Genomic DNA, 189926 nt, shown 5'->3' with positions numbered 1-189926 from the left:
GGAAGGTCCGCGAGGGCGTTGCGCCAGAAGACGAGGTCGTCGCGGCGGCGTCGGATCCGGGCCGCTTCGCGCGCGCTGCCGAGGTGGATCCGTGCGAGGTCGGTGCCCGGCGCCGCGGCGGCGAACTCGTCGAGGAACTCCACGAACTTGTCGTGGTGCGCGGACAGTTCGGGGCCGGTGTAGCGGTCGGGATTGGCCAGGAAGTGCAGGATCGTCCGCGGCGGTTCTCCGGTCTGATACAGGTTGACCAGGAGATCCTCGACCGGCCCGGAGCTGAGGATGTGGAAGTCCCCGGTCAACTCGCCGAAGCGGATCTTCTGGGGGAAGAACATGACGTTCACCATCGGGCCCGCGAACCGCCGCTGCCCGCGCGATCCGGTGGCGGCGCGAATATCGGCGAGGCCGCACCGCTGGTGGCGCAACGCTCCGACCAGGTCGGATTGGACCCGCCGTACCAGCGTCGCGACCGTGTCTTCCTCGCCGAGTGCGAGCGGAAGCGGCGCGAGGTTGACGAACACCCCGCCGGACCGGCGCAGGACGGCTGTGGTTCGGCCGGACACGGGAACATCGACAAGGACCTCGTCCCGGCCGGTCATCCGGGCGAGATAGCAACCGAACGCGGCGATCACCACCGCGGCCGGGCTCGCGTCGAGCGCTTTCGCGGCGTCCGCGATCCGCCCCACCAGCGCCGTCGGCAGTTCGGCCATCGCGACCACGCTGTCCGCGCGCGGTGGCGCGTAGCCGGTCGCCAGACTGGATTCGTCACCGGCGACATCGGCGAGTTTGTCCACCCAATATGCCTGGTCGTCGGCGAACCGCTTCGACTCCCGATAGGTGCGGTCGGCCTCGTACAGTGTGCGAAGGTCCGCCGCCCGGTTCGGTTCCGGCGGCCGTTCCTCCACGGCGGCCGTGTACAACTCCGCGAGCCGGTTCAACATCGTCATCGCGGCGTAGCCGTCCACCGCGACGTGGTGGGCTCTGCTGTACAACAGGTAATGTCGATCGCCGACCTGCAGAAGCGCCCCCGCCCACAACCGGTCCCGAGCCATATCCAGCGGTGCGGTGTATTCGTCGCGCATCCACTTCAGTGCTGCCGCCATGGGATCGGGTTCGGCACGCGTATCGATTACCGGCCCCGTCGAAGCCAGTGACGGATCGAACAGTTGATGCGGGCTACCGTCCACCTCGACCAGCCGCAAATACCCTGACTGGAACTCGAGACCCGCGCGAATCATCAGCGAACGCAGAAGTTCGGGATCGAGCTCGCCGTGGAACTCGACGTATTGCGCCTCGCATATCGGGACGTCAGGACTCAAGCGTTGCGCCAGCCACAGCCCCCGCTGTCCGGCTGACAGCGGTACAGGCTCTGGTGGCGACACGTCCGGTCCGGTGTTCGATCTCGGGTCGGGGTCGAACTGCGGTCGCTGAACGGTCATCACCTTGCCTCCAGACCCGACCGGAAGATAGTTTAATCCGACCGGTTCGTTCGCGTACACCTAAACCACGATGCAGAGCGGCAAATGGTTGCCGAATTTTCGAAATCGACAGGTTCGGTGCGCGGAACCGCCACAGCGGAGAGGCTTATGCGACGCGGTAGCCGCCGAACTGCACTGCGGTCCGACTCGGTCGATGCTGCCGTTGTAGCGTCAAATGTGCTGTTGTAGCGTCAATTACGTCCGTTGTAGCGTCAATTACGTCCGTTGTAGCGTCAATTACGTCCGTTGTAGCGTCAATTGCGGTGCCGCGCGCGAATCATGGTCTGGAGAGAGGACGGGCGCTCCGTCCTTTATCACTGATGTGTTCTACTCTCGGCGCCGACGAATTTCCCGCATTTCCCGCCGGGTTGCGCGGCGGCTGGGGCGGACGTGACCCCGGTTCCGGTGGAATCGGCCACGGATCGAGCGTCGCTCAGTCGGCAGCCGCGATGGGTTCGGGGATGTCCACCGAAGCGGGGACTGTCGTCTTCCAGCGCGCGTCGACGAGCAAGCCCGCCAGCCCCACCGCGAGGCAAACGCCGGACAGCGCGAGCATCGCCGGATGGGTGCTTCCGGTGAGCGCGTCGCCGAGGATGACGGTCCCGATGGTGCCGGGCAGCACGCCCAGCACCGTGGCGATCAGGTACGGCCAGAAACGGATCGAGGACAAGCCGCAGCAGTAGTTGATCACCGAGAACGGCACCGCCGCGATGAGCCGCAACGAGCCGACCGCCAGCCAGCCCCGCCGGGCGAGACGTTCATCGATCGCGCGCACCGCGGGATGGGTGAGCCGGGCCGCGACCTGGTTGCGGTCCAGCGCGCGGATGAGCAGGATCGCCAGGGCCGCGCTGACGGTCGTCGCGCCCACCGCCAGCGTGATGCCGAGCAGCGGACCGAACAGCAGTCCCGCGCTGACGGTGAACACGGTGCGCGGGATCGGCGCCACCGTCACCAGCGCGTGGACCAGGAAGAACAGCAACGGGAAGACCGGGCCGACGGACGTCGCCCAGTCCTGCACCTGACGCGGCGACGGCAGCGGGACCAGCAGCGCGGCGCCGAACAGCGCCACCGCGCCGACGATCAGCGCGACGATACGCGGGTCACGGATCAGCCTCGTCACGGCCGACAGGTTACCGGTTGGTAGTGGCGGGCAGGGTCAACCGGCTGGGAACACTCCCGCTAGCATCAGTGGAAGCGGGACGAATGCCCGTTAACCGAAGTAGTCGCTGAGCTGGGCGAATGTGAGGGTTCGGGCGCGCACTGGCGGTGCGCCCGTGGTGAGGAAGAGGAACAGCAAGCTATGCCGATTGCTTCTGCTGCCGGGACCGACCCGGTGCCCGAATACGGCGCATGGCGCAAGGGCGTTGCCGGGGTGCTGGCGAAGGCTCGCCGTGTCGACGTGAGCGAACTTCCCGAGGAGCCCGAGCGACTGCTCGATGCGACGACCTATGACGGGCTGACCGTCGCGCCGCTCTACACCCGGCGCGATGAACTGCCGGAGCAGCCCCTGCCGGGAACCTTCCCCTTCGTCCGCGGCCGGGACGCCACGCGCGACGTGCACCGGGGCTGGTTCGTCAGCGCGCGGTTCGCCCAGCGCGACGCCGCGGCGGCCAACCGCGAGATCCTGGCCGGACTGGAGAACGGGATCAGCGCGATCTGGCTCGGTGCGGGCGAGCGCGGCGTGCCGGTGGCGGATCTGCCGACCGCGTTGAGCGGCCTGCTCTTCGAGCTCGCCCCGCTCACGCTGGACGCGGGCGACGAGGTCGCCGCCGCGGCGGCGCAGGTGTTCACCGCGCTGGACGGCTACACCGCTCCCGCGCGCGAGGACATCCTGGTCTCGCTCGGCGCCGCGCCGCTGACCAGCCGCTTCGCCGGTCTCGCCGACATCGGTCTCGCCGAGGCCGTCGCGCTGGCCGGACAAGCGGCCCGGCGGCAGGAGACGGTGCGGGCGATCACCGTGGACGGCACCGTCTTCCACGACGCGGGCGCCTCCGACGCACAAGAGCTCGGCGCGGCCGTCGCCGCTGGCCTGGCCTACCTGCGGTCGCTGACGGAGAGCCTGGACATCGCCGACGCGCTGGGGCAACTGGAGTTCCGGTTCGCGGCCACCGACGACCAGTTCGCCACCATCGCGAAGTTCCGTGCCGCCAGGCAACTCTGGGCGCGGGTCGCGCAGGTCTGCGGCGCACCGGATTTCGGCGGCGCGCCGCAGCACGCGGTCACCTCCGCCGCCATGATGAGTCAGCGCGATCCGTGGGTGAACATGCTGCGCACCACGCTCGCCGCGTTCGGAGCGGGCATCGGCGGCGCCGACACCGTGACCGTGCTGCCGTTCGACGCCGCGTTGCCGCCCGGCGAACTCGGCGTCTCGCAGGCGTTCGCCGACCGCATGGCCCGCAACACCCAGCTGCTGCTGCTCGAGGAATCGCACCTCGGTCACGTGGCCGACCCCGGTGCTGGGTCCTGGTACGTCGAAGACCTCACCGCCGCGCTGGCGGCGAAGGCGTGGGAGTTCCTCCAGGAGATCGAGGCGGCAGGCGGCTACCCCGCCGCGCTGGAGTCCGGTCTGCTCGCCGAGCGCGTCGCGGAGACGAAGGCCGCTCGCGACACCGATGTCGCGCACCGCAAGACCGCCGTCACCGGCGTGAACGAATTCCCGAACCTGGCCGAGCGGCCGCTGTCGGAGGCGGCGCGGCGGACCGGCCGGGTCGCTCGCTACGGCGCCGCGTTCGAGCGGTTGCGCGACCGCTCCGACGCCTACCTCGCCGAACACGGCGCGCGGCCGAAAGCGCTGCTGGTGCCGCTCGGTTCGGTGGCCGAGCACAACGTGCGGGTCACGTTCATCGCGAATCTGCTCGCTTCGGGCGGCATCGAGTCGATCAATCCAGGGCCGCTCACGGTGGAGGGAATCGCCGCGGCGGCCACCGAAGCGGGCGCGCCGATCGCGGTGCTGTGCGGCTCGGACAAGCGCTACGGAACCGAAGCCGGTGCGGCGGTGGAGCAACTGCGCGCCGCGGGCGTGCCCACCGTGTTGCTGGCCGGTGCGGCGAAGGCCGTCGCCGACCTGGACGACGCGCAGCGCCCGGACGGATTCCTCGCCGCGCGCATCGACGCCGTCGCCGCGCTGTCCGGCCTGCTGGAGAAGGTGGGAGCCTGATGACTACTCGTGAGATCAAGCACGTGATCGGCAGTTTCGCCGACGTGCCGCTGGCCGAGAGGGCGCCGGAGCCCGCCGCCGTCGACGCGGCGCAGGTGACGGAGTACGTGCGCGCGGCCGCGGCGGCCAACCGGTACGCCCCCGAGCAGCTGGTGTGGTCGACGCCCGAGGGCATCGACGTGCCGCCGGTGTTCACCAAGGCCGACCGGGACGCGATCGCGGCCGAGGGGTATCCGCTCGACAGCGTGCCCGGCGTCGCGCCGTTCGTACGCGGACCGTACCCCACGATGTACGTCAACCAGCCGTGGACCATCCGCCAGTACGCGGGTTTCTCCACCGCCGCGGACTCCAACGCCTTCTACCGGCGCAACCTGCAGGCGGGCCAGAAGGGTCTGTCGGTCGCGTTCGACCTGGCCACGCACCGCGGCTACGACTCCGATCACCCGCGGGTACAGGGTGACGTCGGCATGGCGGGCGTCGCCATCGACTCGATCCTGGACATGCGCCAGCTGTTCGACCACATCCCGCTGGACCAGGTCAGCGTCTCGATGACGATGAACGGCGCGGTGCTGCCGATCCTCGCGCTGTACGTCGTGGCCGCCGAGGAGCAGGGCGTCGCGCCCGAGCAGCTGGCCGGAACCATTCAGAACGACATTCTGAAGGAGTTCATGGTCCGCAACACCTATATCTACCCGCCGAAGCCATCGATGCGGATCATCTCCGACATCTTCGCCTACACCAGCGCGAAGATGCCGAAGTTCAACTCGATCTCCATCTCCGGCTACCACATCCAGGAGGCCGGTGCGACCGCCGACCTGGAGCTGGCCTACACCCTCGCCGACGGGGTCGAGTACATCCGGGCCGGCATCGACGCGGGCATGGAGGTCGACGAGTTCGCGCCGCGGCTGTCGTTCTTCTGGGCCATCGGCATGAACTTCTTCATGGAGGTCGCCAAGCTGCGCGCCGGGCGCCTGCTGTGGAGCGAGCTGGTCGCGAAGTTCGACCCGAAGAACGCGAAATCGCTGTCGCTGCGCACCCATTCGCAGACCTCCGGCTGGTCGCTCACCGCGCAGGACGCCTACAACAACGTCGCGCGCACCTGCATCGAGGCGATGGCCGCCACCCAGGGCCACACCCAGTCGCTGCACACCAACGCGCTCGACGAGGCGCTGGCGCTGCCCACGGATTTCTCCGCCCGCATCGCCCGCAACACCCAGCTGCTGATCCAGCAGGAGTCCAACACCACCCGCCCGATCGACCCGTGGGGCGGCTCGTACTACGTGGAATGGCTGACCCACCAGCTGGCCAACCGTGCCCGCGCGCACATCGCGGAGGTCGAGGCGCACGGCGGCATGGCGCAGGCGATCGGCGAGGGCATCCCGAAGCTGCGCATCGAGGAAGCCGCGGCGCGCACCCAGGCGCGCATCGACACCGGGCAGCAGCCGGTGATCGGCGTCAACAAGTACCAGGTCGAAGAGGATCAGCAGGTCGAGGTCCTCAAGGTCGAGAACTCGCGGGTGCGCGCCGAGCAGATCGAGAAGCTGCGCCGCCTGCGCGCCGAGCGCGACCCCGACGCCGTGCGGCGGGCGCTGGCCGAATTGACCCGCGCCGCGGGCTCTTCCGAGGGCGGCATGGCGAACAACCTGCTCGCGCTGGCCATCGACGCCGCGCGGGCCAAGGCCACCGTCGGCGAGATCTCCGATGCGCTGGAACAGGTGTACGGCCGCCACCAGGCGGAGATCCGTACCCTCTCCGGTGTGTACCGCGACGAGGCAGGGAAGGTCACCAACATCACCAAGGCGAGCGAGCTGGTCGAGGAATTCGCCGAGGCCGAGGGGCGCAGGCCTCGCATCCTCGTCGCGAAGATGGGTCAGGACGGCCACGACCGGGGACAGAAGGTGATCGCCACGGCCTTCGCCGACCTCGGCTTCGACGTCGACGTGGGCCCGCTGTTCCAGACCCCGGAAGAGGTGGCGCAGCAGGCGGCCGACAACGACGTGCACGTGGTCGGTGTGTCGTCGCTGGCGGCGGGCCACCTCACGCTGGTGCCCGCCCTGCGGCAGGCACTGGCCGATGTCGGGCGTCCCGACATCATGGTCATCGTCGGCGGCGTCATCCCGCCCGGTGACTTCGCCGAGCTGTACCAGGCGGGCGCGGCGGCGATCTTCCCGCCCGGCACGGTGATCGCGGACGCGGCGATCGACCTGCTCAAGAAGCTCGGCGCCGAACTCGGTCACGAACTCGGCAGCGGCGCCGCGGATTCCGCCGCGACGGAATGAGCGAAGCGGGTTCCCCGGCGCGCGACACCCCGAAGGGGGCCGCGCGCCGGGCGATCGACGTCGACGCCCTCGCCACCGCGGTCCGCGCCAACGAGCGGGCCGCTTTGGCGCGGGCGATCACCTTGGTGGAATCCACCAGGGCCGATCACCGCGCGCTGGCGCAGCAGCTGCTGCTGAAGGTGACGCCCGAGGCGGGTGCGGGGGGCGCGCCGTCCAACCGAGTCGGCATCACCGGCGTTCCCGGCGTCGGCAAGTCGACTTTCATCGACGCGCTCGGGATGTATCTGATCGAGCGGGGGCACCGGGTCGCGGTGCTCGCGGTCGATCCGTCCTCGACCAGGACCGGCGGTTCCATCCTCGGTGACAAGACCAGGATGGCGCGGCTGTCGGTGCAGCGCGACGCCTACATCCGGCCTTCCCCGACGGCGGGCACGCTGGGCGGCGTCGCCAAGGCGACCCGCGAGACCATCGTGCTGCTCGAGGCGGCGGGTTACGACGTGATCCTGGTGGAGACCGTCGGGGTGGGGCAGTCGGAGGTCACCGTCGCGAACATGGTCGACGTGTTCTGCTTCCTGACTCTGGCCAGGACCGGCGACCAGCTGCAAGGCATCAAGAAGGGCGTGCTCGAACTCGCCGACCTGGTCGCGGTGAACAAGGCCGACGGCAAGCACGAGGTCGAGGCCAGATCCGCGGCCCGGGAACTGGCGGGCGCGCTGCGCCTGATCCACCCGCACGACGCGCTGTGGCGGCCCCCGGTGCTCACCATGAGTGGCTTGGAAGGCATCGGCCTGGACCGGTTCTGGGACACGGTGCTGGAACATCGCCGCGTGCTCACCGACGCCGGTGAGTTCGACGAGAAGCGTCGCCGCCAGCAGGTGGACTGGACCTGGACCATGGTGCACGACCAGCTGCTGCGCAGGCTCGCGGACAACCCGGACGTGAAAGCCATTCGGGCACAAGTGGAAAAGCAGGTGCGCGACGGCACCCTCACGGCCGCGCTCGCGGCCGAGGAACTGCTGAACGCCTTCGACGGCCGCTGACCCGGCGGGACCCCGTTCCGGCCTACCGCGACGAGGGTCGACGGCCGTTCAGTCGAATCCGCGCCACCAAGGCGCGATGGTCCGCGCCGGGGAGCCCCACGGTCTGCGCCGCGACCGCGCTACCGCCGGCGACGAGAATGTGGTCGATGCCGACCAGCGGAGGCCACCGCTTGTCGGTCGGATAGGTGACCAGATGTCCGGCGCCCGCCTGCTCGGCGCCATCGCCGAAGCGGCCGGACAGCATCGCGCGGAACTGCCGATGGTCGTAGGTCGCGTTGAAATCGCCGCCCGCGATCGCCGGTCGATCGGCGGGCGATCAGTCGAGAATCGCTCGCAGGCGGGACAATTCGTCGGCCCAGACCAGGGTGCCGTACACCGGTGGGACCGGATGGAAGGCGTACACCGCGACCGGACCGAGGCCGGGAACGTCGGCGGTCGCCGACAGTTGGGTCAGCACGAACCCGTCGTACTCCACGGTTTCCGTCAGGGGGTAGCTGCTCCATATTCCCGTCCCGGTCGCGGTTCTGCCGGGGGAGACGCGCCGTTCAGACGCCGTAGGTGAGGACCGCTGCGGGCAGGTGCGCTCGGGCTGATTCCCGCACGGCCCAGCGGCTCACGGTCATGGCGACCCGAGCCGGTCGACACCGGTCAGTCGAGGCCGAACAGCGCCGCCGCGTTGTGGTGGCAGACCTGGCGTAACCAGTCGTCACCGAGATCGAGCCGTTCGAGCGCCTCGATCGAATGACCGTAGGGATGCGGGATGTTGGGAAAGTCGCTACCGAACAGGATGCGGTCGGCGAAGGCTCGCAGCCTGCCGTGCTCGTGCACCGGAAACGGGGCGTCGGCCTCGGAGAAATCGGTCCACACCATGGTGGTGTCCAGCCGCACCTCGGCGTACTTCTCGGCCAGATCGAGGAATTCGGAGTACTCCGGCGTGCCCATGTGCGCGACGATCAGGCGCAGGCGCGGAAAACGGCGCAGCACACCGGCGATCGGTTCCGGCCCGGTGTGCGTTCCCGGCGCGGGGCCGGAGCCGCAATGGATGACGATCGGGACGCGCGCGTCCTCCAGCAGGCCCCACACCGGGTCCAGCAGCGGATCGCCCGGATGGTAGCCGCCGACTTGAACGTGTGCTTTGAAGACGCGGGCGCCGTGCTCGACGGCCTCCCGCACATAGCTCGCCGCCCGCGGTTCGGGAAAGAAGGTGGCGGTGTGCAGGCAATCGGGCGTGCGTGCCGCGAAGTCGGCGGTCCATGCGTTCAGCCACGCGGCCATGTCCGGCTTGTGCGGGTAGACGAGCGCGGTGAACGCGCGAACCCCGAAGCCGCGCAGCGTCTTCAGGCGGACCTGCTCGTCGGCGCGGTAGGTGATCGGCCAACTCCGGCCGATCAGGGGGCCCGCCGAGTCGAAGTACGCCCACACCTTCCGCATGACCTGGTCGGGCATGAAATGCGTATGGACGTCGATGATTCCGGGCAGCCTGAGCCGGTCGCACAAGGCGGACAGATAAGTCGTGTCGTCGGCGGCGCTCATCGGACCTCCTGCGGCGCGGGCGGATGCACCGTGCGGGCGAGGTCGCCGACCCGGCTGATCAGTCGCTCGAAGAACACCTCGGGGTCGGTGCCCACGACGATGTCGGCATTCGGTTCCCGGCCCCACATGCCCGCCCAGTCGGCCACCGTGGTCGCGCGGGTGATGGTGCCCGCCAATTCCACGTCCACCGTCGCGGGTCGAGTGCGGGCCAGCGCCGGGTCCAGCGCCACCGCGGCCGCGAACGGGTCGTGCATATGGGCCAGATAGCCCAGGTCGTAGCCGTGGTGGAAATCGAAGTAGAAACGCACCGCGTCGGTGACGTGCCGGACGATCGGGTTGCTCGCCGCCGAACGGGCCGCGGGCGGGTCGGCGGGCGAGACGACCTCCACCGGATAGCTCTTCGCGCGTTCGGCCAGGCGGACCAGGTGCTCGGGCCGCATCTCGATGGTCTCGGTGATGTCGAGCGCGCACACGATCGGCCTGCGCTGTGGGGGCGCGGCGGCGAAGGCGTCGAAGACCTCCTTGGCGGCCTCCGGGTCGACGTGCACGTTCCACTCGTTGGTCGGTGTCGTGTTGCCCGGATGGTTGAACGCGCCGCCCATGATCACCAGGCGGTCCAGCAACAGCGGCAGCCGCGGTTCGATCCGCAAGGCGAGGGCGAGGTTGGTCAGCGGCCCGGTGCACAGTCCGACGATCTCGCCGGGATGCGCGCGCGCCAGCTCCGCCCACATCCGCGCGGCCGATCGCGGCGAGAGACGGCGAGCCGACGGCGGAAGTTCGGCGTACCCGATGCCCTGGGGTCCGTGCGTGTCCTCGGTGGTGCGCAGCGGGATCGCGAGCGGTTCGGCCGCGCCGAGCGCGACCTCGATGTCCGGCGCGTGGCAGACGTCCAGCCACGCCAGATTGTTCGCCGCCACCTGCGCCGCCGCGACGTTGCCCGCGGTGGCGGCGATCCCGGTGATCTCGGCCTCGGGGGAGCCGAGCAGGTACAGCAGCGCGAGCGAGTCGTCGATGCCGGTGTCGACGTCCAGGATGATCTTCTGCCGCACGGCACGAGACTAGCGAGCGGGGGCGCCGGTGCGACCGCCGAGGTGCCGATAGCCCGGTGATCGCAGGTGGTAGCACATACGTCTAGTACGTATGTCTAAGACGTTGTAGCCTCGGTGCATGGGAAATCGCGAGGATCTGCTGGCGGGAGCACGGAAAGTCATCATCGAGCGGGGCATCGCCAAGGCGACCGCCCGCGACATCGCCTCGGCGGCCGGGGTGAGCCTGGCGGCGATCGGGTACCACTTCGGCTCCAAGGACCAGTTGATCACCGAGGCGCTGGCCGACTCGCTCGGCACCGCGATCGGCGACAGCATGGAGCAGAAGATTCGCGAGGGCGTCGGCGTCGCGCCGCTGGCGGCGTTCACCGCGCTGTGGAACGGCATGCCCGCGGTGTTCACCGAGAACCGCGACAGCATGCTGGCGAGCATGGAGAACCTGGTTCGCGTCGCCCGCTCGCCGGAGTCGCAGAAGTTCTTCGCCCAGAGCCTGCCGGGGGCCTACCGGGAGATGGCGGACGCGCTACGGCAGACGCACCCACAGCTGAGCGAGGACCAGGCCGAGGCGATCGCTGAGCTGTATTTCGTGCTCGTCCAGGGGCTCGGCGTGCTGCAAACCATCGCGCCGGAGGCGGACCTCCCGGACGGCGACCGCCTGGCACAGGCGGTCGCCGCACTGGCGGGAGGTGAGGGCTAGTGTGCCGCGCCTGAAATCCGTTTATCAATCGTAGGATTCGGTGGAGGCAAGACGGGGCGGCCGAGGTCGGGCCGGATTTGGTGGTAACCGAGGCGCAGCGGCGGGAGTTGGTGCGGGGTGCGCGGGCGGCGACGTCGACTCAGGCGTATGCGTTGCGGTGCCGGATCGTGCTGGGTGTGCGGAGCCGGGTGCGGCGAACGCGCATGTCGCCGCTGCGGTAGGTATCACGCCGATGACTGTGGCGAAGTGGCGGCGCCGATTCATCGAGCACGGTCTGGCCGGTCTGGCCGGTGAGCCACGCCCAGGTCGGCCGCCGTTGATACTGCTGGATCGGGTGGAGCAGGTAGTGGCGTTGACGTTGGAGTGGACTCCGCGTGATGTCACGCATTGTTCGCGGGCGTCGATGGCCGAGCGGACCGGGGTGTCGAAATCGCCGATCGGGCGGATCTGGCGGCGGTTCGATCTGAAACCGCGCCTGGTCGACGGATTCAAACTGTCGGCCGACCCGCTGTTCGTGGAGAAAGTCGTGGATGTGGTCGGCTTGTACCGCAGCCCGCCGGAGCGAGCCGTTGTCCTGTGCGTGGACGAGAAATCGCAGATGCAGACCCTGGATCGTTCACAACCGGTGTTGCCGATGATGCCGGGCATGCCCGAGCGTCGCATCCACGACTACGCTCGCCACGGCACCACGAACCTGTTCGCGGCATTCACCATCGCCGATGGCACCGTGATCGGGGAATTGCACCGCCGCCATCGTGCCGCCGAGTTCAAGAAGTTCCTGGTCTCGATCGACAAGTCGGTACCCGCCGACTTGGCCGTTCATTTGGTCTGCGACAACCTGGCGACCCACAAGACCCCGATCGTCAACGAATGGCTCGCGCGTCACCTCCGGTTCCATGTGCACTTCACCCCGGCCGGCTCGTCCTGGCTCAACCAGGTTGAACGCTGGTTCGGCTACCTCACCGATCAGGTCACCCGACATGGGGTTCACAAAACATCGCCGCCTACGCGGTTGGATCATGTGCGGCGGCGCATAGTGCGAGGTGGTCGATGTAATCACCTGCTGTAGCGGTCGCCGCCCAAGTCATCACTATCAGAGTCATGGGGCATCGCTTCTGGGTGGAGCGCGCGCAGCGCGTAGTCCTTTGCCTCGCCAACCGACCACACCGGGGTTTGGACGCGAGGCGTCGGCAAGTGCCTCAGCATGATCGGTGCGAGGACCTCCGGGTGTGTTTGTTGTAAGGCTTCTACAGCGTTGACTATCGCATCGAGACTTTTCGCAGAATAGACCGGGCTGAACGGGTCACCGTCCGGGATTTGTAAAGGCCAGTCATACTTCACGAGTGGCGGAACATCCTTAAGAGTGTTGCGAACCTGGGCTTGACCTCTCATCATGTCGATGAAGTAGGCGTCCTCGGCTACCAGGAATGTCGGAATCATGTGGAGGGTGACTCCATCGGCATACTGCTCGATCTGCTTGCCGTTGGACGATAGAAGCCCGGTTTCGTACACCTCGAGTTCAACAATGAAACTGTCTTTATGATCACCCGGGTTATGTAGTTCGATGAGCACTTCGGCGAATCCGACGTATGCGTGATCCGACGTGTTGAAGTCGATCCGAGTATCAATCTTGACATGGACAGAAACCGGTCCGCTACCTTTGTCCACGAAGATGCGACCAACTTCAAGGCTCGGTTTCTGGGCGTCGAGGGCGGTGGCATCTGCCGATGTATGAGTGTCGGTCTGTACGACTTCGAACAATTTCGCATCCGGAACGGAGAAGATTTGATCGAAATGTTTAACAGGAAACATTTCAGATGCAGTGGGGTGGATACCAGGAAGGTCCCATGTATCGAACTGGCACACATTCAGGTCGAGTTCTGCCGGTTCCGTGGCGACCCTTGCGATATTTAGATTAATTCTATAACCGAGCTGGGCGAGGGACATATCCATCCGCCGCGCCATTGGAATCCGGAACTGCTTGTGGAACAACTGTGACCATCGCGTTGCCTTGTAATTTTTTCCGACCGCTCCGGCTGCACTTGCAATAAGTGGAGAGTTTATCGTTATCTCCTCTGGAGTAGTCCATTGCCATCCCCAAGCGCTGACGCTCTCGAAATCGCGTAGCTTACAAAATTGCGATCGACTGGGGCTCTCGCACAACTCGCTCAGTTCGGTATGAAGATTCCGCAGATTGTTTATTCCGATCCGTGACTTCATTTCGTTTACCATCCGCTGGAGGTCGAACTCAGCCTTCGCTCTCGCCGCCTCGACATCCGTGACGTACTGCGCCGGGGTATCGAAAGGTCCTCCTCCTATATTTCCACCGGCATCTGCGGTAGCCGGTACCGGATATTGGACGTCAAGTGTTGTTGCCCCTGTGGCCAAATCTGCAACCCCCAACGCTATCCGTCCACGAAGGTCCTTGGGATACCAGAAGTAATAGGGATGGCAAATATATCCGTCATCGCGAATCTGCAGTTCAACAGGCGTTATCAGAAGCATCCTTTCCCACGTGGTTATGAATACGCTCAACCCTTCGGTCAACTTCCGAAGGCGTGCATGCAGTTGGGTCCCAGTCGAACGATAGGCGGGTTCCACGACAGCGAATCCAGCAAGCAGTTCACGTAATCCTGTTGCAACCAAATCGACAAAATGACCCGGGTCCCAGATCCGTTGGAGCTCTGCGGTAGGCGCTGGAAATCCGCTGACCGTCCGCATCACACTTGCGTATTGGAACCAATGTTCCGACAACGCCCAAGAAGGACGCCAGCCCTGTACTTTATGAGACTCCATTACAAACGGTACGTGCCCTGCGGTTGTCGTTCGAGGGCCAAAGCCCAAGTCCTCCCCCCAGACCAGCATGTCGGATAGCGCACTCGCCAGCTCCCTAACCGCGTCGGCGGCCTGTCTGAAATGCTCTGGAGACCGGCTCGTCCTCAATGCATCTGTAGCCTCGCTACAAGCGACGACAGACCTTTTCCACTGGGTCCGACGATGAATTTTTCCTTCCTCGGACTCCTCGCCGAGCCGTTTGACGATGATTTTTACATTCTTGTCGATCTCGGCGAGCTGAAGCTTCATCTGCGCTGCCTCGTCTTCAATCAGCCCGAAGGCTTTGAGTAGAGTCTTCGCCGAATCGAACAGCCCCACACCCGCCGTAAACACACCCGCGAACCCGACAGCCGTCTCGATTGTGTTTCGCAGCCCTATTACGTTCCCGGCCGACATTTTGAAGTCTCGCCCGATTCGGTCGTAAATATCGAATTGTGTCATCTCGGTCACCTCCGGTTCAAGAATCGTTACGCTAACGCTCACCCAGCCCCTGTTTGGTCTTTTTTTGCTGATTGCGATGGCCGATTGTTGGGAGAGCTGCGAAGTTGAAGTCGCACGACGGTTCTATTCTATCCTCCCTCTCATTGCCCTAAAGGGTCAGTGGCGGGACGTCGAGGATGCGACGCTGGAATTTTTGCGAAGTTGCGAGTCTGGGGGCCAAGTCCGGCGGGTTACGCCGAGTGCCGCACGAGAGTAATCAGCGTGTGCTGTGCGGTGTTGCCACATGGCGGCCTGGAGGCATGCTCTCTTGGAGGAAGGCGGCGAGCATGATACAGCAGACAGTTGGTCGCCGCGTCTTCCACGGGCAACAACGTTTTTGTCGACTACCTGTTCGAGCAGGTTGGGCTAGTAAAGTGGGGAGCACACCGCTCCGCCGACATGGTCGAGATCAAATCGGCTCAATGGGAAGAGCCCCAGCTCACAATTGACAAACACGGCGTATGCCACAGCTGGGGCGTGTAGCCGAAGTAGCGCTGCGGCGCGAGGACCTGACCGATGCCCAACGGCTCGAACCGCTCCTACCTGCCCCGAAACGATCCGGCCGACCTCGAGCTGGACTCGACGCCGACTCCGCGTAGGAATCCGCCGGAGAATTCGGGGCCCCATGCCCGCGACGTGACATCCCGCCGCAGTACGGATCGGCATGCGATCTATGCACTGTTCCGCTGTTGGACCTGTGCCAGGGGGTGGGTAGCGGTCTGCCGTATCCAGGAGAGCTGTCGGCGCGGATAACGAGCGCGGCAACACACCATCGTCCTCAACCGGGACGCCGCCAGGGATTCCGCGGCGCCCCCGGCGGGACGACTCAGTGCGCGGGCAGTGGCCAGGCCGGACGGTCCCCGCCGTAGGCGGGCGCGGGCCAGGCGTAGTCCGGGTATTCGGCGAGCACAGGCGGCGCGGTGACGACCTGTCCGTGCCGTACCCCCAGCGCCGCGTTCGGCTGCGCGGCCCCCGCGTGACGCGGTGTGCGGTCCGGCGCGCCGAGCAGCCACGACGCGGTGCGGGCCAGGGCCACGCGCACGTCCCGTCCGACGCCGTCGTCGCTGCGGGCGACCAAGGCGTCGATCACACCGGCGGCGAGCAGATAACCCGACGCGTGGTCGAGCGCCTGCGCGGGCAGCGCGCCGGGCACCGACGGCGCGCCCTCCAGGATCGAGATGCCGGACGCGGCCTGCACGATGCTGTCGAAGCCACGCCGCTCACCCCACGGACCGGATTCACCCCACGCGGACACCCGCCCGTGGATCAACCCGGCGCGGGCGGCTGCCCGCACCCCGGCGCGTTCCAGCGCGCCCGGCCGGTATCCGGTGATCAGCACATCGGCGGCGGCGACGAGCTCATCGATGCCGTCGATGCGCAGATCGACCAATGTCGAGCGCTTGCCCTGGCCGGTGTCGGCGAATTGCCAGGGGATCTCGGGCAGTTGCGGCGGGTCGACCCGCAAGACCTCCGCGCCGAGCAAGGCCAGCGCCCGCGTGGCGACCGGGCCCGCGATCACCCTGGTCAGATCGAGCACGCGCAATCCGCGCAGTGGCTGCAAAGGCGTGCCGCCCGCAGGTAATCCGGCTTCACCGCGGTCGGCGCGCCGGTCGATCGCGACCAACGGGCCCGCCGCCGCTGCCTGTCCCTCCGGGCTCGCCGTCCATTCCTGCTCGGTGCGGACCCGGACGGCGATCGCGCCCTGCGCGGCGGCCAGCTCCTCCAGGTCGGAGGCCCGGATCATGGCCATCTGGGCCACGGCCAGGTCGACGGGCGCCGAGTCGGGCAGTCCGAGCGCGGCGAACAGCCGAGCCCGGTGATGGGGATAGTTGGCGTGCGTGCGAACCCATCCGTCGAAAGTGGGGAAGAAGCCGGAGAGGTCGGCGAACGGTGTCGGCACCCGGCCGCCGATGCGCAACAGACGCTCGCTGGAAAAGGACGCGGTGATGCGGTCCGGGTCGATGCGATGGGCCACCGGGTCAAGACCGCGTGCGGCGCGCATGCGGTCGGCCGCTGCGATGAGCGCCGCGACCGAACCGGCGGCGAGCGCCCACACCGGCAATGTCGCGGCGAGATTGCTACCCGGATCGGGCGCGGGGGAGATCCGCGAGGCGGTGACACCGATACCGGCCTCGTAGTCCTGGACGAGCCGTGCGTGCGTGTTCACTCGCTTCAGCCTAGTTGCCGCCGCGGCGAACTCGGACGCCGTGGTCGCCGCGGCGGCGGCCGGTGCGGACCTCGGCGGCCGCGTCGTGGCGCCGTTCGGTGGCGCCACCTGCGACGATCCGTTTCGGACTGCGGCGCGGCTCGCGCGCGGGCGCGTAGCGACTCGATGCGGTGGTGCGGTCGGCGACCGGATGGCGCGCTCGTCCCGGTCCGGATCGCCAGGGCGCTCGGCCGGTGACCGCCGGATCGCCCACCGGCGCCGCCGAGATAGCGGACGAAATGCTGACGGGCGCGGCGTCCGCAGGATGCTTGCCGAGTCCCGCGCGGTGGCGGGGAGCCGGACCGGTGTTCGGCGCTACCCCCCGGCGAAAGCGACTGTGCCAGCGGATTTCTCGCCAGTGAGGATAGTGGCGCGCGCCGAACCGGAGGCTTCGGCCAGGATGTCCCCCATGCTGCAAGCAGCACCCGGCGCGGTGCCGCCGCGCCGATCCGACGACTCGCCCGTGGCGTGCGGGCAGCGGGGCAGAGGACGGCCGGTCGCGGCGCGGCGGTCGTAGGTGAGGTCGACGATGACGAACGTCTACGCCGGAAGTGCGGAATACACGGTCCCGGCGATCAGGAAGAAGTCGGGTTCTCCCGCGCGGGAGCGAGTTCCGGTCTTCGGCATCGACCTGCGACCGCGCGCGGCTCTGCTGCCGGACCGGGTTCGCACCGCGCCCATCACCCTCGACTACGAACTGATGGCCGTGCAGGACGCGCAGAACGCCGGATACCTCCGGGAGATCCAGGACCTCGCCGCCGAGCGGGCGGCGCTCGGGACCGCCGGTCACGACCAGGCGACGCGATTGCGCGTGCGGCAGCTCGAGGCGGCGCTCGCGGCGGCGGCGACGGACGCGGTGGCGGCGGGAGTCACCGCGCAGGACGTCGATCGCGCGCGGGAGTACGGCCGCGCCGGCGCCTACTGGGCCGACCACCCCGCGCACCGCTACCTGGGCCGGATCGCTCAGCTGACCGACGAAATGAGTGCCCGCCTGGCGGAATTGGCCGACTACCGCAAGCGGATCGCCGAACTCGAACGGCTCCTCGCCCAGACCGGCCGCTCCGAGGTCTGAGCCGCCCGCTGCCGCGGACGCCGCATCCGTGCGAGAGATCTTTCGGACCGCCCGCGTGGGGTGGGCACACTCCAGGCGCGCCTCGCCGCGTCGTCAATGCTCGACGGGTTCGACCGGCTCGTCGACGATATCGATCGCGGCGCGGTGGATCTTGGCCAGAGCGGTGAGCAGGTGCTCGCGTTCGGTCGCGGTGAGGGATGCCGTGAGGCGCTCTTCGAGAGATCGGCGTTCGGCTCGGATCGGGGTGCGCAGGCGGCGGCCCGCGTCCAGCAACCACAGTCGGACGAGCCTGCTGTCCTTGTCGTCCCGGCGGCGTTCGAGTAGTCCGGCCTCGGCCATGCGGGTGGCCATCTTGACAACGGTGGGCGTGCTGACGTTCAGCGCGGCGGCGAGTTCTCCCGGCGTCCGGCCATCGCGCTCCCACAGCGCCGCCAGCAGGTGATCCTGACCGAGATGCAGTCCGTGCCTGCGCAGGACGCCCTCGACGGCGGCGCGCACGACCTTGTTGGTTCTGCCGTGCAGGTCAAGGAATTCCGGCATCAGGACACCTCGGATGGATTGACGACGTGATCGTTAACCGGCTAACGTTTCTAATCATTAGTCGGCAAACGATATCTCAGGAGAGAGATGATACTGGTCACCGGTGCCACCGGAAACATCGGCAGAGAGCTCGTGCGGCAGTTGCATGCGCAAGGGGCGGCGTTCCGGGCGCTGGTGCGTGATCCGCGCCGCGCGGCGGAATTGCCGCAACCTTCCCACCATGTGGTGGCCGACCTCGACGAACCACCGACGCTGCCGGCGGCGTTCGCGGGCATCGACGCACTCTTCCTGCTGACACCCGGAACAGGCATCGCGCCCGTCCGGCATGCGGTCGAGGCCGCCGCGGCGGCCGGGGTACGCCGGATCGTGCATCTGTCGTCGGCCCACGTCCTGGGCGATCCCATGCCCGCCATGGGCCGGTGGCATCACGAACGCGAGGAACTCGTCCGCGCCTCGGGCATCCCCGCGACGTTCCTGCGCCCCGGCGGGTTCATGACCAACGCGCTGGAGTGGATTCCCACCCTCCGCGAAGGCGGGTATGTGCTCAATCCCGTCGGCCTCGGCAGGCATGCGCCGATCGACCCGGCCGACATCGCCTCCGTCGCGGCGGCCGTCCTGACCGGGGACGGGCACGCGGGCCGGGAGTACACCCTCACCGGCGCGGAGGTTCTCACCGTGCCCGAGCAAGTGCAGATCCTGGCGGGGACGCTCGGCCGCGCGATCGCGGTGCGCGAGGTCGCGACCGCGGAGGAGGCGGTGCGCGCCCGCTTCCCCGGCGGCGCCCCGGATGCTCTGGCGGAGGCGATCGTCGAGTGGTTCGCCGTGATGCGAAAAGACACCGTCGGTCTGCGCACCGACACGGTGCGACAGCTGACCGGACGCCCACCACGCTCGTTCGCGGATTGGTGCTCCCGTAACGCGGAGGCGTTCGGCGTCGGCTGATTGGCGGGATCGCCATGCCCGCCCGTCCGGCCGGAACCCTGCCGCGGCGCGCCGCCCGCACGGTCGAGGCGGCCATGGGGTCACCTCGAGGCATGGACCCGCTCCGGCGGCCGTGGGCGACTACCGTGGTCTGGTCCGGCCGCGCGGCGGGACGGCGGAACCGAAGGGAGATCGAAAGTGGCGAGCGGTAGCACCGACTCGGAGTGGTTGCGGACCCTGCGATCCGATGCGGCCGTGCGGCATCACCTGCTGTGCTTCCCGCCGGGCGGCGGCTCGGCCACGGCATACCGGGATCTGGCCCAGCGGTTCGGCGCGGGCGTCGAGGTCTGCGCGGTCCAGTACCCCGGGCGGCAGGACCGGCTGGGCGACGACCTGATCACCGACCTGCTCGCGCTGGCGGATCGGATCGCGCGGGAGGTGCTCGCGCAGGGCCGCAAGGAGCCGCTGTCGTTGTTCGGGCACAGCATGGGCGCGACCGTGGCCTTCGAGACCGCGCGCGAACTGGAGCGCGCCGGGCAGCCGGTGCGCACCCTGTTCGTGTCCGGCCGTCCCGCACCGACATTCGAGGAGACGAAGCGGCTGCACTTGGCCTCCGACGACGACCTCATCGACGACTTGGTGCTGCTGGCGACCGATCCCGCTCCGCTGGAGATGCTGCGCACCGAGCCCGGCCTCGCCGAACTCGTGCTGCCCGCCGTGCGCGCGGACTACCAAGCGGTCGAGACCTATCGCTACCGGCCGGGAGAGCCGCTGCGCGCCGACATCGCGGCGCTGGTCAGCACCGAGGACCCGACGATGCGACCCGAACAGGCCGATGAATGGCGAGCGCACACCAGCGGCGGATTCGACCGTGCGACATTCCCCGGCGGGCATTTCTATCTGGACGAGCACGGGGCGCAGGTGGCCGACTTCGTCGGCCGCCACCTCGGCGCCTGAGCGCCCGTGGTCAGCGCGGGGCGTGCGCACCGGCCGGAGCGGCCCGTCGGCGCAGCGCCAACGCGTAGCCGATCCAGGACGCCACCACCAGCGCCGCTACCGTCGCCCGCACCAGTCCGAGTGCGTTCTCGGGGTAGATCACGCCGGTGAGATAGTGGTCGATGAATCCGCTCGACGGCAGCCGCTGCTCCCCGGCGCGTTCGCGCGCCCAGTTCTCCAGATGCGTGAGCGGGCAGTCGAAGCCGAACACGATCGTGCTGAATCCCCAGCAGACCGCCAGCAGGTGCAGCCAGATCGTGCGCCCGAAGCGCCACGCGAGGAATCCGCCGACCACCACGTAGGTCACGAAAGCGAAATGCGTGACGGCGGTGGCGTCGGCCAACAGCCGGTACAGCACGCCTCCAGGGTAGCCCCCCGCCGGGCGGCGGAGCCTGCCTCCGCGGCTACCACGGGGAGGGCTGATAGTCCTTGAGGAAGCAGCCGAACAGATCCGTGCCGTTCTCACCCTGCACGATGGGGTCGTAGACCCGCGCGGCGCCGTCCACCAGGTCCAGCGGCGCGTGGAAACCCTCCTCGGCGAGGCGGAGTTTGGTGTAGTGCGGGCGCTCGTCGGTGATCCAGCCGGTGTCGACCGCGGTCATCAGGATGCCGTCCTGCTCGAACATCTCCCTGGCGCTGGTGCGGGTCAGCATGTTCAGCGCCGCCTTGGCCATATTGGTGTGCGGGTGTCCCGGGCCTTTGTACGCGCGGGAGAACTGTCCTTCCATGGCGGAGACGTTCACGACGTACTTGCGGCGCGCCGCGGCGGCGGCCATTGCCGGACGCAGGCGCGAGACCAGGATGAACGGCGCGACCGAGTTGCACAGCTGCACTTCCAGCAGTTCGGTCGGGTCCACTTCCGCGACGGTCTGCACCCAGCTGTTGGTGTGCGCGAGGTCCGGCACCAGGCCGCCCGCGTCGATCGCCACGCCGCGCGCGATCCGTTCCGGGGTCGCCGACCCGGCGACCAAGGCCAGTTCGGCGACGTCGGCGGCGGTCAGCGCCGGGGTGAGCGAGGCGGTCAGCGCGGTGGGGTGCGCCTGCATGGTCTTGCCGAAGCTGACCACCTCCGGCAGCGCGCCCGCGGGCAACGGTCCCGATTCGGCCTCGACCAGGGCGCTGTAGGCGCCGGGGGAGCGGCGCACCGTCTGCGCGGCGTTGTTGATCAGGATGTCCAGCGGGCCCTGGGCGGCGACGTCGTCGGCCAAGGCGACCACCTGGGCCGGGTCGCGCAGATCGATGCCGACGACGCGCAACCGGTGCAACCAGTCGGCGCTGTCGTCCATCGCGGCGAAACGGCGGATGGCGTCGTTGGGGAAACGGGTGGTGATGGTGGTGTGCGCGCCGTCGCGCAGCAATCGCAGCGCGATGTACATGCCGATCTTGGCGCGGCCGCCGGTGAGCAGGGCCCGCCGCCCGGTCAGATCGGTGCGGGCGTCGCGTTTGGTGTGACTGCGCGCCGCGCACTCCGGGCACAACTGGTGGTAGAAGGCGTCGACCCGGGTGTAGCGCTGCTTGCAGATGTAGCAGGGACGCGGGCGGATCAAGGTGCCCGCGCTGGCTCCGCTCGTGCTCGAGCTGATCGGGATGCCCGCGGTCTCGTCATCGATCCGGTTCGGTGAGCCGGTCGCGGTCGCGGCGACCACCTCGCGGTCGGCCGCCGACACCGCCGCGCGCGCCTCGGAGCGGCGCCGCTGCTTGAGTTTCTTGAACATGTGCCCGACCGCACGCTGCACCAGCACCGAGTCGGGATGATCCTTCTCCAACGATCCGGCCTGCTCCAGGACCCGAAGACAGGTCGCGAGGTCCTCGGGGTCAATCATGCTTTCGGCCATCGGGGCTGGGGACATCCTTCATCGAGCTGGGCAGACGACCGGCCCATTGTCGCAAACCCGCCCACCTGGCTGCCCGCGCCCCGGCCGGTACGCCGCGCTCAGTTGCTGCGCGGGGTGATCGCGGCGCGATCGGCGCGCAGATCGTCGACGAAGTTGGCGATCGCCTCCGCGACCAACAAGGGCTCGGTGATCGGCAACCAGTGATCCGCCGGGACGGCGCAGCGCCACAGCTTGTCGACCCAGCGCGCGGAAGCGTCGTAGACGGCGGCCGGGACGAATGGATCGGTGGTGTCGACCAGCAGCTGAACCGGAACCGCTGTCCGCCGCACCCGCGGCTTGCCCAGATGATGCAGCAGATTCGCCTGCGCGATGCGCGCGCCTGCGAGCAGATCGCCGCGCCAGGTGGGCGCGATCCGCGCGGGCAGCGGTGTCACCCCGCCGAGCCGGTCCACGAGCAGGGCGCGCACGCGGGGCGGACAGAGTCTGCGGGCGATCGGACCTGGCGTCAGCGCCCAGCGCGCGCCGTGCACCCACCAGCCGAGGTCGCGCAGCTCACGGCCCGCGTGGGGTGCCAGCGCGCGCAACCACAGACCGAGATGATCGAGGTTGGGACCGGCGATCGCGGTGAACGAGGCGACGCGGGTGTTGGCCCGCTCGTGGCAGACCGCTTCCCACAGCTGCACCGCGCCCCAGCCGTGACCGCACGCGTGCACCGGCCGGTGCGGGCTGGCGGTGTCGATCACCGCGAAGAAGTCCTCCGCCAGCGTGCCGAGGCGATACTGCGACGGTGTGGTGGGAACGGCCGAATCGCCATGGCCGCGTACGTCATAGGTGATGACCCGGAAGCCGTCGGCCAGCAGGGCCGCGACCGTCGACCACACCCGATGGGTGTCGGTCAGGCCGTGCACCAGTACCAGGGGCTCCCCGGCGGCATCACCCCATTCGAAGACGGCGAGTTCGGCGCCGTCGCGGTCGACCGTCCAGGTGCGGTCCGGCCGGGGCGTTTCGGTGGTGTCGAGCAATTCGGTCATGTCGTTACCTCATTCGCTGCCGCTACCGCTCCGATGACACGTCGCCGTCGTGCCCGACGTCGGTGATTCCGATACGGACACTACGAAGGATTGACCCCTGGAGGGAAAGGTGAAACGCCCGAATATGGCGCAGCTCACCGCCGGTGGCGCCGTATGGACGGCGGTGCTTCCGGTCGGCCGCCGGACCGCCCGCCGCCGCGTCCGGCCGGGCCTGGTCACCGGGAGGGGTGAGCGGGCGCGCGCCCCTTGTTGACAACTCGCCAATAGTTCGGGAATCTGGGGCGGAACCGGCGACGGGGCCGGACCGGAGCTAGCAAAGGATCGAGCGATGGCGCGCGCGGCATGGAGTGACGACGAGGTCGAGGCGGTACGAGACCTGGCGAAGACCTTCTTCGAGAAGGAGGTCGTGCCCCATGAGGAGAAATTCGTCGCCCAAGGGCACCCCGACCGCGCGCTGTACAACCGGGCCGGTGAACTCGGCCTGCTGTGCCCGGCGATTCCCGCCGAATACGGCGGTGGCGGCGGCACCTTCGCGCACGAGGCCGCGATCATCGAGGAGCAGGCCCGCGCCGGGGACGGATCGATGGGCATCCCCGTGCACAGCTCGATCATCGCGCCGTACCTGTACGAGTTCGGCTCCGAAGAGCTCAAGCGGCGCGTGCTGCCCAAGGCCGCGAGCGGTGAGATCGTGCTGTCCATCGGCATGACCGAGCCGGGCACCGGGTCGGACCTGCAGAACATCAAGACCCGCGCGGTACGGGAGGGCGACGAGTACGTCATCACCGGCTCGAAGATCTTCATCACCAACGGCTGGCTCTGCGATGGCATCATCATCGCCGCCAAGACCGACCCGACCAAGGGCGCGGCCGGTGTCTCGCTGATCTTCGCCGAAGTCGGCGACGACACCCCCGGCTTCAAGCGCGGGCGCATCCTGAACAAGATCGGCGGCAAGGCCCAGGACACCGCCGAATTGTTCTTCGACGGCCTGCGGGTGCCCGCGTCCAACCTGCTCGGCGCCGCCGAGGGCCAGGGCTTCTATCAGATGATGCAGATGCTCGCGCAGGAGCGCTTGGTCACCGCCATCATCGCGGTCGCGATGATGGAGAAGGCGGTGCAGCTCACCGTCGACTACACCAAGGGCCGCGAAGCGTTCGGCAAACCGCTGTTCGCGATGCAGAACACCAAGTTCGAACTCGCCGAGTGCGCGACCATCACCAAGGTCTCGCGCACCTTCCTCGACGACTGCATCGGCAAACACCTGCGCGGCGAACTCGATATTCCCAGCGCTGCCATGTCGAAGTACTGGCTGACCGATCAGCTCGGTATCGTGGTTGACCGCTGCCTGCAACTGTTCGGCGGCTACGGCTACATGACGGAGTATCCGATTTCCCAGCTCTACACCGGCGCCCGCGTCCTGCGCATCCTCGCGGGCAGCAACGAGGTGATGAAGGATCTCATTGCCCGGTCTCTCTGACACCAGGAGTGCGGCCGCGGACGGTGGCGCCGACCCGGCGCTACCGCGCCGCCGCAGACTCGAACCCGACGAGCGGCGCGCGCAGATTCTCGCCTGCGCGATCGAGATGTTCGGTGAGCGCCCCTACGCGGCCGTCTCCACCGCCGAACTGGCGCAGCGCGCAGGCGTCGCGCGCGGTCTGATCAACCACTATTTCGGCAACAAGCGCGACCTCTACCTCGCGGTGGTCCGGCGCATGGTGACCTTGCCCAAACTCGACAACATGGTGGTGCCCACCGGCAGCTGGCGGGAGCGAGTCGACGCCAGTGTGCGCTGGCTGCTGGACACCATCGCCGAGCACGGCAGCACCTGGGTGAAGGTGACCAGCCACGAGGGCGTCGGCGACGATCCGGAAGTGCAGCAGATCCTCGATGCCGCCGACGACGCGGCGGCCGAGCGCCTGCTGCTGATGGTCGGCCTCGCCGATTCGGCGCACGACGCCGAACTGCGCGCGATGGTGCGCGCCTACGGTGGGCTGGTCAAGGTCGCGGGCCGGGAATGGATCACCCGCGGCACGCTCACCCGCGCGCAGGTGCACGAACTGTTGTGCGACATGTTGCTGACGCTGGTCACCGAATCGCTGCCCAAGGTCGACCGCAGTCAGTGACCCCGAGCCGGCAAATCCTCGGCCCCGCCGCGCCACCGCGGGGTAGCCCGCCCGGTCGACGTCGTCTTATCCGCCACGAATCTTCCTCGGAAGGTTGCGGTCAGGCCGGTGGCCGGTCGACCAGCATGGCCCCGGCTAATACATTCGCGCGAGTTGCGGCACCATGGTTATTACGGCCCGATCACAAAGATTGGTCACTTCGAATCAACTTTTCCCCGCGCGCACCCTATTCTGTGTCGGTATATCGGGGCGGGTCCGGGCAGTCCGAGGTTCCTGCGCGGTGTGTTGGTGTGGAGAGGGACCTGAATGACACGGGCAGAACGGCGTGATACCGATCGCTGGCCGCAAGCGCAGCCTGCGGATCGCTGGCCGGAGCCGGAGCCCGACGACCACTGGGCGGACGACGAGGACGAGCGCTGGCCCGAACAGCCGCCGAGCCGCCGCAGGACCGGGCGACTACGGGTGGAGATCCCGCCGATCGTCAATCCGTACGCGATCGTCGCGCTGGTGGCGGCGCTGCTGGGACTGTTCCCGGTCGCCATCGTGTTCGGCTTCATCGCCTTCAGCCATCCGCGCGGCCGGGTCATGGCGATGTTCGCGCTGCTGCTCGGCGTCGCCGAGATCACCGCGGTGGCCGGGTTCGTCCTGCTGTCCGGCAATTGGTTGCCCGGCGTGATGAACCGCCAGGCCGTGATCGCGCCGACGCCCGTCGCGTCGGTTCCCACGACCGTCGAGCGTCCCGTGGTGACGACCACGACGGCCGCGCCGAGCCCTGCCGTGACCACCCCCTCGACACCGACGGGACCGGTCACGAAAGGTTCGTCCTGCACCGAGGCGCAGCTGGGGCAGATCGGCAACGCCGCCGACGGCGGCACCATGATCTGTCTGAGCACCTCCGGTGGCTACCAGTGGGCCGGTCCGCACGTCGTCGCGACCGCCGTGCAGCAGGCCGGTTCGAAGTGCGACGCCTCGGGCGCGAAGACCGGGCGCACCGCCGACGGCCGAGCCCTGGTGTGCGAGGTCAGCGGCCGCAGCGGCACCTGGGTGCTGTGGACCGAATAGCGCGCGCTATTCGGTCTTCCTGGCGCGGCTCGGCTGCACCCTGGGCGGTTCGTTGGGCATCTTCGGGTATTGCGGGGGCCACGGCGCGTCCATGAGACCGGCCGCCATATCCCGTTCGGACATCTCCAGCAGCGGTGCGATGGACTGGGGCGCCCGGTCGGCCCACGGGTCGCCCGATGCGGCGTAGCGCGCCGGGACGGTCGCGATGGTCAGCTCGTCGGGCACCACCGAATCCAGATCCGCCCAGCTGATCGGCGTGGACACCTGCGCGCCGACTTTCGGCCGCACGCACCAGGCGCCGAAAACGGTCTTGTGCGGCGCGTTCTGATTGAAATCGATGAAGACCCGGTTGCCGCGTTCTTCCTTCCACCACTGCGCGGTGATGTCATCCGGATACCGGCGCTCCAATTCGCGCGCCAGCGCCACCGCGGCGGCCCGCACCTGATAACCGTCCCATTTCGGTTCCAGCGCCGAATAGAGATGCAATCCGCGCGAGCCGGAGGTCTTGACCCAGGATTCGATGCCGAGTTCGGCGAGCAGATCCCTGGCGCGAATCGCGGCGTGGCGGAGATCGGCGAAGGTGATCCCCGGCGACGGATCGAGGTCGATGCGCAGTTCGTCGGAGATCTCCAGGTTGTCGGCGCGATTGGGCCAGACGTGGAATCCGAGGCACCCTTGGTTCACCGCCCACAGGATGTGGGCGAGATCGTGCGCGACGAGAGCGTCGCTGGTGGTGCCGTTCGGTGTGGTGACCTCCACGGTGTGCAGCCAGTCCGGCGCGGATTTCGGCACCCGTTTCTGGAACCAGGACTTGCCCGATGCCCCGTCCGGATACCGCTCCAGCAGCAGGGGTCGTCCGCCCACCACGTTCAGGAACGGTTCGGCGACGGCCTGGTAATAACGCACCAGGTCGAGTTTCGTCTCGCCGCGCTTGGTGAAATAGATCTTGCCCGGATTGCTGATCGTGACGGTGCGGCCGTCGGTCTCGATGTCGACGGACTCGGTCATCGCGCCGCGCCTTCGCCGAACAGCGTGCTCAATTCCGCTGGCGCGACCTCGTCCAGCTGCGCGTAGGTGCACGACTGCGGCGTCCGGTCGTTGCGGAAGCGCACCAGCCTGCCGCCGTGGCGCAGCCGTCCCGACTGCACGTGCTCGTAACGCACCTCGGCGACCAGCTCCGGGCGCAGCGCCTCCCAGGACAGGTCCTTGCCGCCGGTCCAGCGGCTGACGCCGCCGGGCATCTTGCCCTCCGCCGCCGCCTGCGCCGCGGCATCCGCCCAATCCCGCCAGGGATGGTCGGCGAGCGCGTTCTCCCGCAGCGGCGCGAGCTCCTCGACCAACTCCTTGCGCCGGGCCGCGGTGAAACTGCTGGCCACGCCGACGTGGTGCAAGCGGCCCTCGTCGTCGTAGAGTCCGAGCAGCAGCGAGCCGACCCCGGCCCCGTCCTTGTGCCAGCGGAAACCCGCCACCACGCAGTCGGCGGTGCGCTCGTGCTTGACCTTGAGCATGACCCGCTTGTCCTGGAGATAGGCCAGGTCGTCGGATTTGACCATCACCCCGTCGAACCCGGCGCCTTCGAAACGGGTGAACCAGTCCTCGGCCACGTCGGGATCGTGGGTGAGCGGAGTCAGGTGCACGCGCGCGAGCGCGGTGTCCAGGATCGTCTCCAGCAGCCTCCTGCGTTCGACGAACGGCTCCCCGGTCAGATCCTTGTCGCCGAGGGCGAGCAGATCGAAGGCCACGAAACTGGCCGGCGTCTCCGCGGCCAGCTTGGCGACCCGCGACGCGGCCGGATGCAGGCGGTTCTGCAAGGTGTCGAAATCCAGACCCTGTTCGGTGACCACGACGATCTCGCCGTCCACCACGCAGCGGTCGGGCAGCGCCTGCTTCAGCAACTCGGCGACCTCGGGAAAATACCTGGTCAGCGGCCGATCGTTGCGCGAGCCGAGCTCCACTTCGCCGCCGTCGCGGAACACGATGCAGCGGAAGCCGTCCCATTTGGGTTCGTAACTCAGACCGGGCTCGCGGGGCACCGCGGACACGGATTTGGCCAGCATCGGCCGCACTGGTGGCAGCACCGGTAGATCCACGCGATCCTCCTCGGGGTCGATCCTCACCCATACCGACGGAGCGCACGGACCGAACTCATCGGTCTGCGGACTCGACTCGATCGTAGGCGGCCGCCCCGACAGGTTCGTGGACTTCGCCGGTCAGTTCTCCAGCCAGCCGTGCTGGTCGGCGAACGCGGTGAGCCGGTCGCGGATGGTGAGGATCTCGCCCGCCGTGAGCGCGGGGCTCGCGTCCAGGAGCAGCTCGGTGATCAGGCGTTTGTGCTCGGCGACGGTGAGCTGTCCCGAACCCGGCTTGTCCTTCCCCTTGTGCCGCGCCGGGGGCGCCGACGACCCGCCGACCGCACTCAGATTCACCGCCTTGGGGCCGCGATCCCCTTCGGTCACCTCGAACTCGAACACCCGTCCCTGCCGCAACTCGTCCTCGTCCAGGCCGATGTCGTTGACGTGGACGAACACATCGGGTCCACCGTCCTCCGGCCGAATGAATCCGAATCCCCGAGAGCTGTCGAACGACACCAATTTCCCGATGGACACCAACACCCGCTCCTCGTCGCCGTCGCTACTGGGCAACTTTAACGCGCCTTTTCGCCGTCGTCGGAGGAAAGCGCCTTTTGCAACGAATTGAAAACGGTCAGTCCCTGACCGACCATTCCGTTCACCAGTTCGCTCACTCCGTCCGGTCCGTTCAGCACGGTGAGATTCGCGTTCGCCAGCCCGTTCGAGGCCTGCCGCACGATTTCCGGCAGTTGTTCGATCAACAACTGATCCAGCGCGATCCGGTTGTTCGAGGCCGCCGCCTCGGCCTGGATGCGGGTGCGGTCGGCCTCCGCCTCGGCCAGGATGCGCACCCGATCCGCTTCCGCCTGAGCCGGTTTGACGACCTCGGCCTGCAACTGCTGCTCGCGCAGTTCGGCCTCCTTGCGCGCCTGCTCGGCCTGGGCGGTGAGCACCTCCTGCAGCGCCATCGCCTCGGCGAGCGGGCCTGCCTGCGCCGCCTCCGCGTTGGCCTTGTCGATGTCGCGCTGATATTGCGCGCGCAGGATCGCCGTCTCGCGCTGATATTCCGCCTGCCTGCGCTGGGATTCCTGCTCGGCCTGCGCCGCCGCCTGCGCGGCCTGCGACTGCGCGATCTGCGCGTCGCGCTGGACGGCGGCATTGTGCGGCGCGGCGAGCGCGGCGATATAGCCGAGGTTGCCGTCGTCGATGGACTGGATCTGGAAGGAATCCACCCACAGGCCGATATTGCTCATCTCGACCTTCGACGCGACGAGCACTTCGTCGGCCAGTTTCTGGCGCTCCCGGATGATCTCCTCGACCGTCATCGAGCCGACGATCGAACGCAGGTGCCCGGAGAAGATGCGCCCGGTCAGCACCGACATCTCCCGCTCCTGCTCGGAGAGGAACCGCTGGGCGGCGTTCACGATGGACTGGGTGTCGTTGGCGACCTTGAACGCGATCACCGCGCGGACGTCGAGCTGGATCGCCTGCTTGGTGACGCAGCGCTCTTTGATTTCGGATTCGAACATCGCCAGCGACAGGTAGCGGACTTTGCGGAACAGCGGAACGACCCAGGCGCCGCGTCCGATGACGACTTTGAACGGCGCGTTGTCACGGCTCTTGCCGCCGCTGACCAGCATCGCCTCGTCCGGGTCCGGTACGTGGTAACCCAGCACGTCTGTCTCCCTTGCTCGCTCAGGTTTCTGCTGCCGGGTCCGGGGTGAGCGGAATCCACGGGACGACGTCGACGACGCGCCCCGGATGGACCGCGATGACGAGCACGGCCGCACCGGCCGGAATCGGCTCGGTGGACTGTGCGATGTACAGCTCGGTTCCCCCGCGAATCGCGACCAGGACCTCGCCCAGCGTCCCGGCACCTCGGATCGGCGATGTGAGCGTACCCGTCAAACCCACCACCGGGTCGGTCATCGCGTGATCTCCTTCTTCCGGTCACCGGACCGTCACCCTACGTCTCCCGCAGCGCCTTTGGGCGCCGGAGCGGCGCGACGGTGCGGAAAAACGCCGCGGGCGGCGCGGGTATGTTTCTTGCATGGGAGGTCGGCTGGCGCTGGTGGTGGGGTCGGAATGCGCGGCGCTGGGAGAATTGGGTTTCACCGAGGAGCTCGCCAACGGCCTGTACGGAAGCCTGACCGAGGCGGGCGGCTGGCGGCCCGCGATCGATCTGGACGGCCCGGTGCTCAATCCCACTGCCGCGCAACTGTTCGCGGCCGTCGACGCGGCCTTCGCGGCGGCGGCGCAGCGGCAGGCCACCCTGCTGCTGGGCTTCATCGGGCACGGTGTGGCGACGAGTGCGGAGGACTTCTACCTGCTCGGCCACGATTCGCCGGGTGATCCCAACTCGCACAACGCCTTTCACCTGACCCAGGAGATCCGCGAACGGCTCGACCGGGCCGCGCTGGACGGGCTGGTGCTGCTCGTCGACGCCTGCGAGGCCGGTCAGGGTGTGCAGGGCGCCGCGCGCCGGTGGACCGATCTGCTGGCGCAGTCGGGCGGAAGGATGGAATTGCTGGTCGCCTCGGGCGACGGGCCCGCGTACTCGGGTTGCTTCACCAGGACCATGCTCGCCACCTTCGACCTGGGCCTGCCGCTGCGCGGGGAGAACCTGCTGCCCTCGGACCTGGTCGATCCGATCGCCGTGCAGTGCACCCACCAACAGCCGCAACATCTGTCGTTCAGCTCCGGCGCGGTGTCCACGGCACAGGGCGTCGACCCCGGACTGTGGCTGGTGCCGAACACCGCGCGCCACCGCGACGCGGTGAGCGGGCGCTCCGCCGCCGGATTCGTCGACCAGCTCACCCGGCGCCTGCTGCTGACGCCCGACGTGCGCGAGCGTCTCGACGCGATCGTCGACGCCGGCAGCCACCGGCTGCGGGCGGTGCTCGGCCCGGCGGGCGTGGGCAAGTCGACGCTGCTGGCGATGCTGATCCGGCCCAGCCTGGTCGACGGGCTCGCCGTCACCCCCGACTACATCACCGCCGCGGTGTTCCTGACGGTGAACAGTTCGGTGGAGTCCGTGGCGGCGGAGCTGGCCGCGCAACTCGACGCGCGCCTGCCCGGCTTCCGGGAGGCGGCGCGCGCGGCCAGGGCGCACCGGCCCAGGGACGAGTTCGACATCTTCGACATCCTGGTCCGCCGCCCGTTGGCTCGGCTGTCCACCGCGGGCCGCCGGGTCACCCTGGTGTTCGACGGACTGAACCAGCCGCAGGAGGGAACCAGGCGGTTGCTGGTGGCCGCGATCTCCGATCTGACCCGCCGCGAGGATCTCCGGCACGTGCGCGTGATCGTCGGCATCCGGCCCGGCACCGGCGTCGAGGACGATCCGGGGCTGGCGCACATGTACCGGATCGATGTCGCCGAACCGGCGGCCGACGACATCGCCGCCGTGGTGGACTCCGCGCGCGGAACGGCGCCGCTGGGCCCGGTGGACTGGATCGGCTGGATTCAGCGGTTGCTGGCGGAGGCCCCCACGGACGCGAGCGGGTCGCGGGTGGTGGCAGGCGGCTGGCTGGTCGCGAACATGCTGCTCGAGGTCGCTTCGGGACTGACCGACGGCGCGGTCGCCGCCGGGATCGGCCTCGACCGGGTCATCGCGCTGCGGGTGGAGACGGCATTGCGCGGGCTCGATCCCGAAACCGCCGATGACACAGTGACTTTGCTCGGTGTGCTGGTCGCGGCGGGGGTGGGTCCGGTGCTGCCGCTGGAGCTCTTGGACGCGGCACTGTCGTCGCTCGGGGTGGACCTGAGCGCCGCCAGGATCCGCGACATCGCCGTGAATCTCGGCACCCTGGTCACCCGCAGTCATCCCGGCACCGTTCGCGAGTCGCTCGGCGTGACCCACGGTGCGTTCCTGCCCGCGGTGGAGGCGGAATGCCGTCGCCTCGGCGTGCGCATCGCGGACGCGCACCGCGCCCTGGTCGCGGCGATCCAAGCCGACGACAGCGACCGGGCCGCCGACTACGCGCGCGGCGCGGTCGTACGGCACTGCCTGGCCTACGGCGATTCCGCATTGGCCATCGGCTTCCTGGAGAAGCTGGAAACCGGCAGATCGGCCGACGACCGCGACCTGTGGGCCGCTTGGGCGCCGGATTTCGCCGAGCGGCTGGGGCCGGACCATCCCGACACCTTCACCACGCGGGAGCGGTGGGCCTATCACCGCGCCGAGAGCGGCGATCTGGTCGGCGCCGTCGCCGATTTCGAGCAGTTGCTCGCCGACCGGCTGCGGGTGTTCGGCCCCGACGATCCGGCCACCTTGGACACCCGCGACAGGCTGGCCAGCTACCGCGCGCGCTGCGGTGACTACGCGGGCGCGGGAGCGGAGTTCGAACACCTGCTCACCGACCAGCTGCGCCTGCTCGGGCCCGACCATCCCGAAACCCTGCGCACCAGGAACAATCTGGCGTCCAATCGCGGCGACGTCGGCGACTTCGCCGGGGCGATCACGCGGTTCCAGCAGCTGCGCGCCGACCGTGCCCGCGTGCTCGGCGCCGACCATCCGGACACGTTGCGCACCCGCAACAGCCTGGCGTACTGGCGCGCGGGCAGCGGCGATCTCGCGGGCGCACGGGCCGAGTTCGAGCAGCTGGTGGCGGACTACCTGCGCGTCTTCGGCGCCGACCATCCCAATACGCTCGGCGCGCGCAACAATCTCGCGGCATTCCGCGCGCGCAGTGGCGATCTGGCCGGAGCGGGCGCCGAGTTCGCCCGCCTGCTCGACGATCGACTACGGGTGCTCGGCCCAGACCACCCCGACACGCTGCTGACCCGCGGCAAACTGGCCACCTACCGCGCCGACAGCGGCGACCTCGACGGCGCGATCACCGACCTGGAGAAACTGCTCGCCGACCGGCTGCGGGTACTCGGCCCGGATCATCCCGACACCTTCGACACGCGCAACGAACTCGCGGGCTGCCGCGCCAGGCACGGCGACCTGACCCGCGCGGTCGCGGAACTCGAAGTGCTGCTGGTCGCGGAACTCCGCGCCCTCGGCCCCAATCACGCCGCCACCATCCGGACCCAGAACACCCTGGCGTACTGGCGAGACCGATCCGGGACCGACCGTCCGGCCGCACCGGGCGTAACGCGGTGCGGTCAGGAACGGTAGAGCGAGCGGTAGACGGTGAGCATCGCGAGGCAGTGCTCGATGATCTGCTCCCTGGTGGCGCGCAGCGAACCGTTCAGCCACGCCGAGAACATGCCCGCGTTCCCGCTGGCCATGGTCACGGCCGCCAGCCTGCGCTTGACCGGGTCGTCGATGTGCGCGAACAGATGGTCCTGCATGATCCGGGTGAAGACCGGCATCACCGCGAAGGTGGTCTGTCCCAGTCCGGTGCTGGAGTACGGCTCGACCAGGAACAGCCGCGACTTGCGCGGGTCGGCGAGCACCTTGTCCACCAGGATCTCCGACAGCGCGCGGTCGCGGGACGGGTCGTCGGTGGCGGCGAAGGCCGTCATCGGTTCCAGGAATTCCTCGGCGACCTGACGGTAGAGCACGTCCAGCAACTCGTCGCGGCTGGCGAAGCTCTCGTAGAAATAGCGGTCGGTGAGATTGGCCTTGCGGCACACCGCGCGCATGGTGACCCCGCTGGCGCCGGACTCGCCGATCAGATCGAGCGCCGCCTCCAACAGCGCCGCCCGCCGCGTCTCCCTGCGCTCGGTGAGCGTCGTCCCACCCCAGATCCGTGGGCCCCCGTCGTCTGCGTCCTGACCTGTCTGCACGGCCCAACGATAGTGCCTGCGGGCGCGCCCCGGCGCCGCCGCTCACCCGCCCCGCCCTCCCGTGGCTGTCCGAATCGGATGCCACCCGCGCGGCGAGACCTCGCGCCCGTGGGGGATCAGCCGCGTTCCAGCGGCAGTCCCGCATCGCGCCAGCCGACCACCCCGCCGGCCAGGCTGACGGCGTCGTAGCCCGCGCGCCGGGCCCGCGCGGCGAACCGCACCGACAGCTCGCCGACGGGGCAGACGAAGACGACGGGGCGTGAGCGCGGGAACGGGATGCCGTGGCCGAACATGTCGTCGAGCTGGTCGTCGCGGATGTTCAACGCGCCGGGCACGTGCCCGATCCGGTAGGCCATGGCGCCGCGGCTGTCCACGATGGTCGGGCGCCCGGTCCGGTCCAGCTCGGCCAGCTGCTCGGGCGAAAGGCGCGGCACCGCCGCCAGCTCATCGGCGGTGGGCTCCGCTTCGCGTTCGGCGCGGCCGAACCATTCCGGCCTGCGTTTCTTGAAGTACGACAGGTACGGTTCGAGCCGATCGCAGACGATGAACACCGCCACGACCGGATCGTTCGGATCGGTCGCCGACGGATCGAGCGCGCCGAGCGTCCGCAGCGCGGCCGCGTAGCTCGCGCCGCTGGTCGGCCCGGCCAGGACGCCGTAGCCGCTCGCCAGGCGCAGCGTCGCGTCGACGGCCTCGCCCGCCGCCACGGTGACGATCCGGTCGTAGAATTCCGGCTGGAACAGCCCGACATCCCACATCTCGCTCTCCGACCGGATGCCGGGAATGAAGTCCGACCGCTCCGAAACCACCGCGACCGTACGCAACTCGGGATGGTGCTTGCGCAGGTAGGTGGCGGTGCCCCTGGTGGAACCGGTGGTGCCGAGGCCGCCGATCAGATAGTCGATCCTGGTGATGCCGTCGGCCGCGAGGTCGTCGTGGATCTCCCGCCCGGTGCCGTGGTGGTGGGCCTCGATGTTCTTCTCGTTGGTGTACTGCGACAGATGCCGGTACGCGCCGGGCCGCTGGGCCATGGTCGCCTCGATCACCGAGTAGACGTCGTTCGGCGTGGTCGGGTCCGGGCACTCGGACAGGCCGGGCAGCTCCACGATCTCGGTGCCGAACAGCTCCAGCAGATCACGCACCTCGCCCACCTTGATCCGGTTGGTCACCGCGCGCAGGTCGATCCCGTACATCGCGCCGAGCACGCGCAGCGCTTTGGCCGTGTTCCCGCTGGACGCCTCGATGAGCGTGCGCCCCTCGGCGCGGATCTGCTCCAGGTCGTCGCGGAGCATCGCCCAGGCCACCCGGTCCTTGACCGAACCGAACGGGTTGTGCGACTCGAGTTTGGCGTAGAGCTCGACATTCGCCAGCCCGTGCACCGCTGGGTCGAGCCGCAGCAGCGGCGTGTTGCCGATGAGTTCGGTGATGTGGTCGTATCGCATCAGGGGGCCTCGACGGTTCGGACCGGACCGGTGGCAGTGCTGGCGGCGTGTGGCGCGCTGTGCGGCGGCCGAGACGACTCGGCGGAGAAGCCGGGTTCGTAGTCGGCGTCGGGCACGACGCGGAACCCGCCGGACCCACGGGTGACCGCGAGTTTCGGGGGCAGGGGATGCATGGAGGCCGTCGCGGCGGACAAGTCCATGTGGTAGGCGGCGGTATTCGGGAACACCACCGCGTCGCCCGGCCTGGGCTCGGCGGGCAGCCACACCTTGTGATTGGTGATCAGATCGCGCTCCAGGCAGAGCCTTCCGGCGAAGAAGACGCCGACCGGGCCCGTGCCGCGGTCGTCCGCGGTCGCGCCCGCGCCGGGCAGGAGGATCGGATCGACCATGACCTCTTGATCGGCGGGTGTCACCGCATCGCGGCTGAGGTCGACGTGCACCAGCACGCTGCCGTCGGCGACCTCCTTGACGAATTCGACCGTGGCCACGGTGATCCCCGCGTGGTCGACCAGAGCCTTGCCCGGCTCCAGCCACATCCGCAGCAGGTTGTCACCCGCCACCTGCGCCACCGTGCGCCCGCCGTGCCGCTCCAGCGGAGCGTCGAGCAGGTCGGCGAGCATCCGGTCGGCGGGAACGGTGTTGGCGTACTTGTGGAACACCGGTGTGCCGTGCACCGCCCCGCCCGCGACGTGGTAGCCGAAAGTATTGCTGCCCCAGGTCATCGGCTCCCCGCGGCCGAGCAGCCATTCGCGCAGCGCGAGCACGTAGGCGTCGAACCGTTCGGCGTCGGCGGTGAACACCTGCCGGAACCCGCCGCCGATGTCGAGCACCGAAGGCGTGAGCCCGTGCTCGTAGGCGCGCTCGATCAGGCCGAGGCAGGCGTCGATCGCCCGGACGCGCTCGCCGAGGTCCCCGGAGTCCAGGTGGAAGGCGAACCCTAGGAAAGCGACTCGCCCGCGCCGTGCCGACAACAGATCGAAGGCCCGCTCGGCGTGCGCGAGCGGCATCCCGAACCTGCTCACCTGCCCGGTGTCGAAACCGGAGATCCGCAGCAGCACAGGAACTTCCGCTCGCTCGGCGGCCAGTTCCGCGATGCGGCCGAGCTCCCAGAGGTTGTCCACGTTGATCGTGACACCGCGGCCGACGAGGTCGCGCAGGAAGGCTTCCCCCTTCGGCCCGGTGACCTCGATGCGCGCCGGATCGAACCCGGCGGCGATGGCGCTGGACAGCTCGTGCGGTGAGGCGACGTCGATGGCGATGCCTTCGCGTTCGGCGGTGCGGACGAAGGCGCGGGACTGGTTCACCTTGTGCGCGTAGCAGACTCGATACCCGGGAGCGCTTCGCTCCAGCACGGTGCGCAGGCGCAGCAGATTCTCCGCATAGACCTGCGGGAACACCAGATGCGCCGGGGATCCGAATCGCGTCAGCGTCTGCGTCACGCTGCCGGGAGCGTCGAGAAAGGCACGGACGATCGGATGGAGCTTCGCGGGCAGCGTCGGCGTCCACGGCGTCATACGGCGGCTTCCGACGGTTCGGTGGCCGACGCGCGCGGCACGTCGGCGGGGCGCTGCGCGACCGGGTTGTAGCCGCCGTCCCGGATCGCCTCGAACGCGCGGGCCCGATTGCGCGGACTGCGGAACTCGGCCACCACCCGTTTGCTGTCCAGGTCGATCTCCGCCACGCGGATGTCCATCGACTCCAGCACTCCTCCGATCGTGCGGACGCAGTGCTTGCAGGTCATATCGGGCACGTAGAAGACCTGGTCCTCGGCGGTGGCGGCGCGGTCGGCGGTCGCCTCGTCGAGTTCGGCGCTCACCTCCGCGACCGCACAATGGCCCGCGATCTCGATGAACGTCGCGACGAATCGGTCCACCAGCGGGGGGAGGATGCTGACATGCCCGCTGTCGAGCTGATGCGGCATGGCCGCCAGGCAGGCCGGATGGCCGCCCTCCGGCAACAAGGCGTACTGGCGGGAGATCAGGTCCAGGTCGTCGTGATACTTGGCGATCGCCTCGGCCGCCGTGAGACCTTCGACCGTGGTGGCGCGCCGCATCACGGCGTGCGCGTCGGCGATCGTGGCGTCCTTCATCGCGCGCAGGGTCGCCACCGTCTCCGCCGAATAGCGAACGGTGCCGTCGGGCTGCGCGACGAGCGTCACCGGGATCATGCCCCGCCGATACGTCGAGGCCTGCAATTCCCAGAACCAGCGCGTGGCCACCGCGGCGAAGATCCCGGAGACGCGAAGCCCTTCGGCGAATTCGGCGGCATCGCGGTAGGGGGTCTGCGCCGCCAGCAGCGCGTGCTGGGCCAGGACGCGCCCGGCCGCCTCGATGCCGACCCGGAAGATGTCGCGCGGATCGTGGTCGGTGGTCGTGCCCGCCAGCACGGCGTGCTCGTCCGTGCCGAGCGCGGCCACCCGCGCGGCGAAATCGGCGTCGTCGTCCAGCCGGCGCCACAGCGCCAGGACGGTCTCGCGCGTCGCGATCGGCACCGAAGGGCCGAGACCATCGGCGCGGAAGTGCCCGGTATTCGGGATGCCCGCGCTGTCGGTCCACGCGATCCGATGGGTCGCGCTGGTCACCTGGTCCGCGCGGCACGGCCGCATGAACCGCTCCAGATACAGCCGCTGGGAGTAGGTGAGATGGCTGCCCGGCTCGAGACCCAGTGGGGTACAGGTGAATTCGAATCGCCGATGTCGAGGGGACGGAGCCGGTCCGTTGCACAACCCTGCCTGCGCCAGGCCGGTCAGCACCCTGGACGCGGCCCTCCGGTCGTAGCGGGGGATGTCGTTACTCACGTGACCTCCTCGGCGATGGTTCGCACGCACGCGACGAATCGGTCGATCTCGTCGGGCGTGTTGTAGATGTGCGTGCTGACCCGCACCGAGCCCGCGCCGAGGGTGTCGGCGGGGACGCAATGCGCGCCGGTGCGCACCAGGAAACCGAACTCGCTCAGGACGAAACCCGCGTCGGCGGCCGAGATCCCCTCCAGGGTGAAGGAGACGATGCCATAGCCGACCTCGCAGGTCGCGTGCGCGGGGCCGGGCAGGAACTCCAGGCCGGGAATCGGCCGCAGCCCATCGATCAGGCGCAGAGTCAGGGCACGGTTGTGCGCGGCGACGGCGTCGAGGCCGATCGATTCCAGCACCTCCAGCGCACTGCCCAAGGCGAGGATGCCCGGGATGTCGGGTGTGCCGCCTTCCAGCAGCGCCGGCATCGCACCCGGCCGCAGGCCGTCCGGTTCCAGCGTCACACCGGAATTTCCGCCGGGCAGGAACGGCGTCAACCGGTCGTGCACGCGCCGGTGGCAGTACAGAATCCCGGTGCCGGGCGCGCCGAACATCTTGTGCGCGGCGAAGATCGCGAAATCCGCGCCGAGGGCGGTGACGTCGACCGGAAGATGGCCCCCGCTCTGCGAGCAGTCGAAGCACAGCAGGATGGCCGGGTCGATCCGGCCGCGCAATTCCTCCAGAGTGCTCAGACCGCCGTAGACATGATGCAGGTGCCCGGTGGTGATCAGCCGGGTGCGCGGGGTGATCTTGGCGAGGATGTCGTCGGTGTCCGCCTCACCGGCGGCGGTCACCCGGTAGGGAATCAGGTGGACGCGGCGTCCGAACCGGGCGAGCAGCCCGCGCAGGTGCTGCCACGGAAACACGTTCGACGCGTGATCGCTCGCGTTGTAGAGGATCTCGTCGCCGTCGGCGAGCGCGGTCAGGCCCCACGACAGCGCGACGGCGTTGACCGCGGCGGTGGCGCCCGCGGTGAAGACCACCTCGTCCGGATGCTCGGCGCCGATGAACGCGGCGGCGCGTTCGCGGACGCGGGCGATCCGCGCGGTCAGACCGGTGGCCCATGGGTAGGTGCCGCGGCCTGCGTTGGCGGTGCCGTTGCTGTGGTAGCGCTGGATGGTCTCGATCACCGGCAGCGGCTTCTGTGTGGTGGCCGCGCTGTCCAAGTAGACCTCGGCGGCGTCGGCGAGCGCCGGGAACAGCGACCGCACCGCGGTGGGCGCGAATGCCGGCGCTTCCGGCGGCCGTGCGGCGTCCTCCGTTCGCGTCACCGGCGATCTCGGGGTGGGGGACCGCACCGTGACGCTCCCTTCACACCGGTAACTCGGACGTCACCCACGATACGCAATTTCGGTACGGGCTTCGAAGTTTTGTCGTGGACAACGGCTTTCACGACTAGCCTGGACCGCATGCCTCTGACCGTGCAAGAGCGTCAAGAGTTCCTCGCGCAGCCGCATGTCGCGGCGTTCTCGGTGGTCGCGGGCGCCGGTCGCGGCCCCCTCACCGTCCCGATCTGGTATCAGTACAGCCCCGGTGGCGAGGCCTGGATCCTGACCGGTCCGCAGTCGCAGAAAATGCGCTACCTCCGGGAGACGGGGCGGTTCGGTCTGATGGTGCAGCAGGTGGAGCCCACTGTCCGGTACGTGAGCGTGGAAGGCCCGGTCACCCGGACCACTCCGATGACCGACGAGATGCACCGGGAGATGGCCGAGCGGTACCTACCGGCCGCATCGGTGGACGCCTACCTGAAGACGGCCGAGGCCTACGGCGAGCAGGTCGCGGTCTTCCTGCGGCCGGAGCACTGGCTCTCGGCCGACCTGGGCAACGTCAGCGAACTCTAGTACCTGCCCTGCAGGTACTCCACGAGGTGCTCGCGCTCGTCCGCCAATTCCGAGATCGCGCTCTTGACCACGTCGCCGATGCTCACGATGCCGACCAGCCTGCCGTCCTGCACCACGGGAAGGTGCCGGATGCGGTGGTCGGTCATCGTGCGGCGCAGGCCGTCGACCCGGTCGTCGGGCGCGCAGGTGCGCACCACCGAGGTCATGATCGCCAAGACCGGCGTGTCCAGCAGGTCCGCGCCCCACGCGTGCAGACTGCGCACCACGTCGCGTTCGGAGACGATGCCCGCGATCGTGTTGCCGTCGGGGGAGACGACGACCGCGCCGATGTTCCGTTCGGCCAGGGTGGCCAGCAGTGCGCGTACCGTCGTATCGGGCGCGACCGTGGCCACGTCGCTGCCTTTCCTGCGCAGGATCTCCGAAATTCGCATATTTCACCATCCAGACGTCGCGGCACTACCAGGATCGCAAGTTCCCGGCGCGGTGACCAGCACGAATCCGTTACAGGCCACGATCGGGTCACGGTGCGGACGTCACAGGCGGCGGGCGACGCTGCGATCCAGATCCCGGGCCAGCAGCGCGATCGCCGCCTGTGAGATACCCGCCGAGGTCGCCAGGTCGATCGAGGTGAGCTGGGCGATGCGGCGCAGGCGGTAGTCGACGGTGTTCGGGTGCACGTAGAGCTGGCGCGCGGTGAGCTGCCGGTTCATGTCGTTGCCGAGATAGGCGCGCAACGTGTCGAACAGCTCGGGATGGGCGTCGAGCGGGTCGAGAATGGTCGCGATCCGCCGGGTGGCCGGGCCGCTGCGGGTGAGCTGGTACTCCACCGCCAGATCCGACATCTGGTAGAGGCCCGGCGGCCGGACGCCGACGCGCACGAGATTCAGCAGCTCGTGCGCCTGATCCGCCGACTCGGGGATCTGCTCGGTGCCGGTCGGCACGACGGTCGCGGTGAGCGGGACCTCCGCGGCGGCGGCCAGCAGCTCGAGCGTGGCCGCCGTGAGGACGGCCTCGGCCTCGTCGTCCGAGGGAATGAGCAGCGTGCCACCCTTGGCGCTGAGCAGCGCGAGCGCGCGGGAGGCGAACACGGTGGCCAGCTCGGACTGTAGCCTGCGCAGCTTGCGGCGTGCGGCGACGTTCCCGTCGACGCGCGGATCGCGCTCGTCCGGATGCTCCGGGATCGACAGGGCCACAACCTGATACGACTCCGCGATCGGAATGCCCGTCTGCCGGGCCAGCGCCGAGCTGCCGCGACCGCTCAGCAAGGCGGAGGCGAGTGTCTGCGCCGCCGTCTGGTGCTCCTTGGCGACCAGGTGCTGCTCGTCGACGTAGGCGTCCGACACCGCGGCGCTGATCGCCTCGAGCAGTTCGAGCAGCAGATCGGCGGCGACCAGCACCTCGTCGACGTCGTCGGCCTCGGCGGGCGCGGTGACCAGGCCGAAGGCCATGCGCAATCCTTCGTGGTAGGCGCGCAGGATGGTGCTCAGCGGCACGCCTTCCCGCGCCCAGCGAGCCGCGGCCGAGCGCACCGGGCCGAGTTGCTCCTCGTCCGGCACGGTGCGCCGGTCGAACATCTCGGCGGCGAGGTTCAGGCAGCTGCGCGTGAGTTTCGTGACGTCTCCGCGCAATTGCTCCCCGGGCAGGGTGCGGCACGGGGCCATGACGTTCTCGAAATAGCCGACCATCTGCGAGGCCACGCTCTCGGTGTTCTGCAAAGGCACCGACGCCGGCTGTCCACCGATTTCCAGCACCGGGTCGGACGAGTCGGCGGACAGATCCAACGCGGAGTAGGTCATGACGAGTTCGCTCCCCAATGCCACGCCGGGCGTGCGAGAAATCGCGCCCGGGTCGATCGATCACTATACGAAAGGGGCGAATGCACCGGGAGTGATCTGTGAGATCGCTTGGGAAAGCGCCGCGTTCCGTAGTGACGCGAATGCCGGACTATTCGTCGTCCAGCCCGGCTGACAGATACGCGGCGGCCGCCAGCCACTGCCTGCACTGCGGGCCGTGCACCTCGTGCGCGTACAGGATGTCGCGGGCCTGCCGATAGGTGAGGCCGCGGGGCTCCACGCTGCAATCGGTCACGGCCAGTTCGGGTGCGGAGTACGGGCGCGAGGGCTCGGCGCCCGCGCCATCGATGACGGCAACCAGAGGGGAAGTTCGAAATGGCTCGATCATTCGACTACCCCTCGCGTCCGACGTGCGGCGGGGAGGCCGGTGTGCAGGTGGCGCAGGCTCGAACTCCCTGCGTACCTCCCCGATTTCGGGTTCGAGTCTATTCCTCCGTCTCTTGCAAATGCAAGTACATCTGCACGATCGGTCGGAGAAAAAGCGAGCGGCGGCCGCCGGTGCGAGACCGGCGACCGCCGCTGTGCCGCTTGCGGTTTGGTGTCCAGGGGCCTTACGGCTTGCGCGCGACCGCGCCGTAGGCGGAGATCGGCCGGGACTCGCCCACCTCCGTCTCGCCCGCGCGCCACTGCGTGATGGACACGAAGCCCGGATCGACCAGCTCCAGGCCGTCGAAGACAGCCTTGATCTGAGCCTGCGGACGGGGGACATAGGGAGTGCCGCCGGTGCCGGTGTAGTTCTCGCACAGCGTGACATACGCCTTGCTGTCGTCGGTGCCGTCCCACATCACCAGGTAGCTGCCCGACGGAACGGAATCCAGCACGGTGTGCACGATGCGCAGCAGATCGTCGTAGGTCTTGGCATGGCCGAGCACGCCCATGAACATCACGGCGATGGGCTCGTTGAAGTTCAGGACGTGCTTGGCGTCGGCGATGATCCGCTCGGGATCGTGGTAGTCGGCGTCGATGTAGGTGGTGACGCCCTCCGGTGTGGTGGAGGTGAGCAGCGCCCGCGCGTGCGTGAGCACCAGCGGATCGTTGTCCACGTACACGATCCGGGACTCGGGCGCGACGCTCTGGGCTACCTCGTGGGTGTTCTGCATGGTGGGCAGACCCGTCCCGATATCGAGGAACTGGCGGATGCCCTGCTCGCCGGCGAGGTAGCGGACGGCGCGGATGAGGAACTGGCGCGACTGCACCGCCATGGTGGTGATGTCCGGATCCACCTCGATCCCGGCGTCGCCTGCGATGCGGTCGATTTCGTAATAGTCCTTGCCGCCCATCCAGTAGTTCCAGATCCGCGCGGAGTGGGGGATGTCGGTTCGGATGAGGGGGCTGTGGTCTTCGGGCATGAGGGTTGTACTCCTAGGCGAACGGGTCGGCGACGCTGCCGTGCCGGTGGGTGCGTGGGGTCGTCGCGAATGACTGGTACATCCGATGTGCACTGTGACAGTACAAGATTCGCTCTCGTCCAGCGGGCTGGATCGGGGAGCTGATCTCGGTATTTCCGAGTCGAGGCGAGCGCGTTTCACATCTTGCTCCTGACGAGCCCGGCCGCGCGACGGACAGAGGGCGAACTTCGTGCTATCGTCCGGTGTCGGTGCAGATGCAAGAACGTTTGAACGTGCATCTGCACGAACCGAATCGCCTGACTGCGGTAACGGAGGAGTGGGGAAGATGTCGGATACATCCACCAACGAGATCATCGGAACTTGGCGCAAGAGTTCCTTCAGCAATCCGAGCGGCAACTGCGTCGAAGTGGCCGAAACGGCCAACGGCCAGGTGGCAGTGCGTAACTCGCGTGACCCCGAAGGCGGGGTCTTGATCTATACGCGCCCGGAGATCGATGCGTTCGTCCGCGGAGCGAAGGCCGGGGAGTTCGACTATTTGACTAGCTGAGCGGTAACATTGGCGGTCGGTGCGGTGTGTCTCACGACATGTGGTTGTGACACACTGTGGGCAACCCCCGGAGTATCGGAGACGAACTCGATGATCGCTGAACCCGATGACGATGGTCATGTGCAATCCGTTGTCGCGGAACGTGGTCCGACCGTGCTACGCATCGCATTGGGCGGCCAGTTGCGCAAGCTCCGGGAGAAGAAGGGCATCACCCGTGAAGCCGCGGGTGATGCGATCCGGGGATCGCACGCCAAGATCAGTCGTCTCGAGTTGGGCCGTACCGGCTTCAAGGAACGCGACATCCGTGATCTGCTGACCCTGTACGGCGTTCATGATGCCGCGGAGCGCGAGTCGTTCCTCGAGTTGGCCAGGCAGGCCAACGAGCCCGGCTGGTGGCATCGCTACAGCGACCTGCTGCCGCAGTGGTTCGGCACCTACCTCGGTCTGGAACAGGCCGCGAGCAAGATCCGCACCTACGAGTCGCATCTCGTGCCCGGGCTGCTGCAAACGCCCGAATACGCCAGGGCGGTCGTGGCGCTCGGCTACGAGGACGCCGACACGGACCGTCGGGTCGCGGTGCGTCAGCGCAGGCAGGAAATCCTGTTCCGCGCGGACCCGCCAGTGGTCTGGGCGGTGCTCGACGAAGCGGCGTTGGTGCGGCCGGTCGGTGGTCGGCAGGTGCATCGTGAGCAGATGCTGCATCTGGTCCGGCTGGCGAAACTGCCCAACGTGACGATCCAGGTGCTGCCGTTCACCGCGGGTGAGCACGCCGCGGCGGGCAGCTCCTTCAGTATCCTGCGTTTCGCCGAGGCGGAACTGCCGGACATCGTGTATCTCGAACAGTTGACCAGCGCGTTGTATCTCGAGCGGCGGCAAGACCTGGCGCTGTACCTCTCGGTGATGGACCGGCTCAGCGTCCAGGCCTTGCAGCCGGAAAAGTCGATCGCGATCATGGAGAAGTATGCCGAGGGGCACTGAGCCCACCCGGCCGAAGACCCGATGAGCCGAGCGGCCCCCTCCGAATTCGGAGGGGGCCGCTCGGTCGTTCCGTGACCCGCCGGGCTCGGACGGCGGGACGCTCTACTGCTTGATGAAGCTGGAGGCGATTCGCCAGAACGTCGCGGGCTGCAATGCCTCGAGATCCCAGTCGTCGGCCATCGCGTGCGCGGTGGAGACGATCCGGTCGATATCGAAATCGTGCCGAGTCGCCGCCCCGGTGGATTCGACGGCATCGATGACGTATGCCATGGCGGTTTCTCGGGAAAATGTGGTATCGGTATGGCCGCTGCGGGCCGGTAATGTGCTCATATTTCTACCGTTCGCTGGCTGGTCGGCCAGTGCGGTGTCGGCTGATCCGAACCGACCGCCGAAAAGTGGTTGTTCCATTCGAACGCCCCTGTTTGTCTGGCGGCGGCAAACCCACGGCGGCTTCGGCCTTCGGCTCGCCCACGCGGCCTCCCCTGGTGGTCCCCTGTAAAGCGTTGCGGGACCGAGTTTATGCCGCCGTACCTTTCAGATGCAAGCACATCTGCACGATCGATTGCACGTGCGCAGTGGGTATTTCGGCACCGTAAGTTTGCGGAAACGATGCCGGATCCGGAAATTTCAGTCGTGGCCGAAGATGACGTCCGTGCTGTAATCGATCTGTGTACCCGGCTCGACGAATTGGTCGGCCGCGGCGCGCCAGGCAAGGAAATGTTCGGTGAAACGGTGTGCTTCCGCCGCCTCGTCGTCGGTGTAGAGCTGGTAGAGAAAGAATCGGTGCGGGTCCACCCGATCTGCGCAGATGTCGAAGCGCAGACAGCCGGGCTCGGTCCGGACGGAGGCGTCGGCGCTGCGGGATATGGCGGCGAGGAACTCCGCGCGGGAACCGGGGCGGATCTTCATCGAGACGATTCGACTGAACACGGTTGTTCTCCCATCGTGACCATCGCGGTCGATCGGCAAGGGCGGTGGCGTGGCGCACCCCACCTCAGTCGGTCAGCTGTGCAATTGCCTGGCTAATCGGAGTGTCACCCGAGACGAGTTCGAGCGTCAGCCCGAAGGTGTGCGTGGCGGGCAGCAGTCCGGCCAGTACGGCCGCCACGTCCGCGCGCGGGACCTCGCTGCGCCCGACCGGTGGCGGCGCCAGGGTCACCAGTCCGGTGCCGGGGGAGTCGGTGAGGCGGCCGGGGCGCAGGATCGTCCAGTCGAGATCCCTTGCGCGCAGATCCTCTTCGGCCTTGGTCTTCGCGTCGATATACGCGGCCCACACCTCGTCGGTCCCCGGCGCGGGCGGCAGGCCGGCGCCCATCGAGGAGATCTGCAGGAAGCGGCGCACCCCGGTGCGCTCCGCGGTCTCGGCGAGCCGGACCGAGCCGCCCAGGTCGACGGTGTATTTCCGGTCCACGCCGCTGCCCTGCCCTGCGCCGGCGGCGAAAATCGCCGCGTCGCAGCCTTTTACGACGTCCACCAGCTCGTCGGCGTCCGCGTTCTCCAGGTCGCACAGCACCGGCTCCGCGCCGGTGGCGCGCACCTCGGCGGCGTGCTCGGGGTTGCGGATGAGGGCGGCGACCTCGTGGCCGTTCGCGGCGAGCACGGGTGCGAGCAGCAGTGCGATCTTGCCGTGCCCTCCTGCGATGACGACGCGCATGGATGGCTCCTTCCGGTCGGGGCGGCCTCCGCGCTCAGCGCTCGGGGCCGCCGGGATTACAGCGCGCTTCGACGGTGGCCTGATAGCCGACCGCCGGGCGCCACGGTTCCAGGTTCCAGCTCGGCTTGTCCGGCTGGACCAGCCGAGCCCACGCCCAGTGGCAGATAAACTGATCGCGCATGCCGGGTGCGTCCGCGTCCGCCGACTCGGCCACGACCTCCTGCCACGCCCGTTCGTCGGAGCCGGGGAAGGTGGTCCGCCGACCGGCCGGTGTCGGGAAGACGAGCAGCCGGGGACCGTCGATGGTCTCGGTCCAGGCGACATGATCGATCAGCGGCTGTCCCGCGTAGGGGTCGACGGACGGCAGGGCGGCCAGAGGCGATGCGGTGGGGGTCGTCGCGGTCGTCGTGCGGACGGTCGTGGTCGTGGCCGCGGCCGGAGGATCGGACGAGTCGGCGCCACAGGCGACGGTCACGGACACCAGTCCCGTCGCGAGCAGCACGGCGGCGCGACGCCGGGTGACGACGCGACACGGGTACCGCTGCGCCACGGTCGAACCTCCTGTGTTCTCCTCGGCACCGGTTTCCGGCGTGCTCATCCGAGCCTAGCGAGCCGGCGCGGTCCCGGCGAGGGTCCCCGCCCGGGCCACCGATTGTGCTGGCTTGCCGGTGCGGGCGCGGGCGGGGATAGTCGGTCGGTGCGGTGCGGACGGTTCATGGCGGGGGCGGCGGGCGTCGTGGTCTCGATGACGATCGCGGTGGCCGGGGCCGCGGACACCGGGGTGGGTGAGGCGCCCGGCACCGTGACGGACCTGGTGGAACTGGCGGGGCGGCTGCAGGTGGCGGGGGCGGCGAGCGCCGAACGGCTGACGTACTGGTCGCGTGGCCCGCGCGGGCCGATGCTGAGCACCGGAGTGCTGTACCTTCCCGAAGGCACCCCGCCGCAAGAGGGTTGGCCGATCGTCGCCTACGCGCACGGCACCTCGGGGATCGCCGACCAGTGCGCGTTCACGTTGCAACCCCGCGACTACTACCTGTCGTCGGTGTACCCGGATCTGCTGCGCGCGGGCTACGCGGTCGTGATCTCCGACTATGTCGGACTCGGCACTCCCGGCGTGCATCCCTATCTGGACGGCCCGGCCCAGGCCCGCAGCATCATCGACGGCGTACGCGCGGCACGGGCGGTCGCCCCTTCGCTCGGCACGCGCTGGGCGGTGTTCGGTCAGTCGCAGGGCGGGCACGCGGCGCTGTTCACCGCCCGGCTCGCTCCCGCCGACGCGCCGGACCTTGAGCTGCGCGGCGCGGCGGCGACCGGCGCGCCGTCGAATCTGGAGGCGGTGTTCCCGCTGGCCGGTCCGTGGCTGCCGCGGCTGCCGTTGCAGAAGACGACGACCTATTTCGGCATGCTGCTGGCCGGGTTGCGCGCCAGCGCGCCGGAGCTGGACATCGACAGCTATCTGACCCCGGTCGGCCGCGACGTCCTGCGGATCGTGGAAGCGGACTGCGCCGTCGAGGCGGACGCGCAGGTGTCCGGGATCGGCATCGGGGCCATGCTGGCGCGGCCCTTGGACGATCCCGCGCTGCTGGCCGCGGTGCGCGCGATGTTGCACGTGCCGACGAACGGCTACGCGGTGCCGCTGTATCTCGGGCAAGGGCTGGCGGATCTGGAGGTGCCCGCCCCGCTGACGCTCGAGTTGATCGCCGAATTGCGATCCGCGGGTACCGATCTGCGGGTGGGCTGGTATCCCGGCGATCATCTGGGTGCGGCGCGGGAAGCGTTCCCCGACGCGCTCGCCTTCCTGCGCGGTGTGCTCGACCGGCCGTGAGCCCGCTCGCTCAGCGCCAGAGCGATCGGCACGGTAGTCTGCGCAGGCCGGGGCGGACCTGGCCGTCGACGGTGACGGTGAGCCCGGCGTGCGCGGCGGCCGAGGTGAACTCCCACGCTTCGGTCCTGGTGGCCGCGTACTCGAGGACCAGAGCGTCCTCGGGGGTCGGCCCGTCGAAGTAGACGGTGATCCGCTGGGTCGGCGGGTCCTGGGTCTCGTCGCGCTCGGCGAGTCCGCGCACAGTGCCGTCCATGCCACCGTCTCCTTCCCGCCGGCGCGGCAGCCGCGCCGGTAGGACTGACGGTAAGGGGCCGCCACTGCTGAGAACATGTTCCACGTTATCGGCTGGAAATGTCACAGAACGGACGTGGCCTCGTGGGGTACAGTCACCACCCGGGGCGCACCGCGAGCACAGGCCCGGCGACCCAATGTTGTGAACTGTCAACATGATCGCGCCGGGTGGTGTCGCGCGCTGGTCCTGTTGTCGAGGATGAGCACAGTGTCGGATGATTCAGGAGGCACACGTCGATGAGTCAGGGCCCACGTTCGTTGGGTAGGGGAGTGGGGCGAAGACGTCTCGCACGTGCGATCGGAGCGATGGCCGCAGGCTTCGTGCTGGTCGCGAGCATGGCCGGCGCCGCGACCAGCGCGCCGCTGTATCCCGAACCCGATCCTGATCCCTTCTATTCGACCCCGGCGGACATCGCCGATCGCAAGCCCGGCGACGTGCTCGCGACCAGGGTGATGCCGCCGCTGGCGATCTTCCCGGAGACCACGGTGACCGTGATCCGGTTCCGGTCGACGAGTTCGGAGGGCAAACCGATCGCGGCGACCACCACGGTGCTGACACCGAAGGCGCATCGTCCCGACGGCCCGCTGCTGTCGTTCCAGCACATCATCAACGGGCTCGGCTCGGAGTGCTCGGTCTCCCGCGTGCTCTACACCGGTGACCCGAACCTGGTCGTGCGGGAGGCGCCGGGCTGGAACGTGCTGCTGGCGCGCGGCTGGAGCGTGGCGCTGCCCGACCATCTTGGCCCGAATTTCGCCTACGGCGCCGCGAAGCTCGGCGGGCAGATCACGCTCGACGGGATCCGTGCCGTGAAGCAGGTCGCCGAACTCGGGGTGCAGCGCAGCCCGGTGGCGATGGTCGGATACTCCGGCGGCGGGATGGCCACCGCGTGGGCGGCGGCTCTGCAGCCGAAGTACGCCCCGGAACTCGACATCGCGGGCGCGGCCATGGGCGGGGTGCCGATGAATCTGGTGAAGATGCTGGAGGGCCTGGGGCTGAACCCGCATCCGGTGTTCGGTCTGGCGTTCGCCGCCGGGTTCGGGCTGGAGCGCGAGTACCCGACCCGGTTCCCGCTCAGCGACCAGCTGAACGAACGGGGTCTGGCCGCTCGCGCGCAGATCGCCAACAGCTGCACCAACGACATCCTCTCCACGGGAGCGGGCCACGGCGCGCTGGACTTCGCCAAGACGACCTCGATGATCAACGACAACACCGCCCGCGCCGTGGTCGAGGAGAACAGCCTGGAACTCTACGACGGCGTGCCGAAGACGCCGGTGTTCGAATGGCATTCGCCGATCGACGGCCTGATCCCGATCGACGCGGTGGTCAACACCGACAAGCGGTGGTGCGCGGCGGGAGCCAGAGTGCAGACCGAGGAGATCCCGGTTCCGGACCATTTGACCGCGGCGGTGCTCGGCATTCCCGCGGCGCTGAACTGGCTGGACGCCCGTTACCGAGGGGAGCCTGCGCCGAGCAATTGCTGAGCGACGATACGTACACGGCCGAGCCGGGACCCACTCGCGGATAGGGGGTCTCGGCCGGTTGTTGCGATATGGATACGCGACAACACAACTCGGATGCTTTACTGCGTCCAGTCCTGGGCGCTGACGTAGCCTGACGTCCTGGCTCCCGGTCTGACAGGGGACATTTCGGGGGTCGAGGCCAGTCGCCCGGGTGCCAGACGACGTTGCCGTTTCGCACCCGAAGGCGTGTGCCATGAAGATTTCGCGTGCCATTGCTGTGGCATTGCTCGCCGCCAGTTCATTGCTGGCCGTGCCCGCCGCCGCAGAGCCTCCGCCCGCCCCGCCGCCCGGCGGATTGCTGCCCGCGCTGCAGCAACTCATCGATCAGGTGATCCCGCCGCCGCCGATCACGCCGCTGCCCGAGCCGATTTCGCCCACGCACGAGGCGACGACGCTCTCGCCGTCGCTGGCGGCGCTGCGCTCGGCCGCGTTGCCGTCGGCCGTCGGCGACCCGATGTTCGACCTACGGCCCGAGAATCTCGGCGAGTGGGCCGAGGGACAGGTCATCGAGGTCCGCGACGTGCGCGCCACGGCAGCGCCGTTGCTGCTGTTGCCGATCCAGCGTGCGCTGCTGGTGAAGTACCGCACGACCGACGCGCACGGCGCGCCGTCGTACGCCACGGCGACGCTGATCGTCCCCGCCGCAGCGTGGCCAGGGCCGGGACCGCGGCCGGTGGTGGTGAACAACCTGCCCATCGACGCCCTCGGCCGGACCTGCACGCCGGGATACACCCTGGCGCACGGGCTCACCCCCGACACCAGCAGCACCGACTTCCTACCGCCGACGACGCATCTGGCGGCGCTGCGCGGTTACGCCGTGCTGATCCCGGATCACGAGGGCCCGTCGATGGCCTACGCCGAACCCATCGTGGCCGGGCACGCCGTGCTCGACTCGATCCGGGCGGTGCGCGGACTGTTCCCGGAGGAGTTCGGCGCCGCGAAGTTCGGTCTGGCGGGATACTCCGGCGGCGCGATCGCGACGCACGGGGCGGTGAAGCTGATCGACGGCTACGCACCGGAATTGGCGGAGGTGATCGTCGGCGCCGCGCTGGGCGGCGTGCCCGCCGACTTCGAGATCCTGGCCCGCAGCATGAACGGCAACCTCGCCTCGGCGATCTTCATGGGGGCGGTGTTCGGCATCGGCCGCGAGCGGCCGGAGATCCTGGCCGGGATGAACAATCTCGCCCAGTGGGTGGCCACCTCGCCGGTGAAGAACATGTGCGGCAGCAGCTACGGAGCGATCGGTGTGCTGATGCTGCCCATCGACATCGCCGCGAATTTTCCCGATCCGCTGCATTCGGTGCTGGCCGCGGACATCTATCGGGTGACCAAGATGGCCGGTATGCGGTCGGCGACTCCGCTCTACGTCTACAACGGCGAGCAGGAGTTCTGGATCCCCGCCGAGGGTGCGCGCAATCTGTATCTGGAGCAGTGCCGCCTCGGCGTGCCCGCGGTCTACCGCAGTGTGCTCGGCGAGCACATCATCGCGGGTGCGCTCGGTTATCCGGAAGCCATGATGTGGCTCGACGACCGGCTGCGGGGCGTGCCCGCGCCGGATGAGTGCTGACCGGGTGACCGCACCCGGTGATTCGGTAACGCGCGGTGCCCGCGATCGCGATCGAAAACGTATCCCCCCTTTCGGTCCGTATGCCCAGAGCTGGCGAGGGCGCCGCCGCGGCGTCGTCGCGGTTTTCGATACGGTGGGCCGGGCCGTGCGGGGGTGACGGCGCATTCCCGAGAGAGGCACATGAACGACATCACGACCACCGCGTCCGAACAAGCCAAGGCACTGGTGGGGCGGCGCTACCGCCTGACCGACCCGTACGAGGTGGGCCGCGAGAAGATCCGGGAGTTCGCGCGAGCGTTGCGGGACGGTCATCCCGCCCACCGCTACGAAGACGCCGCCGCGGAACTCGGCTTCGACGGGCTCATCGCGCCGCTGACGTTCTCCTCCATCGTCCTCATGCTGATGCAGCGCAGGATGTTCGAGTCCGTGCTCAGCGGCTACGACCTCGGCCAGGTCCTGCAGACCGAGCAGTCGATCCGGGTGCACCGGCCGATCGTCGCGGGCGACGAGGTGCGGTGCGAGTCCTACATCGAATCGTTCCGGCAGTTCGGTGACAAGGATTTCATGGTCACCAGGAACGTGCTGAGCAACCAGCACAAGGAAGTGTTGCAGACCGCGCACACCACCGCGGTGGCGCAGACCGGCGTCGAGCTGGCCGCCGATCTGCGCGCCGCGGTCGACGGCGTGATCATGACCGGGCAGTCGGCCACCGACCGCGCGGACGCGGCGGCCGCGCGCGAAGCCGATGACGACGGCGGACTGGTCGAGGTCTTCGATGAGGTGGCGGCAGCGGAGTCGGCCGACGAGCCGCGCACGCCGCATACTGTCCCGGCATTCGAGGATTTGTCCGTCGGCATGGAACTCGCTCCGCGCACGGTGCCGCTGTCCCGGGGCGACCTGGTGAATTACGCGGGCGTCTCGGGCGATTCGAATCCGATCCACTTCAGCGACGAGGTCGCGCGCAGCGCCGGGCTGCCCGACGTGGTGTCGCACGGACTGCTGACCATGGGTCTCGGCGCCGGGTATCTCACCTCGTGGCTCGGTGATCCGGCCGCCGTCACCCGGTACGGAGTGCGGTTCGCCGGGTTCGCCCCGGTGGCGGCGACCAAAGCGAGCGCGATCGAATTCCGCGGTCGCGTCAAGGAATTGGATCCGGCGCGCCGCGCCGCCACCATCGCGTTGACCGCGACCTGCGGGGACCGCAAGCTGTTCGGTCGCGCGACCGCGGACGTCGTGCTGCGCTGAACCGGGCGTCCGGTCCGCCGCCACGGGTGCCGGCGGGTCGGACCACGGGTCATCTCACCGGTGCTCGGCGGCACGGCAGAACTGTTCGGTAGCAACGTATTTCGTCACGGCTCCGCTCCGGCGGCTCGCGGGCTGCTCGTCGCGTGGCCTTCGACGTCTCGTCGTGCCGAACCGGCGGTCGGGGGCACGAATGGTCCCGGGACCACCGCGGCTCGCGACCGTCCATCGGGTCCGCGGAAACGCGCGGGCGTCCCCGCTGGCGGATGACCTTGCGGATGTGCTTACACCTGCGTATACGCCGCGGTTGGCCGGGTTCGGTGCTGGAGTGCGGGCACCGCGCATGGGAGACTCTGTGCATGCGTGCTTCGGTAGTGCGGCCTCGGAACGAATCCATCGCTCGTAGAACGGCTCCCGCCGTCGAGGGCGGTCCGACCGCCTTACGGATGATCCTCGGCGGGCGGATGCGGCGGCTGCGCGAAGCATGCGGCATCTCGCTCGAGGAAGCGGGCGAGGCGATCCGCGGCTCGCATTCGAAGATCAGTCGCTTGGAATTGGGGCGGACCGGCTTCCGGGAACGGGACCTGGTGGATCTGCTCGCGCTGTACGGCGTCACCGACGAGCAGGAGTGCGCGGAGTTCAAGCGACTGGCCGAGCAGGCGAACACCTCGGGCTGGTGGCAGAGCGACACCGACTGGCTGCCGAAGTGGTTCGACACCTACCTCGGGCTCGAGCACGCCGCTCAGCTGATCCGCTGCTACGAGCCGAGGGTCGTCCCTGAACTGCTGCAGACCCCGGAGTACGCCCGCGCGCTGTTCGTGCTCGCGCATCCGCACGAGGACGAGGAGTCGATCGAGCGGCGCGTGGCCCTGCGTATGCGCCGCCAGGAGATCCTGACCAGGCCGAATCCGCCTCAGATGTGGCTGATCGTCGAGGAGGCGGCGCTGCGGCGCAGGATCGGGGGATCGCAGGTGTGGCTGGACCAGCTCGACCACCTGCTGCGGGTCGCGGAGGCGCCGAACATCACCGTGCAGGTGCTCGCCGATCACGTGGGCGGCCCCGCGGTGTCCGACGGCGCGTTCACCATGCTGCGTTTCGCCGAGTCGGATCTGCCGGACATCGTGTATCTCCAGCAGCTCACCGGCGCGCTGTATCTGGACAAGGACGCCGATCTCGCGGCCTACCGCGCGGTGGCGAACCTGCTGTCGGTGCACGCCGCGCCGCCCGAGTACACCCGCGATCTCATCGCGGCGTTGCGCGAGCGGGAGCCGCGGATCGTCGAGCTGCCGTCGGGTTCGGCCTGATCGACCGGACGTCGCGGCCGATCAGCGCGACCATGATTGCGCGGCGGTACAGGGACTTTCGGCCGTAGAGAACGACAGCGTCACCATGGCAGACTCGGGACATGCGTCCTTCGAACGTACGACAGGCGGCCGATGCGGCGGGGCTCGGCGCCCAGCCGGTGTCCGGGGGCGGCCCCACGGTCCTGCGGATGGTCCTCGGTGGCAGGCTGCGTCGCCTGCGCGAGGCCAAGAACATCACCCGTGAGGCGGCGGGTGAGGCCATTCGCGGGTCGCATTCGAAGATCAGCCGGCTGGAGCTCGGGCGCACCGGCTGCCGGGAACGGGATCTGGTCGACCTGCTCGATCTCTACGAGGTGACCGACCCGGCGGAGCGGGATCGGTACCTGGAACTGGCCAGGCAGGCCAACGCCTCGGGCTGGTGGGCACGGGACAACGACTGGCTGCCGAAATGGTTCGACACCTACCTGGGGCTGGAGCAGGCGGCCCGCCTGATCCGCTGCTACGAACCGCGGGCGGTCCCCGAACTGCTGCAGACCCCGGAGTACGCCCGCGCGCTGCTGACACTGTCGCATCCGGGCGAGCCGGAGGACGCGATCGAACGCCGGGTCGCGCTGCGCATGCGCAGACAGGAGATCCTCACCGGCGCGCACCCACCGCAGGTGTGGCTGCTCATCGAGGAAGCCGCGCTGCGCCGCAGGATCGGCGGCTCGACCGTCTGGCGCGCCCAGCTCGACCGCGTGCTGCGCGCGGCGGAGCAGCCCAACATCACCATCCAGATCCTGGCCGATCATGTGGGCGGCCCCGCGCTCACCGACGGCGCGTTCACCGTCCTGCGTTTCGCCGAGTCGGATCTGCCCGACATCGTGTATCTCCAGCAGCTGACCAGCGCGCTGTATCTGGACAAGATCGCCGACCTGGACGTGTATTACGCGGTGCTGAACCAGCTTTCGCTGCTGGCCCCGTCGCCGGAGCACTCCCGCCGGCTGCTCGAGATCCTGCGCGACGGCGTTCCGCCGACGGTCGACGAACCGGTGGACAACCGGAGAAGCTGACCGGGCCGGTACCGCGCCCCGCCGCCCTGCCCGGTCCTGGCGCATCCGGCGATTCACCGCGCGCGAATCGGGCATTTTCTCTGCGAGGTGATGCGCATGCCGGGGATGAGCGAAGTATTGTCCCATTGGGACAATAGGGGTATGCTCGGAATCATGAGCGACGACGGTGTCGGTCTGGACGGCCGTCGGCTGCGCACTCGGCGCAGCCGCGAGGCGCTGTCGCGCGCGGCGTTCGACCTGCTCACCGAGCGGGGGCTGGACGCGGTGGCGGTCGAGGACATCGCGCTGCGGGCCGGTGTCACCCGGCGCACGTTCAGCAGGCACTTCGCGTCCATCGAAGAGGCGATCCTCGGCGATGTCGACCAAGATGTGCATCTGTTCAACGAAGCCCTGTGCCGTCGTCCCCGCTCCGAGCCGCCCTTGATCGCCTACCGCGGCGCCGTCCACGACTGGCTCGCCACCGAGTACGGCGGTGCCCGTGCGTCGCTGCTCGCCCGCCGCTGGGCGCTGTTCCAGCGTTTCGAGGACGAACCCGAACTGTTCGCCGGCTACCAGCGCATCCGCATCGAAGGACAACGCGAATCGGTCCGGATCATCGCCGCGCGGCTCGGGGTGGATCCGCAGACCGATCCGCGTCCGGCCGTCGCCGTCGGCGCCGGTGCGGGCATGCTGCTCGCGGCGCTGCAGAGCTGGGCGGCGGGCCCTGATCCGATGGGCCTGCCCGGCCTCGTCGAAGAGTTCTTCGACACCCTCGTCACCCTCACCGCCGAATTCCGCAACGAGGAGTCACCGTCATGCCTACCGGGTCGGTGAACATGTACCGCCGCACGTGCCGACGCGTCGGCTTGGATCGAAATCCGCTGCGTCGCGGCGAAGACCGTGTGCAGACCGGGGTGGCGGTGCTGCTGGCCCTGGTGTTCCTGATCGTCGTGCCCATACTGGCGTTGACGGTGGGCGGCCGGGTGTACCGCGTCGAGACGGCCGCGGTGCAAGCCGAGACGGCACGGCTGCACCGGGTCGACGCCACCGTGATCGAAACCGGCAAGGCGCCGCTGTACGCGCCGGTGGTGCCCGCGCGCGTGTCCTGGAAGGACGCCGACGGCGTGGCCCACACGGGCGACTATCAGTCGACCACGGTGGTGGAGCCCGGCTCCACCGTGCCGATCTGGCTGAACGAACGCGGCGCGATCGTCGAGCCGCCGTCGTCGACCCAGCCCGCCAGCAAAGCGGTGATGCTGACCGCCGGTGCGGTGTTCGGCGTTTCGATCCTGTTCGTCGGTTGCTACCTGCTACTGCGCCGCGTACTCGATCGGCGGCGGCTGCGCCGCTGGGAGACCGAGTGGATGACGGCCGATCTCACCTGGGGGCACGGCTGAGCCTTGGTGCGGCGTGCCCGCCGGGCGAGGGTAGGGAACAGGCGCAGCGGGCACGTCGCGTGCCGGGCCGCGACGCGGCGAACGAAGCGGACCCGGCACTGCCCTGAGATTAAGACATGAGCGTGCCGGACGGCCCGATTCGACGCGGATCGCCGGAGATCCCACCATCTGGATCCGGTTGTGTTGTGACACAACATAACCGGATCCATGTTCGGCCTAGACCGGGAAGAGGCTGTGCTTACGCGGGTTGAGTTCGGCGCTCGCCTCTTTCTCGCGCAGCAGGCGCAGCGCCCGGCGGATCTCGAGTCTGGTCTGCGATGGCTCGATCACCGCGTCGATGTAACCGCGCTCGGCGGCGATCCACGGGGTGGCGACCGTCGTGTTGTACTGCTCGATCATGGCGTCGCGCACTGCCGCACGGTGCTGCGGGTCGACCTGCGCGAGCTGCCGCTTGGCGACGATGCTCACCGCGCTCTCCGCGCCCATCACGGCGATGCGTGCGGTCGGCCAGGCCAAGCTGACGTCGGCGCCGAGTTGCTTGCAGCCCATCACGGCGTAGCCGCCGCCGTAGGCTTTGCGGACCACGACGGTCACGATCGGGACGGTCGCCTCGATCACCGCGCGGAAGAACCGGCCGCCGCGCTTGATCACCCCGCTGCGTTCCTCCTCCACGCCGGGCAGCACGCCGGGGGTGTCGACGACGAAGATCAGCGGCAATCCGAAGACATTGCACAAGCGGATGAAATGCGTGGCCTTGTCCGAGCATTTGGCATCGATCGCGCCGCCGAGCACCAGCGGCTGGTTCGCGACCACTCCGACGCTGCGCCCGTCCACCCTGGCGAAGCCGGTGATCAGGTTCTGCGCGGTGGCCGCGCTGATCTCGTGGAAGTCGCCGTCGTCGAACAGGCGCAGCAAGATCTCGTGCATGTCGTAGCCCTGCCGGTCGGCATCGGGAACGATCGAGTCCAGCTCCAGATCGTGCGGCGTGACCTGCGGCTCCAGTCCCGGATTGACGACAGGGCCCGGCTCCAGGCAACTCGTCGGCAGATAGCTCAGATACTTCCTCGCCCAGTCGAAAGCGTCCTGCTCGGTGGCGGCGACGTGGTGGACGGTGCCGGTGGCGGCCTGCGCCTGCGCCCCGCCGAGTTCCTCCATGGTCACCTCCTCGCCGGTGACCTCCTTGATCACCTCGGGACCGGTGACGAACATGTACGACGTCTCGGTCGCGATCAGGATGTCGGTGTTCACCGGTGCGTAGACCGACCCGGCCGCGCATTTGCCGAGCATGATCGACACTTGCGGCACGAAGCCCGACAGCCGTTCCTGGCGGCGGCTCATCAGCGCGTACCAGGCCAGCGAGGTGACCGCGTCCTGGATGCGGGCGCCGCCGGAGTCGTTGATCGCGACGACCGGGCAGGCGTTGCGGGTGGCGAAATCCAGTGCCGCGGCGACCTTGCGCCCGAACATCTCGCCGACCGAGCCGCCGAAGACGGTCTGATCGTGCGCGATCACCACGACCGGCCTGCCGTCGATCCGGCCCCGACCGGTGACCACGCCGTCGCCGTACATCGCTCCCGGTGTGCCCGGCTGGCGCACCAGCGCGCCGATCTCCACGAAACTTCCCGGGTCGAGCAGGGCGCGTACCCGCTCGCGCGCGCTGGGAATGCCCTTGGCCTTGCGTTTCGCGATGCCGCTCTCGCCTGCGGGTTCCTCGGCCAGCTCCAGGATCCCCCGCAGCTCGTCCAGCTTGTCGCGCGTACCGCTCATATGTGTTGTCGCCCTTCAGAACTCGTCGCGACGCCGTACGGCAGCGCGGCGCTCGATGCTATCGGCGGCGCGCGCTGCTGCACAGCGATTCGGAAGATCTCTTGGAACAGCTCACAGGTTTGCCTCTCGATCCAACGGTTCATAGCACGCGAGGGGGCGGACCAGCGTGACGACACGGACTGTGCGGCGTCCCAATCGTGGCCGCGGGTGTCGATGAACCGTCCCCAGAGCGCCGGCAGGGACTACTCACGGCGGTGCCCCCGGATCTAGGGTGGTCTCGACGCAGCGCCGGAAATGCGCGGACGGCGCTGCGTCACATACTCCGGAACGCGGCGGGTCCGCTCCGGGGCTGGACGGGATCCGAATTCCGCGGTGCCGCAGCGGTTCTGTCCGTACGGGATGCCTACCGCGAATTTCCGTCGAAAACCTTGTGATTGCGCCCAACGGGTCGGGCGGCCGCTGATGACTTACCCGATTCAGCGGGACATATCTCGATTCCATCACGATCCGACGCTAACCTTCGGGAGGCATGATGGGCAGCCAGCCGAGAACGAGTACCGAGACGTTGACATCGAAACTCGTCGCACACCTGGCCGGGCGTTCCGGCCGCGACGCGTCCGGCGACGTCGCGACCACGGCGCGGAATTGTCTGGCGGCAGCCGTAGAAATGATCGCTCCGCGTCCGGCGCCCGCGCCGGCGCGGGCGCCGGAGATCGCGGGTTTCGCCGCGCGCTGGGCGCGCGAGGGCATCGCACTGGAAACGGTGCTGGCCGCATATCACGACGAAATTCGCAGCGGATTGGAATCCCTCGCCGACGAGGCCGCCGACGAGCAGAGCGATCATTTTCTGGCGGGTGCGCGACTGGCGGTCCACGTACTGGAGATGGTGACCGTGGCGGCGTCCACCGCCTATGTCGACGAGCACCGCGCGGTCGCGCGGGAACACCAGACCGCGGCTCAGACGCTGGTCTCCGCGTTGCTCGGCGGGCACGCGGTCGGCGAACTCGCCAGGGCGACGGGGATTCCGATCGCACGGTCGTATCAGGTCGTCGCGCTCGGCATTCCGGCGCACCCGGACGAGCGAAGACCCGTCACGGGCACGGACGCCGCGCGGCGCAAGCTGCGCCGGGTGCAGGCCGCACTGGCCGATCCGCTCGGCTCACGGGCGCTTTCGGTGCTGTCCGCGGCGGGCGGCACGGTGCTGGTGCCGCTCGACGACGTGCCCGCCCGGACCGGAACGTTCGCCATGACCGACGACGTGCTCGCCATCGTCGGCGAGGCGGCCGAGGTCCCGCTGACCGCCGCGGTGGCCACCGGCCGCACCGCGCGCATCCCGGAACTGGCCGGTCGCGCGCACGATCTGCTGGACCGGCTGCGGGCGGCGGGCAGGCCACCGGGGCTGTATCGGGTGGCCGACGCCGGTGAGACCCCTGGTTGTGACCTGCCCCAGCCCGGCCATATGGCCATCGTCACCTCGTCCAACGATCGCGTGATCGGTCGTTCCGCCTGATATTCCGCCGCTATCGTCGACTGTGCCCTGATCTCGAGGGTGAGCAAAGGAGTTCGAGTGACCACCGCGTTGTCCGATCGCGATATTCTGCGCGAGCTGGAACCCACCGCAGAACGCCTGCTCAACGACCATCTGCGCAAGGCGAAGTCCTGGAATCCGCACGATTACGTCCCATGGGACGACGGGCGCAATTTCGCCGCCCTCGGCGGAATCGACTGGGAGCCGGGACAATCCACGCTGTCCGAGGTCGCGCAGACCGCGATGATCACCAATCTGCTCACCGAGGACAATCTGCCCTCGTATCACCGGGAGATCTCGGACTCGTTCTCGCTGGACGGTGTATGGGGTACCTGGGTGGGCCGGTGGACCGCCGAGGAGAACCGCCACGCCATCGTGATGCGCGACTATCTGGTCGTCACCAGGGCGGTCGATCCGGTGCTGCTCGAGCAGGCCCGGATGGCGCACATGACCACCGGCTTCGCCACACCCGACGCAGAGCAGCGGTTCCTCCACTCGGTCGTGTACGTCACATTGCAGGAGCTGGCGACCCGGATCAGCCACCGCAACACCGGAACGGCCTGCGGAGAACCGATCGCCGAGCGTATGCTGCAGCGTGTTGCCGCCGACGAGAACCTGCACATGATCTTCTACCGGAACATCAGCGCCGCGGCCATCGACCTGGAGCCGAACGAAGCGCTGCGCGCCATCACCAGCGTGGTCACCCAATTCCAGATGCCGGGGCTGGGCCAGCCCAACTTCCGGCGCAACGCGGTGCTGCTGGCCAAGCACGGCATCTATGACTTGCCCCAGCATCTCGACGTGGTGCTGCGTCCGGTGCTGCGCGCGTGGCGCGTCTTCGAACGCGACGATCTGACCGGCGACGGCGAACGCGCCCGCGAGGAACTGCACGCCCACCTCGAAGACCTGGAGATCCGGGCGCGGCGGTTCGAGGAGCAGCGCGAGCGCGCGGCGGCCAGGCAAGCGGAACGGGCCGCCGCGGCCGGATGAGTCCCCGTGTGCCGATCACCGCGGTGGCGATGGCCCTCATCGCCACCATCGCCGCCGCGCCCGTGCTCGCCGATCCGGCGCCGCGGACCCCGCCGCCCGCCGTCGACCCGGCCATGACCCGCACCGGGCTGCTGTCGATCGAGGACATGGGCGGGGGACACGAACGGCTGTCGATCGCCTCGGCGGCGATGCGCCGGGTCATCACCGTCGACATCCTGCGCGGCGGCGGTGAGGCGCCGCGCCCGGTGCTGTACCTGCTCGACGGCGTCGACGGCGACCCGACGTCGGCGTGGCTGACCAAGGGCGGAGCCGCCGAGTTCTTCGCAGGCGAACCGGTGGACGTGGTGCTCCCCGGCGGCGGCACCGGCAGCATGTACAGCGACTGGGTCCGGCAGGACGCCGCGCTGGGACTCAACCGCTGGGAGACCTTCCTCACCACCGAACTCCCGCCCATCGTCGAATCGCTGCTGCGCACCGACGGGCGCCGTGCCATCGCCGGGGTGTCCATGGGCGCGCAGGCGGCGATGATGCTCGCCCAGCGCCATCCGGGCTGGTATCGCGCCGTCGCCGGGATGAGCGGGTGCTACTCGACCGCCGACCCGCTCGGTCACGCGGTGACCACCATCACGGTCGCCTCGCGCGGCGGCAACGTGAACAATCTCTGGGGTCCGCCCAACTCGCCGGAATGGGCCGCGCACGACAGCCTGGTGCACGCGGAGAATCTGCGTGGCACCGCCATCTACCTCTCGGCGGCCACCGGGCTGCCGACCGGAGCCGATCTGGTGTCGGTCGCGAACTCCCCGTCGGTCGCGGACGCTCTGCAAACCGCGGGCGGCGGGGCGGCGCTGGAAGCGGGCGCGCGGGCCTGCACCGAGCGGTTCGCCGGCCGTCTGTCCGAACTCGGCATTCCCGCGACCCTGGAGTACACCGCGCAGGGCATGCACACCTGGCCGGACTTCCAGGCGCAGCTGCCGAAGGCGTGGCGGGTGCTCGCGCAAGCGCTGGGGCTGCCGACGCCGCCGTGAACCGGCGGAATCAGCGCCGCGCGCTCGCGTTGACATCGATATGACCTCGGCGCTGTCCACTGTCCGGTTCTCCGTCCTCGATCGCTCGCGCGTCCGGCGCGGTCAGAGCCATCCGGACGCGTTGCGGGAGACCGTCGAGTTCGCCCGGCTCGCCGAGCAGTGGGGATATCACCGCTTCTGGGTGTCCGAGCACCACAGTGTGCCGGGCGTCGCGGGTTCGGCGCCGACCGTGCTCGCGGCGGCCGCCGCGGCGGCGACCTCCCGGATCCGGATCGGCACGGGCGGTGTGATGCTGCCCAACCACCAACCGCTGGTGGTCGCCGAGCAGTTCGGCGTCCTGGAATCGCTGTATCCGGGGCGCATCGACATGGGTGTGGGCCGCTCGGTCGGCTTCACCGACGGCGTGCGGCGTGCGCTCGGGCACGGCAAACGCGACGCGGAGGACTTCGACGCCCAGCTCGCCGAACTGCTGGCGTACTTCACCGAGGGCAGGCAGGGCGTGCACGCGTGGCCGGCGGAGGGACTGCGTGTCCCGGCCTTCCTGCTGGCGACCGGGTCGGGCGCCGAGCGCGCCGCACGCTTCGGGCTTCCGCTGGTCATCGCCGCGGTCGGCGGCGAGGATCACATGGCGGAGGCCATCGAGCGCTACCGCGCCCAGTTCCGTCCCGGTGCGGTCGGTGCGGCCCCGTATGTGGTGGTGTCCGCATCGATCGTCATCGCCGACACCACCGCCGAGGCGCATCGGCTGCTGTTGCCGGAGGCGTGGTCGGCCGCGTACTCGCGCACCAGGGGCGAATTCCCGCCCCTGCTGCCGCCCGAGGACATCGAGGCGCGCACCATGACCGAGCGGGAGCGCCGGATCTTCGACGAAGGGTTGCGCGGCCACCTGTACGGCACCGAGGACGAGGTCGCGGACCGCTTGGAGCGACTGGTGCGCCGGACCGGCGCCGACGAGATCCTCGTGCACACCAGCACCTACGATCGCGCCGCCCGGCTGGATTCGCACCGCAGGCTGGCGCAGCTCACCGGCTTGCCGCGGACGGGCGCCCGCGATCGAGCCGATACGGCGGCCTGATCGCCGGTGGCGCACGCCTACGGGAAGCGCACCTCGGCGGCGGCATAGCCGAACAGTCTGCGTCCCTCGGCGCGCGCGTCGAGCGCGACGGTCGCCCGCCGCCTGCGGGTGTCGAGCGAGGTGATCCGGCCGTGGAATTGGATCACCCCCGCGCTCACCGGAGGTACGCGCAGGTAGTGCGTGTTGTGCGCGAACTGCGCGCGGAACCGGGTGACCGCCGCTGGGTCGCCGAGCCAGGAACTCAGGAACGAGGTGGCCAGACCCAGTTTGAGCATGCCGGGGGCGACCACGGTCGGCAGGCCGCTTGCGACCGCGACCCGTTCGTCGAACAGCACCGGATTGGCTTCGCCGGTCACCCCGGCGTAGTTGACCAGATCCCCCCGGGACAGGCGCATGGTCCGGACGGGCAGTTCGTCGCCCACCGAAAGGCCGGCGAAATCGACACGGGGACGCGGGCTCCGGCGCAGCGGCGCCGGGGCGAGGTGATCCGCCGCGGCCGGGACGACGGCGCTGCCTCGGGCCGGTGCGTCCGGGCGGTGCTGACGCATGGCTACTCGGCGCACGGCGTCGGCCAACCCCGGATCGCGTCCGCCGACCCGGGCGAGCAAGGCGCTCGAGCCGGTCTGCACCACGGCGCCGTGCTGGTCGAGCAGCACGCTCTTGATCGCGAGAACGTCGTAATCGCCGAAGTGCCGGAAAGACTCGAAATAGATGTCGCAGGTCAGCCGGTCGCCCGCGATCAGTGGCCTGCCGAAGTCGAAAACCTGGTCGGCGTGCAGAATCCGGGTCGGGTCGTAACCGGTGATCAGCGTGTCCAGGATTTCGCGGTGCACTCTGGTGAGGATTATCGAGCTGAATGTGGCGGGCGCGATAAGTCCGGGAAAGCCGAGTTCGGCCGCGGCGTCCTCGCTGCGATGCGCGGGATGGGAATCCTGGACCGCGCGGGCGAATTCGCGGATCTTCTCCCGTTCCACCTCGTAGCGGAGAGTGGAACGATAACGATGGTCGACGAGTGACCTGGCCTGATCGGCCGGATCAACCGCGGTCTCGTGCATGGTTGCTCCTGTATTGCGAAAACGTGGACGACGGTAGGGCTCTCGTCAGAAGAGCGCCCCGAACCGCCAGGCCAGGGCAGGCACCTGCTCGGGGGTGACGGTGCCGACGACGTCCACCCCCGCGTCGTGGAAGGTGCCCACCGCGCGGTCGATGTGGTCGGCCGAGGTGATCACCACGGCGTCGCGCGCGCCGATCGCGCGCATGACCGCCGCCGAGCGCTCGGCGTTCTGCACGGTCGTGCCCGCCTCCGGTTCGAGATGGACGCGCGCCGCGGGCATGCCGTGCGCGATCAGCCAGTCGGCCATGGCCTGTGCCTCGGTGACACCGTTTCGGGCATTGCCGCCGGTCACGATGATCGGCGAGGCAGGGGCCACCAGGGCCTGCACGTATCCGGCGTGCAGGCGCTCGACCAGTTCGGGGCGCATGCCACCATCGGGCAGCAGCCCGTAGCCGAGCACGACGATGGCGGTCACCGGTCCGCGCGGTATCGGCATGGGCGCGGGAATCGGCGCCTGCGCGGCGGGCGCGGGTTCCGTCTCGGCGGAGCCGGTGCCCTCCGCCGCGGCGGAAGGGAGATGGGTCAGTACGGCGGCGGCGACGACGGCGCCCAGCAGGGTGCGGGCGAGAGGAATCACGATGGCGGACAAGACAACTCCAAGCGGTTAGCCACCGGATGGCCACCGACGGCTGGGGGTGCAGCGTCCTCCATGATGCGGCTGCGGGCCGTTGCGGAACCGTGATCAGCTGGTGATCTGGACAATTCACCGTTTTCGACGTGCACGCTTGTGCCGGACGACCTGTTCACCGAATTCGGGAATTGCCCTTTCTTCTCCTTTGTGCCGTTTCCCTGGTCGCGCCGGAGGTATTCGTGAGGTCTCCAGACGCGCGCGTTCCGCATGGTCGGCCGCGTGCACCGGTTCTAGCGTTGGCCGGGCTCCGGTGCCGTCGACCGGCGCAGGCCGGCGATCGTCGCCGTGCTGGAAGGCGATTCCTGGGAGGCGCACGGTGACCACCGGATGACGTGCTTCCGCCGAGCGGCGTGGCTCGTGCCCTGACTTCGCCCCGCCCGCTCGACGGAAGCGCCGACCGCCACGCGTTACGCTCGCCGGCCGGGATCCCTCGACCCGCCTCGGTCCGGCGCGCATGTCCCCGGCGCGCGGCGGTGTGCCCACCGAGCGGATCCTCGCACCCTCCGCTCGGTGGGCGTCGGGGAGTCCTGCCGGCCAGCGCGGGCATTGACAATATCTCTCCGCGCACTTATGTTGACCGACCTGACAATCGTCGGAAACCCGCTGTGCCCGAACAGGAGCCACGTATGCCGGTAGCCGGTTCGACGCGCAGAGCATTCTTGCGCGCGGCGGGCTCCGGCGCGGCGGCCCTGTCCGCCGCGGCCTGTACCGGATTCGCGACCAGCGGCAACGGCGGCATGATCTTCCTGTCCACCCAGTTCCGTCCCGCCGACGAGGCCGAGCGGTTCCGCGCCCTGCTGGCGGCCGCCGCACCCGGCGTCGGCTACGTGACCATCGAGGAGAGTCCGTTCGCGGGCCAGGTGCGCAGCCAGGTCGACGCGGGCACGACCAGGATCGGCTTGCTCGGCGGTCTGCACGGCGACATCGCGCCACTCGCCGACGGCTACCTGGAAGACCTCACCGGATTGCTCGCCGACCTCGGCGGACGCGGCTGGCGCGCGGAATACCTGAACCTCGCGAAGGTCGGCACCGAACGCACGTGGTACATCCCCTGGGCCACAGCGAGTTACGTCCTCGCCGCGCATGCGGACGCGCTCGAGCACCTGCCGTCCGGCGTCGATGCCGCATCGCTGACCTACGACCAATTCCTCGACTGGGCCGTCGCCGCGCGGCGCGCCAACGGCAATCGCCCCGTGCTCGGGCTGCCCGCCGGCCCCAAGGGCCTGCTGCACCGGTTCGTCCAGGGCTTCCTGCTGCCCTCGTTCACCGGCGGCCAGATCACCACTTTCCGCTCGAAGGAGGCGGTGACGGCGTGGCAGTACCTGCGTGAGCTGTGGGCCAACTGCGCCCCGTCGAGCACGAATTCGGACTTCATGCAGGAGCCGCTCGACAGCGGCGAGGTACGGATGGCCTGGGACCACGTCGTGCGCCTGGTCCACGCGCCCGAGCGCGACCCGCGCGACTGGCGGATGCTTCCCGCGCCGCGGGGCGCGCACGGCCTCGGCTACATGGCCGTGATCGCCGGGCTCGCCATCCCCCGGGGCAGCACGGACCCCGAACTCGCGCAGCGGACGATCAGCACGCTGACCCGTCCGGACACTCAACTGCGACTGCTCCGTTCCAACGGCTTCTTCCCGGCGGTCGATACGGCGATCCCCGCCGACCTGCCCCCGGCCGTCCAGCTCGAAGCCGACGCGGTGCGCAGGCAGCAGGAGGCGCCCGGCGCCGTTCTCTCGCTGCCGCCGGTGGGTCTCGGCCAGCGGGAAGGCGAGGTGAGCAAGGTCTTCAAGGACAGCTTCCGCTCGATCGTGCTCGACGGAGCCGACATCCGCTCCACGCTGGATCAACAGGCCCGGGTGCTGCAAGGCATCCTCGACGAGCTGAAGGTGCCGTGCTGGGCTCCCGACCCGGCCGCCGACCTCTGCCGGGTGGGATGAGCCGTGCTGTCGCGTCTACGCTCCCCGTGGCTCCTGCTGCTGCCGTCGATCGTGCTGATGGCGGCCCTGTTCGGCTGGCCGCTCGTGCAGGCGGTGCTCGAAGCGTTCCGCGGCGGCGGCGGGTTCACCCTCGCCAACTGGGAACGGCTGTTCGACGATCCGTACGTGCTCACCGCCCTGCGCAACACCCTGCTGTTGATCGTCATCGTGGTGCCGGTCCAGCTCGCGCTCGCCGTCGGCATGGCCCTGCTCATGCAGGCCAGGCCACGGTTCGCCGACGGCCACTTCTACCTGTGGTGCCTGCCGCTGGCGATCTCGGAGCTGGCCGCGGGCCTGGTCTGGCTGTCGATCTTCGACAATCGCGGCTACCTGAACTCGCTGCTGGTCGGCATCGGGCTGTCCGAGGACGGCGTGCAGTGGCTCAGCTATCGCAACGCGGGCACCATGCTGCTGGCCGTGGTGGTCGCCGAGGTCTGGCGCGCCACATCGCTGGTGTTCGTCATCGTGGTTGCGGGCGTGCAGATGATCCCGCGCGACTACGACGAGGCCGCGCAGGTGTTCGGAGCCGACCTGTGGCAGCGGCTGCGGCATGTGACGCTGCCGCTGCTCGGGCCGAGCCTGCAAGTGGCGCTGATCCTGCGGACCATCCTCGCGCTGCAGGCTTTCGCCGTGGCACAGGCGTTGACCGGCCGGGACTTCCCGCTGCTGGTCGGCGAGACCTACGAGTGGTACGCGAATCTACAGAACCCCGCCGTCGCCAGCGCCGTCTCGCTGATCGTGCTGGCGATCTCGCTGGCCACCGCGGTGTTCTACCTGCGGGCGGTCCGGCAGCCGGAGCAGGCCCGGTGAGTCCGGACAGCGCGCGGCGCGCACTGCCGCCGATCGACCGCGCACCACTGCGCAGGCGTCGCAGGCGTGCCGTGTGGGTGCAGCTGGCCTGCACGGCGGTGAGCCTGTTCATGGCGCTGCCGATCGTGCTCATCGGACTCGCCGCCGTGTCCTCCCGCGCTGCGCTCACCGAGTTCCCGAAGCCGCTGATTCCCAGCGAGTTCTCCACCGAGACCCTGGTCTCGTTCTTCCGGGCCACGGGAACCGCGGGCGCGCTGGGCAATTCGGTGCTCGTCGGCCTCTACACGGTGTTCTGGTCGCTGGTGATCGGCGCGCCGGCCGGCTACGCGCTGGCCCGCAACGCCTTTCGCGGCAAAGACACCTACCAGGTCTTCATCCTCTTCGTGCGCGCACTGCCCATCGTGGTGCTGTCGGTGCCGCTGGCCACGGTATTCCTGCGGTTCGACGTGTACGACACGGTGTTCGCCGTGACGCTGGTGCACACCACGCTCGCGTTGCCGACCACCGTGCTCATCACGGCGAGCATCTTCGTCGCGGTGCCCCCCGATCTGGAGGAGGCGGCCCAGGTCTTCGGGTGCACTCGGTGGCAGGCCGCGCGCCGGGTCGTGGTGCCGCTGGCGCTGCCGGGGCTGGCCGCGTCGTCGATCTTCACCTTCGTCCTGTCCTGGAACGAGATCCTGGGCGCGACGATCGTGACGCTCGGCCACCGCACGCTGCCCGCGCAGGTGCTCACGGCGCTGGACGAGGCGTCGACCGCCTACCGTTTCGCGGGTGGCTTCGCGCTGATCATCCCGGCGCTGGTGTTCATCTTCGTGATGCGGCGCTACCTGGTGAACATGTGGGGGACGACGCTGAGATGACAGGGGTTCGCCGATGGCAGAGGTGATGGTCCGCGATCTGGTGAAGACCTATCCCGGTGGCACGGCCCGTGCCACCGACGAGGTCTCGCTGGAGATCGCCGACGGCGAGTTCATGGTGCTGCTCGGGCCGTCCGGCTGCGGCAAGACGACCCTGCTGCGCATGATCGCCGGGCTGGAGCTGCCGGACTCCGGGCAGATCGTGATCGGCGGCAAGGACGTCACCTATCTCGAACCGCGACGGCGCAACCTGTCGATGGTGTTCCAGTCCTACGCCGTGTTCCCGAACAAGAAGGTCGCCGACAACATCGGCTTCGGCCTGCGCGTGCACGGCGTGCCCGCCGACGAGATCCGGCGCAAGGTCGCCTGGGCCGCCGAACTGCTGCAGCTGACGCCCTACCTGGACCGGTACCCGGCGCGGCTGTCGGGCGGGCAGCGCCAGCGTGTCGCGGTGGCGCGGGCGATCGTGATGGACGCCGACGTGCTGCTCATGGACGAGCCGCTGTCCAACCTCGACGCCCTGCTGCGGTTGTCGTTCCGTGCCGAGCTGAAAAGGCTGGTCGCGGAGCTGGGCACCACGACCATCTACGTCACCCACGATCAGGTCGAGGCACTGTCGCTGGGCAACCGCGTCGCCGTGCTGCGGGACGGGTCGATCGTCCAGTGCGGCCCGCCGACCGAGGTCTACGACGATCCGGCGACCGAATTCGTCGGCGGGTTCCTCGGCAGCCCGCCGATGAACTTCCTCACCGGCACGGTCGCCGCGACCGAGAACGGGCCGCGCATCGACATCGGCGGCCAATCGCTCACGGTTCCGGCGGCGCTGTCGTCCTTCGTCGGCGGCACGCTCCGGCTGGGTATCCGGCCCGAGGCCATCGTGATGCGCGAAGGCCCCGCTGAGGCGACGGTGCGCGGGGAACTCGAAGTGCTCGAGCCGCTCGGCTCCTCGACCCTGCTCACCACCCGCGTCGGCGGGCAGATCGTGAAAGTGCAAGCAGCGCCCGGCTTCCGCGCCGCCGAGGGCGACACCACGGATTTGTACCTGCCGCCCGACGCATGCCGCTGGTATGACCCGGAGACGGGAATGCTTCTGCAATCCCGGTGATCCGATCACCGGCACGATGCTGGTGCGCAGGCCGTGCACCGACCAGGCCGTCGTCGGCGCTATACGACGGTGGCTCCGGTGACGTAACGCAGCCGCATATCCCAGACCGCGGCGCGCATGCTCAGCCGCATCACGGCCCGCGGGGTGAGCCGGTCGAACATCCGTAGCAGGCGCTGCCAGCGATCGAATCGATCTTGCTCGACGGCGGTCCAGGTGAAGCCGAGCTTGTCGCGCAGCTGTGCCGGGAGGTAGCCGACTGTCATGAACAGATTCCAGTCGCCGAACAGCGCCTGGAACGGTGCGGGAAGGAAGTCCAGGCGGGCGATGCCGACGAGGAATTCGCGCATCCGGTCGTCGAATTCGAGCCGATCGAGGCGGTTGTCCCGATACCGCTGGAAGGCCGCGCGATCAGCGGGCCACATCTCGCGCGGCACTTGCAGGGTGGTCGCGAAGACGGCCGCGGCCCGGTGGACGGCGTCGGGATCGTGGTAGGTGCGGCCACCGCGCAGCCGGCGGGTGTCTTCGAATACCGCGCTCATACAGGCCGCGACCCACAGTTGCAGGTGCGGATCGAACGCGTTGTAGCGCACCGGACTTCGCGACGACGACCGCACCTGAACATGCGCGCTGTCGACCGCCTCACGGTAGATGCGGCGGTCCTGGGCATTGCCCGCGACGGCCACCGCGATGTAGGTCATGGTGGTGCGACCGCGTTTGATCGGGTGCTTGTGGAGGTTGCCGCTGTCGACCTTGCTCTCCATGACACCGTAGGCGACTCCGGAGTCGGCGAGCTGCATCACGACGTTGGCCGCGCCGTAGGCGACTCCGGAGTCGGCGAGCTGCATCACGACGTTGGCCGCGCCGTAGGCCGGCGACAACCATGCCGAGATCTCGTCGGCGAGGAACAGCGTTTCGAGCGCGTCGGTTTCGCGTCGTCTCGCTCGTGGGGTCGTTGACGCGGCTCCCCAGGCCGCGGGGGATGGCTGGACCATGCTTTCGTCCTTCTCCGGCTTCTTCGACGGGACAACGGAAATCAGGGGAGCGCGGCGGTGCGGTGGGCGACCGGATGGCGGATCTTGTCCGGCAACAGCCGATCCAGCATCCGCACCGTGGCGACGGTGCGGTCGAATCGTCTCTCGCGCGCAGGTGACCACGTCAATCCCAGCCGGTCCCGCAACTCGGGCGGCATCATGCCCGCGGTGGTCGATCGGAGCAGTGCCGCCAGCGGAACGGCGAACCCGTTCCACACCGTTTGCGACAGATGGAGTTGCGGCGGCACCGGCATCGGCTTGCGGTCGAGTTCGAGCAGCAGATCGGTGGCGGCATTGCGTTCGAGGACGTCCGCGACCGTGCGCCGGTAGTACGCCCAGAATTCCGCGCGCGTTCGCGGGACGACACGGTCGGGAATGCGCAGGACGCCGGCGAGGTCTCGCCATTCCTGGAACAACGCCTCCTCGCGGTCGGTGTCGACACGTCCGTCGAACACTCGGCGGACCTCCGCCGGGCCCGCGTAACCGGTGGCATGCACCCACAGATAGGCGTCGGCGTTCAGCGCGTGGTAGCGGCGTCCCTGCGCGTCGGTGCCGGAGATGTCGCGGTGCACCTCGCGCAGCCGCAGCCCTTCGGCGATCGCGGCCTCGGACCCGTGGAATCCGTTGACCCGCCGTACCGACGCGAAGGTGCGGGTGATGCGCGCCCACCGATCGCTGAGGAACTCGGAATGATCGATGACGCCCGCGCCGACCACCGGGTGCGCCACTTCCAGAAGCAGCACGGCTCGGCTCGCCAGCACGGTGCGCCAGTCCACGCCCCATCGCCAGGTCGCCGAACCCGGGCCCACGGGACGTAGCGCGGAAGTCGTCACCGGTTCCGGTTTCATCGTCGACATGCTCAGCCGTCTCTTTCGGTGCCGAGTGAGGTCGGAAGACCTGAAGAAGTACGTCTCGCCATCCCGGGGAGGTGCCTGCCACCGTAGGAATGATAGAACGACGTCTTAATTCTATCATTCCCCCTACGTGTTTGCCCAGTGGATATGGATGGAGCGGGGGCTCAACGGCGCGCCCTGGCCTTGTGGCGCAGCGAAGAGTGATGCGCAGGCTGCATGCGATAGAGAAGTCGTAAATGTCTATCAATCGAGCGATGGACTTCGGGCCGCTGACTACGCACTCGATTCCGCGCCGCGATTACCGGGGAACTCCACCGCCGGATCCATGGGGCTCCCGTGCTGCCTGTGGGGCGTCGGCGGCTTGCCGTAGGCAACTGGTTGCGACCCGAGATCGGTATGGGTAGATTCCAACCGATTGCATATTGCAATCAGAAAGGATTCCGATGTCACCACAGGTTCGCGTGCAGAACTTCAACATCTCCAGCGACGGCTACGGCGCCGGGGAAGGGCAGACCTTGGAGCGGCCCTTCGGCCACGCGGATCCAGGCGCGCTGTTCTCCTGGTGCGGCGCCACCGCGCACTGGCCCAACCGGACCGACCCCGGCGGCACCTACGGTCTCGACGACTACTTCACGCGTGACTATCGCAACAACATCGGCGCGGAGATCATGGGGCGCAACAAATTCGGCCCGCAGCGCGGACCGTGGGACAACTACGACTGGCAGGGATGGTGGGGCGACGAGCCGCCGTTCCGCACACCCGTGTTCGTTCTCACCCACCACCCGCGCCCCTCGATCACCCTCGGTGAGACCACGTTCCATTTCCTCGACGCGTCTCCGAAGGAGGCGTTGGCTCGGGCTTTCGAAGCCGCCGACGGTAAGGATGTACGCATCGGTGGCGGTGTTTCCACCGTCCGCGAGTTCCTCGACGCGGACCTGATCGATCAGATGCACATCGCCGTCGCCCCGGTCGTGCTCGGCCGCGGGGAAAGACTGTGGGCCACCCCGGACGAACTCACCGACCGCTTCCATCTGGAACAGGTCCCCAGCTCCAGCGGGGTGGTACACCACTTGTTCTGGCGGCGCTGACTCCTGCCCGCGGAGTTTTCGCCGGGGTGAGCGGCGCCACTTCCCGGGTCAGGCCGAGAACCCGATGTACTCGCAGGACGGCGACGTCATCGAAGCCACGATCGCCACCGACGACAGCGCCATCGATCTGGGCCGCCTGCACACCACGGGACCGGTCCGATGTTCAGAGGCTGCCATCACCGGCCGGGGCGGCCCGCGACCCTGATCCGTCGCGCATCACCGGGGAGCCCCGGCAGCGCGGCGGGGGGCGACGGGGGAGGGGGTGAGTCACCGCGCAGTACTGTGAATCGTTCACCTGCGGGGACGGGTGGCCGGTTGGATGGGAGCACTGAGTACAGATGAACGACGAGCGACAACTCCTCATCCCCGGCGAGACTTGCTGGCAGATCGCCCGGGCCGATCGGCTGGCGTGCATCGTCGACGCGGCGGACTATTTCCGCTATGCCAAGTCCGCGATGCTGCAAGCCCGCAAGCGCATCGTGCTGATCGGTTGGGACTTCGATACCCGGATCAGCTTCGAACCTCGGGACAAGACGCTCGAAGGGCCCGATCGACTGGGTGAATTCCTGTCCTGGCTGCCGAAACAGCGCCCGGATCTCGACATCTACCTGCTGAAATGGAATATCGGCGCGATCGCGGCGATCGGCCGTGGGATGACGCCGATCTTCATCGTCAATTGGATGACCGATCGGCGGTTGCACCTGGAAATGGACGGTGCGCACCCGATCGGGTCGGCGCACCATCAGAAGATCGTCGTGATCGACGACGCGCTCGCGTTCTGCGGTGGTATCGACATGACCGTCGACCGCTGGGACACCAGCGACCATCGGGACGACAACCACTATCGAACCGAGCCGAACGGCACCAGGTACGGACCCTGGCACGACGCGACCACCGCTGTGGACGGCGCCGCGGCGAGGGCGATCGGCGAGTTGGCTCGGGCACGGTGGAAGGCGGCGACGGGACAGCAGTTGGACCCGGTCGACGAGATCGCCGGTGACGCCCCGTGGCCTGCGGGGCTGGAGCCGACGATGCGGTCCGTAGAGGTGGGCATCGCGCGGACCTTCCCCGAGCTCGCCGACCGCGCCGAAGTCCGGGAGGTCGAGGCGTTGTATCTGGCGGCGATCGCGGGCGCCAGGCGGTCGCTGTACATCGAGAGCCAGTATCTGGCCTCACGTACCCTCGCCGAGGCGATGGCGGCGCGGCTGCGCGAGCCGAACGGTCCGGAGATCGTGCTGGTGTTGCCGCGTCACGCCGACGGCTGGCTCGAGCAACAGGCGATGGATGGGGCCCGCCGCCGCCTACTGCGTGTGCTGTGGGAGGCCGATGTCGAGAACCGGCTCGGCGTGTATTACCCCGTCACCGAGGCCGGTGCGCCGATCTATGTGCATGCCAAGGTGCTGGTGATGGATGATCGGCTGTTGCGGGTGGGGTCGTCGAACCTCAACAACCGTTCGATGGGTTTCGACACCGAATGTGACCTCGCGGTCGAGGTCACCCCCGCTACCGCGGACGGTGACCTGCTGCGGGACACCATCCTCGGTATCCGGCGCCAGCTGATCTGCGAACATCTCGATGCCGAGATCGCCGACTTCGACGCCGCGTTCGCCGAGACGTCGTCGCTTCTGCGCACGGTCGAGACGTTGCGCGGTAACGGCCGGACCCTGGTGCGGTTCGAGCCGGCGACTGTCGAGGGCGAGGACAGCCCGCTTGCGGAGAACGAACTGATGGACCCTGAACGCACGCCACCGAGCGTGTGGAACAACCCGTTGCTCAGCTGGAGTTTTCGCAAGCTGAAGGCAGCGAGAGCGGAGCGCCGGTAGATCGTCGCGGTATGCCGGCTGCTTGTGCCGTGCCCTCAGTGGCATCCGGGCCGATTCGTGAGGTGTCCAGATCTGCCGAACCGGGAAACCGTGCCGCCTGCTCCGGTTCTAGCGTTGGCGCAACTCGGTTCGTCGAGCAGCCGAATGGGCGCCGGGACAGACGAACGGTTGGAGGAGACCACGCGATGAAACGAAGTTTCGACGTCGACGCCGGACGTGCCGCCGCACCTGTTGTCGGTCCGGTGCGAGCGCGCGCTGGAATGGGAGTGGTCTGCCGCCCGATGGCGCACGCGCTCGTCGTCCTGGCGGCCGTGTTCGCCGTGACCGCGGGCGTGGTCACGGCGGCAGCGCCCGCGCGGGCCGATGCCGCGTCGATCACCGGTTCGTGGGCGGAGGACGAACGCACGGTGCAGGTGCGGGTGCATTCCGCGGCGATGGGGCAGGACATCATGGTGAAGGTGCTGCGCCCGGCCGACCGTTCGGTCCCGCGGCCGACGTTGTATCTGCTGAACGGGGGCGGCGGGGGTCAGGACAGCGCGACCTGGCAGAAGAACACCGACGTGCTGCGTTTCCTCGCCGACAAGGACGTCAACGTCGTGCAGCCGGTGGGCGGGCGCTGGAGTTACTACACCGATTGGCGCGCGCCCGATCCGAAACTCGGTGTGTACAAATGGAAGACGTTCCTCACCGAGGAGCTGCCACCGCTGATCGACGCCGAGTTCGGCACGACCGGGGTGAACGCCATCGCGGGACTGTCCACCTCCGGTACCTCGGTGCTGCAACTGCCGATCGCCAAACCCGGCCTGTATCAGGCGGTCGCGGCCTACAGCGGGTGCGCGCAGGTCAGCGACCCGATCGGGCGCGAGTTCGTGAAACTCGCGGTGGAGAGCTGGGGCGGCGGCGACACCGAGAACATGTACGGCCCGCCCGACGACCCGATGTGGGCGGCCAATGATCCGTACCTGCACGCGGATCAGCTGCGCGGTATACGCCTGTTCCTGTCCACCGGAACCGGAGTGCCTGGAATGTACGACACTTACAACGGCGAGTATGCCCAGCCAGGACCGCGTGGATATCTGAACCAGCTGGTGTTGGGCGGGTTGATCGAGGCAGCGGTCAATTGGTGTACGCACAATATGCGCGACCGCTTGAACGCTCTCGGCATCCCCGCCACCTACGATTTCCAGCCCACCGGCACGCACTCGTGGGGGTATTGGCAGGAGGCACTCAAGGTTTCATGGCCGGTCTTGGCCGAAGGCCTCGGATTGCCACACTGAGCGACGGCTCCGTGGTCGAGAAGATGATGTGAGCAGCGGCTGGGCGGACCGCCCGTGGACGGGCTCAGTAGGAGGTGACATGCTCGCGCCGACCGGCCGGCGGACCGGCCTGCACAGCTCCGGGGATCCGTGCGGGTTCCGCCCGGAGGCGGCCGTGGCGGGATACTGGCCCGCATGACCCGCGTGCTGGTGGATCCGGACCTCCTTCCGGTCGAGTTGTGCCCGTATCTCGACGCCCTCGTCCGCCGCGCCCGCACCGTCTGCGGGCGCCATCTGGTGAGTGTGTTCGCGGTGGGATCGGTCGCGCTGGCGGACTATCGGCACGAGCGCAGCGACGTCGATGTGGTGATCGTCGTCGCCCCGTCGCTACCTGCGCAGGCCCTGCGTGATCTGGCCGAATCGCTGGCGCATCCGGCGCTGCCCTGCCCGGCGGCCGGGCTCGAACTCGTCGTCTACGGCGCGGATTTCGTCGCCGCACCGTCCAGTGCGGCCGGTTACCTCATGGACCTCAACACCGGTCCGATGTTGCCGAACCGCGTCAGTTTCGATCCGGCCGAATCATCGGCCTTCTGGTACGTCATCGACCGTTCCATCGCACACCAGACCGGGCGTCTTCTGTACGGCACTCCCGTGCGGCAGATCATGGCGGCGCCGTCGCGGCGCGACGTCCACGCCGCGCTCCTGGCTTCGGTTCGCGAACACGCCGGGGGAGCCGGCCATCTGGGCGACAACCGGGTATTGAACGGCTGCCGGGCGGTAGCGTTCTGCCGCACGGGCCGCTGGTCGGCCAAACGCGAAGCCGCGCAGACGATCGCGGCCTCGGAGAAAGACTTCGCCCCCCTCATCGAAACGGCACTGCGCAGCTTCCAACAACCCCGCTCGGCAGCACTCCCACTGCCGACCACCGATGTACGAACCTTCCTGGCTTGGGTAGGGGACCGCGTCGGCGAAGCCGCGACCCGGGCAGCTGGTGATCGCGTGGAAAACCACGGCCTTCCAGAGAGGTAGGAGACTTTCCTTCGAACTCGCAGGGGCAGGACAACCCATCTCGGTCTATCGCCGCTACTGACGGACTCAGCGGGAACATGGAATTTTGAAGATATGCGCATCTAGATATGCAATCGCCAAGATGAGGTCTCTCTGACCCACCACGCAAGGAGGAGGAGCCGAACGTCGGCCGAGCGGGAGAGCGCCGCAGTCGATGCTGCGGCTCCCTTCCCAGAGTATGTAACAGCGGAATCGCTTCACCCGGATAGCAGTGCGTCGCAGCCCCTTTCCCATGGGCAACAGGCGGTCCGGGTCCGGGACCGCCGCGACGTTCATCGCCAGCGTGACAGCGGCGACCGATGCCTTCTACGGATCGGTCGTGCAGCCGTTGCGGGGGTGGGTGCCGCCCGCGCCGAAACAACCGGAACCGGTCGAGGCCGACGCCATGACATCGGTGGACGCCTGAGCCGCGGCTGTCACTGCTCCGGTGCGCCAGCGCTGTGATGCACGCGCACCGGTAGGTCGTCGGCCCAGGGTTGGCGGGTCACCATGTCGGCGACTCGGACTTCGCCGCGCTCGAATTCGCCGGTGGCGGCGTCGACGAGGCGGTATTGCTGGGTCCGGCGGTGGATCGGCTGGGCGTCGAGGAGTACGACGCGCACTTCGCCGGGGCCGAAGTGGCAGCGGCGGTGCAGCGCGGCGATGAGTTGTTCGTTGTGCAGGTGGCCGTCGCCGAAGTTCCAGCCGATGGCGGTGCTGCAGATGCGCTCGCCGTCGGTGAGGGTGTACTCGTCTTCGCGGCCCGGGGGCATGGCGCGGTGGACGAGCGTGAACAAGGCGCGGCCGTGGGTGTTCATGGCACGGAAGGCGTACCCGAGATACATCGGGATCTGCGCCCGATCCTTGCCGTAGAACCGCTCCAGCTGGGCTTGCGGCATGCTGGCGATCGCGACGACGCCTCGGCCGATCTTCTCCGCGGCCGAGGGTTTGACGCACCACATGGTGGTGTCCCAGTTGCCCGCGTAGTAGCGCATGCCCGGCAGGAAGGAAATCTTGCGCGGGAACAGATTTCCGGCGATCACGATGCTCACGATCACGGCGAACAGCACTGCCACCGGCACGGGCTCGCGCAGGCTGCCCAGACCGAGATCGGCGTGCGCGACGAACAACGCGAGGATGCCGAAGATCATGAAGACGTTCCACTCCAGCGGGATGCCCATGGGAATGGCGGTGAGGATCGCCATATGGAAGCACACCATCACGATCGCGGCGATCGTCGTGGGCCAACCGCCGTGGGAGAAGAACAACACCAGCGGAACGCACATCTCGACGACCGTGCCGCCGTGGGCGAAGAGGCGGGACAACGGCCCCGGACGCAGATCGTCGGGGAAGCGTTCGAAGAACGCGCGCTTGAGCGGCTTCGGCCGGAACACCGGACTGTTGGACATCATCGTGGACACCACGAAAGGGAAATGCTTGTTGAGTTTCGAGGTGGCCGCACCCATCCAGATCACGACGAAGATCAGCTTCGCCGCGACGATCGAATCGGCTCCGGGGAGAAGGAAGGCGACCGTGAGGGTGGCGTAGACCTCGCCCCGGGCGGCCAGGAAGATCACCTTGTCGCGTAGCCCGAGTACCGTCAGCAGTCCGAGTACCGCCAGCACCTGCCAGTGCGGCAACAACCCCACGGTGGTGTCCAGTTCCGGTATCGGGCCGGTTCCGTCGGACAGCAACGCCACCGCTGTCATCGCCAAGAGCGCCGCGTACAGCGCGACGTCCACCGGCGTGCGGTTGTCGCCCTTGGTGAGCGGTATCCGTCCTGGCCACGGTGGCAGGCGAATGGTGTTGGGGCGCAACCAGTACAGGATCGAGCCGAACGGTGGGAAGTAGCGGTTGTTGAGCGGGCCGAATCCGCAGCCCAGGCCGACCACCTCGAACAGCAGCGTGTAGAGCACGATCTTCTGGAAGACGATCGGCTCCGACCACCAGGCGCCGATGTCGGTGAACCCGTCGACGCCGTCGGTGGTCAGCACGATCAGCCAGCCGCCGAGCGCGTAGAGGCAGATCTTGCCGACGTAGAACAGGTGCAGTGCCACCGGTGTGCCGAAGCCGACCTCGGCCCAGTGCCTGGCCATGGGGCGGATGCGCTCGGCGCGCGTGCCCTTGCTCCATTCGGCCATGTCGACCACCGGCAGGTCGGGCTCGAGAAATCCCATCAAGCACGCTCCGATCGCGAACGCCGGGGGCGTGGTCCGGGCCCCGAGGTTCCCGATACGGTGACAGGTGAGGCAGTTGCTGTCAACGACTTCCTTTGTCGCGCTCTTCCGTGGGGTCGGGCAGGATCGAAGTCATGGAGCCGATCTCGAAAACGCCGCTACCCACGAGCATCGACGAATTCCGCGTGCTCGCGCGGGCCCGCTTGGCCGCGTTCCCGCGCATCGAGGTCGCCGATCTGCCCGGTGTGCGCCGCGCGGCGGTGGTGCTCTGCGTGGTCGAGGAGCCCGACGGACCACTGTCGGTGATCGTCATCAAGCGGGCCTACCGTGGCCGCAACGCCGGACAGTGGGGTCTGCCCGGTGGCCGCTTGGAGGAAGGCGAGACCGCCGAACAGGCCGCCTTGCGTGAATTGCGCGAGGAATTGGGCCTGGACGCGGCTCCCGATGATCTGCTCGGCGCGCTCGACGACTTCCCCGCGGCATCCGGTTTCACGATCACACCCCTTGTTCTGGCGCTGACCGACGCGACGCGGCTCCGGCCGAATCCGGACGAGGTCTACTCGGCGCACCTGGTCGATCTGGCCCGGGTCGCCGCCGAGGACACCCCGCGCTGGGTGCGCGCCGAGGACGCGGTGCGGCAAGCGGAACTGCGCGACGACACCGCGCCCGCGGGCGAAGCGGGTCTGCTGCAGATGCGGCTCGGGCCGAACATGACCATTCACGCCCCCACCGGCGCGCTGCTGTGGCAATTCCGCGAAGTCGTCCTGCTCGGCACGGACCCCGCGGCGGCCAGAGTCGCCCACTTCGCGCAGCCGCAGTGGACCCACCGGTAGCACCGCGACGCTCGGTGCGCGCCGCCATGGCCGGTTTGCTATCTTGAACATCGTTCAAGTTCTAGGCGGAGGGTTGTCGTGGAGGGTGTCGAGAACTCTCGGGAGCCGAGGGTGGGTGTTTCCGCGCGGGACATGGCGCAGATCGCCGTCTTCGCCGCGCTGATCGCGGCGCTCGGCCTGCCGGGCGCCATCACGGTCGGGTTCAGCGGCGTGCCGATCACGGTGCAGACCCTCGGCGTGATCCTGGCCGGTGCGGTGCTCGGGGCGCGTAACGGGACGGCCGCGGTGGTGGTTTTCCTGGCGCTCACGATGCTCGGCCTGCCGCTGCTGTCCGGTGGGCGTACCGGTCTGACCGCGCTGGCAGGCCCCAGCGCCGGCTATCTGATCGGCTGGATTCCCGCGGCGTTGTTCATCGGACTGGGCACGGCCCGCATCCTGCCCAAATACCCGGTCGCGCTCGGCCTGCTCATCAACGCCGTCGGCGGCCTGGTGATCATCTATCTCTTCGGCATCGCGGGCCTGCTGCTGCGCACCGATCTCGGTGTGCGGGCCGCCATCACCACCAATTTCGCGTTCATTCCCGGTGACCTGCTGAAAGTCGTGGTCGCGACCGTGGTGGCCAAAGGAGTGCACCGCGCGTATCCCGGTGTGATCCGTGCGTAGTCCCGAACTCGGCGGTACCGGCGACGCGCCCGCCGTCGACTTCGGCGGCCACCGCTTCACCTACCGGGAACTCGACCGCGCGATCGAGCGCTGGATCGCCCGCGACCCGGAGGCGGCGGTCTACGACGCGTCGGGCCTTCCGGTTCCGGACGCGCTGATCTGTGTCTGCGCCGCGGCCCGGCGCGGCATCCCGGTCTTCGTGGAGAATCCCGCCGCGCGACCGCAGCGTGCCGGCCTTCCCGCGGCGGCGTTTCTGCTGGTGGCGACGTCGGGCTCGACCGGACGCCCGCGGCCGCTGGCGCGAACGGCCGCCTCCTGGTACGACAGTTTCCCCGCGTTCACGCGGATCACCGGCGTCGAACCGGACGACCGTGTCTTGCTCACCGGACCGCTGCACGCCACCATGCATCTGTTCGGTGCGCTGCACGCGCTGTGGCGCGGCGCGTGCGTCACCGACGACCGGGCACGAGCCACGGTGGTGCACGCGGTTCCCGCGGTACTGCGTGACGTGGTGGCGACCTGCCCGCGTCTGCGCACCGCGATCGTCGCAGGCATCGCGCTCGACGACGGTGCGCTGGCCGCGGCCGGTCATCTGGAGGTCGTGGAGTATTACGGCTCCTCGGAGGTCTCGCTGGTGGCGGCGCGGCGCGTTCCCGAGCCGATGCGGCTGCTCGACGGTGTCGAGGCCGAGGTGCGCGACGGACTGCTCTACGTCCGCTCGCCCTACCGGGTGCTCGGCGCGCCCGACTGGTTCGGCGTCGGCGACCTCGCCGAGCTGGGTGACGACCGTGAGCTGACGGTGCTGGGCAGGGGCGACTGCGCGATCAACGTCGGCGGCACCGTGGTGGTCGCCGAGGAGGTGGAGCGCGTCCTGGAATCGCTCGACGGCGTCGCCGCGGTGGCGGTGGTCGGTTCGCCGCATGCGGTGTTCGGTGAGATCGTCACGGCCGCCGTGCAGTTGGACGGTCGCGCCGGGCTCGACGAGGTGCGGTCGCGAGCGCGTCATGTACTGGCGAAAGAGGCGATGCCCCGCCGGTGGGTGCCGCTGCCCGCGCTGCCGCGCACGGCCGCGGGAAAGGTGGCCAGGGGCGAGCTGAAACACTTGCTGGCATGAACCCGGCCCCCGTTCTGGTAGCGCCGCGCCGCACGCCGATCGGCAACGCGGGCCACGGCTTGTCCGACCTCACCACCACCGATCTGGCCGCTCCCGTGCTGCGCGAGGTGCTGGCGTCCGTGCGCGGGGCAGGCATCGACGCCGAAGTGGACGACGTGGTGCTCGGCAACTGCCTGGGCCCCGGCGGCGATCCCGCCCGGGTCGCTGCCCTGCGCGCGGGGCTGGGCGTGCACGTTCCCGGCGTCACCGTCGACCGGCAGTGCGGTTCCGGCCTCGACGCGGTGATGCAAGCGGCGCTGCGGGTGCGCAGCGGCGCGGACGAACTGCTCCTGGCCGGCGGGGTCGAATCGGCCAGCACCGCGCCGTGGCGCTTCTGGCCGCCCGTGGCGGACGCCGAGCCGGTGCGCTACACCCGCGCCCCCTTCGCGCCACCGGGATTCCCCGATCCCGACATGGGCGTGGCCGCTGACGATCTCGCGCGAGCGCGCGGCATCAGCCGGGAACGGCAGGACGCCTACGCGGCCCGCTCCCACACCCTCGCCGCGGCGGCCGATTTCTCCGCGGAGATCGTGCCGGTCGGCGGCGTGCACCGGGACGAACGCATTCGAGCGGGCATGACCACCGCCCGGCTCGCGCGCCTTCGCCCCAGCTTCGGCGTCGACGGCACCGCCACCGCGGGCAATTCCTGCGGCATCTCCGACGGGGCGGCGGCCATGGCGGTGACCACCGAGACCATAGCGGCCGGGCTGCCCGCCCTGCGGATTCTCGGCTGCGCGGTCGCCGGATCCGACCCGGCGTATCCGGGTCTCGGTCCCGTGCCCGCGATCCGCAAACTGCTGCGCCGCACCGGTTTCGGCGTGGCCGACCTCGGTGTCGTGGAGATCACCGAAGCGTTCGCGTCGGTGGTTCTCGCGGTCGCGGACGAACTGGGACTCGACGAGTCAACGATCTGCCCGCAGGGCGGCGCGATCGCGATGGGGCACCCATGGGGAGCGTCGGGGGCCATCCTGCTGGTGCGCCTGGCGAGTCAGATGCTGTGCGCCGACGGCCCGGCGCTCGGCTTGGCGGCCTGCGCCATCGGCGGTGGGCAGGGCATCGCCGTACTGGTGGAGCGAGTGTCGTGAGTGAGATCGTCTTCGACTCGGTGAGTCACCGCTTCGGTGAGCGGAAGGTACTGCGCGACATAGACTTGCGGATCACCGAGCGCCGCGTGGGCGTCATCGGGTCCAACGGCTCCGGCAAATCGACGCTGGCGCGAATGATCAACGGCTTGCTGGCGCCGAGTTCCGGCACGGTCACGGTGGACGGCCTCGACGCCGCCCGCAAGGGCGCGCAGGTGCGCAGGAAGGTGGGGTTCGTCTTCACCGATCCCGACACCCAGATCGTGATGCCCACGGTGGCCGAGGATCTGGCTTTCTCGCTGCGGCGGTCGGGGTTGCGCAAGCAGGAGATCGCGGCGCGGGTCCAGGAGATCCTGGAGCGTTTCGGGCTGGCGGGCCACGCCGAGCACCCCGCACATCTGTTGTCCGGCGGCCAGAAACAGTTGCTCGCCATCGGCGCGGTCCTGATCCGGCGGCCGGAGGTGATCGTCGCCGACGAGCCGACCACCCTGCTGGATCTGCGGAACGCGAGGGTCGTCGCCGAAGCGCTGGACGCGGTGGATCAGCAGGTGATCGTCGTGACGCATCAGCTGTCGCTGCTGGAGAGCTTCGAACGCGTCATCGTGATCGACGACGGGGCGGTGGTGTTCGACGGAACACCCGGCGACGCCGTCACGGCATACCGGGCGTCGGTCGGATGATCGGCCTGTACCTCGCGGGCGATTCCCCGCTGCACCGGATGCCCGCCGGAGTGAAGCTGGCGCTGCTGCTGGTGTCGATCGTGGCGACGGCGGTGTTCGTGCGCACGCCGTGGGAGGTGCTGGCCGCGGGGGTGGTGGCGGCGGGACTGTTCGCGGTGGCGAGGATTCCGTGGCGGGTCGCGGTGGCTCAACTGCGTCCGTTGGTGTGGATGCTGGTGCTCATCGCCGTGTTCCAAGTGCTGATCACCTCGCCCGCGCGGGCTGCGGTGGTGTGCGGCGTGCTGGTGGTCTCGGTGGCGCTCGCGGCGCTGTTCACCCTCACCACCCGGGTGACCGACATGCTCGACGCCGTCACCCGGTGGCTCGGCCCGCTGCGCCGGGTGGGGGTCGATCCCGAGCGGATCGGCCTGCTGCTGGCGCTGGCCATCCGGTGTGTCCCGCTGCTGGCGGGTATCGTGCACGACGTCGCCGAGGCCAGGCGCGCCCGCGGGCTGCAATGGTCGATGACGGCGCTGGTGACGCCGGTGCTGGTGCGGGCGCTGCGGACGGCCGACGCGATGGGCGACGCCCTGGCCGCGCGAGGAGTGGACGATGACTGAACTGCTCGCCGCGCGGATCGCTCGGCAGGCCGCGGCGCATCCCACGGCGATCGCGGTCATCGCGAAACGCGAACGGGTCGATTACGAGCGGTTCTGGACGAAGGTCCTGCGCACCGCCGCCGGGCTGGACGGCATGCGCCGGGTCGCGGTGCTTCCCACGTCCGATGTCGAATCACTGGTGGCGGTGACCGCGGCGATGCACGCCGGGGTGAGTGTCGTCCTGCTGCACCGCCATCTGCTGCCCGATCAGCTGAGCCGGGTGCTCGCGCTGGCCGGGCCCGGCGCCGTCGTGGCCGCGCCGCACCAGCACCGCCGGCTGCGGCGGCTCGGTTTCGACGGCGTCGTGCGGACCGCCGCCGCACTGGAATCCGAAGGCGCGGTGGGCGGGGCGCGCCCTGGCGCCGAACTGTTGGTGGGGATCACCTCCGGCACCACCGGCGAGCCGAAGCTGTTCGTGCGCGATCAGCTGTCGTGGGCCACGACGCTGGACCGTTCCGACCGCACGTTCGACATCGGTGCGGGGGACCGGGTTTCGGTGCCCGGCGTGCTGGACCACACGCATTTCCTCTACGGCGCGTTGCACGCCTTGACCCGCGGCGCGACGGTCGATCTGCGACCCGTCGCCGACGCGCTGCGAGACGGTGCGACGCAGTTGTATTCGGTGCCGACGATCGCGTGGGACGTGGTGCGGGCGGGAATCGGCCCGGTCGGCGGCGTCCGGGAAGTGCTGTCCTCCGCCGCCCGGTGGCCGCGCGCCGGGCGGCAGGCGCTGCGGGAAGTTCTGCCCGGCGCCTCGCTCGTGCACTTCTACGGTGCATCCGAACTGAGCTTCGTGTCCTTCGATCGCGGGATCGGCAGCGCCGATGAGAAATCGGCGGGCGAACTGTTCTCCGGCGTCGAGGCCCGCGTCCGCGACGGCTTGGTGTACGTACGCAGCGACATGCTGTTCGACGGCTACCTCACCGCCGACGGCGTGGCGGGCGGTCCCGTCGACGGCTGGATGACGGTCGGCGACCGGGGCGAGGTGATCGGCAACCGCCTGCGGCTGTTCGGCCGGGACAGCGAGATGCTGATCCGGGCGGGTCTGAATGTGGAACCCGCCGCCGTCGAAGCGGCGCTCACGGCGATACCGGGTGTCGCCGAAGCCGCCTGCGTCGGCGTGCCGGACGCGCGCATGGGGGAGGCGCCAGCGGCGGCGATCGTGGTCGGCGCGGGCGCACCGGCTGCCGACGAGATTTGGCGGCGGCTGCGCGCGAGTTTGCCGAGTCCGAGTATGCCGGTGCGGGTTCTGATCGTGGACCGGCTGCCGCGCACGCCGCGGGGCAAACTCTATCGCGCGGCGCTGGTCTCCACGCTGGCCGCGCATCACGCAGGCGATCATCCGGAGACCGATCGCTGACCAGGGCGGGCCGAGGGACGGCGGCGCGCCCTCGTCACCCACGCGCGGCCCTTCAGGCTCCGCGCCGAGACATGCACCTGTTGCCGGGGCACTGACGCGGGACCCGTCATTCACCGGGACGCGGAGATCTTGCCGGGTCACTGACGCGCGGCCGACCTTGGCCGGGACCTGATCACCTCGCCGGGTCACCGATGCGGGACCCGTCATTCACCGGGACACGGTGATCTTGCCGGGTCACCGACGCGCGGCCGACCTTGGCCGAAACCCGATCAACCTCGCCGGGTCACCTTCGCGGCACCGTTCCCTTCACCGGGTCGATGATCGGGCGCGGCGGCTGATTCACCCCCGCGCCGATTCGCTCGATACCGCCGCCGACGCACCGAACCAGGTGGCGTAGAACAGGATCGACAGCGCACCGAGCGCGCCGAGGATCACGACCCCGAACGGGATCGGGTGCGTCGCCATCGGCACGGCGAAGAAGCGGATGCACAGCAGCACCCCGGCGCAGACGGCGACCCCCATGGCCACGATCCGCACGCGCCCGCGGTCCCAGCCCCGATCCGGGTCGCGCAGCGCGGATTCCACCGTCAGGCACAACGCCGCGCCGACGACCAGGTCGACGCCGTAGTGCGCGCCCAGACCCAGCGTCGCGACGAGTGTGCACACCAGCCAGAACGCCCCGCCCCAGCGCAACCACAGCGGTCCTCGCCTGGAGTGGATGAACAGCGACAGCGCCCAGGCGGTGTGCAGCGACGGCATGCAGTTGCGCGGGGTGATGCCGTCGAAGCGCAGCGCATCGATCGAGGACGGCACCGCGGGGACGACATCCGGCCAGACGTCGGCGATCTGGAAGCCGAGCCCCTGCGGTCCGTAGGCGAGCACCGGCCCGACCACCGGGAAGGCCACGTACCAGATCGGCCCGACCACGCCGAGCGTCAGGAAGGTGCGCACCAGGTAGTGCCGTGGCCAGCCGCCCGTCGTCACGCCGCGCAACTGCCATGCCGCGACCAGCACGGCCGCCAGCGGAAGCTCGAAATACACCCAGCGCACCACACCCGTCGCCACCGGTCCCGCCACCTCGAGCGCGTGCCCGACCAGCCAGGACGGGCTGCCGAGGGCGCGGTCGGCGACCTGCACGTACGGATCGAGAACCATCGGGCAGGCCCACGCGGTGACGTCCAGCCAGATCTCGCTGATCTTCGTCGCCGCGATCAGCAGCGCGCCGAAGGCGATGGTGCGCAACGCCGTGCGGCGTCGCTGCCCGTCCCACCGCACGAACGCGAGCACCGCCAGGGCGGTGAGAATGATGGTCGGACCGTTGCCGACGGTGAACGGACGCCCCTCGACCGTCCTGATCACGACGAACAGCAGGTCGACGGCGACGGCCGCGGCGACGGCGCCGACGCGTGCGCGCGCCGTGATCCCGACCAGGGCCAGCAGGAATCCCGCCCATGGTGTGGTCGCCGACTTCGGCGTTCCCGCATAGTCACGCGCCAGGCTGGTCAACGGTCCAAGCGCCCCGATGTGCGCGGCCATGAGTTCACCGCCGACGAGGGCGAGCACGATGACCGCGACACCGCACCACACGACCACCGGCCGCAACCGACGCTCGCGGAGCTCTTCGATACCCACTCGCTCGCCCGGTGGGGTCAAGCTCCCCTGCACGTCGTTCACAAGCACCGGGACATCGTAAACGCGACATTAACGGCATATGGACGGGGAGATGCCCGGTGTGGGCCGGGCCATGGGCAAAGCGCTGATCGGTACGTCGCCGACGCGGCAATGTCCACCGGAGCCGCTCGGTGGTGAACGGCTACGGTGTCGCCGCCTCGCCCAGTGGGGCGTGGCGCTGCCACGGACGGATGCGCTCCAGTTGCGCGGCGACCGCGAGCAACGTCGTTTCGCCGCCGGGCGCCGCGGCGAACTGCACACCGATGGGCAGTCCGGTGTCCGACAGCCCGGCGGGAACGGATATCGCCGGGTAGCGAACCGTGTTGAACGGCGGCGTGAACGGGATGAAGCGCGGCACGTCGAGCAGGCTTCGCACAAAGCCTTTTCCGGTGAAGGATCCGACCGGCACCGGCGGGGTCGCCAAGGTGGGAGTGAGCAGCAGGTCGTGTTCGGTGAACCACGCGGCGAATCGTTCGGACTGCCGGGGCGGGGGAGCGTCGGGCACGCGGTGCAGCCGGCCGATCACCCGTCCGGCGCGGGCTACCTTGCGGGTCAGCGGTTCCAAGAGGTCGGCGCTGAGGTCGGTGGTGTCCTCGGCGACGCCGGAGAGGTAGCGGGCGAGGAAGCCGAGCGCGTCCTGCGGCCGCCACGGCGGCGCCGCCTCGGTGACGGTGTGGCCTGCCGCGCGCAGCGCTTCGGCCGTCGCCAGCATGGTCGCGCGCACCTGCGGGTCGACGGACGCGCCGAGAACCGGTGGCTCGGTGGTCATGCCGATCCGCAGGGGCCGCTCGGGTGCGGCCGGTGCCGGATAGCGGTCGTCGGTGAGCACACCGAGGAGCAGGGCGGCGTCGGACACCGTGGTGGCCAGCGGTCCGAACGTCGATATGCCGAGCCAGTTGGAGCCGAGTTCGGGCGGGCGCGCGATCACGCCGTCGCCGGGCTTGAGCCCGACGAGCCCGCAGCACGACGACGGGATGCGGATCGAGCCGCCGCCGTCGGAACCGATTGCCAGCGCGGCCATCCCGGCGGCGACGGCCGCGGCGCCGCCGCCGGTGGAGCCGCCAGGAGTGTGCGTCAGACGCCACGGGTTGCGGGTGATGCCGTGCGCGGCGCTCTCGGTGACCGGCCACTGGCACAGCTCGGGCACGTTGGTCTTGCCGATCAGCAGCGCACCCGCGGCACGCAACCTGCGGACCAGCTCGGTGTCGGACTCGGCCGCGGTCTGCCGCGCCGCGCGCGACCCGTGGCCGGTCACGCACCCGGCGAGGTCGAGATTGTCCTTGACCGCCACCGGGACTCCGGCGAGCGGAAGGTCGGCGAGATCGCCGCGGGTGGCCAGCGCGCGGGCTTCGCGGCGGACCTGCTCGTGGCGCACGATCCGGAAGGCGTTGATCCGTGTGTCCAGTGCGGCGATGCGGGCCAGGTGCTCGTCGGCCACCTCGAGCGGGGACACCGTCCGGCTCCGCACTCCCGCCGCGATCTCACCGGCCGACGCGCCTGCCCATGTCATCGCAACCTCCTGGGTACCTCTGGTCGCGACGATCGGGGCTGTGCCGCCACCGGCCTGTGGAACTCGTGGCTCACGGTAACCGCCAGGGGGTGACGCCACAACGCTCCGCGGCTTGCCGCTCGGGGGAACGAGCGGCCGCGCATCGGCGAATCCGTGACCGCGCCGGCCGGGCGATCAGGTCGTGCGATACGTGCGGGCGACCAGTGCCGAGCGCAGGTACCACAGTCCCGACGGCTGGGACGGGTCGAATCCGGTGAGCTGACCGATCCGCTTGAGCCGGTAGTCGACGGTGTTGGTGTGCACGTGCAGCACGCGTGCCGTGCGCTGCCGGTTGAGGTTGTTGGCGATGTGCCGTTGCAACGTCTCAAGCAGTTCCGGGTGCGCGTCCAGCGGATCCAGCAGCGAGCCGAGGTACTCGCGGCCCGGCCCCGGTCTGGTCAGCTGATATTCCAGTGCCAGCTCGTCGAAGCGGTAGAGCCCGGCCACCGCCTCCAATCGCTGCACCATGTCGAGCAGTTCGTGCGCCTGATCGGCGGCGGTGGGGATCTTCTCGGGGGTGGCCTCAACCATGGTCGCGGTGACGCCCACCTGCGCGGCGTGCGACAGCTGGGTGACCAGGGCGTCGAGCTGCTCGTTGTCCAGATGACCGGACGGGATGAGTACCGTGCCGCCGTCCACGCTCAGCAGCGACAGCGCGGCCTCGCCGCAGCGCGTGGCCAGCTCGGCCTGCACCCTGCGCAGTTTTCTGCGGGCGACGACCTTGCCGTCCACCATCGGGTTGCGTTCCTCGCGGTGCGGCGGGATCGCCACGGCCAGAACGGCATACGAAGGCGCGATGGCGATGCCGCATTCGCGCGCCATGGTCGAGGTGCTGTGCCCGCCGAGTAGCGCGGAGGTCAGCGTGTGCACGGCGGTGTGGTGCTCGCTGACCACCGCGCGCAGCTCGCGGACGTAGGCCATGGAGACGGCCGAGTTGATCATGTCGAGCATCTCGACGACCATCTTGGCGCCGTCGACGAGGTCGTCGTAGTCCTTCATCGTCGCGTCGGACACCACCAGTTCCAGGCCCATTTTGAAGCCTTCGTGGATCGAGTGGTGGATGGTGTCGATGGGCACACCCTCGCGCGCCCATCCCGCGGCGGCGTCGCCGAGGCGCTGGAGTTTCTCCGGGAGGTCCTTGCCGTCGAGCATGCTCACCGCCAGCTCCAGGCAGACCCGGGTTATGGTGGTGACGTCGCCTGCGATCGCGTCGCCCGGTAGCGTCCCGCAGGGGATGACGTTCTCGACGAAGTGGCCGACCATCTGACGCGATAGCCCGCGAACGTCCTTCAGTGGCGACGACATCGGCTTTCCCGACAGGGTCAGACTCGGCCGGGCCGAACTGTCGACGGACATTGGCGACTCCCTTCCGCCCACGATTGCTGTGCAGCGCATTCACACTAATCGGTCGATTTGTTCCGTGGACCCGTTCGACGGTTTCTGTGAGAGCAGGTGAGAGGGTTCGACGGGGAGTTGTTAGCGGTCACAGCAGCTGGACGCCTGACCGATTTTCGGTGACGACCGACACACTTCGGCGACCGGGACGCCGGGTTCGTCGCCGTGCGCGAAGGGAGAGCGGGTTCGGTCGTTGCCGCGAGCGGCGGCCGACATGCCGGTAGGATCACCCGCGCCGGTCATGGCCACGCAACCAGGGTCTTGTCCGGCACGTGTCGTGTCCTGGATGGTGTGCAGTGCCCATCTGCCGCGCACGCCACGGCGGAAAGGCAGTGATGACGCAACGATAGGGGCAGGGCGATGACACCGGCTCTGAGATGTCTTGTCTGGGAACTGGACAACACCTTGTGGGACGGTGTCGTGTGCGACGCGACCGTCGGTGCGTTGCGGCCCGCCGCGCTGCGCACCCTGCGCGTGCTCAGCGAACGGGGCATCTGGCATGCCGTGGCCAGCCGCGGCGAGCGCGAGTGGACCCTGGACAAGCTGTATCGGTACGGCGTCTACGAGATGTTCTCGGCCGTCGAGATCGGCTGGGGCCCCAAGTCCTCCGCGATCCTGCGGATCGCGCGCACGCTGGGTCTCGGCCTGGACGCCGTCGGATTCATCGACCACGAGCCGGTGGAGCGCGCCGAGGTGGCCCGTGCGCTGCCCGTCGTGCGATGTTATGCCGCCAGGAACGCCGACGTCCTGCCGGTGCTGCCGGAATTCCGTCCCGTGTTGCGCACCGGGCCCGCTCCCACGCCGCCGCTCGGATTCGCCCGCGTGCCCGCGCGCTGAGCGACCACGTAACGCACTCCGGGGCAGCGTGTTCCGGCTTGCGGGCCGGGCGCGGCGGCGGAAACTTCCCAGCGTCGCGAGGTCCGTGCGCCGAGCCGTATCGTGGTGACCGGCAGTACGGTATCGGCTGGATTCGGCGGCGATAGGTTGTCACCATGAAGTGCTACGGCGTGACCGCCAACGATGCCCCATCGTGGACCGCGATCGCCAACAGCTTCGTTCCGATGGACTACCGGTACGGCGATCCCGAACGGTGGTATTCGGGCCTGACGGTTCAGGAATCGGCCGCCTACCGGTTGCTGCGCTGGGAGCAGCGCGGGATCAGTACCTCCTTCCGCACCCGGACGAACATCCGTCACGGTCCGTGCGACGACTTCTACTGGGTGGTCATCCCCGAACAGGGTGTGTACTCGGTGCGCTATCGCGACGAAGAGACGCGGGCGCGTCCGAACCAAGCCGCGGTGACCGCCCTCGACGACCTGTGCCAGATCCACATCCCGCTCCTGTCCGCCTACGCGATCCAGCTTCCCAGGGCCGAACTCGACCATCGGGCGGGACCGCCGGCCGAGCGTGGCATGACGATCGACCTGAACTCCGGACTCGGCCGCATCACCCAGGCGATGATCCGCAGCACCCACACCGAGCAGGCGAACCTCTCCGATCACGAGTTCAACGCCGTCTGCGACCGGATCGCCGAATTGCTGAGCCTGATCTCGCTCGGCGAAACCCACCCGCAGCGTGCCCAGCACGCTCAGGTGGTGGCGCAGATCCGGCAGTACGTGCGCGCCAACGTCGGCCGCAACGACGTGCGCCTGCCCGCGGTGGCGCACGCGCTCGGCTGGTCGCCGCGACAGTTGCGCTCGGTGTTGCAGCAGACCGGCACCACCTACCGCGACGTGCGGCGGGAGGAGGCCCTGCGCGCGGCACGCGATCTGCTGGAGGATCCCTCGCAGTCCGATCCCATCCGTGAGCTGGCGATTCGCGCCGGATTCACCCCGGCGTGGTTCTCCGCGGCGTTCAAGGCCCGTTTCGGCGAGACGCCGCGCGAATTCCGGCGGCGCAGAGCGGCGGAGCGTGCCGAGCCGGGCCGGGCGCCGGTGCCCCGAACGGAGGGCGAATCGAAATCATCAGGGCAACAGGCTGATCGAGAGCTCGCGTAGCCGCGACGGCGCGGCGATCACCCGGTATCCGGCCACCCGGTCGCCGCGCACCGTCACGGTGAGCGCCAGCAGCAACCTGCCGTGCGGGGCGACGACGATACCCGGGTGACCGTTCACCAGCGCGAGCGCCGCCACCTGCGAACGCCGGCGCAGCAGCACGGTTTCCGCGGCCACCGACGCCGCGCCGCGCACGGTCGTCGCCACACCGGCGGGCAGCGCGGCGGCGTCGGCCGTGCGGACCACATCGGGCGCGAGAACGGCCAGCAGCCCGTCGAGATCGCCGCCGCGCGCCGCGCGGAGGAACGCGTCGACGACATGCCGCTGCGTGGTGAGTTCCCCGCCCGCCGTGCCCTCGACGCCCCGCACCCGCTGCCTTGCTCGGCTGGCCAGCTTCTTGGTGGTCGCCGCGGTGCGGCCGACGATCGGCCCGATCTGCTCGAACGGCACCGCGAACAGGTCGTGCAGGACGAAGGCCACCCGCTCGTCGGGTCCGAGCCGGTCCAGCACCACCAGCAGCGCCCGGCCGACGGACTCGATCAGGACCGCTTCGCGCTCCGGTTCGTTCTCCTCGGCGTCGCCGTCGAGCCGGGGCGGGTGGTCGAGCGGTTCCTCGCGCCGCGCCGCCCTGGCGCGCAGCATGTCCAGGCAGATGCGGGACACGACGGTGGTGAGCCAGCCGGGAAGGTTGCGGACGTCCTCGACGTCGTGGCGGGCCAGCCGCAGCCAGGTCTCCTGCACCGCGTCGTCGGCCTCGCTCGACGAGCCGAGCATCCGGTATGCGACAGCGTGGAGGTGCTCGCGATGGACTTCGAATTCCCGTGCCGAGCCGTCTTCGGTGGGCATCCGGTCACCTTTCCGCTCCGTGGTCCGTCATCGAGATGACGGATCGGACAGCTCACAGGTGACCGGCGCCCGGATCGGGCGCGGCACCTGGGGAAAGGGTATTGCCATGGACATCGCCTATGTCGTCGCCACGGTGCTCGCCGCCGCGGCCGCTCTGCTCGCGGCGGGGATCGATGTGGTCCGCGCCGAGTGGGTGCGCACGAATATGCGCGCCTACGGGGTGCCGGAGTCGTGGCTGACACCGCTGGCCGTGGTCAAGGCGATCGGCGGGGCCGGATTGCTGGCCGGTCTGGCGATTCCGCCGATCGGCGTGGCCGCGGCGGCCGGGCTGGTTGTGTACTTCGTCGGCGCGGTGCTGACCGTGGTGCGGGCACGGTATTACACGCACGTCGGGTATCCGCTGCCGTATCTCCTTCTGGCCGCCGCGTCGCTGGGACTGTTCGTCGCGTCGTAGGCGGCGCTCCCGGCGCCGCACGAGGATCGCCGCGGCGGGCGGACGCGGTGGGCGGCGCCGCCGTCGTACTACCCGGCCAGGATGAACTTGGCCGCCTGTTCGCCGATGAACACCGCGGGCGCGTGCGTGTGCCCGCGGATGATGAGCGGCATCACCGAGGCGTCGGCTACCCGAAGTCCTTGCACGCCACGCACTTCCAGGCGCGGTGTGACGACGCTGGCGGCGTCGGTGCCCATCCGGCAGGTGCCGACCGGATGGTAGAGCGTGTGGGCGTAGGAGTTGAGCGCCAGCTCCAGCACGGCTTCCGGTTCCGCCGGCGCCTGCGGCGGGTAGATCAGCGGGCCGAGGACCGCTTTCATCGACGGCTCGGTGGCGATGGCGGCGCACACGCGCAGCCCGGCCATGATGGCGGCGCGGTCCGCGCCCGCGGCGTCGGACAGATAGCGCGGATCGATCAAAGGCTTGGCGGACGGGTCCGCGCCGGACAGGGCGATCCGTCCGCGGCTCTGCGGGCGCAGCAGCACCGTCGCCAGGATGACGCCGTGTTCGGTCGGGTCCTGGAGTCCTTCGTAATAGAACGGCGCGGGCGCGAAGATCAGCTCCAGGTCGGGGAATTCCAGATCCGCCCGGCTGCGGATGAACCCGTAGGCCTCGCCGACGTTCGAGGTGAGCATGCCGCGATGCCGGATCAGGTAGTCCAGCAGTTGGCGCGGCTTCTCCGCGCCGAACAGCGAATCCCCCGCGACGCCGTAGCCGATGCCCGCGACGAGATGGTCCTGCAGATTCGCGCCTACCTCCGGTGCGTGGTGGCGCACCTCGATGCCGTGGCGGGCCAGTTCGTCCCGGTCGCCGATACCGGAGAGCATGAGCAGCTGCGGGCTGTTGATCGCGCCCCCGCACAGCACGACCTCGCGCCGCGCGGTCACCGTGTGGGTGCCGCCGCCATGACGGTATTCCACGCCGATGGCGCGGGTGCCGTCGAACAGCACCCGGGTGGCCAGCGCTTCGCTGCGCACCGTGAGGTTCGGACGGCGAAGGGCGGGACGCAGATAGGCGTCGGCGGTGCTCCAGCGGCGACCCGCGCGCTGGGTGACCATGGTTTCGGTGAACCCGTCCGGCTGCGGCCGGTTGGGCGGCTCGACTTGGTAGCCCGCCTCCTGGACCGCGGCCAGATAGGCGGCGGTGAGGCCGCGCGGGCTGCGCTGCCGGGAGACGTGCAGCGGACCTTCGGTGCCTTCGTCGGGATACTGGGCGTTCTCCACGCGTTCGATGCGCCGGAATTGCTCGACCGCCGCGGCGAAGCCCCACTCCGCACCAGCCAGCAGCGCCCATTCGTCGTAGTCGGCGCGGAAGCCGCGCACCCACATCATGGCGTTCATCGATGACGAACCGCCGAACATCTTGCCGCGCGGCCAGTAGATCTCGCGGTTCTTCAACTCCGGCTGGGGCTGGGTGAGGTAGTCCCAGTCCACCTCGGAGCGGAACAGTTTCGCGAACCCGGCGGGTATGTGCGCGAACTTGTTCTTGTCCGGCGGGCCCGCTTCCAGCAGCGCCACCGTGGTGCCGGGATCGGCGCTGAGCCGATTGGCCACCACCGCGCCCGCCGATCCCGAGCCGACGACGACGTAGTCCGCGGAAAGCTCACCAGGTTGCACTTTTCCCACTCCGATCTGCACCGACTACGGCAAAGATACGAGCAAGCACGCGCCGTGTGGCCCGGTTTCGGCCAACCGGCTCGAAGTCGTCCGGCATTCTCCGCGCTACCGCAGGATCAACAGTGCGGACGCCTCGATCCGGTCGGCGATCTGGGAGTACGACCCGTAGCCCATGCCCGCGCGCACCAGCGCGCCCGCGTAGAGCAATTCCAGCGACTCGACCACGTCCGGATCCGGGTCGGGACCGAGAGCGCGGATGATGCGCTTGCGGATCTCGGCGCCGATGCGCCCGCGCAGATGCTCCACGTCGGGATCGCGGCCGAGTAGCGCGCTGGTGACCGCGCCGGACAGCTCCTGCTCGTCGGCCACCAGCATCGCGATGTTGCGCAGTTCGGCGACCACCCGGACGGTCGGGTCGGGATCCTCGCTGACCGGCGACGGCGAGGCGACCAGCCGCCGCCAGAAGATCTCCGCGACCAGATGCTCCTTCGAGGAGAAGTAGGTGTAGGCCGTGGCCGTCCCGACCCCGGCAGCCGCGGCGACCATCCGGATGGTCATGCCCGCGAACCCTTCCCGCGCAAGCACTTCCACCGCGGAGCGGGTCAGCTTGTCGACGGTGTCGGCCTGTTTGCCGGAGAGCCTGCGGCGGGTCGCCTCGAGAATGACGGAATCGGGTTCGGACATGTGTCTGGATCCTACTAGGCGGATTGGAACGGTTCAGTTCTTGGCCGCCGCGATGCCGGCCCTGCGCCCGTAGAAGCTGCCGTCGCCCAGCGACGCGCCGCTGACGTAACCGCCCGCGCACAGACCGGAAGTGCACCGGCCCGCGGCGAACAGCCCCTGGATCGGCTCCCCGGAGACGTGCAGCACCCGGGAATCGAGGTCGGTGCGCAGACCACCGAGAGTGAAACCGGCCGTGAAGCCGCGCATGTCGAACGCGGCCACCGGTCCGCGCAGCGGGCGCACCCACTCCGGCTTCTTGCCCAGCAGTGGATCCGCGCCGTCGGCGGCGTGCAGGTTGTAGCAGTCCACGGTGGCCTGCAACGCCTGGCCGGGCAGGCCCATCTCGGCTTCCAGTTCGGCGATCGTCTCCGCCACCCAGGTCGGGGGCTGGCGGAAGAACGGGGTCGAGGTCTCGGTGGTCAGCGCCTCCTCGTAGGACGCCTCGTCGATCACCAGGAAGGCCTGGTTGTCCTGCTGGATCAGCGTGGCCTGGCCGATCCGGCCGGGGTAGGTGTCCTCCGGGATGTAGCGCTGGCCGCGCCCGTTGACCAGGATGCCGCGCGCCAGCAACTGCGGGTCCCCGAAGAAGGCCACCTCGGTCGCGTCCATGTGCGCCAGTTCCGCGCCGAGCGCCTGCGCCAGCCGGATGCCGATGCCGTCGTGCTCCTCGATCGCCGCGGCGGGCCTGCCGATCAGCCGCGGCGCGTAGCCTTCGATCATCTCCTTCTGGTAGGCGAAGCTGCCGGTGGCCAGCACGACGCCGCGTTCGGCGCGGATGGCGACCGGCTTGCCGTAGCGCCGGGCGAGCACGCCGACCACGCGATCGTCGTCGTCGACGATCAGCCGCGCGATCCGCATGTCGTACTCCGCGCGGACGCCGAGCGCTTCGGCGGTGTCGGCGAGCGGTTTCATGAGCATGTAGCCGCCGCCCCTCTCCCCGGTGCGCTTGTCGGCCATCTGCGGAACATGGCCGCGCGGAGCGGGTTTCGCGATCGTGTTGAAGGGTGCGGCGTTCTCGCCGCCGGAGTACATCAGCCCCTCGTCGTGCGGTGGCTCCCATCCCGGCTCGCCCCAGAATGCCTCGCGGAACGGCACGCCGCAGGACACCAGCCAGGTGAAGTGCTCGACGCTGCCACGGCAGTAGTCGGCGATCTTCGCCTTGTCCACGCCCGGGCCGAGCGCCGCGAGCAGGAAGGTCTCCATGTTCTCCGGGGTGTCCTCGAACCCGAGGGCTTGTTGCAGCGGTGTGCCGCCGCCGAGGTAGATGAATCCGCCCGCCAGTGCGGCGGCGCCACCCCAGCCGCCGGTGCGCTCCAGGACCAGCACGTCCGCGCCCGCGCGGGCGGCTTCGATGGCGGCGCTGACGCCCGCGATGCCGTATCCGGCGATGACGACGTCGGCGCGCAGATCCCAGTTCTGGACTCGGCTCGCGCGCAGGGGGCGAATGGTGGTGGCGTCGGACATGGTCAACGGATCCTTCACTGTTCGGCGGGCGCGGACTGCGCGCGGGCGGCCTTCTTCTGCTGCGCCACAATCGTGCCAACGAGAATGTCGAGTTTGGTGCCGTTCGGCCATCCCACGTAGTGACACAGGAACACCGCGATCTCGTGTAGCTGGTCTTCGGTGAGTTCGCCGTTGCGCAGCGCGGCTCCGATCTGGATGCCCGCGGTGTCGATCGCGCCCTGCGCGGCCAGCGCGCCGAGCAGCAGCAGCCTGCGGTCGCGGATGGTGAGTCCCGGCCGCGACCAGATGTCGGCGAAGAGGTGGTCGGCGGTGACGGCGAAGTGGGCCCCGGGATACTCCTGGAACTCCGTGCCGTAGACCTCGGCCATCTTGGCCAGTCCGCGCTGCCGCACGGAGTCGCCGGAACCGTTGTCACTCATGAGGATTGCCTTTCCGATGCGAGGGTGCCCGGCCCGACGCCGAGTCCGGGGCCGAGCCGGTCGAGTGCGAGTGCGGCCAGCGGCAGCGCGGCGCCGAGCCGTTCGCCCAGCTCCAGGGCGAGACCCAGATCCTTCTCCCCGAGGTCGCGCACGTGCCGCAGGATCGGCAACCAGAAGTCGCCGTCCTGGATCGGCGCGGTGGTGTCGCGCAGCATGATGGCGCCGGGCCCTCCGGTGACCGCGTCGGAGTGCCGCACCACTTTGCCGAGCGCGGTGAGGTCGAGACCGGCCGCCTCGGCCAGCCGCTGCGCCTCGGTGGCCGCGGTGAAGGAGACGAAGTGCAACAGGTTGCGCGCCAGCTTCATGCGCGTGCCCGCGCCGACCGGCCCGGCGTGCACGATCAGATCGGCGAAGCAGCCGAACGGTTCGCGCACCTGCTCGAACGCCGCAGCGCTACCGCCGACCATGACCGCCAGCGCGCCCCGGGTCGCGCCGGGGGCGCCGCCGCTGATCGGCGCGTCCACCAGTTCGATGCCGCGCTCGCCGCAGACCGCGCCGAGTTCCTCTGCGGTGCGGTCGCCGATCGTGGAGTGCACGGCGACCACGGTGCCCGGCGCGGCGGTCCTCAGCAGCCCGTCCGGTCCGGTGATCACCTCGCGCACCTGGGCGTCGTTCACCACGGTGATCGAGATGACGGTGGCCTTCCTGGCCAACTCGGCGGCGGAGGAGACCGCGTCGGCTCCGGCGGCGAGCAACGGCTCGACCGCCTCGGGTCGCATATCGCACACTGTCAGCCCGCCCGGCCATTCCAGCAGTCGCTTCGCCATCGGCGCGCCCATGTTGCCGAGGCCGAGGAATCCGATGCGGGCGCTCATGATCGCACGATCTGTCCGCCGTCGACGTTGAAGATCTGCCCGGTGACCCAGCTCGCCTCGTCCGACAGCAGATACAGGCAGGCGCCGACGAGATCCTGCGGGGTGCCCATCCGCTTGAGCGGCAGGCGTTTGACGATGTCGTCGACGATCACATCGGGGGTGACCGACTTGGTGGCGTCGGTGTCGATCGGGCCGGGCGCGATGGCGTTGACGCGGATGTTCGACCCGCCGAGTTCGAAGGCCAGTTGCTGGGTCAGGCCGTTGATCCCGGTCTTGGCCAGCCCGTAGAAGCTGGAATACAGCCACGCGGCGGTGGAGGACTGGTTGACGATGGATCCGCCGCGGCGCTTGGACATGTGCGGCCAGACGGCGCGGGTCATGACGAGCGCGCCGTCCATGTTCACGCTCATGAACTTCTTGTAGTAGTCCCACGGCACGGTCAGCAGCAGGTTCATCTTCATCTCGCCGTAGATGGCGGCGTTGTTGACCAGGTGGTCGATGCCGCCGAACTCGGCGACGGTGAAATCGGCCAGCGCGGAGGCGGATTCGGGATCGGACACGTCGACCTGCCCGAACACCGCCGTGCCGCCGTCGGCGACGATCTTCTCGACCACCGCCGCGCCGCCGTCGGCGTTCTTGTCGGCGACGACGACGTTCGCGCCCTCGGCGGCCAGCGCCTGCGCGTAGGCGGCGCCGATGCCCTGCGCGGCGCCGGTGACGATGGCGGATCTTCCCGTGAAACGGGCCATGGAGTTCAGCTCCTCTGTGTTGTCCCGCGGCGGTCAGGCCGCGGTGGCGATGACTTTCGTCTCGAGGTACTCCTCGAAACCGGCGATGCCCATCTCACGGCCGAGGCCGGATTGCTTGTAACCGCCGAACGGCACGTCGGCGGAATACCAGATGCCGCCGTTGACGCTCAGCGTCCCGGTGCGCACGCCTTCGGTGACGCGCCGGATGCGCTCGGGGTCGCTGCCCCACACCGAACCCGACAGGCCGTAGGGGGAGTCGTTGGCGATGCGGACGGCGTCCTCGTCGCCGTCGTGCGGGATGATCACCAGCACCGGGCCGAAGATCTCCTCGCGGGCGACGGTCGAGCTGTTGGGAATGTCCGCGATCAACGTCGGTTCGACGAAGAATCCGCGCTCGCGGGCCGGTCGGCCGCCGCCGACCACGATCCGTCCGCCTTCGGCGCGCGCGATGTCGATGTAGCGTTCCACTCTGGCGCGCTGACGTTCGGAGATCAGCGGCCCGCAGACCGTGCGTGGGTCGGCCGGGTCGCCCGGCTTGATCCCGCCGAGCGTGGCGGCCGCCGCCTGCACCGCTTGCTCGTAGGCGGCGCGTGGCACCAGCAGCCGGGTGGACAGCGCGCACCCCTGCCCGGCGTGCACGCACACCGAGAACGCCGCCACCGAGCAGGCCGCGGCGATGTCGGCGTCGTCGAGCACGATGAACGCCGATTTGCCGCCCAGTTCGAGGAACGCCTTCTTCAGCGTCGCCGCGGCGCCGGTCATGACGGCGCGGCCGGTGGCGGTGGACCCGGTGAAGCTGATCATGTCGACGCGCGGGTCGGCGGTGAGGCGGGCGCCGAGCGTATGGTCCGCGGAGGTCACGATGTTCACCACGCCTGCAGGGATGTCGGTCTCCTCGGCGATGATGGCCCCGACCGCCGCCGCGCACCACGGGGTGTCGGGAGCGGGTTTGAGCACGACGGTGTTCCCTGCGGCCAGCGCCGGGCCGAGTTTGGCGAAGTTGATCTGGTGCGGGAAGTTCCAGGGCGTGATCGCCCCGACCACGCCGATCGGCTCCCTGCGCAGTATCCGGCGGGTCTTGATGCCCATCGGCTCGGCCACGCCCAGATCGGTTTCCCAGGCGTAGGTTTCGGGGAGTCCGGCCGCGTAGCCGAGGTCGGCGACCGGGCCTTCCAACTGCGGCCCGCTCGTGAGCATCCGCGGCGCGCCGGCCTCGGCGATCGTGATCTCGCGCAGTTCGTCGACGTGGTTTTCCAACGCGGTGCGCAACTGCGCGAGGCAGCGCGCGCGGAAGGCGTGATCGCGGGACCAGTCCGTCTCGTCGAACGCGGTGCGCGCGGCGCCGACGGCCGCGTCGAGATCGGCCGCGTTCGCGTCGGCGGCGAGGCCGAGGACCTCCTCGGTCGCCGGGTTCACCGTCGCGAAGACGCCGTCGGCGCCCTCGACCAGCTTGCCGCCGATCAGCAGGCGGGATCCGTCGGGCGGCAAAAGGCTGCTCATGGCTGACTCCGATACTGTCTGGACACGTGTACGGAATATAGTCTCGGATCGCGATCGGTGGCAATAACAGGTTCTAACTCTGCCATTCTCCTCGCGCTACGGGAGTGCGGTGCGGCGGTGCGTTCGGGGCAGGTCGATGTAGTGCAACCGAGTCGGAGAAATGAAGCTCGCATTGGGCGATTGTGGCGATACCGGGTGCGGTGGTAGTGTCCAGACACATGTCCAGCTATCTGTCTTCGCTCGTGTCGGCCGGCGGTGCCCCGCGGCGGAACGTGTTATCGGTATGGGAGTGCGGGCGATGACGGCCGCGGTGGAGCCGCTGGTGTTCGATCCCTACGACTACTCCTTCCACGAGGATCCGTACCCGACGTATCGGCGGCTGCGCGAAGAAGCGCCGCTGTATCACAACCCGGATCTGGGGTTCTGGGCGTTGTCGCGGCATCCGGATGTGGTGGGGGCGTTCCGCGACAGCGTGCGGCTGTCGAGCGCCAACGGAGTGTCGCTGGATCCGGCCGCGTGGGGGCCGCACGCGCATCGAACCATGTCGTTTCTGGCGATGGACGACCCGCGCCACATGCGGATGCGACGGTTGGTGTTCAAGGGATTCACGCCCAAACGCGTCGCGGAGATGGAAGACCGGATCCGGGAGTTGACGCTGTCGTATTTGGAACCAGCGTTGGCCGGCGCTCCCTTCGACTGGATCGACGAGGTCGCGGGCAAACTGCCGATGGACGTGATCTCGGAGTTGATGGGGGTCCCGGCCGAGGATCGGGTGGAGATCCGCCGGTTGGCCGATCTGGTGGTCCATCGTGAGGACGGAGTGCTCGACATCCCGATGGCCGCCGTCGAGGCGTCGATCACACTGCTCGGCTACTACACGGAGATGGTTGCCGAGCGCCGTCGCGCCCCGAAACACGATCTGACCTCGGCCTTGCTCGACGCCGAGATCGGCGGTGACACGCTCAGCGACGCTGAGATCATCGGTTTCCTGTTCTTAATGGTCGTGGCAGGCAATGAGACCACCACCAAATTGCTCGGCAACGCCCTGTACTGGGGGGCGCGCAACCCGGGCGAATACGCGAAAGTCGTCGCGGACGGGGATCTGGTCACCGACTGGGTGGAAGAGACCTTGCGCTACGACACCTCCAGCCAGATGATCGCCCGCACCGCGACCGAAGACCTGGCCTATCACGGCGGCGTGATTCCGGCGGGGGCCAAGGTGCTGTTGCTGATCGGTTCGGCCAACCGCGATCCGGCGGTGTTCGACGACGGCGACAGCTTCCGCATCGATCGTGCCGACAAGTCGGGACTGGCCAGTTTCGGTGCGGGCGTGCACTTTTGCCTGGGTGCGCACCTGGCCCGGTTGGAGACGACCGTCGCGCTCACCGAATTCGCCTCGCGAGTGCGATCCTACGACGTCCTCGAATCCGGCATCGCGCGCGTGCATTCGTCCAACGTGCGTGGCTTCGCACACCTGCCCATCACCGTGGAGGCCCGATAATGCCCAGATTCGCCCCCCATCCCGAGCGCAGGCCCGCGCTCGTCTCCGGCGCCTCCTCCGGGATCGGCGCGGCCACCGCCGTCGCCCTGGCCGAACTCGGCCACCCGGTCGCGCTCGGTGCGCGTCGGGTCGAGCAGTGCGCCGAACTGGCGGACAAGATCCGGGCCGACGGCGGTGAAGCGTTCGCCCATCGTCTGGATGTCACCGAGCCGGATTCGGTGGAGGAATTCGTGCGCGCCGCCGAGGACGCGCTCGGCCCCACCGAGATCCTGGTCTCCAGCGCGGGCGATATCGAGTTCGGGCAGGCGCACGCGATGGATCCGGAACGATTCACCCGCCAGGTGCAGGTCCATCTCGTCGGCGCGCAGCGTCTGGTGCACCGGGTGCTGCCGGGCATGCTGCGCAGGCAGCGCGGCGACGTCGTGCTGATCAGTTCGGACTGTGCCTCCGAACCACGTCCGCGCACGGGCGCCTACAGCGCCGCCAAGGCGGGGCTGGAAGCGCTGGCAGCGCAGATGCGCATGGAACTCGAGGGCAGCGGCGTCCGCCTGTCCCAGGTCCGGCCCGGCCCGACCCTGACCGGCATGGGCATGGACTCCACGCCCGAAGTCGTCGGCCCGGTGCTGGAGGACTGGAAAGCGTGGGGGTTCGCCAGGCATCCGTACATGTTGCGCCCGAGCGACTTGGCCGCGGCGGTGGTCGCGGTGGTGTCCACGCCGCGCGGCTCGCACTTGGTGCTGGTCGAGGTGCAGCCCGAGGCGCCGATCCGGCCTCTGCCGGACGGCGCGGGACCGAACGAACAGTAAGGAGTCGCCATGCGAGTGCTCGCCGATCTGGATCTGTGTCAGGGGCATGCCGTGTGCCAGGACGAGGCGCCCGAGGCGTTCCGCGTCCCCAAGCGCGGCACGGTCGAGATCCTCGATGCCGCCGCGGACCCGCAGGCCCGCGCCGACGTGCAGCGCGCGGTCCGTTACTGCCCGACCCGGGCGTTGTCGATCGTCGCCGACGAGTGAGCGGAATTCGTCCCACCGGCCCGTAGGCACGGCGAGCCGGGACGAATACGATGTAGGCAAAACCGGAACGTGTTCTAATTCAGTCGCGCGGTCCGGCCCGGCACCTGCGGCGATGCCCGACGTCATGGAGAAGATCCGATGAGCACAACACACACAGGCAAGGCGGAGAGCGCCCTGCCCGCCAGGATCACCGGGGAACTGCTCACCCGGCTGACCGGCCTGGTCGCCGCCGACGGTGGCGCGGCGCCGTACGAGATGACCGAGGTCTACACCGGCGCACCGGTCGGCGCGCTTCCGCAGTCCTCCCCGCGCGACGTGCTCGCCGCGTGCGCCACCGCCCGCGCGGCGCAGGCGGAGTGGTCCGCGCTGCCGCTGCGGCAGCGGCTGCGGGTGTTCGAACGGCTGCACGAGCTGATCCTCGGCGAAGTGGAGACCATCGCCGACCTCATCCAGATCGGATGCGGCAAGACCCGCCGCATGGCCGTCGAGGAATCCTGCGACGTCCCCATGGTGATCAGCCATTACCTCAAGACCGCGCGCCGGGTGCTGCGCCCGAAGCGGCGCGGCGGCGCGATGCCGCTGATCACCTCCTCGATCGAGCAGCACCGGCCCAAAGGGCTCGTCGCCGTGATCGCGCCGTGGAACTTCCCGTTCGCCATCGCGCTGTCCGACGCCATGCCCGCGCTCATGGCGGGCAACGGCGTCGTGCTCAAGCCGGACAACAAGACCGCGCTGTGCGTGCTGTTCGGCGTCGAGCTGCTGCACCGTGCCGGGCTGCCCCGCGGCCTGGTCCAGGTGGTGTGCGGCGAAGGGCCCGACATCGGTCCCACCCTGATCGACAACGTCGACTTCGTCATGTTCACCGGCTCCACCGCCACCGGCCGGGTCGTCGGCGAGCAGGCCGGCCGCAACCTCATCGGATGCAGCCTGGAACTGGGCGGCAAGAACCCGATGATCGTGCTCGCCGACGCGAACCTCGACGAGGTGATTCCCGGCGCGGTGTTCGCCGCGTTCGCCAACTCGGGGCAGGCGTGCATGCACATCGAGCGGATCTACGTGCACCGCAGCCTCCACGACGAATTCCTGCGCCGGTTGGTCGCCGCGGCAGCGGAATTGAACGGAAAGATCGGCGGAACCTACGACTACACGCCGGAATTCGGTTCGCTGGTCTCTCCGCAGCATCTCGAGCGGGTCGCCGCCCACGTCGAGGACGCGCGGGCCAAAGGCGCCACCGTGCACGTCGGCGGGCAGGCGCGCCCCGATGTCGGTCCCGCGTTCTACGAGGCCACCGTGCTGACCGGGGTGACGCCCGAGATGACCCACGCGACGCTGGAGACCTTCGGCCCGGTCGTCACCGTGTACCCGTTCGACGACGAGTGGGAAGCGGTGCGCCTGGCCAACGCCACCGACTACGGTCTGAACGCCAGCGTGTGGACCGGAGACCTGGCGCACGGCGAGCGGATCGCCGCACAGCTGCAAGCGGGCAACATCAACATCAACGACGGATTCGTCGCGACCTACGCGGCCAAGGGCACGCCGTCGGGCGGCGTGAAGCAGTCCGGCGTCGGCACCAGGCACGGCGACCAGGGCCTGTTGAAGTACACCGACACGGTGAACGTCGGCGTGCTCAAGAAGCAGGTGCTCGCCGCCCGCGCCGGTCAGCCCTACGACAAGCAGCTGAAGATGACCCTGACGTCGCTGCGGCTGATGCGCCGGACCCGGTTGCGCTGAGCGATCGCGAGCCGATGCGCCTGAGGCGCTCCGAATCCGGGCGATCCGGTAGCGTGGCCGTCGGGGTGGATCCACGGAATCGAGAACGGATACTTATGAGCCTTCGCGAAGTTCCGCTACGGACGCTGTCCGGCGAACCGACGACCTTGGCCGACCTGGTCGGCGACCGCGCCGTCCTGCTGGTCAACGTGGCGTCGAAATGCGGCCTGACGCCGCAGTACTCCGGCCTGGTCGAACTGCACCGGTCCTTCGGTCCGCGCGGCTTCAGCGTGGTCGGCGTGCCGTGCAACCAGTTCATGGGCCAGGAGCCGGGCACCGCGGAGGAGATCCAGCAGTTCTGTTCCACCACCTACGGCGTCGACTTCCCCTTGCTGGAGAAGACCGACGTCAACGGCGACCAGCGCCACGCCCTCTACGAGCGCCTGACCGAAACCCCCGACGCCGAGGGCAACGCGGGCGACATCCAATGGAACTTCGAGAAGTTCCTCATCGACCGCGACGGCAAGGTGGCGGGCCGCTTCCGCCCCCGCACCACCCCCGACGCCCCGGAACTGATCGCTGCCATCGAATCCGTCCTTTGACGGTACGAACACCCGGAGCCGCCGCCCACCAGGGACGGCGGCTCTCGCATATCCGCACGAGTGGCACATCGCCGTGGCAAAACGCGAGGTGGACCTCTCGATGGTGTGCCACTCGCGAGCGGTCAGGAGCGGCGGGTGAGGGGCTCGCGGAGGCCGAGGTGGGCGCGGAGGGTGGTTCCGGTGTATTCGGTGCGGTAGACGCCGCGTTCCTGGAGTTCGGGGACGAGCCAGTCCACGATTTCGTCGAGGCCGGTCGGCACCAGGTAGGGGGAGATGTTGAAGCCGTCGGTCGCGCCGTGGCGGACCCAGCGGGCCAGCTCATCGGCGACCTGGGTGGGGGTGCCCGCGAAACCGGAGCGTTCGGTGGAGGCGATCACGACTTCGCGCAGGGAGAGGTTCTGCGCTTCGGCCCTGGCTCGCCATTCCCTGGCGATGGCGATCGGGTCCTGACCGGAACGCGGTGCGCCGCGCGTCTCCGAGATCGGGCGTGGCTCCGGGTCGTCGGCGGGCAGCGGGCCGTCGGGGTCGAGATCGGACAGGTCGCGGCCCCAGATCTGGCCGGCCAGCGACAGCGCGGTCGCGCCGGTGTATTGGCCGTTCTTCACCCAGCGCACCTTCTCCTCGACCTCGGATTCCTTCTCGGCGAGGATGATCTGCGTGCCGGGCAGGATCCGGATGTCGTCCTCGGGGCGGCCCGCCGCCCGCAGGCGAGCGCGGATATCGTTCGCGAAGGCCAGCGCGTCGTCGAAATGCGTTCCGTGCCTGGAGAAGATGACATCGGCGTGCGCCGCGGCGAAATCGCGGCCCGCCGGTGAATCGCCCGCCTGGAAGATCACCGGATGGCCTTGGGCGCTGCGGGGCAGTGTGGGCGTGATCGTCACGTCGAAGTGCGGGCCGGTGCGCACGACCGGATGGATCGCCTCGGCGCGCGCCCACGACGGGCTCTGCTGCGAGGTCGCGATCGCGCCGTCGTCCCAGGCGTCCCAGATCGCGCGTACCGTGGCGACGAACCCCGCGGCGCGCTCGTACCGCAGCGCGTGGTCGAGGAATCCGCCGCGCCGGAAGTTCGCGCCGGTCCACGCGTTGTCCGTGGTGACCGCGTTCCAGCCGGCCCGGCCGCCGGACAGCAGATCCAGTCCGCCGAGTTTGCGCGCCAGATCGGCGGGCTCGTTGTAGGTGGTGTTCTGGGTGGCCACCAGGCCGATGCGCTCGGTGATGCCCGCCAGCGCGGCCAGCTGGGTGATCGCGTCGGGACGGCCCGCGATGTCCAGTTCCAGGATCGCGCCATCCTGCTCGCGCAGCCGCAGGCCCTCACCGAGGAAGAACGCGTCGAACAAGCCGCGCTCGGCGGTCTGCGCGACCCGGCGGAAGGTCTCGAAGTCGATCTGCGAGCCGCTGGACGGGTTGGACCAGATCGTGGTGTGGTTCACGCCCTGGAAGAAGACACCGAAGTGGACCTGGGCGTCGGGACGCGGGAAGTCGGTCACGGAAACGATCTCCTGACGATCAGCGGGTGGTCGCGTAGCGGTTGGCGGGGCGGCTCAGGCCGAGGTTGGCGCGCAAGGTCGAACCGGGGATCGGGCGGTGCGCGACGCCGGTGCGCAACAGCGCGGGCACGACCTCACGCGCGAACACGGGCAGATCCTCATCGATCACCGCGAGGTGCAGCCGCACCCCGTCCAGATGCGCGCTGAGTTCGGTCAGCAGATCGGTCAATTCCCCGGCCGATCCGGAGAACGCCAGGCGGCCCGGCGAACCGGAGGACTCGCCGAATCGCTGCGCCGCGCGCGTGCCCGGAACGTCCAAGGTCACTTCGACTTCGGCGAAGGCGAGCGCGGCCCCGCCGGAGCCCGCCGCCACGGCCGCCGCGACGGAATCGGCGGCGACGAGCCGGACATCGACCTCGCCTTCGGCGCCGAACACCACGGGCTGACCCTGTGGCGGCCGCGGCACGATCGCGGGTCCCTTGACCGAGAACGTCTCGCCCTGGAAGTCGATGTAGTGCAGCTTGTTCCGATCCAGGAAACGGCCGCTGGTGTAGTCGCGGATCACCGCGTCGTCTTCCCACGAGTCCCACAGGCGACGGGCCACCTCGATCGAATCCCGTTGCTCACGAGCCAGATCGGCGTCTTCCGTCACCGGTCGACGTCCCCAGGTGGCGGCGGCGCGCGGATCGTCGGCGCGCTCGGCGATCCAGCCCGCCCGCCCCCGCGAGGCGTAGTCCAGCGACGCCACCTGCGATGCCGTGTGGAACGGTTCGGCGTAGGTGGTGGCCACGGTGGGAACCAGGCCGATCGTGCTGGTCGTCGCCGCGACGAAGGCCGCCCGCGTCACCGCGTCGATGCGGCCGGGAATCTCGTGCCCCGGCAGGATGGAGTCGGCGAACGTGGCCAGGGTGAACCCGGCGTTCTCCGCGGCGGCCACCCGCCTGCGCACGGTCTCCGGGCTGAGCAGACGGTCCGGCGCGTGTGCCGCCCGCCGCCACGCCTCCGGGCGGAAGCCCTCCCCGTCGAGCTCTACACCGAGCGCGAAAACGCCCATCCCGCACCTTCTTTCATCCCGCGAACCACGACGCGACGATCGGTGGCCCGAGCCGGGCGCGATCCGGCTCGGGCCACCGGCGGCGCACCCGTTGCGAGCATGCGCGCGGTGGGCGGTCGATGGCGATGGTTTGCGTCGCGATGATTCGAAGATTGTCGAACGGAGGGCAGGGCCTACCGCGCCGCGCGGGCCGCGAAAGCCGCCGCGAGCAGGACCGTGACACCTTCGGCGACCGCCGTGCCGCCGAGGGCGTGCGCCGCACTGCTCACCGTGCTGCCCGCCAGGCCCAGGAACAGCGATCCGAACCCGGCGATCCCGACCACGATGCCGAGTTGCACGTTGGTCACCAGGATGCCGCTGGCGTCGGCCGCCAGGTGCATCGGCACCTTGGCCAGCGTGCGGGTCATGAGCGGACTGAAGGCGATGCCGTTGCCCGCGCCGCACAGGCCCAGCAGGGTCAGGGCGAGCGGCCCCACGTCGGCGCCGTCGCGCAGCAGCGCGCCGAGAGCCACCATGCTCACCGCCCCGAGCACCAGGCCGAGCGGGATCATCGCCGGGTGGAAGCGGGCCGGGACCCGCTCCCAGTTCAGGCTGGCGACGGCGAAGGTCACGCCGAGCGGGACGAACAGCAGGCCCGCGTGCAGGGCGCTGTAGCCGAGCGTGCTCTGCAGGTGGATCGCCATGACGAACATCCAGCCGCCGAAGGTCGCCATGATGACGAACAGCGCGACCGCGGCGAGCACCAAGCCGGGCGCGGTCAGCACCGGCCGCGCGAACAGGGGTTCACCGCCGCGGGTGGCGACGATTCGTTCGATCGCGACGAACAAGGCGAAGCCGAGCACGCTGGCGGCCAAGGCGAACCACGACCACAACGGCCAGTCCAGCTCACGCCCGAGGACCAGCGGCAACACCAGCAGCAGCACCGATGCGGTGAGCGTGGCCAGTCCCGGAAGGTCGAGCTTGCGTTCGAGCCGCTGAGCCGCCGACGGCAGGATGCGCGGCGCCGCCGCGAGCAGCGCGAGGCCGATCGGCACGTTGACCAGGAACACGCCGCGCCAGCTGCTGCCGAACAGGTCGGCGTTGACGATCAGCCCGCCGAGGACCTGGCCCGCGACCATGCCGCCGGAGATGATGGCCGAGTAGACGCTCAGCGCCCGCGCGCGAGCGGCACCGGTGAAGGTGCGCTGGATGAGCGTCATGATCTGCGGCACCATGGCCGCCGCGCCGACGCCCTGGGCGAAGCGGAAGGCGATCAGCGAGGTCTCGTTCCAGGCCAGACCGCAGGCCAGCGAGGCCAGGGTGAACAGCGCCAGTCCGGCGATGAACGCGCGGCGCTGGGTGAACCGGTCACCCAGCCGGGCGCCGGTGACCAGCAGGACGGCGTAGGCGATGACGTACCCGGCGACGATGAGCTGCAGTGCCGCGCCGCTGGTGCGCAGCGAAGCGCGGATGGAGGGAATGGCGACGTTGACGATGGAGGAATCGAGCACCGCCATGAACTGGCCGGTGAGAATGACGGCGAGGACGGCGAACGAACGCCGCGCTCCCAGCGCGGCCGGTGGGGCGGCCGCGGCCGCGGTGGGCGCCGCCGCCGCTCCCGGCGATATGGTCTGTGTCATGCACCGAGCATGCGGTGCGCCGGGCACCGGTAACAGGAGCCCGATGACACTGGTACCGGCAGCACCAGGCTGAGCATGCGCCCCAACGGATTACCGGGGACTTTTCAGACATTCCCGGCATCGTGTCCAGTATCACAGATGTGCGCGACGGCTATCAGCTGACCGAAGTACTTAGTCGAGCTAACGTGTTTGGGGAGGCGCGTTCAAGGACCGAAGGAGGTCGTCGTGGCACCGGAGACACGCAGGGAGCGGCTCGAGCGCCGCATCTCCCGGCTGTATGCCGAATACGACGACATCCGCAACGCCACACCGCGTGCGGACGTCACCGCGAAGATTCGCGAGCCCGGACTGGGACTCGCCCAGATCGTCGAGACGGTCATGGTCGGTTACGCCGACCGGCCCGCCCTCGGCCAGCGCGCGACCGAGCTGCGCACCGACGAGACCGGCCGCACCACCGCCACGCTGCTGCCGCGGTTCGACACCATCACCTACGGCAAGCTGTGGGAGCGCGTGCGCGCGGTGGCCGCCGCGTGGCACGGTGACGCGGACACACCGCTGCGGGCCGGCGACTTCGTGGGCATCCTCGGCTTCACCAGCAGTGACTACACCACTCTCGACCTGGCCTGCATCCACCTCGGCCTGGTCGCGGTGCCCATGCAATCCAGCGCCCCGGTCGCCCAGCTCGCCGCGATCGTGGCGGAGACCGAGCCACGGGTGCTCGCGGCGACGCCGGAGCTGCTCGACGCCGCGGTGACGTGCGCGCTGTCGGACTCCGGGCCGCGACGGCTGGTCGTCTTCGACTACCACCCCGGGGACGACGACCAGCGCGCGGCGTTCGACGCGGCTCGCGCGCGGCTGGCCGAGTCGGGCAGCCCGGTGCGCATCGAATCGCTCGACGAGGTACTGGCGCGCGGCCGGTCGCTGCCGCCTGCGCCGCTGTTCGCCGCGGAGCCGGATGCGGACCCGCTGGCACTATTGATCTACACCTCGGGAAGCACCGGCACGCCGAAAGGCGCGATGTACGGCCAGCGGCTGGTCGCCAGGGGATGGGCGAACCGGCCCGAGGTCGCCGCGATCAACTTCAACTACATGCCGATGAGCCATGTGGCCGGGCGCGGGTCGCTGACCGGCGTGCTGGCGCGCGGCGGCACCGCGTATTTCGCGGCCAGGAGCGACATGTCGACGCTGTTCGAGGACATCGCGCTGGCCCGTCCGACCGAGCTGTTCCTCGTTCCTCGGGTGTGCGACATGGTTTTCCAGCGCTTCCGCAGCGAGGTCGACCGGCGCGACGGACCGGGCGTGGACCGGGCCGCGGTGGAAGCCGAGGTGAAAACCGAACTGCGCGAACGTTTCCTGGGCGGGCGCCTGGTCATGGCGATCTGCGGGAGCGCTCCGGTGTCGGCGGAGATGAAATCGTTCGTGGAGTCGGTGCTGGATCTGGAGTTGCACGACGGCTACGGGTCGACCGAAGCGGGTGGCGTGGTCGTCATCGACGAACGGGTGCAGCGGCCGCCGGTGCTCGACTACAAGCTCGCCGACGTCCCCGAGCTGGGCTACTTCCGGACCGACAAACCGCATCCGCGCGGCGAGCTGCTGTTGAAGAGCACCACCCTGATCTCTGGCTACTACAAGCGGCCCGAGATCACGGCCGAGGTCTTCGACGCCGACGGCTTCTACAAGACCGGCGACATCGTCGCCGAACTCGCCCCGGATCGCCTGGTCTACGTCGACCGCCGCAACAACGTGCTGAAACTGTCCCAGGGCGAATTCGTCGCGGTGTCGCGCCTGGAGTCGGTCTACGCGACCAGTCCGCTGATCCGGCAGATCTTCGTCTACGGCAGCAGCGAACGCTCCTATCTGCTCGCCGTGATCGTGCCCACCGAGGACGTCCTGGCCTGGGGTGACGCCGAGAAGATGAAGACCGCGCTGAGCGAGTCGCTGCGCCGGCTCGCCAAGGACGCCGAACTGCAGTCCTACGAGATCCCGCGCGAGTTCCTCATCGAGCCGGAGCCGTTCACCACCGCCAACGGATTGCTCAGCGGCATCGGAAAACTGCTGCGCCCCAAGCTGAAAGAACGCTACGAGCCGCGTTTGCAGGAGCTGTACGCCGAGCTGGCCGCCGGGCAGGAGAACGAACTGCTCGACCTGCGCCGCAGCGCGGACGAGCTGCCGGTGCTGGAGACGGTGAGCCGCGCGGCGAAGGCCGTGCTCGGCTGCGCGGACACCGATCTGCGTCCCGACGCCCACTTCGGCGATCTCGGCGGCGACTCGCTCTCGGCGCTGTCGCTGTCGAACCTGCTGCACGAGATCTTCGAGATCGAGGTGCCGGTGTCGGTGGTGATCAGCCCGGCCAACGGCCTGCGCGAAGTGGCCGGATACATCGAGTCCGAGCGCGCTTCCGGCACACGAGGCGCCACCTACGCCTCCGTGCACGGCGCCGGAACCCACGTCCGCGCCGCCGATCTGACGCTGGACAAGTTCCTCGACGCCCGCACGATCGCCGAGGCGCCGGCCCTGCCGCGCCCCGCCGCGGCCGCGCGCACGGTGCTGCTGACCGGTGCGAACGGCTACCTCGGCCGTTTCCTGTGCCTGGAGTGGCTGCGGCGGATGCACGACAGCGCGGGCACACTGGTCTGCCTGGTCCGTGGCTCGGACGCGGCCGCGGCGCGCAAGCGACTCGAGGGCGCCTTCGACTCCGGGGATCCCGCCCTGGTGCGGGAGTTCCAGGAGCTGGCCGCCGCGCATCTGGAGGTCATCCCGGGCGACATCGGTGAGCCGAACCTCGGCCTCGACGACCGGACGTGGCAACGGCTGGCCGACCAGGTCGATCTGATCGTGCATCCCGCCGCGCTGGTCAACCACGTGCTGCCGTACCGGCAACTGTGGGGCCCCAACGTGGTCGGCACCGCCGAGCTGATCCGGCTGGCCCTGACCACGCGGCTCAAGCCGTTCACCTATCTGTCCACCGTCGCCGTCGCCACGCAGATCGACCCGGCCGTCTTCGCCGAGGACGGCGACATCCGCGAGATCAGCGCGGTCCGCGCGGTGGACGACAGCTACGCCAACGGCTACGGCAACAGCAAGTGGGCGGGCGAGGTGTTGCTGCGCGAGGCCAACGACCTGTGCGGACTGCCGGTCGCGGTGTTCCGTTCGGACATGATCCTCGCCGACCGGCGCTACGCCGGTCAGCTCAACGTGCCGGACATCTTCACCCGGCTGCTGCTGAGCCTGCTGCTGACCGGGATCGCGCCGTTCTCCTTCTACCGCACCGACGCCGACGGCAACCGCAGGCGCGCCCACTACGACGGCCTGCCCGCCGACTTCACCGCCGAGGCGATCACCACGCTCGGCGCGGCGCCCGGAACGGGTTTCCAGAGTTACGACGTGCTCAATCCGCACGACGACGGCCGCTCGCTCGACGAGTTCGTCGACTGGCTGATCGACGCGGGCCATCGCATCGAGCGGATCGCCGACTACGACGAGTGGGTCACCCGATTCGAGACCGCGCTGCGGGCGCTACCGGAAGGACAGCGCCAGGCGTCGGTGCTGCCGTTGCTGCACGCCTATCGGCGACCGTCCCCGGCCGTTCGCGGCTCGGCGTTGCCCGCGGAGAAATTCCGGGCCGCCGTCCGAGCGGCGAAAATCGGGGCGGATCAGGATATTCCGCAGATCTCCCGGGAACTCATCGAGAAATACGTCACCGACCTGCGGGTGCGGGGCTTGCTGTAGCAGCTAGGACGGCTTCGGCACGGCATCCAGCAGGGCGTTGCCGATCCGTTCGGCTTGGACCAGCACGTTCGTCTGCGCCGAGATGTAGTCGCCGATGCCTTCTTCCTGAGCGGCTCGCAGATACGGCGGCAGCGGCTGCTGGATCTCGGTACGGATGACGTTGTCCAGCAGCGATTCCATCTCGCCGCGCAACGGATTCCCGGTCGCGGCCTGGTTGTCGAGTTCGAGCCTGCCTCCGTCGGTGCTGTAGTCGTAGAGCTCGAATTCCTGTCCGGCCGCCGGGTCGATCTGGATCCGGCCGTGCACCCAATGGGAATAGGAGGCGAACTTCGCGTCCGGGGTGCGCACCATCGCGACGTGGCCCGGGGCGTCCTGGTTGAACAGCATCGCCGCTTCCTCGATCGAGGCCTCGTCGGTGGTGTGGGCGACCCACGGCCTGCCCGCGGCCGCCGGGTTACGGCAGAGTGCGGCGATGTCCAGACGCCCGCTGAGATGCTCGTAGCGTCCGTCGCCGCGCCACTGGTCGCCACCGGTGCCGATGGTGAGCAGCAGGGGAGTGAAATCGACACTCGAGGTCAACTGGTCTCTGGTGCTCGTGCCGTTCACCGGGCTCAGGTAGCCGCGCGGGTCGTGGACGTAGAGCGGGACGCGCAGCGCCTCGTCGTAGGCGGCGCCGCCCTTGCCGTGGAGGCCGTGAGAGCCGGCGTAGTCGCCGTGGTCGGAGGTGAAGACGACGACGGTGTTGGCGGCCACGTCGGGACGCGACTGCAAGGTGTCGAGCACGCGGCCGATCTGGATGTCGACCTGCTGCTGCGCCCACAGATACAGATTGCGCATCTCGACCCAGGCCCGCATGGCCTCCTGCGTTCCGTAGGGCGCCGCCCCGAACGCCACCGCCGAGACCTCGACCAGCGCCATCTGCAGGCGGGGTTTGCGCGACAGCTGTTCGAGTGATTCGAAGTTGGGCGGCAGTTCGTTCATCCAGCGCGGGATGTCGGCGTTGAACTGGTCGCGCCGGGTCCAGCGCGGCCACCACTGGATGTCGTGCGGATTGACCAGCGACACCGTCGTGCACCATGGCGCGTCGCCGGAATCGTTGTGGAACCAGTCGGCGAATTGGTCGACGATCTTCGGATCCGCTTGCAGCCCTTGTCCCGGAGCGCCGTTCGGCGAGGGATAGGTGCCGCCGTGGAAACCGTAGGCCTCCAGCGCGCCCGGGGTGCGATCCGGATAGCTGCCGAGATGCCACTTGCCCCAGTACGTGGTGTCGTAACCGTGGTCGCGCAACATGGACCCCCACGTGGGGAACAAAGGCGACAGAGTCGATTCCGACACGACCATGACCCCGGTCTGCTGCGCGTACAGGCCGGTGAGCAGGCAGCCGCGAGCAGGCGTGCAATCGTTGGCCGCGGTGTAGTGATTCTCGAACGACACACTACCCCGGCGGATCCGGGCGATATTCGGCAGGACGGCGTCCAGCGTCTGCTGATCGGGGAACCACACGGGTGTCCGCATCTCGTCCACGATGATCACCAGGATGTTCGGCTTGTCCGGGTCGGTGTCCGCGCGAGCCTTGCCCGGCGCGGCCGCGCTCGACACGGCGGCCGCGGCCGTGGCCGAGGTGGCGGCACTGGTCAGAAATCCCCTGCGTGTGAACGAGCTCGGCAATGTTCCTCCACGAATGAGTGCTGTTCGGTCGAATGGAACGCGGAGAATCTCGGTGCTGTGTACCGTAGCGCCGTCCGGCCCGCGCTACCCGCACTCCGGGCGCGGACACGCCGCCCCCGTCCGGCCCGGGTGCCGCACCCATCACGGAGTTCGCGCGCCGATCCGAGCGCCAGAAGGCCGGAGCAGCGCGTCACCCGGCCGATCGCGAGGGCTGATTCTCGCCAGCGCGGGCGGGGTGACCGTGACGATGATCGTGCGCATGACAGCTGATGTGATGAGCACCCTGCGGGCATTCTACGCGTCGGAGGCGGCGTATCTCGCCGATGCGGCCGGGTTCGAGGAACTGGCCCGGCATCTGGCGCCGGATGTGGTCATGCGCCAGGCATCGAGCCTGCCCTATGGCGGCGACTGGCACGGACGCGACGGGTTCCGCGGGTTCATCGCCGCCATGCGCGACAGCTGGGACGGATTGTGGTTCGACGAGCAGCAATTCCTCGGCGACGAGGCCAGGGTCGTGGTCTACAGCAGGGGGCGTCTGCGTGCGCGGCGCACCGGTCGGATACTGCAAACCTCGCTCCTGCAATGGATCAGCTTCCGGGACGGCCTGATCACCGAGTTCCGGCCCTACTACCAGGACACGTCGGCGGTACTGGCCGTTCTGGAAGGTTCCGAGCAGTGACCCGGCGCCGTGAGCGATCGACGTGACCTGATCAGCGCGGCTGTGTGCTCCTGGCGGCGGAGCGAACGCTCACCCGTTCGGCGCTAGTCCGCGACGGGTTGCCGGGGCGTCACCCGGCGCTGGAGGGTCAGCAGGAGATGGTCGAAGCGGGTGCGTTGCTGGACGAGCGCACCGCCCATCGCGACGACGTCGGCGACGAGCTGCTCGGCCAGCGTGCGGATCTTGATGTTGGTTTCCTGCGAGCGCCAGCGCAGCACACGGAACGCCTGATCGGCGTTGACGCCGTAGACGAACATGATCACGCCCTTGGCCTGTTCGATCACCGCGCGGGCATCGATCACGTCCGGTAACAGGTCGTCCAGGGTCTCCTGCCGGTTGTCTTCGAGCGTCTCGGTGACATCGATGAGGTAACCGGCGGAACCCACCACGGCGCCGTCCTCGTCGAACAGCTGGTCGCCGATGACGATGACGTCGTGCGTCTCGTTCTCGGTGTCGATGATCCGGTGGCGGGTGCAGAACGGCGATGCGGTCTCGACGGCGTCGGCGAGCGCCTGGGCGACCCGCTCGCGGTCGTCGGGGTGCAGGTGGCGCTGCAGCAGCTCGGCGGACGGCTCGGCCTCTCCTGGTGCGTACCCGTAGATCGCCGCGGCGTCGTCGGACCATTCCCAGCGTTGGTCGGCGAACCAGAATCGGAAGCTGCCGATATCCGGGCAACCACCGAGCATCTTGCGCGCAGTGTCCTGCGCGCACTGTCCCATCTCTGTCACCGGTCCAGTATGGCGCGGAAAACAGACCAGGTCAGGCGAGGGATGGCGCTGAGCGCCCGATCGGCGCCGCCGCGCGGCCATGGGTGGGGCAAAAAGTGAAACGGGAATCGTCGCGAACTCCAGGTCGTCGGCTGTGACCGCGCCCCGCGTGAGGTCGGGCAGTCGGGTCGGCGGGAGGAGAATCCATCGACGACTCGATGCCGGGAATCGGTCGTTCGCATTGGTGCCCCGTGGTCGCGGAGGGCTAGCGTCGACAGTGTCGCAGCCTGCGATCCCGGCGCCCGCGGTTCACCTTCTTCCGCGGTCGCGGAGCGGCGCGACATGACTGGAAGACCCGCGCTCGACCGAGCGAGCGGGTTCCCGACGATGGAGAACAGAACCATGTCGAAGATCCTTTTCGTGATGACCGGAGCCGACCACTGGACGCTGGCCGACGGAACCGAGCACCCGACCGGCTTCTGGGCCGAGGAATTCGTGGTGCCGTTCGAAAAACTGAAGGGGGCGGGATACGACATCGTGGTGGCCACGCCCGGCGGTGTGGTGCCGAGTGTGGACAAGGGCAGCCTCGCGCCCGAGGTGAACGACGGCCAGGAGACCGCCGACCATCGAGCGCGGGTGATCGCCACGAGCACCGAGCTGAACAACCCCGTCGAGCTGGCGAAGGTGGATCTCGCCGACTACGTGGCGGTGTTCTATCCCGGCGGGCACGGGCCGATGGAAGACCTCGCGGTCGACGCCGACTCCGGCAGGCTGATCACCGCCGTCCTGGCCTCCGGCAAGCCGCTGGCGGTGGTGTGCCACGCGCCCGCGGCGCTGCTCGCAGCCGAGGGGGAGGACGGCGCGAACCCATTCGCCGGCTACACCCTCACCGGCTTCACCAACGCCGAAGAGACCCAGGCGGGTCTCGCGGACAAGGCCCGATGGTTGTTGCAGGACCGGCTGGTCGAGCTCGGCGCCGACTTCCGCGAGGCCGATCCGTGGACCCCGAACGTGGTGGTGGACCGCACGCTCATCACCGGACAGAACCCGGCCTCCTCCGCGGGTGTGGCGGAGGAACTGCTGAAAACGCTGGGCTGACCACCAACAACTCGTCTGCCCGACCCTCGCGGCGATGACCGCATCGCGCGGAAGGGTCGGGCAGCACTCCCCGTGTTGACACGCGAAGCCGACTACCCTAATCTCTTCCTTAACGAAGAGACATCTTCTAAGAAGAAGCATCTTCGATATAGAAAATGCTGAGGGAAAGGTTTTCGTGATGACATCGGCCGATACCGGGACCGAACCTGCCGCGTCGCCCAGCACACGACGGCGCACCGTGGCCCGAGTCGTAGGAGCCGCCGCACTGGCGCTCGGAGTCGGCGTCGGCGGCGGGTACCTGTGGCTGGATCGGACCTCGGATATCCGGAATACGGGGGTCGCCGCGTGCGTGGACGCCGTCGCCGACGGCGGCAGTGCCGAGGACCTGCGCGCGGTGTGCGACACCATCGCCACCATGACGGCGGCGTGGGGCCGCAACGACGCCGACGCGTTCGGCGCGACCTTCACCGAAAACGCCACGTACACCACATTTCTCGGCACCCACTATGCGGGCCGCCGCGATCTGACCGAGGCGCACCGCGCTCTGTTCTCGGGATTCCTGAAGGGAACCGAGCTCGCCGACTCCTTCCTCGGAGTGCGCTTCTTCGGCGGCGACGTCGCGATCGTCACCAGCCGTGGTGATCGTTACGAAGGTGATCGCCCGGCGGAGTTGTCCAAGACCCAGACCTACACACTGGTGCGGGAAGCCGACGGCCGCTGGCGGATCGCCGGCTTCCACAACACCAAGCGGCAGCCGGTCATGGAGCGCATCTCGTTCCTGTTCGACCCGGCGACCCAGCCGGAGGCCGAACGGTGAGAGCGCTGGTGACCGGCGCCAGCGCGGGAATCGGGCGTGCCTTCGCGAAATCTTTCGCAGCACGGGGATATTCGGTGACGGCCGTCGCGCGTGGCACCGATGGCCTGGACGCGCTGATGGCCGAACTCGGTGCCGGGCACGATCACATCGCCGCCGATCTGGGCACCGAAGAGGGGCTGTCGGCGGTCGCGGAACGGCTACGCGGCGGCGGTTACACGCTGCTGGTCAACAATGCCGGGACCGCCGCGCACGGTGATTTCACCGCGATCGGGCTCGAAGCGTCGATCGCCACGTTGGATGTGAACTGCCGGGCGGTGGTCGTGCTGGCCCACGCCTTTCTCGGTGCGGCCACCCCCGGCAGCGTCCTGGTGAACGTGTCCTCCACCCTCGGGCACACACCGAAACCGGGCCTTGCCGTCTACAGCGCCACCAAATCGTTCGTCACGACCTTGTCCGAAACACTGTGGCACGAACAGCGAATGCGGGGCGTGCGGGTGCTGGCCCTGTGCCCCGGCGTCACCGCCACCGCTTCGCAGACCGCCGCCGACGTGCCGCCCTGGCTGCTCCAGACCCCCGAGCAGGTGGTGGACCGGGCCCGGCGAGCTCTGTCGCGCAGAACTGGCGCCGTCGTGTTCACCAGTCCGCTCAACCGGGCGCTCGTCGCCGCATCGCGGTTGCTTCCCCGCCGGGCCGCCCTGGCTCTGCTGGCCGATTAGAAGGAGACAGAAATGACCACCGACACCGACATCGACGCCATTCGCGCCCTCATCGAGCGCAGCAGGCAGGCATGGGATCGCGGCGACGGCGCCGCCTACGGCGCCTGCTTCACCGCCGACGCCACCGACATCACCTATGTCGGCACCGTCTACCACGGCGGCGAGGAGATCGGCCGTGCGCACCAGGCGCTGTTCGACAGCTTCCTGAAGGGCACGCGTCTGACCGTCGATATCCTCGAAATCCGTCGCTACGGCGCGGATACCGCCGTCGTGGTCACGCGCGGCGAATCCTCGAAGCGGCAGCCGGGCAAGCTCGGAAAGCTCGCCACCTACACCGTCGTCCGCGACACCGACGGACGGTGGCGCATCGCGGCCGTGCAGAAGACCCAGCGCAAGGCGCTGATGGAGGCCGTGTCCTTCCTGTCCCAGCCCGCCACCCGGCCGGCCGCGCACTGATGGCGGCCATCGCGGTCCTGGGCGCGAGCGGCCGCACCGGGCGCCTGGTCGTCGACCGGGCGCTGGCTCGAGGACATCACGTCACCGCGATAGTCCGTCCGGCCGCCACCCCGGCGTTCGCGCACGCGGCCACCGTCGTCACGGCCGATCCGTGCGTGCCAGGAGCCTTGACCGGACTGTTCGATGAACACGACGCGGTGATCAGTGCGCTCGGCGCCGCCGGGCGCGGCCCCACCACCGTCTACTCCGCCGCCACCGCCGAGATCATCGCCGCCATGCGGCCGGGCGGACGAGTTCTGGTGATCTCCTCCGCGGCGGTGGAGGTCCCGGCCGACGCGGGAACGGGCGCAAGGATTCTCGCCGCCGTCCTGCGCGCGGCCATGCGGCACGTCTACTCGGACATGGCGCGCATGGAAGATCTGCTCGCAGGCAGTGACCTGCGCTGGACCGCGGTGCGTCCCTCGCGACTGACCGATGCGCCGGCCTCCGGCGGTCCACGTGTCTCGCCGGGGGCGATGAGCAAGCTCGGCCCGCGCACAGCACGTGCCGACCTCGCCGACTATCTTCTCGACGCCGTCGATAACCCGCGCACCTACCGGTCCGTCGTCGCCATCTCGTCCTGATCGGGGACCCCTTCCGCGTCGCAAGGCGGGACGGCGACTGCGTCATCGACGCTTGCGTGTCCATCGACTGCCCCCTACGCTGCAAAAGTAAGAAGTTACTTACAGGGGAGGGTATGGCCGAGTCGACACGGAAGCGAATCATCGCCGAGGCTCTGCGGTTGTTCGGCGAACAGGGCTTCGCACGGACCACGGTCACTCAGATCGAGCGTGCGGCAGGGCTTTCCGGTGGCTCCGGCGGGCTGTACCGGCATTTCCGCTCCAAGGACGAATTGCTGGTCGAGGCGGTGCGGGCACGGCTGACCGAGCGGGAGGAATGGGCGCCGTTCCTCGACCAGGACTTCTCGGTGATGGCGTGGTTGGAGTCGTTCGCGCCGGGCAGTTCGGTCGTGGACAAGCTGACCCTGCTGTTCCGCATCGGCTTGGGCCGGCTCGAGCACGACCGTGATGTCAATCGAATCCTGATGCGCGACAACTCGATCGGCACCGACGTGCTGGAGGTGTTCCGCCGCGACGAGTACCTGGTGTTGGTCTCGGCGGTCCTGCGCGGCCTGCGTGAACTCACCGATCCCGTCGCGCCGGAACAGGACTGGGAAGCCACGGCGGCGGTGCTCGTCGGCGCGATCGCGCACTACTGGCTGATCAGCGACACCTTCGGCGGTGACCACCCCACCGCGGTCGATCCGGACCGCTATCTGCGGGCCGTCGCGGAGATGGTCGTGGCCAGATTGCGGTGGACGGATGCGGAAGAAGGGCCGCCATGAGCACACACACCTCACCGTCGTCGGCGGCGGCCTGGCCGGGCTGACCGCGGCCATCGAGGCGGCGGAGGCCGGCGCTCGGGTCCGGCTGTTCGAGGCGCATCAGACCGTCGGTGGTCGCGCACTCCCTGACCTCGCCGCCGGTACGCCGCGAACGGCGCGCTGTGCGCCGGGTGAATCAGCGTCGCGTTCCCGCCGTGAGATGTCGGTGACCGCACCGGTGGGCACGTATATCGGTAGGCCGGTCGTCTGCCCCATCGCGGGGTGCTCGGCTATTCGATCGCTTTGGAGACGATGTCGTCGGCGAGGGGAGCGACCGCTGCGATGATCTCGGTCGTGACCGCAGGGTGGGCGCCGGCCGCGCGGAGCGCCTCTGTCAGGTGTTCGGCGACGCGGTCGAAGTGGCGGCGGTTTATCCCTCGGCCTTGATGGATCTGCTTCATTCCCGGCCCGGTGTACGGCGCGGGTCCTCCTAACGCGGCGGCGAAGAACTCGACTTGGCGGCCCCGCACTCGCGGCAGGTTGACGCCGGTGAAGAACGGTGCCAGTTCATCGTCGGCCATGATGCGGGCATAGAGGTCCGCTACGACGACCTCGAGGGCGGCGTGGCCGCCGACTCGCTCGTACAGGGTGCTGTCGCACGGCGTTGCCGACGTTGTCTCCACGGGGGCTCCTCGTATCGCGGGCGATCGAATGTTCGGTCGGAGGGTGACTCGGCGTGTCACGAGACGGTCGGTGCCGGGGTGCGCCGAAGGCAGGACGCCGGAGCACGTCGGTCCGGCCCGGCGTCGATGTCCCGGCTTCCGTTCATGGCTGTCCTCTCGCCGCGTGAGTCTCCCTGGGGTGCAAGGGTGATCATCGCCTTCACCCACACAATAGAGATTTTATAACAACTTACACATTCATTGCGGCAGTTCAATGCAATACGTCAAGTGTGAATTGTCAGTCACATACTTAGGAACCTGCTGGCGCACCAGCGTCGGCTCCCCGCGTGCTGGCCTGGTCGAAGGTTGCGCAGTTGGTGGTCATCGGCAGTCGCGGGCGGCGGATTCGCGGGCATGCTGCTCAGAGGCCGTAGCCGTACAAGGGGTGAGACGGCCGATATCCAGAGCCCGCCGGTAGGCGATCGGAGCGCGTATATGGATCGAGGCGAGAACGATGCATCGCAGTGCGGGCGAGCGATCCGTTCGAATGCCGCGGCATTCTGATTCCAAGTCCTCTGCGTCGAGTCGCGATCTGCTGGTCTGCGCGCAATCCCGCCTCGGCGTCGCGTGAAGGTATCCGGGCCCCGGTGGGCGTGCCGGGTGGCCGAAGTGCACGAAAAGGGCAAATTCTCAGCAAAATATCAGGCTTAATCGACGCATAAACGATGCATTCGAGCGTGATCGGTGCAAGACTTCATGAAGTGAACATTCGCTCGTGCGGTTGTCCCGCACGAGGCGCGCGCACTCGGTGGTGGGCGTTCCGGTCTGCCGGGAGGACGCGCTCGCGCGCTGAAGACTTCCAGCACAACTGAACTCGACGAAGGAACGATTGACATGCGAAACGTGCAACGAACACTTCTGCTGGCTACGGCCGTCACCGCCGCCGTCTTGGGAGCCTCGGCCTGCTCCGATGACAACGACACGTCCTCCACCGCCTCGACCGTCGGCTCGGCCGTCAAGTCGCCGACGTCGGCGACAGCGTCTCCGTCGCCGACGGGGGCGCCCGTGTCGGCTCCCGTCGGCCCAGGCTGTGCCGCGTACGCCCAGCAGGTGCCGACCGGGCCGGGGTCGGTGACCGGCATGGCGACCGAACCTGTCTCGGTGGCCGCGTCGAACAACCCGATGCTCACCACACTCGTCGCCGCGGCGTCCGGTCAGCTGAATCCGCAAGTGAATCTGGTCGGCACTCTCGACGGCGGGCAGTTCACCGTCTTCGCCCCGGTCGATGCCGCCTTCGCCAAGGTCGATCCAGCGACGATCGATACGCTGAAGACCGATGCGCCCGCGCTCACCAAGCTCCTCACATATCACGTTGTGCCAGGGCGGGTCGGGCCCGGCAATATCGCGGGCGACCACAAGACCGTCGAAGGTTCCACGGTCACCGTGACCGGCAGTGGGGACAACCTCAAAGTGGCTGACGCCAATGTGATCTGCGGCGGCCTCCAGACCGCGAACGCCACTGTCTATCTGATCGACGGAGTGTTGACGCCACCTGCCGCATGATGGTCCGGCCGGGGTATGGTGATCAGCTGGCGCGTCCGCCGCCATCGGGGCAGCCCTCTACGGGCCTGGCCACCACTGCCGTGAGACGCCTGCCCCGGGACATGAGCCACCCTGGACCCGCCCGGCCCGTGGCGCATCACCGATCTGGCCGCGGTGGGGCGCTGGTGGCGGCCCTTCCGGCGCTGAAGCGTCTAGCAGAACTCGAAAGTAAGGACCGCGAAGGCCGCTCATCACCAGCGTGGCGACCTCGTTCCACGTATCGCTCGGCAGCGCGCAGTGGACGCTGACCGTCGCGCTGCTCAGCGGCGCCGTCGCCACGCCGGTCCTTGGCCGGCTGGGAGCCGGCCCGCACCGGCGGGCCGCGATCCTCGCCACGCCCGACGAACCGAGTCCAGTTCATGAGCAGTTCGCCACCGCCGGTGATTGACCGGTGTCCGGTGGTGGGGGAGGGTGGAGCGATGGCGGGAGGCGAACTGCGTCACGGAGTCGAACTGTCCAATCTGGATCAGCCCTTGTTCGACGAGGCCGAGGCGAGCAAACGGGATCTGGTGAACTATCTGGAGTTCGCCGGGGAACGGTTGCTGGGCGTGTTGCGCGGACGGCCGCTTTCGGTGGTGCGGGTGCGGCCGGGGCAGGAGCCGTTCATGCAGAAGAATCTCCCGAAGTACACCCCGGAGTGGGTGGCGCGGACGAAAGTCTGGGCGGAGAGTTCGAGTCGGGAGATCACCTACGCGCTGTGTGACGACCTGCGGACCCTGATCTGGTTCGGCAATCAGCGGGCGGTCGAATACCACCCGACCCTGTTCCTCGCGGAAACCGCACCCGAACCCACACATCTTGTGCTCGATCTCGATCCCTCACCAGGACAGACTTTCGCCGATGCGGTGGCAGGTGCCCGGCTGATCCGGGAAGCGCTGGCCGCGGACGGATTGTCCGGAGCGGTGAAGACGAGTGGTTCCAGGGGATTGCATGTGTTCGTACCGGTGGTCTCGGGGATCGATGTCGAGGACGCGGCCGCGGCGACGCGGGCCGTGGCGGCGCGAGCCGAGCGGATCGATCCGTCGGTCGGCACGACGGCGTTCATCCGAGACGACCGACACGGCAAGGTCTTTCTCGATGCCACCCGTGCGGGTGGTGCCACCGTGGCCGCCGCCTACAGTCCGCGTATCCGTCCGGGTGTCACGGTGTCGTTCCCGCTGCGCTGGTCGGATCTCGACGAGGTGACGCCGTCTGATTTCACTGTGCGGACCGTGCCGGACCTGCTCGGCGACAACGATCCATGGCAGTCGGAGATGCCCGCCCCGCAGCGTCTTCCTCCGGATCTGGTCGAGGAGGGACACACGATTCCAGTGGCCCGGGTGCAGGCCATGCACGAGGGCAAAAGGCGTGCCCGTGCACGCCGTGCGGCCGAGGCTCCGCCGAACAGCTGACGCGACATCCGATCAGCAGCAGTTGGCCGGTACCGAACTTACAGATCGTCTTCCGCACGCTGGTGCGGCGAGTTCCGACGCTGCGCTTGGCGATTCCTTCGAAGAGGTCCAGTTCGAGCACGCCCGGCTCGCTTACGGGCTGTACGAACTGCCGGTGAGCTGGTAGCCCGCATACGAAACCTTGTGTCGGAACTCTTGTCTCCGCGTCCATGTCCGTACCGGTGAGTCCCCGCTGCGGCCCGCGAGGTGCGGTGGCTTCGGCTACGCCGGTTGGAGAGTGCGCTGATCTGCTGCGGCAGGTGTGGTACCAGCAGGATTCATATCTGTAGTAATCGTGTTACTCTGCCGTAGGTCCGCGGCTGTGATGTGTCTCCTGTCCTACAGCTATTGCGGCCTGGAACACTCCGGCGACGGTGCCGGGTGGAATTCACGGAGAGTTATCGATGCAACGACAGCAGGGGCCGTCTCGATCGAGGTGGCGACGGTGGGCCGTTCCGGTGGCGGCGGCGGTGGCCGTGGCTTGTGGTACGGCGGTGGCCGTGGTGGGGGTGGACACGCGGGAGGCGGCCGCCGCTCCGGTCGGTGACTTCTACGTTGCGCCCGCGCAGATTCCCGCGGAGCGGGGAGCGATCATCAAGACCGCGCCGATGGCCTTGTTCGCGGCTCCGCCGACGGCCCAGGGCTGGCCGGGTAAAGCGCAGCACGTCATGTACACCTCGCGGTTGCAGGACGGGTCGCCGGTCGCGGTGAGCGGGACGTTCATCGACGCCACCGGTCCGTGGCAGGGACCTGGGCCGCGTCCGACGGTTGTCATCGGTCCCGGGACTTCGGGGCAGGGTGACCGGTGCGCGATGTCGGTGGCGTTCTCGACGGGGTTGGCGTTGTTCGCCGAACCGTCGCCGGGGTTGTCGGCGAACCAGGAATTGCCTGCCTCGGCGCTGTGGAGTGGGTTGGGCGCCCGGGTGCTGGTGACCGATTACATCGGACTCGGTACGCCCGGTATCCATACCTACGCCAACCGGATCGAGCAGGCCCACGCGGTGCTCGACGGTGTGCGCGCGGCCCACAACCTGGCGGGTGTCGGGCCGGATACCCCGGTGGTGTTGTGGGGTTACTCGCAAGGTGGGGGTGCGACCGCGGCGGCGGCGGAGATGCAACCGGACTATGCGCCGGAACTGAATCTCAAAGGCACCTGGGCGGGTGGGCCGGTCGCAGATCTGGCCGCGATCCTGGAACGGATCGACGGTTCGCTCATCAGCGGCGCCATCGGATTCGCGATCAACGGTCTGCTCGCGCGATACCCGGAACTGCAGAAGGCCGTCGACCGGGTGACCAGTCCCGCCGGGCGCGCGATGCTCGAGACGTTGAGCGATGAGTGCATCGGTGACATCATCACCCGTCACGCGTTCCAGCGGACCGGGTCGATGACCAACGACGGCCGCTCGCTGACCGAGCATTTGGCCGAGATCCCCGAGGCCGCTCCGGTGCTGGCCGAGATGCGCGTCGGCAATCTGACCCCGCCCACGCCGGTGCTGATCACCAGTGGCTTGAACGACGACACCGTCCCCTACGGTCAGGCTCGCCGGCTCGCCGAGGACTGGTGCGCGAAAGGCGCAACGGTCACCTTCCGTACCAACGACCTGCCGCCGATCCTGCCCGGCGCGACCATCCCGAACCATTTCGGTCCCGAGATTATCGACGGATTCGGCCCCGACAACGCGGTCACCTATCTGCTCGACCGCTTGGCCGACAAACCCGTTTCCGGCTGCACCATCGACTGACTTCGTCTCCACCGGGATCCGAGCGGGCCCCGCATCCGACCGTCATCGGATGCGGGGCCCGTTTTGTCGACCGTCGAAATGTTATGTCGCGCTGTCTGTTCTCTCTGTCCGGATGCCTCTCGGCCGGCGGTGTGCCGTGACGTGTCCGGGTCCGGCGGTTCCGGTCGGCCCAGCGCGTAAGCCGGGGCGATGCGTTGCTGCCGGCGGCTCCACAACTCGGTCTTCGGTTCCCGAGTGGAGGTGGACCTGGCCGCCGCGAGGCTCTCGCCCACCTCCACCGTGTGCGGCTGGGAAACGATGCCCGCTTCACCTCGTGAACCGGAGGCCTCGCCGCTAGGCCGCCGCCACGTCCGATCATCACACTCGGCAGAAGTGGTGGCAGGCAGTGGCTTTCACGGATCGGCGCTGCGTGCGACGCCCCGCCGTTTCCGCACGCCGATGGTGATCCGGCGTTGTCCGGAGCCGGATGTGGCTGCGCCGTAGGTGCCGACCAGTATCAGGACACAGCCGAACAACTGCAGCGCCGTAGGTCGCTCGTCGAGCGCGACGGCGGCCAGGACGAGCGCGCCGACCGGCGTCAGCATGAGCATGGCCGCGCTCACCGTGCTGCTCAGCTGGGCGGTGGCCAGGGCGATCAACAGCCAGCCGCCGATCTGGCCGCACACCGCGGTCAGGGTCAGCCAGCCCAGCGCCGTCCAACCGGGCGTGAACGTGACGCCCGGCCACAGCGCCCCCACGGCGGCCGCCGACAGCAGCACCAGCCGGTAGGACTGGACCACCTGCCCGCTGTGCCCGCCGCGGCGCAGGAGGAAGAGGAACCCCGAGTAGCACAACGCGGCGAGGACGGCGTGGATCGTTCCCCGTACCGGCGCGCTGCCGGAGGCTCCGGCCTCGAAGACGCCACCGGTGAGCAGGATGCCCGCCACCAGGAACGGCGACACGACGAGGAACGCGCCGCGGATCGGCTCGCGATCGATCAGCAGTGCCAGCAGCGGAACGATGACGACCTGCGCGTTCACCAGCACCGCCGTCAACCCGGCGCCGACCTCGTAGATCGCTTGCGTCCACAACAGCGCGTCCGCGGCGAACAGCACACCGGCCGTCACGGCGACCACGGTCTGCCGCCGCGGCAGCGCGCCCTCCCGTCGGCGTTCACCACGGGCCAGCGGCCACAGCAACGGCAAGGCGAGCGCGCAACGGAAGAACGTGGCGGTGGCCGGTGCGGCGCCGGACAGCTCGATGAAGATCCCCGAGGTGGCGACGCCGAGCGCGCCCACGGCCATCGCCGACCGTGGCCGCGCCCGAGCCGCGCGGGACACCACTCCCAGAAGTCGCTGCCGCGGAGTATCGACCATCGGCCGACGCTACAACCGGCGAATCCGGGAAGCACGCGAATATGTCCGCCGGGCCAGGGCTGAGCCACCGCTTCGGATACGGCACTGTGTCGTGCTGAGATTCGGTGTGAATCCTTTGTCGATGGCCGGCCCTCTCATAGATGTGCCGACAACCAGGTCGGCACGCAATCGAGGAGGTCGTTGTGATCATTGCCGCCATCGCTGTCGCCGCCGTGCTGGTCGGCACGTGCAGCGTGACCCTGCTGCGCCGCCGGAGCCGCTCCCGTGACTGACCTGATCTGGCCCGACGAGCAATTGGTGAGCGCCGCGCGTGAGGGCGACGCCGAGGCGATCACCACACTGGTGTCGGGCTCCTACCCGCATGTGCGCCGATTCGCCCACACCCTGTGCGCCTCCGCCGAGGACGCGGAGGACGCCGCGCAGGAGGCGCTGATCATCCTCTACCGCAAGATCGGGACCTTGCGGGCCTCGGGCGCGCTGGCGTCGTGGATGTTCCGCATCGTCCGCAACGAATGCCTGCGGCAGTGGCGCACGATGACCCGTCCCTCCGAGCCGATAGCGGAGGCCGCCGTGGCGTCGGCGGAGGACGAGGCGGTGCGGCGGCTCGAAGCGAGCCGGGTGGCGAGCGTGATCGCCGCGCTGCCCGCCGATCAGCGCCGGGTGCTGATCATGCGGGACGTCCAGGGATACAGCGGCCGGATGGTCGCGGGCATGCTCGGCCTCAGCGTCGCGGCGATGAAGTCACGCCTGCACCGCGCCCGCGCCACAGTCCAGCAGGAGCTGCGGACCACACCGTGGTCGGCTCAGGAGAGGAGCGAACGAAATGCCTGACGAGCGGAGTTTCGCCAGCGCCTCCGTGCCCCGGCATCTGGCGCGCGGCGTCGCGGGCTTCGGCGCACTCATCGGCGCGATCGCCTTGCTGCCGGTATTCGGGGCGTTCAGCTTGCTGCTCGCACCGGTCGGTCTGCTCGCCTTGCGCGGGTGCCCGACCTGCTGGGTGATCGGCTTGATCCAGACCGTGTCGCGGGGACGGCTGCGGCGTACGTGCGCCGACGGTCAGTGCAGATTGACCACTGCCGGGCACGATCCGGCCGAGCACGTGACCAGCCTTCGCGCACCCGGCTCACCGTTGTCGCTCTCGCCTCATGGCGCCGGTGGCCGTTCGCCGCGCGATGTGTCGCTGCCGGACGGAGGCAGCCGTCGAGCGTCGTGACAGGGGCACGCGGCCGTCGGCCGCTAGCACCTGATCCGGATCAGCTGATCGTTTCCGCCGAGTTGCCAGATCCTTTGCAGCACAGTCCAGTTGCGGGTCGGTCGTCGCGCTGGTTTGCGGCCTGGCGGTGACGGCAGCCGGGTGCGGGCACGTCGGCTGGACCTCGATCACCCTATCGCTCGGGGGATTCCGCCGAAGACCGCACCACCGCGGGCAGCCCACCGATGACACCGTCCGCCTCCAGAGCGCGGATCTCGCTCAGGCCGAGAGCGGTGAGCAGCTCCGTGCTGTGCTGGCCGAGCAGGGGAGCGGGCCGGCGGTGGAGACGCCGGAGACCGGCAGAGAACCGCACCGGCACGGTGCTGTGCCTGGCCGTCGCGGCGACCGGATGGGCCACCGGCTCGAAGAACTCCCGGAACTCCCGAATCAGGTTGCCATGGTGTCGCCGAACGCCGCCACCGCGCAGGCGACAGTGCAGGAGGCGTGGTCGGAGATCTCCTCGGCGGTGATGACGCTGCCGGTGATCGCGATCGCAGGGGTGATCGGCAGCGCGCGGACGCGGACGGAATCGGCTTCGGCGATCTGGTCCGCCGGAAGCAAGGCCCAGCTGTGCGCATCGGAACCGACCTCGACCACGGCGTCCTGAATGGTTCCGATGGGTCTGCCGAATCTCGGACGCACCCCGGCTGCGCGGAAGGCGACGTCGATCGCGTCGTGCAGCGGCGGATCGGATTGCCGGGACGGCACCCGCAGGACGTCCGCGGCCAGGTCGGTGATGGCCGCGACGCCGCGCGCCACGGCGGGGTGATCTCTGGACACCACCGCGCGCAACGGTTCCGACCAGGCCGGTGAGACTCTGAGCCCCGGCGCGGAGACCACACCGCGGGCCAGCGCCAAGTCCAGTTCGCCGCGCCGCAGCGCGTTCAGCCGCTCGACGACCGGCAGGTCGACGAGGACGACTTCGAAAGCGGGCGTTCGCTCGCGCAGAGCGTCGATGCCCCGCTCGAGGCGGGCGGTCAGGCCCGCCGTGGTGCCGATGCGCACTGTCGCGGCGGGCCCGCCGACGGCGGCGGCCCGGACTCTGTCGGCGGCCGCGAGCGCGTCCCGCGCCGCGCCGAGCACGCGGTGCCCCGCCTCGGTGAGCTGGACTCGGCGCGGCGATCTGTCGAACAGCCGGACCCCGAGTTCGCGTTCCAACCGCGCGATCTGCTGGCTGACCGCCGGTTGCACGATGCGCAGTCGCTCGGCGGCTCGGCCGAAATGCAGTTCCTCGGCGACGGTGACGAAGTAGCGCAGCGCGCGCAGTTCCATTGAGCCTCCCGTCGTCACCTGCGGCGATCACATCATGTTATTGCTGCACAGGGGAATCGGATCTGGCTGCCCCCGATCGTGACGTGCTGGAGTCGAAGTCATGAGCATCGAACCGGGCACGCTCGGAGCCCATCTGCGGTACAGCGAGGTAACCCCGCGACAAGCGGTCGAAATCAAGAGAGCCGGATACGGCGCGCTATGGCTGACCATCTCGCCGCCCGCCGATCTCGCCGTGGCCGAGCGGATACTCGACGCCACGGAGCGTCTCGTGGTCGGCACGGCCGTGGTGAACATCTGGACGACCCAGGCGAGGACGGTTGCCGCCTCCTATCACCGGATCGTCGCCGCGCACCCGGGTCGATTCGTCCTCGGGATCGGCGCAGGCCACCGCGAAGCGGATCCGCGGTATGCGTCGCCCTACACCGCGATGGCGGCCTATCTCGACGAGTTGGCCGCCGCCGGTGTGCCCCCGAGCGGGGTGGTGCTGGCGGCGTTGGGGCCGAGGATGCTCCGCCTGGCCCGCGACCGCGCCGCAGGGACGATCCCGGTTCTCGTGACGCCCGAGTACATCCGGCGAGCGCGCGAGATCCTCGGCGCTGCCCCGCTCGTGCTGCCCGGTCAGATGGTGGTGCTGGACAGCGACGTCGAACGTGCCCGTGCGACCGGCCGCGCCCACGCCGCGCCCCCGGCCCTGCATGTCGCCAACTACACCGCCAATCTGCGCCGCATCGGCTTCACGGACGCCGATCTCACCGAGCCGGGCAGCGATCGCCTGATCGACGCGCTCGTGCTGCACGGCGCGCCCGCCACAGTGGCCGCGGGCATCCGGGTCGCCCTGGAAGCGGGTGCGAACCACGTCGGCCTCACCGTCCTCGGCGACGACCCGATCGGCACGCTCCGCACGATCGCCGATGCGGTATCGCGCGCCGTGCCACCGCGCTGACACCGGGCACCCGCGCGTTCCCAGGCGGTTGCCCCCACGCATCAGCTTGTTGAATTCTCATTGTGGATGCCTAACGTTGGTCACTCGAGAGTCGCATTTCCTCTACGCGCACGATCCGGTCTTGAAGGGCGAAGGGGTGCAACCGGATTCGCGCTGGAATCCGGGCGCGCCGCCGCCGGTCGCGCCCGCGTCGGCCACTGTGGCCCCGGTGCCCCTACTTGCGGCCCATGGTCGACGCCTGCCAGAAGTTCGCCGGGGGTGTGGGCGGGTGGTACGCACCGGCGAGCAAGGCGATGATTCGCTTCCGCGATCTCAACGTGCGCCTGCTGCCGTACCTGCCGTGGCGGGGCCTGATCGGCGGTGCCCCGCAGAAAGTCGCCCGCACCATCCGGGCCGGAGATTACTCGGACGTCGAGCGAGTCTCGGGGAGTTAATTCGCGTGACTCCTCCCGTGCCAGGGTCGATACTCGACGCTGCACGAGTCGATGGCCGGAGGTGGGGAATGAAGTTGGCGGAGGCGTTGGCGTTGCGGGCGGATACGGCGCGCCGGATCGAGCAGTTGCGGGCTCGCATCGTGAGCAACGCTCGGTTTCAGGAGGGGGAGGAGCCCGCCGAGAACGCGGCGGAGTTGCTGGCCGAGGCGGGTGAGGCGCTCGGTGACTACGAGACGCTGATCCGGCGCATCAATCGGACCAACGCCGCCGCGCGGATCGGAGACGACGGCACCTTGACCGACGCGCTGGCCCGCCGGGATGCGTTGCGCCTGCGGCACTCCCTGGTCACGGCCGCGGCCGACGCCGCGGCGGGCAAGGGGCAGCCCGGGTACGCACGCCAGCTGCGGTCCGAGCTGAAGATGTTCGCGGCGTTGCCGGTCGCCGAACTGCGCGGGCAGGCCGATGACATCGCCAGGGAACTCCGGGAACTCGACGTGCGCATCCAGCGCTCGAACTGGGAGGTCGACCTGTTGGATTGACCGGGAGAGGTGGAGCAGGTAGCCGTCACGGAGGCGTGCACGACCCCGATCGGCCGACGGGATATTCGGCCGCTTTCTCGGCGCACGATGGGCAGTGCGAGGGGTTCGACTCCCCGTCTCACACCGCAGCCCAGCACGGCGCACACGAGACAGTGCACAGCACACAGCACACCACCATGTGCAGATCCGTGGCAGCGAGGGCGGGTCAGGGGCACTCCACCTCTCGCGTCGGTCCCAGAGTTCGCCGCACATGCTCTTCTGCGTCCGTCGATGAGTTTCGGCAGCAGGCGCCGTCTCCTCTGTGACTCGACGAAAGGACGAACTCGTGCAAATCCTGGCTCGCCTGTGTATGACCGCCGATGGCTATGTGACGACTCCGGACGGCTGGCCACCTCAGGTCATCGATCCGGTGCACGGCCCGGGCAGTCACGGTATCGCCGAATTCCTGAAGACCTGCGAGGCCGCCCTGATGGGCCGCACCACCTTTGAACCCGCACTCACCGCCGATCGCTGGCCCTGGCCGGACCTGGAGGTCTTCGTGCTCAGCTCACACCGTCCCGAGGGCACTCCCGACGATGTGACCGTCGACGACGATCCGCAGCGGCTGCTGGAGAAGATCCGCGCGGCCAATCGCGGCGGCGACGTGCACCTCATCGGCGGCCCCGGCACTATCGAGACCTACCGCGCCCTCGGCGTTCTCGACAAACTCGAACTCGTGATTCTGCCGTTCTTCGTCGGCAGCGGCATGCGCCTGACCGATTCGCTGAACCCGCAGACCAGTCTGGAATTCGAGAGTTCACGGCCGTTGGACGGCGGTGGGGTGGAGATCGTCTACCGAGTGCTGCCGCACCACTGACAGCGGAAACTCACCCGCGCTTCAAGGAACCCCACGCAACCGGCGGATGGCCGCTGGTCAGCAGTTCTCGGTGTACGGCTGGTAGGCGGTCGATCATCGGTTGCCCTCTGCGGTACCCGACCTGGCCGCATCTACCGGACCATCCAGTCACGGGGTTGGTCGATGACCTCGCTCATGCGTCCGGCGCCTGGCGGTTCTGTTCGTTGAGCGCACACCTGGTGTTGGCAAGTGAGCGCATGTTGGAGGTTCCCTCGATCCGGTGGTTCCCGGTCGCGATGGTGAACGGTGGGCACCCGTCACCGAGGGCTGTCGAGGCCACCGGTGCATCCGCCGTCAGGCGACCGGTGCGCCGTGGAGGACTACGGCGTCAGCTCGGTGGCGGGTACCGGCCCGACGGTAAGGGATGTGGCGGGCCGCTCAGCGGCCCGAATAGCCGAGAATTACCCAGCCCGCCATTTCTCAGCTCGAACGCGACGGCGCCTCGGTGCACGATGTACGAGTACTGCGCCGAGTAGCCAAGGCGCTCCACGTACCGCTTGCCATACTGGTTGTGGAGTCGAACGAGGAGGCGGATGTGAACCGTCGCAACTTCCTACGAACCGGTGCGATCGGCGCAGGCGTGACCATGTCTCCGGGGGTGATTCGTTCCGAACAGGCCACCCCGTCAGCAGCGGGCAGTGTCCGGATCGGTCCTGGTGAGGTCGCCGAGATCAACGCGACGGTGAACGAGATTCACGAGTTGGACCTCCTGGTGGGCGGCGACCGGCTGTGCCGTGTCGCGGCCGGTGAAGTGCGCTATGCCGTACAACTGCTGGACAACGGCACCTACACCGATGACGTCGGCCGGACATTGACCAGCGCCGCAGCCGAGATGATGGTTGCGGCGGGTTGGGTCCACTACGACGCGGGACGCCTGGAGGATGCGCGTCGCTACTATGCCGACGCCGCCCAAGCCGCCACCGCGGCCGGTGACGGAATCGCGGTCGCGCACGCGTTGGGTAACGCCAGCTCGTTGCTTACCGAGTTGAACGGTGGCACCCGCGCGGGAACCAGGCAAGCGGTGCAGTACGCCCAGACTGCTTCGCGGGCGGCGATCAGTCGCGGTGGCCCGAAACTGCGCTCCCTTATGGCGATACGTGAAGCCGATGCCTTGGGAATGCAAGATCCGGTCGGCAACAAAACGGCTGTCACCGACGCGCTGAGGCGGAGTCACCGTGCATATGAATCCGGTCGTGGGTTCGACCCTGAATGGGTTTACCTGCCTGATGCACTGCTGAGCGGCATGACCGGCATGATGCAGATGTACCTCGGCGACCACAAAGCCGCCTCGGAACAGATCAGAGCGGCCATCGAGGGATCATCGGCCTGGCCGCGCGAACAAGCCGAGTGGTACGTGCTGCTCAGCCGCAACCTGGTCCGAGCCGGAGAGATCGCTGAAGGTTGCCAGGTTCTGACGAACCACTTCGACAACATCAGCCGGATTGCCTCCACCCGGGTGCGTCAGAAGTTGAATGGCATAGCCACTGCTGTTCGATCGCATGCCGCGGTACCCGAAGTTCGGGAGTTTCTGGGCGTATGGGCAGAGCGAACCTCATAGGTACACACCGCTCGGGACCCGGCCGCGTTGCGCGTCGCGGCTCCGAACGCCACGAAGAGTGCAGCCGAGTAGGCGCTGGACTGGCGAGGCCTGAAGATGGCGACGGTAGTGCCGACATGGAGATCAGCGATGTCGAGCAACGCGGACTTCGAGGCAACGGTCGAGCAGCGATCCCACCGCAGGATGTGTCGGGCATCGTGGGGACCGATTCATCTACACCTACACCAACGGCTGGCAGTACGAGATGTTGCGCAGGTACCGCGACGCGGGTCCCACCCACCGCTCTACGTGGTCCCCGAGTTAGCCGAGAGCACCCCTGTTCGAGTACGTCGGCGCCGATGACGACACCGTTGTCTCGGTGGCCCCGGCGACCCCCCGAAGGGCTGGGCCCAACGCGCCGACTGACCACGTGCTCGGTGATTCGACCGCAGGTGCACATGGTCCTCGAGGTGCGACTCTTCGCCGAGAGCCCCGGCTTCTCGCGCCCGGCCGGGAGCGTATCGGGAGAGGTGCTATGCCGCTCCTGCGTCCCGTAGGTTTGTGCGCCGCCCGCCCTGGATGGGTTTGGGGTGCCGGTGCGATCCACCTGTATCAATGGCGCGATGCAAGGCAGCAGGTTCCGCTGGACCTTGGTTAGGGAAACGAACCTTTCATTGCTCGCGCGGTCGACCGGGTGCCCCGGCCCAGGCCGCACCCGTGTTTTACTGCGGAGACGGAGGGCGGCGCACGCAGGAAGTGTGGATTCGCGCCGTTGCATCGGCGGTTGCCCTCTTTTTCAACCACTTGGCGGTTATGCTCGAACCACCGTTCTCCGGCATCTCGGCCCTTCGGTGGTGGCGCGGCCGAACCGTCATTGTGAACTCTCACTATCGCGTGCCGGTCGTGCTTGCCGAAAATCACGTTACTCGGAGTAAACCGTTCTCTGCTTTCTTGCTCTGGCTACGCTGGTGCAATAGTGCAGTTAACGGGGGTGGAAGGAAGCTCCACCATGGCTCTCACCTTCGCCGAACGGCAAGGTCTCACGGTATCCGGTCGGCCCATGTCCCTGCCGCTGAAGGACGTGCGCGCCTTGTCGCGGCAGATGGTCGGACATTTTGTCGAAACCGTCGCCCCTTGCGGCACGCTGCCTGGTGACGCCATCCACGGCGACATCACCATCATCACCCGCGTGTGCTTGGAGCTGGCAGCCAGCATGCTGGACGGCAGCAACATTTCGGAGAAGACCGGGCAACTCGAGGATGCCGCCGCGCAATGGGCTCGCGAAGGCGTGCCCATCGGTACTATTCACCACGCTATCCATGAGGGCTTCAAGATCGGCTTCGACCTGGTGGTGTCCACGGCGTTGGCCGAGCAGCGTGCCTCCGGCTCAGCCGAAACCGAGCCGATATCCACCGTCAGCACGGCCGATTATCAGAGCATCCTCGACGGCGCCAAACTCGTCGTCGAAATGCTCGACACCATGACCACGGCGGTCTCGGCGGCCTATGTGCGCGAACTGCGCGCTGTGGTTTCGGAGCACCACACCGCGGTGCATACGCTCACCTCGGCGCTACTCGGGGGCCACCCCACCTCCACCATGGCCCGCGAATGCGGCATCGACATCTCAGACCGCTATCGCGTATTAGCCCTCGCCATTCCGCGTCACCCGGACGAGTCCAACCCGATGCTGGACGCGCAAGTCGTCGCCCGCCGCAAACTCCGGCGCGTGCAGGCGGAATTGGCCACCTGCTGCGACGACACCGTGCTGTCGTTGCTTTCGGTGGACGGCGGCACCCTGCTCATCCCCGCCGATGACATCACCAAGGGCAGCCTGAAGGAATTGATCGGGCATCTGTCGCGGGCGGCCCGCGTGCACATCACCGCCACCGAGGTGACCGCCGCTACCGACGCCGTGCCCACCGCCGCGGATCAAGCCCATGAACTGCTCGACATGGTCGCCCGGCTCGGTTCGGTGCCGGGCCTCTACCACTTCGACGAGCTGGCTCTGGAATACCAGCTCACCCGCCCCGGCCCTGCCCGCGAACAGCTCGGGTCGCTGCTCGATCCCCTGGATGAATATCCGGAACTGTTGGAGACTCTGCAAACCCATATCGCGCACAACCTGAACCGCAGGCGCACTGCGCGGCTTCTGCACGTGCACACCAACACCGTGGATTACCGGCTCAAGCGGATCGGTCAGCTCACAGGTTTCGATCCCGCCGAAGCGAGCGGGCTGTGGCGCCTGCGTTCGGCGTTGGTCGCCCGCACCTACCGAAGGTGATCGGAGCGCGGTGGAGTGGGTGCGGATTACTCCAGTCGATCAGCGAGGCCGACATTGAGAACAGTTGAAACGCATTCGGCCGGAGTCGAGGAGCGGGAAGCCGAACATGAATGATATCCGAAGAACCGAGGTCGAAGGATTTCGGGTGACATGGCGGCTGTTCCATGATCACTTGATCTCTATTGTCGCCGTCCACGAGGCATCCGGCGTCACGCCGATCGTATCCTTCGGTCCCGAGAATTTCCCGGATCTCGCACAAGCGCGGGAACTCCTTCCGGAGATGGCCAAGCTGTGGGACGCGGTACGCCATGACTTCTGGACGAAACTCATTCCGCCGCAACCGCGGTGCAGGCAGCGGCGATGGAAATGATCGCGAAACCAGCCGGGCTTGCCGACTGATCGGCGCGGGGTGCGGAGCGCCCTGGCCGGAGTTCGTCGTCGCCGTGCCGGCGATCCGGCGGCTGGGCGCGGCGGCGGTGCTGATCGGCCCGGCCTGGAAACACGACGAGGTCGCGCACGCGGTGGCGGATTCGGACCGGCGTCGCCGCGTGATGGCTGAGAAATAGCCAAATCGGATGCGCGAAGGTTGCGCGAATTCCCCCCTTCGGGCCGAGGGAGTCGCGGCGGCGCGCCGATCGTGCTCCTGCGGCCACACCGCGACCGGACGGTTCTTCGCCACCGATCAGAAGAGTTTGCGGTGCAAGCCATCTCGCAGCAACCGCGATCCTGCAAAGGGTGCTTGGCCAAGTGAACTTTCGCGGGGCACACTCTAAGTAACGACGTCCGGCGCCGCCGGTCGAACGCGGGGGCGAGGTCCGAGAGCACATGAGGATTCGGCCGAGGCAGCAGTTGCTCGAGCTGTGGCGGGCGGTGCTGGCCCATTCCTACCGGAACGGAACGTGGAAGTGGGGCGGACGCGACGGCGCGAACTCCATCAGCGACGCCGAACAGCTGCTCTGCCTGCTGTATCCGGCCACCGAGATCGAAGCGTTCGCGCTGGACCAGCCGAACGACATGAGTCCCGACGTCCGGTCCGCGCTGGCGCCGTTCGGCGAGGAGACCCGCATCGGCGGCGTCCTGGTCGCCTTGGTGGAGGACTATCTGCGCCGCTACACCGGACCCGACGGCGAACCGGTCTTCGCCAGCGGCACCTACTTGCGCTGCGGCGATGACAGCCCGCTCACCGCCCAGCAGCAGGCGGTGGAGGTCGTCGACTCGTACTCGATGTCGTTGAGCCTGTGCATCGCGGCGCTGCGGTTCCTGCGCGGGTTCCTGCGCTTCGTCAGCGGCGAGGTCCGGCTGGAGGCCAGGCAGCTGCGCGAACGGATCCCCACGGTGATCGAACAGGTCAGCGCGCGGCTCACCGCGGCGATGGCGGGCCTGATCCGCAGTTTCGTCATCCACACACCGGAGCCGAGGACCGAGTACGGGCAGTCCATCATCTACATGCTCAATCAGTCCCGCACGCCGTCCGACGAGATCATCGGACGGTTGTCGACGCAGCTGGAACGCCTGCGGGTGCAGGCGGCCAACGAGGTCAGGCTCAGTCAGACCTCCGAGATCGATGTCGCCGACGACGGGCGGCTGTTCGAATGCGGATGGAGCTGGGGCATCGTGCGCAGCGCCGAACCCATCGATCTCGTGCCCGGCCGGGTCAGCGGCATGCGCGGGTACGCCGAATCCCGTCCGTATCTGTACTTCACGGCCGTCGCCCTCGACGGCATCATCGACCTGTCCTCGCAGCGTATCCGCGAGCTCGATCTGCTGACCGACGAGCAGCGCACCCTCGCCGACGCGCTGCAGCTGCGCTTCGAGCTGACCCGCAACTACTGGTCGAGGGTCGCCCGCTTCGACAGTGGCCGCTGGCCGCTGGAGGACATCCCGTGGCGCACCTCCGACGGCGAGGAGTCGGAGTACTTCAGTCTCGTGGTCGCCGCCGTGCTCATCCAGGACCTGGTCTACCGCGAGAGCACCGAGGATCTCGCGCGCACGGTGTCGGTGCTCGACCAGCTGGCCCGCCGCGGGCGCATCACCAGCCGGTTCACCGTCGGTGATCCGGCCGCGCCGCTGCACTACCCGGGTGTGCGACTGAACCTGGCGGGCAGCGAGGACGTCGCCGAGGGGGCGCCGCTGATCTGGTATGTCCCCGATTTCGCGACCATGCTGCTGAAACGCTGCCTGGAGGCCGCGCGGCTGCGCACCGACGTGGACACCCGCGACCGGCTGATGGCCCTCGCCGAGGCGGCGATGGATCACCTCGACCAGCGGGTGCTGCGGGACGGTCCCGCGGTCGGCCTGTGGGACGACATCGGCAGGCTGGTCGGCGCGGGCGAGGCGGGGCCGGAAGGTCCGTCCTGGTTCGTCACCGAGCGAATGATGGAGTGCCTGGTCATCGCCTACAGCACCTTCGAGCAACCGCCGCTGGCGCCGCAGGCGATGGTCGCGCGGGCGGTGGACCTGCTCAGCGAGGCCGAGCATCTGCTCAATCAAGAGGAACTGGAGGTCGAGGGCGAGGATCTCTCGCCGAAACAGGCGGCGATCAACCGGATCCGGCAGTCGCTCGACCGGGCCCGCCGCGTGCTGCGCGAACGTCCCGGCACCGCCTACAGTTTGGCCACCCAGGCGTTGGTCCAGCTCGACGAACTGGCGTACGCGCGCCGGGACGCGACACGGTAGGGGCGGCATCGTGCTGGTGTTCTCCACCTCCGACAAGGGCGGCACCGGACGGTCGGTGACCAGTTGCAACATCGCCTACCGGCTGTGCCGTTCCGGCCGCAACGTCGCCTACGCCGACTTCGACCTCGGCTCGCCGACGGCGGGCGCGCTGTTCGAGATCGGCGCGGCCGAACGCGGCGTTCCGAGTGGCGGCGTGCACTCCTACCTGCTGGGTGAGAGCGGAACCGTCGCCCGTCTCGACGTCGGCGCGACGACCGATCGGCCGGAACTGCGCCGCATCGGTCCCAATGCGGGCCGGCTGGTGCTGCTGCCGGGGGACGAGGGCGGCGCCGAATTCCTCACCGACGACGACGCGGTGGTCCAGCGGTGCGCGGAACTGCTGGTGGCGCTGGATCACGAATTCCCCGTGGTGGTGGTCGATCTGAGCGCGGGGCGTTCCGCGGCGCTGCAGATCGTGTTGCAGGCGACCGCCATGCCGCAACTGCGCGGGCTGACCACCCGATGGCTGATCTTCCACCGCTGGACCCGCCAGCACATCCTGGCCGCCGCCGGTCTGGTCTACGGCTCGCACGGACTGCTGAAGACCGGAGCCGAGTGCGGCCACGACCCGGAGGAGTTGCTCGGGTCGGTGCGCTACGTGCGCACCGCGGTGCCCGACGCCAACTGGGACGGTGTCGCCCAGCGCCCGGCGCAGGCGGCGTGGTTGCAGGAGCAGGACACCGCCTTGCGACGGCTTGCCACCGCCAAACGGCTCGGCACGACGGGGGTGCTCGGCTCGACTCCGATCGAGCCGGTGCTGCAGCGGCGCGAACAGCTCATTCTCGACGCCGACGTCAACGCTCAGATCGCCAATCCCGAGACCGCGCAGGCTTATGCCGAACTCGCTCGGCGACTGGTCGACAACGCGACCTGGGAGAGGCTGTAGATGCGGGATACACAGGGCTACAGCGAGGCCACCGAACAACCGCGAATCGCTCAGGTCCCGTTGTCGCACTTATCGATCGAGGTCGGGCATTTCTATCTCAACGACATCGTCGCCGACATCGAGCGGGTCGGCGCGGAGTTCCGCCGCATCGTCCCGCTGGTGTCGGCCTTCACCGAGTCGGCCAAGGTGCAGTTCGGTCCGAACGCAAGGGTCAGCACCTGCTATCTGATCGATGACTACTTCCAGTCCGATGGCGATCCCTCCGCCATCCTCACCAAGCTGCTGGGCGCCGCGGACGAAGCCGGATTGGTCATCGACTATCTGGCCAGGGAGTCCGCCTGCTGGCGGGCTTCGAGATTCGTCGACGGTGTCGCGTTGGGTGAGCCGATTCCCGTGGCGGAGATGGTGGCCGCGCGCATCGTCGCCGAGCCGGCGCCGCCGAGCACCGGCCGCAGGCCGCCGACCGCGGAGTCGGGCTGGCTGTGCAACGGGCGGCGGTCGTCGGAGGACGAACGCGGCCAAGCCATGCGGCAACGGGTCTACCAGCCGCCGGAGGAGTTCGGCCGCCGGGAGCATTCGATCTTCCTCGACGTGGAACTGTGGAGCAAGCACGTCGTCGACGGGGTGGCGGTGACGCGCTGGTCGTGCCCGTTCCTGGCGGCGGTCTGGCATCTGCTGCGGCTCGGCATGCTGCGCTATCACGGCGCGGCCGTGGTGGATCCGCAACCGTGGCGCCGCGTCGATCTCGCGCCGCGCCGCTGGCAGGACCTTCCGCCGGTGGTGCAGCTCAATCCGTCCGCCGCGCCGTTCGCCGCCTACAAGACCCTGTCGATGCTGCCCAAGCGATACATCGCGATCGAGCACGCCGTGCGGCTGGTGCTCGACCACCTCGACCTCGACGACGACGTGGTCGAGCAGACCATCGCCCGCGGCGGCGAGGAGCTGCCACCGGTGCCGGTGCCGCGCGCGGTCAGCGAACGGCTCTCCCACCTGCTGCTCGACGGGGCCTGACATGGCATCGACCACGCCTCTGGTCGTGCTCGGTGAAGTACGCACCTGCCTGCTTCCGTCGGCGACCGCGCTAACCGGGCCGGAAGCTTGCGATTTGCTGGCGCTCATGCCGGGCTGCACGGTGCGATGGCGGGAGCGGCCGGGCACGCTCGCGGTGTCACCGACCACCGCGGTCGGCGTCGATTGCGATCTCGCCCTCGGCGAGCAGACCGCCCATATCGTCGGGACCGTGGCGACCAGCGCGGTCCTGTCCGGCGGCCGCGTGCTGCAGTCCAGCGCGCGCACCCAGGTGGTCCGCGCCGCCAACCGGCGCAGGCAGACCTGGTCGCACTACCTCAGCCGCAAAGGCGTCACCGAGGTCATCAGCCGCATGCCCGAGCGAACCGGCAGCGCGGAGGCGCTGGCCGAGGGCTATCTCACCGGCAGGGCCGGCGCCGAGACGCTCGACCTGGCCTCGATCAGCGAACGGCTGCTGGCCCGCCTGCGCGCCGACACCAGGCTGGACCAGAAGCCGCCGGTGCGGGCAGGCGCCACCCGTCTGCGCTGGGTCGCCTGGATCGGCGGCGCCGCGGGGCCGACGGCCAAGCTGCACCTGGACGACCCCACGCTGCGCACGGTCCGGATGATCGTGCGCGACGAGGCCGATCTGTCGGCGGCGCAACGGTTCTGTGAGGATCTGGCCGCGCACGACTGGTTGCTCACCGTGGTCACCGATGCGCTGGCCGAGGCCGATCGCTTCCCCTCGCACAGCCGCGACCGCACCGACATCCTCGCCCCGGTGCTGGAGGACCTCACCGGACTGTGGATGCCGGGAGCGCACACTCCGGCGTCGATGCGGACGCTGTGGCAGAAGTTGCAGACCGATCCCGGGTTGTCCCGCCAGTGGAACGCCCTCGTCGCACGGTTGCAGAACAGCATCGCCGTCGCGACGCTGGAAGCATTGCGGCACAAGGCGTTCGACACCGAATGGTAGCCGGGCTACATTCGGAACCACTTGCGCACCAGCAGCGCGAAGAACACCGACATCGACACCGTGCCCGTCCACGCTTCCACCGCGAACAACGGCCGGGCGACCGGGCGCAAATCCTCGGTGTCGCCGGGGCCGAGGGGATTGATGAAGCCCGTCACGCAGGTGTAGACGGTGGCGGCGGGCGAGGAAATGCCGCTGAAGACCAAAGCGGCGACGGTGAACAGAACCACCTGCACGGCAACCCAGCCGAGCAGCCAGAACGGCCGATACCCGTAGCCGCACAGCACATACGACAATTGGCCCGCCCAGCGCCGCCAGCCCGGCGGCAGCGCGAGAGTGCGCGCCCGCGCCAAGCGCAGGCCGCAGCGGTCCTGCGCTTCGTCGTCCTCGTTCATCCGGTACAGCGCGGCGCCTCTGCGGTAGGCGAGGGCCGCGTGCGCGGGCAGCCGCGCCGCCGACAGTTGAGCGCCCAACTGCTCGTACTCCTCGGCCAGCATGGTGTTCTGCCTGCTGCTCAGCCGCAGCGGACCGCGGAATTCGATCTCCGCCGCCAGCAGCGCCGCCGGGATCGCGCTCGGCACCCGCCAGCCAGCCTCATCCGGCTGGGGTTGCCGGGCGGCGGCGTAGAGGTGGCGGAACACCAAAGAGTCGGAGTGCCGCCGCGTGCTGGGCGGGTCGTAGTCGGCGAGGATCGCGTCCGCGTGCGCCGCGAACCGGCCCAGCTCCGCCTGCTCGGTACGGTCACCGCGATCGAGCTCGGCGGTGTATTCGTCCGCGCGCCTGGTGATCCGGGTGGATATGGATGCGACGAAGGGCGAAATCTCCCCCATGTCACGAGTCTAGCGGTCGGCCTCTCAACCGGTATTCGAAAACGTCGCGCGGTTCGCCGGGGCCGAAATACCGCTCGTCGTGCTCGACGAACGCGAACCCCGCTTGCTTGAACAGGTGGCTCGCCAGCTGATTGTCCGGCCGGACGGTCAGGTACACGACCTCCGCTCCCACGTCCCGGCAGGTCTGCAGCGTGCGGTCGAGCAGCGTGCGGCCGTAGCCGCCGCCCTGGTAACGCTTGGCCACCGCGAAGGTGAACAGCAGCGCCCGGCCGGATTTCTCCAGCGTCAGCGCGTACCCGATCACCGCTCCGTCCAGCTCCGCCACCAGCCATTCGGATCCGTGCAGGTCGAACAGCTGGCGCAGCATCAGATACCGGTACGGCTCGGCGAACACCTCGGCCTCGATGGCCGCGATGTCTTCGATATCGGCGAAGCAGGCCTTCCGATATTCCGGCTGAGGCGCTGTGGCGATGTTCATTCGCTCCCTACTGCCAGGGCATTGGCCGTCGATTCCAGCTTAGAACGTCACTGACCGATCGGGTCAGTGTAGAACCAGCGGAATCGTTCCTTTGCGCAGCGGGCCGTCACGTGTCGCGGGCAGAACCGGCGGGCTGTCTCGGCGGAACGCGAGACGGATGACTTCGCCGTTGAGATAGTCGTTCTCGATGATGGCGATGGCCAGCTTGGCGTACCCCTCGGAACGGCCCAGCGGATCGGCTCGTCGATGCGGCCCTCGCGCGAACACCGTGTGCATGGACTTGATCGACTTGTCGGGAGCCCGCGGTGGCCGCACGGACGAATTGGCCGAGCAGCTGGCCGCCGAACACCCGGCCGTAGGACAACCGCAGACTGCGGGCGTCGAAGCGGGTGTGAACAGTGTTCTCATCCGCGCGCGAAACCGTGCGCGCAGAAGTTCCATACTTCGGAGGCGGTGATCGGATGCTGCGTCTCGTCATCGGACGCTCCCGCGGACTGCGCGGTGAACATGACGGTCTGCATCACCATCGCCGCCGTCCTCCGCGAGTTGACCTCCGGGCGCAACTGCCCGGCTTCCTTGGCCGCGTCCATCAGTTCGGTGAACAGCGCGAGCATCGGCGCGTGCGCGACCTTGACGTGACCGGGATGCGAGATCAGCAGTTGCGACGCGAAATCGGTGAACAGCGGGCGTTGCGCCGACGGGTCCGGCCTGCACAGCTCGAACAGCAACTCGACCGCCACTTGGAGTTTGTCCAACGGGTCGGTCCGGCCGTCGGCGGCGGCGCGCAGCTGGTCGGAGGTGCGGCTGAGCGCGTCCTCGAAGAGGGCGAGCAGCAGCTCGTGTTTGCCGTCGAACTGCAGGTAGAAGCTGCGCAGGGACTGCCGTGAGCGATCGACGACCTCCTGCACCGTGAAGTCCGTGCTGCCCTTCTCGGTGATGATCGCCTGGGCGGCGTCCAGGAACCGCTGCACGCGCTCCTCGGCGCGCAACTTCGCGGTGCGCAGGGAGCGCTCGACGGCGCGCTGCTTCCAGGCCGGGTTCTCGCTCGAGCTGGTCACGGACGCCTCGGTCCTCGGTCATACGGAGAGAACATGAGTGCACTGTATCGGAGAACGGTGTGTCACCGGGTTCTCGGAACGCGTGTATGCCCCGGAAAAGAGACTGTCTTTTCCCGTTGCGGAAATGCTATTCTCACGCCCATCGAGCAGTGGCGCACGCGCTCGCCTTCCTGGATTGAGGTAGCGCCAGACCCAGGAGATCTATGAGTAGTACACCGATCCCACCGCGAGCGTTGACCGACCTCGAAACCAGCGTGGTCACCAAGCTGCTGTCGTCGAACACCCCCGATGCCTCGGAGTATCTCGCGCGGGTGCCGTATTCGGAGGTCGTCGCAACCTGGGGTGTCGGTTCACCCAGCGTCGATCTGGCGGTGCGGCTCGCTGCGGCGCAAGTATGCCGTTCGCCGGACGGAATCTTCGCCAGCGGAGCGGTCACCGACCGCAACGGATCACCGATCGGCGAGGTCTTCCTATGGGTCGAAAACGGGTGGCTCAGCGGAATCGAGTATGCCTGGTACACGGACGAACGCCCACCTGCGCTGCCCGAGATCGGTCGGATCGAACTTATGTAGCGCATCCTCTCTGACCGGCTCGTGCCAGGCACCCGTCGATGATCGAGTTCCTCGCCTTCGGTGGCCTGGCCTGAATGGCTGACTGCCACGTCCGTCCGCTCCACATGTGCACCAGCGACGACCGCTTCGGTACCGCAGGTCGATCCGCGCCGCCTACCGGCTCGCGCTTCGCCCGAAGACTTCTTCGTGCCACCAGCGATCGGGGTCGCTGAACCAGGGGCTGACCTGGTCTGCGCCGAGGACGCGCAGTTCCTTCAGGTCGATGTTGTATCTCCGGTAGATCGCGACGATTTCGTACAACCCGCCTTCATCGACGGCGTCGAGATCGATAGTGAGGTACAAGGTGCGCAATTGTCCTCGGTACGACTCGATGCAGGGGATCTTATCGAGCCACCCGAAGAACACCGCTTCGTCGTGCGGCGAGTAGTACGTGACGCCGGTGGCTTCGATGACCACGTTGCCGATGCCGTTCATCGCGACTTCCTGCCACTGAATTAGATGAGCACGATCCAGCTTGCCGGTGTCTCCATCGGGAATCTCACCGTCCGAGGGCGGCACCCGAGCCACCACCGCGTATACGATCTGCGCACCGAATAGTGCTCAGTGGCAGTGTCGGACCGGGCAGGGCTCTCATCCTGCGATGTTTCGAAGCGCGGCAAGCGCGTCGTTGATCTCGTCTTCGTAGAAGCCCGTTCGGTAACGCGCTTCCTGGCTACCCAGAAACTCAAAGGTGAGATCCAATAAGCCAGGCCACACATCGGCGATGGACGTCGGGAGGTGCCGCACGAAGTCACCTCCCGCCGAGTCGGCCGCCTCCTCGTTGCCCCCCTCGCCTTGTGAGGCGACCACTCGAACTCGGGTATCCGGGTCGAGTTGGCGGGGCAGGGAGCGGACCAGTCGCTGCAGGGAGTCCTGGACTCCGGCGTTCCAACCCAAAGGGGTCAGGAGATCTTCCCGAACATTCGCTATTTGAAGAGTGAGCTGCCGAACAGCTTTGAACTGTTCGACACTGAGAAAAACCTCTCGTTCCGGCCGAACCGAGATCATCCCTGGCTCCGCTCTGCGTCACTCCAGATCGTCAAAGTACGCTTTTCCTTCCTTTGGAGTATGTACCGTTCCAGCCTCACCGTCCTCGATCACGACAGCGCCTGTGCTCGGATCCCAGTATGCGACCCGGCCACCTCGGAGGTCGTAGCGGACCTCCACTCCCGGTCGTGTGCCGCTGATGACACTCTCGACGTAATCGGCGAGTTTCTCGGGGGGCACTCCCGCTACGTAGTGACTGCCGTCGCCCTGCTCCGCTCGGCCGTTGGCATGGTCGGCGATTGCTTTGGCGATCCGCTTCTCCACTGCGTCGTCATCGGTCTCCGACGGTGCCGAGGGCGAATCATCATCGATGATGGCTTTCATGGCGATGATGCCGGCGAGAGCGGTGATGGTCGCGCTGAGATCGGGCACCTTGTCGAAGGCGTCGATGACGCCGACGGTTACGCTGACGGCCAAGGTGATCTTGAGGATCTGAAAGAGCCGCCTGCTCGTGTAGAGGCTCCGGATGGCGCTGATGGTCTCGGAGGCGGCAACCGTGACACCGCCTCCGGCGACGGCGATACTGCCGCCGAAACTGAAGATGGCTCCGACGATCGCGCCGGTGACCAGGAGTCCAACGGCCCACGCAAAGCTGTTCATCGCCGACTTGATGCCTTCGCCGACCTCGACTGTCGAGGTGTGGTACTCAGCGACCGGTGCTGCGACGTTCAGCGACGCGGATGCGAGGAGATTGGCGCCTGACTCGAGCGCCTGAAGTTTCTCTTGGATCAGCGCACGGTTTTCAGGAGCATCCATACCGTCGAACAGGTCCGATATCGCACTGATCCTGGCGGGAGCCTCCTGGATGGTCCGATTTTCAGCGAATGCCTTCCAGGTCTGGGCGGCCTTGGCGAGCTTGTCGACGTCACCGTTGGGCAGCTTCTCGAAGGTGCTGACAATCTTCGAGGTCAGCTCGCTGAAGAACTCCTCTACACCACCGTTGTGTTTGACGCCGTCACCGTTGTCATGGACGGAGGTCGGGATCGAGACCTTGTATTCGGAGACCTGGTTGACGGTCGGCCGTGGCGGGTGGCCGTGATCCGATTTCCCGTACTTGTATCCATTCGCATAGAGAACATTGCCGAAGTTGGTGAGTGCGTCGGCCAGATGCGTGCACGCTTGCATGGTGTCGCGCGCGTAACGGTCGTACGCCTCACCCCACTGTTTACAGCCAGGGGCATCACCGGCCATGCCCGCACACTCGCCTTTGACGGCATCATGTACAGGCTTGTCGGCGCGGCGCAGTTCGGAGGCGAGGTCGTGGCAGCGCTTGGCGGCGTCGTAGTATGTCTGCCAATTGACGCGCAACGCTCACTCCCCTCGGAGCATCTTCAGGTTTTCCTCGACCGCTGTGCTGTAGCCGGTGTGAGCCTTGCGTGCCGCGTCGCTCATTTCGCGGATGCCCTCGGTGAATTCTCTTGCCCCGATCATCCATTCACGGTGGGCATCGTGGTAGGCCGTCGCGGCGACGCTTTCCCAGCCGCTGCCGGAGAGGGTAGCGACCTTGTTGTCGATCTCATCGAGGTTGTCGGCAACGAACCCGGCCAGCGCCGCCAGTCGGGACACGATTTCATCGAGATGGTCAAGGTCAACCGTGAATTCCGTGGTCACGGCAGATCCAGACTGAAGGAGCTGCTCAGGAGTGAAGCGTTGCTCCCGTCGCGGGATTCGTAGGTCTGCGCGCTGACTCCCAGCTTCTCTGCCAGTTCGGTGAGGGCGGCGATTATCCGACCGCCGCCGTCACGGACGTCGGTCCAGCCTTCGGCGAACTCGGATGCCAGGATTCCGGTCCAGGAACCATTGACTACACCGTCGACATCTGTCGCGGCGGAATCCAAAGCGGTACGCAACGACTCGGCAAGTTCGTAGACATACGTTCCGACATTGCGAACCTGTTCTGGGACGACCGAGAGATGTTGCCCCGGCCCCGGATTCCCCCCGTCGCTCATGCTCAGGGATGGTACCCACATCTGGTGGGAGTGTCGAACTCAAGAGGCCGCCTCCTGATGCCGAGCAGAGGATGATGCGTCCTTGCACGGCTCGACCTGCGCATACACCCTTGACTGTATGAATGCCATCCTGTTGACCTGGAACCCCCGCTGATGAGGTGAGGTGCCCAGTTCCCCAAGGCAGTGAAGACTTGCTGCGCCTCACCTCACCCGGGGGCCGCACCAGCCGACTGGTCATAGCCCGTGCCGCGAATTGGGCCTCACCCCGGCAGCGGACGTGGTCGACCAGGTGAACTCGAGGACTCTGCCGTCACCGACGAGCAAGGTCTCACATGACAGAGCACTCCCGCCGTTCCGGCTGCCGACACCACGTCAACCAAGGCATCGATGTCTGCGCGGAGAAAGTCGCCGCAGTCCTCTCAGATCATGGCGACCTCCGTCCTCGGGATGAAATCACGTCGAAAGTGTGCGATCCGCCTGCCCCGGCCGGGTGCCATCGCGCCGCTACCCGGCAGCCCACCGCGAACTCCTCGGCATCCCGCAGCGCTCGTCGGAAGATTTAATACGGTTCTGCCCAGGTGAGGAACTGCTGAACAGTGAAAATCGGCTTCCCGAATTTGATCGCCTTCTGGCCCTTCCCTGACTGGGTTGCTGCCTCGGCGGCGATCAGCGCGTCACAGTTCTTCTTTGTCACGTCGCCGACAGGCTCGAGTCCGAACTTTACGGCGAGATCCTCCAAGTCATCGCGCGCCCATTTCTTGCCAGCGTCGTCGATAGCGGTTCCGGTGAAGCAAACCCGGGCATCCGGGACAAGGACGGCCTCGATGTCATGTGAGTCGAACGTGGTCTCGGTGGGCAATAGTTGCTGGCCGAGCCTTCGCTCGAGCTCTCTCAGTAGTGCTCGAGCGGTTTCGTCGATCCTGATCCTCGTGATCGCATCACGTAGGTGCTCTGCCAGGATCTCGTCGTGGTATTTGTCGGTAGAGATGACTCCGCCGACCTGGAAACAGCTCGGCGTGTTACCCCAGGACAGTAGGTATCCAGTGCCGGAGTCCGCGGCGGGGAATGCCCCGGAATTCACGATCCGTATCGGGTGGCGTGTAGCGATGTCGCGTACGGCGCGGGCGCGGTCGAGTGCGCGGGGTGCACTCAGGCGGTCCCGGTCCGCTGGTGAGAGTTCGGCAGGATTCAGGTCGATGCCGATAGGCATGGCGATAGATCGCCCCACACGCTTGAGTTCGGCTTCGATGCACCGGAAAGCGTCATCGAGACCGAATCCGATCGGTGCGCGGCCCGCCAAATGCGGTGCGAGGGCGTTCCATGCGACGGACAGTGTCGGCGCGAGCTGCACGTCGGCGGCGGTGATGTCGTAGACCGTACGAGCGTCATCGAGGTCGCGTTCCGGATTGATCAAGGTGGTGATCTCGAATCCGTCATCGGTGACCAGCGCGATCTCCAACGGACGCGGTTCGACCCGTAGTGCCCGTGCGCCCACGGTGCAGACAGCGAGGTATACCGGACCGCGTGAGCACGGCATTTGGTTTCCCTGCGCGAGGAACCGCCGTACCCGCGGGTCGGTCTTGAGGTCGACAGGTTTGACCGGACGTCGCAAGACCAGGCCGGCCATGGATGTGCAGCGGCTGAGCGCGACATACAGTTGCCCGTCGGCGAATGTTCCGCCGGTGAGATCGATGACGAGGCGATCCAGCGTCTGCCCTTGGCTTTTGTGGATCGTAATAGCCCAGGACAGCCGAAACGGCAGCTGCGTGAAGGTACCGACTATCTCGTTGCACAGCGTGCCGTCCTCGACTACGGGCTGGGTGATCTGCCACGTGTGTGGCCGAACGTTCACACGCACACCAGACGGAAGCTTCACAGAGACAACCGTTTCGCCCGCATCGATGCGGTGATCGCTGATCTGTCCGATCGTGCCGTTCACCCATCGGCCCAAGGGGTCGTTTGTAAGGAGCATGACCTGCGCTCCGACCTTGTAGACGAGTTCTTCTTCTGTCGGGCGGATGAACCCCTCCAACTCGCCGCGCTCTATGGCGCGATGGCGGATCACAGGTTGTGTCAACTGGGCGAGCTGCTCCTGATTCCGTTTGTCCGCGCTCGCGTTCGTCGTGGTCAGGGTCAACCAGAACTCGTCGTTGGGAGGCCGAAAGTCGGCGTCGGTTCGAGTGTTCAGTTTCTCCAGGAGTTGCTGTTCGAGCGTGCCCGCACGGACTGCGTTGAGTATTTCGAGCAGTTGCGGGTCGCCGACCTGACGGAAGACTCGGGTGAGCTCCATCGTGGCGAAGCGGTCGGGGGTGTAACTGTCTGCCGAGAAGAAATAGGGCGTTTTGTATCGGGTTGTGAAAAAATCCTGTTCGCCGTCCTCCACGACGGGTGGAAGCTGATACAGGTCGCCGACCAGTACCAGCTGCACCCCACCGAACGGGGCGCCGCGCCTGGGCCCGAACCTCTCGAGGGCCGCGACCAGCTTGTCGAAGAGGTCTGCTCGCACCATCGAGGCTTCGTCGATGATGAGGGTGCCGAGCCCGCGCAAGGTGGATGCGAAGCGACGGGGGAAGTAGTCGCCGCCGCGCACTTCCTCCAGGCGGGTTTCCGGCCGGAACGAGAAAAGATTGTGGATGGTGTAGCCGCCCACGTTCAGCGCGGCGATGCCGGTGGGGGCCGCCACGACCGCAGTGCGCTCGGTGGTCAAAAGGAACTCACGCACAAGCGTCGACTTGCCTGTACCCGCCTTGCCGGTGAGGAAGACGTTATCGCCGCGGTGCAGCCGGGTGAGTGCGTCGGTGAACTCCGGCGTGCGGATGAGCCCGTCGGTGTGAGTGACGATCATGCGTTGTCCTGGAGTGACTTTCGATCGGGCAGGGATTCCGGTCGAACGCGTTCGGCGAATTCCGGTGGGAACGCCGCGATGGTCGGGCTGTTCAGTTCCAGCGGCATGATCCACGGGGTCTTCCCAAACCTTGGGGTGACAGTGCGGCGGTATCGTTGCTCATCGGTGTACAGCCATGCCTCCCAGACCGCACCGACGTAGTTGGCGACTGTCAGGGCGCGAAATTGCGGAGCGTCTTGCTCGGCGGCGGTGAGTACAGGAGTCGGTAGGAATCCAGGGAGAACCAGATTTGCGCGATTGCGTCGAGAGTAGTCGCGGATTGCCTGGCAGATTCGCTCCTGGTGCGCAGCTGTCAGCTTGATCATCTCATCGAAGACCCCGACGCGGTTCGCGTACACGAAGGGTAGCGGCGGCTCGGTGCCGTCAGTCAGCACGATAGCGTGATCAGCCGTAAGTGACCGGACCTTCGTGTCGTGATCAGGGTCGTCGTGACAGACCACCACAGCGTTCGTGTTACGTACGACGATGGTGTCGATCCGGCTGGTCAACCACACAGCGGTGGAGTCGGCGGTCGGTTGCCTGTCGACGGTCGCGAAGCCGAGCATGTTTCTCCCATGATTCGACGGTGTTGGGGTAAGGATCAGCACTACTGACAGCGGCCGCGCCTCGCGACCCGACCGATTGCGGACTGTTGCCGAATCGGACACTTTCCCGCCACGTCAGCCGGTAGTAGCTCGAGCTGAGCTTCCCTTCCAACTGCGGGTAGGCCGCCAGGTACTCAGCCGATGGCCACATCACCGGTAGTTGCTTCGGGGAAGGAGCGGGACCGAGTACCGCGGCGACAGCGGTCCGCCGGTAGCCGAGCGAATCGGCGAGCATACCGAGGCGGGGGCGACATCGAGGTCGGCGCGACGGTGCGCGGAGGTCATCAAGGATGCTCCTGGCAGTGTGGACGAACAGATGACGAACTTAATACCGTCCAAGGGCAGCAATGTGTTTCGCGTGTGGTTTGAGGGGTCCCCCGGGCTCCGGGCGAACACAGCTGAGAGGCCGAGCGTCTGGTGCGTCGCTGGGGTCTCGACGCATGGCGCAGCCGCTGATCCTCGTTCACACGATTCGCGAACTGCAACCGAGCGGGTGAAGGTTTTGCGATCCTCGGACCTGCGGATTATGCCGCCGCGGAGCCGGTTTCCGGCCAGAAGGGGTTCGGGCAATGGGGGCGATTTCTCCGCAGCTGTGGAGCGCGCGGCCGCGACAGTAAGCGCCCGGAGTTGGGGAGTTCGATCACGTCCCAGACCACCGCGCCCACGGTGATGTGCGGCAGCACGTCGAGGACGGAATGTAGCAGCGCGCACACGAAAGCCTACCCGCGTCGACTCACGGCAATGTGGCCGCCGGCCCGTCATCAACTCGGTGTCGGCGCCGGTCTTACCAGAATGCCTCGAAGCGTTCCGAACCGAAGGGGAGTCCTTGGAGCGGCTGAGGGCGGCGAGCTGTCGTCACGTTCATCCCTTGGCTGTGACGGTCCATATCGCCAGCTCGGCTTCGCGAGACGGCGTTCCATTCCACGGATGGGTCCGGAATCGATTGTCCATGAGGTAATCCATGTATTTCGCTCCGGCATATCCCCAATTGGTGATACCCAGCTCGGCCGTCCTCTGTCCGAGTTCGCTTTCTTTCCAGACATGCGCGATGTCGGTGGCGATCGGGCGTAGGTCATCCGGCGTTGCCGCCGTGGGTACCTGGAGGGTGATGAGGAATACCATTTCACCCAGTCGGTTGGGATCGCCCACCACATCCACAGAATGGAGACACGCTCCTACCGGTAGGTGCGTCGCGGCCAGGGCGGTCTTCAATTCCTTGGTAACCAGGGGATCGGCAGACAGGGCGGGGCAGCTTGCCGGCTTGGCTGTCGTCGAGGTCGTCGTCGAGGTCGTCGCATCGGTCGGCTCCGCCGCCGAATCCACCGAGGTGCCCGAACCGCAACCACCCAGCACTGCGACACCGGCGACGGCGGCCAGCAGACTGGACCCAATACGAACCATCAACCCCACCATGTTCCTCCGCTCGGGTTCGACTCAGCCATGGGCCGCATGTCACCCCTCCACGCATCGCTTGCGAGAACAGTCGGGAACTCCCGATATGACTGAGGTTTTCATCCTATCCGCCGCAATCGGAGCTCGATCCGATCACCGCGAAGCCCTGGTTACACCGTCGCCGACCATGCACTGAGCAGGCGACTGTCCGCACCCGCGACCCGAGTTCTCGGATGCGTCTCAGATCACCGCGACCTCCGTCCTCGGATCGAAGTCACTCGAGGTGTGGGTGTTTCCCCTGTTGTCCGGGCGGATGCCACCGGGTCAGCTCCCGGCGGCACGCCGCGAACTCCTCGGCGTCGCGCAGCGCCCGGCCCGCGGCGAGATCCAACTCGAACGAGTGGTCGGTGTGGCCGGTCGTCGCCGCGATCATCCGGCGGGCGGTGGAGCGTATTGCCGACTTCTCGCCGGTCATCGTCCAGCAGTACGCATCCGGCACGTGGATGAGCCAGCGTGGGCCGCAGCAGTGCACCTCGACGTAGTACCGGCGCACGGTCACGGCCTCCGCGCTCTGACCGTCACTCCGTCCATGACAGGGCTTCGGTGAGGGTCACCGGAGGCGGGGGAGGGGTCGGCACCCCGCCTCCGGGACGTTCGGGTGCGGCGGACCACTGCCGCAGCGCGGCCGCGTAGCGCTCGAGCACGGGCAGTGGCACGCCCTTGTAGGGGGCGCGCGGCCGGGGGAACGGGACGCGTTGCGGCAGTCGGTTGGTCATGTGTCCTCCGCTGGTCGAATGGCGGCGAACGGGGAGTCTCGCCGCGCCGATCACGCGGTCAGTGGAGCACCCGACGCGAGCCGCGTCGATATTCCCGCGGAAATTCGCGATGCGAAGTGGCAAAAGCCCTGGACACCTTCCAGCGATCCTGCACAATGGCGTCCAGAAGGCCGAAATGTGGCCTTCCACAATGTCTTTCGACATATTTCAGTCAGCGGGTGCGAATATTCCACAGAAGGGAGCAAACAGTATGGGGGAGAGCGATGCGAGCGCCGGTATTCGGCAGCTCAAGGCCGACATTCGCGGGACCGGGGGCGTTCCACACCGCAGCCTCGGCCGCTGCCTGCGCGGGATGAGGCAGGAAGCTGGACTGTCCATCGAAGTGGCGGCGCGGGCCATCGGGCGCGGGGCGGGGACACTGCACCGTTTGGAGACCGGTGCCCCGAACGTTGTCGTGCGTGATGAAGACCTGCGGCGGCTGTGCAAGCTGTATCAGCGGGTGGACATGCTGCCGGTGTTGAAATCGCTGGCGGCGCAGGGCAGGACGCCGTCCTGGCTGGACGAGTTCCCCGATCAGGTGAATCCGACGTTCAACGCGTACATCCAGATGGAGGCGGCGGCATCGCATCTGACGAGTTACCGTCCCGATCTGCTGCCCGGAATCTTTCAGATTCCCGAATACGCGCGGGCGCTGGACCGGGTGTACTTCCCCATGGATACCGTCGAGGAGATCGAGCGGAGAGTCAGGGTTCGGCGCAACCGGCAGGGGCTCATCACCCGCGATATCGCGCCGCTGAATGCAGTGCTGTTGCTGGACGAAGCGGCGACCAAGCGGGTGGTCGGCGGCCCTCGCATCATGTCAGTGCAGTTGCGTCACCTCGCGGACCTGCCGCCGAACGTTCGCGTGCAGGTACTTCCGTTCGGGGCCGGGTACCCGCTGGGAACCTCCACCGGACCGTTCACGATTCTGGACTTCGCGGCAGACGACGACGGGCGGGTGCTGGAGCCGCCGGTGGTCTACGTCCAGAGCTATACCGGTGATATCTACCTGGAGCGACCCAGCACCGTTCGCCGCTATCGAACTGCAATCGAGGTGATGAAGCGGGTAGCGTTGGACGTGCCGAGTAGCAAACGCCTGCTGCGGCAGGCAGCGAAGGAGTTCGACTGTGTCCGTTGATCTATCCGGAGCGCGCTGGTTCAAGAGCACTCGTAGTTCCGCCGGTAGTGACTGCGTCGAAATCGCGCATCTGGACGGCGGCCGCGTGGGGGTTCGCGACTCGAAGAACCCTCACAGCGGGGTGCTGGTGTTCACGCCCTCGGAGTGGGACGCGTTTGTGTCGGGCGCGCGGGGCGGGCAGTTCGACCGGCTCTGAGTTGCGCCTGCTCGATCGCCGGTGTTCACCGAAGACGACAGTAGGCGTGCGGTGGCAGCGAAGGTCCTGAGATCGGGGTTCCGATCAATATCGTGCGCACCACAGGCTGCGTCGGCGGGTCGGGCGACCTGCCGACGTTCCGGCAGCAGTCCTAGCGGTGCGAGGCCCGGCGGGTCGATGCGGAGTTCGATCTGGTCGATGCGGCGTTGTGCGCGGATGGCCCTTTCCGCTACTACCGGAGTCATCGCTGGCTGGTAGGCATCGATGGGATGGTGGCAGATGTAGCGGGAGAACCGAGGGGATTGATGAGTAATTCACCGATTCCGCTGCGAGCGTTGACCGACCTCGAAACCAACGTCGTCACCAAGCTGCTGTCGTCGAACGCCCCCGGCGCCTCCGAGTATCTGGCGCAGGTGCCGTATTCGCAGGTCGTCGCAACGTGGGGTGTCGGTTCACCGAGTGTCGATCTGGCGGTCCGGCCCGAGGCGGTGCAAACATCCGGTTCGACGGACGGGATCTTCGCCAGCGGAGCGGTCACCGACCGCGACGGATCGCCGATCGGCGAGGTCATTTTGTGGGTCGAGAATGGTTGGCTCAGGGGAATCGAGTACGCCTGGTATACGAACGAACGCCCACACACGCTGCCCGAACCCGATCAGATCGCACTTCTATAGGTCTCAGAGCTCCCGCACGGCAGCGGAGGCAGCGTTGACCGGCGTCCAGAACTCGAATTGCCGGAGGAATTCGTCGATGGCTGCACCAAACCGACCGTCGACGAGCCGATGCCCCGAACGCCGGGTCCACCGTGGCCGGCCTGGTCAAGGCGCGATACGGCGGGCCGAACGGCTCCCCGTTCCGTCCGCCGTGCTCTCCGGCTCAGATGCCGGGGTTGGCGTCGCGGTCGTGGCTGGTGGGGCGGCCGTCCTTGTCGTACCACTGGTCGTTCGCATCGCGCGTCCAGCCTTCGAATTCGGTACCGATCACGCTGTCGACTCCCCACCGTTCTCCCAGGCCCAGCGAAGGGGACCGTGCCGGTTCGGGCGGGGCATTGCGGCGTTTCTCGTTGAATGCGGCGAGAAGTTCGTCGGCGCGTGCGAGTTCTTCGTCCGAAGGGATCAAGCCTCTCGCTTCCGATTCCTCTCGACTGTAGAAAGTGAAGCGGCCGATTTTTTCCGAAGCCGGTTCCTGCATGGTATTTCTCCTATGGTTCGACCAGTGTGATAATAGTGCGGCCGGTTTTCGGATCGGTCACTTTGCTCTTGCAGAAGAATTCGGTTCCCGTTTTGAACATGACTTCGTCGGGAGTCCCTCCGTAGTCGTGGACTTGCCTTCCGGTCTTGCTCACATGGCGCTGATCAGGCCATGGCTCGGTGATGTCGACTGCCCGGACAGCGCCGCCGGCGACGGCAGAGTTGATCCGCGCACGGTAGCGAGAGCCGACGGGCGCGACGATGACCCTACCCCAGCGGCGGGCCGTCGCAACCCCGCCGCAGATGTGCTCATCGGCCAACGTCGGACGAGCACAATCAATTACGCGGCGCCGATCAGCTCGCTGCGATCGGATATCCGAGCGCTCTTACCCGTCAGTCGCCGACGAACAGGAGATATCCGTTGGCGCGGAGCGCGATGGACGATGCTCGCCTCAGCAGGTCGACAGCCTGCCGCTCGGCATCGGTCCGTACCTCGATCTCCTCGATCTGATCCAGGATCAAGCCGAGCTGGTGCCGGTTGAACATGGTGTGGCCGTAACGGTAGATGCCCCGTACCAAACTGGTGTCGGGCTGCGCGGCGCACAACCTGAACAGCGTTTCGTCCGCATCGTCACCGAAGCGATGGATCTCGGCATGGTTGATGTCCTGTACAACGATGTCTAAAGCCATTTGGTCCCACATCTCCTGCGGAGTCCAACACTACGTCGATCAGGCGAAACGGCGGATCAAGCATGTAGTAGACATGGCCTCCGCGTAACGCCCCTGGGGTGCTGACGGATAAGACGTGCAGTCCGGTGTTCTCGAACTTCCGGCGCCGAGGCCCGGCCACCGGGCATGCTGATCAGTGTGCAGACTCAGAGGGGAAAGTTCATGCGCTCAGTCACCAGATTCGCCGCGACCGCCGCTGCCGCTGTCGTGGCCTGTGCTCCGGCGTTCGTCTTCGCCGGTACCGCCTCGGCCGAGGCGGTCAACCTGCCGGTGCTCTACACCACGGCTACGGAAGCGGGCCTGTGCTACGGCACGATCCGCGGGAACGTGGACCAGGACTCCTCCCAGGGACTCCACCTCACCAGCGCCTTCGAGGGCATCGGCACTTGCGCGACCACCGCCTACGTCTCCTGGCACAACATCGACACCGGTGCGCGCGGGAACACCACGATCAAGCTGGTCGGCTCGTGGTACAACTCCGCCACCATTCCGTCGGGTCCCGGTCACGTCGAATTGTCCGTCACCACAAAGGAAATTTTTCACTCGCCCGATTCGGTCCAGGTGCAGTACGTCATCCCGGGATAGACCCAGGCGCGGTGCTTCTGCCGCCCTGTCGTCGGCGGCGATCGGCGGCGCGACCGTCGCATGCCGCTCTACGCTGACTACATGGTGACCATCGTCGGTGGCGGAATCGCCGGGACCGTTCTGGCGGGAGCGCTTGGACGCGAGGGTATTCCGGTCCGAGTGTACGAAAGCCGGCCATCGGTCGGAGTCGGGGCGTTCCTGGTATTGGACGACCGTGCCCATGCCGCGCTGACCACCCTCGGCGTGCCCGCCGACCGGCTGGACGAGGTCGCCCATCCGGTGGACGCCCTGCGGGTCGAGTACCAGCCGGGCGAAGCCCGTTCCGGGCCGAGCCGTGGGCATCGGCTGTACCTGCGTGCCGAACTCATGGCGGTGCTGACCGAATTCGCCGCTGCCACAGCGGCGGAATTCCACTACGGCACCGCGGTGACCGATGTCGACCGTGGCGTGCTTTTCAGCGGCGCTATCCGGCTGCCCACCGACGACGTCGTCATCGCGGCCGATGGCATCGACTCCATCGCCCGCCAACGGATCGAGCCGGGACGAACACCCGAGTACGCCGGGCAGATCGTGTTCTACGGCCGCACCGAACGCGCCCAGGCGTTGCGCACCAAGAGCGCGGTGCTGCACTTCGACGGCCGCATCGGTGCGGATGGCCGCCCGGCGGGCGCGTTCGGTCACTACTGGGACGAAGGACTGTCGGTCTGGTTCGCCAGAGTCACCCGCCCAGCTCTTCCCGCCGAGGATCTCGGATTCCGTCCGGTGGTGGAGTGGGCCGAACGGATCCGAACGGTCGCCCCTGGCATCCGCGACGTAGTCGATCTTCTGTTGGCCGAGACGGAGACCGTGCACGTTTCCAATGCGCGCAACGTCCCCTTCACCGACGCCGCTCCCGCACGGCTGCCGGTGATCCTGTGCGGCGACGCCGATCACGCGATCACACCGGCCGAAGGAGTCGGCGCGCGGGACGCCATCGAGGACGCGGTGGCCATCTTCCACGCACTGTCCACCGGCGCTTCGCCCGCGGAAGCGATGGCGGCACGGCGCAGGCAGATCGCCACCGACCGGGAGCGGGTCGTCCCGCCCTACCGTCGCCCCGCGAACTAGCCGTCGTTTCGCTCGAGCTTGCCTCGTAGGCCTCCGCCCGCCGCCGAACGGCGGAAGCGAGCACCTCGCGGCCGAAGACCGCCGCGCACTCCACCGCCGCACGGAGACGCGGACACGCTGTGCGGCGTTGGCAGCGCAACGGCTCGGCGATGGATTAACGTCAGGATCCCTGAGGCGATGCCAGCTGCTCCAAGGGGCGTCTGCCTCGGCGTTCAATGCTGAGCCGGAGTGCGATCTCAGGGAGGAATCGTGGACATCACCCAGCTGATTCTCGACGACCACCAGGAACAACGGCGGCTGTTCGCGATCCTGGAGCAGATCGATCGCGCGGACACCGGCGCGCTTTCCGCGATCTGGAACCGGCTCGCGGCCTTCCTCGAGCTGCACGCGCAGGCGGAGGAGGAGATCTTCTACCCCGCCCTGCTCCAGGCGGGTATCGCGGCCCGGCGCGCGGGCGGGGTGGAGGACGAAACACTCGACGCTATCCACGACCACAACGAGATCAGGGACGCGATCGCCGAGGTGGCCCGTCATCAGGTCGGCGCCGATGCCTGGTACGCGGCCGTCGCGGCGGCGAACGCGGCCAACAGCGATCACATGGCCGAGGAAGAACGCGAGGGTCTGACCGATTTCCGCCGTCTGGCCGGGCTGTCGCGTCGCCATCAACTGGCTGTCGCGTTCGCCGCTTACGAGGCGCGCAACTTCGCCGGCGTGCAGCCCGTCGACAAGGATCCGGTCGGCTATGTCCAGGCGGCCGAAGAGGGAGCCGTGGAGAAAGCGCGGCCCGCTGCGAACGGATCGCTGGGTGTCGGCACCTTGAAAAGGAACTGACCGGCAGGCCGCAACCGCCACCACTCCTGCGGCATTCGCGTGGCTCGCATGCCCTTCGTTCGGTAGGACGAACCGAGTGGGCCGAGGGCCGCACGACTGCGCGGCAGGCCGCGGCGTCGCCGCGCTCCGGATGTTCGGGAACCCGAGCGGAAGCGGAGAAGTGACTGCGCGTTGACTACGCTGTCGCGGTGTCCCAATCCGTGCCACTGACGAGACTTCTCGATGACGCGGGCTTGCTGTCGCTCGAACACCGGCTCCATCTCGAGCAGGTGCTCGGCGTCCACGTGTTGGAGGCCGATCTGGAGGGACGCCGGCTCGAATTCCTCGGCGAGGAACGCTCCTTCGTGTGCACCGACGTCCACCTGCTCGGCACGGCGGACGCCGATACGTGGCTGTGGGGGTGGGTCAATCCCTGGGGCTACCCGCGGTCGCTGCTGCGCGCCGCGGAAACCGTGCGCGAGTTCGGGTTCCGCTACCGTGTCGCCGAATTGTGTTCGGCCGAACTACCGGTGGTACTCGGGGGAGCGGCGCCGGAGCCCTTTCAGGTGGCCGAGTTGATGGCCGACGCCGCGAAGATCGTCTGCGGGCGGTGGAATTCCTACTGCGGTGTCATCGACGGTGCGTGCGTCGCGTTCCTCATCGATCACCCGGCCTTCGAGTTGCCCGCGCCCACTCCCTCCGGCCTCGCACGCGTGCTGGCCCACGGCTTCGGCGCGCTGCCGCTGACGGATCACCGGCGCGCGGTGTACAGCTACTTGACCCGGCGGGGGCTGATCACCGAATTCCTCGACGACTATCGGGTGCTGGAATTCGGCGGGCACGGGCTCGCGGGGGAGGTCGAGTTCGACGCCGCGGGCCGGATCGCGAATCTCGACATCCGGATCGTCATGGACGGGGTCGGCGCACCATTCGCCTCGGAGACGCAGCCTGCGTGATCGCCGCACCCACGCGCGCCCGCGCTGGTCAGCTCGGCGGGAACTGTTGTTCGAACCAGCCGAGGATCTCGGGGACGGCCACCCTGGCCGTTGCGGCGTGGTCCAGATCGCCCAGGTCGCGCAGCGTCGCGTTGCCGCCGAGAGCTTGCAGGCAGTGCTCGGCGTTCGGATACGGGACGGCGCGGTCGCTGCGGGAAGCGTAGAGGTGGACGGGTATCCGCGGCGTCCAGTCGCAGGTGCCGTCGCTCTCGGCGATCGCCGCCGCGACGGCGCCGGTCGGTTCGGCGGCCGACCGGAGGAACCGCGGGGTCAGCAATTGCGCCGGGGTGGGCGCCAGCGAGGTCACGATGGTGATCTCGCTGTGGAAGCCGTCGAAGAGGTCTTCCACCTTGTCGGCGTAGGCCTGCTGGAAGGCCTCGGCCGGATCGTCGTAGAGGTGGTGGATCCGGTTCATCGCGGTGATCCAGTAGGACAAGAACAGCACCGCCGCGCCCGGCAGGACCCGCCCGTCGAGCGCGGCGGGCGCCTGGACGTGCTGGAGGTCGTAGGGCCCGCTGATCGGGGCCAGTGCGGCGACCCCGAAGCCGGGGATCGCTCCGGCGGCCAGCGCCTTGCCGAGCGCCATCGCCGCGTGTCCGCCCTGGGAGAAGCCGGTCACCAGCACATTCGGATCGAGCTCCCGCCCATGCTCGGCCGCGAGGGAAGCGGCCGCCCGCAACAGGTCGGCCGATGCGCTGACCTCCGAGGGCGCATGGGTGTAGGGATGCGTCCCTGGACCGTTCCCCAAGCCGAGGTAGTCCGGTGCGGTCGCCGCGTAACCCGCGGCGGCGAACGCGACCGTCCGCAGTCGATCGGGGAGGTTGCGGGTATCGACCGATGGCGCGTCGCTCTTCAGCGTCATGGTCCCGTGCTCGTAGCCGACCACGCGCACCCGCCGGGAGTCGGTGCGCGGCAGCGCCACCAGCCCGCTGGCGGTGGTCGGCTCGCCGTGCGGGCTGATCGTCCGGTACTCGAGACGAAAGGCGTCGACGCCGTTGCGGACCGGGGTGGAAATTCCGCCGTTCGTCAACAGCGCCGCGGTCTGCTCGGGCGCCAGACTCAGCAGGGGCGTGGCCGAGACGATCTCGCCGCGGGCCGGTGGCGGTTCGTGTTCGCCGTTCCCGCATCCGGCGGCCGTGAACACAACGACCACCGCGACCAGGAATCGCCTCAGACGGTACATCGGTGATCCTCTCGACGATCATCGGCTCCGCTCCATCATCGCGCGGGCGCGGACCGGGATGCGCGCCGCCGGCTCGGCTGGTCCGGGCCGCGAAGGATTCGGAGTGCACGGTGCTTGTGCCTGCTTGTAGCTGGTCCGTTCACGAGCAGTTCCAGTACCCGATAAGTGAACAACTGTTTCGACTGTTAATGGACTATCTACCAGTTCAAAGGAGCGATATGTTATGAATCATTATCGTCGACCGTGGTAGTTCGATGCGATTGCTACCCGGACGGCACTGGGTTGTCGACGCTACCCGGCCGACGTCGTCCGGGCGGCGTCGACATCCCCATGGCGGCCGATCGAGGCACTACCCGAGGAGTGGGCATGAGCACGCCGACGGCGAGCGCGACTACCGAGATCTACTTCCGCGCGGCGGCCGCGACACTGGTCGAGGCCGCGACGGTGCTGGCCGACTTCGGATGCTCGCCGGTCGACGTTCCCGGGATACTCGAGCGCTTGCGCCGAGTCGAGCACGCGCTCGGCGTGGTGATCGGCAACTTGACCACCGCACTGGACTCCGGGCCCGCGACCGCCGACCGCGCGCAGTTGTCCGAACTGGGGCAGGCGCTCGTAAGCGTCGTCGAGCGGACGCGCGTGGCAGCCGCGCTCGCCGACGCCTATCTCCTCACCATGGTGCCGGACGAGGTGCTCGAAGTCGTGGTGACGATAGGTCGCTGCGCGCAGCTCACCGCGGCGGCGCTCGGCGCCTGTGATCAACCGCTGCTCGGGTCGTATCGCGCCGAGTTGCTGCGTCTCGCGGTGCACGCCGAGCGGACCTTCACCCGGTGGGCGCTGGCGCGGCCGAGGGCGGGCGCGGACCGGATGGCGGAACTCGGCAAGGCGCTCGTGGCGGTCGTGCACGCGTTCCTCGCGGTCGGATACGCCGCCGCGAGCGTCATCAGGGCCTGAGCGCGGACCTGCTCGCTATGTGTGCAGGGATTCTCTCGCTATGAGACGGAATTACCAGGACAGATGGGTCGTTAGTTAGTGGTTGTTCATGTCGTGTGATAGAACTCACTTGCGTAAACGAAGGGGACTGCTCGACATGCAACCAACAGCCAAGCAACGCGCGGCGATGAACCTGATCTGCGACACGTTCAACCCCGGCGACGGGTTGACGCTGCCGTCGGCGAGCGCGCTCGGCGCCGTCGACACCGTCTTCCAGCTACTGGGGCGGAATCCGCGCGAGGCGGAGAAGAAGCAACTGGCCACGCTGCTCAACCTGTGGGATTCCCGGCTGGCCGGACTGCTCACCGGCAGCGGTCCACGGCGCTTCTCCCGCCTGTCGCAGGAGCAGCGGGAACGGGCGTTGCTGCGGCTCGCCGATTCGCGCTTCGAGCCGGTGCGGGTGATCTTCCAGGCGCTCAAACAAGCGTCGCTGCTGTCCTACAACATCACCCCGGGCCCCGCGGGCGTCAATCCGCTGTGGAAGGAGATCGGTTATCCGGCCCCGGCCGGCCCGCTGTCCACGGCGCCCGCGCCCGCGTTGACACCGCTGCGCTGCACCGAGACGACCGAATTCGACTGTGACGTCGTGATCGTCGGTTCCGGCGCCGGAGGCGGTGTCGCAGCCGCGGTGCTGGCCGAGGCCGGCCTCGACGTCGTGGTGCTGGAACGCGGAAACTATTACGACGACCGCGATTTCGGCACCGGCGAGCTCGGCGGGTTGCAGCACCTGTACGCGCCGGGGCCGCCGGGATCCAGCGAAGGCCAGATCACCCTCGTCGCGGGCACGTGCCTCGGCGGCGGAACGGTCGTCAACTGGAGCACGTCCTTGCCGACGCCGCAGGCCGTCCGGGCGGAGTGGGCCGCGCTGGGCGCAGCCCAGTTCGCCGATGCCGAATTCGACGACGCGCTCGACGTGGTGCAGCGCCGGCTCGGCGTCACCGATCGGCGGTCGGTGCTGTCGGCCCGCGACGGTGTTCTGGAACGCGGCGCCCGCGCGCTCGGCTGGGAGGTGGACACGTTGCCGCGCAACGTGACCGACGCCTGCGACGCCGGTGTGGAATGCGGCCGCTGCGGGTACGGCTGCCGCCTCGGCGCCAAGCAGTCGGTGACCAAGACCTGGCTCGCCGATGCGGCCGATCGGGGCGCACGGTTGGTCGTGGACGCCGACGTGCGGCGGATCACCGTGCGAAACGGTCGTGCGCAGGGGGTTTCTGCGGTCACCTCCGACGGGGTGGCGATCGAGGTGCGCGCTCGGGCGGTGGTGGTGGCGGCCGGAGCGATCCAGACCCCGGCGTTGCTGCGGCGCTCCGGATTGCGCAACCAGAACATCGGCCGCCATCTGCGCCTGCACCCGGCGGCCGCGGTGTTCGGGGTGTTCGAGGAAGAGATCCGGCCGTGGGAAGGCGGCTTGCAAACCCGGATCTGCCGCGAACACAGCGACTTGGACGGCAACGGCTACGGCGTGATCTACGAAACCGGCCCGATCCATCCGGGTCTCGCCACCGGGTTCATGAGCTGGCGCGGCGCCGAGAACCATCGAACCACCATGCTCGATTTCGCCCATTCGAACGCGATCGGCATCATCACGCGCGACCGCGATTCGGGCACCGTGGCCGTCGATCGCGAGGGTGAGCCGATCGTGCACTACCGGTTGTCGGACTACGACGCCGCCCATCTGCACACCGGATTCGAGGGAGCGGCGAGCATTCTGGAAGCGGCGGGCGCGCGGCGCATCTTCTCCGGGCACCAGGCGGGCATCTCCTACGAACCGGGCCGCCGCGGCTCACACGCCGATTTCGCGGCCGCATGCCGGGCCGCGGGGTACGGGCCGGGGCACTGCTCCCTGGGCGCACTGCACATCATGGGCTCGGCGCGGATGGGCGGCGCACCGGAGACCTCGGCCACCAACCCGGACGGCGCGACGTGGGAAGTGGCGAACATCGTCGTCGCCGACGCCTCCAGCTTCCCCACCGCGTCGGGCGTGAACCCGATGGTCTCGATCGAGGCGATCGCCTACATGAACGCGAAAAGGCTTGCCGCTCAGTTGGGCTGACGATCGGTCGGCGGTCAGAGCGCGCGGATGCCGTCGAGCACCGCGCGCAGGAGGCCGAGGTCGGACTCCGACCCGGCCGTCGGCTGCGCCGACCGGTAGACCAGCCTGCCGTCGTCGAGCAGGTCGCCGATGAGGACCTTCGTCATGGTCAGCGGCAGATTCAGCCGCGCGGAGACCTCCGCCACCGACTGGGGCGTGCGGCACAACTGCACGATCGCGGCGTATTCCGGTTCGGTGCGCCGCAGCGCGGTGCCAGGTGCGCCGTCGACCACCAGGGTGACCAAGTTCAGCTCCCGGCGCACGGCACGACCCCGGCCGCGGGTGATGGCGAAGAGCCGGACCATCGGACCGGCGTCTTCCTCGTACCAGGGATCGTGCTGATAACTCATGGCCGTGTCGAAGCGGGGGGATGCGGGCGCGTGTCGACCGACAGGTGGGTTCCGACTCGCTGCACCGTCTGATTCATCTCGTAGGCCACCATACCCATATCGGCGGTCTCGGACGCCAGCAGCGCCAGGCAGGCGTTGGCGCCCGCCGTGGTGACGAACAGCACCGCGCGATCGAGTTCCACCACGGTCTGGCAGACGCCACCGGCGTCGAAATGGTGGCCCACGCTGCGGGACAGACTGTGCAGTGCCGATGCCATCGCGGAGAAGCGCTCGGCGTCGGCCTTGTCCAGCTGGGCCGAATGGCCGATCAGCAGCCCGTCCGAGGACAGCAGTACCGCGGACTGCGCTCCGGCCAGCCCGGTGACCAGTTCGTCGAGCAGCCAACCGATACCGGTTCCCTGGGAAGTAGTCATGGTCGCCTTCTGAAGATGGGAATGTGCGGGACTAGTCGATGTCGGGACGCTTCCGGCGTCCCTGGCGGGTGCCGTTCTCGATGGCACTCATCAGATTGCGTGCTTCATCGGCGGTCCGCTGTCGGATCGGGGCGGGCGTCGCCGTCTGCGGCTGCTCCTGCTCCTGCTCCTGGGGGGATTGGCGTCGGCGGCGGGGAAGCGGCGGCCGGGCGTCCCCGGCCGGACCGGGTTGCGGTGTCGCGCCGTTGTCCAGGCCACTGCTGCCGTTGTCGAAGCGCCCGCCGTTGGTGCCGAAACGGCCGGTGGGGGTGTCGAATCCACCGGTGCCGGTGTCGAAGCTGCCGTCGTCGCCGTGTGGTGCCGGTACCGGGACCTGTTGGTCGGAGGCGGAGGTGAACCATGCCGATCGGCCCGGCGCCGCCGCTGGTCGAGGCGCGACGTTGCCCTGCGCCGATGTTCGCATGGGCTCGACGGGGTCGACGTCGTTCTGTTCGCGGGGTGTGGTGTCCGATTGCAGAAGTGCGCTCGGAACGAGCACCACCGCCCTGACGCCGCCGTAGACCGACTCGCCCAGGCGCACCGAAACGCCGTGCCGGTGGGCCAGTTTCGCGACGACGAACAGCCCGAGCCTGGTGTCGCTGGACAAGCTCACCACACTGAAATCCGGTGGGTTGGCGAGCAGTTGGTTGCGCGCGGCGAACTCCGCCTCCGACATGCCCAAACCCTGGTCGATGATCTCGACCGCCACACCGCGCCCGACCACGACGCCGGACACCTCGACCCGCGCCTGCGGGGGAGAGAACGAGGTCGCGTTGTCCATCAGCTCGGCCATCAGGTGGATCAAGTCGGCGACGGCGTTGCTCGACACCTGGAGTTCGGGCAACCGGCCGGTCTGGATCCTGGCGTAGTCGAGACTTTCGGCGACGGCGGCCCGGACCAGATCGACCAGCGGAACCGGCTTGCGCCAGCGCCTGCCCGGCTTCTCGCCGCCGAGAATGATGAGGTTCTCCGCGTTGCGCCTTGCCCGCGTCGCCAGGTGGTCGAGCTGGAACAACAGCTCGAGCTGGTCGGCGTTCTCCTCTTTGCGTTCGGCTTGGTCGAGCAGCGCCAGTTGGCGGTGCACCACGACCTGGCTGCGATGGGCGATGTTGAGGAACACCGCGTTGACGCCCGCTCTGGTCTTCGCTTCCGCGACCGCGGCGGACACGGCCGCGACATGGGCACGGTTGAAGGCGTCGGCCACCTGGCCCAGTTCGTCGGTGCCGAAATCGAGCCGGGTCGAGTCGGCCTCGGAGTCGACACTCTCGCCGCGGCCGAGCCTGCTCATGAGATCGGGCAGTTGCCGGTCGGCCAGTTCCAGGGTGTCGTGCCGCAACCGCCGCATGCGTCCGATGAAGCGATTGGCCATGACCAACGCCGCGAGGAAGGCGATGGTCGCGACCAGCAGCACGCCCGCGCCGCCGAGCATGGACTGCCGCGCCGTCCGGTCACCCCGCTCGCGAGCGATCTGGTGGGCGTCGCGGCTCTGGTCGTCCCAGACCTTCAGCAGGGCGGAGGAGACCTGCCCTGACGCCTCCTGCCACGCCGCGACGCCCATGGGCAACGGCGTGGTCCTCGTGGTCGAGCGGCCGCTCTGGGTCCGGCCGGTGGACTCGTCGGAGTCGGAGCCCGCCTCCACCGGTCCGTGCACCAGCACGGCGTCTTGCATCGCGATCAGCTTCTGGTAGGCCGGTCCGGCGGTGATCTCCTGGAGCTGGGCGAGTCGCTTGCCCTTCAACACCCGGCCCGCGTAGGCGACCTCGCTGCGGAATTCGCCCACCAGACGGCTGAATTCGGTGAGTTGCGCGGGAGTGTTCTCGCCGACGGTCAGCGCCACCGTGCCCAGGGTGTCGGCCAGCGACAAGGCTTCGGCGGCGCGCAGAGCCTCGACGCCGTAGTTCAGCTCCATGGCGATGTCGGCTTCCGGCGCCACCCGGGCGGCGAGCGTCGAGGCGGCGATGATCGTGCCGATGACCCCGCTGAAGATTTCGACCACCTCGTTCGGCGCGGCCTGCCGGGTGTCGACCCCGGCGCGCACCGTCGGAACCATCGCGAACAGCTTGTTGTAGGCCTCGATATCGGAGGCGGACCCGTCGGGGTTCAGTTTGCGGGCGGCATCGCCTTTCGCCATCACCGCCGCGAGCCCCGCGTCCGAATGCTGGCGTGCGGTGGCGAGCGCTCGGGCGGCATCGGCGTCACCGGCCAGGGACAACAGCGACAAGCGGCGCTCCTCCTGGAACGCCTGGACCATCTGGATGGCAGGCGCCGTCGTGCTGCTGGCCAACTCCGCCCATTCCTTGGCCGCTCGGGCGGATTGCACCAGATAACCCGCGGCGCCGACGCCGATGACGAGTAGCGTGACGCTCGATATGAGCACGATCGCCAGCAGTCGTACCCGGACACCGACTCGACCACGGACATCGCGCCGGCTCGAGCGAACCACTCCCACAGCGGATTCGCGAAGCTGAGACCACTTGCTCACGGCTGAAAAATGCCTACCTCTGACACGGCCCGCCCGAACCCAGGCGGCACCTCACCTGTACCCGTTCCGAAGAATAACGAAAGTGTAGCGTTGCGATCGCGAATCGCACGGATTCGCGACTTGCTTTAAGTGAACCGAAATTATTACGCGATAGTGCCTCGTGGGCTGGAGCGCAGCGGGGACCTCGCGTGGTGGGCAACGGTCGACTTGTCCCGGTTCTGAAGCTACTCGCCGGTATGGCTGGGTTATCCGCTGCTACGGGAATCAGAGCAAACCTCTATCGCTAACTTACCGACAGTTCTGGTCATAAAACAACGCCCGCGATACTGCGACTGCCGCCGCGTCCCGTGCTCGGTCCGCTCCTGTCACCGGATCCGACACCGAGAACGCCTGCAAACGCCGCTCGGAACCGGGCGATGATATAGCGCCGATTCCGATTTGGATTTCCCGCTGGTGGCAATCACGCCGGGTGGAACGCTGTCGGTGATTCCACGGTGGCCCGGACTGCTGCGCAGTCTCCCAATCCGGGCCTCGAGCCCGGGCGGGTGCGCAGTCATGCCGGGCGATCCGCCGCGTGTGATCGGCTCGCCTCGGCGCGGCGAACGGTTTCCGCGATCCCCGTGGTGCCGGTTTTGGTGGTGCGTCGTCGGGCACGGACCGGAATCGTTCAGGGCGGCGGCCATTTGGCCCGCAGTTCGAGCGCGGCGACGACGTGAAGGAGCGTTTCCACGGGATCGACACCCGGCTCGTGACGCCTGCGGCGTCGCACGGGAGACTTGCCCGGCTGGTGCGCGTCTCGCGCGCCGACGGCGGCATCGGGACCGCATCGGAGATACAGGCCGGCGGGAACGGTACCGGTCGCCCGGCACGTGTCGAAGAACGCGCCGATCGCGCCGACGACATCTGTGGAGCGAAAGGCATTGCGGACATGCGACGTTCGCGACGGCATCGGATCGCAGACCCAGCAGATCGGTGTTTCACATGCCGCCGCGGCGGCGAACAAGGCCGGAAGCGTCTCTCGGGTCCGGGCGACGTCCAGCTGGGATACGAGGGTGAGCCGCCCCGGCTGTTTCCACGGATTCAGTGTGCGACAGAGGTACTCGATATCCGCCGGTGTGGTCGTGGGGCCGAGTGTTACCGCGACGGGGTTACCGGCACCGCTGGCGAGGCGGATTCGGCCGCGCGAGGGTTCCGCCCCATCGCCGAGCCACAGGAGGTGTGCCGAACGATCCCACCATCGTCCGTCGGGTCCTCGGCCGGTCGGCCCCGCTGCGGACACAACGGACGGTTCGCGCGAGATGCGCAGCAGCGGCAGCCAGGTATGCAGTTCGCCTGCGCCCGGCGGTGCGATCGTGGCGACGGGCAACAGTCCGCTCACCGCGCGCAGCAGGTCCCGTCGCACCGGGTCGCGCGACCGGTCGGCGGCACGGCGCAGGAGGTTCACGCACAGCGTGAGCGGTAGCCGATCGGCGGGCCACTCGTCGAGCGCCGTGGCGGCGCGGAGGTCGCCGTGCCGCCTGGGCGCTCGTTCGATGGTGATCGCCGTAGCGCCCAGCCCATGCGTGATGACCGCGGCGGCGGCGTACATCAGCGCCCTGCGCGCGGCGAGCTTCCTGATCTCGCCGCCATCGGACGGCTGGTCCCGGCCATCGAGGTGCAGCGCGAATCCTTCTCCTCGTGCTGCTTTGGCCAGATCCGCTGTCAGCGCGTCGCATTCGCTCGCGTGGCCGAGTTCGGTCACGGGCCGCGGCCGTCGCGGGTGGCCGGGGAGTGCCGTGGATTGCACGCTCCGCTGTTCGCGGTCGAGGAAATCCCGCGCCATGACCAGTCGGCTTCCACCCGCGAACGGCCCGGGCTGTGCGGGGTGGGGTTCGTCGGACCACGGCGGATGGGCCCCCGCCGTGGCGTCGTAGTCGGGTGGGATGACGTCGGGATTGAACGATTCCCGGATGTAACACAGCGGCCGATCGCCGAGCGTCATGACGTACGCGCGTGCCGCGCAGAGTCGACCGTCCGGCCAGCGCGTCAGCCCGGTGCGCAGCAGATGCCGCCGCTGGGATATGCCACGGGAGATGAGGCCGGTTCCGATCGGCACCCGCACATCGTCCACGCCGGAAGCGGCCGCGCCCGCGCGCACCGCGACGACATAGTTGACGGACGCGGTGACCAGGTCGGTGCCGACCAGACAGGAGCGGCGGATGATGACCCGATCGGAATCGGCGACGCCAAGAGCGGCGGTGACCGTGTCCGGCAGCAGGCTGGCCGCGATGTCGTCCTGGCGCAATACCCGCACGTGCAGGTCGGTGCGCAGCAGCGCCGCCAGCGCGGGCGTGGTGAATCCGTCGCTCGCCAGCAACATCCTGGTCAGCGGGTGGGCGAACCGCCCGATCTCGTCGTGCTTCCGGAAGCCCGAACCACCGGGCGGGCAATCGCCCGGTGGCTCGGTGCCGGTGTGCGTGATGGTCACGACCGGCTCCGTGCGGTGCCTGTCACGAGAATTCCGGGCCGGCCGCTACAAGGTGGTGGCCGCCGTCGGTGGGAGAACGGGCCGTGCCACGGCGGCGATCTCCGCTTCGGTCCGCGGCCGGTCGGTCAGGCCGAGCACCGGGTCGGTCGTGATGCGCAGCTCGCCGGTCGTCGTGTCCGCCAGCGGATCGCGCCAGTGATCCCACACGACGGACATGTCCAGGTGGCCCATGTATTCGAGATTCGCCGACTCCGCGTGCAGGCCTTCGGCCGCGGAGATGATGGTCGCGGTCGCGGCGCGCTGTTGCGCGCCGGAGGACTCGTCCATATCGGTCAGACCTGCCATGATCTCGGTGAACTGAGCCTGCTTCGTGTCGCCGCTGTGCCCGGTCGTCAGGGTGCCCGCGTGCGCGAAGTATTCCTCCGAGCCCACGTACTGTTCGTACATCCGCGACACCAGCACCAGGAATCGGGTGTAGGCCCGGCGATAGGCGTCCTCGTAGAAACCCAGTGCGTCGGACTCGCTCAATTCGCCGCGCAGGATGGTCGCGATCGCCGCCGCGGCGACCAGGGCGGAGTACGTCGCGAGATGCACGCCGCTGGACAACAGCGGATCGAGGAAGCAGGCCGCGTCGCCGACGACGACCCAGCCGGGACCGCTGAACCGGTCGGAAGTGTAGGAGTAGTCCTGCTCCGCCTTGACCTCCGCGACCTGCCGCGCACCGACGAGCAGCTCGCTCATCGCGGCGCTGTCGGCGATGGTCTGCGCGTAGTACGCCTCGCGGCCGAGTTCGCGAAGTTTCCCGGCGGCCTTGCGCGCCGAGACGACATAGCCGACGCTGTGGCGGCCGTCCGAGAGCGGGATGTTCCAGAACCAGCCGCCCTCGGGCGTGGACACCACATTGATCGCGCCCTCCGGGCTGTCCGGATGTAGGTGTGCGCCTTCCCAATACGACCACACCGCGACGTTGCGGAAGGCCGGATGCTGCTGACGACCGATGACCTGGTGTTTGGCCAGCACGCCCGCGCGGCCGGAGGCGTCGACGAGAAAGTCGAACTCGGTGGTGTGTACTCGGTCGTCACCGGCGACGGTCCATTCCACGGCCGTCGGCCGGTCGCCGTCGAACAGGACGTTGGTGACCGTGGCCTGCTCGATCACCTGCGCGCCCTGCTCGGCGGCGTTGCGCAGCAGCAGGTCGTCGAAGACGTCGCGCTGGACCTGCCAGGACCAGGCTTCGGCGTCGACGAGCTTGGACCAGTCCAGCAACCAGTTGTCGTCCTGCCACTGGAAGTGGCCGCCCCGTTTGATCTGGAACCCGTGCGCGGCCACCGCGTCGTAGGCGCCGGAGACGCGCAGGGTCGACAACACCGATGCGAGCAGGCTTTCGCCGATGTGGTAGCGCGGGAACTTATCTCGTTCCAGGAGGGTCACCCTCACCCCCGATTTCGCGAGCAGCGCAGCGGTGGTCGACCCGGCTGGGCCGCCACCGATGACCAGAACATGCGGATTGTCCATAGCGAACTCCCTGGAACTGCCGACAACGGATCGTGCGCCCGCCTCAGTGCGGAAGAACTCCGGACGGCCGCGGTCTCCGGCGCGTACGGAGCGAGATTGCTACTGATTAGCCAAGCTAACGGTGCACGATTCGATTGTAGCAATTGATAGCGAATCCTCAATAGTGACAAGCTATTTAGCAACCGTTGATCTATCGGGCAGTAGATTACTGGAGGGTTGCCAAAATGCCCGCATGAGACTTTGCCGCTGGACTGTCGTCACTGGGTGTGAACTGTGCCACCGAGGGTGGTCGACAGCGCCTGCGTTCGTGGAAATCGCTGCGGGAGAGGATATTTCGCCAGCGCTTCGCGTGCGCGGCGGAGAAAGTGAACGTCTGGGGGTAGGTGATGATGCCGTCTGCCGTTCGGTCATCACCCCTCTTTCCCAACCGATTCAGGATACGGCGGACGCTCTCGTCGTACGAGCCGTTCACCGAGAGTTATCCTGCCCGCGGCCCGATCCTCGCTTCCGCCAACTCCCGGCGACGGCGGCCGTGAGCGAATAGTCCTGTGGCGCGGCTGGTTTGCTCACCCCTTCTGACCTGCGCATTGAAGAATTTCACGGTGTCGGTGGACGTGACACCGCGGAGGACGATATCGCGGGATGCGTGACGGATAGCCGAGCGGGTTCGCCACTCCGCGAGCGGGTTTCGTCGGAGGACGGTGGTGTACGTGGAGGCGTCGTCGGGCGGTCGCGGACAGCGACAGGCGGCGCATGATTCGAATTGATCGATGGGTGCGCGCTGTGGGCGGGGTAGTCGCGGGCGAGGCGCGTCGAGACGGGCCGGACTATGCCGGGAAAGTGGACGGGTCGGACTCGGTGGGTGCGACCGGCGCGACCGGGGCGGTGGCTCAGACCGGTCCGCGCCCGGCGGCGACCCGGCCCGCGACCGGCCGCACATCGCGGTGGGAGATCAGCCACTGCCCCTCGTGCTTCTGGTATCTGTCCTGTACCAGGCCGATGGTGGTCCAGTCCGCCGGCCGGTTCGAGTCGGCGGATTCCCTGGTGGTGAACCAGTGCCACACCGTGGCGTAGGCGGTGAGCAGCGGACCGTCCTCGGTCCACTCGATGGTGGCCTGACCGGCGACGTGCGCCACCATGGCGCGCTGGGACTTCGGTACGCGGCTCATATACGCCGTGAACTCGTCGCGTCCGTGGAAACGCTGCACCGGACCCGGCATGATCCGGTACTCGATCAGCGCGTCCGGTGTGAAGCATTCGACGAAACGTTCGCTCTCCCCGGTGTCGGCGAGCCGGAAGAAGTGGTAGAAGGTCCGGTAGATCGCCCGCTCGGCCTCGATGGTCGCGAGCAGATCCTCGGGTGAGCCGGTCACGTCGATCCTTTCTCCCGGCGACGAGAGATCGCGCGGCGAATCGTTCTCCGCCCACTGGGCGGTCGTGAAGTCTGTTGTGTCGCATCGCGGACATCGCGCCGCGGCGGAAAGCGGTTCAGGTCATCCGTTTTCCGGCACGCCGTAGGCCCGCAGGAAGGTGTCGACCGCGGCTGTGGCGACCGCGTGCATCTCGGCGGTGGCGACCTTGCGGGTGCCCAATCGTGAGCGGCCCTCCATCGGGCCGGTGATCAGCACCAGGAACTGTTCCGCGGCGGTGGCCGGATCGCCCGCGCGCAATCGGCCGGACAGCGACAGGCGCGCCAGCCGGTCGGCCAGCGCCTCGGCGAGCCGGTCGGACGTGCGGCTGACGACGATGTCGATGAGGTCGGGGAATTGCGCGACCTGGCCGTAGGTCAGCCGGCGCAGCGACCGGGATCGCTCGGCGCAGCAGACCCGGATCAGCCGGTACGCCAGGTCTTCCAGCGCGGCGCGCAAGTCGGGACCGGGGTTGCGCAATCGGTCCACCACCGACAGGTTCTCGGCCAGCACCGCGTCGCTCGCGGCCGCCAGCGCGTGCCGGAACAGCGTCTCCTTGTCGTTGAGGTGGTTGTAGATCGTCGGCTTGGCGACACCGGCTTCCTCGGCGATCTCCTGCACGCAGGCCTGGGCGTAGCCACGGCGCGCGAAAACGACGAATGCCGCGTCGAGGATGGCCTGTCGTTTGTCGATCCGTCCACGCGAAGCCGCCTGGCCTGCTGCCGATGTCCCTGTTGCCACGCTCGCAGTGTAGCGCACCGGTGGTACGAATTTTCCTCACTGGTTCAGTTTCATGAACCGCGTGAGATGGTCGTCGACCGCGCGGGCGGCCGCACACGCTGGCGCACCAGGCCGATGATCTCCTGCTCGATCGGCCCGGCGCGACCATTCGGCGATGAGCGGGCGAACCGATGATTTTCGGGCAGTCACGGCGTCGTTGAGGATGGAGCATCCCCGACGTGAAGGAGAGTCATGACCGACGACCTGGCCGCCGCCTCGACGGCCGAGCCCGAGTTGCTCGATGTCGCCGAGGTGACCACGGCGGTCATCCGGGACCGTGTCGCCCCCGCGGATTTGCGGGACTTCTTCGATCGCTCGTTCCGGCTACTGCCGGAGATCCTCGCCGGTCAAGGCGCGAGGATCGAGGGACCGGCCTTCTGCGTGTATCGGCAGGCGGATGGCGCGCTGGATCTCGAAGTGGGATTCGCGGTCGATCGGAGTCCGCGCGCCGAGCGCGAGGTCCGCGCCGGTTGTCTGCCCGCGGGCCGGGTGGCCAGGATCGTGCACGCCGGTGGATTCGACGGCTTGGCCGCCTCCTGGGAGCATCTGCGATCCTGGATCGCTGAGCAGGGACTCGCGGTGGGGCCGTTGCGGTGGGAGGTCTACTTGACCGAGCCCGCTCCGGACATGGACCCCGCGGAGCTGCGCACCGAGCTGAACTGGCCGGTGGCGTTGCCCGAGTCGAGCGATCGGCAGCCGGACGTGCCCGCTGATCGTTGATCGACCACCGTCTCGCGCGCTGGGGGCGGCTCGTCCCCGGAAGTCAGGAGCCGTTCGGTCGGCGCCGACCGCGGTGGCCGACCGAGCCGGACGTCCAGATCCGGCTCCGGTCCTCCACGCCCCACGCCGACCGGCCGTTCAAGTCTTGGATTTACGTATCGGGGTCTTCGTCTCGGCCGCTTCCAGGGCCTGGGCCCGCCAGCTTGCCGGAATTCTCGGATCGGCCTTCCGTGGTGTCCTTCTCGCTCGCGGCGGGGGTTTCGGGTGAACCTTCGTCGTCGGTGGTGTCGTGGGGCTGGTTCATGTGTGCGTCTCCTGATGCGAGGTAGGCGCTCACCGAATCGACGGTGTCTCGATCGATGAGGTGATCCTGCGGGGCGGCTCGGATGTCGGCGGAAGGGCCGTGAGCGCCGGTGCGCGCCCCGTGCGAGCAGGCGTATCGATGTCGAGTTCAGTTCAGCGCGTGGTTGTTTCCGGCGGAAGCCCGGACGGTCGCTGGGTTCGCGTCGCGCCCGCATGGGATGCCTGGCCGGTGTGACGTGCGGTCCGGCTCATCCCGAGGAGCATCGACCCCAGGCCGAGCAGGACGGCGAGCGCGCCTGTGACGACGTTGTTCCAGATCGTCGACCTGGTGTCGACGTTCCCGCTGACGATCCACGGGGCGAGGATCGTCCACAGGCCGATCAGCGGTGCGGCCCAGACGATGCCGTGGGTGCGGCCGTAGACCGAGGCGAACCCGAGCGCCAGCATCGCCAGCGCGATACCGCAGACGAGATTGTTGACGGTCAAGGTCGAAAACCCGTTGAACCCGACGACCCACGGAGAGATCGCGAGATACAACCCGGTCAGGAACAGCAGTCCGGTGACCGCCTGGGCGTCCGGCGCCTCGGAAGCGCGCTCGTACTTCTCCCGCAACTCCACGATGTCGGGATGCCGGCTCATCATGGTTTCACTACTCATGTTCTCCACCACTCCTCGGACATAGTGGCGAATCGAAGCTCTCTCGAGCCCGGGCGGCCGGCCATCGGTCCGCAGCGCGGCCGTCGCGTCGCCGCTCACTTATATATCATGCTGTGATAATATCACTCCATGATGGAAGGGTCGACGTCCTCGGCTGCCCACCTCACCGACCAGGAGTACTCGAAACTGCTGGCGTTCCGGACCGGGCTGCGCCAATTGCTGCGGTGGAGTGAGCGCCGGGCGGCGGAAGTGGGCCTCACCGACTTGCAGCACCAACTGTTGCTGGCGATCCGGGGGCACACCGACCCGGACGGCCCCAGCATCAGGGAGATCGCCGGATACCTGTCCGCTCGCCATCACAGCGTGGTGCAACTGATCGACCGCACCGAGCAACTCGGTCTCGTCATCCGCAGGCGAGGAGGGGGCAAGGATCGCCGCGTCGTCCGGCTGGCGCTCACCGAGGCGGGCAGGCAGACCCTTGCCCTGCTCGGTGCCGCTCATCTGGAAGAACTGCGGCGCTTGACTCCGCTGATCGGCGTCCTGGACGACCCCGCGCTGGTGCCCCAAGCGGGGTAGGTCGTCCCGATCGGGTGGTAGCGGGCCTACAAGCCGAGTAGGGCCTCCGCCACTTTCCCCATGGCATCGCGATACTCCGCGAGGCAGGATTCACCGGTGGTCCGGCGCGCGAGTATGCCCGCGGTGAGGGTGTAGCCGATGGTTTCCGCGATCACCCGCGGCGTCGTCACGGGGGTGACGCGGCCCGCGTCGACCTGGCGCTGGAGATACCGCGTGAAGCGGCGGATCGGCCGTTCGGTGATCTCCTCGGCCAGCGCCGCCACCTTCGGGTCGACTGCGCCGCGCTCGTCGATCAGGCGCAGCAGAGGTCCCGCCGCGGCGACAGCGGCGGCGAAGGACGCGATGGTGGCGCGCAGCATCGTTCGCGGATCGTCGTCCTCGATGCCCGGCTCCTGCGCGGCGAGGAAGTCGTCGCGCACCCGCTCGGCCAAGGCGAGGAAGATCTCCTCCTTAGAGGCGAAGTAGACGTACATCGTCGCGCGGGAGACGCCGGCCTCGGCGGTGATGGCGGCGACGGTGGTGTTGTCGTAGCCGCGCTCGGCGAACACGCGGGCGGCGGCGTCGAGCAGCGCGCGGTGCCGGGAGGTGTGCGAGCGCTCGCGCGCGGCGCGCACCGACCAGGTGGACTGGGTCACGACGAATATGGTCGCTCATGTTGACGTTGACGTCAACGTCAACGAGACTGTGCGGCATGCAGGTCGTCGTGGCGAACAGGGGAGAAGTGGCGGTGCGGGTGTTGCGCACCGCCCGGGAACTGGGTTGGCGGACCCTCGCGGTGCACACCGCCGAAGAACGGGACGCGCTGCACGTCCGCCTGGCCGACGATGCGGTGGCGCTGCCGGGCGTCGGAGCCGCCGCCTACCTCGACGTCGCGGCCGTGGTCGCGGCGGCGCGAAAGGCGGGCCCCGGCGCGTTGGTGCATCCCGGCTACGGATTCCTCAGCGAAAGCGCGGAATTCGCGCGGGCGTGTGCGGCGGCCGAACTCGTGTTCGTGGGTCCGTCGCCCGCGGCGCTGGAGATCTTCGGCGACAAGACCGCGGCGCGCGCGGCGGCCGAGCGCGCGGGTGTCCCGGTGATCCCGGCGACCCGCCGCGGCGCGGACATCGCCGAGGCGGAGGCCCTGCTCGCCGCGCATCCCGACGGGGTGATGGTGAAGGCCGCCGCGGGCGGTGGCGGACGGGGCATGCGGGCGGTGCGCGACGCGAGCCGTCTGCCGGAGGTGTTCGAACGCTGCCGTGCGGAGGCGCTGGCCGGATTCGGCGACGACGCGGTCTACGCGGAGGCGCTGATCCCCGCGGCGCGCCACATCGAGGTCCAGATCGTCACCGACGGCGCGGTGGCGGCGGCCGTCGGCGATCGTGATTGCAGCGTGCAGCGCAGGCAGCAGAAACTGCTCGAGGTCGCGCCCGCACCCGAGTTGCCCGCCGGGTTGCGCGAGCGGCTGCATCGCTGGGCGGCCCGGCTCGCCGAATCCGTCGGCTGCCGCGGCGTTCTCACCGTCGAATTCCTGGCCCGCGGCGACGAGGCGTGGTTCCTCGAGGTCAACCCGCGGCTGCAGGTCGAGCACACCGTCACCGAAGCCGTCCTCGGCATCGATCTGGTCGCGGTGCAATGCGATCTCGCCCGTGGCGCCACGCTGGCCGATCTCGCCCTGCCCGATCCCGGCGCGGCGCGTGGTTACGCGGTGCAGGCGCGCCTGAACGCCGAAACCGTCACCGCGGGCGGCGACGTGCTGCCCGGCACCGGCACGCTGACCCGGTTCGCGCCGCCGACCGGTGTCGGCGTGCGGGTCGACACCGCCGCGTTCGCCGGGATGCGGCAGGACGCGCGCTTCGACTCCCTGCTGGCGAAGATCGTCGCCCGCGGTCCGTCCTATCCGGCCGCGCTGCGCCGGTGCGCCGACGCGCTGGCCGAGACGGTCGTGACCGGGGTGGACACCAATGTCGCCGTGCTGCGCGCGGTTCTGGCGGACCTGTCGGAGGGCCGCGTGGTGCCGACCACCTGGTTCGAGCGAAATGTCGACCAACTGGTCGAGCGCGCAGGCGATTTCGCCGTCGCCCTGCCCGCCGCGCCCGGCCGGGAAGAGACCGCGCCGGCCGAAGTGACGCTGGCCGGCGACGAGGAAGCGGTGCGCTCGCCCATGGGCGGCACGGTGGTCGCTCTCGCCGAACCCGGCGCGGTGATCGCGGCGGGCGGCGAGGTCGCGGTGCTGGAAGCGATGAAGATGCAGCACGTGGTGCGCGCCGAGCAGGACTTGCGCGTGTGCCGCCACGTCACGGCGGTCGGGGCGGTCGTCGATCCGCACACGCCGCTGCTGACCTTCGTCCCCGCCGAGCACGACGGCGCGGTGCTGGATGACACCGCGGTCGATCTGGACTCGGTGCGCGCCGACCTCGCCGAGGTCAACGCTCGCCACGGCGTCGTGCTGGACGAAGCGCGGCCGGAGGCGGTGGCCAAACGCCATCGGCTCGGGCGGCGCACCGCAAGGGAGAACATCGCCGACCTGGTCGACGCGGACAGTTTCGTGGAGTACGGCGCGCTCGCGGTCGCCGCCCAGCGTCTGCGCCGCAGTCCGGAGGACCTGATCGCGAACACGCCCGCGGACGGGCTGATCGCGGGCGTCGCCACCGTCGACGCCGAGCGATTCGGCCCCGACCGGTCCCGCGCGGTCGTGCTGTCCTACGACTACACGGTGCTCGCGGGCACCCAAGGGATGCGCAACCACGTCAAGACCGACCGCATGCTGGAACTGGCTCGCGTGCAGAGTCTTCCGGTGATCTTCTTCACCGAGGGCGGCGGCGGCAGACCCGGTGACACCGACTACCCCGGCATCTCCGGCCTCGACGTGACCACCTTCCGCGCGATGGGCGCGCTGTCGGGCCGGGTGCCGCTGATCGGGATCGTGTCCGGGCGCTGCTTCGCGGGCAACGCGGCGCTGCTCGGGATGTGCGATGTCGTGATCGCCACTCCGGACGCGAATATCGGCATGGGCGGTCCCGCCATGATCGAGGGCGGCGGCCTGGGCGTATACGCCCCCGAGGAGATCGGCCCGATCGACGTGCAGCGCCGCAACGGCGTCGTGCACGTCGTCGCCGCGGACGAGGCGGAAGCGGTCGCCACCGCGCGGCGCTATCTGGCCTACTTCCAGGGCGACATCGCGGACTGGACCGCACCGGACCCGCGACTGGCGCGGCACGTGGTCCCCGAGAATCGGCTGCGCGCGTTCGACATTCGTGCCGCCATCGAGGCCGTCGCCGATGTCGGCTCGGTGCTGGAGTTGCGCCGCGACTGGGCGGCCGGGATCGTCACCGCGCTGATCCGGGTCGAGGGACGGCCGTTCGGCTTGATCGCCAACGACTGTCACCATCACGGCGGGGCGATCGACGCTCCGGCCGCCGACAAACTCGGCATGTTCCTGCGGCTGTGCGACGCGCACGGCTTGCCGATCGTCTCCTTGTGCGACACACCGGGTTTCATGGTGGGCCCGGAGGCGGAGAAGGACGCCACGGTGACGAAGTTCAGCCGCCTGTTCATCGACTCCGCCGCGCTCTCGGTGCCGCTGGGCACCGTCATCGTGCGCAAGGGCTACGGTCTCGGCGCTCAGGCCATGGCGGCGGGCTCGTTCCGCGCGCCCCGGTTCGTCATCGCCTGGCCGACGGGGGAGATCGGCGGCATGGGGTTGGAGGGCGCGGTGCGTCTCGGGTTCGCCAAGGAACTGGCCGCCATCGAGGATCCGGGCGAGCGGCAGCACGCGTTCGACAACCTGGTCCAGCTCGCCTACGCCAACGGCAAGGCGCTGACCGCCGCCACCGTCCTGGAAGTCGACGACGTCATCGATCCGGCCGATACCCGCCGCTGGATCCGCACTCTGCGCTGACCGCGCCGCCCGGCGGGCCGGGAATCCGGCGCGACCTGCTCCGCGCGCCGGGTTAAGATCGTGATCCGCACGCGCGCCCCATCAGGCGCCGTGCCAGGACGGTCCGTCCTCACCACGGGATCGCGGACCGGCGAGCCGGGCAACGCCCGCGACGCACCCACGGCAGAGAGACCTGCCGCGACCAGCCGGTGTGTCGCCCCGGGCGCGGCCGCTTCCTCGATCGTCGGCGTCAGCCTGCGCGAAATCACACTGCGGCAGCGGTATTCGCGCGTCTCGACGCAGCAGAACGGAGTTTCCCGTGAGCTCATCCCTCGCGCGGCCGACCGCGCCGCGCCCGCAGCATCCCGATCCGGCACCCCCGCCCGCGACCACGGAACGCATGACCGGCGCGCAGGCCGTGGTCCGCGCGCTCGAAGAACTCGGCGTCGAAGTGGTCTTCGGCATTCCGGGCGGAGCGATTCTCCCGGTCTACGACCCGCTGCTGGATTCGCGCCGGATCCGGCACGTCCTGGTCCGGCACGAGCAAGGCGCGGGGCACGCGGCCACCGGCTACGCCCAGGCCACCGGCAGAGTCGGCGTGTGCATGGCGACCTCGGGACCCGGCGCGACCAACCTGGTCACCCCGCTCGCCGACGCCCAGGCCGACTCGGTGCCGGTGGTCGCCATCACCGGCCAGGTGGGTACCCCGGTGATGGGCACCGACGCCTTCCAGGAGGCCGACATCACCGGCATCACGATGCCGATCACGAAGCACAACGTGCTCGTCACGCGCGGCGCCGACATCCCGAGAGTCCTTGCGGAGGCGTTTCATCTGGCCGCGACGGGACGGCCCGGCGCGGTTCTGGTGGACATCCCGAAAGACGTGCTGCGCGCGCAGATGATCTTCCAGTGGCCGCCGCGGTTGCGCCTGCCCGGCTACCGGCCGGTGACGACGCCGAACCCACGGCAGATCACCGCCGCGGCGCGCCTGATCACCGCGGCGCGGGCGCCGGTGCTCTACGTCGGCGGCGGAGTGATCAAGTCCGAGGCGGCCGGGGCGCTGCGCGCGTTCGCCGAACGCACCGGTATGCCGGTGGTGACCACGTTGATGGCGCGCGGCGCGTTTCCCGACAGTCACCCGCAGCACCTCGGTATGCCCGGCATGCACGGCACCGTGACGGCGGTGGCCGCGTTGCAGAAGGTCGACCTGCTGATCGCGCTAGGCGCCCGTTTCGACGATCGCGTCACCGGCGATCCGCGGACGTTCGCGCCCGGCGCCGCGGTGATCCACGCCGACATCGACCCGGCCGAGATCGGCAAGAACCGGCGGGCGGATGTGCCGATCGTCGGCGACTGCCGCGAGGTGCTGGAACAATTGCTCGCCGCGGTCGCCGCGCAGCCGCTGCCGGACCTGTCGTCGTGGTGGACGCGGCTGGAACGGCTGCGCGCGGACTATCCGCTCGGCTACCGATGGCCCGCTGACGGCTCGCTGGCGCCGCAATTCGTGATCAGTGAAATCGGTCGCGCGGCGGGGCCCGACGCGATCTTCTGCGCGGGCGTCGGCCAGCATCAGATGTGGGCGGCGCAGTTCATCGGCTACGAGAATCCGCGCACCTGGCTCAACTCCGGCGGTCAGGGCACGATGGGGTACGCCGTGCCCGCGGCCATCGGCGCGAAACTCGGTGCGCCGCACGCGGAGGTGTGGGCCATCGATGGCGACGGGTGTTTCCAGATGACCAACCGGGAGTTGGCGACCGCCGCGGTGGAAGGCATCCCGATCAAAGTCGCGGTGATCGACAACGGGCACTTGGGCATGATCCGGCAGTGGCAGAACCTGTTCTACGACGAGCGGTACTCGCAGAGCGATCTGCGCACGCACTCCCGGCGCGTCCCGGATTTCGCGGCGCTGGCCGAGGCGCTGGGCTGTGTCGGCCTGCGCTGCGAGCGCAAGGAGGACGTCGCGGAGGTGATCGCGGCCGCTCGCGCGGTGCGGGACCGTCCGGTGGTCGTGGACTTCGTCGTCGGCGCCGACGCGCAGGTGTGGCCGATGATCGCGGCCGGTGCGGGCAACGACCTGATCATGGCGGCCAGGGACCTGCGGCCGTTGTTCGACGACGCGGACGAGCTGCCCGCCTCGGGCAGCACCGCGGAGGACGTCCGATGAGCACACGGGTGCTCGACCTGCTCGTCGACGACCCCTCCGGCGCCTTGGTGCGGCTGGCGCTGGTGACGCGCAGATTCGGCGGCGCCGTCCGGGAATTGACCATGACCACCGATCCGGCGACCGGCACGACGCGAATGCGCGTGCTACTCGGCGGCGACGACGCGACGACCGCGCGGATCGCCGATCGCCTCGCCGGACTCGTCGGCGTGCGGGCGATCATGCGTTGAGCCTGCGCGCTCGAACCGGCCCGGCCGCCGTGGCGCGTCAGCCGACGCCGTCGAGCGCGTCGACCAGGTTGCGGGCGCGCAGGTCGAGCGCGCCTTCGATGATGTGGTTGGTGACGTAGGCGAAGGCGAGACGGCGTTCGGGATCGGCGAACGCGAGACTGCCACCGCGGCCGGGATGGCCGAACGAGGAACTCCCGCCGAGCGGCACCTCCGCGGTGGGCAGCATGTATCCCGAGGCATACCGGCCGGGCAGCATCAGCACGTGGTCGGTGCCGGCGACCTGCTCCCTGGTGGCCGCCGCGAGGGTGTCGGCGGTGAACAGGCGCGTGCCGTCGACCTCGCCGACGAGCGCCGCGTACAGCCGGGCCAGGCCGCGGGCGGTGCCGATGCCGTTGCTCGCGGGCAGCTCGGCGGCTTGCACGGCGGCCGAATTGAAGTCGATGTCCGCGGGGTCGGTGATCTGGAAGGCCCGATTGACCAGCGCACGGGGATCACGCATCGCGGCGACCAGTGGACGCAGCGGTTCGGGAACGGCTTCGTCGGGCAGCGCGGTCGGGTCGGGTGCGGGCGCGAAGACCAGGCGGCTGACCCGATCCCGCTCGGACGGCGGCAGGCCGATGAAGAAATCGATGCCGAGCGGACCCGCGATCTCCTCGGCGAGAAACCGGCCGGGCGTGCGACCGGACACACGCCGGATCACTTCGCCGACCAGCCAGCCGTAGGTTCGGCCGTGATATCCGAACGCGGTGCCGGGCGGCCAGTTCGGCGCCTGCGCGGCCAACGCCTCCACCATCGGTTTCCACGCCAGCGCCTCGCTCAGCGCGACCGGTTCGTCCAGCGCCGCCACGCCCGCCTGGTGGGTCAGCAGCCAGCGCACCGGGATGCCGGCCTTGCCCGCCGCCGCGAACTCCGGCCAGTAGTGCGCCACCGGCGCGTCGAGATCGAGTTCTCCCCGTTGCGCCAGCAGGTGCGCGATGGTGGCGACGACGCCTTTCGTCGCCGAATAGACCAGCTGCAGTGTGTCGCGCCGCCACGCTCGCCCGGTCTCGGGATCGGCTGTCCCGCCCCACAGATCGACCACCGGCCGTCCGTCCCGGTACACGCAGATCGCGGCGCCGATGTCACCGTGCTCGGTGAAATTCGCCGCGAACGCCTCCCGCACGCCCTGGTAGCCCGCGTCGGCCGTTCCCTCGATGATCATGCTCGACAGCTTGTCACGACGTGGCCGAGCGGGCATCGGGGCCGGTGACCACCATCGAGAAGCCCTTCCCGTCGCGATGTCCGGCATTCCGGCAGTTCGGTGTCGAACGCGGCACGGTCGGAGGGATCGGGCCGCGTTCGACACCGACCACCGTGTTTTCTCGACCACGGAACCGCTGAGAGCGCGTAGTCCTGGCCGATAGGGACGACGTTGCTCCCGTTCATGGCCGCCGGCCCATCGGCTGATCCTCCGGTCGCTCCGAGGTCGCTGGGCGGGTGGATACATATATCCGGAAACCGGGAACAAACCGGTTCTCTGTATACATATATTCTCCGTACGGATGGCCGACGACGAGTGGAGTGTCAGTGACGGAGCTGGATTCTGCACTGCTGGTGCGCGCGTTGCAGGCCGATGATTCGCATACCCCCGAGTCGGTGCGCGCGGTGACGGCCCGGTTGATCCGGGACGGTGCGCTCACCGCGGGTGCGCGCTTGCCGACTATTCGCGAGGTCGCCCGGCGCTGCGGGCTGAGTACGCGCACGGTCGTCGCCGCCTGGAGCGCGCTGCGCGAGGAAGGGCTGATCGCCACCAATCGACGCGGTGGCACGGTGGTTGCCGCGCTCGAGCAGGCCCCGGCAGCTCGTGCGCTCGCGGCCCGCGACCTGCTGACCGGAAGCCCGGACTACGCACTGCAACCCGATCTGGCGCCCGCCATGCTGGCCGGACTGCACACCGATCAGCTCAACCGGCCCGGGCGTGACTACATCACCGATCGGCTCCGCGCCGCCGTCGTCGACAGTTGGCCGTTCGCGGCCGAGGCCTTCGCCGCGGCGGGCGGCGGTTCGGAGGGATTGTTCCTCGCGGTGGACGCCGCCGCGTCCGCGGGTTCTCTTGTGGCCGTGGAGGAGCCGGTGATGCCGGGCTTCCTCGACACGCTGGCGGAGGTCGGGTACGAGGTGCTCGGTATCGAATCCGACGAACAGGGTGCGCTGCCCGGCGCGCTGGCGGCGGTGCTGCGGCGCAGGCCGTCGGTGGTGGTGCTCCAGCCGGAGGGCGGGTACGCGACGGGTGGCGCGCTGTCGGAGGACCGCGCCACGGAGCTGGCCGCGGTGCTCGCGGCGGCGGAGCGGGTGCCGTGGATCGTGGAGGACGACGCGGTGGGGCCGCTGGCTGTGGCCCAGGCGCCCTCGCTCGGCCGCTGGTTCCCGCACCGGAGTGTGCGGGTGCGCAGCTATTGCAAGGCCTACGGCATGGACATCCGGACCTGCGTCATCGGCGGCAGCGCCGAATTGGTCGAACGGGCCATCCGGGCCAGGGTCCACGGTATCGCCGCCAACAGCCGGATCCTGCAGAACGCTCTGGCGCACCTCATCGCCGACCGCGCGACCGCCGCATTGATCGCCACCGCCCGCGATCGCTACACCGCGCGCAGGCAAGGGCTGCTCGCGGCGTTGCGCGAGCGCGGCGTCACCGCGCGTTCCGGGGTGAACAGCCTGGTGGTGTGGGTGGAGGTCGCCGATGAACAGGCGGCGCTGCTCGGGCTGGCCCGGCACGGGATCGTCGTCGGGTCGGGTGCGAAATCGTATGTGGCGCCGCCGCGTCCGGGCGTGGTGCGCGTCGCGGTGCCGCAACTACCCGATGCGGACGCCGGGCTCGCCGAACTCGCGCGCCTGCTCGCCGAGGCCGCCGGCGCCACGCATCGGGAGTTCCTGGATTAGCGGACGGGCCGAGGACGCGGCCGCGGGGCTATCTCGGTGCCGACGCGGTGCAGGCATTCCGCGTATCGGGGATGACCGACCGCGAGCGGAATCTGGAACAGCACCTCGGTGGCGGCGGCGAGGCCCTGGTCGTCGCGTAGCTGTTCGACGATCTGCTCGGCGGTTCCGATCCGGATGCGGTTGTCGGCCAGGAATTGTCGTCGGTCGGCGGCGTCCCGCAGCTGCCGGTAGTAGGCCGGGCTCGCGCGGATGTCGGTGTCGAGCAGGTCGAGCGCATCGCGTTCGCTGTCACCGGGCAGCACCGTGACGCTCGACCCGATGCGCGGCGTGCCGTGGCAGGTGGACAGGTAGGCGTCGACGAGTTCGGCGACATCGCCGCCCGCGCGCGCCTGCGAGTTGCCGTGCGGAAGCAGTCCGTCGCCGGCCGCGCCCGCGCGCCGGGCGGTGTCGCTGTTGCCGGTGGACTGCCAGAGCCGGGAACGCAGGGTGCCCGGCGGCGGATACAGGGCGATGTCGTCGGTGACGCGCCCGGAGGCCAGGAGACGCTGTAGCGCGGCCAGCCGGTCGGCGTACAGCGCCTCCCGGTCGGTGTCGGGAACACCGAATCCGCTGTAGCTGGAGGCGGAGTGGCCGAATCCGAGGCCCTTGCCGACACCGAGTTCGAGCCGTCCGCCGCTGAGCGCGTCGGTGACCACCGCGTCCTCGGCCAGGCGCACCGGATGCTCGAACGGCAGCGCGACCACGCCGGTGCCGAGCCGGATCGTGGTGGTGTGCTGGGCGACCGCGGCGACGAAGGGGAACACGGAGGGCAGTGCGGCGTGATGGGCCTCGAAATGCCTGGTGGCGAACCAGACGGCGCCGAAGCCGAGCCGTTCGGCGCGCACGCCGATGTCGATGGTGTGCCGGTAGACCTCGGCGACGGGCGGGCCGCTGCGCAACTGCACGAACAGCGACGGCGGTCCGATCACCGCCGGTGACGACGAAGTGATCACAGCCGGTAATGCCCTCTCAAGGTGGTGGTGTCGTATTCCGTGCGGAAGAGGCCGCGCCTGCGCAGCAGCGGGACGACATGGTCGACGAAATCGGCCAGCCCACCGGGTAATTCGTCGATCATCACATTGAATCCGTCCACGGCGCCCGCCTCGAACCAGTCCGCGATGAATCCGGCCACCTGTTCCGGGCCGCCGACCACCTTGGCGTGCACACTGCCCGAGGCCAGCAGTCGCGCCGCGCCGCGCGTGTCCGCGCCGCTGGAGCGCACGTACTCGAGCAGCACCGCGCGTTGGCCGCGTGACCCGGCGTCGGTGTTCTCGTCGGGGATCCGCTCCCACGGGAACGGTGCGTCCAGGTCGAGATCGGCGGGGTCGACGCCGAGCCGATCGGCGAGGTTGACCAGTTGGATGTCGTCGGGAATGAGGTCGATGAGCTCGCGTTCGCGTCGCCGGGCCGCGGCTTCGGAGTCGGCGAGCACTACGATCAACCCCGGCAACAGTTTCACGCTGTCGGGGGCGCGCCCGGCGTCGACGGCCCGGCGCCGGAGTTCGGTGCGGCGCTGCGCCGCCGACGCGGGATCGACGTGTGCGGAGTAGACGGCGTCCGCTGTCCTCGCACCCAGTTCCACACCGTGGGCGGAAGCGCCCGCCTGGATCAGCACCGGCCTGCCGTGGGTCAGCGGCGGCGCCTTCAACGGCCCGGCCACCTGGAAGAACTTGCCGTCGTGGTCGATCGGCCTGACCACCGCCGGGTCGAGGTAGCGTCCACTGGCCTTGTCACCGACGACCGCGTCCGCGGGCACCGAATCCCACAGCGCGGTCACCACGTCGAGGAATTCGGCGGCGCGGGCGTACCGTTCGGCCTTCGGCAGGGCCTGGCCGAGGGAGTAGTTGCGGGCCGCGGCGTCGCCGCCGGTGACGACGTAGTTCCAGCCCACCCGGCCACCGGACACCGCCGACAGCGCGGCGAACGAGCGCGCCAGATTGTAGGGGTCGTTGTAGGACGTCGTGGCGGTGATGATCAGTCCGATATGGCTGGTGTGCGCGGCCAGCACGGACTGGGCGATGAACGGGTCGAGCAGCCGGCTCGGCGCATTCCAGTCCTTGGCCTGGAGGTCCGGTGAGTCGGCCAGGAACACGGCATCGAGCAGTCCGCGTTCGGCGACGCGCGCCACGTCGAGGTAGTGCTCGATCCCGACGAAGTGCGCCGCGGGTTGCTCGGCGCGCCGCCACGGGCTGCCGATGGTGCCTCCTGGTATCAGATTGGCGTTGAGGATGACATGTCGTGGCTGGTCGGCCATGGCGGATCTCCGGGGATCAGAGTGACGGGACGGGGCCGGGCGCGGGAGAGTCGCCGCGGACGAGAGGGCGGGCCGGGTCGGCGGTCCACTGCGAGAGCGAGCCGGGATAGAGGGCGATCTCGATGCCGAGCGTGGCGAGGACGAAGACCTGCAGCGCCGCGGCCATCGCGCTGCCGCAGTGGGTGGCCGCCTGCGTCTCGGGGCCGAGGCCGAGGCCGTGATAGCGCGCACGCAGGGTGTGTTCGTCGCGGAGCAGTCCGTGCTCGTCGAAGTCGTCGAAGACCGGCGCGCTCACGGCATCCGGGATGTGACCGGCGAATTCGCCCTCGCCGCGGTAGTGGCTGTGCGGGCGGGCATCGAGGAGGACGCCGCGTTCGGGCAGGGTCGCCACGGCGGCGGTGCCGATCACGGGAAGTCCGCCCGGACGCGCGGAAACGGTTCCCGGCGTGACGGCTTCGGCGCCGGGGACGACGGGGCCGCCTGCCGCGCGCCAGGCCCGCAGCCCACCGTCGAGGAGCCGGACGTCGGTGAGTCCCGCCCAGCGCAGCACCCACCAGGCGCGCGCGGCAGGCACCGAGCGGGAGTCGTCGTAGACCACCACGGTGCTGTCGGCGCGGATGCCCCAGCGCCGCAGCGCGGTGGTGAGCGGTCCGGCTTCCGGGAGCGGTCGGGCGCCGGAGCGCGCGGTGGCGGGGCCCGCCAGGTCGGCGTCGACGTCGACGAACCGCGCTCCGGGCAGGTGCCCGCGCCGGAACGCGTTCGGGTCCGGCCCGGCCGGGCCGACTCGGACGTCGAGCAGCACGAGCTGTTCCGGTGGGTCGTCACGCAACTCGCTCGCTGAGATGAGGTGGGCGGCACGGGCGCCGGGCATGGCGGTCCTTTCGACGCTCGGACGATGCGCGGTGCCGAGGATATGTATCCCGATGCCGTGAAAACATAATTCGGGTCTCCGTGACTTTTTGTGTTCACAGTATCGCGATGCGACTCATATGTTTTCACCGCCGAGGTCGACCGACCCGGCGGATACCAGCGGGAGGGCTGCTGTGGGAGACGTCCTGACGAGCCGAGTCGTCGACGCGGAATGGTTGCGGACCCGTCTCTCGGACCCCGGCGTCGTCGTCATCGAGGTGACCAACACGCCGGGCGCCGAGGCGGACCGCAGCGTCATCGCCGGTGCGCGCACCGTGTACTGGAAGGACCTGCTCTGGCACCGCTCGCGCCGGGAATTCCCTTCGGCGCCGGTGCTCGTCGATCGTCTGCGCGCACTGGGCGCGGGCGCCGGGTCGACGGTGGTCTTCGCCGGCGAGCCGACGCAGTTCGCCGCGTACGCCATCTGGGTGGCCGCGGCCGTCGGGGTCGGTGGTGACCTGCGCTATCTGGACGGCGGATTGCCCGCGTGGCGCGCGGCCGAAGCCGCGAGCGACCCCGCGTCGAGCGCCTCCGCCGCACCGATCGAGCGCGCCGCCGCCAAGGCCGCGTCCACCGCCGATGCGCAGGCCGCCGAATCGCCGGAACCGCTGCCTCGAATCACGCCGCGCCACGACGAAATCGTCGTCGGCCGGGACGAGGTCCGCGCGGCCATCGGGTCGTCCGTCGCGATCCTGGATCTGCGCTCGCCGCAGGAGTATTCGGGACAGCGGGTGTCCCCGCTCACCGAGCCGATCGATCACG

Annotated in this window: 181 protein-coding genes and 4 pseudogenes (1 of these 185 only partly in view); 96 read left to right on the top strand and 89 right to left on the bottom strand. The window is 68.6% G+C overall.

The features are described 5' to 3' along the window. Positions 1–1496 (bottom strand): condensation domain-containing protein (locus tag NB3_RS09255; protein ID WP_157111656.1); only part of this gene is annotated, 1496 nt, incomplete at its 3' end. 412 nt (positions 1497–1908) lie between these two features. Beyond that, the gene (locus NB3_RS09250; protein ID WP_067799498.1) at positions 1909–2595 is read right to left on the bottom strand and encodes a TVP38/TMEM64 family protein; all 687 of its coding nucleotides are present in this window, start codon (positions 2593–2595) and stop codon (positions 1909–1911) included. Positions 2596–2775: 180 nt separating this feature from the next. Here NB3_RS09250 and NB3_RS09245 point away from each other — a divergent pair, with 180 nt between their 5' ends. From NB3_RS09245 to meaB, 3 genes are read left to right on the top strand one after another with little or no spacing between them, the layout of a single operon-like run. After that, complete coding sequence (locus NB3_RS09245) at positions 2776–4632, top strand: methylmalonyl-CoA mutase family protein (RefSeq protein ID WP_067799495.1); 1857 nt, start codon at positions 2776–2778, stop codon at positions 4630–4632. Beyond that, positions 4632–6911 (top strand): methylmalonyl-CoA mutase, encoded by a 2280-nt coding sequence (gene scpA, locus NB3_RS09240; RefSeq protein ID WP_067799492.1) that lies wholly within the window; start codon positions 4632–4634, stop codon positions 6909–6911. Before NB3_RS09245 ends, scpA begins: the two co-directional genes overlap by 1 nt. Then, the gene (meaB, locus tag NB3_RS09235) at positions 6908–7951 is read left to right on the top strand and encodes a methylmalonyl Co-A mutase-associated GTPase MeaB (protein ID WP_067799488.1); all 1044 of its coding nucleotides are present in this window, start codon (positions 6908–6910) and stop codon (positions 7949–7951) included. The genes scpA and meaB overlap by 4 nt, the downstream gene beginning before the upstream one ends. 22 nt (positions 7952–7973) lie before the next feature. Here the strand turns inward: meaB and NB3_RS36115 are convergent. From NB3_RS36115 to NB3_RS09220, 4 genes and pseudogenes are all read right to left on the bottom strand, one after another. Further along, a pseudogene (locus NB3_RS36115) lies at positions 7974–8252 on the bottom strand (endonuclease/exonuclease/phosphatase family protein); the annotation flags it as partial. Positions 8253–8267: 15 nt separating this feature from the next. Next, positions 8268–8408: a hypothetical protein gene (locus NB3_RS36110; protein ID WP_244891820.1), complete on the bottom strand. Its 141-nt coding sequence runs from the start codon at positions 8406–8408 to the stop codon at positions 8268–8270. A gap of 191 nt (positions 8409–8599) precedes the next feature. Continuing rightward, positions 8600–9484 carry an amidohydrolase family protein gene (locus tag NB3_RS09225; RefSeq protein ID WP_067799483.1) on the bottom strand — a complete coding sequence of 295 codons (885 nt, stop codon included), beginning with the start codon at positions 9482–9484 and terminating at the stop codon, positions 8600–8602. After that, positions 9481–10533 (bottom strand): nucleoside hydrolase, encoded by a 1053-nt coding sequence (locus NB3_RS09220; RefSeq protein WP_067799480.1) that lies wholly within the window; start codon positions 10531–10533, stop codon positions 9481–9483. The genes NB3_RS09225 and NB3_RS09220 overlap by 4 nt, the downstream gene beginning before the upstream one ends. A gap of 118 nt (positions 10534–10651) precedes the next feature. On the opposite strand from NB3_RS09220, the gene NB3_RS09215 reads away from it, so the two are divergent. Further along, positions 10652–11227, top strand: coding sequence for a TetR/AcrR family transcriptional regulator (locus tag NB3_RS09215; RefSeq protein ID WP_067799478.1), 576 nt, complete (start codon positions 10652–10654; stop codon positions 11225–11227). A 40-nt stretch (positions 11228–11267) separates the two neighbouring features. Continuing rightward, entirely contained in the window at positions 11268–12296 is a 1029-nt protein-coding gene (locus NB3_RS09210; RefSeq protein WP_307694044.1) for an IS630 family transposase, read from the top strand. On the opposite strand, the gene NB3_RS34925 is transcribed toward NB3_RS09210, so the two are convergent. Then, entirely contained in the window at positions 12284–14503 is a 2220-nt protein-coding gene (locus NB3_RS34925; RefSeq protein WP_157111654.1) for a hypothetical protein, read from the bottom strand. The genes NB3_RS09210 and NB3_RS34925 overlap by 13 nt on opposite strands. 865 nt (positions 14504–15368) lie before the next feature. Further along, positions 15369–16709: a CoA transferase gene (locus NB3_RS09200; protein WP_174553179.1), complete on the bottom strand. Its 1341-nt coding sequence runs from the start codon at positions 16707–16709 to the stop codon at positions 15369–15371. A gap of 568 nt (positions 16710–17277) precedes the next feature. On the opposite strand from NB3_RS09200, the gene NB3_RS09190 reads away from it, so the two are divergent. Then, positions 17278–17820 (top strand): hypothetical protein, encoded by a 543-nt coding sequence (locus NB3_RS09190; protein ID WP_067799472.1) that lies wholly within the window; start codon positions 17278–17280, stop codon positions 17818–17820. A 93-nt stretch (positions 17821–17913) separates the two neighbouring features. Here the strand turns inward: NB3_RS09190 and NB3_RS09185 are convergent, their stop codons facing one another. Further along, positions 17914–18360 carry a MarR family winged helix-turn-helix transcriptional regulator gene (locus tag NB3_RS09185; RefSeq protein WP_067799470.1) on the bottom strand — a complete coding sequence of 149 codons (447 nt, stop codon included), beginning with the start codon at positions 18358–18360 and terminating at the stop codon, positions 17914–17916. 87 nt (positions 18361–18447) lie between these two features. Here NB3_RS09185 and NB3_RS09180 point away from each other — a divergent pair, with 87 nt between their 5' ends. Continuing rightward, positions 18448–19302, top strand: a complete 855-nt coding sequence (locus tag NB3_RS09180) for an NAD(P)H-binding protein (RefSeq protein WP_067799468.1) — start codon at positions 18448–18450, stop codon at positions 19300–19302. A 177-nt stretch (positions 19303–19479) separates the two neighbouring features. Further along, a complete protein-coding gene (locus NB3_RS09175) occupies positions 19480–20238 on the top strand; it encodes a thioesterase II family protein (RefSeq protein ID WP_084486027.1) in 759 nt (252 codons plus the stop codon). 10 nt (positions 20239–20248) lie between these two features. Here the strand turns inward: NB3_RS09175 and NB3_RS09170 are convergent, their stop codons facing one another. The 3 genes from NB3_RS09170 to NB3_RS09160 form a co-directional block, all read right to left on the bottom strand. Continuing rightward, positions 20249–20635, bottom strand: a complete 387-nt coding sequence (locus tag NB3_RS09170; RefSeq protein WP_067799465.1) for a DUF2784 domain-containing protein — start codon at positions 20633–20635, stop codon at positions 20249–20251. A gap of 46 nt (positions 20636–20681) precedes the next feature. Beyond that, entirely contained in the window at positions 20682–22112 is a 1431-nt protein-coding gene (locus NB3_RS09165) for an SDR family NAD(P)-dependent oxidoreductase (protein ID WP_067799458.1), read from the bottom strand. A 98-nt stretch (positions 22113–22210) separates the two neighbouring features. Beyond that, a complete protein-coding gene (locus NB3_RS09160; RefSeq protein WP_067799456.1) occupies positions 22211–23143 on the bottom strand; it encodes an alpha/beta fold hydrolase in 933 nt (310 codons plus the stop codon). A 328-nt stretch (positions 23144–23471) separates the two neighbouring features. Between NB3_RS09160 and NB3_RS09155 the strand changes: the two genes are divergently transcribed. The 3 genes from NB3_RS09155 (at position 23472) to NB3_RS09145 (ending at position 26325) form a co-directional block, all read left to right on the top strand. Further along, complete coding sequence (locus NB3_RS09155; RefSeq protein ID WP_067799453.1) at positions 23472–24617, top strand: acyl-CoA dehydrogenase family protein; 1146 nt, start codon at positions 23472–23474, stop codon at positions 24615–24617. Next, positions 24601–25263 (top strand): TetR/AcrR family transcriptional regulator, encoded by a 663-nt coding sequence (locus NB3_RS09150; RefSeq protein ID WP_067799451.1) that lies wholly within the window; start codon positions 24601–24603, stop codon positions 25261–25263. Before NB3_RS09155 ends, NB3_RS09150 begins: the two co-directional genes overlap by 17 nt. Positions 25264–25569: 306 nt before the next feature. Then, positions 25570–26325: a DUF4190 domain-containing protein gene (locus NB3_RS09145; RefSeq protein WP_067799448.1), complete on the top strand. Its 756-nt coding sequence runs from the start codon at positions 25570–25572 to the stop codon at positions 26323–26325. A gap of 6 nt (positions 26326–26331) precedes the next feature. On the opposite strand, the gene ligD is transcribed toward NB3_RS09145, so the two are convergent. The 5 genes from ligD to NB3_RS09120 form a co-directional block, all read right to left on the bottom strand. Then, the gene (ligD, locus tag NB3_RS09140; protein ID WP_067799445.1) at positions 26332–27333 is read right to left on the bottom strand and encodes a non-homologous end-joining DNA ligase; all 1002 of its coding nucleotides are present in this window, start codon (positions 27331–27333) and stop codon (positions 26332–26334) included. Next, positions 27330–28415: an ATP-dependent DNA ligase gene (locus NB3_RS09135; RefSeq protein ID WP_174553178.1), complete on the bottom strand. Its 1086-nt coding sequence runs from the start codon at positions 28413–28415 to the stop codon at positions 27330–27332. The genes ligD and NB3_RS09135 overlap by 4 nt, the downstream gene beginning before the upstream one ends. Positions 28416–28535: 120 nt before the next feature. Then, positions 28536–28967, bottom strand: a complete 432-nt coding sequence (locus tag NB3_RS09130; protein ID WP_228828040.1) for a cold-shock protein — start codon at positions 28965–28967, stop codon at positions 28536–28538. A 2-nt stretch (positions 28968–28969) separates the two neighbouring features. Then, the gene (locus NB3_RS09125) at positions 28970–30070 is read right to left on the bottom strand and encodes an SPFH domain-containing protein (RefSeq protein ID WP_067799442.1); all 1101 of its coding nucleotides are present in this window, start codon (positions 30068–30070) and stop codon (positions 28970–28972) included. Between the two features lie 19 nt (positions 30071–30089). Then, complete coding sequence (locus tag NB3_RS09120) at positions 30090–30323, bottom strand: NfeD C-terminal domain-containing protein (RefSeq protein WP_067799437.1); 234 nt, start codon at positions 30321–30323, stop codon at positions 30090–30092. A 121-nt stretch (positions 30324–30444) separates the two neighbouring features. Between NB3_RS09120 and NB3_RS09115 the strand changes: the two genes are divergently transcribed. Next, positions 30445–33516 carry a tetratricopeptide repeat protein gene (locus NB3_RS09115; protein WP_067799436.1) on the top strand — a complete coding sequence of 1024 codons (3072 nt, stop codon included), beginning with the start codon at positions 30445–30447 and terminating at the stop codon, positions 33514–33516. On the opposite strand, the gene NB3_RS09110 is transcribed toward NB3_RS09115, so the two are convergent. The 5 genes from NB3_RS09110 to NB3_RS09090 all read right to left on the bottom strand — a co-directional run bounded on the left by NB3_RS09110 (position 33504) and on the right by NB3_RS09090 (position 39631). Then, positions 33504–34130, bottom strand: coding sequence for a TetR/AcrR family transcriptional regulator (locus NB3_RS09110; RefSeq protein ID WP_067799435.1), 627 nt, complete (start codon positions 34128–34130; stop codon positions 33504–33506). The genes NB3_RS09115 and NB3_RS09110 overlap by 13 nt on opposite strands. A gap of 116 nt (positions 34131–34246) precedes the next feature. Continuing rightward, complete coding sequence (locus tag NB3_RS09105; protein ID WP_067799433.1) at positions 34247–35572, bottom strand: pyridoxal-phosphate dependent enzyme; 1326 nt, start codon at positions 35570–35572, stop codon at positions 34247–34249. After that, complete coding sequence (locus NB3_RS09100; RefSeq protein ID WP_084486025.1) at positions 35572–37086, bottom strand: type III PLP-dependent enzyme domain-containing protein; 1515 nt, start codon at positions 37084–37086, stop codon at positions 35572–35574. The genes NB3_RS09105 and NB3_RS09100 overlap by 1 nt, the downstream gene beginning before the upstream one ends. Beyond that, the gene (locus tag NB3_RS09095; RefSeq protein WP_067799430.1) at positions 37083–38369 is read right to left on the bottom strand and encodes a heavy-metal-associated domain-containing protein; all 1287 of its coding nucleotides are present in this window, start codon (positions 38367–38369) and stop codon (positions 37083–37085) included. The genes NB3_RS09100 and NB3_RS09095 overlap by 4 nt, the downstream gene beginning before the upstream one ends. Beyond that, complete coding sequence (locus tag NB3_RS09090; RefSeq protein ID WP_244891818.1) at positions 38366–39631, bottom strand: aminotransferase class V-fold PLP-dependent enzyme; 1266 nt, start codon at positions 39629–39631, stop codon at positions 38366–38368. Before NB3_RS09090 ends, NB3_RS09095 begins: the two co-directional genes overlap by 4 nt. A gap of 138 nt (positions 39632–39769) precedes the next feature. Here NB3_RS09090 and NB3_RS09085 point away from each other — a divergent pair, with 138 nt between their 5' ends. Next, positions 39770–40201, top strand: coding sequence for a pyridoxamine 5'-phosphate oxidase family protein (locus NB3_RS09085; RefSeq protein ID WP_067799426.1), 432 nt, complete (start codon positions 39770–39772; stop codon positions 40199–40201). Here NB3_RS09085 and NB3_RS09080 read toward each other — a convergent pair. The 4 genes from NB3_RS09080 to NB3_RS09065 form a co-directional block, all read right to left on the bottom strand. Further along, the gene (locus tag NB3_RS09080; protein WP_067799425.1) at positions 40198–40632 is read right to left on the bottom strand and encodes a CBS domain-containing protein; all 435 of its coding nucleotides are present in this window, start codon (positions 40630–40632) and stop codon (positions 40198–40200) included. The genes NB3_RS09085 and NB3_RS09080 overlap by 4 nt on opposite strands. A gap of 102 nt (positions 40633–40734) precedes the next feature. Next, on the bottom strand, positions 40735–41997 hold the full coding sequence (locus NB3_RS09075) for a PucR family transcriptional regulator (RefSeq protein ID WP_084486051.1): 1263 nt from the start codon (positions 41995–41997) through the stop codon (positions 40735–40737). 148 nt (positions 41998–42145) lie between these two features. Then, positions 42146–42382, bottom strand: coding sequence for a hypothetical protein (locus NB3_RS09070; RefSeq protein WP_067799421.1), 237 nt, complete (start codon positions 42380–42382; stop codon positions 42146–42148). Positions 42383–42605: 223 nt separating this feature from the next. Further along, a complete protein-coding gene (locus NB3_RS09065; RefSeq protein WP_067799418.1) occupies positions 42606–43403 on the bottom strand; it encodes an SAM-dependent methyltransferase in 798 nt (265 codons plus the stop codon). A gap of 325 nt (positions 43404–43728) precedes the next feature. Here NB3_RS09065 and NB3_RS09060 point away from each other — a divergent pair, with 325 nt between their 5' ends. Further along, positions 43729–43950 carry a DUF397 domain-containing protein gene (locus tag NB3_RS09060; protein ID WP_039797917.1) on the top strand — a complete coding sequence of 74 codons (222 nt, stop codon included), beginning with the start codon at positions 43729–43731 and terminating at the stop codon, positions 43948–43950. Positions 43951–44040: 90 nt separating this feature from the next. Next, complete coding sequence (locus NB3_RS09055; RefSeq protein WP_067799416.1) at positions 44041–44928, top strand: Sco1979 family transcriptional regulator; 888 nt, start codon at positions 44041–44043, stop codon at positions 44926–44928. Positions 44929–45030: 102 nt separating this feature from the next. On the opposite strand, the gene NB3_RS36105 is transcribed toward NB3_RS09055, so the two are convergent. The 4 genes from NB3_RS36105 to NB3_RS09035 all read right to left on the bottom strand — a co-directional run bounded on the left by NB3_RS36105 (position 45031) and on the right by NB3_RS09035 (position 47180). After that, a complete protein-coding gene (locus tag NB3_RS36105) occupies positions 45031–45198 on the bottom strand; it encodes a hypothetical protein (RefSeq protein ID WP_228828041.1) in 168 nt (55 codons plus the stop codon). 357 nt (positions 45199–45555) lie between these two features. Further along, positions 45556–45858 carry a putative quinol monooxygenase gene (locus tag NB3_RS09045; protein ID WP_067799412.1) on the bottom strand — a complete coding sequence of 101 codons (303 nt, stop codon included), beginning with the start codon at positions 45856–45858 and terminating at the stop codon, positions 45556–45558. Between the two features lie 64 nt (positions 45859–45922). Further along, entirely contained in the window at positions 45923–46582 is a 660-nt protein-coding gene (locus tag NB3_RS09040) for an SDR family oxidoreductase (RefSeq protein ID WP_067799409.1), read from the bottom strand. A 34-nt stretch (positions 46583–46616) separates the two neighbouring features. Next, positions 46617–47180, bottom strand: coding sequence for a DUF2599 domain-containing protein (locus NB3_RS09035; RefSeq protein WP_067799407.1), 564 nt, complete (start codon positions 47178–47180; stop codon positions 46617–46619). A gap of 117 nt (positions 47181–47297) precedes the next feature. Between NB3_RS09035 and NB3_RS09030 the strand changes: the two genes are divergently transcribed. Beyond that, a complete protein-coding gene (locus NB3_RS09030) occupies positions 47298–48407 on the top strand; it encodes an alpha/beta hydrolase (RefSeq protein ID WP_067799406.1) in 1110 nt (369 codons plus the stop codon). A 10-nt stretch (positions 48408–48417) separates the two neighbouring features. On the opposite strand, the gene NB3_RS09025 is transcribed toward NB3_RS09030, so the two are convergent. Continuing rightward, positions 48418–48660, bottom strand: a complete 243-nt coding sequence (locus NB3_RS09025; protein ID WP_067799402.1) for a hypothetical protein — start codon at positions 48658–48660, stop codon at positions 48418–48420. A gap of 344 nt (positions 48661–49004) precedes the next feature. Between NB3_RS09025 and NB3_RS09020 the strand changes: the two genes are divergently transcribed. The 7 genes from NB3_RS09020 to NB3_RS08990 all read left to right on the top strand — a co-directional run bounded on the left by NB3_RS09020 (position 49005) and on the right by NB3_RS08990 (position 56760). Next, positions 49005–50180, top strand: a complete 1176-nt coding sequence (locus NB3_RS09020) for a lipase family protein (protein ID WP_067799399.1) — start codon at positions 49005–49007, stop codon at positions 50178–50180. 232 nt (positions 50181–50412) lie between these two features. Next, the gene (locus tag NB3_RS09015; protein WP_067799396.1) at positions 50413–51786 is read left to right on the top strand and encodes a lipase family protein; all 1374 of its coding nucleotides are present in this window, start codon (positions 50413–50415) and stop codon (positions 51784–51786) included. A gap of 180 nt (positions 51787–51966) precedes the next feature. Continuing rightward, positions 51967–53031 (top strand): fused (3R)-hydroxyacyl-ACP dehydratase subunits HadA/HadB, encoded by a 1065-nt coding sequence (locus tag NB3_RS09010; protein ID WP_067799583.1) that lies wholly within the window; start codon positions 51967–51969, stop codon positions 53029–53031. A 356-nt stretch (positions 53032–53387) separates the two neighbouring features. Continuing rightward, positions 53388–54332: a Sco1979 family transcriptional regulator gene (locus NB3_RS09005; RefSeq protein WP_371855888.1), complete on the top strand. Its 945-nt coding sequence runs from the start codon at positions 53388–53390 to the stop codon at positions 54330–54332. Between the two features lie 101 nt (positions 54333–54433). Further along, positions 54434–55384 (top strand): Sco1979 family transcriptional regulator, encoded by a 951-nt coding sequence (locus tag NB3_RS09000; protein ID WP_371855887.1) that lies wholly within the window; start codon positions 54434–54436, stop codon positions 55382–55384. Positions 55385–55537: 153 nt separating this feature from the next. Next, complete coding sequence (locus tag NB3_RS08995) at positions 55538–56197, top strand: TetR/AcrR family transcriptional regulator (protein WP_067799577.1); 660 nt, start codon at positions 55538–55540, stop codon at positions 56195–56197. Further along, positions 56179–56760 carry an Rv1733c family protein gene (locus NB3_RS08990; protein ID WP_157111650.1) on the top strand — a complete coding sequence of 194 codons (582 nt, stop codon included), beginning with the start codon at positions 56179–56181 and terminating at the stop codon, positions 56758–56760. The genes NB3_RS08995 and NB3_RS08990 overlap by 19 nt, the downstream gene beginning before the upstream one ends. Positions 56761–56976: 216 nt before the next feature. Here the strand turns inward: NB3_RS08990 and NB3_RS08985 are convergent, their stop codons facing one another. After that, a complete protein-coding gene (locus NB3_RS08985) occupies positions 56977–58527 on the bottom strand; it encodes an acyl-CoA carboxylase subunit beta (protein WP_067799382.1) in 1551 nt (516 codons plus the stop codon). Between the two features lie 565 nt (positions 58528–59092). On the opposite strand from NB3_RS08985, the gene NB3_RS08980 reads away from it, so the two are divergent. From NB3_RS08980 to NB3_RS08965, 4 genes are read left to right on the top strand one after another with little or no spacing between them, the layout of a single operon-like run. Next, positions 59093–60037 (top strand): RsbRD N-terminal domain-containing protein, encoded by a 945-nt coding sequence (locus NB3_RS08980; protein ID WP_244891816.1) that lies wholly within the window; start codon positions 59093–59095, stop codon positions 60035–60037. A gap of 57 nt (positions 60038–60094) precedes the next feature. Then, positions 60095–61045, top strand: coding sequence for an acyl-ACP desaturase (locus NB3_RS08975; RefSeq protein ID WP_067799378.1), 951 nt, complete (start codon positions 60095–60097; stop codon positions 61043–61045). An 8-nt stretch (positions 61046–61053) separates the two neighbouring features. Continuing rightward, positions 61054–62070, top strand: coding sequence for an alpha/beta hydrolase (locus NB3_RS08970; protein WP_244891815.1), 1017 nt, complete (start codon positions 61054–61056; stop codon positions 62068–62070). 40 nt (positions 62071–62110) lie between these two features. Then, positions 62111–63145, top strand: coding sequence for an LLM class flavin-dependent oxidoreductase (locus tag NB3_RS08965; RefSeq protein WP_067799373.1), 1035 nt, complete (start codon positions 62111–62113; stop codon positions 63143–63145). Between the two features lie 17 nt (positions 63146–63162). Here the strand turns inward: NB3_RS08965 and NB3_RS08960 are convergent, their stop codons facing one another. Both NB3_RS08960 and NB3_RS08955 read right to left on the bottom strand, forming a co-directional pair. Beyond that, a complete protein-coding gene (locus NB3_RS08960) occupies positions 63163–64200 on the bottom strand; it encodes a fused (3R)-hydroxyacyl-ACP dehydratase subunits HadA/HadB (RefSeq protein WP_067799370.1) in 1038 nt (345 codons plus the stop codon). Between the two features lie 45 nt (positions 64201–64245). After that, positions 64246–64848 (bottom strand): YdcF family protein, encoded by a 603-nt coding sequence (locus NB3_RS08955; RefSeq protein WP_067799367.1) that lies wholly within the window; start codon positions 64846–64848, stop codon positions 64246–64248. Between the two features lie 668 nt (positions 64849–65516). On the opposite strand from NB3_RS08955, the gene NB3_RS08950 reads away from it, so the two are divergent. From NB3_RS08950 to NB3_RS08935, 4 genes are read left to right on the top strand one after another with little or no spacing between them, the layout of a single operon-like run. After that, positions 65517–66827, top strand: coding sequence for an ABC transporter substrate-binding protein (locus NB3_RS08950; protein WP_067799365.1), 1311 nt, complete (start codon positions 65517–65519; stop codon positions 66825–66827). Between the two features lie 3 nt (positions 66828–66830). Next, positions 66831–67676, top strand: a complete 846-nt coding sequence (locus NB3_RS08945) for a carbohydrate ABC transporter permease (RefSeq protein WP_218020560.1) — start codon at positions 66831–66833, stop codon at positions 67674–67676. Further along, positions 67673–68536, top strand: coding sequence for a carbohydrate ABC transporter permease (locus NB3_RS08940; protein WP_067799362.1), 864 nt, complete (start codon positions 67673–67675; stop codon positions 68534–68536). Before NB3_RS08945 ends, NB3_RS08940 begins: the two co-directional genes overlap by 4 nt. A 13-nt stretch (positions 68537–68549) precedes the next feature. Beyond that, positions 68550–69638, top strand: coding sequence for an ABC transporter ATP-binding protein (locus tag NB3_RS08935; RefSeq protein ID WP_067799359.1), 1089 nt, complete (start codon positions 68550–68552; stop codon positions 69636–69638). Between the two features lie 59 nt (positions 69639–69697). Here NB3_RS08935 and NB3_RS08930 read toward each other — a convergent pair whose 3' ends face one another. Beyond that, the gene (locus tag NB3_RS08930; protein ID WP_067799356.1) at positions 69698–70630 is read right to left on the bottom strand and encodes an oxygenase MpaB family protein; all 933 of its coding nucleotides are present in this window, start codon (positions 70628–70630) and stop codon (positions 69698–69700) included. A gap of 41 nt (positions 70631–70671) precedes the next feature. Beyond that, complete coding sequence (locus NB3_RS08925) at positions 70672–71517, bottom strand: oxygenase MpaB family protein (protein ID WP_169810659.1); 846 nt, start codon at positions 71515–71517, stop codon at positions 70672–70674. 449 nt (positions 71518–71966) lie between these two features. Between NB3_RS08925 and NB3_RS08920 the strand changes: the two genes are divergently transcribed. The 6 genes and pseudogenes from NB3_RS08920 to NB3_RS34025 form a co-directional block, all read left to right on the top strand. Next, positions 71967–72611 (top strand): dihydrofolate reductase family protein, encoded by a 645-nt coding sequence (locus NB3_RS08920; protein ID WP_067799349.1) that lies wholly within the window; start codon positions 71967–71969, stop codon positions 72609–72611. Between the two features lie 64 nt (positions 72612–72675). After that, positions 72676–72816 carry a hypothetical protein gene (locus tag NB3_RS36100; RefSeq protein ID WP_157111648.1) on the top strand — a complete coding sequence of 47 codons (141 nt, stop codon included), beginning with the start codon at positions 72676–72678 and terminating at the stop codon, positions 72814–72816. A 133-nt stretch (positions 72817–72949) separates the two neighbouring features. Continuing rightward, positions 72950–74434, top strand: a complete 1485-nt coding sequence (locus tag NB3_RS08915; protein ID WP_067799346.1) for a phospholipase D-like domain-containing protein — start codon at positions 72950–72952, stop codon at positions 74432–74434. A gap of 260 nt (positions 74435–74694) precedes the next feature. After that, entirely contained in the window at positions 74695–75711 is a 1017-nt protein-coding gene (locus tag NB3_RS08910; RefSeq protein WP_084486021.1) for an alpha/beta hydrolase, read from the top strand. Positions 75712–75885: 174 nt separating this feature from the next. Continuing rightward, positions 75886–76719 (top strand): nucleotidyltransferase domain-containing protein, encoded by an 834-nt coding sequence (locus NB3_RS08905; RefSeq protein WP_067799341.1) that lies wholly within the window; start codon positions 75886–75888, stop codon positions 76717–76719. A 265-nt stretch (positions 76720–76984) separates the two neighbouring features. Further along, positions 76985–77164, top strand: a pseudogene (locus tag NB3_RS34025) (hypothetical protein); the annotation flags it as partial. A gap of 10 nt (positions 77165–77174) precedes the next feature. On the opposite strand, the gene NB3_RS08900 reads toward NB3_RS34025, so the two are convergent. Then, complete coding sequence (locus NB3_RS08900; protein WP_067799338.1) at positions 77175–78914, bottom strand: DUF3556 domain-containing protein; 1740 nt, start codon at positions 78912–78914, stop codon at positions 77175–77177. A gap of 134 nt (positions 78915–79048) precedes the next feature. Between NB3_RS08900 and NB3_RS08895 the strand changes: the two genes are divergently transcribed. From NB3_RS08895 to NB3_RS08865, 7 genes are all read left to right on the top strand, one after another. Next, positions 79049–79747, top strand: coding sequence for an NUDIX hydrolase (locus NB3_RS08895; RefSeq protein ID WP_067799336.1), 699 nt, complete (start codon positions 79049–79051; stop codon positions 79745–79747). Between the two features lie 78 nt (positions 79748–79825). Beyond that, positions 79826–80410, top strand: a complete 585-nt coding sequence (locus NB3_RS08890; RefSeq protein ID WP_174553177.1) for a biotin transporter BioY — start codon at positions 79826–79828, stop codon at positions 80408–80410. Further along, complete coding sequence (locus NB3_RS08885; protein ID WP_067799333.1) at positions 80403–81524, top strand: class I adenylate-forming enzyme family protein; 1122 nt, start codon at positions 80403–80405, stop codon at positions 81522–81524. The genes NB3_RS08890 and NB3_RS08885 overlap by 8 nt, the downstream gene beginning before the upstream one ends. After that, positions 81521–82648, top strand: coding sequence for a thiolase family protein (locus NB3_RS08880; protein WP_067799329.1), 1128 nt, complete (start codon positions 81521–81523; stop codon positions 82646–82648). Before NB3_RS08885 ends, NB3_RS08880 begins: the two co-directional genes overlap by 4 nt. After that, the gene (locus NB3_RS08875) at positions 82645–83325 is read left to right on the top strand and encodes an energy-coupling factor ABC transporter ATP-binding protein (RefSeq protein WP_067799326.1); all 681 of its coding nucleotides are present in this window, start codon (positions 82645–82647) and stop codon (positions 83323–83325) included. Before NB3_RS08880 ends, NB3_RS08875 begins: the two co-directional genes overlap by 4 nt. After that, entirely contained in the window at positions 83322–83924 is a 603-nt protein-coding gene (locus NB3_RS08870) for an energy-coupling factor transporter transmembrane component T family protein (RefSeq protein ID WP_067799323.1), read from the top strand. Before NB3_RS08875 ends, NB3_RS08870 begins: the two co-directional genes overlap by 4 nt. Then, positions 83917–85323 carry an AMP-binding protein gene (locus NB3_RS08865; RefSeq protein WP_067799318.1) on the top strand — a complete coding sequence of 469 codons (1407 nt, stop codon included), beginning with the start codon at positions 83917–83919 and terminating at the stop codon, positions 85321–85323. The genes NB3_RS08870 and NB3_RS08865 overlap by 8 nt, the downstream gene beginning before the upstream one ends. A gap of 339 nt (positions 85324–85662) precedes the next feature. Here NB3_RS08865 and NB3_RS08860 read toward each other — a convergent pair whose 3' ends face one another. The 3 genes from NB3_RS08860 to NB3_RS08850 all read right to left on the bottom strand — a co-directional run bounded on the left by NB3_RS08860 (position 85663) and on the right by NB3_RS08850 (position 89899). After that, positions 85663–87003: a phosphatase PAP2 family protein gene (locus NB3_RS08860; RefSeq protein ID WP_244891814.1), complete on the bottom strand. Its 1341-nt coding sequence runs from the start codon at positions 87001–87003 to the stop codon at positions 85663–85665. A gap of 133 nt (positions 87004–87136) precedes the next feature. Further along, positions 87137–88504, bottom strand: a complete 1368-nt coding sequence (locus NB3_RS08855) for an amidase (protein WP_067799313.1) — start codon at positions 88502–88504, stop codon at positions 87137–87139. 174 nt (positions 88505–88678) lie between these two features. After that, complete coding sequence (locus NB3_RS08850; RefSeq protein ID WP_067799311.1) at positions 88679–89899, bottom strand: PucR family transcriptional regulator; 1221 nt, start codon at positions 89897–89899, stop codon at positions 88679–88681. Positions 89900–90298: 399 nt separating this feature from the next. Here NB3_RS08850 and NB3_RS08845 point away from each other — a divergent pair, with 399 nt between their 5' ends. Next, entirely contained in the window at positions 90299–90775 is a 477-nt protein-coding gene (locus NB3_RS08845) for an HAD-IIIC family phosphatase (RefSeq protein ID WP_067799307.1), read from the top strand. Between the two features lie 155 nt (positions 90776–90930). After that, entirely contained in the window at positions 90931–91935 is a 1005-nt protein-coding gene (locus NB3_RS08840; RefSeq protein WP_067799305.1) for an AraC family transcriptional regulator, read from the top strand. On the opposite strand, the gene NB3_RS08835 is transcribed toward NB3_RS08840, so the two are convergent. Further along, positions 91903–92778, bottom strand: coding sequence for a sigma-70 family RNA polymerase sigma factor (locus NB3_RS08835; RefSeq protein ID WP_067799302.1), 876 nt, complete (start codon positions 92776–92778; stop codon positions 91903–91905). The genes NB3_RS08840 and NB3_RS08835 overlap by 33 nt on opposite strands. Positions 92779–92884: 106 nt before the next feature. Here NB3_RS08835 and NB3_RS08830 point away from each other — a divergent pair, with 106 nt between their 5' ends. Then, positions 92885–93232, top strand: coding sequence for a DoxX family protein (locus NB3_RS08830; RefSeq protein ID WP_067799565.1), 348 nt, complete (start codon positions 92885–92887; stop codon positions 93230–93232). Between the two features lie 68 nt (positions 93233–93300). On the opposite strand, the gene NB3_RS08825 is transcribed toward NB3_RS08830, so the two are convergent. From NB3_RS08825 to NB3_RS08795, 7 genes are all read right to left on the bottom strand, one after another. After that, entirely contained in the window at positions 93301–94887 is a 1587-nt protein-coding gene (locus tag NB3_RS08825) for a GMC family oxidoreductase (RefSeq protein WP_067799562.1), read from the bottom strand. 105 nt (positions 94888–94992) lie between these two features. Further along, positions 94993–95571: a TetR/AcrR family transcriptional regulator gene (locus NB3_RS08820; protein ID WP_067799299.1), complete on the bottom strand. Its 579-nt coding sequence runs from the start codon at positions 95569–95571 to the stop codon at positions 94993–94995. 33 nt (positions 95572–95604) lie between these two features. Beyond that, a complete protein-coding gene (locus NB3_RS08815; protein ID WP_067799559.1) occupies positions 95605–97074 on the bottom strand; it encodes an FAD-dependent oxidoreductase in 1470 nt (489 codons plus the stop codon). A gap of 14 nt (positions 97075–97088) precedes the next feature. After that, a complete protein-coding gene (locus NB3_RS08810) occupies positions 97089–97493 on the bottom strand; it encodes a carboxymuconolactone decarboxylase family protein (protein WP_067799296.1) in 405 nt (134 codons plus the stop codon). After that, positions 97490–98368 (bottom strand): NAD(P)-dependent oxidoreductase, encoded by an 879-nt coding sequence (locus NB3_RS08805; RefSeq protein ID WP_067799292.1) that lies wholly within the window; start codon positions 98366–98368, stop codon positions 97490–97492. The genes NB3_RS08810 and NB3_RS08805 overlap by 4 nt, the downstream gene beginning before the upstream one ends. After that, complete coding sequence (locus tag NB3_RS08800) at positions 98365–99117, bottom strand: SDR family oxidoreductase (protein WP_067799290.1); 753 nt, start codon at positions 99115–99117, stop codon at positions 98365–98367. Before NB3_RS08800 ends, NB3_RS08805 begins: the two co-directional genes overlap by 4 nt. A 33-nt stretch (positions 99118–99150) precedes the next feature. Next, positions 99151–100617, bottom strand: a complete 1467-nt coding sequence (locus NB3_RS08795; RefSeq protein WP_067799287.1) for an aldehyde dehydrogenase — start codon at positions 100615–100617, stop codon at positions 99151–99153. Between the two features lie 298 nt (positions 100618–100915). Here NB3_RS08795 and NB3_RS08790 point away from each other — a divergent pair, with 298 nt between their 5' ends. From NB3_RS08790 to NB3_RS08770, 5 genes are all read left to right on the top strand, one after another. Next, complete coding sequence (locus tag NB3_RS08790; RefSeq protein WP_067799285.1) at positions 100916–102118, top strand: cytochrome P450; 1203 nt, start codon at positions 100916–100918, stop codon at positions 102116–102118. Next, positions 102118–102924 (top strand): SDR family oxidoreductase, encoded by an 807-nt coding sequence (locus tag NB3_RS08785; protein WP_067799282.1) that lies wholly within the window; start codon positions 102118–102120, stop codon positions 102922–102924. Before NB3_RS08790 ends, NB3_RS08785 begins: the two co-directional genes overlap by 1 nt. A gap of 9 nt (positions 102925–102933) precedes the next feature. After that, complete coding sequence (locus NB3_RS08780; RefSeq protein WP_067799280.1) at positions 102934–103131, top strand: ferredoxin; 198 nt, start codon at positions 102934–102936, stop codon at positions 103129–103131. Positions 103132–103269: 138 nt separating this feature from the next. Further along, positions 103270–104862 carry a succinic semialdehyde dehydrogenase gene (locus tag NB3_RS08775; RefSeq protein WP_067799277.1) on the top strand — a complete coding sequence of 531 codons (1593 nt, stop codon included), beginning with the start codon at positions 103270–103272 and terminating at the stop codon, positions 104860–104862. A 95-nt stretch (positions 104863–104957) separates the two neighbouring features. Further along, positions 104958–105443 carry a glutathione peroxidase gene (locus NB3_RS08770; protein WP_067799272.1) on the top strand — a complete coding sequence of 162 codons (486 nt, stop codon included), beginning with the start codon at positions 104958–104960 and terminating at the stop codon, positions 105441–105443. Positions 105444–105565: 122 nt separating this feature from the next. Here the strand turns inward: NB3_RS08770 and NB3_RS08765 are convergent, their stop codons facing one another. From NB3_RS08765 to NB3_RS08755, 3 genes are all read right to left on the bottom strand, one after another. Further along, positions 105566–106930 (bottom strand): NtaA/DmoA family FMN-dependent monooxygenase, encoded by a 1365-nt coding sequence (locus NB3_RS08765; RefSeq protein ID WP_067799270.1) that lies wholly within the window; start codon positions 106928–106930, stop codon positions 105566–105568. Positions 106931–106949: 19 nt separating this feature from the next. After that, positions 106950–107984 carry an LLM class flavin-dependent oxidoreductase gene (locus NB3_RS08760; RefSeq protein ID WP_067799267.1) on the bottom strand — a complete coding sequence of 345 codons (1035 nt, stop codon included), beginning with the start codon at positions 107982–107984 and terminating at the stop codon, positions 106950–106952. A 173-nt stretch (positions 107985–108157) separates the two neighbouring features. Continuing rightward, the gene (locus NB3_RS08755) at positions 108158–109603 is read right to left on the bottom strand and encodes an MFS transporter (protein WP_084486019.1); all 1446 of its coding nucleotides are present in this window, start codon (positions 109601–109603) and stop codon (positions 108158–108160) included. 225 nt (positions 109604–109828) lie between these two features. Here NB3_RS08755 and car point away from each other — a divergent pair, with 225 nt between their 5' ends. Further along, positions 109829–113332, top strand: a complete 3504-nt coding sequence (car, locus tag NB3_RS08750; RefSeq protein ID WP_067799265.1) for a carboxylic acid reductase — start codon at positions 109829–109831, stop codon at positions 113330–113332. A gap of 3 nt (positions 113333–113335) precedes the next feature. On the opposite strand, the gene NB3_RS08745 is transcribed toward car, so the two are convergent. After that, entirely contained in the window at positions 113336–115000 is a 1665-nt protein-coding gene (locus tag NB3_RS08745) for a sulfatase-like hydrolase/transferase (protein ID WP_067799262.1), read from the bottom strand. A gap of 259 nt (positions 115001–115259) precedes the next feature. Here NB3_RS08745 and NB3_RS08740 point away from each other — a divergent pair, with 259 nt between their 5' ends. Next, entirely contained in the window at positions 115260–115679 is a 420-nt protein-coding gene (locus tag NB3_RS08740; RefSeq protein WP_218020559.1) for a nuclear transport factor 2 family protein, read from the top strand. A gap of 83 nt (positions 115680–115762) precedes the next feature. On the opposite strand, the gene NB3_RS08735 is transcribed toward NB3_RS08740, so the two are convergent. Then, entirely contained in the window at positions 115763–116437 is a 675-nt protein-coding gene (locus NB3_RS08735; protein WP_067799260.1) for a PAS and ANTAR domain-containing protein, read from the bottom strand. 390 nt (positions 116438–116827) lie between these two features. Between NB3_RS08735 and NB3_RS08730 the strand changes: the two genes are divergently transcribed. The 7 genes from NB3_RS08730 (at position 116828) to NB3_RS36545 (ending at position 121221) form a co-directional block, all read left to right on the top strand. Continuing rightward, positions 116828–117523 carry a type 1 glutamine amidotransferase domain-containing protein gene (locus NB3_RS08730; RefSeq protein ID WP_067799551.1) on the top strand — a complete coding sequence of 232 codons (696 nt, stop codon included), beginning with the start codon at positions 116828–116830 and terminating at the stop codon, positions 117521–117523. A gap of 178 nt (positions 117524–117701) precedes the next feature. Then, the gene (locus tag NB3_RS34020; protein WP_084486017.1) at positions 117702–118340 is read left to right on the top strand and encodes an SgcJ/EcaC family oxidoreductase; all 639 of its coding nucleotides are present in this window, start codon (positions 117702–117704) and stop codon (positions 118338–118340) included. Then, the gene (locus NB3_RS08720; protein WP_067799257.1) at positions 118337–119056 is read left to right on the top strand and encodes an SDR family NAD(P)-dependent oxidoreductase; all 720 of its coding nucleotides are present in this window, start codon (positions 118337–118339) and stop codon (positions 119054–119056) included. Before NB3_RS34020 ends, NB3_RS08720 begins: the two co-directional genes overlap by 4 nt. A gap of 12 nt (positions 119057–119068) precedes the next feature. Then, positions 119069–119512 (top strand): SgcJ/EcaC family oxidoreductase, encoded by a 444-nt coding sequence (locus NB3_RS08715; RefSeq protein ID WP_067799256.1) that lies wholly within the window; start codon positions 119069–119071, stop codon positions 119510–119512. Then, the gene (locus NB3_RS08710) at positions 119512–120135 is read left to right on the top strand and encodes an NAD(P)-dependent oxidoreductase (protein WP_067799253.1); all 624 of its coding nucleotides are present in this window, start codon (positions 119512–119514) and stop codon (positions 120133–120135) included. The genes NB3_RS08715 and NB3_RS08710 overlap by 1 nt, the downstream gene beginning before the upstream one ends. A gap of 113 nt (positions 120136–120248) precedes the next feature. Continuing rightward, positions 120249–120896, top strand: coding sequence for a TetR/AcrR family transcriptional regulator (locus NB3_RS08705; RefSeq protein ID WP_067799248.1), 648 nt, complete (start codon positions 120249–120251; stop codon positions 120894–120896). Next, positions 120874–121221 carry an NAD(P)-binding protein gene (locus NB3_RS36545; protein ID WP_084486015.1) on the top strand — a complete coding sequence of 116 codons (348 nt, stop codon included), beginning with the start codon at positions 120874–120876 and terminating at the stop codon, positions 121219–121221. The genes NB3_RS08705 and NB3_RS36545 overlap by 23 nt, the downstream gene beginning before the upstream one ends. Here NB3_RS36545 and NB3_RS08700 read toward each other — a convergent pair. After that, positions 121166–121558: a group I truncated hemoglobin gene (locus tag NB3_RS08700; protein WP_067799245.1), complete on the bottom strand. Its 393-nt coding sequence runs from the start codon at positions 121556–121558 to the stop codon at positions 121166–121168. The genes NB3_RS36545 and NB3_RS08700 overlap by 56 nt on opposite strands. Before the next feature lie 873 nt (positions 121559–122431). Between NB3_RS08700 and NB3_RS08695 the strand changes: the two genes are divergently transcribed. From NB3_RS08695 to NB3_RS08680, 5 genes and pseudogenes are all read left to right on the top strand, one after another. Beyond that, positions 122432–123100 (top strand): fasciclin domain-containing protein, encoded by a 669-nt coding sequence (locus tag NB3_RS08695; RefSeq protein ID WP_067799239.1) that lies wholly within the window; start codon positions 122432–122434, stop codon positions 123098–123100. Positions 123101–123338: 238 nt separating this feature from the next. Then, positions 123339–123527: a hypothetical protein gene (locus tag NB3_RS08690; RefSeq protein WP_067799236.1), complete on the top strand. Its 189-nt coding sequence runs from the start codon at positions 123339–123341 to the stop codon at positions 123525–123527. A gap of 31 nt (positions 123528–123558) precedes the next feature. Beyond that, the gene (locus NB3_RS08685; RefSeq protein ID WP_067799234.1) at positions 123559–124530 is read left to right on the top strand and encodes a DNA polymerase domain-containing protein; all 972 of its coding nucleotides are present in this window, start codon (positions 123559–123561) and stop codon (positions 124528–124530) included. Between the two features lie 38 nt (positions 124531–124568). Continuing rightward, positions 124569–124696 (top strand): annotated as a pseudogene (locus NB3_RS34910) (cytochrome P450); the annotation flags it as partial. 277 nt (positions 124697–124973) lie between these two features. Further along, positions 124974–126311: a lipase family protein gene (locus NB3_RS08680; protein ID WP_084486013.1), complete on the top strand. Its 1338-nt coding sequence runs from the start codon at positions 124974–124976 to the stop codon at positions 126309–126311. A gap of 392 nt (positions 126312–126703) precedes the next feature. Here NB3_RS08680 and NB3_RS08675 read toward each other — a convergent pair whose 3' ends face one another. Further along, positions 126704–127666 carry a DMT family transporter gene (locus tag NB3_RS08675; protein WP_218020558.1) on the bottom strand — a complete coding sequence of 321 codons (963 nt, stop codon included), beginning with the start codon at positions 127664–127666 and terminating at the stop codon, positions 126704–126706. Between the two features lie 264 nt (positions 127667–127930). Between NB3_RS08675 and NB3_RS08670 the strand changes: the two genes are divergently transcribed. Together NB3_RS08670 and NB3_RS08665 are read left to right on the top strand one after the other, a co-directional pair. Next, positions 127931–128497 (top strand): RNA polymerase sigma factor, encoded by a 567-nt coding sequence (locus tag NB3_RS08670; protein ID WP_067799226.1) that lies wholly within the window; start codon positions 127931–127933, stop codon positions 128495–128497. After that, on the top strand, positions 128490–128879 hold the full coding sequence (locus NB3_RS08665; RefSeq protein WP_218020557.1) for a hypothetical protein: 390 nt from the start codon (positions 128490–128492) through the stop codon (positions 128877–128879). Before NB3_RS08670 ends, NB3_RS08665 begins: the two co-directional genes overlap by 8 nt. Before the next feature lie 172 nt (positions 128880–129051). Here the strand turns inward: NB3_RS08665 and NB3_RS08660 are convergent. Together NB3_RS08660 and NB3_RS08655 are read right to left on the bottom strand one after the other, a co-directional pair. Beyond that, positions 129052–129297 (bottom strand): annotated as a pseudogene (locus NB3_RS08660) (hypothetical protein); the annotation flags it as partial. An 8-nt stretch (positions 129298–129305) separates the two neighbouring features. Next, positions 129306–130190: a LysR family transcriptional regulator gene (locus NB3_RS08655; RefSeq protein WP_067799220.1), complete on the bottom strand. Its 885-nt coding sequence runs from the start codon at positions 130188–130190 to the stop codon at positions 129306–129308. Positions 130191–130290: 100 nt separating this feature from the next. Here NB3_RS08655 and NB3_RS08650 point away from each other — a divergent pair, with 100 nt between their 5' ends. From NB3_RS08650 to NB3_RS08600, 11 genes are all read left to right on the top strand, one after another. Further along, complete coding sequence (locus NB3_RS08650) at positions 130291–131133, top strand: TIGR03620 family F420-dependent LLM class oxidoreductase (RefSeq protein WP_067799217.1); 843 nt, start codon at positions 130291–130293, stop codon at positions 131131–131133. A gap of 227 nt (positions 131134–131360) precedes the next feature. Next, positions 131361–131567 carry a hypothetical protein gene (locus NB3_RS08645; protein ID WP_067799214.1) on the top strand — a complete coding sequence of 69 codons (207 nt, stop codon included), beginning with the start codon at positions 131361–131363 and terminating at the stop codon, positions 131565–131567. Between the two features lie 68 nt (positions 131568–131635). After that, a complete protein-coding gene (locus tag NB3_RS08640; protein ID WP_067799211.1) occupies positions 131636–132106 on the top strand; it encodes a DIP1984 family protein in 471 nt (156 codons plus the stop codon). 301 nt (positions 132107–132407) lie between these two features. Then, positions 132408–132962: a dihydrofolate reductase family protein gene (locus NB3_RS08635; RefSeq protein ID WP_307693982.1), complete on the top strand. Its 555-nt coding sequence runs from the start codon at positions 132408–132410 to the stop codon at positions 132960–132962. Between the two features lie 550 nt (positions 132963–133512). Further along, positions 133513–134559: an NsdA family TPR-like regulatory protein gene (locus NB3_RS08630; protein WP_067799208.1), complete on the top strand. Its 1047-nt coding sequence runs from the start codon at positions 133513–133515 to the stop codon at positions 134557–134559. Between the two features lie 988 nt (positions 134560–135547). After that, positions 135548–136819 carry a PucR family transcriptional regulator gene (locus tag NB3_RS08625; RefSeq protein WP_067799205.1) on the top strand — a complete coding sequence of 424 codons (1272 nt, stop codon included), beginning with the start codon at positions 135548–135550 and terminating at the stop codon, positions 136817–136819. Positions 136820–136925: 106 nt separating this feature from the next. Next, complete coding sequence (locus NB3_RS35525) at positions 136926–137189, top strand: hypothetical protein (RefSeq protein WP_067799202.1); 264 nt, start codon at positions 136926–136928, stop codon at positions 137187–137189. A gap of 455 nt (positions 137190–137644) precedes the next feature. Continuing rightward, on the top strand, positions 137645–139495 hold the full coding sequence (locus NB3_RS08615; RefSeq protein WP_067799198.1) for an SCO2524 family protein: 1851 nt from the start codon (positions 137645–137647) through the stop codon (positions 139493–139495). Between the two features lie 10 nt (positions 139496–139505). Further along, on the top strand, positions 139506–140420 hold the full coding sequence (locus NB3_RS08610) for an SCO2523 family variant P-loop protein (protein ID WP_067799195.1): 915 nt from the start codon (positions 139506–139508) through the stop codon (positions 140418–140420). Then, complete coding sequence (locus NB3_RS08605) at positions 140421–141431, top strand: SCO2522 family protein (protein WP_067799192.1); 1011 nt, start codon at positions 140421–140423, stop codon at positions 141429–141431. It abuts the gene before it with no gap. Position 141432: 1 nt separating this feature from the next. Next, a complete protein-coding gene (locus tag NB3_RS08600; protein ID WP_067799189.1) occupies positions 141433–142404 on the top strand; it encodes an SCO2521 family protein in 972 nt (323 codons plus the stop codon). Positions 142405–142409: 5 nt separating this feature from the next. On the opposite strand, the gene NB3_RS08595 is transcribed toward NB3_RS08600, so the two are convergent. The 4 genes from NB3_RS08595 to NB3_RS08580 form a co-directional block, all read right to left on the bottom strand. Further along, a complete protein-coding gene (locus NB3_RS08595) occupies positions 142410–143231 on the bottom strand; it encodes a hypothetical protein (RefSeq protein ID WP_067799186.1) in 822 nt (273 codons plus the stop codon). A 1-nt stretch (position 143232) separates the two neighbouring features. Then, positions 143233–143709: a GNAT family N-acetyltransferase gene (locus tag NB3_RS08590; RefSeq protein ID WP_067799183.1), complete on the bottom strand. Its 477-nt coding sequence runs from the start codon at positions 143707–143709 to the stop codon at positions 143233–143235. Between the two features lie 63 nt (positions 143710–143772). Beyond that, positions 143773–144024 (bottom strand): hypothetical protein, encoded by a 252-nt coding sequence (locus NB3_RS36085; RefSeq protein ID WP_067799180.1) that lies wholly within the window; start codon positions 144022–144024, stop codon positions 143773–143775. Between the two features lie 89 nt (positions 144025–144113). Next, positions 144114–144767 (bottom strand): TetR/AcrR family transcriptional regulator, encoded by a 654-nt coding sequence (locus tag NB3_RS08580; protein ID WP_067799177.1) that lies wholly within the window; start codon positions 144765–144767, stop codon positions 144114–144116. 254 nt (positions 144768–145021) lie between these two features. Here NB3_RS08580 and NB3_RS08575 point away from each other — a divergent pair, with 254 nt between their 5' ends. Next, a complete protein-coding gene (locus NB3_RS08575; protein WP_244891813.1) occupies positions 145022–145339 on the top strand; it encodes a hypothetical protein in 318 nt (105 codons plus the stop codon). A 153-nt stretch (positions 145340–145492) separates the two neighbouring features. Here the strand turns inward: NB3_RS08575 and NB3_RS08570 are convergent, their stop codons facing one another. The 10 genes from NB3_RS08570 to NB3_RS08520 all read right to left on the bottom strand — a co-directional run bounded on the left by NB3_RS08570 (position 145493) and on the right by NB3_RS08520 (position 154031). Next, positions 145493–145909 carry a hypothetical protein gene (locus tag NB3_RS08570; RefSeq protein WP_244891812.1) on the bottom strand — a complete coding sequence of 139 codons (417 nt, stop codon included), beginning with the start codon at positions 145907–145909 and terminating at the stop codon, positions 145493–145495. A gap of 60 nt (positions 145910–145969) precedes the next feature. Next, the gene (locus NB3_RS34900; protein ID WP_157111647.1) at positions 145970–146386 is read right to left on the bottom strand and encodes a hypothetical protein; all 417 of its coding nucleotides are present in this window, start codon (positions 146384–146386) and stop codon (positions 145970–145972) included. Positions 146387–146404: 18 nt separating this feature from the next. Continuing rightward, entirely contained in the window at positions 146405–147733 is a 1329-nt protein-coding gene (locus NB3_RS08560; RefSeq protein WP_067799170.1) for a hypothetical protein, read from the bottom strand. 3 nt (positions 147734–147736) lie between these two features. Then, positions 147737–148036, bottom strand: coding sequence for a WXG100 family type VII secretion target (locus tag NB3_RS08555; RefSeq protein WP_067799167.1), 300 nt, complete (start codon positions 148034–148036; stop codon positions 147737–147739). Next, a complete protein-coding gene (locus NB3_RS08550; RefSeq protein ID WP_067799164.1) occupies positions 148033–148374 on the bottom strand; it encodes an ESX-1 secretion-associated protein in 342 nt (113 codons plus the stop codon). The genes NB3_RS08555 and NB3_RS08550 overlap by 4 nt, the downstream gene beginning before the upstream one ends. 559 nt (positions 148375–148933) lie before the next feature. Next, positions 148934–151219 (bottom strand): AAA family ATPase, encoded by a 2286-nt coding sequence (locus NB3_RS08545; protein WP_067799161.1) that lies wholly within the window; start codon positions 151217–151219, stop codon positions 148934–148936. Next, positions 151216–151824, bottom strand: coding sequence for a hypothetical protein (locus tag NB3_RS08540; RefSeq protein ID WP_067799158.1), 609 nt, complete (start codon positions 151822–151824; stop codon positions 151216–151218). Before NB3_RS08540 ends, NB3_RS08545 begins: the two co-directional genes overlap by 4 nt. 900 nt (positions 151825–152724) lie before the next feature. Next, a complete protein-coding gene (locus NB3_RS34895; RefSeq protein WP_157111645.1) occupies positions 152725–153276 on the bottom strand; it encodes a hypothetical protein in 552 nt (183 codons plus the stop codon). Between the two features lie 253 nt (positions 153277–153529). Further along, positions 153530–153814 carry a hypothetical protein gene (locus NB3_RS08525; protein WP_067799149.1) on the bottom strand — a complete coding sequence of 95 codons (285 nt, stop codon included), beginning with the start codon at positions 153812–153814 and terminating at the stop codon, positions 153530–153532. A gap of 19 nt (positions 153815–153833) precedes the next feature. Next, positions 153834–154031, bottom strand: coding sequence for a hypothetical protein (locus tag NB3_RS08520; RefSeq protein WP_067799146.1), 198 nt, complete (start codon positions 154029–154031; stop codon positions 153834–153836). A gap of 190 nt (positions 154032–154221) precedes the next feature. Here NB3_RS08520 and NB3_RS08515 point away from each other — a divergent pair, with 190 nt between their 5' ends. From NB3_RS08515 to NB3_RS08505, 3 genes are all read left to right on the top strand, one after another. Then, positions 154222–155208: a helix-turn-helix domain-containing protein gene (locus NB3_RS08515; protein WP_169810658.1), complete on the top strand. Its 987-nt coding sequence runs from the start codon at positions 154222–154224 to the stop codon at positions 155206–155208. Continuing rightward, the gene (locus NB3_RS08510) at positions 155198–155404 is read left to right on the top strand and encodes a DUF397 domain-containing protein (protein WP_067799143.1); all 207 of its coding nucleotides are present in this window, start codon (positions 155198–155200) and stop codon (positions 155402–155404) included. Before NB3_RS08515 ends, NB3_RS08510 begins: the two co-directional genes overlap by 11 nt. 335 nt (positions 155405–155739) lie before the next feature. Then, on the top strand, positions 155740–156078 hold the full coding sequence (locus NB3_RS08505) for a hypothetical protein (RefSeq protein WP_244891811.1): 339 nt from the start codon (positions 155740–155742) through the stop codon (positions 156076–156078). A 202-nt stretch (positions 156079–156280) separates the two neighbouring features. On the opposite strand, the gene NB3_RS08500 is transcribed toward NB3_RS08505, so the two are convergent. The 3 genes from NB3_RS08500 to NB3_RS08495 form a co-directional block, all read right to left on the bottom strand. Next, positions 156281–156595, bottom strand: a complete 315-nt coding sequence (locus NB3_RS08500) for a hypothetical protein (protein WP_067799138.1) — start codon at positions 156593–156595, stop codon at positions 156281–156283. Between the two features lie 10 nt (positions 156596–156605). Continuing rightward, positions 156606–156914 (bottom strand): hypothetical protein, encoded by a 309-nt coding sequence (locus NB3_RS34890; protein WP_157111643.1) that lies wholly within the window; start codon positions 156912–156914, stop codon positions 156606–156608. Positions 156915–156987: 73 nt separating this feature from the next. After that, positions 156988–157296, bottom strand: a complete 309-nt coding sequence (locus NB3_RS08495; protein WP_157111641.1) for a hypothetical protein — start codon at positions 157294–157296, stop codon at positions 156988–156990. A gap of 189 nt (positions 157297–157485) precedes the next feature. Between NB3_RS08495 and NB3_RS08490 the strand changes: the two genes are divergently transcribed. The 4 genes from NB3_RS08490 to NB3_RS08475 all read left to right on the top strand — a co-directional run bounded on the left by NB3_RS08490 (position 157486) and on the right by NB3_RS08475 (position 160781). After that, positions 157486–157908, top strand: coding sequence for a hypothetical protein (locus NB3_RS08490; protein WP_157111639.1), 423 nt, complete (start codon positions 157486–157488; stop codon positions 157906–157908). 81 nt (positions 157909–157989) lie between these two features. Continuing rightward, positions 157990–159015 carry an FAD-dependent oxidoreductase gene (locus tag NB3_RS08485; RefSeq protein ID WP_169810657.1) on the top strand — a complete coding sequence of 342 codons (1026 nt, stop codon included), beginning with the start codon at positions 157990–157992 and terminating at the stop codon, positions 159013–159015. A gap of 249 nt (positions 159016–159264) precedes the next feature. Further along, on the top strand, positions 159265–159846 hold the full coding sequence (locus NB3_RS08480; protein WP_067799127.1) for a hemerythrin domain-containing protein: 582 nt from the start codon (positions 159265–159267) through the stop codon (positions 159844–159846). 188 nt (positions 159847–160034) lie between these two features. After that, positions 160035–160781, top strand: a complete 747-nt coding sequence (locus tag NB3_RS08475; RefSeq protein WP_067799123.1) for a DUF6882 domain-containing protein — start codon at positions 160035–160037, stop codon at positions 160779–160781. Positions 160782–160809: 28 nt separating this feature from the next. Here the strand turns inward: NB3_RS08475 and NB3_RS08470 are convergent, their stop codons facing one another. After that, positions 160810–162003, bottom strand: a complete 1194-nt coding sequence (locus tag NB3_RS08470) for a lipase family protein (protein WP_067799120.1) — start codon at positions 162001–162003, stop codon at positions 160810–160812. A gap of 366 nt (positions 162004–162369) precedes the next feature. Here NB3_RS08470 and NB3_RS08465 point away from each other — a divergent pair, with 366 nt between their 5' ends. Together NB3_RS08465 and NB3_RS08460 are read left to right on the top strand one after the other, a co-directional pair. Further along, positions 162370–162954, top strand: coding sequence for a hypothetical protein (locus tag NB3_RS08465; RefSeq protein WP_067799118.1), 585 nt, complete (start codon positions 162370–162372; stop codon positions 162952–162954). Positions 162955–163090: 136 nt separating this feature from the next. Continuing rightward, positions 163091–165046: an FAD-dependent oxidoreductase gene (locus NB3_RS08460; RefSeq protein WP_067799115.1), complete on the top strand. Its 1956-nt coding sequence runs from the start codon at positions 163091–163093 to the stop codon at positions 165044–165046. Positions 165047–165060: 14 nt separating this feature from the next. On the opposite strand, the gene NB3_RS08455 is transcribed toward NB3_RS08460, so the two are convergent. The 7 genes from NB3_RS08455 to NB3_RS08425 form a co-directional block, all read right to left on the bottom strand. Then, positions 165061–165435 (bottom strand): DUF742 domain-containing protein, encoded by a 375-nt coding sequence (locus tag NB3_RS08455; protein ID WP_067799112.1) that lies wholly within the window; start codon positions 165433–165435, stop codon positions 165061–165063. After that, a complete protein-coding gene (locus NB3_RS08450; protein WP_067799109.1) occupies positions 165432–165848 on the bottom strand; it encodes a roadblock/LC7 domain-containing protein in 417 nt (138 codons plus the stop codon). Before NB3_RS08450 ends, NB3_RS08455 begins: the two co-directional genes overlap by 4 nt. 31 nt (positions 165849–165879) lie before the next feature. After that, the gene (locus NB3_RS08445) at positions 165880–168330 is read right to left on the bottom strand and encodes a sensor histidine kinase (RefSeq protein WP_067799106.1); all 2451 of its coding nucleotides are present in this window, start codon (positions 168328–168330) and stop codon (positions 165880–165882) included. A gap of 706 nt (positions 168331–169036) precedes the next feature. Beyond that, positions 169037–170836 carry a 3-deoxy-7-phosphoheptulonate synthase gene (locus NB3_RS08440; RefSeq protein ID WP_067799103.1) on the bottom strand — a complete coding sequence of 600 codons (1800 nt, stop codon included), beginning with the start codon at positions 170834–170836 and terminating at the stop codon, positions 169037–169039. A 45-nt stretch (positions 170837–170881) separates the two neighbouring features. Next, complete coding sequence (locus NB3_RS08435; protein ID WP_067799099.1) at positions 170882–172351, bottom strand: NAD(P)/FAD-dependent oxidoreductase; 1470 nt, start codon at positions 172349–172351, stop codon at positions 170882–170884. Positions 172352–173241: 890 nt separating this feature from the next. Then, positions 173242–173724, bottom strand: a complete 483-nt coding sequence (locus tag NB3_RS08430; protein WP_067799097.1) for a nuclear transport factor 2 family protein — start codon at positions 173722–173724, stop codon at positions 173242–173244. Between the two features lie 120 nt (positions 173725–173844). Next, entirely contained in the window at positions 173845–174501 is a 657-nt protein-coding gene (locus NB3_RS08425; RefSeq protein WP_067799093.1) for a TetR/AcrR family transcriptional regulator, read from the bottom strand. 231 nt (positions 174502–174732) lie between these two features. On the opposite strand from NB3_RS08425, the gene NB3_RS08420 reads away from it, so the two are divergent. Beyond that, on the top strand, positions 174733–175260 hold the full coding sequence (locus tag NB3_RS08420) for a GyrI-like domain-containing protein (protein WP_067799090.1): 528 nt from the start codon (positions 174733–174735) through the stop codon (positions 175258–175260). A gap of 151 nt (positions 175261–175411) precedes the next feature. Here NB3_RS08420 and NB3_RS34885 read toward each other — a convergent pair whose 3' ends face one another. Both NB3_RS34885 and NB3_RS08415 read right to left on the bottom strand, forming a co-directional pair. Beyond that, a complete protein-coding gene (locus tag NB3_RS34885) occupies positions 175412–175564 on the bottom strand; it encodes a hypothetical protein (protein WP_157111637.1) in 153 nt (50 codons plus the stop codon). A 152-nt stretch (positions 175565–175716) separates the two neighbouring features. Continuing rightward, entirely contained in the window at positions 175717–176220 is a 504-nt protein-coding gene (locus NB3_RS08415) for an SPW repeat protein (RefSeq protein WP_067799537.1), read from the bottom strand. A 129-nt stretch (positions 176221–176349) separates the two neighbouring features. Here NB3_RS08415 and NB3_RS08410 point away from each other — a divergent pair, with 129 nt between their 5' ends. Next, complete coding sequence (locus NB3_RS08410) at positions 176350–176796, top strand: MarR family transcriptional regulator (RefSeq protein ID WP_067799087.1); 447 nt, start codon at positions 176350–176352, stop codon at positions 176794–176796. A 26-nt stretch (positions 176797–176822) separates the two neighbouring features. Here the strand turns inward: NB3_RS08410 and NB3_RS08405 are convergent, their stop codons facing one another. Then, the gene (locus NB3_RS08405; protein ID WP_067799083.1) at positions 176823–177431 is read right to left on the bottom strand and encodes a TetR/AcrR family transcriptional regulator; all 609 of its coding nucleotides are present in this window, start codon (positions 177429–177431) and stop codon (positions 176823–176825) included. 56 nt (positions 177432–177487) lie between these two features. Here NB3_RS08405 and NB3_RS08400 point away from each other — a divergent pair, with 56 nt between their 5' ends. The 3 genes from NB3_RS08400 (at position 177488) to NB3_RS08390 (ending at position 183043) form a co-directional block, all read left to right on the top strand. Then, entirely contained in the window at positions 177488–180673 is a 3186-nt protein-coding gene (locus NB3_RS08400) for an acetyl-CoA carboxylase family protein (RefSeq protein WP_067799080.1), read from the top strand. Positions 180674–180971: 298 nt separating this feature from the next. Beyond that, entirely contained in the window at positions 180972–182816 is a 1845-nt protein-coding gene (locus NB3_RS08395) for an acetolactate synthase large subunit (RefSeq protein ID WP_244891810.1), read from the top strand. Continuing rightward, complete coding sequence (locus NB3_RS08390; protein WP_157111635.1) at positions 182813–183043, top strand: acetolactate synthase small subunit; 231 nt, start codon at positions 182813–182815, stop codon at positions 183041–183043. Before NB3_RS08395 ends, NB3_RS08390 begins: the two co-directional genes overlap by 4 nt. A gap of 37 nt (positions 183044–183080) precedes the next feature. Here the strand turns inward: NB3_RS08390 and NB3_RS08385 are convergent, their stop codons facing one another. After that, a complete protein-coding gene (locus NB3_RS08385; protein WP_067799074.1) occupies positions 183081–184244 on the bottom strand; it encodes a serine hydrolase domain-containing protein in 1164 nt (387 codons plus the stop codon). Positions 184245–184609: 365 nt separating this feature from the next. Here NB3_RS08385 and NB3_RS08380 point away from each other — a divergent pair, with 365 nt between their 5' ends. Further along, on the top strand, positions 184610–185962 hold the full coding sequence (locus NB3_RS08380) for an aminotransferase class I/II-fold pyridoxal phosphate-dependent enzyme (protein ID WP_067799071.1): 1353 nt from the start codon (positions 184610–184612) through the stop codon (positions 185960–185962). On the opposite strand, the gene NB3_RS08375 is transcribed toward NB3_RS08380, so the two are convergent. Genes NB3_RS08375 through NB3_RS08365 form a run of 3 tightly spaced genes read right to left on the bottom strand, consistent with a single transcriptional unit; the run spans position 185959 to position 189126 of the window. Then, positions 185959–186954 carry an LLM class flavin-dependent oxidoreductase gene (locus NB3_RS08375; RefSeq protein WP_067799068.1) on the bottom strand — a complete coding sequence of 332 codons (996 nt, stop codon included), beginning with the start codon at positions 186952–186954 and terminating at the stop codon, positions 185959–185961. The genes NB3_RS08380 and NB3_RS08375 overlap by 4 nt on opposite strands. Further along, the gene (locus tag NB3_RS08370; protein ID WP_067799065.1) at positions 186951–188255 is read right to left on the bottom strand and encodes an NtaA/DmoA family FMN-dependent monooxygenase; all 1305 of its coding nucleotides are present in this window, start codon (positions 188253–188255) and stop codon (positions 186951–186953) included. The genes NB3_RS08375 and NB3_RS08370 overlap by 4 nt, the downstream gene beginning before the upstream one ends. Before the next feature lie 16 nt (positions 188256–188271). Beyond that, complete coding sequence (locus tag NB3_RS08365) at positions 188272–189126, bottom strand: sulfurtransferase (RefSeq protein ID WP_067799062.1); 855 nt, start codon at positions 189124–189126, stop codon at positions 188272–188274. A 172-nt stretch (positions 189127–189298) separates the two neighbouring features. Between NB3_RS08365 and NB3_RS08360 the strand changes: the two genes are divergently transcribed. Beyond that, a protein-coding gene (locus tag NB3_RS08360; RefSeq protein ID WP_084485997.1) for a sulfurtransferase crosses the window boundary here: on the top strand, positions 189299–189926 show its 5' portion. It continues 281 nt past the right edge of the window; only the first 628 of its 909 coding nucleotides appear in the window; its start codon is at positions 189299–189301; its stop codon lies off the right edge, out of view.

The sequence above is a fragment of the Nocardia beijingensis NBRC 16342 genome (assembly GCF_001612785.1).
Taxonomy (GTDB): Bacteria; Actinomycetota; Actinomycetes; order Mycobacteriales; family Mycobacteriaceae; genus Nocardia; species Nocardia beijingensis.
This window is presented reverse-complemented; position numbering and strand designations above follow the sequence as displayed.

Coding starts and splice junctions, on each gene's coding strand:
- NB3_RS09015 (WP_067799396.1), top strand. CDS start 50,413: ATGAAGATTTCGCGTGCCATTGCTGTGGCATTGCTCGCCGCCAGTTCA.
- NB3_RS34885 (WP_157111637.1), bottom strand. CDS start 175,564: ATGAACCAGCCCCACGACACCACCGACGACGAAGGTTCACCCGAAACC.
- NB3_RS08625 (WP_067799205.1), top strand. CDS start 135,548: ATGGCTCTCACCTTCGCCGAACGGCAAGGTCTCACGGTATCCGGTCGG.
- NB3_RS09160 (WP_067799456.1), bottom strand. CDS start 23,143: ATGACCGAATTGCTCGACACCACCGAAACGCCCCGGCCGGACCGCACC.
- NB3_RS09005 (WP_371855888.1), top strand. CDS start 53,388: ATGCGTGCTTCGGTAGTGCGGCCTCGGAACGAATCCATCGCTCGTAGA.
- NB3_RS09060 (WP_039797917.1), top strand. CDS start 43,729: ATGTCGGATACATCCACCAACGAGATCATCGGAACTTGGCGCAAGAGT.
- NB3_RS09115 (WP_067799436.1), top strand. CDS start 30,445: ATGGGAGGTCGGCTGGCGCTGGTGGTGGGGTCGGAATGCGCGGCGCTG.
- NB3_RS08605 (WP_067799192.1), top strand. CDS start 140,421: ATGCGGGATACACAGGGCTACAGCGAGGCCACCGAACAACCGCGAATC.
- NB3_RS08500 (WP_067799138.1), bottom strand. CDS start 156,595: ATGCAGGAACCGGCTTCGGAAAAAATCGGCCGCTTCACTTTCTACAGT.
- NB3_RS08925 (WP_169810659.1), bottom strand. CDS start 71,517: ATGAAACCGGAACCGGTGACGACTTCCGCGCTACGTCCCGTGGGCCCG.
- NB3_RS08950 (WP_067799365.1), top strand. CDS start 65,517: ATGCCGGTAGCCGGTTCGACGCGCAGAGCATTCTTGCGCGCGGCGGGC.
- NB3_RS09185 (WP_067799470.1), bottom strand. CDS start 18,360: ATGCCGGAATTCCTTGACCTGCACGGCAGAACCAACAAGGTCGTGCGC.
- NB3_RS09010 (WP_067799583.1), top strand. CDS start 51,967: ATGAACGACATCACGACCACCGCGTCCGAACAAGCCAAGGCACTGGTG.
- NB3_RS08455 (WP_067799112.1), bottom strand. CDS start 165,435: ATGAGTTATCAGCACGATCCCTGGTACGAGGAAGACGCCGGTCCGATG.
- NB3_RS08830 (WP_067799565.1), top strand. CDS start 92,885: ATGGACATCGCCTATGTCGTCGCCACGGTGCTCGCCGCCGCGGCCGCT.
- NB3_RS08680 (WP_084486013.1), top strand. CDS start 124,974: ATGCAACGACAGCAGGGGCCGTCTCGATCGAGGTGGCGACGGTGGGCC.
- NB3_RS08490 (WP_157111639.1), top strand. CDS start 157,486: ATGCGCTCAGTCACCAGATTCGCCGCGACCGCCGCTGCCGCTGTCGTG.
- NB3_RS08705 (WP_067799248.1), top strand. CDS start 120,249: ATGGCCGAGTCGACACGGAAGCGAATCATCGCCGAGGCTCTGCGGTTG.
- NB3_RS08460 (WP_067799115.1), top strand. CDS start 163,091: ATGCAACCAACAGCCAAGCAACGCGCGGCGATGAACCTGATCTGCGAC.
- NB3_RS09165 (WP_067799458.1), bottom strand. CDS start 22,112: ATGGCCGAAAGCATGATTGACCCCGAGGACCTCGCGACCTGTCTTCGG.
- NB3_RS08990 (WP_157111650.1), top strand. CDS start 56,179: ATGCCTACCGGGTCGGTGAACATGTACCGCCGCACGTGCCGACGCGTC.
- meaB (WP_067799488.1), top strand. CDS start 6,908: ATGAGCGAAGCGGGTTCCCCGGCGCGCGACACCCCGAAGGGGGCCGCG.
- NB3_RS08930 (WP_067799356.1), bottom strand. CDS start 70,630: ATGGTCCAGCCATCCCCCGCGGCCTGGGGAGCCGCGTCAACGACCCCA.
- NB3_RS08935 (WP_067799359.1), top strand. CDS start 68,550: ATGGCAGAGGTGATGGTCCGCGATCTGGTGAAGACCTATCCCGGTGGC.
- NB3_RS08485 (WP_169810657.1), top strand. CDS start 157,990: ATGGTGACCATCGTCGGTGGCGGAATCGCCGGGACCGTTCTGGCGGGA.
- NB3_RS08465 (WP_067799118.1), top strand. CDS start 162,370: ATGAGCACGCCGACGGCGAGCGCGACTACCGAGATCTACTTCCGCGCG.
- NB3_RS34925 (WP_157111654.1), bottom strand. CDS start 14,503: ATGACACAATTCGATATTTACGACCGAATCGGGCGAGACTTCAAAATG.
- NB3_RS36100 (WP_157111648.1), top strand. CDS start 72,676: ATGTACTCGCAGGACGGCGACGTCATCGAAGCCACGATCGCCACCGAC.
- NB3_RS08470 (WP_067799120.1), bottom strand. CDS start 162,003: ATGTACCGTCTGAGGCGATTCCTGGTCGCGGTGGTCGTTGTGTTCACG.
- NB3_RS08845 (WP_067799307.1), top strand. CDS start 90,299: ATGACACCGGCTCTGAGATGTCTTGTCTGGGAACTGGACAACACCTTG.
- NB3_RS08365 (WP_067799062.1), bottom strand. CDS start 189,126: ATGCCCGGCGCCCGTGCCGCCCACCTCATCTCAGCGAGCGAGTTGCGT.
- NB3_RS08515 (WP_169810658.1), top strand. CDS start 154,222: ATGTCTTTCGACATATTTCAGTCAGCGGGTGCGAATATTCCACAGAAG.
- NB3_RS08895 (WP_067799336.1), top strand. CDS start 79,049: ATGGAGCCGATCTCGAAAACGCCGCTACCCACGAGCATCGACGAATTC.
- NB3_RS08730 (WP_067799551.1), top strand. CDS start 116,828: ATGTCGAAGATCCTTTTCGTGATGACCGGAGCCGACCACTGGACGCTG.
- NB3_RS08995 (WP_067799577.1), top strand. CDS start 55,538: ATGAGCGACGACGGTGTCGGTCTGGACGGCCGTCGGCTGCGCACTCGG.
- NB3_RS08675 (WP_218020558.1), bottom strand. CDS start 127,666: ATGGTCGATACTCCGCGGCAGCGACTTCTGGGAGTGGTGTCCCGCGCG.
- NB3_RS08780 (WP_067799280.1), top strand. CDS start 102,934: ATGCGAGTGCTCGCCGATCTGGATCTGTGTCAGGGGCATGCCGTGTGC.
- NB3_RS08840 (WP_067799305.1), top strand. CDS start 90,931: ATGAAGTGCTACGGCGTGACCGCCAACGATGCCCCATCGTGGACCGCG.
- NB3_RS09085 (WP_067799426.1), top strand. CDS start 39,770: ATGCCTCTGACCGTGCAAGAGCGTCAAGAGTTCCTCGCGCAGCCGCAT.
- NB3_RS08905 (WP_067799341.1), top strand. CDS start 75,886: ATGACCCGCGTGCTGGTGGATCCGGACCTCCTTCCGGTCGAGTTGTGC.
- NB3_RS08410 (WP_067799087.1), top strand. CDS start 176,350: ATGATGGAAGGGTCGACGTCCTCGGCTGCCCACCTCACCGACCAGGAG.
- NB3_RS36105 (WP_228828041.1), bottom strand. CDS start 45,198: ATGGCATACGTCATCGATGCCGTCGAATCCACCGGGGCGGCGACTCGG.
- ligD (WP_067799445.1), bottom strand. CDS start 27,333: ATGACCGAGTCCGTCGACATCGAGACCGACGGCCGCACCGTCACGATC.
- NB3_RS08450 (WP_067799109.1), bottom strand. CDS start 165,848: ATGACTACTTCCCAGGGAACCGGTATCGGTTGGCTGCTCGACGAACTG.
- NB3_RS08695 (WP_067799239.1), top strand. CDS start 122,432: ATGCGAAACGTGCAACGAACACTTCTGCTGGCTACGGCCGTCACCGCC.
- NB3_RS34895 (WP_157111645.1), bottom strand. CDS start 153,276: ATGGTGGGGTTGATGGTTCGTATTGGGTCCAGTCTGCTGGCCGCCGTC.
- NB3_RS08385 (WP_067799074.1), bottom strand. CDS start 184,244: ATGATCATCGAGGGAACGGCCGACGCGGGCTACCAGGGCGTGCGGGAG.
- NB3_RS09190 (WP_067799472.1), top strand. CDS start 17,278: ATGACGAACGTCTACGCCGGAAGTGCGGAATACACGGTCCCGGCGATC.
- NB3_RS09155 (WP_067799453.1), top strand. CDS start 23,472: ATGGCGCGCGCGGCATGGAGTGACGACGAGGTCGAGGCGGTACGAGAC.
- NB3_RS08795 (WP_067799287.1), bottom strand. CDS start 100,617: ATGAGCAGCCTTTTGCCGCCCGACGGATCCCGCCTGCTGATCGGCGGC.
- NB3_RS08495 (WP_157111641.1), bottom strand. CDS start 157,296: ATGTGGGACCAAATGGCTTTAGACATCGTTGTACAGGACATCAACCAT.
- NB3_RS08800 (WP_067799290.1), bottom strand. CDS start 99,117: ATGGCCCGTTTCACGGGAAGATCCGCCATCGTCACCGGCGCCGCGCAG.
- NB3_RS36545 (WP_084486015.1), top strand. CDS start 120,874: ATGCGGAAGAAGGGCCGCCATGAGCACACACACCTCACCGTCGTCGGC.
- NB3_RS09040 (WP_067799409.1), bottom strand. CDS start 46,582: ATGCGCGTCGTCATCGCAGGAGGGCACGGCAAGATCGCACTGCTGCTC.
- NB3_RS09065 (WP_067799418.1), bottom strand. CDS start 43,403: ATGCCCGAAGACCACAGCCCCCTCATCCGAACCGACATCCCCCACTCC.
- NB3_RS09215 (WP_067799478.1), top strand. CDS start 10,652: ATGGGAAATCGCGAGGATCTGCTGGCGGGAGCACGGAAAGTCATCATC.
- NB3_RS08590 (WP_067799183.1), bottom strand. CDS start 143,709: ATGAACATCGCCACAGCGCCTCAGCCGGAATATCGGAAGGCCTGCTTC.
- NB3_RS08850 (WP_067799311.1), bottom strand. CDS start 89,899: ATGTCCGTCGACAGTTCGGCCCGGCCGAGTCTGACCCTGTCGGGAAAG.
- NB3_RS08540 (WP_067799158.1), bottom strand. CDS start 151,824: ATGCTCGGCTTCGCGACCGTCGACAGGCAACCGACCGCCGACTCCACC.
- NB3_RS08920 (WP_067799349.1), top strand. CDS start 71,967: ATGTCACCACAGGTTCGCGTGCAGAACTTCAACATCTCCAGCGACGGC.
- scpA (WP_067799492.1), top strand. CDS start 4,632: ATGACTACTCGTGAGATCAAGCACGTGATCGGCAGTTTCGCCGACGTG.
- NB3_RS08735 (WP_067799260.1), bottom strand. CDS start 116,437: ATGGGACAGTGCGCGCAGGACACTGCGCGCAAGATGCTCGGTGGTTGC.
- NB3_RS08760 (WP_067799267.1), bottom strand. CDS start 107,984: ATGGGCGTTTTCGCGCTCGGTGTAGAGCTCGACGGGGAGGGCTTCCGC.
- NB3_RS09120 (WP_067799437.1), bottom strand. CDS start 30,323: ATGACCGACCCGGTGGTGGGTTTGACGGGTACGCTCACATCGCCGATC.
- NB3_RS08435 (WP_067799099.1), bottom strand. CDS start 172,351: ATGGACAATCCGCATGTTCTGGTCATCGGTGGCGGCCCAGCCGGGTCG.
- NB3_RS08650 (WP_067799217.1), top strand. CDS start 130,291: ATGAGCATCGAACCGGGCACGCTCGGAGCCCATCTGCGGTACAGCGAG.
- NB3_RS08960 (WP_067799370.1), bottom strand. CDS start 64,200: ATGCACGAGACCGCGGTTGATCCGGCCGATCAGGCCAGGTCACTCGTC.
- NB3_RS08415 (WP_067799537.1), bottom strand. CDS start 176,220: ATGAGTAGTGAAACCATGATGAGCCGGCATCCCGACATCGTGGAGTTG.
- NB3_RS08835 (WP_067799302.1), bottom strand. CDS start 92,778: ATGCCCACCGAAGACGGCTCGGCACGGGAATTCGAAGTCCATCGCGAG.
- NB3_RS34020 (WP_084486017.1), top strand. CDS start 117,702: ATGACATCGGCCGATACCGGGACCGAACCTGCCGCGTCGCCCAGCACA.
- NB3_RS09025 (WP_067799402.1), bottom strand. CDS start 48,660: ATGGACGGCACTGTGCGCGGACTCGCCGAGCGCGACGAGACCCAGGAC.
- NB3_RS08870 (WP_067799323.1), top strand. CDS start 83,322: ATGATCGGCCTGTACCTCGCGGGCGATTCCCCGCTGCACCGGATGCCC.
- NB3_RS08400 (WP_067799080.1), top strand. CDS start 177,488: ATGCAGGTCGTCGTGGCGAACAGGGGAGAAGTGGCGGTGCGGGTGTTG.
- NB3_RS09245 (WP_067799495.1), top strand. CDS start 2,776: ATGCCGATTGCTTCTGCTGCCGGGACCGACCCGGTGCCCGAATACGGC.
- NB3_RS09030 (WP_067799406.1), top strand. CDS start 47,298: ATGGCGGGGGCGGCGGGCGTCGTGGTCTCGATGACGATCGCGGTGGCC.
- NB3_RS08550 (WP_067799164.1), bottom strand. CDS start 148,374: ATGAGCGACGGGGGGAATCCGGGGCCGGGGCAACATCTCTCGGTCGTC.
- NB3_RS08595 (WP_067799186.1), bottom strand. CDS start 143,231: ATGGGGGAGATTTCGCCCTTCGTCGCATCCATATCCACCCGGATCACC.
- NB3_RS09000 (WP_371855887.1), top strand. CDS start 54,434: ATGCGTCCTTCGAACGTACGACAGGCGGCCGATGCGGCGGGGCTCGGC.
- NB3_RS35525 (WP_067799202.1), top strand. CDS start 136,926: ATGAATGATATCCGAAGAACCGAGGTCGAAGGATTTCGGGTGACATGG.
- NB3_RS08815 (WP_067799559.1), bottom strand. CDS start 97,074: ATGTCCGACGCCACCACCATTCGCCCCCTGCGCGCGAGCCGAGTCCAG.
- NB3_RS08790 (WP_067799285.1), top strand. CDS start 100,916: ATGACGGCCGCGGTGGAGCCGCTGGTGTTCGATCCCTACGACTACTCC.
- NB3_RS08545 (WP_067799161.1), bottom strand. CDS start 151,219: ATGATCGTCACTCACACCGACGGGCTCATCCGCACGCCGGAGTTCACC.
- NB3_RS09020 (WP_067799399.1), top strand. CDS start 49,005: ATGGCCGCAGGCTTCGTGCTGGTCGCGAGCATGGCCGGCGCCGCGACC.
- NB3_RS08655 (WP_067799220.1), bottom strand. CDS start 130,190: ATGGAACTGCGCGCGCTGCGCTACTTCGTCACCGTCGCCGAGGAACTG.
- NB3_RS08710 (WP_067799253.1), top strand. CDS start 119,512: ATGGCGGCCATCGCGGTCCTGGGCGCGAGCGGCCGCACCGGGCGCCTG.
- NB3_RS08985 (WP_067799382.1), bottom strand. CDS start 58,527: ATGAGCGGTACGCGCGACAAGCTGGACGAGCTGCGGGGGATCCTGGAG.
- NB3_RS09225 (WP_067799483.1), bottom strand. CDS start 9,484: ATGAGCGCCGCCGACGACACGACTTATCTGTCCGCCTTGTGCGACCGG.
- NB3_RS08820 (WP_067799299.1), bottom strand. CDS start 95,571: ATGTCCGAACCCGATTCCGTCATTCTCGAGGCGACCCGCCGCAGGCTC.
- NB3_RS08965 (WP_067799373.1), top strand. CDS start 62,111: ATGACCTCGGCGCTGTCCACTGTCCGGTTCTCCGTCCTCGATCGCTCG.
- NB3_RS09180 (WP_067799468.1), top strand. CDS start 18,448: ATGATACTGGTCACCGGTGCCACCGGAAACATCGGCAGAGAGCTCGTG.
- NB3_RS09055 (WP_067799416.1), top strand. CDS start 44,041: ATGATCGCTGAACCCGATGACGATGGTCATGTGCAATCCGTTGTCGCG.
- NB3_RS08740 (WP_218020559.1), top strand. CDS start 115,260: ATGACAGCTGATGTGATGAGCACCCTGCGGGCATTCTACGCGTCGGAG.
- NB3_RS08665 (WP_218020557.1), top strand. CDS start 128,490: ATGCCTGACGAGCGGAGTTTCGCCAGCGCCTCCGTGCCCCGGCATCTG.
- NB3_RS09080 (WP_067799425.1), bottom strand. CDS start 40,632: ATGCGAATTTCGGAGATCCTGCGCAGGAAAGGCAGCGACGTGGCCACG.
- NB3_RS08900 (WP_067799338.1), bottom strand. CDS start 78,914: ATGGGATTTCTCGAGCCCGACCTGCCGGTGGTCGACATGGCCGAATGG.
- NB3_RS09145 (WP_067799448.1), top strand. CDS start 25,570: ATGACACGGGCAGAACGGCGTGATACCGATCGCTGGCCGCAAGCGCAG.
- NB3_RS09035 (WP_067799407.1), bottom strand. CDS start 47,180: ATGAGCACGCCGGAAACCGGTGCCGAGGAGAACACAGGAGGTTCGACC.
- NB3_RS08390 (WP_157111635.1), top strand. CDS start 182,813: ATGAGCACACGGGTGCTCGACCTGCTCGTCGACGACCCCTCCGGCGCC.
- NB3_RS34900 (WP_157111647.1), bottom strand. CDS start 146,386: ATGATCTCGGTTCGGCCGGAACGAGAGGTTTTTCTCAGTGTCGAACAG.
- NB3_RS09105 (WP_067799433.1), bottom strand. CDS start 35,572: ATGCGATACGACCACATCACCGAACTCATCGGCAACACGCCGCTGCTG.
- NB3_RS08420 (WP_067799090.1), top strand. CDS start 174,733: ATGACCGACGACCTGGCCGCCGCCTCGACGGCCGAGCCCGAGTTGCTC.
- NB3_RS08615 (WP_067799198.1), top strand. CDS start 137,645: ATGAGGATTCGGCCGAGGCAGCAGTTGCTCGAGCTGTGGCGGGCGGTG.
- NB3_RS08685 (WP_067799234.1), top strand. CDS start 123,559: ATGGCGGGAGGCGAACTGCGTCACGGAGTCGAACTGTCCAATCTGGAT.
- NB3_RS08865 (WP_067799318.1), top strand. CDS start 83,917: ATGACTGAACTGCTCGCCGCGCGGATCGCTCGGCAGGCCGCGGCGCAT.
- NB3_RS08910 (WP_084486021.1), top strand. CDS start 74,695: ATGGGAGTGGTCTGCCGCCCGATGGCGCACGCGCTCGTCGTCCTGGCG.
- NB3_RS08805 (WP_067799292.1), bottom strand. CDS start 98,368: ATGAGCGCCCGCATCGGATTCCTCGGCCTCGGCAACATGGGCGCGCCG.
- NB3_RS08600 (WP_067799189.1), top strand. CDS start 141,433: ATGGCATCGACCACGCCTCTGGTCGTGCTCGGTGAAGTACGCACCTGC.
- NB3_RS08715 (WP_067799256.1), top strand. CDS start 119,069: ATGACCACCGACACCGACATCGACGCCATTCGCGCCCTCATCGAGCGC.
- NB3_RS08520 (WP_067799146.1), bottom strand. CDS start 154,031: ATGACCAACCGACTGCCGCAACGCGTCCCGTTCCCCCGGCCGCGCGCC.
- NB3_RS08755 (WP_084486019.1), bottom strand. CDS start 109,603: ATGACACAGACCATATCGCCGGGAGCGGCGGCGGCGCCCACCGCGGCC.
- NB3_RS09070 (WP_067799421.1), bottom strand. CDS start 42,382: ATGATCGAGCCATTTCGAACTTCCCCTCTGGTTGCCGTCATCGATGGC.
- NB3_RS08810 (WP_067799296.1), bottom strand. CDS start 97,493: ATGAGTGACAACGGTTCCGGCGACTCCGTGCGGCAGCGCGGACTGGCC.
- NB3_RS08640 (WP_067799211.1), top strand. CDS start 131,636: ATGAAGTTGGCGGAGGCGTTGGCGTTGCGGGCGGATACGGCGCGCCGG.
- NB3_RS08785 (WP_067799282.1), top strand. CDS start 102,118: ATGCCCAGATTCGCCCCCCATCCCGAGCGCAGGCCCGCGCTCGTCTCC.
- NB3_RS08915 (WP_067799346.1), top strand. CDS start 72,950: ATGAACGACGAGCGACAACTCCTCATCCCCGGCGAGACTTGCTGGCAG.
- NB3_RS08775 (WP_067799277.1), top strand. CDS start 103,270: ATGAGCACAACACACACAGGCAAGGCGGAGAGCGCCCTGCCCGCCAGG.
- NB3_RS08370 (WP_067799065.1), bottom strand. CDS start 188,255: ATGGCCGACCAGCCACGACATGTCATCCTCAACGCCAATCTGATACCA.
- NB3_RS09075 (WP_084486051.1), bottom strand. CDS start 41,997: ATGACCTACTCCGCGTTGGATCTGTCCGCCGACTCGTCCGACCCGGTG.
- NB3_RS09100 (WP_084486025.1), bottom strand. CDS start 37,086: ATGACGCCGTGGACGCCGACGCTGCCCGCGAAGCTCCATCCGATCGTC.
- NB3_RS08645 (WP_067799214.1), top strand. CDS start 131,361: ATGGTCGACGCCTGCCAGAAGTTCGCCGGGGGTGTGGGCGGGTGGTAC.
- NB3_RS08880 (WP_067799329.1), top strand. CDS start 81,521: ATGAACCCGGCCCCCGTTCTGGTAGCGCCGCGCCGCACGCCGATCGGC.
- NB3_RS08770 (WP_067799272.1), top strand. CDS start 104,958: ATGAGCCTTCGCGAAGTTCCGCTACGGACGCTGTCCGGCGAACCGACG.
- NB3_RS08855 (WP_067799313.1), bottom strand. CDS start 88,504: ATGACATGGGCAGGCGCGTCGGCCGGTGAGATCGCGGCGGGAGTGCGG.